This is a genomic window from Pseudomonas sp. AAC, assembly GCF_000725445.1.
In the GTDB taxonomy this organism is placed as follows: Bacteria; Pseudomonadota; Gammaproteobacteria; order Pseudomonadales; family Pseudomonadaceae; genus Pseudomonas; species Pseudomonas citronellolis.
The window spans coordinates 1-197,596 of the sequence record NZ_KL647094.1 but is presented as its reverse complement, the minus strand read 5'-3'; the positions used below and the strand labels follow the sequence as shown (position 1 = coordinate 197,596).

Genomic DNA, 197,596 nt, shown 5'->3' with positions numbered 1-197,596 from the left:
CTGCTCCACCCGCGCCATTCCCATGTAGGAGCGCGCCTGCGCGCGATTCGCGGGCAGGGCCCGCTCCTACAGTTCCAGGAAAGCCCCGTAGGATGGGTTGAGCGAAGCGATACCCATCACAAAGCACGGGCGTAGGAGCGGACCTTGTCCGCGATGGCCGGATGTTCCGGCGCGGTTCGTGGATGAGATCCGCTACGCTGCTCCACCCGCGCCATTCCCATGTAGGAGCGCGCCCTGCGCGCGATTCGCGGGCAGGGCCCGCTCCTACAGTTCCAGGAAAGCCCCCGTAGGATGGGTTGAGCGAAGCGATACCCATCACCACACTAAGCCACATCAAGCCCCTCCGACAGAACACCCTTCGCGAGCAAGCTCCTACAAACCACGCCCCCCCGCGACAAACCTCAGCGCAACGTCGCCTGCACCTGCTCCGGTTCCAGCGCCTCGTCGAAGAAGCGCTGCGCATCGCCGATCAGGTGACGGTGAATGGCTACCCGGTCCACCCCTTCGGCGTCCTTGCACAGGCCCGGAGTGGCGGCGGTTTCCTCTTCGTTGCAGGGAGCCATGAAGACGAAGTGGCCGGCGCCCAGCAGCACGTGGAAGTCGGCGCTGCGCGGCAGCTTGCGGGCCAGGGCGGCGGCGTTGCGCGTCCAGTCCAGCACCTTGTCGGCGTCGCCGCTGTAGATCAGCACCGGGACGTTCACGTCGGCCAGTTCGCGGCTGCCGAACATCAGCCCCAGCGGCGCCAGCAGCATCACCGCGCCCACCCGCGGGTCGGCCATGGGCGCCAGGTCGTTGCGGTCGGCCAGCAGCTCGCCGCCGGCGCTGCAGGCGTCGCGGTCGTCCGGGCGTTGCGTGCAGTAGCGGCGCAGGCGCTCCAGGCGCGGCTGGGCGCCGGCGAGGATCAGCGCCGTCTCGCCGCCGGCGGAGTAGCCGATCACGCCGATGCGCCGGGGATCGAGCAGCGGCGCCAGGCGCTCGTCGGCCAGGGCCGCGCTGATGGCTTCGGACACCTGCAGCGGACGGCCGTAGAGGTTGCTCAGGGCGCCCAGGCGGCTCTGGTCGTGGAGGTTGTCGCCGGGGTGCAGCAGGGTGACCACCACGAAGCCGCGCCGGGCCAGGGCCAGCACCAGGTCGCGCAGGGCCAGCGGGGTGCCGCCGTTGCCGTGGGAGACGACCAGCAGCGGGTGGCGCCCGGCCACCGCCGGGGCTTCCTCGGCCAGCGGCAGGGTGAACGGGCCGAGGGTGGTGGGGGCGGTTGGCGCCCGCGTCGGGTAGAAGGCGATGGCGCGCATCGGCTGGTGGTCCAGCGGGTCGTCGAGGGTCAGGCGATGGAAGCCGACGTTCAGCGTTTCGGCGCCGGCCGCCAGTGAGAAGATCAGTAGCACAACGCAACAGACGAATCGCCCCAACATGGTGCTCTCCACCCCCAACGCAGCCTCTGGATCGGGCGTTGCCGGGCGCCTGGGCGCGGCCGGCCGCCGCGGTGCGGACATCCTTGCAGGGTACGCGCCAATTTCGCAGGCGTGCGGGACGGCGGATCGACGGTGGGGAAGGGCGTTGCGGGGAGGGCGGGGGCAGGGGATGCCGGCGCGGCATCCCCTGCGGGGGCATCAGACGATCACGCCCTGGCTGCGCAGGTAGTCGTCGTAGCTGCCGCTGAAGTCGGTCACGCCGTTTTCCGACAGCTCGATGATGCGGGTAGCCAGGGAGGACACGAACTCGCGGTCGTGGCTGACGAAGATCAGCGTGCCCGGGTAATTTTCCAGGGCCAGGTTGAGCGCCTCGATGGACTCCATGTCCAGGTGGTTGGTCGGTTCGTCCATCACCAGCACGTTGGGCTTCTTCAGGATCAGCTTGCCGAACAGCATGCGGCCCTGTTCGCCACCGGAGATCACCTTGACCGACTTCTTGATGTCGTCGTTGGAGAACAGCATGCGCCCGAGGGTGCCGCGCACCAGTTGCTCGCCGCCCTGGGTCCACTGGGCCATCCAGTCGAACAGGTTGTAGTCGTCCTCGAAGTCCTCGGCGTGGTCCTGGGCGAAGTAGCCGACCTCGGCGCTGTCGGTCCACTTCACTTCGCCGGTCTGCGGCGGCATCTCGCCGACCAGGGTGCGCAGCAGGGTGGTCTTGCCGATGCCGTTGGGGCCGATGATGGCGATGCGCTCGCCGGCTTCCACCTGCAGGCTCAGGTTCTTGAACAGGGGCACGCCGTCGAAGCCCTGGCTGACTTTCTCCAGGGTCACCGCCTGGCGGTGCAGCTTCTTGAACTGCTCGAAGCGGATGAACGGGCTGACGCGGCTGGACGGCTTGACCTCTTCCAGCTGGATCTTGTCGATCTGGCGCGCGCGGCTGGTGGCCTGCTTGGCCTTGGAGGCGTTGGCCGAGAAGCGGCTGACGAAGGTCTGCAGCTCGGCGATCTGCGCCTTCTTCTTGGCGTTGTCCGACAGCAGGCGCTCGCGGGCCTGTTCGGCGGCGGTCATGTACTCGTCGTAGTTGCCCGGGAACAGGCGCAGCTCGCCGTAGTCCAGGTCGGCCATGTGGGTGCAGACGCTGTTGAGGAAGTGACGATCGTGGGAAATGATGATCATGGTGCTGTTGCGCGCCGTGATGACGTTTTCCAGCCAGCGGATGGTGTTGATGTCCAGGTGGTTGGTCGGCTCGTCGAGCAGCAGCAGGTCCGGGTCGGAGAACAGCGCCTGGGCCAGCAGCACGCGCAGCTTCCAGCCCGGGGCCACGGCGCTCATCGGGCCGAAGTGCTGCTCCAGGGGAATGCCCAGGCCCAGCAGCAGCTCGCCGGCGCGGGACTCGGCGGTGTAGCCGTCGAACTCGGCGAACTGCACTTCCAGCTCGGCCACGGCCATGCCGTCGTCCTCGCTCATTTCCGGCAGCGAGTAGATGCGGTCGCGCTCGGCCTTGACCTTCCACAGTTCCTCGTGGCCCATGATCACGGTGTCGATCACCGAGAAGTCCTCGTAGGCGAACTGGTCCTGGCGCAGCTTGCCCAGGCGCACGCCGTTTTCCAGCATGACCTGGCCGGAGGAGGGCTCCAGCTCGCCGCCGAGGATCTTCATGAAGGTGGACTTGCCGCAACCGTTGGCGCCGATCAGGCCGTAGCGGTTGCCGTTGCCGAACTTGACGGAAACGTTCTCGAACAGCGGCTTGGCGCCGAACTGCATGGTGATGTTCGCTGTGGAAATCAAAGTTTTACCTATCAATGACTGGCGAGCCGCTGGGCCGGTCTGGCAGCGGGCCGATACCGATTCGATACCAATGTTGGCTTTCCGGGCCCGTTGACATGGGCGCCGGGGGAATCCAGCGGACGTGCGCGAAGGGCAGCATCTGGACGCGATGTCCAGGCTTTTGCGCTTGAAGAGCGGGGGACATGCCGGACAGGCCGCGGATTATCTCATAGGTGGGCCTGTCCTTGCATGGCGGGTCGCTTTGCGGTGGTGGCCAGCCGTCAGCCGGGCGTCTGCTGCTCGAAGGCGGCCTCGGCCTCCAGGCTCTGCCGGTCGCGCCCCACGGTGGCGACGGCGAGCGCCTTGCCGTCGCGCCAGTAGGTCACCCGGCAGTCGTGGGCGGCGGGGTCGCCGTCGATGTCCACGCGGTCCCAGCGCTGCGCGTGGCCGACGTAGTCGATGGTGGTGTCGTACTGGTGCGTCCAGAAGAAGGGCACCGCGGTGAAGCGCTGGGCGTGGCCGAGGATGTTGCGCGCCGCCGCCATGCCCTGGCGCTCGGCGACCGCCCAGTGCTCCACGCGGATCGCCTCGCCGCTGCGGGCGTCCGGCCAGCGGGCGATGTCGCCCACGGCATAGACGTCCGCGGCGCTGGTGCGCAGCCAGGCGTCCACCAGCACGCCCTTGTCCAGCTTCAGGCCGGCGTCGCGGGCCAGCTCCAGCTCGGGGCGGGCGCCGATGCCGATCACCACCAGGTCCGCCGGCAGCGCGCCGCCAGTGGACAGCCTGACCTGCCGCGCCTCGATCGCCGTGACCTCGGCGCCGAAATGGAAGCCCACGCCATGGGCCTCGTGCAAGGCCCGGAGCATGTCGCCCAGGGCCTCGCCGAAGACGTTCTCCATGGGCCGCGCGCCCGGCGCCACTATCTGCACGTCCAGGCCGCGGCTGCGCAGCGAGGCGGCCACTTCCAGGCCGATGAAGCCGGCGCCGACCACCACGCAGCGGCGGGCCGTGGCGCAGCGGGCGATCAGCTCGTCGCAGTCGGCGAGGCTGCGCAGCACGCGGACGTGGGGCAGGTCGGCGCCGGGCACGTCCAGGCGCGCTGGCGCGGAGCCGGTGGCCAGCACCAGGGCGCCGTAGTCCAGTTCCTCGCCGCTGGCGAGGGTCAGCTTCTTGTGCGCCGTGTCGATGTGGCTGACGCGGGTGTCGCAGCGCAGCTCGATGCGCTGGCTGGCGTAGAAGTCCGCCGAACGCAGTGGCAGCCAGGCGGGGTCGGCGCTGCCGGCCAGGTAGTCCTTGGACAGGTTGGGCCGGTCGTAGGGCGCGGCGGGGTCGGCGCTGAGCAGGGTGATGGGCCCGTCGTAGCCCTCGTGGCGCAGGCCGAGGGCCGCCGCGTTGCCGGCGGCGCCGCCACCGATGATCACCACCGAGGCCGGTACCTGCGCGTTGGCCGGCAGGTCCGCCGGGGCGGCGGGCAGGGGCGCGCCGACGTAGGCCTTGCCGTCGCGGCAGTCCACCTGCCAGCGCGGCAGGTCGTCCAGCGCCGGCGGGGCGAGCAGGCGCCCGTCGTGCAGGCGGAAGCAGGCGTGGTGCCAGGGGCAGCGCAGGGTGTCGCCGTCGACCAGGCCCTCGGCCAGGGGCGCGCCGTAGTGCGGGCAGGTGGCGCCTATGGCGTACAGCTGCCCGGCCTGGCGCACCAGCAGCGCCGCTTCGCCGCCGACGTGGCCGGCGAGCGGGCTGCCTTCGGTGATGTCCGCCAGGGGCACGCCCTGGGCGAAGTCGGGGCCGGGCGGGGACGATGGATGGTCGCTCATCGCTCTCTCCTCGTCTTTTCCTGAAGGTCACCGCTTCAGGATAGCCCCCGCGCCCGGGCGGGCGCCTACGCTCGTCGAGGCGCGGTCAGGCCGCGTGCTCCTTGCCTTGTCCCGCGCGCACGTCGAAGGCGCCGCCGGTGACCACGCCGTCCACCGTCACCCGGCCCTTGCCCGGCAGCAGCGGGAACACCAGTTCGGCGAAGCGGTAGGCCTCCTCCAGGTGCGGGTAGCCGGACAGCACGAAGCTGTCCACGCCCAGCGCCGCATACTCCAGCAGGCGCGCCGCTACCGTCTGCGGGTCACCGACCAGCGCAGTGCCGGCGCCGCCGCGCACCAGGCCGACGCCGGCCCACAGGTTGGGCGCGACTTCCAGGCGCTTGCGGTCGCCGCCGTGCAGCGCGGCCATACGCCGCTGGCCTTCGGAATCCATCTTCGCGTAGTTGGCCTGGGCCGCGGCGATGGTGGCGTCGTCCAGGTGGCTGATCAGCTCCTCGGCGGCGGCCCAGGCCTTCTCGTTGGTCTCGCGCACGATCACGTGCAGGCGCACGCCGAAGCGCACCGTGCGGCCATGGCGGGCGGCGCGCTGGCGCACGTCGGCGATCTTCTCGGCCACCGCTGCCGGCGGCTCGCCCCAGGTCAGGTAGGCGTCCACGTGCCTGGCCGCCAGCTCGTGGGCGGCGGGCGAGGAGCCGCCGAAGTACAGCGGCGGGTAGGGCTTCTGCACGGGCGGGAAGAAGTTCTGCGCGCCGCGCACCTGCAGGTGCTTGCCGTCGTGGTCGACGGTCTCGCCGCCGAGCAGGCGCCGCCAGATGCCGAGGAACTCGTCGGAGGCCTCGTAGCGTTCGTCGTGGGAATAGAAGACGCCGTCGGCGGCCAGCTCGGTGGCGTCGCCGCCGGGCACCACGTTGAGCAGCAGGCGGCCGCCGCTGGCCTGGTCGAGGGTGGCCGCCTGGCGCGCCGAAGCGGTGGGGTTGCCCAGGGAAGTGCGCAGCGCCACCAGCAGCTTGATGCGCCGCGTCACCGGCACCAGGCTGGCGGCGGTCACCCAGGGGTCGAGGCAACTGGCGCCGGTGGGGATCAGCAGGCCGTCGTAGCCGAGCTGATCGGCGGCCACGGCGATCTGCCGCATGTATTCGTTGGTCGCCGGGCGGCCGCTGTCGGAATGGCCCAGGTAGCGGGTGTCGCCGGAAGTGGGCAGGAACCAGAAGATATCCAGACTCATGATGTGTCCTCGTTGCCATCGTCGAAAGGGGCAGGGCCCCATGGGTGCACGCGTGGCGGGGAGTCTTGTTGGAATGGGCGAACGCTCGCGGAGGGCGCCGACGCCGCGCTGGGATGCGGGCGTGGGATTCGCAGTGGGAGCCGTTGAAGCGCTAGCGGCTGTCAGGCAAGCCCCATGCCAGCGACGCAGGTGCCGTGGCGCGGGGCCTGGCGAGCTGCGGGCGGTGGCACGCTGTTGCTGGGTGGGCAGATTGTTGGATAGCTGTTGGCAAGCGGACAGTTGGTTCATGCTGGTGCAGGAGAAACGCCATCCTACGGGGACATGCCGTGCCTCGTGGCGCACACGTAGGGCGAATAACGCTCCGCGTTATCCGCCGTTTAGCGGTGATCCCCGGCGGCGCCGAGGTCGGCCTGGACCTTGTCCGCCCTGCCGGCGGAATCGCGGATGAATCCGCTCCAGTTCCAGGGAAGCCCCGTAGGATGGGTTGAGCGAAGCGATACCCATCACAGTGACCGCATGGGTTTCGCAAGCTCAACCCATCCTACGAAGAGCATTTCGGCGCGGGGCAGGGCAGTCGCTAAAGTGGTCGAGGCTTAGATTCTTTATTCACTACGGTTATTGGCTAAGCACTGGAATGCATATCCATCCCGTGGTTTTCCCTGCCGCTTGAGCAACTGTCGCTGCCATGACGTCGAATCCGTCGTCACCACGCCGAAAGGTTCCGCGGCACCGGGCTTTTCGCCGTGGCGGGCGAAGCGGACCGGCGCTGGGCCGCCAGCTTGTCCGGTTCGCCGGCCTCCCTAGAATCGGCTCCATCAGCAGTTACCCATTCCGTCCAGTTCAGGGAGTTCCACCATGATGAATGCAATGCAGATGCCGATGAACGCCAACCCGATGATGCCCATGATGGGCATGCCGATGATGATGGCGACCCTGCAGTGCGAAATGCAGGACGACGGCATGATGTGCAAGATGATGCCGGCCATGGGCATGGACGCGGCCATGTTCCGCAACAATGCGGAAATGATGGCGATGATGATGAACTGCGGCATGCCGATGATGATGCACTGCGGCAACATGTCGATGATGTGCATGTCCCAGACCGGCATGGCGATGATGCCGATGATGGGCATGATGAACATGATGCCGATGATGATGGGCATGCCCATGCCGTCGATGAAGTGCATGATGGAGTGCTCCATGCAGGGCGACGCCATGATGTGCAAGATGATGCCGATGCAGGGCATGAACATGGAGATGTTCAAGAACTGCTGCATGCTGATGAACAAGATGATGGAATGCGGCATGCCGATGATGATGAGTTGCAACGGCATGCCGATGATGTGCTGCACCTGCTGACCGCGGCGCGCTGAACGACAAAGGCCCGATGGGGAAACCCGCCGGGCCTTTTGCTTTGTGCCGCCGCCTCAGTCCAGGCGTTCGGCGTAGGTGGTCACCAGGTAGGCCACGGCCTCGCTGTCGGCCGGGTTGCGGTAGCTGTGCGGCTGGTCGGCGTAGAACAGGATGGAGTCGCCGGTGCCGAGCAGGAAGCGTTCTTCGTTCACCGCGATCTCCAGCACGCCCTGGGCCACCACCAGGTTTTCCTGGGTGCCGGGGGCGTGGCCGGCGGAGTGCTCGATGGCCAGGCCCGCCAGGCGCAGTTCGTAGAATTCCACCTGGCGCGAGACGTCGAAGGGGAACAGCGCGCGGCTGACGAAGGCGCCGTCGCCGCTGACCAGGCGCTTGCTCTCGCGCGCCGGCAGCAGGGCCACGCCGTCGAAGGCGCGGTCGTCGAGGAAGGCCGCCACCGAGACCTTCAGGCCCTGGGCGATCTTGCACAGCACCTTGATCGAGGGAACGCTGCGTCCGGATTCGATCTGCGCCAGCATCGCCCGGCTCACCCCGGACAGCCGGGCCAGACCGTCCAGGGACAGGTTGCGCTTGCCGCGCAGGCGCAGCAGGTTGTGGGCCACGCGCTGGCCGATGGGGTCGTCGGCCGCCGCCGGGGCGGTTTCGAGGCCCGCCTCGGTGGCGTCGCTGGAAAGCGGCAGGCCCACGTTCAGGCCTCGCGGATGCCGTTGTCGCGCTGCTGCACCCACTGGGCGGCGCCGAAGCCGGCGCGGCTCGCGTACATCGCCCACATCAGCTCGGCCATGCGCCGCGCCTGGCGGCGGGTGCGGTAGCGGGCGAGGTCGATGACGTTGTCGGTGCGGTCCATGGCGACTCCTCAGGGAACTGCGGTGAAGGATGGGGCTAGCCTAGCCGGGGCAATGTTAGAACCATAAATACTGAGTTTTCATTTATTAAGCACTTATAGGACTAAGCATTTCCCTCGCCTGTAGGTGGCGCTTGATGCTTTGTCTTTATTGGTTACGATCGATCTTCAATCGAAACGACTCTGTCTGCGCAGGAGGCAATTGGCATGGCCACCACCGGCAAGACCCGCTCTGTCACCGCCCAGGTTCCCGTCGAACCGGCGGCGCGCGTGGACGAAACCGCCGCGCGTAGCCGCCTGACCCGCGAGGCCCTGGCCGATGTGGATGCCGGCCGGGTGATCGATCATCAGGCCGTCCAGGCCTGGGCGGACAGCCTTGACTCCGACACGTCGCTACCGCTGCCGGAACCGTGCTGACGATTGGCCTAGGCTGAAAGCAACCCACGCCACCGCCAGGAGCCCCCCATGAGCCTTCGCCCCTTCCACCTCGCCATTCCCGTCCACGACCTGCCCGCCGCCCGCCGTTTCTACGGCGAGGTGTTCGGCCTGGAGGAGGGCCGCTCCAGCGACCAGTGGGTGGACTTCGACTTCTATGGCCATCAGTTGGTGATCCACGAGCACCCGCGCACCGCGTCCCAGGAAAGCGCCCACTGCAACCCGGTGGACGGCCACGACGTGCCGGTGCCGCACTTCGGCATCGTGCTGGATTGGGAGCAGTGGGAAGCGCTGGCCGAGCGCCTGCGTTCGTTCGACGTGCGCTTCGTGATCGAGCCCTACGTGCGCTTCAAGGGCCAGGTGGGCGAGCAGGCGACCATGTTCCTCCTCGACCCCTGCGGCAACGCCCTGGAGTTCAAGGCGTTCAAGGACATCGGCCAGCTGTTCGCCAGGTAGCTCAGGGCAGCAGGCGCATCACGCCGCCCGCCTAGCCGACCCGCAGCCAGATCGCCGAGGCGTCGTCGCTGGCCTTGAAGCGCGGGTAGCGCAGGCAGGCTGCGTCGTCCTGCTCGATACCGCGCAGTTCTTCCGCCAGCGGCCCCAGGCCGTGTTCGAGCACGCGCGCGACCAGGCCGGCGGCATCGTAGGCGCCGTAGGTGTCGAGCAGCGCGGCGAAACCGTCGCTCATCAGCAGCAGGTCGTCGCCCCGGTCCAGGGGCGCGCGGGCCTGGCGCAGGTCTGCCCTGGCCTGGGCGGCATCCACGCCCAGCACGGCCCGGGGACGTTCGCGGGCGGAGCGGCGGTCGGCCAGCACGTGAGGCGTGCGCACGCCGCCGGCACCAGCGCCAGGGCCGAGGGCGGCGGCTTCTGCGAGCTCCTCCGCGCGGTCCGGCACGGGGGTCAGGAAGGCCACGCCGGTGGCGCTGCGATGGATGACCACGCAATCGCCGAGGAAGCCGCAGGCGAGGCTGTCGCCCTCTATCGCCACCGCAGCGAACGAGGCGCGCGGCAGTTCCCAGGCGGCGACCGGTTCGCGGCGGCGGTCGCGCCGATAGTCGTCGGCGACCGCGTCGAAGACGCTTTCGCACAGGTTTGCCAGCTTGCCGGAGGCCGTGGCGAAGGCGCGGTGCGCGGACGCGGCCAGCCAGGCGGCGCCGCCGCGCTCGCCCAGCAGGCCCGGTTCGCCGAGGTCGGTCGCCCCGTCGATGACCCAGGCATGCCGCTCGGCGCAGCCGATGCGGTCGTCGTTGGGAACGTCCAATTTGCCGGCGAGGCTGAGGACCTGGAGTAGATCGAAGTGCATGGGCAGGGTTTCTCCCGTCGAGCGTGGGTGTCTGGCTGCCGGCACGGGGTTCGGCACCGGCCAAGGGCAGAGCCTGTCAGCCGGGCGGCGTGCTGTCCACCCCGTGCGGGTTGCATCCGGGGTTCGCTATGCACAATTCTATACAGCGAAACCCCGAGGACTCCGCAGAGACTGCCCGAATGAATACCGCCGTGTACGCCAAGGAAGCCGTGGGCGCGAACTATGCGCCGGAACTGATGAAATACGCCCAGGCCCGCACCTGGGAGGCCGTGGACGCCATCGCCGCGGCCATCCGCCCGGGGATGAGCGAGTCCGAGGCCACCGCCATCGGCAAGCAGGTGCTGGCCGAGTTGGGCATGGAGCGCATCTGGCACCCGCTGCTGATCCGCTTCGGCGCCAATACCCTGAAGACCTTCAAGCAACGCTCCGACGGCGACCCAGTTCTGGGCGCGAACGACATCTTCTTCATCGACATGGGCGTGGTCTGGCGCGGCCACGAAGGCGACGCCGGGGCCACCTTCGTGGTCGGCGACGATCCTGAGATGGCGTCCTGTGCGGCGGCGGCCAGGGAGCTGTTCCAGCGCGTCGAGGCGCACTGGCGCGACACCCGCTGCAGCGGCGTGGCGCTGTACGACTTCGCCCATGCCCAGGCCGAGGCGCTGGGCTGGAAGCTCAACCTGGACATCAAGGGCCACCGCGTCAGCGACTTCCCCCACGCCATCTACCGCGCCGGCGACCTGGGCGACTACGCCGAGCACCCCAACGGCGGGCTGTGGATCCTGGAAATCCAGATCGCCCACCCGCACAAGCCCTACGGAGCCTTCTACGAGGACCTGCTGGCCTGAGGTGGCCGCGTTCAGCCTGCTGGCGCGGCCAGCCCCAGCGCCTGCTCCAGCCAGCTGCAGAACTGCCGGGCCTGGGGGCTGCGGGCGCTCTGGTGGTTGACCAGCAGCGACCAGTTCGGCCCGCGCACCCGCTGCTCGCTGAGCGCCACCAGCGTGCCGCCTTCTAGGGCGCCGGCGGCCAGCAACTGGCTGACCAGCGCCACGCCCAGGCCCTGGCTGGCGGCATCGAGCAACTGGCCGGGGTCGGAGAAGTTCAGCCCCGCGCTGCGCTGGCCGACGTCGGCGCCGCCCTGCAGTTGCCAGTAGGCCCAATCCATTTCCCGTTCGCCGTGCAGCGTGGTGCGTTGCTCCGCGGCCAGCAGGCCGGGATGGCACGCCGGTAGCAGGCGGTCTTCCAGCAGCACGCGGAACTGGCAGTCGGCCTGGGCGCTGAGGTCGTCGCGGACGGCGACGTCGACGGTCTGGGTGGCCAGGTCCGGGGTGTCGTCGGTGGTCAGCAGCCAGAGATCGATCTGCGGATGGCGGGCGTGGAAGTCGGCCAGCCGCGGCACCAGCCAGTGGCGGGCGAATGCCGGGGTGGTGTTGAGCACCAGTTGGTTGGGCTTGCGGTACTGGTCCAGGCGGCGGATGCCAACGGCCAGTTGCTGCAGCAGCGCCTGGGTACTGCTGAGCAGGTCGAGGCCGGCATCGGTGAGGGCTACCTGGCGCCCGTGGCGATGGAACAGCGGTTGTTCCAGGAAGCTTTCCAGGCTGCGGATCTGCTGGCTGATGGCCGATTGGGTGAGGTGCAGCTCCTGGGCCGCCTTGTGGAAGCTGCCCAGGCGCGCCGCCGCCTCGAAGCCGCGCAGGGCGTTCAGCGGGGGCCAGTGTTTGAGCATGTTTGATAAGTCCTGCTAATCAGAAGTCCGCAAAATCTATCGTTTGTCGTTGTGCATGGCCAGCCATAGGATGGATTCCGGCGCCGCTGAATCCATCGCATTAGATTAGAAAATCTTACCTGGAGGTTTGGTATGCATCGCATTGGCGATCAGCAGAACGGCTGGCGTATGCCCGCCGAATGGGTCACCCACGCCGCGACCTGGATGTGCTTCCCGCACAACCGCGAAGTCTGGGAGTCCGGCTGGCGGGTGACGCTGGAAGAGGTGCAGGAGGATTTCGTCGGGGTGGCCAACGCCATCGCCCGCTTCGAGCCGGTGAAGATGGTGGTGGCGCCCTCGGCCGTGGAGCGTGCCGCGCAATTGTGCGGGGCGAACGTCGAGCTGGTGGTGCTGCCCATCGATGACAGCTGGTGCCGCGACTCCGGGCCGACCTTCGTCTACCACCCGCAGCTGGGCGTGGCGGGCGTCAGCTGGCGCTTCAACGCCTGGGGCGGCAAGGGCCAGCACGGCCTGGACGAGGGCCTGGGCCGGCGCCTGCTCAACCACCTGGGCCTGGACTGCTTCGGCACGCCGCTGGCCAACGAGGGCGGCGCCATCCACGTGGATGGCGAGGGCACGCTGATCACCACCGAGTCGGTGTTGCTCAACGGCAACCGCAACCCCGGCGTGAGCAAGCGCGAGATGGAGGAAATCTTCGCCCGCCTGCTGGGCGTGACCAAGACCATCTGGCTGCCCGGCGACCCCGACTACGTCACCGGCGACATGACCGACGGCCATGTCGACGGCGTCTGCGCCTTCGCCCGGCCCGGCACCTTGCTGGTGGACGCGACCCATGACCGCAGCTCCGTTTATGCCGAGGTGGCGCGGGAAAATCGCCGCGCCCTGGAGCTGGCGACCGACGCCCAGGGGCGCGCCTTCGAGCTGATCGACCTGTTCGAAGCCAGCGACGCGGTGGACCCGGACGCGCAAGTGTTCTGTGCCTCCTACACCAACTTCTACCTGGCCAACGGCGCGGTGATCATGCCGGCCTACGGCATCGACGCCGACCGCGAGGCGGCGCAGACCCTCGCCCGCGCGTTCCCCCGGCGCGAGGTTGTGCCGGTGCGCATCAACCGCCTGGCCCATGGCGGCGGTGGCGTGCACTGCATCACCCAGCAGCAGCCGGCCTGGCCGCTGGAGGTGGCGCGATGAGCCGTGTCCTCAAGGTCGCCGTGGTGCAGTTCGCCTGCGGCTGGGACCTGCCGCGCAACCTCGACGAGGCCGAACGCCGGGTGCGCGAGGCGCACGCCGCCGGCGCGCGGCTGATCCTGCTGCCCGAGCTGTTCGCCACGCCGTACTTCTGCATCGAGCAGGATCACCGTCACCTGGCGCTGGCCCAGCCCTACGCCGACAGCCCGCTGCTGCGGCGCTTCGCCGCCCTGGCCGCGGAGCTGCAGGTGGTGCTGCCGCTGAGCTGGTTCGAGCGCGCCGGCAACGCCCACTTCAACTCGCTGACGGTGGCCGACGCCGACGGCCGCCTGCTCGGCGTCTACCGCAAGACGCACATCCCCAACGCCATCGGCTACCAGGAGAAGGAGTACTTCAGCCCCGGCGACACCGGCTTCCGCGTCTGGGACACGGCGGTCGGGCGCATCGGCGTCGGCATCTGCTGGGACCAGTGGTTCCCGGAAACCGCCCGCTGCCTGGCCCTGCAGGGCGCCGAGCTGCTGCTGTTCCCCACCGCCATCGGCTCCGAGCCCGGCGCCGCCGGCCTGGACTCCCGCGACCATTGGCAGATGGCGCAGCGCGGCCATGCCGCCGCCAACCTGCTGCCGGTGCTGGCGGCCAACCGGATCGGCGAGGAGATCGCGCCCGGCGACGAAAGCCTGCGCATGCGCTTCTACGGCTCCTCGTTCATCAGCGACCACAAGGGCCGGCTGCTGGCCGAGGCCACGCGCGATACCGCGCAGGTGCTGGTGCAGGCGCTGGACCTGGCGGCGATGGAAGAGGACCGCCTGCACTGGGGCGTGTATCGCGACCGCCGTCCGGACATGTACGGCGTGCTGCTGAGCCTGGACGGCCGGCAGCCTGCGGGAGAACGCCCATGAAACGCGCACTGATCGTCGCCCTGGGGCTGTCGTTCGCCGGCACGCTCTGCACCGCGGCCGCGGCGGAGGAAAAGGTCTTGCGGCTGTACAACTGGGCCGACTACTTCGCCCCCGACACCCTCGCCGGGTTCACCCGCGAGACCGGCATCCGCGTGGTCTACGACGTGATGGACAGCAGCGAGACCCTGGAGGCGAAGCTGATGGCCGGGCACAGCGGCTACGACCTGGTCTTCCCCGGCGACACCGTCGCCGAGCGCCTGGCCCGCGCCGGCGCGCTGCAGAAGCTCGACAAGTCGCGCCTGGAGCACCTGGCCGAAGTGTCCGCCGGGCTCGACCGGCTCCACACCCAGTACCGCAATTCGGTGGACTACACCGTGCCCTATACCTGGGGCACCATCGGCCTGACCTACAACGCGGCGGAAATCCGCAAGCGCCTGCCCGAGGCGAAGACCGACAGCCTGGACCTGCTGTTCAAGCCGGAGCTGGCGGCGCACTTCGCCGACTGCGGCATCTCCATGATCGACTCGCCGGACGAGGTGCTCACGGTGGTGCTCAACTACCTGGGCCGCGATCCGCGCAGCGCCAGGCCCGGGGACCTGGACGCCGCCCTGGCGCTGCTGCGCGGCATCCAGCCGTACATCCGCAAGTTCCAGTCGCAGCCGGTGACGCAACTGGTGAACGGCGACGTCTGCCTGTCGCTGGGCTACAGCGGCGACGTCACCGCCGCCCAGCGTGCCGCCGACGAGGCCGGCAAGCCGCTGCGCTTCGAGTACCGGCTGCCCCGCGAGGGGACCTCGGTGTGGATGGACAACATGGCCATCCCGGCGGACGCGCGGCACCCGGAGTACGCCTACGCGCTGATCAACTACCTGATGCGCCCGCAGGTGATGGCCGCGATCACCAACGCCACCGGCTACCCGACGTCCAACGCCAAGGCGACGCCCATGGTCGATGCGCGGATGCGCGATGACCCGGACATCTACATCGACGAGGCCACCTACGCGCGGCTGGTCACCGGCCGGGACATCCCGCAACGCGACATGCGTGCGCGGATGCGCGCCTGGACCACCTTCAAGACCAATACCGGGCGCTGAAGCCGGCCGGGTGCCGGAGACGCCGGCGGGCGTCCCCGGCGTCCGGGCCCGAGGGGCGACGGGGAAGGGCGCCCGGAGTTGTCTTTTACATATGGAAATCCGTATATTCGGATTTCCATATGTCCTGGTGCCCCCGATGATCGCGCCCCCCGAAGTCTTCAAGTGCCTGGCCGACGAGACCCGCGCCCGCGCCACCCTGCTGATCGCCGAGCAGGGCGAGCTGTGCGTCTGCGAGCTGATGTGCGCGCTGGGCGACAGCCAACCCAAAGTCAGCCGCCACCTGGCGCAGCTGCGTGCTGCCGGGCTGCTGCTCGACCGCCGCCAGGGGCAGTGGGTGTACTACCGCCTCAACCCGGCGCTGCCCGCCTGGGTCCACGAGGTGCTGCGCGTCACCCTGCAGGCCAACACCGACTGGCTGAAGGAAAGCGCCGCCCGCCTGCGCGACATGGATGGCCGCCCCGTGCGCGCCAGCTGCTGCTGAACCCCTCCCGGAACCCGCCTCGATGCTGCTCGCCGCTGCCGTCTTCCTGTTCACCCTCGTCCTCGTCATCTGGCAGCCCAGGGGGCTGGGCGTCGGCTGGAGCGCCAGCGCCGGCGCGCTGGTCGCCCTGGCCCTGGGCGTGGTGTCGCTGCACGACATTCCCACCGTCTGGGCCATCGTCTGGAACGCCACCGCCACCTTCATCGCGGTCATCGTCATCAGCCTGCTGCTGGACGAGGCCGGCTTCTTCGCCTGGGCGGCGCTGCACGTGGCGCGCTGGGCGGGCGGCAGCGGCCGGCGCCTGTTCGCCTTCTGCGTGCTGCTGGGCGCCGCCGTTTCCGCGCTGTTCGCCAACGACGGGGCGGCGCTGATCCTCACCCCCATCGTCATTTCCATGCTGCTGGCGCTGCGCTTCTCGCCGGCGGCGACCCTGGCCTTCGTCATGGCCGCCGGCTTCATCGCCGACACCGCCAGCCTGCCGCTGGTGGTGTCGAACCTGGTGAACATCGTTTCCGCCGACTATTTCGGCCTGGGCTTCGCCGAGTACGCCGCGGTGATGGTGCCGGTGAACCTGGCCAGCGTCGCCGCGACGCTGCTGGCGCTGTACCTGTTCTTCCGCCGCGACCTGCCGCAGCGCTATGCCGTGGACCAGTTGCCGGCGCCGCGGGAGGCGATTCGCGACCCGGCCACCTTCGCGGTCGGCGCCTGGATGCTGCTGGCGCTGCTGCTCGGGCTGTTCGCCCTGGAGCCGCTGGGCATCCCGGTCAGCGCGGTGGCGGCGCTGTGCGCGGCGGTGCTCTTCGCCGTCGCCGCCCGCGGCCATGTGATCTCCACCCGCCGGGTGCTGCGCGAGGCGCCCTGGCAGGTGGTGGTGTTCTCCCTGGGCATGTACCTGGTGGTCTACGGCCTGAAGAACGCCGGCCTCACCGACTTCCTCACCCGCCTGCTGGACGGCCTGGCGGGGCAGGGCGTGTGGGCCGCGGCCCTGGGCTCCGGCCTGCTGTCGGCGGCGCTGTCGTCGCTGATGAACAACATGCCCAGCGTGCTGGTGGGCGCGCTGGCGATCCAGGCCAGCGCCGCCGAGGGCGTGGCCCGCGAGGCGATGATCTACGCCAACGTCATCGGCTGCGACCTGGGGCCGAAGATCACCCCCATCGGCAGCCTGGCCACGCTGCTCTGGCTGCACGTGCTGGCGCGCAAGGGCATCCGCATCACCTGGGGCTACTACTTCAGGGTCGGCATCCTGCTGACCCTGCCGGTCCTGCTCGTCACCCTCTCGGCCCTGGCGCTGCGCCTGAGCCTCTGACGTCCGCCACGAAGCGGAGGAGTTCTGCATGCGAGTCTTGTTCATGTGCACGGCCAACAGCTGCCGCAGCATCCTTTCCGAAGCGCTGTTCAACCACCTGGCCCCGGAAGGCTTCGAGGCGGTGAGCGCCGGCAGTTTTCCCGGCGGACAGGTACTGCCGCGCAGCCTGGCGACGCTGGAGCGTGCCGGCATCGCCACCGCAGGCCTGAGCAGCAAGGGCAACGACGCCTTCGCGGACAACCCGCCGGACGTCGTCATCACCGTCTGCGACAAGGCCGCGGGCGAAGCCTGCCCGCTGTACTTCGGCCCGGCGCTGAAAGCCCACTGGGGCCTGCAGGACCCTTCCACGGCGCAGGGCGACGAAGCGCAGCTGGACGACGCCTTCCGCGCCACCCTGGCGCACATCGAGCGACGCTGCCGGGCCTTCTTCGCCTTGCCCTTCGCCAGCCTGGACCGCGACGGGCTGCAGCGCGAGCTGGCGCGGATCGGCGACCTCTGACAGGCGGTGCGGCATAGCCGGCGGTCGCCGTTCGGTGCCGCTTCCGCTGCCTTCTGAGCCACGGACGGGACAGCCCCATGAAAAAAGCCCCGTGGCGTGCGCCACGGGGCTTTTTCGTTCACGTCAGGTCGCGAAGCCGATCAGAACACGCTGAACGGGTACTCGACGAAGATGCGCACTTCGTTGCCGTCGTCGTTGTACTCGCGGGCGTCGTTGGAAACGCGTACCCAGGAGCCGCGCAGCTTGACCGACAGGTCCTTGGCCGGGCCGCTCTGTACGACGTACTTGGCCTGGTTGAAGATCTCGCGCTCGTGGCCGTTGTTGGTCTGCGAGGTCTTGATGTTGTCGCCGTAGACGTAGGCGACGGTGTAGCTCAGGCCCGGGATGCCGTACTCAGCGAAGTTGATGCTGTAGTTGGCCTGCCAGGAACGCTCGTCCTCGGCGTTGAAGTCCGACCAGTAGGAGTTGGCCAGCCAGATGGTGGTGCCGCCGTCGCCCAGGCCGCCGGCGTTCTGGTACCAGCCGTAGTTGTAGCCGGTGTCGCCGGTGTTGCGCTGGTGGGCGATCATGAACGAGTGGGCGCCGATGGCGTAGGTGGCCGCCAGGCTCCAGATGGTGTTGTCGCGGTCGCCGCCGAAGTTCAGGTTGGCGAAGTCCTTGTTCAGCTTGGTCTTGTAGCCGTTGAAGTCGAAGGTCAGCGACTGCGCATCCTGCATCGGGATGACGTAGTTCAGGTTCATGTACTGCTTGCGTGCCACGTCCTTGTTGTCCGAGGCGTACAGCGAGCCGCTGAAGTTGTCGGTGAACTTGTAGCTGCCGCCGTACACGTCGATGCGCTTCAGGCCGCCGCTGTCGCGCCCTTCGGCGCTCTTGCGGGCTTCCTCGGTGAAGCTACCGACGTTCAGCTCCAGGCCCTCGATCTCCTTGGAGGTGATCAGGGTGCCGGTGTAGCTCTCCGGCAGCAGGCGCGAGTTGTCGTAGCTCAGCACCGGCAGGCTGGGCATCTGGTCACCGTACTTGATCACGGTGTTGGAGATGCGCGCCTTGACCGCGCCACCGGCGCGGGCCAGGTCGTCGGCCGGGTTGCCGTCGCTGTCCTGCTTGAAGAAGTCGATGCCGGCGGCGCCGGTGCGGCCCTTGCCACCGTCCAGGCGCAGGGCATACAGGCCGAAGGCGTCGACGCCGAAACCGACGGTGCCCTGGGTGAAGCCGGAGGTGAAGGTGGCGGTGGCCGACTGGCCCCACTCGGCCTTGTCATCGCGACCGTGCTTGTAGTCACGGTTCATGTAGGCGTTGCGGAAGAACAGGTCCAGGTGGCTGTCTTCGACGAAGCCCTTGGCGGCTGCCTGGTCGTCGGCCATGGCCTGGGTGCTGGCAGCGAGGATCCCCAATGCAAGCAAACTGAACGCTTTGTTAGTCATTTTGTTATTTCCTGCAGTCTGTTTATTCGCAGCCCCCGAGCGTGGAAAAAAGCCTGCCGTCCCGGATGCTCCAATCCAGGTCTGGCAACGCGTGGGTGCTGGCGTTTCTTGGATGTCTCGAGGCCCCTCACAGGCCCCGATGGCGCGGGATGATAGCAGAACGTGGATAAAATCCAGGAATTTCGATGGCAGGTTACGGGCCCGACGGAGCCGGGCTACCCTCGCGAACTCCCCGCCACGGAGGCCCGCCCGAGCATGTGGCATGACCTCCTGAGCGCCGGTTTCGCTCGGCCTTCTGAAGGGGGGCGGCGTGCGCGGATGTTTCTCTGGAAATCCGAATCGCGGACGGAGTCCGCTCGGTTACAGGGAGGCACGGGCGTAGGAGCAACTGTCTTGCCGACTGCGTCGGGGTGCGCCTCAACGGATGGGTTGAGCTTGCGAAACCCATCGGGCCATGGTGATGGGTATCGCTTCGCTCAACGCCATCCTACGAAAAAACGTGCTTTCCCGGAGGTGTAGGATCTCATCCGCGAATCACGCCGATACGTCCGGCTATCGCGGACAGAGTCCGCTCCTACGGGGATACGCCATGCCTCACGGCGAAACTGTAGGAGCGGGCCCTGCCCGCGAATCGCGCGCAGGGCGCGCTCCTACAATGGGAATGGCGTGGGTGGAGCAGCGGACTCCGTCCGCGATTGGACTCACCGGCCACGCCGGGCGCTCCGGTGGCCCGAACAGCCCCTTCTCCCTCCGGAAGGGGGCCGGGGTGAGGGCGCGAACCCAGCATTGCGCACCTTCCCCAAACCAACGAATCGCTTAACTGAACAACACCACCGCTCAGGCCGAGCCCGTTTCACGATTGCGCCTTTGCAACCACAGACTCAGACCCAGGCCGAGCAGCGCAGCGGCGCAGGCGAAGGGGAAGATCGAACGAAACCCCCAGGCAGTGGCGATGGCGCCGGCCACCGGCCCGGTGATGCCCAGGGACACGTCGATGAACAGCGAGTACGCGCCCAGCGCCGCGCCGCGGCTGGAGGCTGGCACCAGGCGCACCGCCTCCACGCCCAGGGCGGGGAACACCAGGGAGAAGCCGAAGCCGGTCAGCGCCGCGCCGGCCATGGCCGACCAGGGCCCCGGCGCCAGCCACAGCAGGAGCAGGCCGAGGCTTTCCACCAGTAGGCAGCCGATGGCCACGGCAAAGCCGCCGTGGCGGTTGATGGCGTTGGCGAACAGCAGCCGCGCGCCGATGAAGCAGGCGCCGAAGGCGCTCAGGCAGTACACCGCGCCGCCCCAGCCGCGGCTGGCGTAGTACAGGGTGATGAAGGTGGCGATGCAGCCGAAGCCGATGCCGCCCAGGGCCAGCCCGGTGCCGTGGGGCGCCACGCGGCCGAGCACGTGGTGGAAGGGCAGGCGCTCGCCGTGGACGATGGCCGCGGCGCGCTTGGGCCAGGCCAGGGCGAAGCCGATGGCCGCCAGCAGCATCACCACCGCGCCCATGCTCCACAGCCCCAGGCCCTGCACCAGGAGGACGCCGAAGGGCGCGCCCACGGCCAGCGCGCCGTAGCTGGCGATGCCGTTCCAGGAGATCACCTTGGCGGTGTGCAGCGAACCGACGCGGTCGATGCCCCAACTGATGGCGCCGGTGCCCACCAGGCTCTCGGCGGTGCCGAGGATCATCCGGCCGAGCAGCAGGCAGCCCAGGCTCAGCGCCGGCATGCCTTGCAGCCACACCGAAAGCAGCATCAGCAGGCCGCTGCCGGCGCAGCCGAGCATGCCGTAGAGCACCGCGCGCTTGGGCCCGAGGTTGTCGATCACCTTGCCGGCGTAGGGCCGGGTGAGCAGGGTGGCCAGGTACTGCACGCTGATCACCAGCCCGGCCAGCACCGAGCCGAAGCCCAGCTCGCCATGCACGTAGCCCGGCAGCACGGCCAGGGGGATGCCGATGGTCAGGTAGGCGAGAAAGGTGAACAGCACCACCGACACCACCTCGAGCGTGATGGCGGCGTTGGAGCGGGGCATGGCGGTATCGGCGGACATGGACACGAACAGCGGGGCGGAGAGGGGAGCGCCATGATGAACCGCCGTCGGCTTGTAGGAAAGCTAGCTAACGAACTACCTGAGGGGTTTGCACGAAGCCGGGTGTATCGGCGTACAACCGCGAACGGTTGTACGCCCTACGTTACGGGTGAGCTTGGCGTAGGGCGGATAACCGTTCGCGGTTATCTGCCGTTTGACCGTGATCCCCGGCGCGCCCCGGATTCGAGCACGAAGCGCCTGTTCGGGGGCGCTCCGCGTTTACCGGGGAATCAGACCCGCCGGAACAACGTCGGATAATCCACCACCAACCCCTGCCCATCCACCTCCAGCAACGCCTGGAAGTCCGTACCCTCCAGGTTGCGGTACAGATAATGGCTGGCATCCCGGCGCGTGTAGCCTTGGCGCATTTTCCTCGGCTGCAACCTTGGAGCCTCCACGTAGACCACCTCCAGCGCAACCGACTGGCCATCGCCCAGGCCCAGGCGGCGGATCGGGAAGGTGTTGGTGAAGGGGCTGGGCCAGATGTCGATGTCCAGGCAGCCGTCCAGTTCATCCAGCGCAGTGCCGTCACCCAGCGTCCAGCGGCCCTGGCCGTCGGTCAGCAGTACCAGATGACGTTGCAGGTGTTCGCCCTCCACCAGTAGCTCGGCCTCGCGCAGGCGCCAGTCGGTGTCCCATTCCAGGCGGTATTCCAGTTGGTAGGGCGGCTGGCCGTCGGCGGCGGCCACGCGCAGTTGGCTGTCGGCGCGGCCGTCCTGCAGCAGCAGGCGCTCCCAACTGGCCGGCGGGGCCTGCCACAGGCCTTCCCAGGTGAGCTGGCGGTTCATGCCGGGTCCAGCAGCAGGCCCAGGCGCAGGCGCTTGGGCAGGCGGGCGACCACCAACTGGTGCGAGCGGGTGAGGGCCTCGCGCAACTCGTCGGCGCCCATGGGGTAGGGGCGCTGCATGGCGATCCAGTGGGCGCGGGCCAGGTAGGGCGCGGGGCGGATGCCGGGGCGGTCGACGAAGCCGAGGAAGAGTTCCGGGCCGACCTTGAAGGCCAGGCCGCCGCGGCCCTCGTCGAGGAAGTCGAGGATGGCGAACATCTTGTTGCCGGCCACCGAGAACACCCGGTTGCTGCCCCACTTGAGGTCTTCGCGGGCGCCGGGCAATTGCAGGCAGAAGCGGGCGATCTGGTCGGGCGTCATGGGTTCTCCGGCGTCAGTCGCGGAAATAGACCTGCACCAGATGGTAGCCGAACTGGCTTTTCACCGGGCCGTGGACGACGTTCAGCGGCTTCTTGAACACCACCGCGTCGACGCTGCGCACCAGTTGCCCGGGGCGTAGCTCGCCGAGGTCGCCGCCGCGCTTGCCGGAGGGGCAGGTGGAGTGCTTCTTCGCCAGGGCGGCGAAGTCTTCCCCCTTGGCCAGGCGCTGCTTGAGCTGCTCGGCCTCGGCGGCGGTCTTGACCAGGATGTGGCGGGCCATGGCGACGGGCATGGAAGGTTCTCGGCTGAAGGAAATGGCCGATTGTACTCCCGCTCGGTCGCCCGCGAGGCAGTGACGTACATCGCATTTTTCCGGGGCTGGCATTGTGCCTGTCTGACGGCCTACCTAGAGTCTGGTGATTATTCCTACAAGCGCTTGCCTGTCGTGGGCAGCGCCTCCCCTAGCGTGCGGATGCAGTACAGATGGAAATCCAAGCGATGCTGCGGATCCTGTCCAGCCAGGACGGTTCCGACCTCTACCTTTCCACCGGCGCGCCGCCCTGCGCCAAGTTCAACGGCGTGCTCAAGCCGCTGTCCAGCGAGCCGCTGAAGGCCGGCGACGTGGCGCGCATCGCCGACGCCATCATGGACGAGGAGCAGAAGGCCGAGTTCGAGCGCGAGCTGGAGATGAACCTGGCGATCTCGGTCGCCGGCGTCGGGCGCTTCCGCATCAACATCTTCAAGCAGCGCAACGAGGTGTCCATCGTCGCGCGCAACATCAAGCTGGACATCCCGTTGTTCGAAGACCTGAAGCTGCCCGAGGTGCTGCTCAAGGTGGTGATGGAGAAGCGCGGCCTGGTGCTCTTCGTCGGCGGCACCGGCTCGGGCAAGTCGACCTCCCTGGCGGCGCTGATCGACCACCGCAACCGCAACAGCGGCGGGCACATCATCACCATCGAGGACCCCATCGAATACGTGCACCGGCACCGCAAGTCGATCATCAACCAGCGCGAGGTGGGGGTGGACACCCGCAGCTTCCACGCCGCGCTGAAGAACACCCTGCGCCAGGCGCCGGACGTGATCCTGATCGGCGAGATCCGCGACCGCGAGACCATGGAGCACGCCCTGGCCTTCGCCGACACCGGGCACCTGGCGATCTCCACCCTGCACGCCAACAACGCCAACCAGGCGCTGGACCGCATCATCAACTTCTTCCCGGAAGAGCGCCGGCCGCAACTGCTCAACGACCTGGGCAACAACCTCAAGGCCTTCGTCTCCCAGCGCCTGGTGCGCACCCAGGACGGCAAGCGCCGCGCCGCGGTGGAGGTGCTGCTGGGCACCGCGACCATCAGCGACATCATCAAGCGCGGCGACTTCAGCTCGATCAAGGAGATCATGGACAAGTCCCGCGCGCTGGGCATGCAGACCTTCGACCAGGCGCTGTTCGACCTGGCGGTGGAAGGCGCGATCAGCGAGGAAGAGGCGGTGAAGAACGCCGACTCGGCGAACAACCTGCGGCTGAAGCTCAAGCTGCACCGGGACAACCCGGCCGCGGCCCAGACCCAGGCCGCCAGCGCCCAGCCGGCAACCCCGGCCGCGCCCGCGGTGGAAGCCTCCAGCTGGGGCCTGGAACTGGCCCTGGAAGAGATCAAGGCCGAGGACGAGGAAGACAAGAAGGGCGGTTGAAGGGTGGGCGAGGCGTAGGGCGGATAACCGTTCGCGGTTATCCGCCGTTTGACCATGACCCCCTGCGCGCCGCCGCATCAGCCATGGCGCGCCAATAAATGTAGGAGCGCGCCCTGCGCGCGAATCGCGGGCAGGGCCCGCTCCTACAGGTGGGCTCGGAGGTGGGCGCATTGTAGGCGCGAGCTTGCTCGCGAACAGACTCCGCTGCGGGGTTCATTCGCGAGCAAGCTCGCTCCTACGCGGTGGATTCCGACGTGGACTTCAAGCGCCTGTCCGAGGCCGGCGTGGACGGCTTCTTCACCAACCGCGCCGACCGCCTGCTGGCCTTCTACGGGCGCCCGGCCGCCAAGTCGGTGGGGGGAGATACTGGCGGGGCTGGGCTACTGAGCGGAGCGCCGCTGTTCTGGCGGCGCATCCCTTCTCCCAATCTGGAGAACTGCATGGACGCTTTCGAATCAACTATTGGGATCAGTGGTTGATCTCATGCTTCGAAACCAGGAAGACATTCACCTCGCTTGCCGAGCATTCCTCTGTGGTCGCATCGCTCTGCGTGATGACGTCAAAGGATTTCCCATCTTTCCCGTAGAAAGTGAAGAAGTAAACCTGGGTATATAGGTCGCCATTCTTCTTTTCGGTGGCAAGCAGGGTTGAACGTGTCTTTTCTTTGTCGATGCTCTGTATGTCAATTATGTTGTTGTTCTTGAGCCAAACCTCGGCCATGTTCATAGGCCAGGATTGACAGTTTGGCGAAGCTGCAAAGGACTTCGAGGCAAGCAAGAATAGGGCAGAAAAAATCAATCGCTTCACTGTGTTACCTCTAGGTCACGATCACCGCTATTCCATATTTGGTGGCGTATATTGAACGGGAGCACTATGCAGCCACTGGAAGCTCCGCCAGGGTTTGAGGCGCTATCGCCATGAATTAGAAAGCCGCTTCTTCCGTACATTGAAGTCGTGGGTTTAGGTTCAAGCCTGATTGAATAGTTCCCTGTGTGCGGATGATGGAAGGGGTGCCCAATGATTTTGTATTCGCCCCTTGGTAAGGGGCCAATATTCGGTACTGTCTGCATGTGAGGGTTGTTTTTTCCTTCATTCTTGCCAGCGTAGCCCGTTCCCACCAATACGCCATTGCGCATCAGCTTGCCTGTGCTTTGTTGAAATATCCAAGGCATTAACGTTTCCTTGTTTTGTGCTGTTGTTGAAGGTTGATCCTGATGTTTAGGGACCCATGTCGGCCGATATCAAGGCGGTGTTGTACTATGCTGGTGGCCATTCCTTTTGCAAGTTGTCAGTTTGCCCGACTGTGCAAGAGGAAAATCCAGGCTAGATTTAGCGGAATTAAAAAATCGATAGGACGAGCCTGGGGTGTTGGTAGGAATCTGCCTGCGTCCCGGTAGATACCTTCGTATATCCCCCCGCCACAGAGGTATGGCCCCGCCGTCCCGATGGAGAAGTGCGCCAGGAAGTCCCCCTCAATAGCATGGGTTCACAGCGGACGATTCGCTGCAACGGCCCTGCATTTCGGTGCTCGTCTATCGCCCAGCCGAACCCGAAGGAACGACTTCCAGGTTATTGGCCACTTCTTCCGAGGAAACGTCATGAGCATGCATCTGAACTATTCCGTCCAAAAGAATTCCGTCCAAAAGAATTCCGCCCAAAAGAATTCCACCCAAAAGAATGCACAACACCAGGCGAGGGAAGAGCTGGTGCCTTCGCGCTATGCGCTGCGGGTCGGCGAGATCGACGTGCTGGTGGTCAGCGATGGGGTGCTGCCGCTGCCGACCGCGACCATGTCCACCAATGCCGAGCCGGCCGCCCGCGCGGCCTGGTTCAAGGACATGTTCCTGGGCCCGGAGGCGTTCGACTGGGCGCTGAACGTGCTGGTGGTGCGCAGCGGCGAGCAGACCATTCTGGTCGACGCCGGCCTGGGCGGGCAGTTCCCCGGCTTCCCGCGGGCCGGGCAGTTCCCCCGGCGCCTGGAGGCGGCCGGTATCGACCTGGCGTCGGTCACCGACGTGGTGATCACCCACATGCACATGGACCATATCGGCGGGCTGCTCGTCGACGAGGTGAAGAACCGGCTGCGCCCGGATGTGCGCATCCACGTCGCGGCCACCGAGGTGGCGTTCTGGGCGGCGCCCGATTTCTCCCTCACCTCCATGCCGGCGCCGGTGCCGGACGTCCTGCGCGCGACTGCCGGGCAGTTCATGGAGGCATACCGCGACAAGCTGCATACCTTCGAGGATGAGCACGAGGTTGCGCCGGGCGTGGTCGCCAGGCTCACCGGCGGCCACACGCCGGGGCATAGCGTGGTCCATGTCACGTCCGCCGGCGAGCGCCTGACCTTCGCCGGCGACGCCCTGTTCCCGGTGGCCTTCGACCACCCCGACTGGCACAACGGCTTCGAGCACGACCCCGAGGAATCGGTGCGCGTGCGCGTCCGTCTTATGCAGGAGGCGGCGGCCAGCGGCGAGCTGCTGGTGGCCACGCACCTGCCGTTCCCCTCCGTTGGCCGGGTGGCCGTCGACGGCGATGCCTTCCGTTGGATTGCGGCCTTCTGGGATTACTGACGGGCCGGCCCGCCCGGACGGGCTGTACACGTTCACCGGCCAGGAGCCCGGCGCCGGCCCGCTCCTGGCCTTCATGGATTCTCCTGAAATTTCCCACCCACATTCTCCCTTGTGAGCCTACAAGCCCCCTCGCTAGATTCCCTTCCGCCACGGTCAATCCCGTGGCCCGGATCGCAGTCCGGTACTGTTCAAAGCACACGTAGCGCCACCGCACCTTGCACAGGCGCTTTTTTGCGCCTGCTGCTTGGTGCAGCTATGGCGGATCGTGTGGGGCAGGCTACGGCCTGGCCGGGCACTCCTTTGAACAGCCGGTACTGCGACCCCGCACGATCCGCCGCCCATTCCCGGGTTGGCGGCTCCTTCCTCCGTACTAAGGAGCAATGGAAATGCCGTATCACTTCGTGTCTGTCGTGTATCCCCCGTTGTCCTATTCGTCCTTCGCCTTCCCCCGGGAGGTGCGCCATGGCTGATCGCAGGCTGGTTGCGTTGCAGGCCCAGGCGTCCGAGGGCGTGCTCTATGTCGATACCGCCGCGCCGGCGGAGCATATCTACGATGTGGCCGAACGCCGGCTGAATGCGCTGGAGGACCTGTTGCGGGTGCTGGAAGTGCATGACGTCGGCGACGTGCTGGTGCACGAGACGTCGCGCCTGGCCTCCGCCCTGGTGCCGCTGGTGGGCGAGGCGCGGCAGTTGTACGGGCTGGCGCGGGAGAAGGCTCTGGTGGCTGGCCGGTAGGAGCAGCAGTCTTGCGCCGAGGTGCTCTTCGTAGGATGGGTTGAGCTTGCGAAACCCATGCGGTTGCGCTGATGGGTATCGCTTCGCTCAACGCCATCCTACGAAAAGCCGTGCTGCCTGGAACCGTAGCGGGCCCTGCCCGCGATTCGCGCGCAGGGCGCGCTCCTACAGGGGAATGGCGTGGGTGGGGCGGCGTAGGAGCGAGCTTGCTCGCGAATGGGGTTTACCGGTGGCTTGGGCGTCGGGTTCAAGAGCGCCCTCTCCCCAACCCTCTCCCGCAAGCGGGAGAGGGGGCTGTCCGGCGCGGGCGGGAGGTTCGGCGTCAACCTGTAGGAGCGACTGTCTTGCAGGCCGCGCCGAGGCGCTCTTCGTAGGATGGGTTGAGCCTTGGCGAAACCCATGCGGTCGTGGTGATGGGTATCGCTTCGCTCAACCCATCCTACGGGGTGTCATATCTGCCGGAAGGGGTAAGAGCGGACTCTGTCCGCGATTCGCGTGCAGGCCGACGCCTCATCCATCCGTGGAACGGGTGGTGGCTTCCCAGGCCGCTATTTCCTCTTCCAGCGCCTCCAGTTTCTGGCGCACCAGGCCGAGTGCATCGCTGCCCAGCAGCAGGTGGGCGGGGGGATTTGCCGAGCCGATCGCTTCCAGCATGGCCCTGGCTGCTTTCCTTGGGTCGCCCAGCTGCTTGCCGCTTTTTTCCTGGCGCGCCTGGCGCACGGGGTCGAAGAGTGCGTCGTAGTCGGCGATGCTGCGGGGGCTGCGGACCATGGAGCGACCGGCCCAGTCGGTGCGGAAGGAGCCGGGCGCGACGGCGGTCACGGCGATGCCGAAGCCTTCGACTTCCTTGCCCACCACTTCTGATATGCCCTCCAGCGCGAACTTGCTGCCGCAGTAGTAGGCAATGCCGGGCAGGGTGATGAAGCCGCCCATCGAGGTGATGTTGAGGATGTGGCCGCGGCGCCGCTGACGCATGTATGGCAGCACGGCCTTCATCATCGCAACGGCGCCGAACACATTCACGTCGAACTGCCGGCGCATTTCCGCCAGCGGGGATTCTTCGAGAATGCCTTCGTGACCGTAGCCGGCGCTGTTCACCAGCACATCCAGCGGGCCGACGGTCTTTTCGACCTCGGCGACCAGCGGCTCGATGGCCGCGAAGTCGGTCACGTCCAGCAGGCGCCCCAGCGCCCGGCCGGGGGCCAGGGCTTCGAGCGCGGCCCTGGCCTGTTCGCTGCGGACGGTGCCCACCACGCGGTGGCCGTCCGCCAGTGCCTCCTGGGCGAGGGCCAGCCCGAAGCCGCTGCTGGCTCCGGTGATCAACAAGGTTTTGCGGGGTGACATGGCGGTGGCTCCATTTCAGTGGGGATGAGCGCACAATACTTATCCGCCGGCCTGTTTCAGAGACCGCATCTTCTGACTTTATTGCCTAATCCTATGAGCCGACATCATCCCTCGGAGCGAGAACGCATGGTCGCCCTGCTAGAGGCGCTGGCCCCCAACGAGGGGTACAACCTCACGTCGCTGGCCAGCGTGCGCATCCTGAGGTCGGACCGGCCCCTGGCGCGGACGCCCGTGCTCTACGACCCCGGCATCGTGATCGTGTGCCAGGGCTGCAAGCGCGGGTATTTCGGCGATCAGGTGTATGTGTACGACGAGCAGCATTACCTGGCCGTCGCCGTGCCCGTGCCCTTCACCATGGAAACGGACGCGACGGCCGAGCGTCCGCTGCTGGCCATCTACCTGCACCTGGATTTTCAGCTCGCCGCCGAGCTGATGATCCAGATCGACCAGCAGCAGGCGCCCTCGCCGAAGGAGGCGCCGCGCAGCATGATGTCGAGCCCCATGGATGACGCGCTCGCCGCTTCCGTCCTGCGCTTCCTGGCGGCGCTGAACGACCCGCTGGAGGCGACGGTGCTCGGCCCGGCCTTACTGCGCGAGCTGTATTTCCGCGTGCTGACCGGCGCCCAGGGCACCGCCATGCGCGCGGCGCTGGCCATGCAGGGGCGGTTCGGGCGGATCGCCAGGGCGCTGCGGCGCATCCACACCGATTACGCGCAGCCGCTCGACTTGCCGCAACTGGCCGAGGAGGCCGGCATGAGCGTTCCTTCGTTCCACAGCCATTTCAAGGCGATTACCCAGACCTCGCCCATGCAGTACGTGAAGTGCACCCGGTTGCACCAGGCGCGGCTGCTGATCGTGCGCCAGGGCATGACGGCGCAGGCCGCCAGCCATGCCGTGGGCTACGCCAGCCCGTCGCAGTTCAACCGGGAGTTCAAGCGGTTGTTCGGGCGTTCGCCGCAGGTGGAGGCCAGGAGGATGCGGGAGAGTTTTGCTATTCCGCCGGTGCATGGGGAGGGGGTGTATGTGTCTTCCCATTAGGCCGTTCGGCGCAATCGCGGACGGAGTCCGCTCCTACGGGTGCGGGAGAAACGTCGTCGTAGGATGGTGTTGAGCGAAGCGATACCCATCAGCGCAACCGCATGGGTTTCGCAAGCTCAACCCATCCTACGAAAAGCCATGCTCGCTCATGCTGCAGGGGCGGACTTTGGGAGGAGGGCGCGGTATCACGCAGTTGTAATCCGCGGCCGCTACCCTGGCGCCCGCATGTTGCCCGCCGCGGTGCGGGCGGCTTCCTGGCATTGCCGGCAGATGGGGCAGCAAGGTGGATACAGGTACTTCGCGCAGGCCGTTTCTCATCCGTTCCGAGGACATGCACGCCGACGAGTTCGGCGCGCTGTTCACGCGGATGTTCGGCGATCTCTATTCCGGCCTTCCGCCCTTGCGGCGCAAGGTCGCCATCGCCGGCGTCTACGGGCGCTACGAGGGCGTCAGCTTCCGGTGCCTGAGTTTTCGCGGCGACTTCCTCACCGCGCTGCCCGACATGGATGATGAGATCACCTTCGTCTTTCCCACCGCCGGGCGCATCGTGTTCAACCAGGCGAGCGAGACCGTGGGCGTGCCCCAGGTCGGCCTGGCCATCGAGAAGGCCGCGGTGCGCTCGGTGGGCTTCGGCGACGGCCATGCGCAGTACGGGCTGTCGGTGCGCCGCGGCCTGTTCGCCAGGCGGCTCGCCACGCTGCTTGGCCGCCCTGTGGCGCGCCCGGTGCGCTTCCAGCCGGTGGTGGACTTGAAGCGGGAGGCCTTCCAGGGGATCAAGGCGATCGTCGGCATGGCCACCGGTACGGAGTTCGACGCTCTGGCCAGTTCCAGCGCGCTGATGCCCGCCCGCCTGCAGGAGATGCTGGTGGATTCGGTGCTGGAAGCCTGGCCGCACAACTACAGCGAGGCGCTGCGCCGGCCGGGGCCGCTGATTGCGCCGCGCCACGTGAAGCTGGCCGTGGAATACATCCGCGAGCACCCCGATGCCCTGGTCAGCGGTGGTGAGCTGGCGGCGCTGACGAACGTCAGCCTGCGCGCCCTGCAGGAGGGCTTCCGGCGCTTCGTCGGCTGCTCCATCGTTGCCTACCAGCGCCAGGTCCGCCTGGAGCGGGCGTACGACGCGCTGCGCCAGGACGCTTCGCCCTCGGTCAGCGAAATCGCCCTGGGCCTGGGCTTCAGCAACGTCGGCCGCTTCTGCCAGTACTTCCAGGGCGCCTTCGGGCTGAGCCCGGCGGATGTGCGCAAGGGTATCCGCCATTAGCGATGCCCGGCCAGTCGACCGGGCAGTGGCGGGCGGTCAGAACTGGTAGCTGGCCTTGAGGCTGCCGCTGTAGCCATGGCTGCCGCTGCCGCTCAGGGCGCCGACTTCCGCGCCCAGGCTCAGGTCGCCGAGGCTGGCCATGACGTTCACCGCGCCGCTGAACTGGTCGCGGTTGTCGAAGGCGGCGCGCTGGGCGACGTCCAGGCCCAGCAGGTGACCTTCGCTGTCGACCTTGTAGTCGCCCAGCGCGTGGTCGTAACCCAGGTCCAGGCCCGGCACCAGTTGCCAGCCGCCGCTCAGGGCGATGGGCATGAAGCTCACCTTCAGGTTGGCGACGGCGCTGCGGCGGGTCTGCTCGATGCCGTCGACGTCCAGGGCCAGTTCGCTGCCTTTTTCCTGGAAGCCGGACAGGTCCAGGTGGCTGATGCGCAGGCCCAGGCTCGGTTCGAGGATCGCGTCGCGCACCGGGATGCGGTAGCCCAGCGCCACGCCGGCGCCGCTGAGGGTGCCGTGGCTGTCGCCCTTGGCGGTGCCCAGGCCGCCGCCCAGCTCGCGCTTGCTGTCGTAGTCGAGCCAGCCGGTGCTCAGGTCGGCGTCGACGAACAGGCCCTGCTCCAGGCTGCCCGGGGCGAAGCGCGCGCCGGCGCGGAGGAAGGTCAGGTCGGTGTCCACCTCGCCGCCCGCGCCGCCGACGCTGCCGCGGCTGTAGCCGAAGCCGGCGTTGGCGCTGAGCTGCTCGCTGAAGCGCTGGGTCAGGCCGATCATCAGGCCCTGGGTGTGCTCGTTGCTGCTGGCGGCCCGGGACGAGCCGTCGTTGCCCTGGTAGCCGGCCAGGGCGGTGCTCCACAGGCGGCGCTGGCCGGGCTTGAGGTCGGTGCCGCTGGCGAAGGGCGCGGCGGCCCTGTCGATCAGCGCGTCCTGGCGCAGCAGGTAGCTGGCGGCATCGGCGTGGGCCTGGCCGCCGACGGTGGCTTCGACGCCGCCCAGGCTGCCGGCGTCGATGGCCGATTGCAGGTAGTAGTTGTAGGCGCTGTAGGCGCCGGAGAGGCTGCTGTTCTGCAGTTGCTGCAGCAGTCGCGCGCCGGCGGCGGCGTTGCCGGCCAGGCCTTCCATGCCGGGCAGGCTGTTGTAGTAGACCATCTTGCCGCGCAGCACGTAGAGGGTTTCCTGGGACAGGCCCAGGCCTTGCTTGAGGTAGTTGTCCATGCTGCCGTACCGGGCCACCACTTCGTCCAGGCCGGCCTGCAGGTAGCTGGCCTGCACGCCGAGCAGGGGCGCGTAGATGGCGGCCATGCTCGGTGGCAGCGCCGCCAGGGTCGCGGCGACGCGGGCGGCGGTGTAGTCGTTGGTGGCCAGGTAGTTGGCCATGATGGTGGCGTTGTCCACCCCGGCGATGCTCAGCAGCACGGCGGCGGTCCAGCCTGTGCGGTCCTTGCCGGCAGTGCAGTGGAAGAGGGCGGCGCCGTCGGCCGCGGCCAGTTCGTTGAACAGCTCGGCGAACTGGCTACGCATGCCGGCGTCGCTGACGAAGGCGCGGTTGGTTTCTTCCATCATGGCAACGGCCTCGGCGGCGCTGCCGAAGGAGATGTTGGTGACGTTCGCCCCGGAGGTGGTGCTGCCGATGATGTCGATGTTGCGGTAGGCGGCGCCGGCGGGCAGGGTGTCGGGCGTGGCGGCGATTTCGCTGGCGGTGCGCAGGTCGAAGACGTTGCTGATGCCCAGGCCATCGAGCGTGGCCAGGTCCGAGGCCGTGGGCGTCAGCGCGTTGGAGCGGTAGAACACCCCGGAGCGCATGGTGCCGTCGTTGGCGGTGGTGTAGGCGGTGGTGGTTCCGGCGATGTCGCGGAAGTTGTCCATGCCGGTCAGCCGCGGGGTGTCGAGGGTGTAGGTCTCGGCGGCGTGGGCGGCGATGGACAGGCTGAGGGCGGACAGGGAGAACAGAACACGATGCAGCACGATGTAGCCTCTTCGAGCGGGTTGGCGGGGCTACTATCGGCATCGTTGCGAACCGGGATATTACAGTTCGCGGCGCCGGGAAAATCACGGCGCGAATTGTCCGTGGGCTGCGTTTTTCGTCCGTTGTGCTGTGGGTGTGGCCGCCTACTCCTCGAAGCGGCCGGTGCCCTCGCGGTCGCGCTCATAGTGCCTGGCCAGCGGGAACGCCGGCAGCCAGGACTCGCGGCGAAGGGTCCAGAGTTCGTAGGTCGGCACGAACTGGTCCGGGGCATCCAGGGCGCCCAGGTTCACTTCCACCTCGTCGGCGCTGCGCAGGAACACCGACGAGCCGCAGCGCGGGCAGAAGAAGCGTCCCGCGTAGTCGCGGGTTTCGCCCTCGATGCTTACCGCCGCCTCGGGGAATATCGCCGAGGCGTGGAACAGCGCGCCATGGTGCTTGCGGCAGTCGAGGCAGTGGCAGAGGCCGACCCGGTAGGGGCGCCCCGAGGCCACGAAGCGGACGTTGCCGCACAGGCAACCGCCGGTGAACTGGTCCATGCTGCATCTCCTCTGGAATCGAAGGTTCGGAAGTCCGTCGTGAAAAATAGCAGCCGGGCCGTCGCCGGGTTTCGGCTTCCGACGTTCGTTGCCGGGCGGGGGAGCGGCGGCGAGCCCGCTAGTCTTCGAGGCCGGTCGCCTGGCGGTATTGCCGCGGAGTGAAACCGGTCAGTTGCTTGAACTGCCGGCTGAACGCGCTGTGGTCGGTATAGCCGCACTGCAGGGCGACTTCGGTGATCGGCAGGTCGGTGTGCAGCAGCCGGTGGGCGTGCTCCAGGCGCACCTTGTGGATCAGCTGCCGTGGCGTCAGGTGGAACACGCGCTTGCAGTAGCGCTCGAGCTGGGCCACGGAGAGGTCGGTGATGCGCGTCAGTTCGTCCAGGCTGATGGGCTGGTGGAAGTGCGCGCGGATGTATTCGTCCACCGCGGCAAGGCGCTGGTAGGCCGGGTGGGTGGCGCTGGCCGACTGCAGGTCCACCGAGATGCCCACCAGGCCGATGATCTCGCCGTCGCGGTTGTACAGCGGCCGCTTGTGCGTCAGGCACCAGCCCGGCTCGCGGCTGCCGTACAGGTGCAGTTCCAGTTTGTCTTCCAGTACCTGGCCGTGTTCCAGCACGCGGCGATCCTGCTCGGTATAGCCCGGCCCCAGTTGCGCCGGGAACACCTCGGCGCTGGTCTTGCCCAGCAGCGGCTGCAACTGCTTCAGGCCGCAGCGCTGGACCAGCGTGCGGTTGGCCATGACGTAGCGCGCCTGGGTGTCCTTGATGAAGATCGCGGCATTGGGGATCACGTCCAGCATCGGCAGCAGCATCGACACGCTGGCCAGCAACGCCTCCATGCTCTCCGGGCGCTGCAGTTCATGCCCCTGGCACAGCATGGCGAGCACGTTCTGCGACATGGTTTCCAGCCTCCCGAAAGCCGCCTGGCAACAAGCTGCCGGGCAGCTTGCCGCAAGGCTCGCAGCCTGTCGAGGGTATGCAGAGGCGGCGCGATCCAGGCGCGGACGAGCGGGGCAATTGTGCCGATTTCGTCATTCGTGCTGAAGAAAACCATCAAGCGCGCCGGCGCCGCCCCGGTCCACTCTATGGCCAACGCGTGCAGCCGAACTTCATAGAACAAGCGGTTGCCGCCGGCCGACTCGTCCCTGCGGGCAGCACCCGGAGCGCAGCGTCGAGTGGCAATGCATCTGCCTATCCAACAACGCACAAGAAGGCAACGCCATGTCAGGCAAGTTCAAGAAGCAACTCTCGTTGATGGACCTTACGTTTATCGGGCTGGGAGCCATCTTCGGCTCCGGCTGGTTGTTCGCGGCCAGCCACGTTTCCGCCATCGCCGGCCCGGCAGGGATCTTCTCCTGGCTGCTGGGCGGGTTCGCCGTGCTGCTGCTGGGCATCGTCTACTGCGAGCTGGGGGCGGCCCTGCCGCGCGCCGGTGGCGTGGTGCGCTACCCGGTGTACTCGCACGGCCCGCTGCTGGGCTACCTGATGGGCTTCATCACCCTGATCGCCTTCTCCAGCCTGGTGGCGATCGAGGTCGTCGCCTCCCGCCAGTACGCGGCCGCCTGGTTCCCCGGGCTGACCAAGTCCGGCTCCAGCGACCCCACGGCCATCGGCTGGCTGGTGCAGTTCGGCCTGCTTTGTCTGTTCTTCCTGCTCAACTACCGCAGCGTGAAGACTTTCGCCAAGGCCAACAACCTGATCAGCATGTTCAAGTTCATCGTGCCGCTGCTGGTCATCGGCGTGCTGTTCTGCTTCTTCAAGCCGGAGAACTTCTCGGCCCAGGGCTTCGCGCCCTTCGGCCTGTCGGGCGTGGAGATGGCGGTTTCCGCCGGTGGCGTCATCTTCGCCTACCTGGGGCTGACGCCGATCATCTCGGTGGCCAGCGAGGTGAAGAACCCGCAGCGCACCATCCCCTTCGCGCTGATCCTTTCCGTGCTGCTCTCCACGGCCATCTACGTGCTGCTGCAAACGGCCTTCCTCGGCGGCGTGCCCACGGAAATGCTGGCCAACGGCTGGGCCAGCGTGTCCAGGCAACTGGCCCTGCCTTACCGCGACATTGCCCTGGCCCTTGGGGTGGGTTGGCTGGCCTACCTGGTGGTGGCCGATGCGGTGATATCCCCCAGCGGCTGCGGCAACATCTACATGAACGCCACCCCGCGGGTGATCTATGGCTGGGCGCAGACCGGGACCTTCTTCAAGCTGTTCACCCGCGTCGACGAGAAGTCCGGCATCCCGCGCCCGGCGCTGTGGCTGACCTTCGGCCTGTCGGTGTTCTGGACCCTACCGTTCCCCTCCTGGGAAGCGCTGATCAACGTGGTGTCGGCCGCGCTGGTGCTCAGCTACGCCGTGGCGCCGGTCTCGGTGGCCGCCCTGCGCCGCAGCGCGCCCGGCATGCCGCGCCCGTTCCTGGTCAAGGGCATGGGCGTGCTCGGCCCGCTGTCCTTCATCATCGCCGCGCTGATCGTCTACTGGTCGGGCTGGGGCACGGTGTCCTGGCTGCTCGGCCTGCAGATCCTGATGTTCGTGGTGTACCTGCTGTGCGGCCGCTTCGTGCCGACCCGCCACCTGGACCTGCGCCAGCAGGTGCGCTCCTCGGCCTGGCTGATCGGCTTCTATGCCGTGACCATCGTGCTGTCCTGGCTCGGCAGCTTCGGTGGCATCGGCGTGCTCGGCCATCCGTTCGACACCCTGGCCGTGGCCGCCTGCGCCATGGGCATCTACTACTGGGGCGCGGCCACCGGCGTGCCTGCCCACCTGGTTCGCCTGAGCGGCGACGATGAAAGCGACGCCGAGGCCGACGTGGCCGGCGACCAGCGCCCCCTGGGCGGCTACGCCCAGGCTTCGTCCTGACGGCCCGCGCCCTCAACGCCTTCGGGCTCTCTCACTGGACGGCTACATGAAACGCGTACACATCATCGACTCCCACACCGGCGGCGAACCCACCCGCCTGGTGATGAAAGGCTTCCCCGAGCTGGCCGGCGCCAGCCTGGCCGAGAAGCGCAACGCCCTGCGCGAGCAGCATGACCACTGGCGCCGCGCCTGCCTGCTGGAACCGCGCGGCAACGACGTGCTGGTGGGCGCGCTGTATTGCGAGCCGGTGTCGGCGGGCGCCACCTGCGGGGTGATCTTCTTCAACAACGCCGGCTACCTGAACATGTGCGGCCACGGCACCATCGGCCTGGTCGCCTCGCTGCAGCACCTGGGGCTGATCGGCCCGGGCGTGCACAAGATCGACACCCCGGTGGGCCCGGTCAGCGCCACCCTGCACGAGGACGGCGCCGTCACCATCGGCAACGTGCCGGCCTACCGCTACCGCCGGCAGGTGCCGGTGGAGGTGCCCGGCCACGGCCGGGTGTACGGCGACATCGCCTGGGGCGGCAACTGGTTCTTCCTGGTATCCGAGCATGGCCAGCGGCTGGCGCTGGACAACGTCGAGGCGCTGACCGACTTCACCTGGGCGCTGCTCCAGGCCCTGGAGGCCCAGGGCATCCACGGCGAAGGCGGCGCGCCGATCGACCACGTCGAGCTGTTCGCCGACGACGAGGAGGCCGACAGCCGCAACTTCGTCATGTGCCCGGGCAAGGCCTACGACCGTTCGCCCTGCGGCACCGGCACCAGCGCCAAGCTGGCGTGCCTGGCCGCCGACGGCAAGCTGGCCCCCGGGCAGGCCTGGGTGCAGGCCGGCATCACCGGCAGCCGTTTCGAAGGCCGCTACGAATGGGAAGGCGAGCGCATCCGCCCGTTCATCACCGGCCGCGCCTACATGACCGCCGACAGCACCCTGCTGATCGACGAGCAGGACCCCTTCGCGTGGGGCATCTGAGCCCCCACGCCGTTTTTCCCTACCTGAACGAGTGCTTCAAGGAGCCCGAACAATGAGCGACAACATCTTCACCGGCTGCATCCCCGCGCTGATGACCCCCTGCACCGCCCAGCGCAAGCCGGACTTCGACGCCCTGGTCGCCAAGGGCCGCGAGCTGATCGACGTCGGCATGAGCGCGGTGGTGTACTGCGGCTCCATGGGTGACTGGCCGCTGCTCACCGAGGCCGAGCGCCAGGAGGGCGTGGCGCGCCTGGTGGCCGCCGACGTGCCGACCATCGTCGGCACCGGCGCGGTCAACACCCGCGAGGCGGTGTCCCACGCGGCGCATGCCGCCAGGGTCGGCGCCCACGGCCTGATGGTGATTCCCCGCGTGCTCTCCCGCGGCGCCTCGCCGGCCGCGCAGAAGGCCCACTTCTCCGCCATCCTCGCGGCCGCCCCGGAACTGCCGGCGGTGATCTACAACAGCCCCTACTACGGCTTCGCCACCCGCGCCGACCTGTTCTTCGAACTGCGCCGCGAGTTCCCCAACCTGATTGGCTTCAAGGAGTTCGGCGGCGGCGCCGACCTGCGCTACGCGGCCGAGAACATCACCTCCCAGGACGACGAGGTGACGCTCATGGTCGGTGTCGACACCCAGGTGGTCCACGGTTTCGTCAACTGCAACGCCACCGGCGCCATCACCGGCATCGGCAACGCCCTGCCGCGCGAAGTGCTGCAACTGGTGGCCCTGAGCAGGCAGGCCGCCAAGGGCGACGTCAAGGCGCGCCGCCTGGCCGGCGAGCTGGAGGCGGCGTTGGCGGTGCTTTCGTCCTTCGACGAGGGCTGCGACCTGGTGCTGTACTACAAGCACCTGATGGTGCTCAACGGCGACAGGGAATACAGCCTGCACTTCAACGAAACCGACGTGCTCAGCGAGGCCCAGCGCCGCTACGCCGAGAACCAGTACGCGCTGTTCCGCCAGTGGTACGCCAACTGGTCGGCCGAGCAGAACCTCGCCTGAACCGGCCGGCGGCGGGGCCCGATGCCCCGCCGCGATCCGCCCCCTGCGCGACGGGCGTCGCGCAGGGGGCCCACTTTCTTGATCCAGGACGCACCATGAACCTGACAGGCAGCATGCTGATCGGCCAGCAGGCGGTCGCCGGGCGCCGCGAGGCGACCCGGGCCATCGACCCGGCCACCAATGAACCCCTCCAGCCGCCCTATGCCGGCGGCACCGGCGAGCAGGTGGAGCAGGCCTGCGCCCTGGCCTGGGCCGCCTTCGACCGCTACCGCGAAACCTCCCTGGAGGCGCGCGCCGGCTTCCTTGAAACCATCGCCGAGGAGATCGAGGCCCTGGGCGAGCAACTGATCGAGCGCGCGATGGCCGAGACCGGCCTGCCGCGCCAGCGCATCCAGGGCGAGCGTGGCCGCACCTGCCAGCAGTTGCGCACCTTCGCCCGCACCGTGCGCGCCGGCGAGTGGCTGGACGTGCGGGTGGACAGGGCGCTGCCCGAGCGCCAGCCGCTGCCGCGCCCGGACCTGCGCCAGCGCCAGGTGCCGCTGGGGCCGGTGGCCGTGTTCGGCGCCAGCAACTTCCCGCTGGCCTTCTCCGTTGCCGGCGGCGATACCGCCTCGGCCCTGGCCGCTGGCTGCCCGGTGGTGGTCAAGGCCCATGGCGCCCACCCCGGCACCAGCGAACTGGTGGGGCGCGCCGTGGCCCGCGCTGTGGCCAGGTGCGCCTTGCCGGATGGCGTCTTCTCGCTGCTGTTCGGCTCCGGCCGCGAGGTCGGCACTGCCCTGGTGGCCGACCCGCGCATCAAGGCGGTGGGCTTCACCGGCTCGCGCAGCGGCGGCCTGGCCCTGTGCCGGGTGGCCCAGGCCCGCCCGGAGCCGATCCCGGTGTATGCGGAGATGAGTTCGATCAACCCGGTGTTCCTCTTCCCCGCGGCCCTGCAGGCGCGCGGCGAGGCGTTGGCGCAGGGCTTCGTCGCCTCGCTGACCCAGGGCGCCGGCCAGTTCTGCACCAACCCGGGCCTGGTGGTCGCCCGCCAGGGGCCGGCGCTGGAGCGCTTCATCGCCGCGGCCGCCGAGCGGGTGCGGCGCAGCCCGGCGCAGACCATGCTGACGCCGGGGATCTTCCAGGCCTTCGAAGCCGGCGTCGCTGCGTTGGCCGGGCAGGCCCAGGCGCGTGTCCTGGCGAAGGGCCTGGAAGGCGAGGGGCCCAACCAGGGCCAGGCCCATCTGTTCGCGACCCGGGCGCAGGCGTTCCTCGCCGAGCCGGCGCTGCAGGCCGAGGTGTTCGGCGCCGCGTCGCTGATCGTGGAGTGCGCCGACGACGAGCAGGTGCGCCAGGTCGCCGAGCACCTGGAAGGCCAGCTCACCGCGACCCTGCACCTCGACGAGGCCGACCTGGACAGCGCCCGTGCGCTGCTGCCGACCCTGGAGCGCAAGGCCGGTCGCCTCTTGGTCAACGGCTGGCCGACCGGCGTGGAGGTGTGCGATGCCATGGTCCATGGCGGCCCCTTCCCGGCCACCTCGGATACGCGCACCACCTCGGTCGGCACCGCGGCCATCCTGCGTTTCCTGCGCCCGGTCTGCTACCAGGACTTCCCCGACGCCCTGCTGCCCGCCGCGCTGCGCCACGGCAACCCGCTGCAGTTGCGCCGCCTGCTCGATGGCCAGAGGGAAGCCCGGGAACATGCGTGACGTCCAGGCTTCGAACGGCCCGCAACCCCAGGCGGACATCGCCGTGATCGGCGCCGGCATCGTCGGCGTCGCCTGCGCCTTGCAACTGGCGCGCCAGGGGCTGCGGGTGCAGGTCGTCGACCAGCAAGCGCCGGGGCAGGGCGCCTCGTTCGGCAATGCCGGGCACCTGGCCACCGAGCAGGTGTTCCCCATCGCCGACCTGTCGATCCTCAGGCGCCTGCCGGCCATGCTCATGGACCCCATGGGCCCGCTACGCCTGGACTGGAAGTACCTGCCGCATGCTCTGCCATGGTTCGTGCGGCTGCTGCTGAACCTGCGCCCGGCGCCGTTCCGCCGCACCGTCGCCGGTATCCGTGCGCTCAACGAGGGCAGCCTGGAGGCCTGGCGGCGGATGTTGGCGGCCATCGGGCGCCCCGGCCTGTTGAAGGAGGACGGTTCCTTGCTGGTGTTCGAGCGCGCCGAGTCGCGCCAGGCGCTGGACGCGCTGCAGGCGCGCATGCGCCAGCAGGCGGTGCCGGTCGACTTCTGGCCCGCGCAGGCCGTGCGCGCCGCCGCCCCGCAACTCAGCGAGCGCCTGCTGGGCGGGCTGTTCTTTCCGCGCACGGGGCATTTCATCGACCCCTACCTCGTGGTCCGCGAACTGGTGGACGCCGCCCGTGCCCTGGGCGTGCAGTTCCTCCAGCGCAAGGTTCTCGGCGGGCAACTGCGGCAGGACGGCGTGGCGCTGGCCACGGCGGAAGGCGGCCTGCGGGCCCGCCAGGTGCTGATCGCCTGCGGCGCCCACTCGGCCGGGCTCACCGCGGCGCTGACCGGCCGCAAGGTACCCCTGGACACCGAGCGCGGCTATCACCTGATGCTGCCCCACGAGCACGATCGCCTGCCGTTCGCCGTCACCTCGCTGGAACGCCGGTTCATCATGACGCCCATGGCCGACGGCCTGAGGCTGGCCGGCACCGTGGAGTTCGCCGGCCTCGAAAGCCCGCCGAGCATGGAGCGCGCCTGGCAACTGCACCGGCTCAGCAAGGGCCTGTTCGGCCGCGACCTGAGCGCCGAGGCGGCCACGCCCTGGATGGGCATGCGCCCGTCGCTGCCGGACTCGCTGCCGATCATCGACCGGGTGTGCGAGGGCAGGGTGCTGCTCGCCTTCGGCCACCAGCACCTGGGCCTGACCCAGGCGGCGATCACCGCCGAGCATGTCGCCCGGCTGGCAACCGTGCCGGCAACGGGCAATGCGCCGCACGGCCTGCCGGGGCTCGACGCCTACAGGTTGGATCGGTTCTGAACCCTGGCCGGGGCCGCGGGACAGGTGCGGCCTCGCCAGCGTGACCCGGCGAAGCGGCTATGCGCGTGGGAGCGGGCTTCCCGTCGGCAGGGCGGGAAAGGCCCTGCGAAAAAACGCCGCGAACGCTTAGAATCCGCCCCCCACCGTCCAGGCAGCCCCGTCCAGAAGTCATGGCGCTCGATCCTCCCACGATGTTGACCCTCTCGATCGCCCTGGCAGCGGCCGCCGCCCTGTACCTGGCGATCGAGTGGCGCAACGTTCGCGAACCCTCGCTGCTGTTCTGGAGCGCGGGCTTTTCCACCATCGCCGTGGGCTCGACCCTGGCCCTGTTGCGCATGGGAGGCTTCCCGCTCCTGGGCATCTGGTTCGCCAACGGCCTGCTGATCATCGCCCACTGGCTGTTCCTGCTGGGCGTGGCGCGCTTCACCGAGGCGCGCCTGTCCCGCGCCTGGTACCTGATCTTCGTCGCCTGGACGGCCATGCTGCTGTTGCCGGACGGGCAGGCGTGGTCGAAGGTCATGCTGCTGGCCAACTCGCTGCTGGTGGCGCTGCCGACGCTGCGCGCCAGCGCGCTGCTGCGGCCCCATGGCAAGTCGTTGAGCGTGGGCGCCGGGCAGCTGCGCTACGTGTTGCTGCTGCACGGGCTGTTCTACCTGGCCAAGCCGCTGACGGCGCTGGTGCCGGGCACGCTGATCGACCTCACGGCCTTCCGCGGCGCGATCATCCAGGTTTCGCTGGTGGAAGGGACGATGGCGATCATGCTGATCGCGCTGTCGATGACCGGCACCGAGCGCTACCGCCGCGAGAAGCGCATGGCCCGGCTGGCCGCCCGCGATCCGCTGACCGCGCTGTACAACCGCCGCGCCCTGGAAGTGCGCGCGCCGCGGTTGCTGGAGGAGGTCTGCAGCGCGCGGCCGGGCGCGCTGCTGCTGATCGACATCGACAATTTCAAGCTGGTCAACGACCTGCACGGCCACATTGCCGGCGACCGGCTGCTGGTCATGCTGAGCGAGATGATCCGCGCGCTGCTGCCCGAGCGCGCGCTCGCGGCCCGGCTGGGCGGCGACGAGTTCGTCATCCTGCTCGGCGACGTGACCGACGAGCGTGTCGTGGCGCTGGGCAGCGCGCTGCGCGAGCAGTTCCACCGGGCCGCCGCGCAGGCCTTCGCCACACCCGAGGCGGTGACCCTGAGCATCGGCGCCAGCCTGTTCGACCGGCCGCCGGCCAGCCTGGCGGCGCTGGTCGAGCAGGGCGACGCGGCGCTGTACGAATCCAAGCGCGGCGGGCGCGACAGCATCCGCCTGGTGGCCGGCGGCGAGGCGTAGGCCATGCCGAGACGCTCTTCGTAGGATGGGTTGAGCTTGCGAAACCCATCGGACAATGGCGATGGGTATCGCTTCGCTCAACCCATCCTACGGTTCCGCTGCCGGGCAACTATGCTGCAGGCTATGCCGAAGCGCTTTTCGTAGGATGGGTTGAGCTTGCGAAACCCATCGGACCATGGTGATGGGTATCGCTTCGCTCAACCCATCCTACGGTTTCCGCTGCCATGGACTCACCGTCCACGCCTCGTGCCACCCATTTCGACCGCCAGGGCTTCGCGGCGCGGCATGTCGCCGTGCCGGCCCTGACGCAGCGAACGCCAGGAGGTCAACCCCATGAGCGCGATTCACATTCACCCCTCGCTGGACAACGGCATCCGCCCGGCCCGCGCCGATTTCGCCGGCGGCACCCTGCAATGCCTGTGCGCGACCGACAAGGTGGAGGTCGCGGTGGGCGCCCAGACGCTGCACAACCACGCCTGCGGCTGCACCAAGTGCTGGAAGCCCGCGGGGGCGACCTTCTCGGTGGTGGCGGTGGTGCCGCGGGACAAGGTCAGCGTGGTGGCCCACCCCGAGAAGCTGCATATCGTCGACGAGAGCGCCGTCATCCAGCGCCATGCCTGCCGCGAGTGCGGCGCGCACCTGTTCGGGCGCATCGAGAACCCGGGGCACGCCTTCTACGGCCTGGACTTCGTGCATACCGAACTGTCCCCGCAGGAGGGCTGGTCGGCGCCGGGCTTCGCCGCCTTCGTCTCCTCGGTGATCGAGGGCGGCACCCCGCCGGCGCAGATGGACGCCATCCGCCAGCGCCTGCGCGAACTCAACCTGGAGCCCTATGACTGCCTGTCGCCGCCGCTGATGGACGCCCTGGCCACCCACGCCGCCAAGCAGAAGGGCACCTACCGCGAGGCCTGACGGCGCCGGCGGGGCGGCCGGCCACCTGATAGAGGCCCTCGGTCTGCGCGGGCCTCCTCAGGCATACTCCTGGCCAACAGAGCCCCGAGTCCGTCCCCATGCCCCACAGCAAGCCCCCGGCCGGCGCCCCCGGCGCCAGCGGTTTCGTCGAAGTGCGCGGCGCGCGCGAGCACAACCTCAAGGACGTGGATGTCGCCATCCCGCGCGATGCGCTGGTGGTGTTCTCCGGCGTGTCGGGTTCCGGCAAGTCCTCGCTGGCGTTCGGCACCCTGTATGCCGAGGCGCAGCGGCGCTACTTCGAGTCGGTGGCGCCCTATGCCCGGCGCCTGATCGACCAGGTGGGCGTGCCGGACGTCGACGCCATCGACGGCCTGCCGCCGGCGGTGGCGTTGCAGCAACAGCGCGGCGCCAGCAACGCGCGCTCCTCGGTGGGCAGCGTGACCACCCTGTCCAGCCTGGTGCGGATGATGTACTCGCGCGCCGGCACCTACCCGCCGGGCCAGCCGCTGCTGTACGCCGAGGACTTCTCGCCGAATACGCCGCAGGGCGCTTGCCCGGCCTGCCACGGCCTGGGCCACGTGTACGAGGTGACCGAGGCGCTGATGGTGCCGGACCCGTCGCTGAGCATCCGCGAGAAGGCCATCGCCGCCTGGCCGCCGGCCTGGCACGGGCAGAACCTGCGCGACATCCTCGTCACCCTGGGCTACGACGTCGACCGGCCCTGGCGCGACCTGCCGAAGAAGGACCGCGACTGGATCCTCTTCACCGAGGAAACCCCCACCGCGCCGGTGTACGCCGGCCTCACCCCCGCGGAGACCCGCGCCGCGCTCAAGCGCAAGCAGGAGCCCAGCTACATGGGCACCTTCACCGGTGTGCGGCGCTACGTGCTGCACACCTTCGCCAGCACCCAGAGCGCCCTGATGAGAAGGCGCGTGTCGCGCTTCATGGAGGGCCGGCCGTGCCCGGCGTGCGGCGGCAAGCGGCTCAAGGCCGAGGCGCTGGCGGTGACCTTCGGCGGGGTGGACATAGGCGCGCTGGCGCAGTTGCCCCTGGACCAGGTGGCGGCGCTGCTGGAGCCCATCGCCCGGGGCGACTTCCGCGCCCAGCCCGGCGCCGCGCTCTCGGAAGAGAAGCAACTGGCGGCGCGGCGCCTGGCCGAGGGCGTGGTGGCGCGGCTGCGCACGCTGCAGCAGCTGGGCCTGGGCTACCTGAGCCTGGACCGCGCCACGCCGAGCCTGTCCACCGGCGAGCTGCAGCGCCTGCGGCTGGCCACGCAGCTGAGTTCCATGCTGTTCGGCGTGGTCTACGTGCTCGACGAGCCCTCGGCCGGACTGCACCCCTCCGACAGCCAGGCCCTGTACGACGCCCTGGACAGGCTGCGCGACGCCGGCAACTCGGTGTTCGTGGTGGAGCACGACCTGGAACTGATGCGCCGCGCGCAATGGCTGGTGGACGTCGGGCCCGACGCCGGCGAGCGCGGCGGCCGGGTGCTCTACAGCGGCGCCCCGGCGGGCCTGCGCGAGGTGGCGGAGTCGCGCACCGCCCGCTACCTGTTCGACGAGATTCCCGCGCCGCCCAGCCACGGGCGCGAGGCCGCCGGCTGGCTGGAGCTGCGCGGCATCCACCGGCACAACCTGCGCGGGGTGGACGCGCGCATTCCGCTGGGCGTGCTCACCGCGGTCACCGGCATCTCCGGCTCGGGCAAGTCCAGCCTCATCGCCCAGGCGTTGCCCGAGCTGATGCTGGCGCACCTGGGGCACGAGCCCGAGGAGGATGGCGCGCCAGCCACCGACGAAGGCCCGGCGATCCTCGAAAGCACCGGCGGCCACCTGGCCGGCGACCTGGCGGCGGTGCAGCGGGTGGTGCAGGTGGACCAGAAGCCCATCGGCCGCACGCCGCGTTCCAACCTGGCCACCTACACCGGCCTGTTCGACCACGTGCGCAAGCTGTTCGCCGCCACCCCCGATGCGCGCCGCCGCCGCTACGACGCCGGGCGCTTCTCGTTCAACGTGGCCAAGGGGCGCTGCGACACCTGCGAGGGCGAGGGCTTCGTCAGCGTGGAACTGCTGTTCATGCCCAGCGTGTATGCGCCATGCCCCAGTTGCCACGGCGCCCGCTACAACGAGGCGACGCTGCAGGTGCGCTGGAACGGCCGCAACATCGCCGAGGTGCTGGGCATGACGGTGGAGGAGGCCGGCGATTTCTTCGCCGAGGAGGACGCGGTGGCGCGCCCGCTGCGCCTGCTGCGCGAGATCGGCCTGGGCTACCTGCGCCTGGGGCAGCCGGCCACCGAGCTGTCCGGCGGCGAGGCGCAGCGCATCAAGCTGGCCACCGAACTGCAACGCAGCCAGCGCGGCCGCAGCCTGTACGTGCTGGACGAACCCACCACCGGCCTGCACGTGGCGGACATCGACCGGCTGATGCTGCAATTGCAGCGGCTGGTCGATGCCGGCAACAGCGTGGTGATAATCGAACACGACATGCGCGTGGTGGCCCAGGCCGACTGGGTGATCGACGTCGGCCCGGGCGCCGGCCAGGCCGGCGGCCGCGTGGTGGCCAGCGGCACCCCGCAACAGCTGGCGCGGGCGAAGGGTAGCAGGACCGCGGCCTATCTCGCCGCGGAACTGGCGCGCTGCGCGCCGAACACGCGGCGCGCAAGGCGCTGAGGGCGCAAAGGCGCTCCTCCGAGTGTCTTCGCGCCGTCAGGCGCGCTTGGTGGAGGGCAGCAGGATAGTCAGGCAGCCCAGCAGCGGCAGGTAGGAGCACAGCTTGTACACGTACTCGATGCCGTGGATGTCGGCCAGGTGGCCGAGCAGGGCGGCGCCGATGCCGCCGAAGCCGAACATCAGGCCGAAGAACACCCCGGCGATCATGCCGACGTTGCCGGGCACCAACTCCTGGGCGAACACCACGATGGCGGAGAACGCCGAGGCGAGGATGAAGCCGATGATCATGCTCAGCACGCCGGTCCAGAACAGGTCGACGTAGGGCAGGGCGAGGGTGAAGGGGGCCACGCCGAGGATCGAGAACCAGATCACCGTCTTGCGCCCGATACGGTCGCCTACCGGGCCGCCGAAGAAGGTGCCGGCGGCCACGGCGCCGAGGAACAGGAACAGGTACAGCTGCGAGCTGGCCACCGAGAGCTGGAACTTCTCGATCAGGTAGAAGGTGAAGTAGCTGGTGAAGCTGGCCATGTAGAAGTACTTGGAGAACACCAGCAGCGCCAGCACCACCAGCGCGGCGTTCACCCGGCCCCTGGACAGGCCGTGGGTAGCCTTGCCGCCCTGCTTGAGCTTGAACAGGTTCAGGTGGTTGCGGTACCAGCGGCTGAGGCCGTACAGCACGCCGATGGCGAACACCGAGAACAGGCCGAACCAGGCCACGTGGCCCTGGCCGTAGGGCACGATGATGGCCGCCGCCAGCAGCGGGCCGAAGGCGCTGCCGGCATTGCCGCCGACCTGGAAGGTGGACTGCGCCAGGCCGTAGCGCCCGCCCGAGGCCAGCCGCGCGATGCGCGAGGTTTCCGGGTGGAAGGTCGAGGAGCCGATGCCCACCAGCGCCGAGGCCAGGAGGATGGCCGGGAAGTTGCCGACGAAGGCCAGCAGGAGGATGCCGATCAGCGTGCAGACGCTGCCCGCCGGCGCCAGCCAGGGCTTGGGATGGCGGTCGGTGTGGTAGCCCACCCAGGGCTGCAGCAGCGAGGCGGTCAGTTGGAAGGTCAGGGTGATCAGGCCGACCTGGGTGAAGCTCAGCCCGTAGTTGGCCTTGAGCACCGGGTAGATCGACGGCAGCACCGCCTGGATCAGGTCGTTGATCAGGTGGGCCAGGGCGCAGGCGCCGATCACGCGCATGACCAGGGGGCTTGCTTGGCTGGCGACGGACGCGGCAGCCGTGGGGGCGGCAGTAGTGGACATGGGACTCCGGGCAGCAAGGGGCGGCCGGCGCGCAGGCGCGGCCATCGTTTTTGGCGGAAGTCCTATGCTAGGCAGTACGTGTCCGTCCGTCTTGCGAGTTTCGGACGTCGGATATCGAGAAACGGGCAATTCGTTTCGGGCAGGCGTCGCAGGGTTATCTGCAGCGCGCGGGTGGTAGGTTTCACGACAAAGCAAAACGGGACGCCAGGCGTCCCGTTTCGTCATTGACCGTAGGATGGGTCGAGCGAAGCGATACCCATCACCGGTGGATCAGGCCAGCGCGGCGAGGTCGTTGCGCAGCTCGCGGGCCGCCGCGACCATGTTCACCAGCGCCGCTTCGGTCTCCGGCCAGGCGCGGGTCTTCAGGCCGCAGTCCGGGTTCACCCACAGGCGCTCGGCGGGGATGCGCTGGGCCGCCTTGCGCAGCAGCTTGACGATCTCTTCCCGGCTCGGCACGCGCGGCGAGTGGATGTCGTAGACGCCCGGGCCGATCTCGTTCGGGTAGTCGAACTTCTCGAAGGCCTCCAGCAGCTCCATGTCCGAACGCGAGGTCTCGATGGTGATCACGTCGGCGTCCATGGCGGCGATGGATTCGATCACGTCGTTGAACTCGCTGTAGCACATGTGGGTGTGGATCTGGGTTTCGTCGCGCACGCCCGAGGCGCACAGGCGGAAGGCCTCGGTGGCCCAGTCCAGGTAGTGCGCCCAGGCGCTCCTGCGCAGCGGCAGGCCTTCGCGGAAGGCGGCTTCGTCGATCTGCACGATCCTGATGCCGGCGGCTTCCAGGTCCACCACTTCGTCGCGGATGGCCAGGGCCAGTTGGCGCGCCTGGACCTCGCGGGACACGTCCTCGCGCGGGAAGGACCACATCAGCATGGTCACCGGGCCGGTCAGCATGCCCTTCATCACCTTGCCGGTGAGGCTCTGGGCATAGGTGATCCACTCCACGGTCATGGCTTTCGGGCGGCTCAGGTCGCCATAGATCACCGCCGGCTTCACGCAGCGCGAACCGTAGCTCTGCACCCAGCCGAAGCGGGTGAAGACGTAGCCGTCGAGCTGCTCGGCGAAGTACTCGACCATGTCGTTGCGCTCGGCTTCGCCGTGTACCAGCACGTCCAGGCCCAGTTGCTCCTGGATCTGCACCGCGTGGCGGATTTCGCTGTGCATGGCTTCGGTGTACTCGGCCTCGCTCAGCTTGCCCTGCTTGAACGACTGGCGCGCCAGGCGGATGGCCGAGGTCTGCGGGAAGGAGCCGATGGTGGTGGTGGGGAAGGCCGGCAGGTCCAGGCCGGCGCGCTGCTTGGCGATGCGCTCGGCGAACGCGGAGTGGCGCTGGGCGTCGGCGGGCTTGATGGCAGCCAGGCGGGCCTGTACGGCCGGCTTGTGGATGCGCGGCGAGGCGGCGCGGCTGGCCTGCACGGCGCGGCTCTGCTCCAGGGCGGCAACCACGTCGGCGGCCTGCGGCTCGGTGGCGGCGCGGGCCAGCACGGAAACTTCGGCGCACTTCTGCACGGCGAAGGCCAGCCAGCTCTTCAGCTCGGCATCCAGCTTGTCTTCACGCGCCAGGTCCACCGGGCTGTGCAGCAGCGAGCAGGAGGGCGCGAGCCACAGGCGCTCGCCGAGGCGTTCCTGGGCGTGGCGCACCACGTCCAGGGCCTTTTCCAGGTCGCAGCGCCAGACGTTGCGGCCGTTGACCAGGCCCAGCGACACGACCTTGTAGGCCGGCAGGCGGTCGAGGATGCTCGGGAACTGTTCCGGCGCGCGCACCAGGTCGATGTGCAGGCCGTCGACCGGCAGGTTCGCGGCCAGGCCGAGGTTGTCTTCCAGGCCGCCGAAGTAGGTGGCCAGCAGCTTTTTCAGCGGCTCGCCCTGCAGCAGGTTGTAGGCGCGCTCGAAGGCGTTCTTCCAGTCCTGGGGCAGGTCGAGGACCAGGATCGGCTCGTCGATCTGCACCCATTCCACGCCCTGTGCGGCCAGGCGGCGGAAGATCTGCCCGTAGAGCGGCAGCAGGCGGTCGAGCAGGTCGAGCTTGTTGAAGTCGGCACCCTTGGTCTTGCCGAGCCACAGGTAGGTCAGCGGGCCGATCACCACGGGCTTGACGTCATGGCCGAGGGCCTTGGCCTCGTCGACCTCTTCGAACAGCTGTTCCCAGCTCAGCGCGAACTGCTGGTCGGCAGTGAACTCGGGGACCAGGTAGTGGTAGTTGGTGTCGAACCACTTGGTCATCTCTTGCGCATGGGCGCCGCCGCAGCAGCTGTCGCTGCGGTCCGTCGCCACGGCGCCACGGGCCATGCCGAAGAGGGTCTGCAGGGTCGGCTTGGCATCGCCATGGCCGCGGAAGCGCTCGGGGATGACGCCGAAGGTCAGCGAGTGGGTCAGCACCTGGTCGTACCAGGCGAAATCGCCCACCGGCAGCAGCTCGATGCCGGCATCCTTCTGCGCCTGCCAGTGGATGGCGCGCAGCTGCTTGCCGACGGCGCGCAGGCCGGCTTCGTCCAGCTCGCCTTTCCAGAAGGCTTCCAGGGCTTTCTTCAGTTCGCGGTCCCGGCCGATACGCGGGAAGCCGAGGTTGTGGGCCAATGCCATGGGTGAATCTCTCCATTGAAAAACCAGTGGAGGGATTCTCGGGATCGGTGGTTCATGAGACAAACTCAATTTATTTGCGATGAAATCAAGTTTTACTCATGATCGAGCTTGGTCATCTACCTCGGCGCTCGGGCTTTCCCCCGGATTGCGGATGAATCCGCTCCTACCGTTCGGCCTCTTGCGCCGAGCCTCCCTGTAGGAGCGGGCCCTGCCCGCGAATCGCGCGCAGGGCGCGCTCCTACAGGGCAATGGCGTGGGTGGGGATTGCGTAGGAGCGGACTCCGTCCGCGATTTTCGGCTGCAGGCTGGACATCGATGCCAGGTCCAAGAGCCCCTCACCCCAGCCCTCTCCCGGAGGGAGAGGGAGCTAGCCCGTGCCGAGAGGAGGCCGGGTTTCCGCCGGCAATCCCTGTGCTGGCCGGCTAACGCCGAAACACTTGCCGACTGCGCCGGGGCGCTTTTCGTAAGATGGGTTGAGCTTGCGATACCCATCGGCCCCCGGTGATGGGTATCGCTTCGCTCAACGCCATCCTACGACGGCGTTTCCCTCGCGATTGCCAACACACGCCGGCCTGCCGGCCGGATCGCGGATGAATCCGCTCCTACCGTTCGGCCTCTTGCGCCGAGCCTCCCTGTAGGAGCGGGCCCTGCCCGCGAATCGCGCGCAGGGCGCGCTCCTACAGGGGAATGGCGTGGGTGGGGATAGCGTAGGAGCGGACTCCGTCCGCGATTTCCGGCAACCGGCGAACACCCTCCGCGAGCAGGAGCTCGCTAGGCGTCCCGCAATTCGAATCGCGGGAACAGCGCTTCCAGCTCGCCCCACAGTGCCGCTGCACCGTGCGGGGCCGGCGTTGCAATGAGTTGCGGGTCGAGCTGGCGCCCGCTGCGGGCCAGTTGCACCACGAAGTTTTCCACGCCCACCCCGCGCAGCCGCGTGGCCAGGCGCCGCAGCCGCTCCAGGTCGAACAGCTGCCAGTGCACCGTGGTCCTGCATTCATAAGCCACGTTGCTTTCCAGCAGCAATTCCAGGCTGCGCCAGTTGGCCTGGCCGCTGCGGGGCACGCCGGTGATGGCGTCGGTGTCCTCGGCCAGGGCCTTCACGTCGAACCCCACCCAGTCGGTGTGCGGCAGCGCCCGGGCGAAGGCGCGCGGCTGGATGCCGGCGCTGTGCAGGCCGGTGCGCAAGCCCATCTCGCGCACCCTGGCCATGGCCCCGGGCAGCGCGGCCTGGAGGGTCGCTTCGCCGCCGCTGAACACCACGGCCTGCAGCAGGCCCTGGCGGCGCTGGAGGAAGGCGAGGATGTCCTCCCAGCGGATTTGTGCCTCGCCGCGCGCCGGGATCAGCTGCGGGTTGTGGCAGTAGCGGCAGCGCCAGGCGCAGCCCTGGCAGAACAACACGCAGGCCAGCAGGCCGGGGTAGTCGAGGGTGGTCAGGGGCACCAGGCCCCCGACCCTGAGCTCAGCGCTCATCGCGTCTCGCGGAAGTGGCAGCGCTCGCGGTGCTCGGACTGCTTGCCGGCGTTGAAGGCCGACACCGGGCGGTGGTAGCCCATCACGCGGGTCCAGACTTCGCAGCGTTGGCGTTGGCTTTCGGGCAGTTGGTTGGCTTTCATCGGTAGAGCTCCTTTCTTGCGGTTGGTGAAGCGGGGTGTCGCCGGCTCAGCCGCCGCAGCTGCCGCAGCAACTGGCGGCGCGTTGTTGCAGCAGGGCTTCGTCGCACTTCGGGCAGAACTCGTGTTCGCCGGCGAGGTAGCCGTGCACCGGGCAGATGGAGAAGGTCGGCGTGACGGTGAGGTAGGGCAGGCGGAAGCGCCCGAGGGCGTTGCGCACCAGGGTCTTGCAGGCCTCTGCGCTGGAGATGCGCTCGGCCATGTACAGGTGCAGCACGGTGCCGCCGGTGTACTTGCATTGCAGGGCGTCCTGCAGCTCCAGCGCCTCGAAGGGGTCGTCGGTGAGGCCCACCGGCAGCTGCGAGGAGTTGGTGTAGTAGGGCGCTTCCGGCGTGCCGGCCTGGAGGATGTCCGGGTGGCGCTTGCGATCCTCGCGGGCGAAGCGGTAGGTGGTGCCCTCGGCGGGCGTCGCCTCCAGGTTGTAGAGGTGGCCGCTGTCTTCCTGGAAGCTCACCAGGCGCGCCCGCACGTGGTCCAGCAGCTCCAGCGCCATCTGCCGGCCGGCCTCGCTGTGCAGGCCTTCGCGGTCGCCGGTGAAGTTGCGCACCATCTCGTGCAGGCCGTTCACGCCGATGGTGGAGAAGTGGTTGCGCAGGGTGCCCAGGTAGCGCTTGGTGTAGGGGTAGAGCCCGGCGTCCATGTGCTGCTGGATGACCTTGCGCTTCACCTCCAGGCTGTCGAAGGCCAGCCCCAGCAGGTAGTCCAGCTGGCGGTGGAGCCCGGCGAGGTCGCCGCGGTGGCGGTAGCCCAGGCGCGCGCAATTGAGCGTCACCACGCCGAGGGAGCCGGTCTGCTCCGCCGAGCCGAACAGGCCGTTGCCGCGCTTGAGCAGTTCGCGCACGTCCAGCTGCAGGCGGCAGCACATGGAGCGCACCTGGTTGGGCTGCATGTCCGAGTTGAGGAAGTTCTGGAAGTACGGCAGGCCGTAGCGCGCGGTCATCTCGAACAGGCGCGTGGCGTTGTCGCTGTGCCAGGGGAAGTCGTGGGTGATGTTGTAGGTGGGGATGGGGAAGGTGAACACCCGGCCGTGGGCGTCGCCGGCCTGCATCACTTCGATGTAGGCACGGTTGATCAGGTCCATCTCCGCCTGCAGCTCGCCATAGGCGAAGGGCATTTCCTCGCCGCCGACGTAGGGGATCTGCTCGCGCAGGTCTTCCGGGCAGACCCAGTCGAAGGTCAGGTTGGTGAAGGGCGTCTGGGTGCCCCAGCGCGACGGCACGTTGAGGTTGTAGATGAATTCCTGGATGGCCTGGCGCACCGCGTCGTAGCCGAGGCCGTCCTTGCGCACGTAGGGCGCGAGGTAGGTGTCGAAGGAGCTGAACGCCTGGGCGCCGGCCCACTCGTTCTGCAGGGTGCCGAGGAAGTTCACCATCTGCCCGAGGGCGCTGGACAGGTGCTTCGGCGGCCCGGCCTCGACGCGCCCCGGCACGCCGTTGAGGCCTTCGTTGAGCAGGGTGCGCAGCGACCAGCCGGCGCAGTAGCCGGCGAGCATGTCGAGGTCGTGGATGTGCAGGTCGGCTTCGCGGTGGGCGGCGGCGATGGCTTCGTCGTAGACCTCGTCCAGCCAGTAGTTGGCGGTGACCTTGCCGGAGACGTTGAGGATCAGCCCGCCCAGGGAATAGCCCTGGTTGGCGTTGGCGCGCACCCGCCAGTCTTCCCGCGAGAGGTATTCGTTCATCGAGGCGGCGACGTCCACCAGCGTCTTGCGCTCGCGGCGCAGGCGGCCGTGGCGCTCGCGGTAGACGATGTAGGCCCGCGCGGTGGGGTAGTGGCCGGCCTCCATGAGGATGCGCTCGACCACGTCCTGCACCTGCTCCACGTCCAGCTCGCCCTCCGGCAGGCGCGACAGCACGCGGCGCGTCAGCGCCTGGGCATGGGCGGCGCTGAACTCGCCGCTGGCTTCGCCGGCGGCGGCGATGGCGCGTTCGATCTTGCTCGGGTCGAAGGGGGCGGCGGCGCCGTTGCGCTTGCGCAGGCGGGTGGGGAGAGGGACGTTCCGGGTCTGGGTCATTGGACTGGATTCCACAACATGATGTGTTTTGAGTTTTCAAGACAACAAGATGTTGTGGAATCTAATGGCGCCGGCCGGAGAAGGATTGACCTCGGTCAATGTTCGGCGCCGGAGGGTTTTCGCCATCGGAGGTATTGACCGGCTGGGCGCGGGTGTAGGAGCGGACTCCGTCCGCGAATGGGGTTTACCGGTGGCTGCGGTGTGTCGGGTGGATTCCGCACCCTCTCCCCAGCCCTCTCCCGCAAGCGGGAGAGGGGGCCGTTCGGCGTGGACGGATAGTTCAGCGTCAGCCGGTGAGTTCGTAGGGCGCATAACCGTTTGCGGTTATGCGCCGTTGGCCGTACCGCCGGGGCGCCCGACACCGCACCCGTAGGATGGGTTGAGCGAAGCGATACCCATCACCGGGGCCTGATGGGTATCGCAAGCTCAACCCATCCTACGAGGAGCCCCTCGGCGCAGCGATAGCCTCGTCAGCGCTTGCGAATCGCCACGCGCCGCGGCTTGAGGCCGCTTCCCGCGTCGGCGGTGCTGTCCTGCACAGGCTGCAGCCTGGCGCGCGCCGCGTGCAGTTTCTTGTAGCTGTCGATCAGCCGCAGGTGCCTGTCCAGCCCTTCCAGTTTCATGCTGGTCGGCGTCAGGCCGTGGAAGCGCACGCTGCCGTCCACCGAGCCCAGCGCCGCGTCCATCCGCTCGTTGCCGAACATGCGACGGAAGTTGGCTTCGTAGTCGGCGATCTCCAGTTCGTTGTCCAGCACCACCTCCAGCACCACGTTCAGGGCCTGGTAGAACAGGCCGCGCTCGACGGTGTTGTCGTTGTACTGGAGGAAGGCCTCCACCAGTTCCTTGGCCTCTTCGAAGCGCCGCAGGGCGAGGTTGATCAGCAGCTTCAGTTCGAGAATGGTCAGCTGGCCCCAGACCGTGTTGTCGTCGAACTCCACGCCGATCAGGGTGGTGATGTCGGTGTAGTCGTCCACCTCACAGCCTTCCAGGCGCTCCAGCAGCGCTTCGAGGCGGGCGTCGTCCAGGCGGTGCAGGTCGAGGATGTCCTCGCGGAAGGCCAGCGCCTTGTTGGTGTTGTCCCAGACCAGGTCCTCCACCGGGTAGATCTCCGAGTAGCCCGGCACCAGGATGCGGCAGGCCGTTGCGCCCAGGTGCTCGTACACCGCCATGTACACTTCCTTGCCCAGGTCTTCGAGGATGCCGAACAGGGTGGCGGCTTCCTCGGCGTTGGACTCTTTTCTTTCACTGGAGCCGCACCGGCCGGAGAAGTCCCACTCGACGAACTCGAAGTCGGCCCTGGCGCTGAAGAAGCGCCACGACACCACGCCGCTGGAGTCGATGAAGTGCTCGACGAAGTTGTTCGGCTCGGTCAGCGCCTGGCTTTCGAAGGTGGGTTGCGGCAGGTCGTTCAGGCCTTCGAAGCTGCGGCCCTGGAGCAGTTCGGTGAGGCTGCGCTCCAGCGCCACCTCCAGGCTGGGGTGGGCGCCGAAGGAGGCGAACACGCCGCCGGTGCGCGGGTTCATCAGGGTCACGCACATCACCGGGAAGCGGCCGCCCAGGGAGGCGTCCTTGACCAGCACCGGGAAGCCCTGTTCCTCCAGGCCGCGGATGCCGGCGAGGATGCCGGGGTACTTGGCCAGCACTTCCTGTGGCACGTCCGGCAGGGCCAGTTCGTTTTCGAGGATTTCGCGCTTCACCGCGCGCTCGAAGATTTCCGACAGGCACTGCACCTGGGCTTCGGCCAGGGTGTTGCCGGCGCTCATGCCGTTGCTCAGGTACAGGTTCTCGATCAGGTTGGAGGGGAAGTACACCACCTTGCCGTCGGACTGGCGCACGAACGGCAGCGAGCAGATGCCGCGCGCCACCTTGCCCGAGTTGGTGTCGTACAGGTGCGAGCCGCGCAGCTCGCCGTCGGGGTTGTAGATCGCCAGGCAGTGGGCGTCGAGAATTTCCGCCGGCAGCTCGTCCTGGCGGCTGGGCTTGAACCAGCGCTCGTCGGGGTAGTGGACGAAGGGCGCGTTGGCGATGTCCTCGCCCCAGAACTGGTCGTTGTAGAAGAAGTTGCAGTTCAGCCGCTCGATGAACTCGCCCAGGGCCGAGGCCAGCGCGCTTTCCTTGGTCGCGCCCTTGCCGTTGGTGAAGCACATCGGCGACTGCGCATCGCGGATGTGCAGCGACCAGACGTTGGGCACGATGTTGCGCCAGGAGGCGATCTCGATCTTCATGCCCAGGCCGGCGAGGATCGCCGACATGTTGGCGATGGTCTGCTCCAGCGGCAGGTCCTTGCCCGGGATGTAGGTGCGCGAATCCGCGTCGGCGCTGGGCATCAGCAGCGCCTGGGCGTCGGCGTCGAGGTTTTCCACTTCCTCGATGACGAAGTCGGGCCCGGTCTGCACCACCTTCTTCACCGTGCAGCGCTCGATGGAGCGCAGGATGCCCTGGCGGTCCTTTTCCGAGATGTCCGCCGGCAGCTCCACCTGGATCTTGAAGATCTGCTTGTAGCGGTTCTCCGGGTCGACGATGTTGTTCTGCGACAGGCGGATGTTGTCGGTGGGGATGTTGCGCGTCTGGCAGTACAGCTTGACGAAGTAGGCCGCGCACAGCGCCGACGAAGCCAGGAAGTAGTCGAACGGACCCGGTGCGGAGCCATCGCCCTTGTAGCGGATGGGCTGGTCGGCCACCACGGTGAAATCGTCGAACTTGGCTTCGAGCCGAAGGTTATCTAAGAAATTAACCTTTATTTCCATGCGGGTTTACCACGACAAAAAATGAGATGAATAACCCGCCATTGTAAGCGTTTTGCGCAGCGCTCCGCCCGTTCGCCCGTCCGGCGCGCTACTGCCCATCCGTGCGCTGATAGCGCGCGGCCGCCCGTTGCACCCAGCCCTCGTCGAGCATCTGCCGCAGCGCGCCTTCGATCAGTTGGCGCTCGGCCGTCAGCGGGCGCTGGTGGGAGAAGCCCAGGTAGAGCTCGGTGCGGCTGTCCGGCTGGAAGCGGGTGCGCACGATCTGCCGGGCCAGTTGCGGGTCGCGCAGTTCGTAGTCCACCTGGCAGTCGGTGCCGATCACCAGTTGCAGGCGACCGAGGGCGAGCATCTGCAGCAGCTGCGTCTCGTTGTTCACGCCGAATTTCTTCAGGCGCTTGTCGGAGTCGAAGGGTTCGAAGTAGGCGGACTCCAGCACGTAGCCGATGGTGGGGCCGAGCAGGTCGTCGTAGCGGGCGATGCGCGGCGCCTCCTGCGGCGAGGCGTACAGGCGCGGGGCGCAGGCGTAGTAGGGCTGCGGCAGGTAGTCGATGTACTGCTCGCGCTCCGGGGTGCGCGCCAGGCCCGTCATCAGGTCCGCCGCGCCGCTCTGCAGGGCGGCCAGGCCGCGGGCCCAGGGCGCGCGGTGCACTTCGAAGCGCAGGCCGGTGCGCTTTTCCAGCTCGGCCAGCAGGTCCATGTCCAGGCCGGTGATGCGGCCGTCGGCGCCCTCGATGCGGAAGGGCGGCCAGTAGTCGGTCATCACCCGCAGCGGCGGGTATTCAGTGGCATCGGCCGCGGCTGCAAGCGCGAGCAGGCCGATGCCCAGCCAGCGGCGAGCGGACATGACGAATCTGGCGAAGGGCTGGCAAGGCATACCGGCTCCCGGAACTGGAATGGGTGGCGAAGTCGGCGGCTCCCTTGCCGAGGGGCGGTGCGCGCCCCGGAGCGTTCGGTCGGCGGACGCCCCCTCAGGCGACGTCGCAGAATCCTTCCGAATTATCTGAAGGATAGCCTTCTGCCGCTACGTTGCAGAATGCCCGGCGTGAAGGAAAGACATGGACGCTCGGGTTCGCCATCAAGTCCTAAGTACCTCGTTTGCAGTCGAAAGAACTCGCTGTGCGGAGAGTCATGATGACTTCAGTGGTTTTCAACACCTTGAAAAATCGATGGTTTCGCCATGGCACGGAAGTTGGTGGAGGTTCCTGGCGACGGCACGTGGAGCACCCACGTGGCGAGCGATCCCACTGACGACCATCAGGAGCATGTACATGCCAAGCAATGATTCCAGGTCCCCCCTTGCGGTGATCACCGGCGCCGGTTCCGGTATCGGCCTGGCCGTGGCCCGGCGGCTGCTGCGCGAGGGCACCCGGGTAGTGGCCATGGCCCGGCGCGAGGTGCCGCCGGCCGAACTCGACGAGGCCGGCGGGCACTTGTGCTGGTTGAGCGGCGACGTCACCCGCGCCGAGGACCTCCAGTGCCTGGCGGACCTGGCCCGGGAACTGGGGCCGGTGGACTACCTGCTGCCCAATGCCGGCATCGCGCAACTGGCCGACGGCCTGGACCAGGCGGCGTTCCAGCGGCAATGGGCGGTCAACGGCGCCGGCGCGCTGAACACCCTGGCCGCCCTGCGCGGGCAGATGGCGCGGCCGTCTTCGGTGGTGTTCATCGGCACCTTCCTGTCCCAGGTGAGCTTCCCGGGGCTGGCCGCCTACATCGCCTCCAAGTCGGCGCTCAAGGCCCAGGCCCGCACCCTGGCGGTGGAGCTGGCGGGCGAGGGCATCCGCGTCAACGTCGTATCGCCCGGGCCCACGGCGACGCCGATCTGGGGCACCCTGGGGCTGGACGACGAGGCCCTGGGCGAGGTCGCCGCCAGCGTCAACGGGCGCCTGCTGGACGGCCGCTTCCTGGAGGCGGAGACGGTCGCCGATGCGATCCTCTTCATGCTCTCGGACCAGGCCCGCGGCATCCACGGCCAGGACCTGGTCGTCGACAACGGCTACACCCTGCGCTGAAACCCGCCTGCGCTGCCCCGCGCGGCGCAGGTCGCTCAGGGTTCCTGCGGCCAGTGCCCGTCGATCTCGTACCAGCTCGCCCTGGACGCGGTGTAGATGTGCTTCTGGCTGGCGCAGTGGAAGTCGCTGTCCAGGGTGCCCAGGGCCACCGCGATCCAGTCCGGGTAGTCGCCCTGGCTGTCCGACCAGAACAGCGTGGCGCCGCACTGGCCGCAGAACTGGCGGCTGACCGAGGGCGAGGAGTGGAAGGTCTTCAGCAGCTCGGCGCCCTGCAGGCTCAGGGCGCTGCGCGGCACGCTGCCGTAGGTGGCGAAGGCTGCGCCATGGCCCTTGCGGCACTGGCTGCAATGGCAGTGCGAGACCGCCTTGGGCGGCGTCGACAGCTGGTAGCGGATATGGCCGCAGAGGCAACTGCCGTGGAAGGTTTCGCTCATGTTCACGCGTCCCGAGGGTGGAAGAGGACCCGGCGCGCCAGCGGTCGGGGACGGCATCATAGTCCGGCCGTCCCCGGCGTGCCCGCTAGGCGCTCTCCGCCGGCTCCTTCAGCGCCTCCTGCACCAGCGGGTGCAGGTCGGCCTCCGGGTGCTGCGCCAGCCAGGCCGCCAGGTCGCGGCGCATGGCCGGCGTCCAGAAGCTCTGCAGGTGCTGGCGCACGCCGCGCACGGCCAGTTCGCGGTCGGCCTCGCTGGCGAAGTACTGGCCGATCTGGTTGGCCATCTTGACCAGGTTGTCGATGCTCATCGGCGCACCTCTGCTTTCTCGGCGTGGCGGCGTTCCTTCAGCAGGCGGCGCTGTTCGTCGCTGAACGCCTGGTAGCGCTTCTGCCATTCCGAGGGCTGGAAGACGCGCACCACTTCCACCGCGGTGACCTTGTATTCCGGGCAGTTGGTGGCCCAGTCGGAGTTGTCGGTGGTGATCACGTTGGCGCCGGACTCGGGGAAGTGGAAGGTGGTGTAGACCACCCCCGGCGCCACCCGCTCGCTGACCTTGGCGCGCAGCACCGTCTGCCCGGCGCGGCTGCCCACGCCGACCCAGTCGCCGTCGGCGATGCCGCGGCTCTCGGCGTCGCTGGGGTGGATCTCCAGGCGGTCCTCGGGGTGCCAGGCGACGTTGCCGGTGCGCCGCGTCTGGGCGCCGACGTTGTACTGGCTGAGGATGCGCCCGGTGGTCAGCAGCAGCGGGTAGCGGTTGTTGACCTTCTCGTCGGTAGGCACGTAGCCGGTGAGCATGAAACGCCCCTTGCCGCGCACGAACTGGTCGATGTGCATGGTCGGGGTGCCGTCGGGCGCGGCGTCGTTGCACGGCCACTGCAGGCTGCCGTGGCGGTCCAGCTCGGCGTAGCTGACGCGGGCGAAGGTGGGCGTCAGGCGGGCGATCTCGTCCATGATCTCGGACGGGTGGCGGTAGTTCATCGGGTAGCCCAGGGCGTTGGACAGCGCCATGGTCGCTTCCCAGTCGGCCTTGCCGCCCAGCGGCTCCATCACCTTGCGCACCCGCGAGATGCGCCGTTCGGCGTTGGTGAAGGTGCCGTCCTTTTCCAGGAAGGAGCTGCCCGGCAGGAACACGTGGGCGAACTTGGCGGTTTCGTTGAGGAAGATGTCCTGCACCACCACGCATTCCATGGCCGAGAGGGCAGCGGTGACGTGCTGGGTGTTGGGGTCGCTCTGGGCGATGTCCTCGCCCTGGCAGTACAGCGCCTTGAAGCTGCCGTCCAGGGCCGCCTCGAACATGTTGGGGATGCGCAGGCCCGGGTCGGGCTGCAGGGTGACGTTCCAGGCCTGCTCGAACTGGCTGCGCACCTCGGCGTTGGAGATGTGCCGGTAGCCGGGCAGCTCGTGGGGGAAGGAGCCCATGTCGCAGGAGCCCTGGACGTTGTTCTGCCCGCGCAGCGGGTTCACCCCCACGCCTTCGCGGCCGACGTTGCCGGTGGCCATGGCCAGGTTGGCGATGCCCATCACCGCGGTGCTGCCCTGGCTGTGCTCGGTGACGCCCAGGCCGTAGTAGATGGCCGCGTTGCCGCCGGTGGCGTAGAGCCGCGCGGCGGCGCGGATCAGTTCGGCGGGTACGCCGCACACCGGGCCGAGCACTTCGGGGGCGTTCTGCGGCTGGCTGACGAAGTCGCGCCAGTGGGCGAAGTCCGCCGCCTCGCAGCGCTGCTCGACGAAGCGCTGGTCGACCAGGCCCTCGGTGACGATGACGTGGGCCAGGGCGTTGAGCATGGCCACGTTGGTGCCCGGGCGCAGTTGCAGGTGCAGCTCGGCGCGGGCGTGGGGCGAATCCACCAGGTCGATGCGCCGCGGGTCGATGACGATCAGCCGCGCGCCCTGGCGCAGGCGGCGCTTGAGCTGGGAACCGAACACCGGGTGGGCGTCGGTGGGGTTGGCGCCCATCACCAGGATGACGTCGGCCTGCATCACCGAGTCGAAGCTCTGGGTGCCGGCGGACTCGCCGAGGGTCTGCTTCAGGCCGTAGCCGGTGGGCGAGTGGCAGACGCGGGCGCAGGTGTCGACGTTGTTGTTGCCGAAGGCGGCGCGCACCAGCTTCTGCACCAGGTACGTCTCTTCGTTGGTGCAGCGGCTGGAAGTGATGCCGCCGATGGAGTCGCGCCCGTACTTGAGCTGGATGCGGCGGAATTCGCCGGCTGCGTGGTTGAGCGCTTCTTCCCAGCTGACCTCCTGCCAGGGATCGCTGATGCGCTGGCGGATCATCGGCTTGGTGATGCGCTCGGGGTGGGTGGCGTAGCCCCAGGCGAAGCGGCCCTTGACGCAGGCGTGGCCGTGGTTGGCCTGGCCGTTGCGGTCCGGGACCATGCGCACCAGCTGCTCGCCCTTGAGTTCGGCGCGGAACGAGCAGCCCACGCCGCAGTAGGCGCAGGTGGTGACGACGCTGCGCTCCGGCTGGCCCAGCTGCACCACGCTCTTCTCCATCAGCGTGGCGGTGGGGCAGGCCTGCACGCAGGCGCCGCAGGACACGCACTCGGAGTCGAGGAAGTCGTCGCCGCCGGCCGCCGCCACCCGCGAGTCGAAGCCGCGGCCGTCGATGGTCAGGGCGAAGGTGCCCTGGATTTCCTCGCAGGCGCGCACGCAGCGGTTGCAGACGATGCACTTGCTCGGGTCATAGTCGAAGTAGGGGTTGGAGACGTCCTTGGCCTCGCTCAGGTGGTTGGCCCCGGCGTAGCCGTAGCGCACCTCGCGCAGGCCCACCTGGCCGGCCACGGTCTGCAGCTCGCAGTTGCCGTTGGCCGGGCAGGTCAGGCAGTCCAGCGGGTGGTCGGAGATGTACAGCTCCATGACGTTGCGCCGCAGCGTCGCCAGCTTCGGCGTCTGCGTGCGCACCACCATGCCCTCGGCCACCGGCGTGGTGCAGGAGGCGGGGTAGCCGCGCATGCCGTCGATTTCCACCAGGCACATGCGGCAGGAGCCGAAGGCTTCCAGGCTGTCGGTGGCGCAGAGCCTGGGAATGCTGGTGCCCAGCAGCGCGGCGGCGCGCATCACCGAGGTGCCGGCGGGCACGCTGATCTCGCGGCCGTCGATGCTCAGGCTGACCTGCACCTCGCTGTCGCGGGGCGGGGTGCCGAGGTCGACGATGTCGGTGGAGGGATCGAAGAGGTTGATCACTGGTCGGCCTCCGTGTTCGCCAGACCGAAGTCGGCGGGGAAGTGCTTGAGGGCGCTGGTCACCGGGTAGGAAGTCATTCCGCCCAGGGCGCAGAGCGAGCCGTATTGCATGGTGTCGCAGAGGTCCACGAGCAGCCGCGCCTGTTCCTCGCGGGCGCCGAGGTCGGTGGCGGCGATCAGCCGGTCCATTACCTCCACGCCGCGGGTGGAGCCGAGCCGGCAGGGCGTGCACTTGCCGCAGGATTCCTCGGCGCAGAACTGCAGGGCGAAGCGGGCCATGCGCGCCATGTCCAGGCTGTCGTCGGCCACCACCACGCCGCCGTGGCCGAGCATGGCGCCCATGGCGGCGAAGGCCTCGTAGTCCAGCGGGGTGTCGAACTGCGCCGGCGGCACCCAGGCGCCCAGCGGGCCGCCCACCTGCGCCGCCTTCAGCGGGCGGCCGCTGGCGGTGCCGCCGCCGTAGCCTTCCACCAGCTCGCGCAGAGTCAGGCCGAAGGCGCGTTCCACCAGGCCGCCGTGGCGCACATTGCCGGCCAGCTGGAAGGGCATGGTGCCCAGCGAGCGGCCCATGCCGAAATCGCGGTAGAACGGCGCGCCGCGGGCCAGGATCACCGGCACCGAGGCCAGGGTGAGCACGTTGTGCACCAGCGTCGGCTGGCCGAACAGGCCCTGCAGGGCCGGCAGCGGCGGCTTGGCGCGGACCACGCCGCGCTTGCCCTCAAGTGAGTCGAGCAGGGCGGTTTCCTCGCCGCAGATGTAGGCGCCGGCGCCCACCCGCACCTGCAGGTCGAAGGCGCGGCCGCTGCCCAGCACGTCGGCGCCCAGGTAGCCGGCTTCGCGGGCGATGGCCAGGGCCTGCTCCAGGGTGTCGATGGCGTCCGGGTATTCCGAGCGCACGTAGATGTAGCCGAGGCTGGCGCCCACGGCGAGGCCGGCGATGGCCATGCCCTCGACCAGCAGGAAGGGGTCGCCCTCCATCAGCATGCGGTCGGCGAAGGTGCCGGAGTCGCCTTCGTCGGCGTTGCACACCACGTATTTCGGCGTGGCCGGGGCCTCGCGCACGGTGCGCCACTTGATGCCGGCGGGGAAGGCCGCGCCGCCGCGGCCGCGCAGGCCGGAGTCGAGCACCGCGGCGACCACCTCGGCGCCGTCCAGGGCGATGGCCCGCGCCAGGCCCTCGAAGCCGCCGTGGGCGCGGTAGTCCTCCAGGGACAGCGGCCGGGTGATGCCGGCGCGGGCGAACAGCAGGCGCTGCTGGCTCTTCAGGTAGGGGATGTCTTCCACCAGCCCCAGGGCCAGCGGGTGAGGGGTGGCATCGGCGGCCAGGGCGTCGAGCAGGGCGGGCACGTCCTGCTCGCTGAGCGGGCCGAAGCCCAGGCGGCGGCCGTCGGCGTCTTCCACCTCCAGCAGCGGTTCCAGCCAGTAGAGGCCGCGGGAGCTGGTGCGGCGCAGTTCCAGCGGCAGTTGCCGGCGCTCGGCCTCGCGGGCCAGGGCGGCGGCCACTTGTTCCGCGCCCACGGCGCGGGCGACGGAGTCGCGGGGGAGGAAGAGCTTCAGCATGCGCCATCCTCCAGGCAGCCGTTGACCAGCTCGCGCAGGCGCTCGGCGGTGAGCCGCGCGTGCAGCCGGCCGTCCAGCTCCAGGGCCGGCGAGCAGGCGCAGGCGCCCAGGCAGTACACCGGGCGCAGGCTGATGTTGCCGTCGGCGCTGGTGCCGTGGTCGTCCAGCGCCAGCTGCTCGCGCAGCTGCGCGGCCAGGCGCTCGGCGCCCATGCTCTGGCAGGACTCGGCGCGGCACAGGCGCAGGGTATGGCGCGCCGGCGGCGCGGTGCGGAAGTCGTGGTAGAAGCTGATCACCCCGCGCACCTCGGCCTGGCTGAGGTTGAGGGCATGGGCGATTTCCGCGACGGCGAGGTCGGGAACGTACCCGCAGCCGTCCTGGATGGCGTGGAGGATCGGCAGCAGGGCGCCGGGGGTGTCCTTCTCGCGTGCCAGCACGTCGTGGATCAGGGGCAGGTGAAGCGTCTCATCAGGCATACAGCGTACCTCGGCATCGCGGACCGGCCTGCCTTGGCGGCAAACCTCCGGTGTCTTCGGCTGCGGCGTACCGTCCACGTCACGGCGGCGTGGTCACCCGGTCGCCCTCCCTGCCGCCGGCCGGGTGTCTTGACGCACCGGTCCGGGGGCATCCTGCAAGCTTGCCATCCTGCTCGCCCGGGGTTTGCACCCAAGCGACCCGGCGCATCCTGAAACCGACCTGCGCCCTGGCCCGGCGTCTTCCCTATTAGCGGGTTTAGCTGGTGTGCAGGCGCGGCGCCAGGGGTTGCCGATCGGCGGAAGCGCCGGGGCAACAGCGAATCAACAGTTGTTGCTCAGATAACAACAAGCCGCCCGCGCCAGGCCGCGCAAACCGGCCCGGCGGCCGCTGGAATGGTTATTGCTCGGCCCTGCGTGCAGTTCAATTTCGCCGGCCGGGCCCATGGCGGCCGCGGCCGAAGGTTCATTGCCGGGGCGGCGCCCGCCTGAAGGCCGCCCCGACCGACGAGGGATCCCGTGTGAGCGCCAACCAGCAAAGCCGCATCCTCAACCCTTTGCAGATCGCCCGCCAGCTGGCCGCCGGTTTTGCCGAGAACGCCGCCGAACGCGACGAGCGCGGCGGCACGCCCAAGGCCGAGCGCGACGCCATCCGCCACAGCGGCCTGCTGGCCCTGAGCATTCCCGGCGCCTTCGGCGGCCATGGCGCGGACTGGTCGCTGACCCTGGAGGTGGTCCGCGAGTTCGCCCGGGCCGACAGTTCGGTGGCCCACGTGTTCGGCTTCCACCACCTGATGCTGGCCACCGTGCGCCTGTTCTCGCGCCCGGAGCAGTGGCAGCCGTGGTTCGAGCTGACCGCGCGCAAGAACTGGTTCTGGGGCAATGCCCTGAACCCGCTGGACACCCGCACCCAGGTGAAGTGGTTCGACGGCTGGTGCGAGTTCTCCGGCAAGAAGAGCTTCTGTTCCGGCGCCAACGACTCGGAGATGCTGATCGCCTCGGCGGTGGACGAAAGCGCCGGCGGCAAGCTGCTGATCGCCGCGCTGCCCAGCGGCCGCAGCGGCATCGGCGTGCACGACGACTGGGACAACATGGGCCAGCGCCAGACCGACAGCGGCAGCGTGACCTTCGAGCGGGTGCGCGTGGAGCGCTCCGAGCTGCTGCTGGACCCGGGCCCGCTGAGCACGCCTTTCGCCTGCCTGCGCCCGCTGCTGGCGCAGCTGATCTTCGCCCACATGTTCCTCGGCATCGCCGAAGGCGCCTTCGAGGAATTCCGCGGCTACACCCTCAAGGAGGCGCGGCCCTGGTTCCGCTCCAGCGCCGAGAGCATCAGCGAGGACCCGTACGTGCTGCGCCACTACGGCGACTTCTGGGTCGGCCTGGAAGGCGTGCGCCTGCTGGTGGAGCGCGCCGCCGCGCAGTTCGACGCGGCCTGGGGCAAGGAACAGCGCCTGGGTGCCGAGGAGCGCGCGGAGCTGGCCATCGCCATCGGCACCGCCAAGGTCGCCGCCACCCGCGTGGGCCTGGAACTCTGTAGCCGCCTCTTCGAAGTCACCGGCGCCCGCGCCACCCACGCCGCGCTGCGGCTGGACCGGCACTGGCGCAACCTGCGCACCCAGAGCCTGCACGACCCCCTCGATTACCGCGTCCAGGAGCTCGGCGCCTGGGCGCTCAACCGGCAGCGACCTTCGCCCACGTTCTACTCGTAAGGAAGCCCATGCAACTGCTGACTCTCCCACCCAACCCGACACTGGCCACCTCGATCCGGGCAACCGCACAGGTCTTCGAAGACCCGAAATCGCAGGCGCTTCTCTCCCATTTGCAACAGGTCGCCCCCAGCGAGGCCAGCGTCCTGATCATCGGCGAGACCGGCACGGGAAAGGAGCTGGTCGCACGTCACATCCACAATTTGAGCGGCCGGCGCGACCGGCCCTTCGTCGCGGTGAACTGCGGGGCCTTCTCCGAATCCCTGGTGGAGGCCGAGCTGTTCGGCCACGAGAAGGGCGCCTTCACCGGCGCTCTCAGTGCCAAGGCTGGCTGGTTCGAGGCGGCCAACGGCGGCACCCTGTTCCTCGACGAGATCGGTGACCTGCCGATGCCCATTCAGGTCAAGCTGCTGCGCGTGCTGCAGGAGCGCGAAGTGGTGCGCCTGGGCTCGCGCAGGGGCATCCCGATCGACGTGCGGGTGCTGGCGGCCACCAACGTGCAACTGGAGAAGGCGATCAACGCCGGGCATTTCCGCGAGGACCTGTACTACCGCCTCAACGTCGTCACCCTGCAGCTGCCCGCGCTGCGCGAGCGGCGCGGCGACATCCTGCCGCTGGTGCGGCACTTCATCGGCACCTACGGGCGCAAGCTCGGCTTCGAGGCGGTCGACCTGAGCGAGGCGGCGGCGCGCAAGCTGGCGGAGTACGACTGGCCGGGCAACATCCGCGAGCTGGAGAACGTCATCCACCACACCCTGCTGGTCTGCCAGGGCGGCCGCATCGAGGCCGACGACCTGCGCCTGCCGGGGCTGCGCCCGGAACGCCTGGAGGGCGCGGCCGGCGCCGACGAGCCGCTGGAGGCGCAGCTGGAACGCGCCTTCCTGCGCCTGTTCCGCGAGCGCGGCGGCGACGTGCATGGGCAGGTGGAAAGCCTGCTGGTGCGCGAGGCCTACCAGTTCTGCCATGCCAACCAGGTGCACACCTCCGACCTGCTGGGGCTCAGCCGCAACATCGTCAGGGCCCGGCTGATCGCCGCTGGCGAACTGGTGGTGAACAAGCGCCGCACGCCGGCGCCGTTGGCCAGCCGTATCGTGCGGTTGTCGATCTGAACTGGGTGGAGGAGGACGGGCGAGCACAGCTTTTTGTAGGAGCGAGCTTGCTCGCGAACGGGGCTTCCCGTGGCTTCGGTGCTAGGACCAAGAGCACCCTCTCCCCAGCCCTCTCCCTGAAGGGAGAGGGGGCTTGTCCGTGCAGAGAGAAGGAATGGTTTCAACCTGAAAGCACCGGCGCGTCCGGCTGACTCAAGAGCATCCGAACGCACCGAACGGTCCCCTCTCCCTTCAGGGAGAGGGTTAGGGAGAGGGTACGGCGTTAGCCCCCCGCACCAGCGTTACCGGCAAACTCCATTCGCGAGCAAGCTCGCTCCTACGAAAAGCGCTTCGGCGCGGCTGGCGTCCCGTCATTCCCCGCGCGGGCGGCGGCCGGGGACGAAGTGGGTCGGGTCGTTGTAGCCCGGCGTGGAGGCGTGGCCGGGGGTGACCAGGGCGTCGACGAAGGCTTCGTCCTCGGCGTCCAGGCGCACGTCCAGCGCCTTCAGGTAGTCCTGCCATTGCTCCTCGGTGCGCGGACCGACGATGGCCGCGCTGACCAGGGCGTTGTTCAGCACCCAGGCGATGGCGAATTGCACCACGCCGACGCCACGCGCCTCGGCGTGGGCCTTCAGCTTCTGCGCTATCTCCAGGGACTCCGCGCGCCATTCGGTCTCCAGGATGCGCTTGTCCTGGCGCCCGGCGCGGCTGTCGGCGGCCGGCTCCACGCCCGGCAGGTACTTGCCGCTGAGCACGCCGCGGGCCAGCGGGCTGTAGGGCACCACGCCCAGGCCGTGGAATTCGGCGGCGGTGAACTGCTCGGTCTCGGCCTGGCGGTTCACCAGGTTGTACAGCGGCTGGCTGGCGATGGGCCGGGGCACGCCCAGGCGCTCGGCCACGTGGACCACCTCGGCGATGCGCCAGCCGCGGTAGTTGGACAGCCCCCAGTGGCGCACCTTGCCCTGGGCGATGGCGTCGCCGATGGCCGCGACCGTTTCCTCCAGCGGCGTCTGCGGGTCCTCGCGGTGCAGGTAGTAGAGGTCCAGGTAGTCGGTGCCCAGGCGTTTCAGGCTGGCATCCAGGGCTGCGGCGATGTGCTTGCGGCCCAGGCCGCGGCGGTTCGGCCAGGCGTCCGCCGGGCCCATGCCGACCTTGGAGGCCAGCACCCAGTCGTCGCGGCGCACGGCGATGGCCTGGCCGACGATCTCCTCCGAGCGCCCGTCGTTGTAGACGTTCGCGGTATCGATGAAGTTGATCCCGCGCTCCAGCGCCTGGTCGATGATGCGCCGCGAGCTGGCGGCGTCGGTCTGGCCGCCGAACATCATGCTGCCCAGCGCCAGGGGGAGACCTGCAGGCCGGAGCGGCCCAGGGTTCGGTAGTTCATGTCGCTCTCCGGTTGGGAAATTCAGACCGCCTCGGCCTCTTCCTGGAACAGCCCGTCGGACTGCCGGCTCCACAGGCGGTAGTACTGGCCGCGCTTCTTCAGCAGCTCCTGGTGGCTGCCGTCCTCGACCACGCGGCCCTTGTCGAAGACGATGATGCGGTCAAGGTGCGCCACCGTCGACAGGCGGTGGGCCACCACGATCACGGTCTTGCCCTGCATGATGCTGTCCAACTGGTCCTGGATGAAGCGCTCGGTGATGGAGTCCAGGCTGGAAGTGGCCTCGTCCATCACCAGGATGGGTGCGTTCTTCAGCAGCACCCGGGCGATGGCGATGCGCTGCCGCTGGCCGCCGGACAGCTTGACGCCGCGCTCGCCCACCAGGGAATCGTAGCCGTGCTCCATGCGCTCGATGAAGGCGCTGGCGCCGGCGCCGTGGATGGCCGCGGCCAGTTCCTCGGCGCTGGCCTCCAGGCGCCCGTAATGGATGTTCTCGCGGATGCTGCGGTGGAACAGCCCGGGCTCCTGGGGGATCAGGCCGATCTGCCGGTGCAGCGAGTGCTGCGTCACCTCGCGGATGTCCTGGCCGTCGATCAGCACCTGGCCGCCGTCGACGTCGTACAGGCGCAGCAGCAGGTTGAGCAGGGTGGACTTGCCGGAGCCGGAGAAGCCCACCAGGCCGACGCGCTGGCCGGCCGGGATGCGCAGGTCGAGCTGCTCGAAGATCGGCTGGCCGGGGTGGTAGCCGAAGCGCACGCCGCGGAACTCGACGTTGCCCTGGCGCACTTCCAGGCGGCGGGCGTCGGGGCGGTCGACCACCTCGTGGGGGCGGATCAGGGTGCGCACGCCGTTGGCGATGTTGCCGGTGGCCTCGAACAGCTCCAGGAAGCGCCGCGACAGACTGGCCACGTCGTTGATGATCAGCAGCGCCATGCTGGTGGCCATGACGAAGGCAGCGATGCTGATGGCGCCGCTGCGCCACAGCCACAGGGTGAGCAGCAGCATGCCGATCTTCAGGGCCATGCCGCAGCTGTTCTGGAACCAGCGGATCTTCTCCATGTAGCCCAGCGAGCGGCCGGCCGCCGCCAGTTCGCGGTCCAGGTAGCCGGACAGGTAGTCCAGCTCGTGGGAATGCCGGGCGAACAGGCGCACGTTGCTCAGGTTGGTCACCGCGTCCACCACCTTGCCGGTGCTGATGCTGCGCGCCGCGGAGTACTGCTGCGCCAGCGGGTGGCTGCGCCGGGCGAGCAGGAAGGAGATGCCGATGAACAGCACCGACCAGCCCAGCATGAACGCCGCCAGCAGGCCCGAGGCGCTGGCCAGCACCAGGCTCGCCAGGCTCAGGGTGACCAGCAGCGGGATCAGGTCGAAGAGCAGGATGTTCATGGTCTGGTTCACCCCCATGGCGACTTCCGAGACCTTGTGCGCCAGGGCGCCGGCGAACTCGTTGCTGACGAAGCGGTGCGAGTGCTGCTGCAGGTAGGCGTAGACGGTGTGGGTGACGCGCGCCCGCTGGCGCGGCAGCACGCGGATGTTGATGGTGTTGGCGCTGCGGGTGAAGACCACCTCCAGGGCCACCAGCACGGCGAAGCCGGCCACCGGCCAGAACAGCGCCTCGGGCGTGCTGCTGGCGTTCACCAGGCGGGTGACCTGGCCCAGGCTCCAGGGGATCAGCACGGTGCAGACCACCGCGGTGATCTGCAGCAGCAGGATCGCCAGGTAGGCCCAGCGGTACTGGCTGACGAAGTGGATGACGAAAGGTACTGGCGCCTCCGGCAGGTAACGGATGTTCCAGGCGTGGGCCTGGCGTTCGCCGGCGGTGTCGTCCGGGGTGTGGCTCATGGCGGGTAGGGTCCTTCAGGCATGGGTCAGGGGCAGCAGGTAGCGGGTCACCGGGAAGGCCGTGCCGTCCTCCCCGAAGACCCGCGAGGCGTTGCTTTGCGGGGTGAAGCGAACGGCGTGGATCAGCGCGGGAATGGGCTCAGCCATGGGCGGTCTCCTTGGGTCATGGGTTATCGGCGAGCGAGGGCCTGGCGTGGCCGCTGATGGAGGCTCCGGCGGTCTCGCCCAGGCGACGGAACGACAGCGCCGAGGCGGCGCACAGCACAGCCCCGGCGAGCATCGCCAGGGACAGGTCGGCGACCTGCGGCTGGGCATGGCCCTGGGCGTGCATGACCAGCCCCAGCAGGCTGGCGGCCAGGCCCACCGCCAGGCTCATGGCCAGTTGCATGGACATCGCCGACAGGCTGCTGGCGCGGCTGGCCAGCTCGCGCGGCACCTCGCAGAAGGTCAGGGCGCCCAGGGTGCTGAACTGCAGCGAGCGCAGCAGGCCGCTCAGGTACAGCAGCCCCAGCAGCAGCCACAGGGGTGTGTCGGCGCGCAGTAGGGCGCAGCCGACGATGGACAGGGCGCAGAGCAGCGCGTTGCCGACCAGGGTGCGGCGGAAACCCAGGCGCTGGACGATGCGCACCGAGAGGAACTTCACGCTCAGCGCGCCGGCGCCGCCGGCGAGGGTCAGCAACCCGGCGTCCAGCGCCCCCAGGCCGAAGCCCAGCTGCAGCATCAGCACCATCAGGAACGGCTGCGCGGCGCTGCCCAGGCGGAACAGGTTGCCGCCCCAGATCGCTGTGGCGAAGGTGGGGATGCGCAGCAGGCCGAGGTCGATCAGCGGCGCCGCGTGACGCCGGGCATGGCGCCAGTAGGCCAGCGCGGCGCAGGCGCCGGCGGCCAGCAGCGCGGCCACCGCCGGCAGCGGCAGCAGGCGGTGGCCCAGGGCCTCGAAGCCGAACACCAGCGCCGCCAGGGCGCAGCCGCTGAGCAGGAAGCCGCGGCGGTCCAGGCGCCGCTGCGGATCGCCCGGGAAGTCGGGGACGAAGCGCAGGATCAGGACGATGCCCAGCGCGCCGATGGGCAGGTTGACCAGGAAGATCCAGTGCCACGACAGCAGGTCCACCAGCAGCCCGCCCAGCGGCGGGCCGAGCAGCGGCCCGACCAGCGCGGGGATGGCCAGCGCGGCCATGTTGCGCAGCAGGGTGTCCGGCGTCGACCAGCGCAACAGCAGCACCTGGCCCACCGGCGCCATCAGCGCCCCGGCGGCGCCCTGGGCCAGGCGCGCCAGGGACAGCTGCAGCAGCGAGGTGGACGCCGCGCAGGCCAGCGAGGCGAGCATGAACAGGCCGATGGCCGCCAGCAGCACCCGGCGCGGGCCAAAGCGGTCGGCCACCCAGCCGCTGACTGGCACGAACAGCGCCACCGCCAGCAGGTACAGCGACACCACCAGGTTCATGCGCACCGCGGCCTCGCCGAAGTCGGCGGCCATCTGCGGCAGCGCGGTGAGCACCGCGGTGCTGTCCAGCAGCTCCATGAACAGCGCGGCGCCGGTGATCATCGGCACCAGGCGGCCGCCGCGCGCCGGGGCGTCGATGGCGGGGAGCAGGGGGCGCATGGCTGCGCCCATCAGAACAGCCCCGAGGTCGGCGGCTCGCTGCCCTTCAGGCGCCAGGCGCCGACCACCGCGGCCTTCCAGTGGCGCGGGTTGTGGTTGGCCAGGGTGCGGGCGTTGCGCCAGTGGCGGTCGAGGTTGTGCTGGCGGCCGGTGGTGGAGGCGCCGCCGACGTCGAACAGCAGTTCGGCGGCCTTGAGCGCCGATTCCACGGCGATGTACTGGGCCTGGGCCACTTCCACCGCGGCGAGGTTCACCGCGTCGTGGTCGAGGCCCGCCGCCCAGGCTTCGTCGAGGCGCTCGGCGGCGCGCAGGATCACCGCCTCGGCGGCCAGGGCGCGGGCGGAAATCTCGCCCACGGCGAATTCCACGTAGGGGTCGTCCACCGAGCGCTGCGCGCTGCTGTGCTTGATCGGCCGGGCGTGGTCGCGGGCGAAGGCCACGGCGTCGGTCAGGGCGTTGCGGGCGATGCCGGCCTCCACCGCTCCGAGGAACAGTTGCAGGAAGGGCGTGACGATGGAGCGCTGGCCTTCCTCCACCACCCGCGGGCGGATTTCCCCCGGCTGCACCAGCAGGTCGTTCAGGCGCGTGGTGCCGCTGGCGGTGAGGCGCTGGCCCATGGCGTCGAAGTCGTCCAGCAGTTCCAGGCCCTCGCGGTCGCGCGGGACCACGAAGGACACCGGCCTGTCGTCCTCGTCCAGTGCCACCGCGCTGACCCAGTCGGCGTACAGCGAGCCGGTGCTGTAGAACTTGCTGCCGCTGGCGCGGAAGGCCTCGCCGTCGCGGCGCAGGCGCGCGCTCACCGCGCCGTTGGCGCCGCCGATCTCCCAGCCGGCATTGCCGAACACCTCGCCGGCGAGGAAGCGCGGGAACCAGCGCTGCTGCTCGGCCTCGTCGCCGCGGGCGAGCAGGCCCTCGATGAAGGCGAAGCTGGGGCGCAGCGACTGGGCGACGTTGGAGTCCACCGCCGCCAGGTCGATGACGAACTGCACGGTGTCGCGCACGCTGGCGCCGGCGCCGCCGTATGCGGCGGGGATGCGGAAGCACAGCAGGCGATCGGCGGCCAGGGCGCGCACCTGTTCGTGGGGCAGCTGGCGCAGGCGCTCGCGTTCGGCGGCGCCCTCGGCGATGGCGGCCAGGCGCGGCACGGCGCGGCGGCGCAGCTCGGCCAGGTCGAGGGGGGCGGGGGGCAGGGCGGTTGCGGCGGATGTGGGCATCTTCAGGTCCATCTCGGGAAAGGGATCAGGCTGGCGCCTGGGCGAAGCGCAGCGGCGCGCTGGCCTGGCGCAGGGCCGCCGGGTCGCGGTAGCGGGCGCCATGGTGGTCGGCGGGCAGGCGCGCGTGGCCGGCGCCGAACAGCCGTTCGCGCAGGGTCTCGCCGTCGTTGTAGGCCTCGCGGAAGCGTCCGCGGCGGCGCAGCTCGGGCACCACCAGTTCGATGAAGTCGCGCGCTGTGTGCGGGGTGAGGAACTGGCGCAGGTTGATGCCGTCGATACCGTCCTCGTCGAGCCATTTCTCGATCTCGTCGGCCACCACCTTTGGCGTGCCGGCGACGAAGAAGCGGCCCTCGTCGAAGCCGCCCAGGCGCTTCACCAACTGGCCCACGGTGGCCTGCGGGTCGCTGGCCAGCAGCGCCGCCCAGGGTCCGCCGCCGGGCAGCTCGGCCAGCGGCGTGTGCGCCGGGAAGGCGGCCAGGTCGACGCCCGACTGCATGTGCGCCAGGGCGCCGTCGAGGCTCTGCAGGCGCCGGTAGTCCTCCAGCTTGGCCTGCACTTCCAGGTCGTTGCGGCCGACGATCACCGCCGCCTGGACGATGAACTTGATGCCCGCCGGATCGCGCCCGTGGGCGCGGGCGCGTTCGCGCATGTGGGCGATGTTGCGGCGCACCGCCGCCGGGGTAGGGCCGCCGGTGAACACCACTTCGGCGTGGCGCCCGGCGAACTCGGTGCCGGCCGGCGAGCCGGTGGCCTGGAACAGCACCGGGGTGCGCTGCCGCGAGGGCTGGCAGAGGTGCGGCCCGGCGACCCTGAAGTGCTCGCCGACGTGGTCGATGTAGCGCACCTTGGCCGGGTCGGTGTAGATGCGCCGCTGGCGGTCGGCGATCACCGCGTCGTCGTCCCAGGAGCCTTCCCAGAGCTTGTAGAGCACGTCCAGGTATTCGTCGGCGATCTCGTAGCGGCGGTCGTGGGGCACCTCGTCGTCCAGGCCGAAGTTGCGCGCGGCGTTGGGCAGGTAGGAGGTGACGATGTTCCAGCCGACGCGGCCGCGGGTCAGGTGGTCGAGGGTGCTCATGCGCCGGGCGAAGGCGAAGGGCGGCTCGTAGGTGGTGGAGAAGGTGGCGCCGAAGCCCAGGTTGCGGGTCACCACGGCCATCGCCGGGATGACCAGCAACGGGTCGTTGCTGGGCACCTGCACGGCTTCGCGCAGGGCCGTCTCGGGGCCGCCGCGGAAGCGGTCGTAGACGCCCACCACGTCGGCCAGGAAGACGCCGTCGAAGGTGCCGTGCTCCAGCAGTTGCGCCAGTTCCGTCCAGTAGTCGATGTCGTTGAAGCGGTGCCGCTGGTTTTCCGGGTGGGCCCAGAGGCCGTGGACGATGTGGCTGACGCAGTTCATCTCGAACAGGTTAACGTGCAATGGCTTCGACACGGATGCGGCGCTCCCGGGGTTGCGGCAGGTGGGGAATGGCGCCCAGCAGGGCGCGGGTGTAGTCGTGCTGCGGGCGGGCGAAGACCTCGCGCACCGGGCCGCTCTCGACGATGTGGCCGTCCTTCATCACCAGCACGCGGTCGCTGACGTGGCGCACCACGCCCAGGTCGTGGGAGATGAACAGGCAGGCCAGGCCCAGGCGCTGCTTGAGGTCGGCCAGCAGGTCGAGGATCTGCGCCTGCACCGAGACGTCCAGCGCCGACACCGGCTCGTCGCACACCAGGATTTCCGGCTGCGCCGCCAGGGCGCGGGCGATGGCGATGCGCTGGCGCTGGCCGCCGGACAGCTCGATGGGCCGGCGCTGCAGCATGCCCGCCGGCAGGCGCACCAGTTCCAGCAGTTCGCGCGCCCGCTGCTGGCGCTCGGCGCGGCTGCCGCCGGCCCGGGCCAGGGCCTCGTCGAGGACGCGGGCCACGCTGTAGCGCGGGTCGAAGGAGGCCAGCGGGTCCTGGAACACCACTTGGATGCGGCGCCTCTCGCGGCGCTGGGCGAGGGCGTCGAGGGCGCTCCAGGCCTGGCCGCGCAGGTACACCTCGCCGCTGTCGGGGCGCTCCAGGCCGAGGATCATGCGGGTGAGGGTGGTCTTGCCCGAGCCGGATTCGCCGACGATGCCCAGGGTCTCGCCGGCGCGCAGGGTGAAGGAGGCGTTGGCCACCGCCTGCTGCGCCGCGCCGTTCGGGCCGCGGAAGTGCTTGGCCAGTTGCCGCGCCTCCAGCACCACCGGCTGGGCGCCGAGGCTGGCCGGCGGCGGCTCGCTGGCGGCGGGCTGCGGCGCATGGCTGAGGTGCACCGCGGAGGCTGCGCGCAGCAGCGAGCGGGTGTAGGGGTGGCGCGGGTCTTCCAGCACCTGGTCGACCGGGCCTTCCTCGACTATCACGCCGTGCTGCATCACCGCCACGCGGTGCGCCAGGCGCGCCACCACCGCCAGGTCGTGGCTCACCACCAGCATGGCGCGGTTGCGCTGGCGCAGGCTTTCCAGCAGGTCGAGGACCTGCGCCTGGACGGTGGCGTCCAGCGCCGTGGTGGGTTCGTCGGCGATCAGCAGGTCGGGGTCGCAGGCGATGGCCGAGGCGATCAGCGCGCGCTGGCGCAGCCCGCCGGAGAGCTGGTGCGGGTACTGGCGGGCGCGCAGCTCGGCCTCGGGCACGCCCACCGCGCGTAGCAGGTCGAGCACCTTCTGCTGGCGCCGCTCGCGGTCCAGGGACGTATGCAGGCGCAGCGGCTCGTCGATCTCGCGGCCCACCTGGCGCAGCGGGTCGAGCGAGCCGAGGGCGTCCTGCATCACGAAGCCGATGCGCGAGCCGCGCAGCTCGCGCCACTGGCGGCCGCCTAGGTTCAGCAGGTCCTGGCCGTCGAAGGCCAGGCGCCGCGCGCGGATCTGCGCGCCGGCGCCGGTGAGCCCGGCCAGGGTGCGCGAGGTGACGCTCTTGCCCGAGCCGGACTCGCCGACCAGGGCCAGGCATTCGCCGGGGAAGAGGCTGAAGGACACCTGCTGCAGCACCGGCTGGGCGCGGCCGAAGGCGACGTCCAGGTCGGCCACTTCCAGCAGCGGGCGGAACGGGTTGATCAGGGTGGTCATGGGCGTTTGCCCTCGCTGTAGCGCAGCAGGGCGCGGCCGAGCACGGTCACGGCGACCACGGTGAGGGTCACCGCCGTGCCCGGTGCCGCGACCAGCCACCAGGCGTTGGAGAGGAAGTTGCGGCCGACCGAGAGCATCGAGCCCCATTCGGGCGCCGGCGGCGGCGCGCCGAAGCCGAGGAAGCTCAGCGAGGCGCCGGCGGCGATGTTGGCGCCAATGCCCAGGGTGGCCAGGATCAGCACCGGGCGGATGGCGTTGGGCAGCAGGTGGCGCCAGATCACCGCCGGCCGCGACAGGCCCAGGGTGACTGCCGCCTCGACGTAGGCCGCGCCGCGCACCACCTTGGCCTGGGCCCGCACCAGGCGGGCGTAGCGCGGGATGCCGGCGATGCCCACGGCGAGCATGGCGTTGACCAGCCCCTGGCCCCAGAAGGTGATGATGACCAGGGCCAGCAGCAGTTCCGGGAAGGCCAGCAGCACGTCGATGCCGCGCATCGCCGAGGCGTCCAGCCAGCGCGGCCCGAGCCCGGCGGCCAGGCCCACGGCGATGCCGCCGAGCAGGCCGATGGTGGTGGCCGCCAGGCCCATCAGCAACGACGGCCGGGCGCCGTGCACCAGGCGTGCGAGCACGTCGCGGCCGTTCTCGTCGGTGCCCAGCCAGTGCGCCGCGCTGGGCGCCTGGAAGGCGTGGCGGGCGCTGGCGGCTAGCGGGTCGGTGGCCACCAGCCAGGTCGGCGCCAGGCTGGCGAGCACCAGCAGCGCCAGGAACACCCCGGCCAGCGTCAGGCCCGGGCGGGCCAGGGCCGCGCCGAGGAAGGCGGGCAACTGGCGGCGCCGCGACGGCGCGGGCAGCAGGCGGGGCAGTGCGGTCGACGGACCGGCCATGGGCGTTCTCCTGTCAGGGCGCCGGGTTCGGCAGGCGCGCGTGGATGGCGTCGATGGCGGCGAGCGCCTCCGGCGTCAGCTGCAGCTCGGCGGCGTCGAGGTTCTGCGCCAGTTGCTCCAGGCTGGTGGCGCCGTTCAGCGCGCTGGCCACGAAGGGCTTGGCGATGACGAAGGCCAGGGCCAGCTGCGCCGGCGCCAGGCCCAGCTCGCGGGCCAGCTCGACGTAGGCGCGGGTGGCCTGCTGCGCCTCGGCGCTGGCGTAGCGGGCGAAGCGGCCGTAGGCGGAGCCGGCGCTCAGGCGCGCGCCGGCCGGCTGGGCGCCGTCCAGGTACTTGCCGGTGAGCACGCCGAAGGCCAGCGGCGAGTAGGCCAGCAGGCCGATGCGCTCGCGGTGGCTGAACTCTGCAAGTCCCGTCTCGTACTGGCGGTTGAGCAGGCTGTAGGGGTTCTGCACGCTGAGGATGCGCGGCAGGCCCAGGCGCTCGGACTGCCTGAGGAACTCGGCCACGCCCCAGGGCGTTTCGTTGGACAGGCCGATGTGGCGCACCCGCCCGGACTTCACCAGCTCGGCCAGGGCGGCGAGGGTTTCGCCGATGTCGTCGCTCTGCTCGTCGTCCACCCAGGGGTAGTCGCGGGTGCCGAAGAAGTTGGTGCTGCGGCTGGGCCAGTGCAACTGGTAGAGGTCCAGGTAGTCGGTCTGCAGGCGGTCGAGGCTGCCGTCCAGGGCGCTGCGCAGGGTGGCCGGGTCGAAGCGCGTGGCGCCGTCGCGGATGTGCTGCATGTGCCCGCTCTGGCGCGGCGGGCCGACGATCTTGCTGGTCAGGACGATGTCCTTGCGGCGCTTGCTGCGCGCAAGCCAGGTGCCGATGAAGCGCTCGGTGTCGCCCCAGGTGTCGGCCCGGGACGGGGTGGGGTACATCTCGGCGGCGTCCACCAGGTTGACGCCGCGCGAGAGCGCGTAGTCGAGCTGGCGGTGGGCGTCGGCCTCGCTGTTCTGGTGGCCCCAGGTCATGCTGCCGAGGCCGATGACGCTGACCTTGAGGTCGCTGTTGCCGAGTGGGCGGTAGTTCATGCCGGTGGTTTCTCGCAGGTTCAGGCCGAAGCGGCCGCGGGTTGTTCGTAGCGGCTGGCCGGGTAGGGCAGGCCGAGGTGTTCGCGCAGGGTGCAGCCCTGGTATTCGTGGCGGAACAGCCCGCGCTTGCGCAGGCGCGGCACCACTTCGTCGACGAAACTCTCCACGCCCGAGGGGAAGCTGTCGGGCATGATGTTGAAGCCGTCGGCGGCGCCGGCGAGGAACCATTCCTCCAGGCTGGCGGCGACCTGCTCGGGGGTGCCCACCAGCAGCCGGTGGCCGACCAGGATGCGCCGCGACAGCTGGCGCACGCTGAGGTTCTCGGCGCGGGCCAGGTTCAGCTGGGCTTCGAGGAAACCGTGGGAGCCCTTCTCGAATTCGTTGACCGGGCCGATGCGCTGCCAGGGCAGCGGCGCGTCCGGGTCCAGCTCGCTGGCGTCGATGCCGATGCGCTGGGCGATCTGCCGCAGCAGGCCGCCTTCGCCCAGGTAGCCGTTCAGCCGCTCGAAGCGCTCCAGGGCCTCGGCCTCGGTGCTGCCGATCACCGTGGACAGGCCGGGCATGATCTTCAGGTGCTCGGGGTTGCGCCCCCACTGGCGGGCGCGCTGCTTCATCTCGCGGTAGAAGGCCTGGCCGTCGGCGAGGGTGGTCTGGGTGGTGAAGATGGCGTCGGCGAAGCGCGAGCCCAGGGCCTTGCCGCCCTCCGAGGAGCCGGCCTGGAACAGCACCGGGCGGCCCTGGGGCGAGCGCGGCACGTTGAGCGGGCCCTTGACCGAGAAGTAGCGGCCGACGTGGTCGATGGCGTGCACCCGGGCCGGGTCGGCGAAGCGCCCGGAGGCGGCGTCGCCGAGGATGGCGCCGTCTTCCCAGCTGTCCCACAGTTTGAGGGTGACGTCGACGAACTCCTCGGCGCGGGCGTAGCGGTCCACGTGCAGCGGCGCGCCGGCCAGGCCGAAGTTCTGCGCGGCGGCGTCGCCGGCGTTGGTCACCACGTTCCAGGCCGCGCGGCCGCCGCTGATGTGGTCGACCGAGGCGATGCGCCGGGCCAGGTTGAAGGGTTCGTTGTAGGAGCTGGAGGCGGTGGAGATCACGCCGATGCGCTGGGTGGCCAGGGCCACCGCGGTGAGCAGCACGGTGGGCTCCAGGCGCCCGGCCGGCTGGCGGCCGACGTCGCCGGCCAGGGCCGGGCCGTCGGCGAGGAAGATGGCGTCCAGGGTGCCGCGCTCGGAGATGCGCGCGATGTTCTGGTAGTAGCCCACGTCCAGATAGGCGGTGGGCGGCGCCTCGCCGGTGCGCCAGGCCGCGGCGTGGGCGCCGAAGCCGAGGATGTTCATGCCGATGCTCATTTGCCGCTGTGCGTTGCTCATGCCGGGGTCTCCTCGGTATCGGGGGCTTGCTGTTGCGCGGCCTTGGCGGCGGCGAAACGCTCGCTCCAGGCCTCGCTGGGAAGGGTGCCGTTGAGGTGGTAGTCGCCCAGGTAGGCCTCGCGCAGAATCGCCGGGTTGTGCGAGGCCAGGGTGCGGGCGTTGCGCCAGTGCCGGTCGAGCCGGCGGCCGCTGCTGGTGGCCGAGGCGCCGCCGACCTCGAAGAGCAGGGTGGCGGCCTCCAGCACCTGGGGCAGGACGATCTGCTGCGCCTGGTAGGCGTGGATGTCGGCCTCGGCGTACAGCTCGCGGCTGGCTTGGCCTGCGCGGTGCGCCTGCCAGGTGCGTTCGAGGGTGGCCGAGACGGCTTCCACCAGTGCCTCGGCAGAGAACGCCAGGCTGCCCAGGCGGCCCACCACGCGCTGCACCAGCGGGTCCTGGCGCGGCTCGGAGCGGCCGGGAATGCCGAAGGCGCGGGTGCGGCCCTGGACGAAGGCGACGGCGTCGCGCAGCACCGCCCGGGCGATGCCGGCCAGGGTGGCCAGGTGCACCTGCTGGTAGAAGGCGGTGATGTAGCTGTCGCTGCGCCCTTCGCCGAGCTTGAAGCGGCGGAACAACTGGTGCTCCTCGACGCGGACCTTGTCGAAGCGGGTGGTGCCGCTGCCGGTCAGGCGCTGGCCGAAGCCGTCCCAGTCGTCCAGGCGGGTGACGCCGGGCGCGTCGGTGGCCACGGCCACGGCGACGTGTTCGTCGCCGTCGCTGGCCGACACGGCGATCCAGTCGGCGTAGAGGGTGCCGGTGCAGTAGTACTTCTCGCCGTCGAGCAGCCAGTGGTCGTCCTCGCGGACGAGGGTGACGCTGTTGCCGGTGACTTCGCTGCGCTCGGCCATGGCCGCGCCGAACAGCTCGCCGCCGACGATGCGCGGGAACCAGTGCTGGCGGCTGGCTTCGTCGTCGTCGTTGAGGCGGCCTTCGACGAAGCCGAAGTGCGCGCGGAAGATCTGCGGCAGGTTGGAGTCGGCCTCGCCGAGGCGGCGGACCAGGCGGAACAGCTGCGGCAGGCTGGCGCCCAGGCCGCCGTAGGCCAGGGGAATGCGCAGCGCGCCGAAGCCGGCCTCGCGCAGCCAGGCCACCGGCTCGTAGGCCAGCTCGCGCTGCTGCTCGCGCTCGATGGCGCCGGCGGCGATGCGCTGGAACACCGCTTCGAAGCGTTGCAGCAGGGCGTTGTCGTCGGGGTGCGCCGGCGCACTCGCGGCGGCGGGAAGGTCGTCGGAGAAGATCATCGCGGTGTCCTCGGGGCGGGCGATGGAAGGGGGCGGCGCCTCGTGGGCGTCGAACAGTTGGCGCAGCTGGGCCAGGGCGATGCTCGCGGTCATGCTCATGCCTCGCTCACCCGCGGGTCGACCAGGGCGTTGAGCAGGTCCACGGCCAGGTTCACCAGCACGTAGATCGCCGCCGCCAGCAGGGTGATGCCGAGCACCACGGGCACGTCCTTGTCGTTCACCGCGTTGAGCATCAGGCGGCCGATGCCCTGGCGGGCGAACAGGTTCTCGGTGATCACCGCGCCGCCCAGCAGCGCGGCGAAGACGAAGCCGGACAGGGTGATCAGCGGCGTCAGCGCATGGCGCAGGGCGTGTCCCAGGCGCACGCCGGCCTCGGACAGGCCGCGGGCGCGGGCCATGGCGATGAAGGGCTGTTCGAGGATTTCCTCCAGCTCCTGGCGCAGCACCTGGGCCAGCACCGCGGCCACCGGCAGGGCCAGGGTGAGGATCGGCAGCACCAGGCTCTTCCAGCCGCGCGAGCCGGTGGGTGGCAGCCAGTGCAGCTGGAAGGAGAACACCAGCAGCAGGAGGATGCCGAGCACGAAGCTGGGCATGGACGACAGCAGCAGCTCGCCGCCGGAGGCCAGGCCGCGGGCCCAGGGCGCGCGGTTGGCGGTCAGTACCGCCGCGCTCACCGCCAGCAGCACCGCGGCCAGCGCCGCCCACAGGGCCAACTGGGCGGTGGCGCCGACCTGCCCGGCGATGGCCTGGGCCACCGGGATGCGCAGGCGGTACGACTCGCCCAGGTCGCCCTGGACCAGGCGCCCCAGGTAGTGGGCGTACTGCACCGCCAGCGGCTGGTCCAGGCCGTAGTCGCGGCGCACCTGGGCGATGGCTTCGGCGGTGGGCATGGCGTCCGGCCCGCCGAGGATGGCCAGGGCCGGGTCGCCGCCGCTGACGTTGAGGGCGACGAAGGTCAGGCTGGCGGCGCCCCAGAGCACCGCCAGGCCGCCGAGGAAACGCCAGAACACGCGGCGCAGGGCTTTCATGGTTGCGGCTCCCGGTCCAGCCAGACGCTGGTGAAGAAGGGCACGTTGTGCGAGCTGTCGAACACCACGCCCTTGACGTCGCGGCGGTAGGCGATGGTCAACTGGCTTTCGTACACCGGCACCGCCGGCACCACTTCGGTGAGGCGTTGCTGGGCGGCGCTGTACAGGCGCTGCTGCTCGGCCGCGTCGGTGCTGCGGCGGGCGCGGGCTAGCAGGTCGTCCAACTGGGCGTCGCGCAGGCGCGCGCTGTTCTGCCCGATCAGCTTCGGCGTGGCGATGGAGTTGCTGTGGTAGAGGATGTACAGGCCGTCCGGGGTGTTGGTGTGCCAGTAGCCGCCGACCAGCGCCTGGTAGTCGCCGGCGTAGCGCAGGTCGTTGACCTGGGCCTGGGGCAGCACGCGCAGGCCCAGGTCGATGCCGATCTTCTTCGCGTCGGCCTGCATGGCCACCGCCACGTTGGCGGGCAGCGCCGGGCTGTCGATCATCAGCAGGGTGGCGGCCAGGCGCCGGCCGTCGCGGCTGCGGTAGCCCTCGGCGTCGCGCGCGGTCCAGCCGGCTTCGTCGAGCAGGGCGTTGGCCGCGGCAACGTCGTAGCCCAGGGCGTTGCGCCAGGCCGGGTCGTAGAAGCGGGTGTTGGCGGCGAGGAAGTCGGCCTTGACCTGGAATTCGCCGAAGCCGCTGATCCAGGCCAGGCCCTCGCGGTCGATGGCGCGGGCCAGGGCCTTGCGCACGCGCACGTCGTCGAAGGGGAAGCGCTCGACGTTGAAGGTCAGGCTGCGCACCGGGTTGCCCTTGCGGATGCGGCTGCGCAGTACCAGTTGCGGGTCCTTGCGGATGGCCTGGGCGTTCTGCGTCGGCGCGTCCAGGGTGAAGTCGTACTGCCCGGAGACCAGCGAGCTGTAGCGGATCAGCGCCTCGGGCACGAAGCTCAGCTCCAGGCGCTCCAGGTAGGCCGGGCCCTGGTGGCGCAGCACCGGCGGCGCCCAGTGGTAGCCGGCGCGGCGCACGAAGCTGGCGCCCTGGTCGCGGGTGTAGCTTTCCAGCACGAAGGGCCCGGAGCCCACCGGGTGGGCGGCGATGGATTTCGGGTCTTCGAGGATCTGCTTCGGCGAGATCATGCCCAGCCAGGACTGCGCCAGCACGTCGAGGAAGGGCGAGTAGGGCTCGCGCAGGGTGGCCTGGAAGGTGTACTCGTCGAGCACCTTGCCCGACTGGTAGGGCGCGATGTAGGCCGCGGCCAGCGGCGACTTGGTGGCCGGGTCGCGCATGTGTTCGAGGTTGATGCGCACGGCCTCGGCGTTGAACTTGCTGCCGTCGCTGAAGGTGACGTCGTCGCGCAGGTGGAAGGTGTAGGTCAGGCCGTCCGCGGAAATCTCCCAGGATTTGGCCAGCCAGGGCGAGACCTTGCCCTGTTCGTCCTGGTACACCAGGCAGTCGTAGAGGATGCGCCCCAGCCACTGCACGTTGCCGTGGGACAGGGCGTGGATGTCGAAGGAATAGGTGTCCAGCGCCGCGCTGGCGCGCAGCGTGCCGCCGGGCTTGCCGGGGGCCTGCTCGTGGAAGTCCTCGGCAGGGTAGCTGAGCTGGCCGTCCTTGAGGGTGCCGGTGTCGAGGGCGGCGGACTGCGCCGGCGCCACGGCGGCGTCGGCCTTGCCGGCGGCCGGATCGTCGGGCCCCGAGCAGCCGGCGAGGGCCAGCAGGGCGCACAGCGCCAGGCCCAGCCGGCGTATGCCGGGGCGGGAGTGCTGGGCGCTTCGGATTGGTTGCATGGAAGGCTTCCTGGGTAGGCAAGGGAACGGGGCGCGGGGCCTGGCATCCGCGCCCCTCGGGGCTAGAGCCTGAACTCCACGCCGGCGAAGACGCCGAAGCCGTCGCCGGGGTAGAAGCTCGCGGTGTTCTTGTTGCCTACGGCGTTGTAGACGGGGGACACGGTGGTCACGTAGTCCTTGTCCGCCAGGTTCTTCAGGTCCAGGTACACCTGCCATTTCTTGCTCGGTGCTTCGAAACCGGTGGTCGCGCCGAAGATGGTGTAGGAGGGGGCGTACAGGGTGTTGGTGTAATCCACCGCCGTGCGCGCCACCGACTGCACGTTGACGCCGCCGTAGAAGCCGGAGGGGTGCTGGTATTCCAGCTTGGCCTGGTAGACGTGCTCGGGGATGCCGGGCAGGTGGTTGTCGCCCAGGCGCGGATCGTCGCGGTAGCGGAAGTCGTTGTAGGTGTAGGCCTGGCGCAGCACCACTTTCTCGCCCTGGGGGTTGCCCCAGAGCAGGGTGTCCAGCCCCAGTTCGACGCCCTGGTGGGTGGTCGGCGTGCTGCTGTTGTAGGTGGCGGTGACGATGCTGCCCTGCTTGGCGGTTTCCGCCTCGTCCACCACGGTGAGCAGTTCATCGCGCACCCAGGAGCGGTACAGCGACAGGCTGCCGTCGAAGCGGTCGTAATGGCCTTTGATGCCGACTTCCAGGGTGTTGGCCTTCTGCTCCACCAGCGGGGTGATCTGGTCCTTGCTGTTGGCGTAGCGCCAGTCCAGCGGCGCGTCCACCGAGCGGGTGAAGTTGCCGAACAGTTGCAGGTCGGGGGTCAGCTCGTAGCGCAGGCCGATGCGCGGCGCCAGGCTCCAGTTGTTGTAGTTGGTTTCCCCCGGCGCGTTGGTCTGGTTGCTGTAATGGATTTCCACGTTGCGCCGCACGTTGACCGCGGACAGGCCGGTGGTCAGCCACAGGCGGTCCAGCAGCTCCAGGTCGTTGCCCAGGGAAACGGTACGGTCCGCCGAGCCTTTGAAGGACTTCTTGTTCACCACCTGGCTGCGGTTGTTGCCCTTGAGGGTTTTGACCCGGCCGAGGATGTGTTCGGTGGAGGTCAGTGAGACGTTGGAGCGGCTCTCGTGGCCGGCCAGGAAGTCGGTGCGCGCGTAGCGCAGGGTCAGGTTCAGGTCATGCCAATCCCAGAAGCCGGGGTTGCCGACGGTGTTGTCCTTGTTGTTGGCGTGGGGGTAGTCGTAGTAGCCCAGGCCCACCTCGACGTTCGAGCCGTCGTCGAAGGTGTAGTTGGTCTTGTTGCCCAGCCACACGGACCCGGGCCGTCGGCCGCTGGCGCGGCTGGCCAGGTTGGTCGGGCCGGGCTGGGACGAGTCGTGCTTGAGCTGCGGCAGCGTGAGGGCGCCGGGGTCCTGGTGGAATTCGTCGCGGTAGCGCACCAGGAAGCGGGACTCCAGCTGCGGGCTGAAGCGGTAGCCGACGTTGATCACCGCGCCGGAGCTCTTGGACAGGCTGTAGTCGCTGCGGTAGCCCCGGCTGCGGTAGTTGTCCACGTTGACGTAGTAGTCGAGCGCGCCCTGCACGCCACCGGTGCTCAGCACGGTCTTCTGCAGTCCCCAGCTGCCGGTCTCGTAGCGGATGCGCTCGCCGGGCGCGGTGTAGCCGGTATGGGTGACGAAGTTCACCGCGCCACCCAGGGCCACGGCGCCATAGTCGAAGGCGTTGCCGCCACGGAGGATTTCCGTGTGGTCCACGCCTATGGCGTTGAGGAACTCATAGGGCGTACCGCCGGCGCCGGTGATGGGCAGGCCGTCGTACATGAACTTGATGCCTTCGCGGAAGTAGCCGGGCGTGTTGACGATCCCGGAGCCGCGAATGGAAATCTTCAGGGCGTCGTTGCCGCCGACCGACTGCACGAATACGCCGGGCTGGTAGGCGAGCACGTCGCCCAGGGTGGTGTTGCGCCCCCGGGATACTTCCTCACTGGACACCACGCTGGTGCCGCCGGGCACTTCGGCGAGCTGTTTGCGCGCCGCTTCCACCGGAGTCTCTTTCTGCGCCTGCACCACTACCGTTTGCAGGCGGGTACCGCTGTTTTCCTTATTGCTGTCGCTGGCATCGCTGCCTGCGGTTTCGGCCATTGCCTGGGTCCCCACCAGCAATACCGCCGAACCGAAACTTGCCGACCAGAATGTTGCCCGGCGAATAGCCACGGCAAGTTTCCCCCACTCACCCCCAGAATAATTAACCACCAACTTCGAATCCTCATGGAATAGATAAAGTAATTGGCTTTCTATTCGTATAGTCATGCTCCATCTGTACTTGAGCAGGACTCGTGCCAAGTAGTTAAGTTCTTTTAAATCAAGGTATTGGTGGTTTTTATGGGTTTTTGTCTGCTTGCGTTGGATCAACAGGTGCTGATGTTCTGTTGGTTTGTGCGCAGTGTTTGGGTTATATGCAAATAACGGGGTGTTGGGTGGCGGGAAGTTGTATTGCGGGGGCGGGGGAAGTTGTGGTGTTTTTTTCGTAGGAGCGAGCTTGCTCGCGAACAGGGTCAGCCGGTCGGAGGTGGTGCCTGTCCTGAAGAGCGCCCTCTCCCTAACCCTCTCCCTGAAGGGAGAGGGGACCGTTCGGTGTGTTCGGGTGCTCTGGAGTTCGCCGGATGCTGTGGTACCCGGCTGAAACCTCGCTTTCAGTCGGCACGGACAAAGCCCCCTCTCCCTTCAGGGAGAGGGCTGGGGAGAGGGTACGGAGTCAACCTCCCACACCAGCCTCACCGGCTGACACCGTTCGCGAGCAAGCTCGCTCCTACAACAGCAGCGCCCCCCCTCAAACCGCCAACCCCCACAACCAGCGCTCTTCGAACGGCGGCGCCAGGTCGACGCTGGCCGGTGCCAGTTGCGCCACCTTCGGTCGGCCCTCCGCCGGCAGTTGCGGCACCGAGGCCAGCAGGCGTTGGGTGTAGGGATGCTGCGGGTTCCGCAGCACCGCCTCGGTGGGGCCGGCCTCCACCACCTTGCCCTGCAGCATCACCAGCACTTCGTCGCTGAGGTGGCGGATCACCCCCAGGTCGTGGGAGATGAACAGGTAGGCCAGGCCCAGTTCGTCCTGCAGGTCGGCCAGCAGGTCGAGCACCTGGGCCTGCACCGAGACGTCCAGCGCCGACACCGGTTCGTCGCAGATGATCACCTTCGGCTGGCTGGCCAGGGCGCGGGCGATGGCCACGCGCTGCTGCTGCCCACCGGAGAGTTGCAACGGGCGGCGCTGCGCCAGTTCCGCCGGCAGGCGCACCTGGCGCAGCAGCTCGCTGATGCGCGCCGGGCGCCGCGTGGCTTCCAGGCCGCCGGCCTGGAGGGCGTCGTCGAGCACCTGGCCGACGCTCCAGCGCGGGTCGAAGGAGCTCAGCGGGTCCTGGTAGATCACGCTGATGTCGCGCCGCCGCGGGCGCCGTTCACGCTCGGCGATGCGCTGCGCGGCGGCGGCATTCCAGGGCTGGCCGGCGAACGCCACGCTGCCGGCGTCCGGTTCCAGCAGGCCGAGGGCGATGCGCGCGGCGGTGCTCTTGCCCGAACCGGATTCGCCGACGATGCCCAGGGTGCGCCCGGCGTGCAGGCGGAAGCTGACGTCGTCGAGCACCTGCCGCCATTGCTGGTCGGGGCCGCGGTAGCGCTTGCCGAGGCCGCGGGCTTCCAGCAGCACCTGTGGCTGTGCGACCTCCGCGCGGCGCACCGCGGGAGCTGCGCCGGGCGTCAGCCGCGTGCCGCGCGGGCAGTTGGCGGGGATCGCCTCCAGCAGGCTGCGGGTGTAGGGGTGGCGCGGCGCGTGGAGGATCTGCTCGATCGGCCCCTGTTCCACCACCTCGCCGTGGCGCAGCACCAGCACCTCGTCGGCGAGCTGGGCGACCACCGCCAGGTCGTGGCTGATCAGCAGCAGTGAGTCGCCGCGCGCCTTCACCTGCTGCAGCACGCCGAGAATCTGCGCCTGCACGGTGGCGTCCAGCGCGGTGGTCGGCTCGTCGGCGATCACCAGGCCCGGGTCCAGGGCCAGGGCGCTGGCGATCAATGCGCGCTGGCGCAGGCCGCCGGAGAGTTGTTCGGAGCGTTGCCGGGCCCGCAATTCCGGTTCTGGCACGCCGACCTTCTCCAGCAGCTCCAGCACGCGCTGCTGGCGGCTGTGGCGGTCGCCCCAGCGGTGGGTGCTCAGCACTTCGAGGATTTCCTGGCCCACCGGGCGCAGCGGGTCCAGGGACACCAGGGCGTCCTGCAGCACGAAGCCGATCTCGCGGCCGCGCAGTTCGCGCCAGCGCCGCTCGTCCAGGGCCAGCAGGTCGCGCCCGGCGTATTCCAGGCGCCGCGCCTGCACCTGTGCGCCGGCACCGGCCAGGCCCACCAGGCTGCGCGCCAGCACGCTCTTGCCCGAGCCGGATTCGCCCACCAGCGCCAGGGCGCGGCCCGGCGGCAGGGTGAAGGACAGGCGGTCGAGCACGCGGTGCTCGCCGAAATGCACGGACAGGTCTTCGACTATCAGCGGTTGGCGCGGCATCAGCGGCGGCCCTCCAGGCGTTGTTGCAGGTAGCGCCCGGCGACCGTGGTCGACAGGGTGGTGAGGACGATGAACAGGCCGGGGAAGAAGGTCAGCCACCAGGCGTTGACGATGAAGTCGCGGCCCATCGACAGCATGGTCCCCCATTCCGGCGCCGGCGGCCGCGCGCCCAGGCCGAGGAAGCTCAGCGCCGAGGCCCAGACGATGGCGTGGCCCACGCCCATGGTCAGGGTGACGATCAGCGGGCGCATGGCGTTGGGCAGTATCTGCCGGGCGATGGTGCGCCACGGGCCGTGGCCCAGGGCGCGGGCGGCCTCGATGTAGCCGGCGTGGCGCACCGCCAGCACCTGGCCGCGGACCATGCGCGCGTAGCCCGGCGCGCTACCGATGCCGGTGGCGATGATCAGCGGGCCGATGCCGCTGCCGAAGATGGCCACGAAGAGCAGGGCGAGGATCAGGCTGGGGAAGGCGAACAGCACTTCCAGCAGCCAGCCGATGCCGCGGTCTACGGCGCCGCCGGCCAGGCCCGCGGCGAGTCCCAGGCCGATGGCGATGCTCATCGCCAGGGCGGTGGCGGCCAGGCCAATGGTCAGCGACTGGCGCGCGCCGTGGATGACCCGCGCGTAGATGTCGCGGCCGGACTGGTCGGTGCCGAACCAGTGGGCCCAGCCCGGCGCGCTGAACGCCTCGCGCGGCTGGATGGCCAGCGGGTCGCCGTGGGCGAACAGCGGCGGGAACAGCGCGGCGGCCACCAGTGCGGCGAGGAAGGTCGTCGCCAGCAGCGCCGGCCAGGGCAGCGCGCGGGCCTGCCGGCGCGGCGCCAGGGGCAGTTCGAGACTCGGGGCCAGTTCGCTCATGGGGCGCTCCTTTGCAGGCGGGGGTCGACCAGCTCGTAGAGCAGGTCGACCAGGATGTTGGCCAGCACGTAGCCGGCGGCGACCACCAGGGTGATGCCCAGCACCAGCGGCAGGTCCTGGCTCTGCACGGCCTGGAACAGCTGGCGGCCCAGGCCCTTGCGGGAAAAGATCACCTCCACCACCACCGAGCCGCTGAGCAGCGCGCCCAGCGCCCAGCCCGACAGCGAGATGGCCGGCAGCACCGAGTGGCGCAGGGCGTGGCGGTAGCGCACGGCGCGGTCGCTGAGGCCGCGGGTGCGCGCGGAGAGGATGAAGGGCTGCTCCAGGGTGATCTCCAGGGCCTCGCGGGTGACCTGGCCGATGAACCCGGCCAGCGGCACCGCCAGCGCCAGGGCCGGCAGCACCAGGCTGCGCAGGCCGTCGCTGCCGGCCGGCGGGAACAGCTGCAGGCCGAAGGCGAAGGCGGCCAGCAGCAGGATCGCCAGCCAGAACTGCGGCAGCGCCGCGGCGAGGGTCTCCAGCAGCGAGGCCAGGCCGCCGAACCAGTGGCGGCGGCCGGCGCTGAGCAGCGTCCAGCCCAGCACCATGAGCCAGGCCAGGGCCAGGGCGGCGAAGGTCAGCTGCAGGGTGGGGCCGGTCTGCTCGGCGAGGATGCGCGTCACCGGCAGGTGCTGCGAGTAGGACACCCCGAGGTCGCCGCGCAGCAGGTGGCCCAGGTGGATGGCGTACTGCACCGCCAGCGGCCGGTCCAGGCCGTATTCGCGGGTGGCCTCGGCGATGGTTTCCGGAGTGGGGTTGCCGCTGGGGCCGCCGAGGATGGCCAGCACCGGGTCGCCGGGCATCAGGCGCAGGGCGAAGAAGGTCAGGCTGGCGGCGGCCCACAGCACCAGCAGGCCGCCGAGCAGGCGCCAGGCGGCGTGGCGGGCCAGGCGCAGCAGGCGCTCGCGGCGCGGGTCGGGAGCGGTAAGGGGCTGGCTCATGGGTTCACCCAGGCGTCGTAGAGGGAGGTGACCGCCAGCGACGGCTCCAGGCGCACGCCGTGGGCGCGCTTGTAGATGCCCAGGCGGGTGCTCTGCGGGTAGGTGGTCAGCTGCAGGTACTGGCTGGAGGCGAGGGCCTGGGCCTGGTGGTACAGCTCGCGGCGGCGCTCGCCGTCCTGGGTGGCCAGGGCCTGTTCCACCAGGGCGTCGAAGCGCGGGTCATCGAAGCCGGCGGTGTTCTGGTGGTAGCCGCGCACCCCGGCCGGGCGCAGGAAGGCCGAGCCGAAGATGATCCGCAGCACGTCCGGGGTGTTGGTGTTCCAGTAGCCCAGGCGGATGTCGTAGTCCCAGTCGGCCTGGCGTTGCTGGGCGAGCACGTCGCTCATCTGCTCGATGATCACCTCGAAGCCGGCGCGGCGGGCGGTGGCCTGCACCTGCTCCCACAGGCTGAACTCCGATGGCGGCGTGCGGTTGCCCATGATCACGTGGACCTGCAGGCGCTTGCCGCCGCGGCTGCGGTAGCCCTCGGCGTCGCGCCCGGTCCAGCCGGCGGCGTCGAGCAGTTGTTCGGCGCGCAGCGGGTCGTAGTCCTGGGCGTGTTCGAAGTCCGCGCTGTAGAAGGGCGTGGCCGGGCTGAGCGGGCCGCCGGCGCGGGGGAATTCGCCGAAGTACACGCTCTTCAGCGCCGCTTCTATGTCGGCCGAGCGGATGAAGGCCTCGCGCACGCGGATATCGTCGAAGGGCGCGCGGGTCATGTTGAGGGTGCCGTTGGTGGGGTTGCCGGGGCGCTGTGCGACCAGCAGTGACACCTCCGGGTTGGCCCGCGCGGCGGCGTGGGATTCCGGCGGCACGCTCTCGATCACGTCCACCTCGCCGGCCTGCAGCGAGGCGAAGCGCACCGAGGGTTCCTGGATGAACTTCCAGACGATGCGTTCCAGGTATGCCGGCCCCTGGTGCGCCGCGGTGGGCGGCGCCCAGTGGTAGTCGGGGTTGCGTTCCAGCACCACCTGGCTCTGCCGGTCCCAGCGCACCACCTTGAACGGGCCGCTGCCCACCGGGCTCTCGCAGTTCTCGTCGCGCGGGCGGCGCAGCGCGGCGGGCGACTGGATGCCGAGGAAGCCCTGGGCCAGCACTTCGAGGAAGGCCGCGTAGGGCGTGGCCAGGTGCACCACCGCGGTGTGCGCGTCGGGCACGTCGGTGCCGCGGTACTGGCGCACATAGCCGCCGGCGGTGCTGGACTGGGTGCGCGGGTCGACCATGTGGTCGAGGTTGGCCTTCACCGCGTTGGCGTCGAACGGCGTGCCGTCGCTGAAGCGCACGTCGTCGCGCAGGTGGAAGGTGTAGCTCAGGCCGTCGGCGGAGACCTCCCAGCTTTTCGCCAGCCAGGGGCCGATGCGGCCTTGTGCGTCCATGGACACCAGCGAGTCGAGGAACTGCCGGCCGAGGAACACCTGGGGCATGTCGCCGGCGACGTGGGGGTCGAGGCAGATAGGTTCGCGGTCGGTGGCGTAGGTCAGGGTGCCGCCGCTGACCGGGGTGTCGCTGTGGGCCTGGTGGTCCTGCGCGTCGCGGCAGCCGCCGAGCGCGGCGGCGAGCAGCAAGGGCAGGGCGAGGGCCAGGGGCTGTGGGGGTGTTCGTCTGGGCTTCAAGCGTGGGCAGCCTTCTGCAGGTGGAAGACGGGGCGGCGTGCGCTCGCAGAGCGGCCGCCCAGGCTGCGTTGCACAAGCCATGCCCGGCCTGGAAGGCCCGTTTCAGCGGGGTTGCGCCTCGATTCCACGCTGCTGCGCGGGCAGTTTGTCGATTCGCTGTTGCTGGCTGAGCAGCGGGCGGTTGGCGGCGGGTTGTAGAGCGATCAACAACGCGGCAACAGATGTTCCTTCGAGTACAGCGTGATTTTTCTCAACTGTTTGATTCGTAATGAATTAATGCTTGGCATGGATTCTGCGAAAGCGCTGTCGAGCACGACTATGCGCATAGAGGCTCGCCCACTCATTGGAGGACCTAAGGAGCCTTGCCGTGCATTCGAAAAAAACCATGACCCGTACAACCCGCGCCGGCCTGGGGGGCCGGCTGCTGAGCCTCGGCGCCGGCCTGTGCCTGGCCGGCGGCCCGCTGTGGGCGGCCCAGCCGGAGGATGGCGATACCCGCCTGGCCACCGTGGTGGTGGAGGGCGCCGCCCGCAGCGAGGCGCAGAAGGCCGAGGAGCGTTTGAAGAAGGTGCCCGGCGCGGCCGTGGTGGTGGACAACAAGGCAGTGGAGAAGGGCCGCGCGACCAACGCCGAGGACGTGTTCGCGCTGCAGCCGGGGATTTTCGCCCAGGCCACCAGCGGCAGCGGGGCGAACAAGATCTCCATCCGCGGCTCGGGCCTGAACACCTTCTACCAGGGCTACGCGCTGGGCATCAGATACCTGTTCGACGGCCTGCCCATCACCGGCCCGGGCGGCACCCAGGAAGACTACCTGAGCATGAACGGCATCGATCACACCGAGGTGCTCTACGGTGCCAACGCCTTCGACTACGCGGCCACCAGCCTGGGCGGCGCCATCAACTTCGTCACCCACAGCGGCTACACCGCGCCGGGCAACTACCTGCGCCTGGAGGCCGGCAGCTTCGGCTACCGCAAGCAGCAGCTGAGCACCGGCGGGGTGGTGGACGACAGCGACTACTACGTGTCGATCTTCCACAACGAGCGCGACGGCTACCAGCACGACACCCCGAACAAGGGCCAGGAGCTGGTGGCCAACCTCGGCCACCGCTTCAACGAGCGCCTGGATACCCGGCTGATCGTGCGCTACCGCGAGGAGACGCTGACCCAGGGCAACACCCTGACCCGCGCGCAGATCAAGCACGACTCCAATTCCAACAAGGTGCCCACCGGGCGCAAGAAGGATGGCTCCACCTGGGTCGGCAGCACTACCACCTACCGCTTCGACGACGACTCGCGGCTGCAGGTGGGCCTGAGCGTCAACGACTACCCGCTGCTCAACGGCTGGCGTTACTCGGCCACGCCGCAGGACTGGCGCTCCACCGACACCAACCTGACGCTGCGCTACCTGCGCAGCCAGGACCGCCTGTTCGGCCTGCCCAGCGACACCACCCTGACCTTCAGCAGCACCCGCTCGCAGTTCGCCGACGTGAAGTCCCGCAGCCGCGCCACCGGCCAACTGCTGCAGCACACCGACTACACCGGCTCGCGGGATACCGTGTTCGCCTTCGGCAACGAGCTGCAGCTGGACCCGCGCCTGTGGCTGGTGAGCGGGCTCTCGGCGATCAACATCGACCGCGACGTGAGCATCGAGTACAGCACCAGCGCCAACACCAGCGAGTTCCCCAGCGCGGTCAGCTACAACAAGTGGTACGCCGCGCCGCGCATCGGCCTGCGCTACCAGCTGACGCCGGACATCCAGCTGTTCGGCAACGCCAGCCGCTCCATCGACCCGCCGGTGACCTGGCAACTGGGCAGCACCGGCGTGCCCTACATCCGCCCGCTCACCCCGCAGAAGGCCGACACCCTGGAGGTGGGCATCCGCGGCAGCGTCGGGGTGGTGGACGGCAGCCTGACGCTGTACCGCTCCTGGGTGAAGGACGAACTGCTCTCGGTGGTGGTGCGCCAGGCCACAGCCACGGCGGATGCGCTGGTGGCCAATTCCAACGCCAGCCCGACCATCCACCAGGGCATCGAGGCGGGGCTGGGCATCCAGCTCTGGGAAGGCGCCAACGGCGACCGCCTGGACCTGCGCCAGGCCTGGACGCTGAACGACTTCCACTACCGCGGCGACAGCACCTTCGGCGACAACGAACTGCCCAGCCTGCCGCGCCAGGTGTACCAGGCGCAGCTGAACTACCAGCGGCACGACGGCTACTACGCCGAACTCAACGCGCGGGCGGCCTCCAGCTACTATGTGGACTACGCCAACAGCCTGGGCGCGCCTTCGTACACGCTGTGGGGCGCCAAGCTGGGCTACCAGGCGCCGGGCCGGCGCTGGGAGGTGTTCCTCGACCTGCGCAACCTGACCAACGAGCACTACGCCACCGCGGCCAACACCGCCTACGACGCCAAGGGCCGGGACTCGGCCAACTTCTACCCGGGCGATCCGTTCAACGTCACCGCCGGGGTGGCCGTGCGCTTCTGAGCCGCCGCGGGGCCGGCGCCGTGCCGGCCCCGCCGCTTCAGGCGCCAGGCGCCAGCGCGGCGGTCAGCGAGCGCAGCAGGGTGGCGCAGCGCTGCTGCTGGTCCAGCGGGTAGCGGGCCAGCCACAGGGGCAGGTGTTCGAACAGCTCCAGGGTGGGCTGGCAGGCCTGGCCGGGGCTGGCGTAGCCGGCGGCGCCCAGCTGCGCATCGAGCTTCTGGCCTAGCTGCCGGCGCAGCCGTTCGACGCACTGGCGCTGTTCGTCGCTGAGGCAGCCGGCGTCGCGGGTCGCCAGCTGGAAGTGCAGGGGGTTGCTTTCGTACAACGCCACCAGGCCCTCGACCACCCGTTGCAGGGCGGCCTTGGGGCAGCCGCGCAGCCGGCGCTGGTCGAACAGCGAAAGCAGCGCCAGGTAGTGTTCCTCGATGAACTCCAGCAGCAGTTCTTCCTTGCTCGCGCAATGGCTGTAGAGCGAGCCCGCGGTCAGCTCCAGGTGGCGCGCCAGTTCGCGCAGACTGACCTGGGCGAAGCCGCGCCGGGCGAAGAGCTCCAGGGCCTTGGGGCGGTTGCGCGCGAAACGCGAGCCGGGGGAGGCGGTCATCTGGGCACCTGTACGTCGTATCGGTCTGCTTGCCGGGAAGGCGCGCCGAAAGGGCGGCCGGCCGCGACGCGCCCGTTTCGTGGGTTGGGCGCCTCCGGGGCCGGCCGGCCCGATCAGACGCGTTCGAAGATCACGGCGATGCCCTGGCCGCCGCCGATGCACATGGTGGCCAGTGCGTAGCGGCCCTGGATGCGCTGCAGCTCGTGGATGGCCTTGGTGGCGATGATCGCGCCGGAGGCGCCGATGGGGTGGCCCAGGGAGATGCCCGAGCCGTTGGGGTTGACCTTCTGCGGGTCGAAGCCCAGCTCGCGGCTGACCGCGCAGGCCTGGGCGGCGAAGGCCTCGTTGGACTCGATCACGTCCAGGTCGGCCACGCTCAGGCCGGCGCGTTGCAGGGCCAGGCGGGTGGCCGGGATCGGGCCGAGGCCCATCAGGGTGGGCTCGACGCCGGCGTGGGCGTAGGCCACCACCCGCGCGATGGGCTGCAGGTTTTCGCTCTTCACCGCCTCGGCGCTGGCCAGCAGCAGGGCGCTGGCGCCGTCGTTCAGGCCCGAGGCGTTGCCGGCGGTGACGCTGCCGTCTTCGAGGAAGGCCGGTTTCATCTTCGCCAGTTGCTCGAGGCTGGCCTCGGCGCGCACGTGCTCGTCCACCTCGAACAGGCTGGTGCCTTTGCGGCTGCGGATTTCCACCGGGACGATCTGCCCGGCGAAGCGCCCTTCGGCGGTGGCGCGGGCGGCGCGCTGCTGGCTCTGCAGGGCCAGGGCATCCTGGTCCTGGCGGGTGATGCCGTGCTGCTTGGCGATGTTCTCGGCGGTGATGCCCATGTGGATGCCGTGCAGCGGGTCCTGCAGGGCGCCGAGCATGTAGTCGAGCATCTTCACGTCGCCCATGCGCGCGCCCCAGCGGGCGCTGGGCACCAGGTAGCCGGACTGGCTCATGCACTCGGCGCCGCCGGCGATGGCGATGTGCGAGTCGCCCAGCATCAGGCCCTGGGCCGCGCTGACGATGGCCTGCAGGCCCGAGCCGCACAGGCGGTTGACGGTGAAGGCCGGGGCCTCCTTGGGAATGCCCGCCTGCAGCGCCGCCACGCGGCTGATGTAGGCGTCCTTGGGCGTGGTGGGGATGACGTGGCCGAACACCACGTGCTCGACGCGCTGCGCGTCGCAGTTGGCGCGGGCCAGCGCGGCCTGGGTGACCAGGGTGGCGAGCTGGGCGGGCGGGGTGTCCTTGAGGGTGCCGCCGAAGGTACCGATGGCGGTGCGCACCGCGCTGACGACGAAGACTTCTGGTCTGTGCATGGGAAGGGCTCCTGGCAGAATGGCGAGCAGTCTAGAAGGCGATGCGGCGGCGTCCTATGCCAGAATTGCGCAGCCCCGGCTGACGAATTTGGACATATCGGATGATGAAACCCGCCCTGGGCCCCGAGGAACGGACGGCCACCCCGCGCCGGCGCGACTCGGTGGCGGCCTATTTCGTGAAGGCCGCGCTGCACCGCCTGGCTGACCGCCCGCAGCGCGCCGCCGAGCTGCTGGCGCAGGCCGGCATCGAGCCGCACTGGCTGGACGAGCCGCTGCACCGGGTGCCGGCGGAGGCGGTGACGCGCCTGTGGCTGCTGCTGACCGAGGAGCTGGGCGACGAGTTCTTCGCCTTCGATTCCGCCGGCCTGCCGCGCGGCGCCTTCGCCATGGTCTGCCGCAGCGTGCTGCACGAGCCGGACCTGGGCCGCGCCCTGCGCCAGTGCCTGGCCGGCTTCAACCTGTTCCTGCGTGACATCCGCGCGCACCTGGAGCTGCGCGGCAACCGTGCGGCCATCGTGCTGCACACGCGCATCGACGACGCCACCCTGCGTTGCGTGGCAGAGGAAATCTACCTGAGCATGGTCATCGGCGTGGCCTGCTGGCTGGTGGGGCGGCGCATCAACCCCGACCGCGCCCGCTTCGGCCACCCGCAGCCGCCCCACGGCGCCGAGCCGCTGCTGTGGGGGCCGTGGATCCGCTTCGACGCCGACCACACCGAGTTGGAGTTCAATGCCCAGCAACTGGCGCTGCCGGTGATCCGCAACTTCGCCAGCCTCAAGCAGTTCCTGCGCCAGGCCCCGGAGGGCGTGGTGGTGCGCTTCCGCAACCGCTCCGGGCTGTCGGCCAAGGTCTACCGCCGCCTGAAGGCCGGCGGCGACCTGGACTGGCCATCCCAGGCGCAGATGGCCGCGCAGCTGGCGCTGAGCGAATCGGCCTTCCGCCGCCAACTGGAGCGCGAGGGCTTTTCCTACCAGATGATCAAGCACGAGGTGCGCCGGGCGCTGGCCTTCGAGTGCCTGGATGATGCCAGCCTGAGCATCGCCGAGATCGCCGCGCGCTGCGGCTTCCAGGAGCCCAGCGCGTTCCACCGCGCCTTCCGCCAGTGGACCGGCATGAGCCCCGGACGCTACCGCGCGGCCCGCGCCCAGGGCGGGGATTGAGCGGCCAGGGAGTGTATTGGGCCCCGCCCTGAGGCGGCGGGGCCTGCCCGTGAATCGCGCGCAGGGCGCGCTCCTACATGGGGAGGGTGCGGGTGGGGTGGATAACGCTTGGAGTGTTATGCGCCCTACGGACTGTCTTGCCGGCTGTGCTCAGCCCCGTAGGATGGGTTGAGCGAAGCGATACCCATCACCCCGGCCACATGGTTTTCGCAAGCTCAACCCATCCTACGAAAAGCACCTCGGCGCAGCCGGCAAGACGGTTGCTCCTACGACCGCGATGCTTGGGGTGTTATGCACCCAACATGGCTGCGTTGAGCCAGGGAGCTTCGTGATTCCGCATCATGCCGAACGGTTCCCTCTCCCGCTTGCGGGGGAGGGTTAGGGAGGGGGTGCGGAGTTAGGGTTGGCAGAGGTGCGGCGAGCAGCGCCCTGGCCCTGGCCGGCAACCTGCAGGAGGCGCTGGACCTGCTGCTGCAGCACCGCGCGCGCTTCTGCCCGCTGCTGGCGCCGCGCCTGCTGCTGGAGGAGCGCTACGCCTGCCTGTACTGGGTGGACGCCTGCGGCCTGGGCGGCACCCGGCGCTTCCTGGTGGAGAGCAGCATGACGGCCGTCACCGCGCTGTGCCGCTGGCTGGCCGGCGAGCACCTGCCCTGGCGCTACCTGTTCGCCCATGCCCAGCCGGGCTACCTGGAGCAGTACCAGGCGCACCTGGGCCTGCAACTGCAGTTCGACAGCCACGTGGACGCCATGCTGATCCCCCGCGAATACCTGGTGAAACCCTGGCCACGGGCCGCCGCCACCGCCGGCCAGGCGGCCCGGCGCGACGCCCAGCGCGAACGCCAGGCGCTGGGTCTGCGCGAGGGCTTCCTCGAACACCTGTACCGCCTGCTGCAACGCGAGGCCCACGACCCGCTGAGCCTGGAGCAACTGGCCGCACGCCTGGGCATGAGCCCGGCGACCTGCAAGCGCAAGCTGCAGAAGCACCACACGCACTTCCAGGCCCTGCACGACGAAGTGCGCAAGCACGTCGCCCTGTACCTGTACTGGTCACGCGGCTACGGCAACGACGAGGTGGCGCAGTACCTGCGCTTCACCGACACTACCAACTTCCGCCGCTCGTTCAAGCGCTGGACGGGGTTGGTGCCCAGCGCGATCCGTGGGCTGCAGCCGGACGGCTTCTCGTAGGAGCGAGCACCCCGGCGCGGCCGGCAAGACCGTTGCTCAATACATCCCAGCTACCTGTAGCGGGGCCTGCCCGCGATTTCGCACGCAGGGCTCGCTCCTGCAGGGGCACGGTGCGGGTGGGACGGCCGGTGCCCGGTCGGGCAGGGGCGATGGGCGCCTCGGCGCTGTCGGCAGTTGTCCCTCCGGGAAATGCCGTACCTCAAGGTGCGCGCCGTGCCTTGCCCGGCAATGGGTACGAAGGAGCCCTACGCGCCCTGGACCTGCAGGGCGCGTGGGCGTTGGCTGCGTCGCTCATCGGTGGCTTCGCTGGCGGGCTGCAACTGGAAGTCGAAGACGACCTCGGCGCAACGGCCTGCGATGCCGTGGGCATTCTCGACGAAGTTGACCTCGCCGATCAGCCCGTCGCGGGTGGCGTAGGCGAAGTCGTCCCACAGGTACCGGTCGCCGGCCAGGTTGATCTGGGTGGTCAGGTGGCGATGGCCGGGCGCCGAGATGAAGAAGTGGATGTGCGCCGGGCGCTGGCCGTGGCGGCCGAGCTGGTCCAGGCATTGCTGGGTCGGGCCGTCGGCCGGGCAGCCGTAGCCGCTGGGCACGATGCTGCGGGCGCGGTAGCGACCCTCGGCGTCGGTGCGGATACGCCGGCGCAGGTTGTACTCGGCCTGGCTCGGGTCGAAGTAGGAGTAAAGGCCCTTGGTGTTGGCGTGCCACACGTCGACGGTGGCGCCGGCGATGGGCTGGCCGCGCAGGTCCAGCACGCGGCCGGCCAGGAACATCGGGATGCCGGCGTCGCTGCCGTCGTCCATGCGCGCCTCGCCTTCGCTGAGCGGGGCGCCGGCCACGTACAGCGGGCCCTCGATGGTGCGCGGGGTACCGCCGGTCCTGCCGGCTTCGGCGTCGCGGGCATCGCTGAGCAGGTCGAGGAAATGCTCGATGCCAAGGCCCGCCACCAGCAGGCCGGCTTCGCCGCGGTTGCCCAGGCGGTTGAGGTAGTCGACGGCGGTCCAGAATTCGTCGTCGGTGATTTCCAGGTCTTCGACGAGCCTGGCGGTGTCCTGCAGGATGCGCAGCACGATTTGTTTCAGGCGTGGGTTGCCCTGTTCGTTGCGCAGGCCGGCGGCCTCTTCGAAGAAGGTCTGGATTTCGGCAGTCCGGGAAATCTTCACGGTCATGGGGTTCACCTTGTTGGTCTTGTCGTCAGGTACCGCGAAGGTGGCTGAGCAAAGACGGTGCCAATCTTTCAACTTGTTGATATAAAAGGAGTTCTGTTTTTTCTGGACGGCGAAAGGGGCAGGCCGGTCGAGCATTTGGTGAAGTGCCCGGTCGGCCTTCGTCCAAATGCTCAAGCCCGCCCGGGGGCGCCTTCGCCCGGCGACTTCTTCAGCCGGTAGGCCAGCGCCGGGCGGGTCATGCCCAGCAGGCGAGCGGCCTCGGAGACATTCTGCTGGCTGCGGGCCATGGCTTCCTGCATCAGTGCTTCCTCCAGCGCGTCGAGGCCGATGCCGCTGTCGATGATCTGCCCGACCCACGGCGCCTGCCCGGCGCTGGCCACCAGGCGCCCGTCGCTGGCCAGGCCGATGCTCTCGGCTTCCGGCGGGGCGTGGGGGAAGAGGGCGTCCAGGCCGATGCTCTGGTTCTCGTCGGTGATGATCACGCCGCGCTCCATGAGGTTCTCCAACTCGCGCACGTTGCCCGGCCAGTCGTACTGCAGGCAGGCCTGCAGGGCGCGGTCGCTGAGGCCGAGGGTCTTCTTGCCGTAGCTTTCGTGCAGGCGCGCGAGGAAGTGCTCGATCAGCAGCGGGATGTCTTCGCGGCGCTCGCGCAGGGCGGGGATGCGCACCGGGAACACGTTCAGCCGGTAGAACAGGTCGGCGCGGAAGCGGCCTTGCTTCACCGCCTGCTCCAGGTCCTCGTGGGTGGCGGCGATGACGCGCACGTCCACCTGGCGCGTGCGGCTGTCGCCGACGCGCTCCAGTTCCTCTTCCTGCAGCACCCGCAGCAGGCTGGCCTGCGCGCGCGGGGTCAGCTCGACGATCTCGTCGAGGAACAGGGTGCCGCCGTTGGCCCGCTCGAAGCGGCCCATGCGCGACTGCTGGGCGCCGGTGTAGGCGCCTTTCTCGACGCCGAACAGCTCGGCCTCGATCAGGTCCGGTGGGATGGTCGCGCAGTTCAGCGCCACGAAGGGGCTGCCGGCGCGTTCGCTGCGCAGGTGCAGGCTACGGGCGATGACTTCCTTGCCGGTGCCGGTCTCGCCCAGCAGCAGCACCGAGGCCTTGCCGGGGGCAACCTTGTCGATCAGCGCGCAGCAACGCTTGTAGGCCGGGGCCTGGCCGATGCCGTAGAACTGCCCGGCCTGCAGTTGCAGGCGCTGGCGCATGTTCGCCACCTGCACCTGCAGGGCCTGCAGTTCGTCGATGATGGGGTCGCTCTGGAAGTAGCGCAGGAAGTCGTTGGCGTCTTCCCATTGCTCCACCGGCTTGCCGACGATGCGGCACTGCGCACCGCCGCAGCCACGGCAGCTGACTTCCTTGTAGAGCACCTGGCGGCCGAGGAAGAACGAGCTGTAGCTGATCGCGTAGCCCAGCAGCATCCAGCACACCGGTTGCTCGGAGTGCAGGTTTTCGGCCTGGCAGTTCTCCACCTCGAAGCTGTCCTGCCATTCGATGTCGGCATAGAAATGGCCGCTGTCCAGGTCGATCTCCAACTGCAGCGGGCACACCTTGACCATGCCCTTGAGCGAATGCAGCTGCGGGCCGATGAAGAACATCTCCACCGGGTTGCCCTGCGGGCGCAGCTTGCGCGCCAGCTCGGCGTCCTTCAGCCCGGACTGGTAGCCCATGCGCAGGAAGAAGCCCTTGGCCCGCTCCACACCGAGCATCTCGATCAGCTCGCGGCGCATGCTGGCCATCATCGCTGCCTGGACCAGCAACATGCGCTGTTCGTCCAGCCAGACCTTGCCCTCGGTGCCGAGGAAGCGGACCCGCTCGGTAAGGTCCTTGAGCGCCGGAGCGGGGTCCGGCGCCTTGTATTGGGTAATCATCGATCGCGCCCCTGAATTGTCGTTGTACGGGGTGGTGGCGCGTCCCGCCCAGGCTGTGGCGGGGTGGCTCGCGCCGGCGACGCCGCCGCGGTTCAGGCAAGGCGGAGGGGCGTCGCTCTTTTTCCAAATCGCCTGAAGGGGCGGGAAAAGTCAATCCGGCCCCGGCCTTCGCCATTTGCTGCAATGGCCCCCGCCGGCTTGAGCAAATGATCAATCGCAGTAGCCGTCCGGGCCAGGCTGCAACCCTTCGGCGGGCCTCTTCGCAAGTCGCGATATTTCTAAAAAAACCTTTTGTTTCAGTTGGTTAAATTTATTTTTCGAGCGTCTTCCACGGTCCTGGCACAGGCGTTGCTCAAGCCCCTTCGACGCCACCGGAGCCCGAGCATGAACGCCACCCCCTTCGACCAGATGCCCCGCTACGTGCGGGTTCGCAGCGAGCCGGACGCGGCCTTCGTCGAGTTCGACTTCGCCATCGGCTACCCGGACCTCTTCGTCGAGCTGGTGTTGCCGCGTGCGGCCTTCGCCAGCTTCTGCCGGAGTAACCGGGTGCATCACATGGACGCGCAGATGGCCGCCGCCATCGACGCCGACATGCAGAAATGGCGCTACGGCGAAAGCCGTGGCCAGGACGACTGACGCGCCTTCCGCTGCGTCGCCCCACAACAACAACTACGGGACGCCTTGCATGAGCATCGAGATCAAGACGGCCACGGTGGAGCCCATCCGCCAGACCTTCAGCCACACCCGCCGGCGCTTCGGCGACAAGCCGGCCAGCCGCTACCAGGAGGCCAGCTTCGACATCGAGGCGGCGACCAACTTCCACTACCGCCCGCTGTGGCAGCCGGACAAGCTGCTCAACGACCCCACCCGCACTGCCGTGCACATGGCCGACTGGTACGCCGTCAGCGACCCGCGCCAGTACTACTACGGCGCCTATGTGCAGGCCCGGGCGCGGATGCAGGAGAACGCCGAGCACGACTTCGCCTTCTGCGAGAAGCGCGAACTGCTGGCCCAGCTACCCGAGGAAAAGCGTGCGCTGATCGCCCGGCTTCTGCTGCCGCTGCGCCACGCCGAACTGGGCGCGAACATGAACAACAGCGGCATCGCCGCCGACGCCTTCGGCACCAGCGTCACCCAGATGCACATGTTCCAGGCCATGGACCGCCTGGCCATCGCCCAGTACCTGTCGCGTATCGGCCTGCTGCTGGAGGACGACGGCCTGGCGCTGCTGGCCGAGGCCAAGCGGTGCTGGCTGGACGAGCCGGCCTGGCAGGGCCTGCGCCGCTACGTGGAGGACACGCTGGTGGTACGCGATTGGTTCGAGTTGAGCCTGGCGCAGAACCTGGTCAGCGACGGCCTGCTGTATCCGCTGCTGTTCGAGCGTTTCGACGCTCAACTGGTGGCCGCCGGGGCGGGACAGGTGGGCATGCTCACCGAGTTCATGCGCCTGTGGTTCGCCGAGAGCCAGCGCTGGGTCGACGCGCTGGTGAAGACGGTGGTCGCCGAGAGCGACGCCAATCGCGCGCTGGTCGAGGGCTGGGTCGCCCACTGGCGCGAGCGCGCCTTGCAGGCCCTGGCGCCGCTGGCCGAGATCGGCCCCGGCCACGAGGCGCTGGACGCCGTCGACGGCGCCTTCGGCGCACGCCTGAAGAAACTCGGCCTCAGTGGAGCAGCAGCATGACTTCCCTCGTCTACATCGCCTTCCAGGACAACGACGCCGCCCGCTACATCGTCGAAGCCATCGTCCAGGACAACCCCCACGCCGAGGTCCAGCACCGGCCGGCGATGATCCGCGTGCAGGCCGAAGGCCGCCTGGACATCCACCGCGCCACGGTGGAGGAGAAGCTCGGTCGCGAGTGGGACGTGCAGGAAATGCTGATCGACGTGATCACCCTCGGTGGCAACGTCGAGGAGGACGAGGACCGCTTCGCCCTGCACTGGAACTGATCCGCACAACGACAAGAATCCGGAGAGAGCCGCCATGGCCGCCAAACGCCTGAACCAGAAAGACAAGTACCGCTGCCTGACCCGCGACCTGGGCTGGGAGCCGAGCTACCAGCGCAAGGAAGACATCTACCCCTACGAGCGCTTCGAGGGGATCAAGATCACCGACTGGGACAAGTGGGAGGACCCCTTCCGCCTGACCATGGACGCCTACTGGAAGTACCAGGCCGAGAAGGAGAAGAAGCTCTACGCCATCTTCGACGCCTTCGCCCAGAACAACGGCCACCAGAACATCTCCGACGCCCGCTACGTCAACGCCCTGAAGCTGTTCCTGTGCGGCGTCACGCCCCTGGAATACCAGGCCTACCAGGGCTTCGCGCGGGTCGGCCGGCACTTCGGCGGGGCAGGGGCGCGGGTCGCCTGCCAGATGCAGGCGATCGACGAGTTGCGCCACGTGCAGACCCAGGTGCACGCGATGAGCCACTACAACAAGCACTTCAACGGCCTGCACGACTTCGCCCACATGCACGACCGCGTGTGGTTCCTCTCAGTGCCCAAGTCGTTCTTCGAGGACGCCCGCACCGCCGGCCCGTTCGAGTTCCTCACGGCCATCTCGTTCTCCTTCGAGTACGTGCTGACCAACCTGCTGTTCGTGCCCTTCATGTCCGGCGCCGCCTACAACGGCGACATGGCCACGGTCACCTTCGGCTTCTCGGCGCAGTCCGACGAGGCGCGGCACATGACCCTGGGCCTGGAGGTGATCAAGTTCCTGCTGGAGCAGCACGAGGACAACGTGCCCATCGTCCAGCGCTGGATCGACAAGTGGTTCTGGCGCGGCTACCGCCTGCTGACCCTGGTCGGGATGATGATGGACTACATGCTGCCGAACAAAGTCATGTCCTGGGCCGAGGCCTGGGAGGTGTACTTCGAGCAGGCCGGCGGCGCGCTGTTCAAGGACCTGGAACGCTATGGCATCCGCCCGCCCAAATACGTCGAGCAGACCGCCATCGGCAAGGAGCACATCAGCCACCAGGCCTGGTCGATCTTCTACCAGTACAGCCAGGCCACCAACTTCCACACCTGGATACCCACCGACGAGGAGCTGGACTGGCTCTCGGCCAAGTACCCGGAGACCTTCGACAAGTACTACCGGCCGCGCTACGAGCACTGGCGCGAACTGCAGGCGCGCGGCGAGCGCTTCTACAACCCGACGCTGCCGATGCTCTGCCAGATCTGCCAGATCCCCCTGGCCTTCACCGAGCCGGACGACGCCACGCGCCTGAGCCACCGCAGCCTGGTGCACGGGGGCGAGCGCTATCACTTCTGCTCCGACGGCTGCTGCGACATCTTCGCCCATGAACCGGAGAAGTACGTGCAGGCCTGGCTGCCGGTGCACCAGATTCTCCAGGGCAACTGCGGCGGCGGCGACGTCGAGGCGGTGGTGCGCGACTACTACAACATCGCCCCCGGGCAGGACAACTTCGAGTACCAGGGCTCCCCCGAGCAACAGCGCTGGCAGGCGCAGAAAGCCGGTTGAAGCACAAGGCGGGCGCGCCCGCCGCGCCCCTCGACAAGAACAAGAGGAACACCACCATGTCCGTGACCGCCATCGGCACCTATATCTCCGAGCCCCTGGACCGCCAGGCCAATTTCCACGGCGCCCAACTGGTCTACCTGTGCTGGGAGCACCACCTGCTGTTCTGCGCGCCCTTCACCCTGCCGGTGGACCCGGCGCAGCCCTTCGCCGAGTTCGTCGAGCAGGTGGTCAAGCTGGCCATCGCCCTGCATCCGGACGCCGCCCGGGTGGACTTCGCCGCCGCCCAGTGGCGCCTGGACGATGCGCCTTTCGCACCCGACCCGGCCCGCGGCCTGGCCGCCAACGGCGTGGGCCACAAGAGCCTGCTGCACCTGCATACCCCGGGCCTGGAAGGCCTGGGCGGCAGCCGTAACTGAGGGCGCCGCCATGAGCTATCAAGTGACCATCGAACCCACCGGCGAGCAGATCGAGGTGGAGGAGGGCCAGACCATCCTCCAGGCCGCCCTGCGCCAGGGCGTGTGGCTGCCCTTCGCCTGCGGCCATGGCACCTGCGCCACCTGCAAATGCCAGGTACTGGAAGGCGAGGTGGACCTGGGCGCCGCCTCGTCCTTCGCGCTGATGGACATGGAGCGCGACGAGGGCAAGGTCCTGGCCTGCTGCGCCATTCCGCAGAGCGACTTGGTGATCGAGGCCGACATCGACGTCGACCCCGACTTTGCCGGCCACCCGGTGCGCGACTACCACGCGGTGGTCAGCCGCCTGGTGGACCTGTCGCCGACCATCAAGGGCGTGCACCTGAAGCTGGACCGGCCCATGGCCTTTCAGGCTGGGCAGTACGTCAACCTGCAACTGCCGGGCATTGAGGGCACCCGTGCCTTTTCCCTGGCCAATCCGCCGAGCCGCCCCGATGAGGTCGAGCTGCATGTGCGCCTGGTCGAGGGCGGCGCCGCCACCGGCTTCATCCACGACGGCCTGCGCGAGGGCGACGCGGTGGAAGTCTCCGGTCCCTACGGGCAGTTCTTCGTGCGCGGCTCCCAGGCCGGCGACCTGATCTTCATCGCCGGCGGCTCGGGACTGTCCAGCCCGCAATCGATGATCCTCGACCTGCTGGAGCAGGGCGATGCCCGGCGCATCACCCTGTTCCAGGGCGCGCGCACCCGCGCCGAGCTGTACAACCGCGAGCTGTTCGAGGAACTGGCCACGCGATACGCCAACTTCACCTATGTGCCGGCGCTCAGCCAGGCCGCCGAGGACGGCCAGTGGAGCGGCTTTCGCGGCTACGTCCACGACGCGGCGAAGAAGCACTTCGATGGTCGCTTCGGCGGCCACAAGGCCTACCTGTGCGGCCCGCCGCCGATGATCGACGCGGCCATCACCTGTCTGATGCAGGGCCGACTGTTCGAGCGCGACATCTTCATGGAGCGTTTCTACAGCGCCGCCGACGGTGCCGCCGAGGGCCAGCGCTCGGCCCTGTTCAAGCGCATCTGAAACCTTGCTGCCCGGCACCTCGCTCCTGCGCGGGGGCCGGGGTGCGCCCGACCGATAACAACAACAAAGGTTGCCCCGATGAAAAAGCCCCTTGCGTACCTGCTCCGCTTCGCCGCCTGCGCCCTGCTGTTCGGCGTCGCCAACCTGTCCCGCGCCACCGAGGGTGGCGGTACTTCCTACCCGTTGGGCGCGGAGAATTACATGTCCGGCGCCATGCCGCCGCCGGGCTTCTACGGCCAACTGTTCGTCAACCACTACGAGGCCGACAACCTTCGTGGCAACGACGGCCGCAAGCTGCCGGTGGACTTCCGCGTGCGCGCCAACGCCATCGTTCCCCGGCTGATCTGGGTGAGCGACTACAGCTTGCTCGGCGGCAGCTTCGCGCTGCACGCGATAGTCCCGCTGGTGGACCTGAAGGTCGACCTCAACGGCCAGTCGCAGCACAACCGCGGCCTGGGCGACATGATCTTCGGCCCGGCGCTGGGCTTCCATCACAGCGAGAAGTTACACAGCATCCTGGCCTTCGACATGATCGCCCCCACCGGCCGCTACGATAAGGACGACCTGGCCAACCCCGGGCGCAATTACTGGGTGTTCGAGCCGGTGTACGCGATGAGCTACGTCGACCCGAACGGGCCGAACCTGGATGCCAAGGTGATGTACGACTTTAACCGCAAGAACCCCGACACCGACTACCGCTCCGGGCAGGAATTCCACGTCGACTACGCGGTGGGCTGGGGCTTCGGCAACGGCTGGGTGGCCGGGGTGGGCGGCTACTATTACCGGCAGACCACCGATGACCGCCAGGACGGCGAGCGCATCGAGGACAACAAGGGCCGCAGCTTCGCCATCGGCCCGTCGCTGAAGTACAGCGGCAAGGACGGCTGGTTCGTCACCGCCAAGTGGTCGAAGGAAACCGACGTGCGCAACCGCGCCCAGGGTGACGCCTATTGGCTGAAACTGACGCTGCCATTCTGAGCGGAGGGGCCCGCCGCCTCACTGCGGCGGGCGCTGGTAGTCCTTGAGCAGGCGCTTGATGGCCTTGTTGACGTTGCGCTTGGCCAGTTCGTCCAGGGAGAACCAGCGGCAGTCGGCGATTTCGTTCTGCGGCTGGGGGTTCTGCGGCTCGGGCAGGGCCGTTTCGAACACGTAGTGGAGGGTCTGGTACAGCTCCAGCGGAGCGAGGTAGGCCATGGCCTCCACCTGCAGGCCGGTTTCTTCGGCCAGCTCGCGCTGGGCCGCCTGGCGCGGGGCCTCGTTGGCCTCGATGCGGCCACCGGGCAGGTTCCATTTGCGCCGGGCCTTGCGCACGAAAAGGATCTTGTCGTCCTGACGGCAGATCACTGTCGCCCGTTCCTTGATCGCACTACCCATGGGCACCCCCTGATACTGCTTGCCACATACATCTGTAATAGCAGACAACGCTTGTCATGAATTTGTCACAAAAAATGAGCAAGAACGGCGCCAGCCGGCGCGGCGCGCAGGATACGCAGGGGGGAAGGCAGCGTTCCATTTGAAACCGCTGATTCGGGCAATGGAAATTTCTGATCGGTCGGCGGGGGATGGGCGGTTTTGGGGCGCGGTGTTCCGGCTTGCGCCGAGGTGCCTTTCGTAGGATGGGTTGAGCTTGCGAAACCCATGCGGTCCCGGTGATGGGTATCGCTTCGCTCAACCCATCCTACGTGAATGACCGAGCGCCGGCCTTGCCGGCGAAATCGCGGATAAATCCCTACATGGGAATGGCATGGCGCGTAGGAGCGGACTCCGTCCGCGATCAGCACACCGCGATATGCGAATCCGCCCGCGGTTCGGTGCCGCCGCAGAGCACGCCGGTCTGCGGGTCGCGGACGATGATCTGGCCGCGGCCATAGTCGGTCAGGTCGCAGGCCACTTCCACCTCGTGGCCGCGGCGGGCCAGGGCGAAGGCGAGGTCGCGCGGGGCGCTCTGTTCTATACCCACCTTCATCCCGCCCAGCCACTGCCAGCGCGGGGCGTCCAGCGCGGCTTGCGGGTTGAGGCCGAAGTCCACCAGGTTCATCACCACCTGCACGTGGCCCTGGGGCTGCATGTAGCCGCCCATCACGCCGAAGGGGCCGACCGCCACGCCGTCCTTGCTGAGGAAGCCGGGGATGATGGTGTGGAAGGTCTGCTTGCCCGGGGCCAGGGCGTTGGCGTGGCCGGGGTCGAGGCTGAATTCCGAGCCGCGGTTCTGCAGGGCGATGCCGCTGTCGGGCAGCACCACGCCGGAGCCGAAGCCGTGGTAGGCGCTCTGGATGAAGGAGACCATGTTGCCTTCGCCGTCGGCGGTGGCGATGTACACGGTGCCGCTGGCGTGCGGGTCGCCGTGTTGCGGCGCCTGGGCGCGCTCGCCGATCTCGGCGCGGCGGCGCGCGGCGTAGTCTTCGCTCAGCAGGGCGCTGGCGGCCACGCGCATGTGCTCGGGGTCGGTGATGTAGTGCAGGCCGTCGGCGTAGGCCTTCTTCATCGCTTCCAACTGGCGGTGCCAGGTCAGTTGGCTGTCGCGCTGGTCGAAGTCGAAGCCCTGGAGGATGTTCAGCGTCATCAGGGCGATCAGGCCCTGGCCGCTGGGCGGGATTTCCCAGACGTCGTAGCCGCGGTAGTTGGCCTTGATCGGCTCGACCCATTTCGGCCGGTAGCCGGCCAGGTCCGCCGCGCCCAGGTGACCGCCGCTGGCCGCGGCGTGCGCCGCCAGGCGCTGGGCGATGGCGCCGCGGTAGAAGCTCTCGCACTTGGTCTCGGCCAGTTCGGCCAGGGTCCGCGCCTGGGCCGGGTTGCGGAACAGCTGGCCGGCGCGCGGCGCTTCGCCGTCGAGGGTGAAGGTGTCGAACCAGGCTTGCAGCACCGGCTCAGCGGCGCGGCTGGCCTGGTATTCGCGGCGGGCGATTTCCCACTGGTGAGCCACCACCGGCGACACCGGGAAGCCGTCGCGGGCCAGGGCGATGGCCGGTTGCAGCAAATCGGCGAAGGGCAGCTTGCCGAAGCGCGCGGACAGCTCGGCCCAGGCCGAGGGTATGCCCGGCACCGTGACCGGCAGCCAGCCGTGCACAGGCATTGTCGCGTGGCCGGCGGCCTTCACCGCGTCGATGGACAGCGAGGCGGGCGCGTGGCCGCTGGCGTCCAGGCCGTGCAACTGGTCCTTGACCCAGACCAGGGCGAAGGCGTCGCCGCCGATGGCGCAGCCGGTGGGCTCGACCACCGTCAGCGCCGCCGCGGTGGCGATGGCGGCGTCGATGGCGTTGCCGCCGGCGCGCAGCATGGCGATGCCGGCCTCGGCGGCCAGCGGCTGCGAGGCGGCGACCATGCCGTTGCGGGCGAACACGCTCTGGCGCTGGGAGGCGTAGGGGTATTCGTGGGCGGAGAAACGCAGCATGGAGGGCGTCCTTGAATCAGAGTACGCGGCTGAGGAATTCCCGCGTGCGCGGGTGGTGGGGGTTGCCGAACACCTGGGCCGGCGGGCCTTCTTCGATGAGTTCGCCCTGGTGCAGCACCACCACGCGGTCGGCCACTTCGCGGGCGAAGCCCATCTCGTGGGTCACCACCACCATGGTCATGCCTTCCTCGGCCAGTTCCTTCATCACCTGCAGCACCTCGCCCACGGTTTCCGGGTCCAGCGCGCTGGTGGGTTCGTCGAAGAGCATCGCCTGGGGCTTCATCGCCAGGGCGCGGGCGATGGCCACGCGCTGCTGCTGGCCGCCGGAGAGTTGCGCCGGGTAGTGCTCGGCCTTGTCCGCCAGGCGCACCCGGGCGAGCAGGCGGCGCGCCTGTTCGAGGGCTTCGCCGCGGGGCACGCCGAGCACCTGCACCGGCGCCTCGATGATGTTCTCCAGCACCGTCATGTGCGGGAACAGGTTGAAGCGCTGGAACACCATGCCGATGTCGCGGCGGCGGCGGGCGATGTTGCTTTCCGAGTCGCGCACCCGCTTGCCGTCGGCGCGCTCGCGGTAGCCCATCAGCGCGCCGTTGACGCGGATGCTGCCGCCCTGGATGTCTTCCAGGTGGTTGATGCAGCGGATGAAGGTGGTCTTGCCCGAGCCGGAGGCGCCGATCAGTACCACCACCTCGCCGCGGTGCACGTCCAGGGACACGCCCTTGAGGATCTCCAGCTCGCCGAAGGCCTTGTGCACGTCGCGGGCCTGGATCACCACGTCTTTCGCGGTCGGGATCATCTCAGCGCCCCCTCAGCAGTTTCATGGCCTGCTGGCCGAACATCCGGCTCGGCGCCGCCGGGGTGTTGCCCTCGGACTTGCCGAAGCGTTTCTCCAGCCAGCGCTGGAAGAAGCCCCAGAGGGTGGTCAGCAGCAGGAAGTAGATGGCCACCACCAGGTACAGCTCGAACACGCGGAAGGTCGCCGAGGTGACCATCTGGGTGCTCAGCAGCAGTTCCTGCACGCCGATCACGCTGACCAGGGTGGTGTTCTTCAGCATCACGTTGAACTCGTTGCCCAGCGGCGGGACGATGACGCGGAAGGCCTGGGGCAGGACGATGCGCCGCATCAGCTTGGCGAAGGTCATGCCCAGGGACTTGCCGGCCTCGTACTGGCCCTTGTCCACCGCGCCGATGCCGGCGCGGATGATCTCGGCCATGTAGGCGCCCTCGTTGAGGCCCAGGGCGATGATCGCCGCCTGGATGTTGCCGGGCAGGACGAACAGCCCCAGGTCCAGGTCCTCGAAGCGGAACACCCCGCCGGCGGCCAGCGCCGTGTAGAGGAAGACGATTTGCACCAGCAGCGGCGTGCCGCGCATCAGCCACACGTAGAAGCGCACCGGGTACTGCAGCAGCGGGTTGGACGACAGCCGCATCAGCGCCGCCAGCAGCCCGAGCACGCAGCCCAGGAGCATGGCGCTGACGGCGATCACGCAGGTCAGCCAGAGCCCGTACAGGTAGATGTCGCTCGGCTTGAGCAGGTATTGCCAGAACACGTCCCAACTGAAGTTCATGGTCGGTCACCTCGGCTCAGTCGAGCTTGTCGCCTTCGATGTGCCACTTGGCGAGCAGCGCCTGGTAGCTGCCGTCGGCCTGCATGTCCTGGATGATCTGCTGCACCGCCGCGCTGAGCTGCTTGTCTTCCTTGCGGATGCCCAGGCCGGTGAGGATGCGGGCGAAGGCCGGCACGCCGGTCTCGAACAGGTCCGGGGCCATGCCCTGGTAGTAGCCGGCGGTTTCCACGGTGGTGCCGTAGGCGTCGGCCTGCTGGATGCGCAGGGCCTGGAAGGCGTCGGTGTCGGTGTTGTAGACGATGACTTTCATCGGCGCCTTGCCGGCCTGCTTCAGCTTCTCGTTGTGGGCGTCGAGCAGGGTGCGGATGGTCGAGCCGTTGAGCACCGCGACCTTCTTCCCGGACAGGTCGTCGAGGGTGTGGATGCCCTTGGGGTTGCCCTTGGCGACCACCACAGCCTGGCTGGAATACATGTAGTTGACCATGTCGATCACTTCGCGCCGCTCGGGCTTGTCGAACAGCTGGTCCACCAGCATGTCGCACTGCCGGGCCAGCAGCGCCGGGATCAGCCCGGAGAAGGGCGTCACCCGCCATTCGATCTTCTTGTCGCCCAGGCGCTTGGCGATGGCTTCGCCGAGGTCGACGGTGACCCCGGTGAGCTTCTGCGAGGCGTCGTAGAAGCCCATGGGCGGGGAGTCCATGCCGCCGCAGAACACCACCTTGTCGGCGGTTTGCAGGCGGTCGGGGATTTTCACCGCGTCGGCGTGGGCCAGCGGGGCGGCCAGGCAGAGGGCGAGAAGGCACTGCGGGATCCTGCGTACGAACATGTTCAGCTCCAGTGGGCGAGGTTGCCGGGGCAGTTCAACGGGACAGGCGAAGCGCGGGTCTCAGGCGCCCTTTGCTTCGAGGAACTTCAGCAGCGAGGGCACCGTGCCCTCGATGTGCTCGCAGAGCACCCGCTCGGCTTCGCGGGCGTCGCCGCTGCGCAGCGCGTCGAGGATCACCGCGTGCTCCTCGCGGGCGCTCATCGGCTTGTCGACATGCTGCAGCCACAGGCGCATGTGCGGCTCGATCACCGAGTACAGGGCGTTGATCTGGCGCAGCAGGCGCGGGCGCTCGGCGAGGCTGCAGAGGTATTCGTGGAAGACGCGGTGGCGGCTGACCCACTCGGCGCTGTCGTCGCGGTAGTCGTCCATCTCGTCGAGCAGGCGTTCCAGGCGCCCCAGCTGGCGTTCGCCCAGCTTCGGCACGGCGAGGCGGATGGCCAGGCCTTCCAGGGCGCTGCGCATCTCGAAGACTTCGCGCATCTCCTCGATGTTCAGCCCGCTGACGATGGCGCCGCGGTTCGGCCGTAGCGTCACCAGGCCCTCGGCGGCCAGGCGGCGGAAGGCTTCGCGCACCGGCATGCGGCTCATGCCGATGTCGTTGGCGATGTCTTCGGCGATCAGGCGGTCGCCGGTGCGGTACTGGCCCTTGCAGATGGCGTCCAGCAGGTAGCTGTAGGCCTCTTCCTCGGCGGTCACGGGTTGGCGGTCGTAGTTGGGTACCAGGCGCATGGGGCGCTCCTTTTGGATTTTTGTATCCAATTATCCATAAATGCAATTAAGCAGATGCCGTGCCAGGATCGGTGATCGAGACACAAGCCGTTGATTCGCTGGTGATTTGGTTGGGATGGAGGAGGGTGGCGGGGGCTGGATGGGCATCGAACGGTAACGTCCGGCGCTCGTCGTGCGTCATGTTGATGCACGGCGGGCACTTTTGTAACGCGGGCGGACGTCCGTCAGGGCGGCGCCGGGGGATGTGCCGTGGCCGCGGCGGCGTGCGTCGATGCCTGGGTTGGCACTGTCAGCCCCGCTTCGCCCCGCGACAACCGGTCTCAGCCGAAAGAATGGTCGTGATGCCCATCCTTGACGCTTCGCTCGGCGCCTGGTCAGCTTGGCGCGGGCGCTTCGGGGGTGCTTGCTGGTTCGTTGGCGCTTGCAATTTGACAGCTGTGTTCCAAGCTAGGTCAGGGCATCGCTTTCTGTTAAGGTTCGCGGATTCGATGGCGCGCACAGCGCCGGATTCCACTCTAGTTATGCATGAGGTGCTGTGTGATCAAGGTGCTGGTGGTCGATGACCACGATCTGGTGCGCACCGGAATTACCCGCATGCTGGCCGACATCGAGGGCCTGCAGGTGGTGGGCCAGGCCGAATCCGGCGAGGACGCCCTGCGGCTGGCCCGGGAACTCAAGCCCGACGTCGTCCTGATGGACGTGAAGATGCCCGGCATCGGCGGCCTCGAAGCCACCCGCAAGCTGATGCGCAGCCAGCCGGACGTGCGCGTGCTGGCCGTGACCGTCTGCGAGGAAGACCCGTTCCCCACCCGCCTCATGCAGGCCGGCGCCTCCGGCTACCTGACCAAGGGCGCGGCGCTTGAGGAAATGGTCCAGGCCATCCGCCAGGTCTTCGCCGGGCAGCGCTACATCAGCCCGCAGATCGCCCAGAGCCTGGCGCTGAAGTCCTTCGAGCCGGAGAAGGGCGGTTCGCCGTTCGACTCGCTGTCCGAGCGCGAAATCCAGATCGCCCTGATGATCGCCAACTGCCACAAGGTGCAGAGCATCTCCGACAAGCTCTGCCTGTCGCCCAAGACGGTGAACACCTACCGCTACCGCATCTACGAGAAGCTCTCCATCACCAGCGACGTCGAGCTGGCGCTGCTGGCGGTGCGCCACGGCATGGTGGATGCCAGCAACTAGATGAGCGCGGTGTTCGATCCGGCGGCCTTCCTCGCCACCTGCAGCGGCCGCCCCGGTGTCTACCGGATGTTCGACGAGCAGGCCAAGCTGCTCTACGTCGGCAAGGCGAAGAACCTCAAGAAGCGCCTGGCCAGCTACTTCCGCAAGACCGGCCTGGCGCCCAAGACCGCCGCCCTGGTGGCGCGCATCGCCCAGGTCGAGACCACCATCACCGCCAACGAGACCGAGGCGCTGCTGCTGGAGCAGACGCTGATCAAGGAGTGGCGGCCGCCGTACAACATCCTCCTGCGCGACGACAAGTCCTACCCCTACGTCTACCTGTCCAGCGAGGACGAATACCCGCGCCTGGCCCTGCACCGCGGCGCCAAGAAGGCCAAGGGCCGCTACTTCGGGCCCTACCCGAGCGCCGGCGCCATCCGCGAGAGCCTGGCCCTGCTGCAGAAGGCCTTCCTGGTGCGGCAATGCGAGGACAGCTACTTCCGCAACCGCACCCGGCCCTGCCTGCAGTACCAGATCAAGCGCTGCAAGGGGCCCTGCGTCGGCCTGGTCGGCCCCGAGGAATACGCCCAGGACGTGCGCCATTCGGTGATGTTCCTCGAAGGCCGCAGCAACCAGCTGGCCGATGAGCTGAGCGCCGACATGGAGCAGGCGGCCATGCGCCTGGAGTTCGAGCGCGCCGCCGAGCTGCGCGACCAGGTGGCCATCCTGCGCCGCGTGCAGGACCAGCAGAGCATGGAGGGCGGCAACGGCGACGTCGACGTCATCGCCGCCATGGTCAACCCCGGCGGCGCCTGCGTGCACCTGATCAGCGTGCGCGGCGGGCGCGTGCTGGGCAGCAAGAACTTCTTCCCCCAGGTGGGCATAGAAGAGGAGGTCGACGAGGTGCTGCTGGCCTTCCTCGGCCAGTACTACCTGAGCCACCACGAGCGCGAGCTGCCGGCGGAGCTGATCGTCAACGCCGTGCACGAGGACTTCCCGGTGCTGATCGAGGCCATCGCCAGCGCCCGTGGCCGCGAACTGGAGATCAGCCATCGGGTGCGCGGCACCCGCGCGCGCTGGCAGCAACTGGCGATCACCAACGCCGAGCAGGCCCTGGCCGCGCGCCTGGCCAACCGCCAGCACGTCGCCGCGCGCTTCGAGGCCCTGGCCGAGGCGCTGGACCTGGACGAGCCGCCGCAGCGCCTGGAGTGCTTCGACATCAGCCATTCCAGCGGCGAGGCCACGGTGGCCTCCTGCGTGGTGTTCGGCCCCGAGGGCCCGCTGAAGTCCGACTACCGCCGCTTCAACATCGAGGGCATCACTGGCGGCGACGACTACGCCGCCATGCACCAGGCCCTGACGCGGCGCTTCAGCCGCCTGAAGGAGGGGGAGGGCAAGATGCCCGACATCCTCCTGGTGGACGGCGGCAAGGGCCAACTGGCCATGGCCCGGGAGGTGCTCCAGGAGCTGGCGGTGAGCGGGCTGATCCTGCTCGGCGTGGCCAAGGGCGTGACGCGCAAGCCGGGCCTGGAGACCCTCTACCTCAACGAGGCCGAGCACGAATTCACCCTGCCGGCGAATTCCCCGGCGCTGCACCTGATCCAGCAGATCCGCGACGAATCGCACCGCTTCGCCATCACCGGCCACCGCGCCCGCCGCGGCAAGGCCCGGCGCACCTCGACCCTGGAAGAGGTGCCGGGGGTAGGGCCCAAGCGCCGCCGCGAGCTGCTCAAGCATTTCGGTGGGTTGCAGGAGCTGGGCCGCGCCAGTATCGATGAGATCGCCAAGGCCCCGGGCATCAGCAAAAAGCTGGCCGAGCAGATTTATGCTGCCCTGCACAGCGAGTAGAATGCCGGGCTCAACTCACCGGCCAGTGGTCCCGATGAATATTCCGAACCTGCTCACACTGCTACGCGTCCTGCTCATCCCGATCTTCATCCTGCTGTTCTACATGCCGTTCCCGGGCAGCCACCTGGCCTCCAGTGCCGTCTTCGCCCTGGCCGCGGCGACCGACTGGCTGGACGGCTACCTGGCGCGCAAGCTGGGGCAGAGCACGCCCTTCGGCGCCTTCCTCGACCCGGTGGCGGACAAGCTGATGGTGGCGGTGGCGCTGGTGCTGTTGGTGGAAGAGCACGCCAACCTCTGGCTGACGCTGCCGGCGGTGATCATCATCGGCCGCGAGATCGTGGTCTCGGCGCTGCGCGAATGGATGGCCGAACTGGGCGCCCGCGCCCACGTCGCGGTATCCAACCTGGGCAAGTGGAAGACCGCCGCGCAGATGGCCGCGCTGGTGATCCTGCTGGCCAACGCCCCGGTGTTCACCTTCTGGGTGCTGCTGGGCTACGGGCTGCTGATCGTCGCCGCGGCCCTGACGCTGTGGTCCATGCTGCACTACCTGCTGGCCGCCTGGCCGCACCTGAGCACCACCCCGAAAGAGAAATAACTTTTTTTGAATCAAAGGGTTGACGAGGCTCCAGAAAAAGATAGAATGGCGCCCGTCAACACGACGCGGGAATAGCTCAGTTGGTAGAGCACGACCTTGCCAAGGTCGGGGTCGCGAGTTCGAGTCTCGTTTCCCGCTCCAAATATCGATCTGCAGATGTCCACTGGCATTTGCAAGTCACTGAAAAAAGGGCCGAAAGGCCCTTTTTTCGTTCTGGCGAAAACCACTGGAATCCACCCCCAGCCAGGACTTTCAAGTCCATTTTCAAGTACAGGCTTTCGGGGGAGGGCGCTTTCCGGATTCCTGCTGGAGGAGCGTGGTCGGCGAGACAAGCATCGGGTCCTGACTCTCTTTCAGGAGCCAGGTCATGGCACTCAAAGACATCGTCGTCCGGCAAGCCCGGGCTACCGGCAAGGACTACACCCTTCCTGATTTCGACGGCCTGTCCCTGGCCGTGTCCGCCAAGGGCAACAGGTCCTGGCATTTCCGCTACTACTGGGCTGCCAAGCAGCAGCGCATGTCCTTCGGAACCTATCCGGAGGTCAGCCTTCTCGAAGCGCGTGCGTTGCGCGACGAGGCGCGCGCGTTGCTGGCGAAAGGCATCAATCCCAAGATCGATCGCAAGCAGAAGTTCCGGGCTGTGTGCCTGGCTGCGGAAAGCAGCTTCGAATCGGTGTATCGGCAGTGGCTTGGCCACCGCGAACTGGAGCTCAAGGAGGGGTGGCAGAGTACGCTTTCGCAGATTCGGCGCATCTTCGGCAAGGACGTGCTCCCCACCCTGGGCTCGGTATCCATCTACAACGTCCGTCGTCCCGACTTGCTGGATGTGCTGGATCGGATCGAGCAGCGCAGGGCATTATTACCGGAGCTTTCGAGCAGCGCTCGCTAAGTACCAGGATCGCAATGGAGGTTCCCAGGGCCGAACTGGCGATTGCCATTGAATCTTGGTGGTCAGGCCACCTCGGCTACGCCCCAACGCATGATCTGGCGGCTCTTCCGGCCCCCTTTTCCCGGCGCCTGAAGAGGCTCGGGTTGCACGCACTGCGCTGGAGTCGATCATCCAGGTGTCCAGATCAAACAGACCTTCCTGATTCGACCGGACATGCAATCGCTCAAGTACTCGGTCAAACGTGCCCTCGTCTCGCCAATCACGGAACCGTTGATACATCGTCGACCAGGGGCCGAAGCGTAGCTACCAGCCAAGCGCAATGAGCGTGCGGCCGAAAGCTACCTGAACAAGATGCTCGAGCGTCTTGCTCGACTGATGATCGTGCGAGTAGAGCTTCCCAGCGGGTTTACATACAAACCGCAGCCACTGCGCCACGACGCCCGCAGGCCCCCCGCATCTGGCCTGCAGCACGGTGCAATGTGCGAATTCTGCCGGCAATCGTCCTTTTCCTTATAGGCCGCGTAGCCCTGGCCGCCTCAGAATCGATTCCGGTCAGGATTTCGTGAGCGGGGCGGGTCGCTCGGCCCGTCGATGGACTCCAATCGAAAGTCAGCCGTTACATCAGTGCTTGGCCCGGGAATGCCTGGTTTGCGCCAAGCGAATGCGGCCGGCGCTGTGGCTTGTGAAGTTGTTCCCCAAGTGCTCTTTCGGAAACTAGAAGAGGGTGGTCGTAAATGAAAACAACAAAACAAATGACCCTGGATTTTGCACAAGGAGCCGGTGCCGCAGGTAAGGGGGCGCACGCGATGAAAGCGCTGCTGTCCTGCACGCCGCTATTGTTGGGCCTGGCCGGGTTCGCGCCGCTTGCCCAGGCGGCGGAGTGCGGCACGGTGACGATCGCGAGCATGAACTGGGCCTCCGCCGAGCTGCTCGCCGAGGTGGACAAGTTCATTCTGCAGAACGGTTATGGCTGCGATGCCAGCATCGTGCTGGGCGATACCGTGCCGACCCTGACCTCGATGGCGGAGAAGGGCAAGCCGGACGTGGCGCCCGAATCCTGGACCAGCCTGCGGCCGCCCATCACGCAGAAGAACATCCAGGAAGGGAAGCTGCTGATCGCCGGCAAGGCCTTCACCGAAGGCGGCGTGCAGGGCATCTACATTCCCAGGTTCATCGTCGATGCCCATCCCGACATCAAGACCATCGCCGATGCCTTGAAGCACCCCGAACTCTTCCCCGACCCGGAAGACCCGTCGAAAGGCGCCTGGTCCGCGGGGCAGCAGGGCTGGGGCGGCACCGTCATCGCCAGCCAGTACTACAAGGCCTACAAGGCCAGGGACGCCGGCTTCAACCTGGTGGACACCGGCTCGGCGGCCGGCCACGACGGCTCTCTCATCCATGCCTACGAGCGCAAGAAGGGCTGGATCGGCTACTACTGGGAACCCACTTCGCTGCTTGGCAAATATGAAATGGTGCGACTGTCCTCGGGCGTTCCCTACGACGAGGCCGAGTGGAACCGTTGCAACAAAGTGGAGAAGTGCCCGGACCCGAAACCCAATGAATGGCCGGCCGATGAGGTCAACACCATCGTGACCAGGACATTCGCGGAGCACGCCGGCCCCGCCTACAAGTACCTCTCGACCCGCTCTTGGCCCAATGCGCTGGTCAACCGGATGCTGGCCTGGATGGCGGACAACCAGGCCACCGGCGAAGACGGCGCCAAGGCGTTCCTGAAGAGGAACCCGGATGTCTGGGTGAAGTGGGTCGACGCTGACGCTGCCGAGAAGATCAAGTCAGCTCTGTAATGCGCAGCATGGCGCGGTGCGTACCATTGCGCTGCGCCCTCTCGGCCGGGAGAAAACAAGAATGAGCCCGGCATATCGGAAAAGGGCAATCACATGAGCTGGTTTCAGGATTTTCCCCAGATGGACGATGACTCCCTGCGCAGCCTCAAGCAGGTCATCGACGAGGGCTTCCGTTCGTTCACCCGTGGCCATGGCGATAGCATCGAGAACTTCTTCGCCCCCCTGCAGAAGTTCCTGCTGCTGTCCGAGCGTTTCATGACGCAGACGCCCTGGCCGATCATCGTTCTCATCGTCCTGGCCATCGCCTGGGTCGCCAGCCGCAGCCTGAAGGTGGTGCTGGGCGCGCTCGCCACCCTGCTGGCGATCGGTTACTTCGGCATGTGGGACGACTCCATGCGCACGGTATCGATGATCTTCGTCTGCACCGTGCTATCGATCGCCATGGGCTTGCCGATCGGCATCCTGATGGCGCGCTCGGAACGCCTCCAGCGCCTGGTTAACCCGGTGCTCGACGTGATGCAGACCATGCCCAGCTTCGTCTACCTGATCCCCGTGGTCATGCTGCTGGGCATCGGCCGGGTGCCGGGGCTGATAGCGGTGGTCATCTATGCCATCCCGCCGATGATCCGCATGACCAACCTGGGCATCCGCCTGGTGGACAAGGACGTGCTCGAGGCGGCCGACGCCTTCGGTTCTTCCAGCTGGCAGAAGCTGCGGAACGTCCAGCTGCCCCTGGCGCTGCCGACCATCATGGCCGGCATCAACCAGACGATCATGATGGCCCTGGCCATGGTGGTCATCGCCTCGATGATCGGCGTGCAGGGCCTCGGCCAGCCGGTCCTGAAGGCGATCGCCAACCAGTACTTCACCCTCGGCATCTTCAACGGCCTGGCGATCGTCGGCATCGCCATCATCTTCGACCGGATCAGCCAGGCCTACGGGCAGCGGCTGCAGAAACACCTGGAGGTGGTCCATGGCTGAGCGGCAGTTCGACGGCATCAGCATCCGCAATCTCTACAAGATCTTCGGCCCGGACGCGGCGGCCCACGTCGAGGCGGTGAAGCAGGGCATGGGCAAGACCGAGCTGATGGAGCGCTTCGGCCACGTCCTGGGCCTGAAGGACATCAACCTGGACATGCCGGGGGGCTGCATCCAGGTGATCATGGGGCTGTCCGGCTCGGGCAAGTCCACGCTGATCCGCCACATCAACCGGCTGATCGACCCGACCGCGGGCGAGGTGCTGGTCAACGGCGTGGACGTGGTCAAGATGAGCCAGGCCGAGCTGCGCGGGTTCCGCCGCCAGCAGACCGCGATGGTGTTCCAGAAATTCGCGCTGCTGCCCCACCGCAACGTGATCGAGAACACCGTCTACGGCCTGGACATCCAGAAGCTGCCCCGCGCCAGGAGCCTGGACATCGCCATGCGCTGGATCGAGCGAGTGGGGCTCAAGGGCTTCGAGAAGAAGTACCCCAACCAGTTGTCCGGCGGCATGCAGCAGCGCGTGGGCCTGGCCCGCGCGCTGGCCAACGACGCGCCCGTGCTGCTGATGGACGAGGCCTATTCGGCGCTCGACCCGCTGATCCGCATGGACATGCAAAGCGTGCTGCTGGACCTGCAGAAGGAGATCAGGAAGACCATAGTATTCATCACTCACGACCTCGACGAGGCCCTGCGCCTGGGCGACCAGATCGCCATCCTGCGCGACGGCCAGGTCATCCAGCAGGGCAGCAGCCAGGACATCGTCCTGCGCCCCGCGGATGACTACGTGGCGAACTTCGTCAAGGAGGTCAACCGCGGCCGGGTGCTGCACGTCGAGGCGGTGATGACGCCGGCGCGCGCGGGCGCCGCTGCGAGCGGGATGACCATCCCCGCCGGCACCACGGTGGAGGAGGCGGTGCGCACGCTGGCGCTGGCGCCGGACGGCGACGTCACGGTGGTCTCGCCGGGCGGGAAGCCGCTGGGCACCGTGACCTTCCGCCGGCTGGCGGAGGCCATGGTCAATGCGCGGGAGCTGCCGAACCCGCGCAGCCAGGGGGTGGCGGCGGTGCGCTGAGTCTGCTCGGGAGCTCGAGTCCCTTTGCGCCCGTAATGCTGTTCATTCAAGCGCTGCCCTGGTTCAGCGAAGGTGTTCCAATACTGGCTCCGCCCCTCACCCCAACCCTCTCCCAAAGGGAGAGGGGGCCGTTCGGAGTGGACGGTGAATGCTGAGTCATCCTGATCACGGTTATCCGCCGTTAGCCGTGCCACCAGGGTGACCGGCGTGGCCGGTGAGTCCAATCGCGGACAGAGTCCGCTCCTACGCCCGCCGGCAAACCACCCCGTAGGATGGTGTTGAGCGAAGCGATACCCATCACCCCGACCGCATGGGTTTCGCCAAGGCTCAACCCATCCTACGAAGAGCGCCTCGGCGCAGCCGGCAAGACAGTTGCTCCTACACCTTCCGGCAACTATGACGCCGCGTAGGATGGCGTTGAGCGAAGCGATACCCATCACCACGACCGCATGGGTTTCGCCAAGGCTCAACCCGTCCTACGAAGAGCATCTCGGCAAAGTCGGCAAGACAGTTGCTCCTACACCTTCCGGCAAATATGACGCCGCGTAGGATGGTGTTGAGCGAAGCGATACCCATCACCCCGACCGCATGGGTTTCGCCAAGGCTCAACCCATCCTACGAAGAGCGCCTCGGCGCAGCCGGCAAGACTGTTGCTCCTACGTCCGTGCTTCCTGGAACCGAGCGGACTCCGCCCTATGCACCCAGGCCCTTCGCCTGGGCTTTCAGCCGGCTCAGGGCGTACTGGCCGACGACCAGGTCCAGGTGGGCGCCGCCGGCGTTCTTGTACAGCGTGCGGTCCGTGGCGGCGCGGGCGAAGGGGGAGCGCTGGCACAGGTCGTAGAGATCGCCCTCGATCTGCCCGGGCTGGATGACGCCGGCCTGCAGCGGCCCCAGGATGTCGCCCGCGCAGGCCGCGCTGCCCTGGTCGTCGACGAAGATACGTGCGTTGGCCACCGCCTGGTCGTCCGCCTCGCGCATGTCCGCGCGGTAGCCGCCGACGAGGTCGAGGTGGGTGCCGGGGCGCACCAGTTCGCCGCGGATCAGCGGGGTGGGGGCGCTGGTGGCGGAGGCGATGATGTCGGCGCGGGCCACGGCCGGGTCGAGGTCGTCGACGATCCGCGCGTTCACGCCCCTGGCCTGGAGTTCGGCGCAGGTCGCCATGAGCTTCGCGGCCGTGCGGTTCCACAGCAGCACCTCGCGGAGGGATGGGCGGATGTGCAGGTAGGCGTCCGCCAGGGCCTGGGCGATGGGCCCGGCGCCCATGACCAGCAGCACGGCGCTGTCCTCGCGGCTCAGCTTGCGGGCGGCCAGCGCCGAATCCGCGGCGGTTTTCCAGCGGGTGATCTCGGGGCCGTCGAGGATGGCGGCGATGGCCTTGGTGGCCTCGTCGATGACGATGAAGGCCGCCTGCTCGGTCGGCACCGGCGGCGTCGCGGCGTTGCCGGCGGGGTAGATGGAGCAGACCTTCACCCCGGCGCCGTAGCCGGGCAGCACCACGCCGCGGCTGAACAGGCCGTATTCGGCGTCGCCGATGAAGTAGCTGTCGCCGGCGGGGCGCGCGCCCAGGTGCGCCTGCTGCAGCGCCTGCAGCACGCCTTCCCAGTCCAGCAACGCGCGGATCTGCGCGGCGTCGATCATTTGCATTCTTCCATCCTCCTGGATGCCTGGCTGAAAAACGCCGAGGGCGCCTTCGGCTGGGAAGGCGCCCTCGGGGTGGAGCATGAACGACGGGGGCACTCAAGCCCAGATGTCACCTATGGTGAAGCCCTCGGTGAAGGGATCGTCGTGGTCCAGCACGAAGGTGTTGATTCCGTAGATCCAGCTCTTGCCGGTGATGGTGGGGACCACCGCCTTGCGCTCGCCGATGCGGGCTTCCTCGATCAGCCGGCCGGTGTAGATGTTGCCGACGATGCCCTGGTGGCGGAAGTCCCGGTCCAGCGGCAGCTCGCCCTTGGCGTGCAGGGTGGCCATCTTGGCGCAGGTGCCGGTGCCGCAGGGGCAGCGGTCCAGCGCGCCGGTCCAGGTCGCCGGGTCGTCCCAGGAGAACTCGCCCGAGGCCATGGTCACCACGTTCTTCCAGTCGGCCCTGGGGTCGTCGCTGGGCCCGGACAGCTGCGAGATGGTGATGCCGATGCCCGGGTAGTCGGGGTGCGCCACCGGCAGTTGCTCGATGGCCGCCTGGCGGATCATCGAGGAGATGCGGGCGATCTCGGCGCCGTGCTGCGGGATCAGTTCCAGGCCCTTGAACTGGCGGACGTCGGCGATGACGTAGAACATCCCGCCCCAGCCCACGTCGACCTTGACCTTGCCCAGGTGCGGCACGTCGATGGTCGCGTCCAGGTGCGCGGCGAAGGCCGGCACGTTCTGGAAGGTGACGCCCCTGACCTTGCCGTCCTTGCACTCGGCCTTCACCCGGATCAGCCCGGCGGGGGCCTCCAGCACCAGTTCGGTGACCGGTTCGCGCATCGGCAGCATGCCCATCTCCAGCAGCACGGTCACCACCGAGATGGTGTTGCCGCCGGACATCACCGGGTACTCGATCTGCTCCATGATGATGTAGCCGGCGTCGGCTTCCGGGTGCGTCGGCGGCACTATGATGTTGCAGCAGTGCGCCGGGTAGCCCCGCGGCTCGCGCAGCATCAGCTTGCGCAACTGGTCGTCGTTTTCCTCCAGCCACTTCATCTTCTCGTAGACGCTGTTGCCGGGGATGTGCGGGACGCCGCCGGTGATGACGCGCATGGGCGTGCCGGCGTGGGTGTCCACCGCGTGGATCGTTCTCTTGAATGCCATCTTTTCTACCTGTACGTCTGCGGGCGGGGCCCGGGGTCGAGGTTCCGTCCGACGGCAGGAGGCCCGCCATGCGCGGGCCCGTGCTGCCTGTCGGCCGGGTTCAGTAGCTGAGCGAGCTGGCCTGGTGCAGGTCCAGGGAACGGGTTTCCGGGGCCATCAGCCAGGTGACGAAGAGGCCCACCATGGAGACGCCGAAGGCCACGAACATGGTGTTGGCGATGCCGATGCCGTCCAGCGACAGGGGCACCAGGTAGGTGCCGACGGCCGCGCCGATGCGCGACAGCGAGGTCGCCAGGCCCACCGCCGAACCGCGGATGGAGGTGGGGAACAGCTCGTTGGGGTACACGTACTGCAGCACCTGGGCGCCGCCGATGAACAGCGCGTAGCTGCCGAACAGCACCAGCGTGAGCAGGGCCGCGCCGTCCGGGCACAGGCCCAGCAGCAACAGGGCCAGGCCCGACCAGAGGAAGCTGTGCATGAGCATGTTGCGCCGGCCCAGCGGGTTGATCAGGCGGACGCCCAGCAGGCAGCCGAAGACGAACATCACGGTGATGGCCACCGCGCCCCAGGCCGCCAGCTCGCCGGTCAGGCCCATGGTGCTGAGGATTTTCGGGGCGAAGGCGTAGATGGCGAACTGCGGGATGATCGAGCAGGTCCAGAAGATGCTGACGAAGAAGATGCGCTTGCCGTAGTTGGAGTGGAACAGCGACCAGACCGAGACGTGCTGCTCCGGGGTCTTCTCCGGCAGGTTGCGCACCGAGTACTGCTCGCCATAGACCTTCTTGATCACCTGGTCGGCCTCCTGCACGCGGCCCTTGCTCAGCAGCCAGCGGGCCGACTCGGGGGTGCCGGCGCGCATGACCAGGAACAGCACCGCCGGCACCACCGCGCTGGCCAGGGCCCAGCGCCAGGCGTCCGGGCCGGCGCTGCGCAGGATCAGCTCGCCGGCGATGTAGGCCACGGCGGCGCCGACGAACCACATCATCACCAGGCTGGCGAGGATGGAGCCGCGCTGTTTCTTCGGCAGGAACTCGGCCAGCAGGGAAGTGGCCAGCGGGTGGTCGGCGCCGATGGCGACGCCGAGCATCAGGCGCAGGGCGATCAGCGACCAGGCGGAGGCGACCCAGAACTGGCACAGGGAGAACAGTGCCAGGACCACCAGCACCAGCACGTACAGCGTCTTGCGCCCGAGCCGGTCGGTGAACAGGCCGCCGACGAAGCCGCCGAAGAACATGCCCACCAGCGAGGCCGCGGCGATCATGCCTTCCTGCAACGAACTCAGCTGCAGCGCCTGGCTCAGTTGCACCATCACCACGCCGATGATGCTCAGTATGTAGCCGTCGAGGAATGGGGCGCCGGAAGAATAGATCGCCAGCTTCTTGTGGAAGCTGTTCAGCGATGCATCTTCCAATGAAATCTTGTGATTGTTGGACATGGAGCCTCCGTCAGCGCTCAGCATGCTTGTCCATGGGGGGCCGGACAAGGCTTGCCGGCGGAACAAACAGCTGTTTCTTGTTGGAATTGTTCAGTGGCTTTATCTGCACGAGTGCATCGGCCCGGCACGGCCACGGGAAGTCGCGCCGACGCTTGCCGGCGCGGCCCTGCATCCTTTCTTTTCCTGGCGTACAGATACGAACCACAGCCTGGTCAGCACTATCTCACCGAGGGCTTTGGCGGCCATATAACAGGCCTGACTACTTATAGGAGATTCCTTCTGGAGGGCCGCGGGCGCTCTGGCTCGCGGGCTGCAGGCCGCGCCGGGCGGGGCCTGCAGGGGGGCGGGAAGGGCGCCGCGACGCCGGGCGCCGCGGCGCAACCCGCTAGGCCGGATCCTCGCCGGGCCGGGCGAACAGCTCGCCGGCCACCGCCCAGTCGCAGGGGCTGACGTTCTCGAAGACGACGTGGATCCACTGGCTGTCCATGCCGGTCTTCTCGGCCAGTACGCGGGTGAACTCCGCGGCGACTTCCGCCTTCACGGAGTCGCTCTTGTCATTGAACCAGGTGACGCGGATTACGGGCATGGGCAAGTTCCTCGGTTTGTCTGCCGTTGGTTCGGCGGGAGAGGGCATGATTCAGCGAGGCGTGAGTGCGGGATATAAGAACAAAGACAATTAATGCGATATTGAAAACGGCGGCCCGAAAATAAAAAACGCCAGTGGCGACTCCCGGTGCGCCACTGGCGGAAAGTTGTCAGCTGAACTTGTGCCGAAGGCTCACTGGATATTCAGGCACAGGTATTTGATTTCCAGATAGTCCTCGATGCCGTACCTGGAACCTTCGCGGCCCAGGCCCGAAGCCTTGATGCCGCCGAAGGGCGCCACCTCGTTGGAGATCAGCCCGGTGTTGATGCCCACCATGCCGTATTCCAGGGCCTCGGCCACGCGGAACACGCGGCCCAGGTCGCGGGCGTAGAAGTAGGAGGCCAGGCCGAACTCGGTGTCGTTGGCCATGGCGATGACCTCGGCCTCGTCCTTGAAGCGGAACAGCGGCGCCAGCGGGCCGAAGGTCTCTTCCTTGGCGACGGCAGCGTCCTTCGGCACGTCGACCAGAATGGTCGGCTCGAAGAAGGTGCCGCCCAGGGCGTGGGGCTTGCCGCCGGCGACCACTTTCGCGCCCTTGCTCACCGCGTCGGCGATGTGTTCCTCGACCTTGGCCACGGCCTTGGCGTCGATCAGCGGGCCGGTGGTGATGCCCTGCTCCAGGCCGTTGCCGATGTTCAGCTTGGCGACCGCCGCCTTGAGTTTTTCGACGAAGGCGTCGTACACGCCGTCCTGGATGTACAGGCGGTTGGCGCAGACGCAGGTCTGGCCGTTGTTGCGGTACTTGGAGATCAGCGCGCCTTCCACGGCGGCGTCCAGGTCGGCGTCGTCGAAGACGATGAAGGGCGCGTTGCCGCCCAGTTCCAGGGAGACCTTCTTGATGTCCTGGGCGCACTCGGCCATCAGTTGGCGGCCGATCTCGGTGGAGCCGGTGAAGCTCAGCTTGCGCACGATGGGGTTGCCGGTCAGCTCGCCGCCGACTTCGCCGGCGCTGCCGGTGACCACGCTGAACACGCCTTTCGGAATGCCGGCGCGCTCGGCCAGCTCGGCCAGGGCCAGGGCGGAATACGGCGTCTGCGAAGCGGGCTTGAGCACCATGGTGCAGCCGGCGGCCAGGGCCGGGCCGGCTTTACGGGTGATCATCGCCGAGGGGAAGTTCCACGGGGTGATGGCGGCGGTGACGCCGATGGGCTGCTTGATCACCATCAGGCGCTTGTCCGGCTGGTGGCCGGGGATCATGTCGCCGTAGACGCGCTTGGCTTCCTCGCCGAACCATTCGAAGAAGGACGCGGCATAGGCGATCTCGCCCTTGGCCTCGGCCAGCGGCTTGCCCTGTTCCTGGGTCAGCAGGCGGCCCAGGTCGTCCTGGTGCTCGATCATCAGTTCGAACCAGCGGCGCAGCTTGTTGGCGCGCTCCTTGGCGGTCAGCGCGCGCCAGGCCGGCAGGGCGCGGTCGGCGGCCTCAATGGCGCGGCGCGTCTCGGCGGCGCCCATCTTCGGCACGCTGCCGATGATCTCGTTAGTCGCCGGGTTGTTGACCTTGAGGGTCTGGCCGTTGTCGGCGTCCACCCAGGCGCCGTCGATGTAGGCCTGCTGGCGGAAGAGCGAAGGGTCTTTCAGTTGCATGCAATGCTCCTGTGGATTCGAGTGGGCGAAGGCTGGCCAGCGGCCCGGGGCGGGCCGCTGCGTCCATGGGGGTCAGACTTCCGAGCTGCGGGTTCTGAGCTCGATGTTGAGGATGCGGTCGTTCTCCGAGTAGTCCACCGGGCAGTCGATGACGTGCACCCCGGGCGTGCTCAGGCAGCGCTCCAGCAGCGGCAGGAAGCCCTCCGCGCTTTCCACCCGGTGGCCCTGGGCGCCGTAGGCCCGGGCGTACTGCACGAAGTCCGGGTTGCCGTAGTCCAGGCCGAAGTCGCTGAAGCCCATGTTCGCCTGCTTCCAGCGGATCATCCCGTAGCCGTCGTCGCGCAGGATGACGACCGTGAGGTTCATCTCCAGGCGCACCGCGGTTTCCAGTTCCTGGCTGTTCATCATGAAGCCGCCGTCGCCGCACACTGCGAGGATGCGCCGCTGCGGGTACACCAGGTGCGCGGCCATGGCCGAGGGCAGGCCGGCGCCCATGGTCGCCAGGGCGTTGTCCAGCAGCACGGTGTTGGGCATGTGCGCCTTGTAGTTGCGGGCGAACCAGATCTTGTAGATGCCGTTGTCCAGGGCCACGATGCCGTCCGACGGCAGCGCGCGGCGCACGTCGGCCACCAGGCGTTGCGGGTACAGCGGGAAGCGGGCGTCGTCGGCGCCTTCGGCGACCTGGGCCTCGTTGGCCTCGCGGATCGCCAGCAGGCGGCCGAAGTCCCAGTGCGAGGTGTCGCGCAGCGCCTCGCCGATCTGCCACACGGCGTTGGCGATGTCGCCGATCACTTCCACCTGCGGGAAGTACACCGGGTCCACCTCGGCCGAGCGGAAGTTCACGTGGATCACCTCGGTGCCGCCGCGGACCATGAAGAACGGCGGCTTCTCGATCACGTCGTGGCCGATGTTGACGATCAGGTCGGCGGCCTCCACCGCGCGGTGCACGAAGTCGCCGGAGGACAGCGCGGCGTTGCCGAGGAAGCGCGGGTGGCGCTCGTCCACCACGCCCTTGCCCATCTGGGTGGTGACGAAGGGGATGCCGGTCTTGTCGATCAGCTGCTTGAGGACCTTGGCGGTCATCTTGCGGTTGGCCCCGGCGCCGATCACCAGGATCGGGCTGCGCGCGGCCTGCAGTTTCTCCACCGCGGCCTCGATGGACTTGTGCTCGGCCAGCGGGCGGCGCGACAGGCTGCGCGGGATGGGCAGGCTGTCGGTCTGCTCGGCGGCGACGTCCTCGGGCAGCTCCAGGTGCACGGCGCCGGGCTTCTCTTCCTCGGCCAGGCGGAAGGCCTCGCGCACGCGGGAGGGGATGTTGTCGGCCGAGGCCAACTGGTGGGTGTACTTGGTCAGCGGCTGCATCATGCCGACCACGTCGAGGATCTGGAAGCGGCCCTGCTTGGACTTCTTGATCGGCTTCTGCCCGGTGATCATCAGCATCGGCATGCCGCCCAGGTAGGCGTAGGCGCCGGCGGTGACCAGGTTGGTGGCGCCGGGGCCGAGGGTCGACAGGCTCACCCCGGTCTTGCCGGTCAGGCGGCCGTAGGTGGCGGCCATGAAGCCGGCGGACTGCTCGTGGCGCGTCAGCACCAGCCTGATCGTCGACTTGCGCAGGGATTCCAGCAGGTCGAGGTTCTCCTCGCCGGGAATGCCGAAGACATATTCGACGCCTTCGTTCTCCAGGCATTGCACAACCACATCGGCGGCCTTGGCCATCTTGCTTGCTACCTCGGTATTTCGGGGAGTGGAGGGTTGGGCGGCGGCGCGGCGCCACCCGGTGGAGCATAGGCCCGCTGGCGCGAAGGGCGCGGCGTTGCGCCAAACGGTCGCGGGCGGGGGCGCTAGGCGCCGGGCCCGCTCGAGCGGGTCAGCAGCGCGTCCAGCACCACTTCGCAAGCGGCGCCCCAGTGGGCGTTGGCCTGCAGGTGGTTGAGCATGTCCAGCCCGTTGGCGGTGTAGGTGCCGGGCGTGGCGATGGCCTGGCCGAGGGTCCTGAGGTCGACGCCGGGATGGTGGCGGGCGCTGGCGATGCAGTCCTGCATGTTGTCCAGCACCAGGCTGCGCGCCTTGTCGGCGGGCAGGCCCTTTTCCACCAGCCATTGCTGCAGGTCGTGGAGGAAGAAGTAGAACCAGCCGTTCATGCAGGCGGCCACGGTGGCCAGTTCGAAGTCGGCTTCCTCCTGCAGCACCACCAGATGCCCGAGCGCTCGCAGCGCCCGCTCGGTGGCCGCATCCGGCGGGCAGACCACCACGGTCGACTGGTTGAACTGCGCCGCATAGGAAAGCATCGCCCGCACGCAGCGGGCCCCGGGGAAGTGCCCGGCCAGTTGCCCCAGGCCGACGCCGGCGACCAGCGAAACCAGCTTGCGCCCCGGCGGCACCCGCACCTCGTCGGCCAGCGCCGCCAGGGCGTCGGGGCGCACGCCGACGACCAGCAGTTCGGCCGCGTCGACCACCGCCTGGTTGCTGTCCATCACCTGCGCGCGGCAGTCCGCGGCCAGTTGGGCGGAGCGCTCGTGGTTGCGCGGCGACAGCAGGATGCGCCCGTCGAAACCGCTGCGGCGCAGGCCGCGCACGACCTTCTCGGTCAGCTCGCCCACGCCCAGTATGCCAAGGCTGTGCATGATTACCCCCTTTGCCGCGGCACGCGCGGCGTGCCTGGCTCTCGATTCGATCGGCCCACTATCTCACCCGCGCGCCGGCTTGCCATATAACGACCGGGACAAGTGATAGGACGTTCGCGGCCGCGGGATCGGCGGGCAGGGGAGCTGGGCACGGCCGGCGTGGGCGGGCGAGGGGAAACCTGCTGGCAATCGTCCTTTTCGTTATAGGCGCCGGGCTGGCGCGCGCTCCAGAATTCGCCATCCGTTGTGAGAGCAGAACACCGTGAAAATACAAGAAACCCCTGCTGACGATAATGGCTGCGGCTGGTTCCACCTCAGCCCCCCGCGCACCCCGCGGGCCGCCCGCGGCGGCCAGGTGCGGGTGCGCTGGGCGGTGGTCGGGGCGGGCCTGACCGGGCTTGCCGCCGCGCGCCAACTGGCGTTGAACTTCCCGGCCGACGAGGTCGTGCTGCTGGAGGCCCAGGAGGTGGGCTTCGGCTCGTCCGGGCGCAACTCCGGTTTCGCCATCGACCTGCCCCATGACATAGGTGCGCCCGACTACATCGGCGATCCGGCCATTGCGCGGATGAGCCTGAAGCTGAACCTGTTCGCCCAGGGCGTGATCACCTCGCTGGTGGCGCGGCACGGCATCGACTGCCAGCTCAAGCCGGTGGGCAAGTACCAGGCGGCGGTGGAGGACAAGGGCCTGCGGGTGCTGGAAGCCTACAAGAGCGGCCTGGAGAAGCTCGGCCAGGCCTACCAGATCATCGAGGCCGACGAGCTGCCCGCGCACCTGGGCACTTCCTTCTACCGCCGCGCGCTGTACACCCCCGGCACCCTGCTGTTGCAGCCGGCGAGCCTGGTGAAGGGCCTGGCCGACAGCCTGCCGGCCAACGTCTCGCTGTTCGAGCGCTGCGCCGTCACCGAGGTGGACTACCGTGGGCCGATCACCCTGCGCCACGCCATGGGCAGCGTGGTTGCCGACAAGCTGGTGCTCGCCAACAACGCCTTCGCCACCCAGTTCGGCTTCCTCAAGGGGCGCCTGCTGCCGGTGTTCACCTACGCCAGCATGACCCGCCCGCTGAGCGTGGAAGAGCAGGCGCGGCTGGGCGGCAAGCCGGTCTGGGGGATCATCCCCGCCGACCCCTTCGGTAGCACCCTGCGGCGTACCCCGGACCAGCGCCTGCTGGTGCGCAACAGCTTCAGCTTCAACCCCAGCGGCAAGATCGACGCGCGCCTGCTGGCACGGGCCGCGGCGGCCCAGCGGCGCTCCTTCGAGCATCGCTTCCCGATGCTGCCGGGCGTGGCGTTCGACTACACCTGGGGCGGCGCCATGGGCATGACGCGCAACCACGCAGGCCACTTCGGCGAGCTGGCGCCCAACGTCTACGGCGCGCTGGGCTGCAACGGCCTGGGCATCACCCGCGGCACCGGCACCGGCACGCTGCTGGCCGACTGGCTGGCCGGCCAGCGCAACGAACTGATCGACTTCCTGCTCGCCAGCGCGGGGCCCAGCCGCAACCCGCCGCAGCCGTTCCTGTCCCTCGGCGTCAACGCCAGCCTGTGCTGGGGCCAGCACCGCGCCGGCCTGGAAAGCTGACGGCGCGCAACCCTTACGAATCCGCCCGGGCAGGCCCCGGGCACCCCTTGAAGAGGAACCGAACCCATGGCCGTCAAACCGACCCTGATCAAGAACGCCGCGCAATCGCCCATGGGCGAACCGACCCCGGCCAAGCTGCCGGTCGGCGACCTCGTCGCCCAGGCCCGCCTGGGGCAGGACGTCACCCTGGAGGCGTCCTCCGCCTCGGTGGGCGTCTGGGAAAGCAGCCCGGGGGTATTCCGCCGGCACATCATGAACCGCGAGTTCAGCCACGTCGTTTCCGGCTGGTGCATCTTCACCCCCGACGGCGGCGAGCCGCTGGAGCTGCGCGCCGGCGACGCGGTGTTCTTCCCGGCCAACTGCGAAGGCGTGTGGGACATCCGCGAACCCTTCCGCAAGACCTACGTGATCTTCTGAGGCGCCGGCGCAGCATGATTACCCGTATTGACGCATCGCCCCGGGCCAGCAAACTGGTCATCGCCGGCGACAGGATCGAAACCTCGGGCCTGGTGGCCAACGACTGCGCGGCGGGCATCGCCGGGCAGACCCGCGACGTGCTGGCCCAGCTCGACGCCCTGCTGGCCAAGGCCGGCGTCGGCCGCGAAGGGCTGCTGCGGGTGCAGATCTGGCTGGCCGACATGCAGGACTTCGCGGCCATGAACGAGGTCTACGACGCCTGGGTCGGCGGCGTGCTGCAGCCGGCCCGCGCCTGCGTCGGCGCGCAGCTGGCCAGCCCCGACTACCGCATCGAGATCCAGGCCTGGGCGCAACGCTGATGATCGCCCGTCTCCCCGCCGAACCCCGGCTCGCCAAGGTCTATCGCGCGTTCCTGGAGCGCTTGCGCGCCGCCGGCTTCCGCGGCGAGATCACCCCGGACCAGGCGACGCGCACGGTGCTCGCCACCGACAACTCCATCTACCAGCGCCTGCCGCAGGCGGCGGTGTTCCCGCTGGATACGGCGGACGTCGTCTGCCTGGCCGAGCTGGCCGGCCGCGCCGAGTTCCGCGAGGTGGTACTGGCCCCGCGCGGCGGCGGCACCGGCACCAACGGCCAGTCGCTGACCGAGGGCATAGTCGTCGACCTGTCCCGGCACCTGACGCGGATTCTCGAGATCGACCCCGAGCGGCGCTGGGTGCGGGTGCAGGGCGGGGTGGTCAAGGACCAGCTCAACGCCGCGCTGCGCCCCCACGGGCTGTTCTTCGCCCCTGAGCTGTCGACCTCCAACCGCGCCACCCTCGGCGGCATGATCAACACCGACGCCAGCGGGCAGGGCAGTTGCACCTACGGCAAGACCCGCGACCACGTGCTGGAACTGCACAGCGTGCTGCTGGGCGGCGAAGTGCTGCACAGCGCGGCCATGGACGAACCGGCGCTGCAGGCGCAGATCGCCCGCGGCGACCGGCGCGCCGAGGTGCTGCGCTGCGCGCGCGACATCGCCGACAGCAAGGCCGAGCTGATCGCCGCCGGCTTTCCCAGGCTCAACCGCTGCCTGACCGGCTACGACCTGGCGCACCTGCGCGAGGCCGACGGGCGCTTCAACCTCAACAGCGTGCTGTGCGGTTCCGAAGGCACCCTGGGCTTCATCGTCGAAGCCAAGCTCAACGTGCTGCCGATCCCCCGTCATTCGGTGCTGGTCAACGTGCGCTACGCCAGCTTCATGAGCGCGCTGCGCGACGCCAAGGCGCTGATGGCGCTGCGGCCGCTGTCCATCGAGACGGTGGATTCCAAGGTGCTGCTGCTGGCCATGCGCGACATCGTCTGGCACGGCGTGGCCGAGTATTTCCCCGAGGATGCGGATGCGCCGACCCTCGGCATCAACCTGATCGAATTCAGCGGCGACGACTGGTCCGAGCTGGAGCAGCGCGTCCACGCCTTCGTCGAGCACCTGCGCAGCGACACCTCCGTGCAGCGCCTGGGGCATACCCTGGCGATCGGCGACGAGGCGGTGAAGCGCGTCTACGCCATGCGCAAGCGCGCCGTCGGCCTGCTCGGCAACGTCGAGGGTCAGGCCCGGCCGCAGCCCTTCGTCGAGGACACGGCGGTGCCGCCGGAGCACCTGGCGGACTTCATCGCCGAGTTCCGCGCCCTGCTCGACGGCCACGGCCTGCAGTACGGCATGTTCGGCCACGTGGACGCCGGCGTGCTGCACGTGCGCCCGCTGCTGGACATGAAGGATGCGCGCCAGGCCGCGCTGATCCGCCCCATCTCCGATGGCGTGGCGGCCCTGACGCGCAAGTACGGCGGGTTGCTCTGGGGCGAGCACGGCAAGGGCCTGCGCTCGGAGTACGCGCCGGCCTACTTCGGCGAGCTGTACCCCGAGCTGCAGGCGCTGAAGGCGGCCTTCGACCCGTGGAACCAGCTCAACCCCGGGAAGATCGCCACCCCGGCGAGCCTGCCGGAGGCACGGCTGACCGGCGTGGACGAGGTGACCCTGCGCGGCGAACTGGACCGCCGCATCGACGAGCGCGTCTGGCAGAGCTACGACACGGCCGTGCAGTGCAACGGCAACGGCGCCTGCTACAACTTCGACCCGGACGACGCCATGTGCCCTTCGTGGAAGGCCACCCGCGACCGCACGCAATCGCCCAAGGGGCGCGCCTCGCTGATCCGCGAGTGGCTGCGCCTGCAGGGTGAGCAGGGCGTCGACGTGCTGGCGCAGAGCGCGGCGATCCGCCGGGGCGGGCGGCCGCTGGCGCCGCTGTGGCGCTTGCGCAATGCCCTGGCCCGGCGCCTGGGCGAAAGCGACTTCTCCCACCAGGTGTACGACGCCATGGCCGGCTGCCTGGCGTGCAAGTCCTGCGCAGGACAATGCCCGGTGAAGGTCAACGTGCCGGAGTTCCGCTCGCGCTTCCTGGAGCTGTACCACGGCCGCTATGGGCGCCCGCTGAAGGACTACCTCATCGGCTCGCTGGAGTTCAGCATTCCCTTCTTCGCCCGCTTCCCGCGGCTGTACAACGCTTTGATGGACTTCGCCCCGGTGCGCCTGTTCCTCGCCCGGGTAGCGGGCATGGTCGACAGCCCGCTGCTCAGCCGCCAGGACTTCGACGCGGCCTGCGCGCGCTGGGACGTGCAACTGGCGACGCCCCGGCGCCTGGCTGGCCTGTCGGCGGCCGAACGCGAGCGCAGCGTGGTGTTCGTGCAGGACGCCTTCACCCGCTACTTCGAGACGGCGGTGGCCATCGACTGGATCGAGCTGGCCTCGCGCCTGGGCTACCGCGTGTACCTGGCGCCCTTCGCCGCCAACGGCAAGCCGCTGCACGTGCAGGGCTTCCTCGGCGCCTTCGAGAAGGCCGCGCGGCGCAATGGCGGGGCGCTGGCGGCGCTGGCCGCGTGCGGCGTGCCCCTGGTCGGCCTCGACCCGGCCATGACCCTGGTGTACCGCCAGGAGTACGCCAAGCTGCTGGGCGAGGACACGCCCCGCGTGCAACTCATCCAGGAATGGCTGTGCGACGTGCTGCCGGCGACGCAAGCGCCGACGGGGGCGGAGCGGCCCGGCTACCGGCTGCTGGCCCATTGCACCGAGAAGACCAACGCCCCGGCCAGCGTCGGCCAGTGGCAGCGGGTGTTCGAGCGGCTGGGGCTGGAGCTCACGGTGCTGGCCACGGGTTGCTGCGGCATGTCCGGCACCTATGGGCACGAGACGCGCAACCTGCAGACCTCCAGGGCCATCTACGCGCAGTCCTGGGGACGGTTGATCGCGGAGCATGGCGTGGAGGCGAACCTGCTGGCCGACGGCTACTCGTGCCGCAGCCAGGTCAAGCGCATGGAAGGCAAGGCCCTGCCGCACCCGCTGCAGGCCCTGCTGGCGCACGTGCGCGGCCGGGCGGCCGGGCAGGGCGCGGGCATCAGCCGCTGCGCGACGCCCACCAGCACACCAGGGAACCCAGGGTCACCATCAGCGTGCCCTGCCAGAAGCTCAGGCCCAGGGCGGTGCTGAGGATCACCGAGCTGAAGGCCGAGGACAGCACCGGCGCGGTGTAGGAGGTGGCGGCCAGCATCATCAGGTTGCCGGTGCGCAGCGCCTGGTTCCAGGCCGCGTAGCCCAGGGCGATGACCAGCGCCGTGGCCACCAGCAGCCCGGCCCCGCCGAGGCCGGGCATGGCCAGGGACTCGTCGCTGAAGGCGTACTTGATCCAGAGCACCGCGCTGGCCATGGCGAAGAAGGGCACGGTGCCGTCCTTGGTCGGCGCCATGCGCTTGGAGATGCAGCAGTACAGGGCCCAGACGCAGGCGCAGCCGACCCCCAGCCCGTAGCTCAGCGGGTTCTGCACGGCGTTGCGGGCGATGCTCTGCACCGACAGGCCCTGGCCGCCGCTGAGGATCCAGCCCACTCCCAGCAGCGACAGCGCCATCCCCGGGATCAGCCAGAGGCTGGCCCGCTGCAGCCGCAGCAGCGCGGCCAGCAGGACGGTCAGGCAGGGCCACAGGTGGTTGAGCATGGCCACCTCGATGGCCTGGGCGCGGTTCTGGGCGAAGGCCAGCGCCAGGAACAGGGCGATCTCGTAGGTGACGAACAGGCTCCCGACCACCACCAGGTAGCGCAGGCTGAAGTGCCGCAGCGAAGGCCAGCCCAGCAGCAGGGCGAGGAAGAGCGTGGCCACCGTGTACATCAGCGCGGCGCCGCCGAGGGGGCCGAAGGCCTCGCTCATCAGGCGCATGAGCGAGGCCATGGTGCTCCAGAGCAGGATGGCGCCTATGCCCAGGAGGTTGCCTTTGGTTTGTTGCGACGCTGCGGCGGTGGTCATGCTGTGCCTTGATCGGAAAGCGGGAGGCGGGGCGTGGCTCGGCGGGCGCCGAGCCTGGCGTCAGGGGCCTTCCCTGGGATTGTGTGGGGGGAGCGGATGAGATGCGGGGTTGCCGTGCGCCTGCCGCCGGGGCGGCAGGGCGCTGCGAGCGGGCCGTTCAGTGGCCGGAATTTATCAGTTTTTCCACGTCGTGGCGGCGCTTGCGGAACGAGCAGGGCGTTTCGCCGAACTGCTTGCGGAACCAGAGGATGAAGTGCGAGGCGTCGGAGAAGCCGGTCAGGTAGGCGATCTGGGTGACGTGCAGCTCGGTGTTCATCAGCATCTTGCGCGCCTCGTCCAGGCGCAGCTTGCGCCAGTACTGGGCGGGCGACTCGTTGGTGCTGGACATGAAGGCACGGTGCAGCTGGCGCTCGTTGGTGCCGATGCTTTCCGCCACTTCGCGCAGCGAGGTGGGCGAGTCCATGTGGTTACGCATGTAGGCGATGGCGCGCTCCACCAGGGCGTTCTTGTAGACGTGCAGCTCGGTCACCGGGGCCTTGTCGTCGCTGGCCTGGCGCTGGATTTCCTCGTCGTCCACCAGCAGGTATTCCAGGCCCTTCTGCGCGCGGATCAGCCCGCAGTGGCGGCTGATCAGCTTGGCCGCCAGGTCGATGGCGGTGCCGCCGGGGCAGGTGATGATGCCGTCGTCGTCGACGTAGCTCTTGTCCACCAGCACTTCCGCTTCGGGAAAGCGCTGCATGAACTCCTCGCGGATGGTGAAGTGCACGGCGCAGCGGCGGCCGTCGAGCAGGCCGGCCTTGCCCAGCACGAAGGAGCCTGAGCACAGGCCGATGATCGGCGTCTTGGCCGCGCGCAGTTCGCGCAGCAGCTGCAGCAGGGATTCGGGCGGGTTGCGCGTCTCGCTCAGCAGGCCGCCGGCCAGCACCACGTAGTCGTACTGGTCGATGACGCTCAGCGGCTTGGTCGGGGAGATCGGCATGCCGCAGCTGGCGGTCACCGGCTGGTCGTCGCAGGTCATCCAGTCCCACTTGCAGAAGATCTGCTGGCTGCGGAAGGACTTGTCGGCGGCGAAGCGCAGCGAGTCCACCAGGCCGGCGACGGGCACCAGGGTGAACTGGTTCATCAGAATGAAGCCCACCCGCAGGTCGGGCTTCACCACCGGGGCTTCGGCGTCGTCGCCACCGGGTTCGTACACACTGGACATCTTCATTATTGTTGTCCTCTACCTCATGCCCTGGCGGCAGGGGCCGGGCGCTCCAGGTCGCATCGCCAGGGGCCGCGCCGCACACGCGATGCCCTGCGATGGCAGTAGCTTAATCCTGGCCGGCTGTCTTAAATATAACAACGCTCTCGGAATCTATAAGATTTCGGCGCCCCCCGGGGGATTTCGGACAGCTGGCCGTGCCAGCGGGGCGTCCGGCGTGGCCGGTGAGTCCAATCGCGGACAAGGTCCGCAACCGCATGAGCGAGCATGGCTTTTCGTAGGATGGTGTTGAGCGAAGCGATACCCATCACCACGACCGCATGGGTTTCGCCAAGGCTCAACCCATCCGTTGAGGCGCATCTCGGTGCAGCCGGCAAGACAGTTGCTCCTACGCCCGTGCTTCCTGGAACCGTAAGCGGGCCCTGCCCGCGAATCGCGCGCAGGGCGCGCTCCTACATGGGAATGGCGCGGGTGGGGCAGCGTAGCGGATCTTATCCGCGAATCGCGTCGGGATGGCCGGTTATCGCGGACAAGGTCCGCTACGGGGGGAGAAATACCGTGCTTCCCGGCTACCTGTAGGAGCGGGCCCTGCGCGCGAATCGCGCGCAGGGCGCGCTCCTACATGGGAATGGTGCGGGTGGGGCTGCGTAGCGGACTCCGTCCGCGATTCGGCGGATAACGCCATAGGCGTTATGCGCCCTACGATGAAATACCCGAGCGCACCGGAACGCCCCTTCAGAGCATATGAAAATCCCGCTCCCCCCAGCCAGAGAAACGGCATCCTTTCCCAAGCGAACGGCATTGACTCGGCAGCGGGCTTCTAGCATCTGTCCGTAACCTGATAGTGGCCGGCCGTCCCCTTCGGCAACATGTGTTCTAACCATCACATTCGCAGTGGGTGAATACACATGTACCGTGGCTTTTGGTATGCGCAGGCGCTGGATCGCGATTGTCACCTCGCCCCCTCGCTCAAGGGTAATGAGCAGGCCGACGTCTGCATCGTCGGCGGAGGTTTCCTCGGCCTGTGGTCGGCGATCCGCCTGAAGCAGGCGCATCCCGAGCGCCGGATCGTCATCGTCGAGCGCGACCGCTGCGGCTCCGGCGCCAGCGGCCGCAACGGCGGCATCGCCACCAACTGGTGGGCGAAGTACCTGTCGGTGATGAGCATCTGCGGCGAGAAGGAAGCGCGGCGCATCTGCGAGGCCGCCGAATCGGCCATCGACGAGATCGGCAGCTTCTGCCGCGAGCACGGCATCGACGCGCAGTACCGCAAGGACGGCTGGCTGTGGACCGCCAGCAACCAGCGCCAGGTGGACTCCTGGAAGGTGCTCACCGACAGCCTCGAACGCCATGGCGTCAACCCCTTCCGCAACCTCACCCGCGAGGAGGTGCGCCGGCGCACCGGCTCGGCGCGGATGATGGGCGGCATCTTCGACCCCAACGCCGCCACCGTGCAGCCGGCGATGCTGGCCCGCGGCCTGCGCCGGGTGGCCCTGGAGCTGGGCGTGGTGATCTACGAGAAGTCGCCGCTGACCACCCTGGAGCGCTCCGAGCAGCCGGTGGTGCATACCGCGCAGGGCAGCGTGCGGGCGAAGAAGGTGGTCGTCGCCATGAACGCCTGGGGCGCGCAGTTCCCCGAGCTGCGCCGGATGATCGCGGTCATGTCCAGCGACATGGTGGCCACCGCGCCGGTCAAGGAACGCCTGGATCAGATCGGCTTCAGCGGCGGCGAGTGCATCACCGACTCGCGCACCGTGCTCAACTACTACCGCAACACCCCCGACGGGCGCATCGTCTTCGGCAAGCCGCTGGGGCAGTTCGCCTTCGCCGGCAGGATCGGCGACCTCTACGAGCGCCCGACGCCGGCGGCGCAGAAGGTGGCTGCCGAGATGCGCAGCTTCTACCCGCAACTGAGCGACGTGCCCATCGTCAGCAGCTGGACCGGCCCGATCGACCGCGCCATGAAGGGCCTGCCGAACTTCGGCCAGCTGGGCGGCCACCCGAACATCGTGTTCGGCATCGGCTTCTCCGGCAACGGCGTCGGCACCACGGTGTTCGCCAGCCGGATCATCAAGTCGCTGGTGGAGGAGGCCAACGACGAGTGGGCCAACTGCGGCCTGGTCAACCAGAAGATGAAGCTGTTCCCGCCGGAGCCGTTCCGCTTCATCGGCGCCCACCTGGTGCGTGACGCGCTGGTGCGCAAGGAGTCCCTGGAGGACCGCAACCTGGACGCCAGCTTCCTGACCTCGCAGCTCGCCGCGCTGGCCCCCGCCGGCTACGTTCCCGCCCAGAAGAAATAGGAAAGCATTCCAATGAAGCATCGCATCGTCTTCCTCGACGACGAAGGTATCGGGCCCGACGTCCGCGTGCCGAAGCTGCCTTTCGAGCACACCTGGGTCAGCCACCGCTACACGCGCCCGGAGCAGGTGGTGGAGCACCTGCGCGGCGCCAGCGTGGCGCTGACCTGCAGCGTGCCGCTGCGCGAGGAACACCTGGCCCAGTTGCCCGACCTGCGGATGATCTCCCTGGCGCTGACCGGCACCGACATCGTCGACCTGGACTACTGCCGGGCGCACGGCATCAAGGTCAGCAACGTGCCGGGCTACGCCACCTACTCGGTGGCCGAGCATGCCGTGGCGATGATGTTCGAGCTGTTCCGCAAGGTCTCCAGCTACAGCCGCCTGATGCAGCGGGTGCGCAGCGGCGCCGCCGAGCCCAGGAACATCTACTTCGACTACCCGATCCGCGACCTGCGCGGCCGCGTGCTCGGCATCGTCGGCAACGGCCCCATCGGCAAGCGCGTGGCCGAGCTGGGCAGGGGCATCGGCATGCACGTGGTCTTCCATGACCGCGGCGGCCGCTACGCCGGGCCCAGCTACGTACCGCTGGACACGCTGTTGCAGCTCAGCGACGTGCTGATGATCAACTGCCCGCTGACCGACGAGACCCGCGACCTGGTCGGCGCCGCCGAGCTGGCGCGGATGAAGCCCGACGCGGTGATCGTCAACACCGGCCGCGGCGGCGTGGTCAACGAGGCCGCGCTGATCGAGGCGATGCTCGCCGGGCGCCTCGGCGGCGCCGCGCTGGACGTGCTGGTGGACGAGCCGGTGCAGCCGGACAACCCGATCCTGCAGTTGATCGAGCAGGACAACTTCATCCTCACGCCGCACGTGGCCTGGAGCAGCAACGATGCGATGCAGCGGCTGATCGACCAGAGCGTCGGCAACATCGCCGAGTTCGTCGCCTCGAGCGACGGCGCGCAACGGCTCGGGGTGCTCAAGTGAACACCGGCCCGGCCTGCCGCGCGGCGGGCTGAGCTTTAACGATCTCCACTTGTGCTGCCCGCCGGCAAAGGTGCGCAGCACTTTTTTATCAGATGCAACCTGACGTCCAACGACAATCAACGAGGTATGCAGATGCCGTTCCGCCCGCTCGACATGCTCCGGAAGCTGCGCTACACGCGCGATGTGATGCAGTGCCGGGCCGAGCTGGTGCGCGAGATGCCCGGCCACCTGACCCGCCACCGCTTCCACTATCCCTTCCGGCAGGGCGACCGCTACCCGACCTGGCTGGTGGACATGGGCTTCCGGCTGGTGGAGGCCCTGGGCGGCTGGAAGGTGCCCCTGGCCTACCGCCGCCTGTCCCCTGCGCAGGCCGCCAGCGAGAGTGCCCTGGGACGGGGCAGGGCGGAGGCGCTCTCGCGGATCGCCGCTACGAGGCTCGGCTGGTCCGAGGCCCGTCGTCAGGAAGAGCTGTGCCATTTCGAGCAGGACAGTGCCGGGCTCGCGAACAGGGCCTTGCCCATTGAGCGAAACCTCTCAGGAGGAATGAGCCATGACTCGGGAGGGCCCGCGGCGTAGTGGATGTTTCGTGCAGGACGCGCCAGCGGAAGCGATGGACCGCCTGGAAAGTCCATGGCCAAGTTGCTGTTTGCCTTCAAAACGCTTTTCGCCGCAAAGCTCGGGCACGCGGTCCGGCCGGGTCCCCGGTGGAGCCAAAGGCTCCACCGGGTGAGGGCTTAGCTGCGCCCGCCTCCATGGCTGTGCTGCCCGCCCTTGCGGCCGGCTTCGGAGGCTTTCTCACGGTCGTTGGCGAAGTTGCCGCCGCTTTGCTGACCGCCTTTCTTCCCTGCCTCGGAGGCTTTTTCGCGATCGTTGGCGAAGTTGCCGGGGTTGGTGTTTTTGGAAGTCATGAAAGTGCTCCTCGGATGCATCGCATCCATTGGGTGGGCCGCCAGTCGGCCCACACAGTTACTGGGAAGGCATCGCCGGACAATGGTTCGAAGAAGTTTCGCCAGTGGTTGAAGCACCGTCGGATCAGGCGCCGGAAGGCGTCCGCGAGGGGCGGAGCAGGTCGACGACCTCCTGGTCGTCGAGCTGGTGGAAGTCCCGGTAGTAGTGGCCGACGCTGTGGAAATCCTCCGGCGTCAGCAGGCACACCAGCTCGTCCACCAGCGGCCGCAGTTTCTCCACGGTGGCCGGCGGCCCCACGGGCACGGCGAGGATGATCCGCCGCGGGTCGTCCTCGCGCAGGGCCTGCAGCGCCGCGCGCACGCTGTTGCCGGTGGCCAGTCCGTCGTCCACCAGGATCAGGTCGCGGCCGCGGCGTGACGCCAGCGGTTGCTGCCCACAGTAGCGGGCGCGGCGGCGCTCGATTTCCCGCAGCTGTTCGGCCAGGCGGCGTTCGAACCAGTCGGGCGCCACGCGCAGCTGGCGCAGCAGGTCCTCGTCCTTCACCCACCTGGGCGGGTCGCCTTCCACCACCGCGCCCACGGCGTATTCCTCGTGGCCGGGCGCGCCTATCTTGCGCACCAGCAGCAGCTCCAGGGGGTATTGCAGGGCCAGGGAGATTTCATAGGCCACCGGCACGCCGCCGCGGGGCAGGGCCAGCAGCAGGGGGTCGTGCATGGGCCGTTCGCGCAGCGCCTCGGCCAGGGCCTTGCCGGCGTGCCGGCGGTCGTCGAATGCGTTCATCGTCGGGCTCCGAAGGGGATGGTGTCCGCCGCGTCCGGCTCCGGCAACGGTTCGGCGGCGTGGCAAAGGCGTTCGCGCCCGGCTTCGCTGGCGAAGGAGAACATGCTGCGTACCTCGTCCCGTGGTTCATTCTGGTTTGAGAAGGCAGCGGGGCGGGCGTTCAGGTTTTCAGTGCGGCGGCGGGCAGAGCAGGAAGCGCAGGGCAGGGGGCCGCTGGCCCCGCTCGCGCCGAAAAGCCGACGTCAGGAAATGACGGTAACTGGCTGGCGAAGCGTCGTTATAACTTCTTCTTATACAGGGGGATTTCAACTCGCGGACGGCGTCCTGGCGCATGAGCGGGCACGGCTTTTCGTAGGATGGTGTTGAGCGAAGCGATACCCATCAGCGCAACCGCATGGGTGTCGCAAGCTCAACCCATCCTACGAAGAGCGCCTCGGTGCGGGGGGCAAAACCGTACCTCCCTGGAATTGTAGGAGGCCCTGCCCGCGATTCGCGCGCAGGGCGCGCTCCTACAGGGAAATGGCGCGGGTGGGGTTGCGTAGGAGCGAGCATGGCTTTTCGTAGGATGGTGTTGAGCGAAGCGATACCCATCGGCGCAACCGCATGGGTATCGCAGGCTCAACCCATCCTACGAAGAGCGCCTCGGTGCGGGGGGCAAAACCGTACCTCCCTGGAATTGTAGGAGGCCCTGCCCGCGATTCGCGCGCAGGGCGCGCTCCTACAGGGAAATGGCGCGGGTGGGGTTGCGTGGGAGCGAGCATGGCTTTTCGTAGGATGGTGTTGAGCGAAGCGATACCCATCGGCGCAACCGCATGGGTTTCGCAAGCTCAACACCATCCTGTTCCTCCACGGCGTCCTTGGCGCGGTAGGCCGGTCGGCGAGCGCGGCTGAACCTTGGCCCGGAGCGCCGGTCAGCCGGAGACCACGCACCACGGAGGAACACGACCATGGCGCAGCCCCCGCGCTTTCGCATCCATTACGAGCTCGAAGGCCAGCCCTGCTCCCACGAGGTGGATGCCCCCAGCGGCAACCTGACCCCCGACCAGGCGCGCTTCCAACTGGAAAGCCTGCATTCGGACAGCAACCCGGCGGACATCACCGAACTGCGCATCGTCCCGCTGACGCCCTGCGAGGGCGAACCCGGCCCCGGCGACGGCTGGCAGGCCGGCGCCCTGGATGGCGTGGCCTGAGGCTGGCGCGTGATGAAACCTTGCAAGCCGTCCCGGGCAGGGGAGCCGCCGGCATGAAGTCCGCCCTGTTGTGCCTGCTCAGGGGCTGCGAGTGGGAAGGCCGGGAGATGCTGGAAGTGGGCCACGAGCGCCTGCTGCACCAGTGCTGCCGGCGCTGCGGCGCGCACCGCTACGCCGCCGCGGCCGAGCTGCCCTGAGCCCCTGGCCGCTGCTCGAGGGCGATCGGCTGCTCGCGGGTGCGCCGGCGATGGCTCATTCGCCCTGCGCCAGCGGCAGTTCGGCGAGGCTCTCCAGGTAGGCGCCGAAACCACCGTGGGCGCGGTAGTCGCGGCGGGCGCTGGTGGTCACGCAGGTCTGGTGCGTCCAGACGATGCGCGCGCCGCAGCGTTCCAGGTCGCGCACCAGGTGCACGTCCTCGTCGCAGGGCAGTGGGCGGAAGCCGCCGGCGCGGCGATAGGCCAGGGCGCAGATGCCCAGGTTGGCGCCGTGCACGTGGCGGTGGCCCTCGCGGGACTGGTAGTGGCGCAGGTAGCGCGTGCGCACCTCGGGGGCATGGGCCGACCAGTCGTCCAGGCACACCGTGCCGCACACCGCCTCGGCGTCGAAGGCCAGCTGGCGCGCCAGCCAGTCGGGGCCGACGCGGCTGTCGGCGTCGGTGCAGGCCAGCCAGCGCGCGCCCAGGCCCAGCAGGTGCTGGGCGCCGGCGCGGCGGGCCTGGCCGACGTTGCGCGCGCTCACCGGCAGCACCGTCACGCCCAGCTCGGCGGCGATGGCCGCGCTGCCGTCGGTGCAGCTGTCGAGCACTGCCAGCACGGTTACCGGCTCGCCGTTCAGGGCCGGGTGGCGCGCCGCTTCCAGCAGTGACAACAGGCAGCCACGCAGGCGCTGTTCCTCGTTGTGCGCCGGCACCAGCACGCCGATCACGGGGCGGCCCCGGCGTTGTCGTCGAACCACAGCTCCAGGCGGAAGTCCGGTTCCAGGTGGCAGACCCGCGCCGGCGTGCCCATGGCCTCGGCGAGCAGGGCATGGACGGCGTCGCCGGCCAGTTCGCAGCCCTGGATCGGATGGCGCCAGTGGCAGGCCGCCAGCGCGGCGCCGCGCTCCAGGCTGGCGGCGGCGCGTTCGCAGGCCAGGCGCCAGGACTCCGCATCGAGGTAGTAGCCCAGCTCGCTGAGCACCACCAGGTCGAAACGGCCGGCGGGCCAGTCCTGGGGCAGGCCGCCCTGGCGCACGCGGGCGTGGTCGCAGCTGGCCAGGCGCTGGCGTGCCAGGCTCACGGCGGTGGCGCTGGGGTCGCTGCACAGCAGTTCATCGCAGCGCTGGGCCAGTTCGATGCTCAGTTCGCCGTTGGCGCAGGCCGGCTCGAAGCCGCGGGCGAAGCGCGGGCGCGGCAGGCAGGCCAGCAGCAGCGCACGCTTGCGCCGTTCGTACCAGCGGGTGCGGAAGGCCCAGGGGTCTGGATCGTCGGCATACAGCGCCTCGAAATGGCTGGCGGGCAGGCTCACAGGAAGTACACCTCGAAGGGTTGGTTGAGGGTTTCCAGCAGGTGCGGGCCGAGGATGGGGCCGGCGCCGCGGGTGGGGTCCGCTTGCAGCTGGCTGACGTGGGCGGCGATGGCCCGGCGCTTGCGCCCCCGGGCGCGCGCGTCCAGGTCCAGGCGCCGGGCCCGCGCCCAGGGCAGGCGCGGGTCGCCGGGGGCGGCCCAGTGCCAGGCCCAGATCGGCACTTCGCAATGGCGCGCACCGGAAGTAGCGGCTGCCGCCGCGCAGGCCAGGCCGACCTGATCGTGGTCCGGGTGGCCGTCGCGGCGCCAGGTGCTGAGCAGCCTGTCGCCGGGGCGCAGCAGGCCGCGCAGGGCGCTATCGAGGGTGGCCGCGTCGACCTGGCCGTCGGCCATGCCCAGGCGCCGCCAGCGCAGGCGCGGCAGGTCCAGGCCGAGGCGGGCGAGGGCCTCGCGGCTCTCCTGCGGGCGCACTTCGCGCAGGCGTTCGCGCGTCCAGCGGGACGAGCCGGGGTGGCTGGCCTCGCCATCGGTGACCGACACCAGCAGCAGCTCGCCGGCCCAGTCGCCCAGGCTGGCGAGCAGGCCGCCGCAGCCGAGCACCTCGTCGTCGGGGTGCGGCGCCACCAGCACCAGGCGCCCGTCGCCCAGCAGCGTCTGCGGGGTGATCCGCGGCAAGCGCTGCAGCGCCCGGCAGGCGCGCCAGGCCTGCGGGTCGGTGCCGGCGCCGGCCGCGGCTATCGGGTCCTGCGCCGCGCTCATAGCGCCCAGGCCTCGGCGGCCTGGGCGGCCAGGCGCAGGCCGAGGAAGGCCAGGTCGCGCTCGCCGTGGCTCTGGCGCAGGAATACCGGCAGGTCGGCGGCCAACTGGGCGAAATGCTGGTCGCGGCAGAAGGGCGTGGCGCCCAGGGCGCGGCCGACGTGCCATTGCACCGCCTCCACGGCACCCTCGACCTGGGCCCGCACGCGCCGGGCGCAGAGTTCGGCGCAGGCGTCGGGGTTGTCGTCGATCCAGCCGGCGCATTCGCGCAGCGCGCCGGCGGCGCCGGCCAGGGCGGCGTCCACCGCGCCCAGGTGGGCCATGGCGTGCGGGTCGTCGGTGTGGCCGTGGTGCAGGTAGCTGGCCAGGCGGCTGGCCGCGCCGTACCAGCAGGCGGCGATGCCCGCCGCGCCGTGCCAGAAGCCGGGGCGTTCCAGGTAGGCCAGCGGCCCGCCCACGCAACGCGCCCCGGCTGCCTCGAAGCTGACCTCGACGCTGGCGGTGGCGGCCATGCCCACCGCGTTCCAGCCGCCCTCGGCGACCTGCACGCCCGGCTGCTTCAGGCTCACCGCCACCAGTTGCGGGCGCTGGTTCTCATCCCGGACGCTGAGCAGCGCCTGGTTCACCTGGGCGGCGCCGGAGCACCAGGGCTTGACCCCGCTGATGCGCACCTCGTCGCCCCGGCGCGCCTCGATGCGTACCCGCTGGCTTGGCGGGTCGGCGGCCCACACCGCCCAGACGCCGGGGCGCCGCGGCACTTCGGGGGCCAGCTCGGCGAGGATCGCCAGGGCATCGGTGTGGCCTTCGTACAGCTTGAGCAGCGACAGGTCGGCGCCGGCCACCGTGGCCAGCGCCTGCCAGCGCTGCAGGGTGTGGCCGCCGCCGGGGCGGGGCAACTGGTCGAGGCCGGCGGCGCACAGCTCGCGCAGGCGCCGGCCCAGCGTGTCGGGCTGGCGGCTGAGGTCGCGGGGAAGTTCGAAGTCGGCGAGGGCCTGCAGCAGGCCGGTGGGCAGGTCGTGGGACATGGCGGCTCCGGCGGAGGTCGTTTCCCAGCCGACTGCCGGGCAAGGCCGGAGGTTCAAACCGAACGCCGAACGCGCCGCCGGCCTACCGCCGGGAAAAAAGCCTGAACTCCGCCGCCGCGCCCGCCCCCAACCAAGAGCCAGCGCGCCCATGGGCGCCGCCCACCTGATCAGGAGATGGACAGATGACGCAGAACAAAGAGTCCGGCAAGCAGAGCCAACTGGCGGGGACCCAGACCACCGACCGCGGCAACGGCAACGAGAAGCTCGAACAGTTGGAGCGCTACCGCGAGGACGCCACCGGGCAGGCCCTGACCACCAATACCGGCACGCGCATCGCCGACAACCAGAACAGCCTCAGGGCCGGCCCGCGCGGCCCCTCGCTGCTCGAAGACTTCATCCTGCGCGAGAAGATCACCCACTTCGACCACGAGCGCATCCCCGAGCGCGTGGTGCATGCCCGCGGCTCGGCGGCCCACGGCTATTTCGAGGCCTACGAGGACTGCAGCGCGCTGACCAAGGCGGCGTTCCTGGGCAAGGCCGGCAAGCGCACCCCGGTGTTCGTGCGCTTCTCCACCGTGCAGGGCCCGCGCGGCTCGGCCGACACCGTGCGCGACGTGCGCGGCTTCGCGGTGAAGTTCTACACCGAGGAGGGCAACTTCGACCTGGTGGGCAACAACATGCCGGTGTTCTTCATCCAGGACGCGATCAAGTTCCCCGACTTCGTCCACGCGGTGAAGCCCGAGCCGCACAACGAAATCCCCACCGGCGCCTCGGCCCACGACACCTTCTGGGACTTCGTCTCGCTGCAGCCGGAGTCGGCGCACATGGTCATGTGGCTGATGTCCGACCGCGCCATCCCCATCGCCTTCCGCAACATGCAGGGCTTCGGCGTGCATACCTTCCGCCTGGTCAACGCCAACGGCGAGAGCCACCTGGTGAAGTTCCACTGGAGGCCGAAGTCCGGCACCTGCTCGCTGGTCTGGGACGAGGCGCAGAAGCTCGCCGGCAAGGACCCGGACTTCAACCGCCGCACGCTCTGGGAGGACATCGAGAAGGGCGACTACCCGGAATGGGAGCTGGGCGTGCAGGTGATCGCCGAGGACGACCAGGACAAGTTCGACTTCGACCTGCTCGACGCCACCAAGCTGGTGCCCGAGGAACAGGTGCCGGTGCAGCTGCTCGGGCGCATGGTGCTGAACCGCAACCCGGACAACTTCTTCGCCGAGACCGAGCAGGTGGCCTTCCACGTCGGCCACATAGTGCCGGGCATCGATTTCAGCAACGACCCGCTGCTGCAGGGCCGGCTGTTCTCCTACACCGACACCCAGCTGCTGCGCCTGGGCGGGCCGAACTTCAACCAGATCCCGATCAACCAGCCGCTGTGCCCGTTCCACAACAACCAGCGCGACGCCTACCACCAGCACAGCCTGCACCGCGGGCGGGCCTCCTACGAGCCCAACTCCATCGACGCCGGCTGGCCCCGGGAAACCCCGCCGGCGGCGCGCCAGGGCGGCTTCGTCAGCTACCACGAGCCGATGACCGGCAGCAAGGTGCGAGAACGCGCGGCGTCCTTCGCCGACCACTTCAGCCAGGCCGCGCTGTTCTGGCACAGCCTGAGCGAGGCCGAGCAGAATCACGTGGTGGCCGCTTACGCCTTCGAGCTGGGCAAGGTGGAGCGCCAGGCGATCCGCGAGCGCGAGGTCAACGAGGTGCTGGTGAACATCGACGCCCAGCTGGCCGCGCGGGTGGCCGCGCAGATCGGCGTGCAGGTCACGGCGAAGGCCCCGCAGCGCCCGGCGCCGCAGCCATCGCCGGCGCTGAGCCAGGTGAACCTGCTGGCCGGCGACATCCGTTCGCGCAAGGTGGCGATCCTGGTGGCCGACGGTGCCAGCGAAAGCGAGATCGGCGACATGCTCCAGGCCCTGGGCGCGGAGGGCGCCAGCGCCAAGCTGATCGGCCCTACGGCGGCGCCGGTCAAGACCGACAGCGGCACCAGCCTGGCGCCCCAGGGCACCTGGGACGGCCTGCCCTCGGTGGCCTTCGACGCGGTCTACGTGCCGGGCGGGGTGGCGGTCACGCTGGGCGGGGACGGCCGTGGCCTGCATTACCTGCTGGAGGCCTACAAGCACCTCAAGCCGCTGGCCTTCAGCGGCGATGCGCAGGCGTTGCCGGGGCAACTGGGGCTGCAGCCGGACGATGGCCTGGTGATGGGGGCGGCAGCGGGGGATGTGTTCGCTGGGTTGAAGAACGCATTGCTGCAGCATCGTATCTGGGCGAGGGAGGTGCAGGTGGGGGCGGTGCCGGCGTGACGTGGGGACGCTCCTACGGCCAGAAGGCACGGACGTAGGAGCAACTGTCTTGCCGGTTGTGGTGATGGGTATCGCTTCGCTCAACGCCATCCTACGGGTTGTGTTTGCCGGGGGCGTAGTAGCGGATTTTGTCCGCGATTAGACTCACCGAGCGCACCGGACACCCCGGTGGCACGGACAGCCCCCTCTCCCTCTGGGAGAGGGCTGGGGTGAGGGCAGCGGACTTCGCCCACACACCGTTGCCAACCCTGACTCCACACTCGTCTAGCCGCACCCATCGCGGACTGGCCGCCACCGCACTGAACTCGCCGTCCGCTGCGCCAGTCCACTGCCAGAGAAGCTCCGGAGGCGGTGATGAAAAGACGCTACAGCCTGCTCCTGTCGAGCGTCCTGGCGATCCTGGCGTTGCTGCTGGTCGCGCATGTCGCGTTGCCCTACGTGATCCGCGACTACCTCAACGGCAAGCTCGACCGCATGGGCGACTACCACGGCCAGCTCGCCGACGTCGATCTCGCGCTGTGGCGCGGGGCCTACCGGATCAATGGCCTGAAGATCGTCAAGGTCAACGGCAAGGTGCCGGTGCCGCTGCTGGACGCGCCGGTGATCGACCTCTCGGTGAGCTGGCACGCGCTCTGGTACGACCACGGCATCGTGGCGCGGGTGGTGTTCCTGCGGCCGCAGCTGAACTTCGTCGACGGCGGCGACCGCCAGGACTCCCAGAGCGGCGCCGGCACCGACTGGCGCGAGCAGCTGGACAAGCTGCTGCCCATCACCCTGGACGAGGTGCGCATCGACGACGGCCGCATCCACTTCCGCAACTACCGCTCCAGGCCGCCGGTGCACCTTACCGCCAGCGCGGTGCAGGCGAGCCTGTACAACCTGACCAACGTGAGGGACGAGAAGGGCGAACGGGTGGCCCGCTTCGAAGGCCACGCCCAGCTGTTCGGCCAGGCGCCGCTGGAAGTGCAGGCGTCCTTCGACCCCTTCGCCAACTTCGAGGACTTCGAGCTGCGCCTGCGCGCCAGCGACGTGGAGCTGCGGCGGGTGAACGACTTCGCCGCGGCCTACGGCAGGTTCGACTTCAACCAGGGCCACGGCACCCTGGTGATCGAGGCCAGGGCGGACGAGGGCCGGCTCAGCGGCTACATCAAGCCGCTGCTGCGCGACGTCGACGTGTTCAACTGGCAGCAGGACGTGGAGGAGAAGGACAAAGGCCTGTTCCGCTCCATCTGGGAGGCGCTGGTGGGCGGCGGCGAGACGCTGCTGAAGAACCAGCGCAAGGACCAGTTCGCGACCCGCGTCGAGCTCAGCGGCAACATCCATGACCGGGACGTCAGCGCGTTCCAGGCCTTCCTCGGCATCCTGCGCAACGCCTTCATCCAGGCGTTCAGCGCGCGCTACGAGCGTTCCGCGCCCGAGGACTGAGGCGCCCGCTCAATGGCTGGTGGAGCCCTGGCCGCCGTTCTGCGCCGGCGGGCGGGCGAAATGGCGTTCCTGGCCGCGCGGGGCATCGCCCGGCGCCTCGACGTTGCGCAGCTCGCGGACCGGGAAGGCGAAGTCGACGCCCAGCGCCTGCACCCCGGCCAGCAGCCCCAGGTTGATCTGCTGCTGCACGTCCATGTAACGGTTGTAGTCGGCCGTCTGCATGATGTAGACGACCTCGTAGAGCAGGCGGCTCTCGTCGAAGCAAAGGAAGTGGGCGCGGTCGAACTTCGCCTCGCGCTGGGCGTCGATGATTTCCTTCACCAGCTCCGCCACCGCCTTGGCCTGCTCGGCCGAGGTCCGATAGCTGATGCCGAACTGGAAGACGATGCGCCGGGTGTTCATCCGCTTGTAGTTATGCAGCGTCTGCTTGAGCAGCTCGGTGTTCGAGCAGACGATCTGCTCGCCGCTGAGGCTGCGGATGCGCGTGGTCTTCAGGCCGATGTGCTCGATGGTGCCGGCCACGTCGCCGAACACCACGAAGTCGCCGATCTCGAAGGGCTTGTCGAAGCCGATCGAGAGGGACGCGAACACGTCGCTGAGGATGGTCTGCACGGCCAGCGCCACGGCGATGCCGCCCACGCCCAGGCTGGCGATCAGCGCGGTGATGTCGACGCCCAGGTTGGCCAGGATGGACAGCAGCATCACGGCCCAGACGACGATCAGGATCACCACCGAGAGGAGAGTCGCCATCACCGGGTTGCGGATGCCGCCGAAGCGCGAGCGGGCCAGCTCGCCGGTCCACAGGCGCACGCAGGCGTCGAGCCACAGGGCCACCTGCAGCGCCAGGATGACGAACCAGCCATGGGTCAGCGCCGCCTCCCAGTTGCCCGGCAGGGCAACCAGCTTGAGGGCCAGCATCAGCGAGAAGGCGAACAGCAGCAGGTTGCTGGTCCTGTTGGCGATCGCCGAGGCATAGCGGGCCCACTGGCTGGTCCTGGCCGCCAGGCGCTTTCTCAGGGAGCCGATGAGCAGGTGCAGCAGCCCGGCTACCACGAAGGCGGCGGCCACCACCAGCAGCAGGCGGCCGAGGAAGGCGAGGTCGAGCCAGGAATTCAGCGACGCCATGGTGTTCCCCCTTATCGATGCGTATGAGTAGTTTTGGTCGGGGCGAGGCGGCAGAAGTTCAGGAAAACGGCGAAGCTCGCGCTGCCGCCGGGGAGAACTTCTGAACTCTCGGCCGCGGCGCTTTTCCACCGAGGGCGACACCAGAGGCTTTGGGGGCTCGGCCCCGGGAGAGAACGTGATGAGCGAGAAGAACACCATCGTGCAGAAACCCCGCCCTGGCCCCGTGGCCGAACATGACGACCCGCCGAAGGCGCCGGTGCGCGAGCGCAAGGGCGAGCCGCGCCGGCCCGGCCCGGTCATCGAGACGCCCGAGGAGGACGGCAGCGAGGGTTGCGTGCAGAAGCCCCCGGCTTCGACGGCGGAGTATTCGCCGGAGGACATAGACATCCAGGGGATCGGCGATGAGAAGCGCCCGGGCTGAGCGGCCGGGGCAGAGTGCGAAGGCGGCCGCGCCGGGGGCCGACGAGGCGCCCCCGGCCGCGGCTGGCGCAGAGCGGGAAAAGCCCGGCGGGCTGTCGTTTTCCCGCTTCGCCCAGTGGCTGTCGCTATGGGCCGGGCGCCCGCCGACCTTCGCCGTGGCCTGCGCGCTGCTGGTGGCCTGGGCCGTCAGCGGGCCCTTCTTCCACTTCAACGACACCTGGCAACTGGTGATCAACACCTCGACCACCATCGTCACCTTCCTCATGGTGTTCCTCATCCAGAACACCCAGAACCGCGACACCGACGCCCTGCACATCAAGATCGACGAGTTGCTGCGCACCACCCACGCGGCCCACGACGCCCTGATGGGGCTGGACGAACTGGACGCCGAGCAGCTGCAGAAGCTGCGCGACACCTACCAGCGCATGGGCGAGAGCGCCGGCGCCGGGGAAACGCCCCAGCGCGTGGCCGACCAGGAGCAGGCCGAAGGCGACGCGCCGCCGCCGCGCTGATCCATGCGGAACACTTCGCAGCCGCTCATTTGCCGCTCTCGGGAATGATGGAGATCTTGCCGTTCTTCTCCAGGATGGCGAAGCGGATCTGCTCCATGCGCTCCAGGCCCTGGGTCTGGCGCGCGGCGAGGAGGATGTCTTCCTCGCGCAGGCGCGCCTCGGCCAGGCGCGCGCGCAAGGGCCGGCCGTACTCGACGATGAGCGTCGGCGAGCCCTCGATCAGCCGGTCCACTGCCGGGTGGCGCAGCTTGAGCAGCGACAGGCCGACGTCGATGACGATCAGCGTGACTATCACCAGCGCCGCATTGATCAGCGAGAAGTCGTTGCCCAGCAGGGCCTGCTGGGTAGCCTCGCCGATGATCATCAACAGCAGCAGGTCGAAGGTGGTGATGTCCGCCAGCGACCGCCTGCCGGCGATGCGGAAGAGGATCAGCAACAGCAGGTAGATGGCCGCGGCGCGCAGGACCGACTCCATGGGGCACCTCCTCAGGGGTAGATGAGCTGGTTGAATTCCAGGGCCTGGCCGGCGCCTTCCACCCGGTAGTCGAGCAGGCCCGGCGCGTCGGGCAACAAGGTCAGGAACAGGTGCCACTCGCCGCGCTCGTCGTGCCGCCCGTGGATGGCCAGCCCGCCGCGCCAGCTGTCGCCGCGCTGCATCGGCTGCAGGCTCTGCACGCTCTGGCGGGCGAGGAAGTCGCCGCCCAGGCGCAGTTCGGCCGGGCTGCCCGGGGCGCCTCGCAGGCGCACGTGCAGGTTGTGGCTGGCGCCGATGCGGCCGAAGCGCTCGTACTCCACCTGCAGCCGGCCATCCTGGCTGGCCAACTGGCGCGAGCTCAGCGGGCCGCTGGCGAACAGGCCGCTCAGGGCCACCAGCACTATGCCCAGCAGGACGGCCAGCCCCAGGCGCTCCAGGCGCCAGGCCCGGCGCTGGCCGGCCATGTGCTCGGCGACCGGGTGGCTGCGTTCGCTGAACTCCTCCGCGGGCTCCGCCGGGAGGGGGCGGGGATGCTCTGTCATGGCGGGTACCTTCGCTTGGCCGCTCTTTGCTGCGACTGCGCCGGCGCCGCTTGGTGCCGGCCAGCTTACCGGCGGCCGCGCTGGGCATTTTGCAGCGCCTGGCGGGGCCGCCAGCGCATTCTGCTGATGTCGTCCTGCCATGACCCTGTGCGCGGGCGCTCTGCGCCGGGGCCTGGATCGTCGCGCGGGTGGGCGTGGTTCTTGCTCGCCAGGAAGTCGGACCATTCACCGACGGAGACGAGCCATGAGCGAAACGAACAAGGTGGTGCTGCTGCTCGCCGAGCAGGCCGACCAGCTGTGGCGCCTGGAGCAGCTGTTGCTGGACCGCGGCTACGCGGTGCTCAGCGCGGGCGACACGGAACAGGCGCTGGATCACCTGGCATCCTCGGTAGTGATCGACCTGATGCTGGTGGACGAGCCCTTCGCCGGGCCGCACACCGGCCCGGCGCTGATCCAGTCGTCGCTGCCGCTGCGCCCGCTGACGCGGGTGCTGGTGCTGACCCAGGACCCGCAGCGCTCGGCCACCCACGGCCGTTCCTACCCCGTGCTGCTCAAACCGGTGGGCCTGGAGGAACTGGGCCTGGCGATCGGCGTGGCGCTGTGCAGCCCGCCGGTGCAGCCCTGGCTGTGACGGGGATCAGGCCAGGCGCCGCAACGTCAGCAGCACCGCGGCGATGCGTTCCACCTGGCGGTAGGCGGGCACTTCCAGCTCTTCGCCGAACACGTCCGGGTCCAGTTCCTCGTAGCGCCATTCCCAGCCGGGGCGGGCCGCCAGCAGCCGGCTCGCCTGGCGCCACAGCGGCGCCTCGCCGTCGATGACCGCGGCGCCCGTGTAGAGCAGCAGGCTGCCGCCGGGCGCCAGGCGGCCGAGGGCGCTTTCGAGGATGCGCAACGACAGCTCCGCGCCCTGGGAGCCGCCGCCATGGCGGTAGGTGCGCTGGGCCGCGTCGAGCATGTAGGGCGGGTTGGCGACCATCAGGTCGAAGTCGCCGGCCAGGCCCTCCAGCAGGTCGCTGCGGCGCACCTGCAATTGCGGCGCCTCGGCCAGCAGCGTGTTGACGCGGGTGAAGGCCAGGGCGTGGGGGTTGATGTCCACCGCATGTACCTCCGCCTGCGGGCAGGCCCCGGCGAGGAGGATGGCGCCGGGCCCGGCGCCGCAGCCGATGTCCACCGCGCGATGGATGTCGCGGCTGTCCAGCGTGCGCAGGTGCTGGGCGATGGCGCGGGCGAAACGGTAGGTGTCGGGGCCGAAGAACACCGCCTCGGCCGCCTCGGTGGGGTAGGCCGAATGGGCGAACAACTGGTCCTCCAGGCTCGACCAGCGCACCTTGCTGCGCCAGTGGCGGCCATCCCACTGCAACAGGTCGGCGGCCTCCAGCAGGGAGAACAGCGAGCGCTCGAGCAGGTCCTCGGCGAAGGGCCGGCTCCAGCCGAAGACGTCGCGCAGGTCGCGGGCCAGGGCGTTTTCCTCGCGGGCATTGACCCGCGCGTGGGTGGCCGGGCTCACGGTGACGAAGGCGTAGCCTTCCCCGCGCAGGCGCTGCCCCAGCGCCTGCAGGGCTTCCAGGCGTGGCGGCAGCGGCGTCATGGCGCCACCCCCAGGTCCTGGCTGAACAGGCGGGTGGCCAGCAGGCCCAGCGGCGTCCAGTGGCGCTGCGGGGCCAGCAGCGGCAGCAGGTGCCGGCGGCGCTGGTGCGGCGCCAGCTGGGCCAGTTCGCGGCGCAGCCGGCGTTCTTCCTCGTCGAGGTCGGCCGGCGCCGCTTCCAGCGCCACCGGCTGCGGCGCGCGCCGGCCAGGGGCGTGCGGAGGCGACCAACTGCCGGCGATCCAGTCGTGCAGCAGCTGCTGCTCATAGCCATCGAAGACGCCGAACATGGCCGCGTCGGGGCCGCTGACCAGGCGCCAGAAGCGGCTGTGCGCCGGGTCGGCGTCGCGACGGATCCAGCCCTCCTGCTGCAGCGCCCGCAGCAGCGCGGCCACGCCCCAGGGCGCGGCCAGCCACTGGTTCAGGGTGCGGCCCTGGATGCGCGTGCGGTCGCTGTGCAGGTGGCGGGCGAAGGGCTGCTTGCGCTCCAGCATGGCCAGCAGCTCGCGGTCGAGGTCGAAGCCGTCGATCACCTGGGTGCTGGACAGACCGACGTCGTTCAGCCCCATGCCGGCCCGCACCCGGGCGAGGAAGGCCCGGCGCCGCGGTTTGTCCGGCAGGTGGTTGTAGAGCGCCTGCAGGGCCCGGCGGGCGTGGCCGCAGCTGGCGTTGTCGATGGTCACGTGGAGGCGGAAGTAGGTGGCGTCGATGCCCAACTCCTGCAACTCCCAGGTGGTCACCAGCAGGTGCAGCGGCGGCAGCTCGTAGCCCAGGTTGTAGCCGATCAGCTCGGGCAGGCGCTGCCCGGCCAGGCAGCCCAGCGCCAGTTGCACCGCGCCCTGCACGTAGTGCTCGGCGGACAGCTCGGCCGCGCCGGCGCAGCCCAGGCTTTCCAGCAGGTGGCGGTAGATCAGCACGTGGTTGCTGGCGGCCACGCCGCGGCCGAGTTCCTCCAGGTAGGTATGCAGCAGGGGCAGCAGGCGGGCGTCGCCGGCATGGCCCAGCACGCCATACAGCCAGGCGCCGTCCACCAGCTTGGTGGGGGCCACGCCGCGCAGGAAGTGCAGCGCGTGGGCGCGGTTGCCGAAGTAGCGCCGCGGCGCGCCGGCATGCCGCTCGGCCAGGTACCGGGCATAGTCCCGCGCGGTGCGGGCGGCCCGCGCGTCCAGCCACTGCGGCCAGGCCGCCGGGGTGTCGGGCAGGTCGACGGGCAGCTCGGCCGCCTGGCGCAGCTGCCGGTCGAGGAAGGTTTCGGCCGCCGCCAGGTGCTCCAGGGGCGCATGGAGCAGCGCCCTGTGCAGCGAACGGGCATCGACCGCCTCTTCGCGGGGCGGAGTACAGGGCAGGTTCATGGGGCGGCTCCTCTGGCGATGGCTCCTGAACATTGCGAGTGGCGCCGGCGGCGAAGGTTTCAACGATCGGCACCAGCGGCTGCGCGTGGGAAAAACGGAACCCCGGACGGGGCCGCGGCGTCGATCCTGTAACCCTTCCGGCAGGGATCCCCATGGTCGCGACGCCCGCCTACCCACCGGCCCGCTTCGGCATCGAGGAAGAGGCCTTCCTCGTCGACGGCGCCAGCCTCGACCTGGCCCGGCAGGTCCCGCCCGAATGGGTGCAGGCCTGCCGCCGAGCGCTGGGCGACTGCTTCGCTGAGGAGATGTTCCAGTGCCAGGCGGAACTGGTCAGCCCGGTGTTCCGCCAATTGGGCGAGGCCGCCGCCTTTCTCGCCCGCGGCCGCGCGCAGCTGGCCGAGCTGGCCCGGGCCAACGGCCTGCGCAGCCTGGTGGTGGGCGCGCACCCGTTCAGCCGCCTCGCCGACGCTGCGCCCAGCGAGCCGGCGCATTACCGCGCCCTGTTCGAGGACTACGTGCAGCCGGCCCGCAACAGCATGCTGTGCGGCCTGCACGTGCACGTGGAAGTGCCGCCGGGGCTGGACCGGGTGGCGCTGATGAACCGGGTGCTGCCCTGGGCGCCGCTGCTGCTGGCGCTGAGCTGCTCGTCGCCGTTCTGGCAGGGCCGCCACACCGGGCTGGCGAGCTACCGCCGGGCGCTGTCCGGGCAGTGGCCGCGTATGGACATCCCGCCCTGGTTCGACGACGAGCCGGCCTACCAGGCCTACCTGAAGCTGCTCCACACCCGGGGCCTGATGCGCGAGCCGGGCCACGCCTGGTGGTTCGTCCGGCCCTCGGCACGCTACCCGACCCTGGAACTGCGCATCAGCGACGCCTGCCCGCGCCTGGCCGATGCGCTGTGCATCGCCGGGCTGTTCCGCGCGCTGCTCACCCAGGCCATGGCCGATGCCGACGCAAGGGAGCCGCACCGGCTGCGGGCGCTGCTGGCGGAGAACTACTGGCAGGCCCAGCGCCACGGTTGCCGGGCGCGCTTCCTGCTGGCCGATGGGCGCTGCGTGGACCTGGCGCGGTGGCTGGAACTGGCCTGGGCGCAGTGTGGGACAGCGGCGCGTGCCGGCAACGAATGGGCCTATGCCCATGCCTGCCGGCTGGCCCGTGAGGGTGGCAGCGCGGCGCGGCAGGTTCGCAGTTTTCGCCGCCACCTGGCGCGCAAGGGCGATGTGGATGAGGCGTTGCGGGAGGTGGTGGTCGAGTTGCTGGAAGAGAACAGCCAGGCTCCGGTGGGGCTGGCGTAGCCGGCGAGTCCAATCGCGGACAAGGTCCGCTCCTACGCCGGTGCTTCCTGGAGCCGTAGGCGCAACCGTCTTGCCTGCTGCGCCGAGTCGCTTTTCGTAGGATGGGTTGAGCCTGCGAAACCCATGCGGTGGTGGCGATGGGTATCGCTTCGCTCAACCCATCCTACGGGGCTTTCCTGGAACTGTAGGAGCGGGGCCTGCCCGCGAATCGCGCGCAGGGCGCGCTCCTACATGGGAATGGCGCGGGTGGGGCAGCGTAGGAGGACTCTGTCCGCGATCCGGCGGATAACGCCGGCGGTCGGGGTCAAGAGCACCCTCACCCCAGCCCTCTCCCGCAAGCGGGAGAGGGGGCCGTCCGTGCCGAGAGAAGAATTGGCCCCAGCCGGAAACCACCGAGGCTGCCGGCTAACGCCATAACATCCAGCCCTGCCCAACGGTTCCCTCTACCTTCAGGGCGGGGCGCGCAGCCGAGGGTTAGGGAGAGGGGCGGCGTTGAACCGGCGCGCAGATGCCACCAGCCAGTTCGCGAGCAAGCTCGCTCCACCTCACCACCATTCGTCGCCCCAATGGCTCCCCCACCCACCCCCGCGACTCACCAGAGAGTCCAGCCCAGCGACCCACGCCCCCAGGAGCCCCCATGTCCACCCACATCATCCACTTCACCGGCCCGATCAACTCCTCCACCTGCGGCAACCTCATCAGCACCTGCACCCGCGCCCTGCAGCAGGGCGCCAGCCACCTGCAGCTGAACATCGCCACCATGGGCGGCGACTGCAGCTACGGCTTCACCCTCTACAACTACCTGCTCTCGCTGCCGGTGCAGGTGGACACCCACAACCTCGGCACAGTCGAATCCATGGGCAACATCCTGTTCCTCGCCGGCCAGGTGCGCACCGCGTGCCTGTACAGCAAGTTCCTGTTCCACCCCTTCCACTGGTCGCTGCACGGCGCGGTGGACCATGCGCGCATGGCGGAATACGCCATGAGCCTGGACTACGACCTGAAGCTCTACGCCGACATCGTCGATGAGCGCACCCGGGGCGCGGCGGAGCGCCTGGACATTCCCAGCTACCTGATGGCCTACCCGCGCATCCTCGGGGCGCAGGAAGCCATCGCCTGCGGCCTGGTCGAGCGGGTGGACGCCATGCCCATCGCCGATTCCACCTGCCAGTGGACGGTGCACGCCTGACGCCCGGGCAGATTCTTCGAACCCTGGCGGCGACGGACTTTCCACACAGGTGAGTCCACCCTTGAGGAGAACAGCGATGAAAGTCAGCGAAGTCATGAGCCGCGAAGTCCGCACCATCGACCCGGCCACCACCCTGCAGGAGGCGGCGCTGCTGATGCGCCAGGCGGACATCGGCGCCCTGATCGTCGGCGAGGGCGAGCGCATGACCGGCGTGGTCACCGACCGCGACCTGGTGGTGCGCGGCCTGGCCGATGGCCTGGACGGGCGCACGGCGGTCAGCGAGGTGATGAGTCCCGGCGTCTGCTACTGCTTCGACGACGAGGAGCTGGACCACGTGGCCAAGAACATGGGGCAGATCGAGAAGCGCCGCCTGGCGGTGGTGAACCGGCAGAAACGCCTGGTGGGCGTGGTGTCCCTGGCCAACGTCGCCAGCTGCAACGCCGACAAGCTGGGCGCCAACCTGCTGCGGGCGGTGGCGCGGCCGCATTGAGCGCAGGTCCCGCCGCCGGCGCATGCCGGCGGCGGGGCAGGGGGGTTACCAGCGCGGGTTGCGCTCGGCCAGGGCGCGCAGGCGCTCGCCGGCCACCACTATCTTGCGTGGCCGGTGCCGGTAGTTGCCGGGGACGAAGGTGCGCAGCTCGATACGCTTGAGGAACCAGTCGACGTTGTCCGGCTGCAGCGGACCCGACTCGGTGATCAGGTCGCGGCGGATGCGCTCCACCAGGTTGTTCAGCAGGACGTCGTTTTCCTGCTCTTCCTTGTGCAGCACGCGCAGGGCGATGCGCTCGCCGTTGGCGTCGTGCAGGTCCATCAGCACCGAGCCGTCGGGACGGTAGGAGAATTGCGGGGCATAGGCGCGGAACTGGTTCTGCAGGTATTCGATGGCGGCGTTGAAAATGGCAGGCATGACGTACTCCCTGTGTGTTGGTTGGGTAGCCGATGCCTTTGCAGCAATCGTTCCGCCCGTGCCGCTATTCCTAAGCGGCTGTTTACGTTGAACTTTCAGCTGAATAGATGGCCCTTTGATGCTTGCGCATTGCAAAGCGGCGGGCTCGCCCGGCGCCTTACTGCATGCCCGGGTGGTGGCGAAATGCAATCCAGGCGCGCCTCCGCCGGCCGGGCCTCGATGGCGGTTGGTACCCGGGTACCGGTAACGCCCCATGGCGCCTACCGCTCGTCGGGCCAGACGCTTTTTTGGGCGACAAGAAAGCGGCGCGCAGGTCCGCGGTCCCGCTAAGTGGATGACATGCGGAGCGCTTTTGCCAATCAGGCATTCTGCATGGCCAAAGGATGGCGTCCTGCCAGCCTTTTTTCGCTGGCGACCGGCGCTACCTTTTCCCGAAAGAGGGGCTTTTCCCGGGGAGGGTATCCGCATGACGCATTTCACTCGTGGCGAAATCGAAGCCTTGTTGCAGCACAACCATCCGGGGTTCCGCTTCAACTGCTGCCGCCAGCTCGATGGCTGCTACGCCATCAGCCTGCGCCACCCGTCGCAGGGCAGGGCGCCCACCACGGTGGTAGGCATCAGCGGCGAGGAACTCTGCACCGCCGAGCAGGTGGAAAGCCTGGGCCAGGAGCTGATCCGCACCTACGCCGCCGCCTGAGGCGCGGCGGCGTCGCCCGCGGGAAAAGCTGAACTCCCCGCTTGCGTCCGGCTCAACCGAGGTAGAGCTGACGCACGGAGGAGCCTGGAAATGAAACCCGATATCTGTGCCTGCCCCAACTGCATCTGCGAGCTGGACGCCGCCGCCGTGCGCGAGGGCGAGCGCTATTTCTGCTGCCAGGCCTGCGCCCAGGGCCACCCCGAGGACCGCCAGTGCAAGGACCCCGAATGCCCCTGCGCCGACAGCGGCAGGCTGAAGAAGGCGCAGGAACGGCAACTGGACCACTCCCTGGAAGAAACCTTCCCCGCCAGCGACCCCATTTCCCCCTGAGGCCCGCGCGCCGCGCGCTGCCCGCAGGTGGCCGGGCAGGGCGGCGCCCAGCGAGAGGAGAAGGCCATGAACGACGAGCGCAAGCACAGCCAGCCGCAGGAAATCGACGACACCGAGGACCGCATGGGCTCGGTGCGCGAGCTGGATTTCGAGGACGAGCGCGCCGCGGGCCGCATCGGCGACGAGCGGCCGCGGCGCGAGGTGAATGAGGAGTTCCCGCCGCAGCGGGCTGCCGAGATGGGCATGACCGGCGGCGAGACCCTGGTCGATGGCGAGTACGAGGACCACGTGGACAGCGACGACCTGGCCCCGGAGACGCTGCTCGACGAAGGTACCGAGTCCGAACTCGAGCCCGCCGACGAAACCCCGGTGGACCGCGAACTGCGGGTGGTGGGCGAGGAGGAGATCGGCGGCGGCATCGGCCTGGACGAGGCCGAGCTGGGCCGCTCCGCGCCATTGGACGGCAAGCCCTGGACCGACCAGGTGTCGCCGCCGGACACTGACGAGGAAGAACGCTGAAGCGGCCCGCCGCGGAGGAAACACCCATGGCCAGTGATACGCCGAGCCTGCAGGAGTACGCCCGCCGCCGCGACTTCAGCGGCACGCCGGAGCCGCGCGGCGAGGCCCCCGGACGCCAGGCCGGGGAACTGGAATTCGTCGTCCAGAAGCATGACGCCAGCCACCTGCACTACGACTTCCGCCTGGAACTCGATGGCGTGCTCAAGAGCTGGGCGGTGCCCAAGGGGCCCTGCCTGGACCCTTCGGTGAAGCGCCTGGCCATCGAGGTGGAGGACCACCCGCTGGAATACGCCGGCTTCGAGGGCCACATCCCCGAGGGCCATTACGGCGCCGGCGACGTCATCGTCTGGGACCGCGGCCGCTGGCAGCCCCTGGGCGACCCGCGGCAGGGCCTGGAGAACGGCCACCTGAAGTTCCGCCTGGAAGGCAGCAAGCTGCACGGCAGCTGGAACCTCATCCGCACCCGCATGGCCGGGCGCAAGCCGCAGTGGTTCCTGGTCAAGGGGCGCGACGATGAGGCCCGCGACTTCCCCCGCCACGACATCCTCGCCGAGGCGCCGCAGAGCGTGCTCAGCGGGCGGACGCTGCCCGGCGAGGCGGCACCGGCGCAAAAGCCGGCCGACCCGCCCAGGCGCGCCGCCGCGGCCAAGGCGCCGCGCCGCAAGGCCGCCAAGGCCGGCGCCATGCCCGAGCGTATCTCCCCGGAACTGGCCACGTTGCTGGATGCGCCCCCGGAGGGCGACTGGCGCTACGAGCTGAAGCTCGACGGCTACCGCATCCTGGCACGGGTGGAAAAGGGCGAGGTGCGCCTGCAGACGCGCAACGGCCACGACTGGGCGGAGCGCCTGCCGGACATCTGCGCCGCGCTGCGCGCCCTGCCGCTGGAGTCGGCCTGGCTCGACGGCGAAATCCTGGTGGTGGACGAGGAGGGTCGCCCGGACTTCCAGCGCCTGCAGAACGCCTTCGACGTCGGCGCCAGCGACGAGGTGCGCTACACCCTGTTCGACCTGCTCTGGCTGGACGGCGAGGACCTGCGCCGGCAGCCCGTGGAGCAGCGCCGCGCCATGCTGGCCGGGTTGCTGAAGCACAATGCCAGCGACCGCCTGCGCTACTCGGAGGATTTCACCGACGACCCGCGCAGCATCCTCGACAGCGCCTGCCGCCTGGGCCTGGAAGGGCTGATCGGCAAGCGTGTCGGCAGCGCCTATGTCGAGCGCCGCTCCACCGACTGGATCAAGCTCAAGTGCAAGCGCCGCCAGGAATTCGTCATCCTCGGCCTGACCCCGCCCAAGGGCAGCCGCCGGCATTTCGGCGCGCTGCTGTTGGGCCTGCACGATGACCAGGGCGAGCTGCGCTACGCCGGCAAGGTGGGCACCGGCTTCGATGCCGCCACCCTCAAGCGGGTGCACGACAACCTGCGCCCGCTGGCCAGCAAGACCTGCCCGCTGGCCTCGCCGCCGCGCGGCCAGGCCTTCCAGGGCGTGACCTGGCTGCGCCCCGAGCGGCTCTGCGAAGTGGCCTTCGCCGAAATGACCCGCGAGGGCCTGGTGCGCCACGCGGTGTTCCACGGCCTGCGCAACGACAAGCCCGCCGAGGCGATAGTCGAGGAACGCGCGAAGCCGGCGGCCGGGGAGGGCGCGCAGCCCATGGCGAAACGCCCGCGCAAGGCGGCGAAGGACGACGCGAAGGTGGCCGGCGTGGCCATCACCCACCCCGAGCGGGTGATCGACGCCGCCAGCGGCCTGCGCAAGCTGGACCTGGCGCGCTACTACGAGAGGGCCGCCGAGCACATCCTGCCCTGGCTCGGCGACCGTCCGGTATCGCTGCTGCGCGCCCCGGACGGCGTCGGCGGCGAGGTGTTCTTCCAGCGCCACGCCTCGCGCAACGCCATGCCCGGAGTGGAACAGCTGGACCCGCGCCTGGACCCGGGCCACGCGCCGCTGCTGCGCATCGCCACCGCCAAGGCCCTGGCCGGCGCCGCACAGATGGGCGTGGTCGAGCTGCACACCTGGAACGCCCGGGTGGACGACCTGGAGCACCCCGACCGCTTCGTCCTCGACCTGGACCCCGACCCCAGCCTGCCCTGGGCGCGGATGATCGAGGCGACCCGGCTGACCCTCGCAGTGCTCGACGAACTGGGCCTGGCCTGCTTCCTCAAGACCAGCGGCGGCAAGGGCATGCACATCCTGGTGCCGCTGGAGCGCCGCCACGGCTGGGACGAGGTCAAGGACTTCGCCCACGCCATCACCCGCCACCTGGCCAGGCAGATGCCGGACCGCTTCAGCGCCGTATCCGGGCCGAAGAACCGCGTCGGGCGGATCTTCGTCGATTACCTGCGCAACAGCCGCGGCGCCAGCACCGTGTGCGCCTGGTCGGTCCGCGCCCGCGAAGGCCTGCCGGTGTCGGTGCCGGTGGCCGAGGGCGAGCTGGATGCGTTGCGCGGCGCCAATGCCTGGAACCTGGGCAACATCGACGAGCGCCTGGCGCTGAAGGGCGAGGATGACCCCTGGGCGAGCTGGGGCGAGACCCGGCAACGCCTGACGCGGCGGATGTGGCAGCAGTTGGGCGAGGAGCGCTGAGACCGGCCTGCCGGCCGGATCGCGGACGAAGTCCGCTCCTACGTCCGCAAACACAATCCGTAGGATGGCGTTGAGCGAAGCGATACCCATCACCGTGGCCGCATGGGTTTCGCCAAGGCTCAACCCATCCTACGAAAAGCGCTTCACAGTTGCTCCTACGTCCGGGCTGTAGGGCGGATAACGCCTATGGCGTTATCCGCCGTTTGGCCTTGGTTTCCAGCAGCTCCGGGGGGATCTGGGCGTTGGCCATGACCTCGGTGTATCGGCGGATAACCGCGAACGGTTATACGCCCTACGTCACTGACGAAGGAGGCGTCCTCCCACGGTTCCAGGAAGCACGGCTTTTTGTCTTGCCCCGCGCGCCGAGGCGCTCTGGTGGGTCGTGTCAAGGCTCAACCCATCCTACGAAAAGCGCTTCACAGTTGCTCCTACGTCCGGGCTGTAGGGCGCATAACGCCTATGGCGTTATCCGCCGTTTGGCTTTGGTTTCCAGCAGCTCCGGGGGTGATCTGGGCGTTGCCCATGACCTCGGTGTATCGGCGGATAACCGCGAACGGTTATACGCCCTACGTCACTGACGAAGTCTCAGGACGACTGCGAATTCATCGCCCACGCCGAACGGCTCCCTCTCCCTCTGGGAGAGGGCTGGGGTGAGGGCAACGGACTTCGCCGACACACCTCTGCCAACCCTGACTCCTCTCCCCCTCCCTAACCCTCCCCCGCAAGCGGGAGAGGGGATCGCTCGGCATGATGCGCAACCACGAAGCTCCCTGGCTCCACAGGCAGGCGAATAGCAGCAGCGAAATGCGCGCAGCCGGCGGGCCGCTGGCGGAAAAAGCTGAACTCCGCCGCCCCCAGCCGGCCGAACCCTGTGACCGGCGGGGCTGCGGCCCCGCGCCACGAAGCGGAGGAGACCTGCCATGAGCGACCAACCCTGCGCCTGCCCCGGCTGCCAGTGCAGCCTGGGCGCCGCCGCCGTGTTCGCCGACGGCCGCGCCTATTGCTGCCAGGCCTGCGCGGACGGCCATCCCGATGGCGAGAAGCACTGCCAGGACCCGCACTGCCATTGCGGCGAGACCCTGCCGCCGCGCGGCTGACGGCCCGCGCTACCGACCCACGCACCGGAGGACAGCCACCATGAGCGAGAAACTTCCGCCCCAGCACCAGGACCGGCAGCCCGGCCGCGAGGAGATCATGCAGCCACCGCCGGAGTTCGCCTCGGAAAGCTACCGCGCCGCCGGCAAGCTGGAGGGCAAGGTGGCGGTGGTCACCGGCGGCGACAGCGGCATCGGCCGCGCCGTGGCGCTGACCTTCGCCCGCGAGGGCGCCGACGTGATGCTGCTGTACCTGGAGGAAACCGAGGACGCGACCAAGACCTGCCAGTTGATCGAGGCCTGCGGCCGGCACTGCCTGGAACTGGCCGGCGACGTCGCCGATGCCGGTTTCTGCGCCGAGGTGGCGCGGCGCCTGAAGGAACGCTGGGGCAGGCTGGACGTGCTGGTGAACAACGCCGGCGAACAGCACCCGGCCGACTCCCTCGAAGACATCAGCGAGGAACAGTGGGAGCGCACCTTCCGCACCAACATCTTCGGCATGTTCCAGCTGACCAAGGCGCTGCTGCCGCTGATGGGCGAGGGCGCGGCCATCGTCAACACCACCTCGATCACCGCCTACAAGGGCAACCCCAGGCTGATCGACTATTCCTCGACCAAGGGCGCCATCACTTCCTTCACCCGTTCCCTGGCGCTGAACCTGGTGCAGCGCGGCATCCGGGTGAACGCCGTAGCCCCGGGGCCGATCTGGACGCCGCTGATCCCCTCGACCTTCAGCGCCGAGGAGGTGGCGAAGTTCGGCAGCAACACGCCGATGGGGCGCCCCGGCCAGCCCGACGAGCTGGCCCCGGCCTACGTCTACCTGGCCTGTTCCGACTCCTCGTATATGAGCGGCCAGGTGCTGCACGTCAACGGCGGAACCGTGGTCAACGGCTGAGACGCCCGGCCCCTGGCGCAATGCAGCGCCAGGGGCCAGGGATCAGGCCTTGCGCAAGGCCTCGATCAGCTCCTGCTTGCGCATGGACGAGCGTCCGCGGATGTTCTGCCGGCGCGCGCGCTCCAGCAGCTCCTGCTTGTTCATCGCCTCCAGGCGCTGGCCGGGGCGCGGCACGCCGTGCTTGGTGGCCACCGCGCGGCGCGCCGAGGAACGCCGCGATTCGGCCTTGGCCGTTGGGCTCTTCTTCTGGCCCGAGCCGCCGGCTCGCTCGCCGCCGCCGGACTGCTTGTTGACGGTGGCCCAGGCCCGCGCTTCGGCCTCGTCCCTGGACACGCCACGCTCCTCGTAGCTTTCCTCGATATGTTCGGCCTTGCGCTTCTGCTTGTCGGTGTACTTGTCTTTGCTGCCTCGGGGCATCGCTCTTCTCCTTTCGCGGCCGCTTCACTGCGGGGTTCGTTCGGGAGAGGCCGCGGCGCCGGGCGGTGTTCAGCGATTCGGACGGACGGCCGCCCCGGGCGGGGAAAACACCTGAACTCTGGCCGGCGCACCGGGCCTAGATACACGAGGCGGCCGCCGGCGCCGCCCTTTTCCCAAGGCGAACCACGGAGAACACGCCATGCACGGCTCCAGCACCCCCGTTCCCGAACAGGTGGAAACCTTCAAGCAGGAAGTGCTGACGCGACTGCGCTACGACGTCGGCAAGGACGCCGCCGACGCCTACGCCCACGACTGGTTCGAGGCCGTGGCGCTGGCCGCGCGGCGCTACATCGTCGACGGCTGGGACGAGGCCAGCCGCAGCATCGACCGCGGCCAGCGCAAGCGCGTCTACTACCTGTCGCTGGAGTTCCTCATCGGCCGCCTGCTGATCGACAACCTGAGCAACCTCGGCCTGCTGGAGATCGCCCGCGAGGCCCTGCTGCAACTGGGCGTAGACCTGGAGCAGGTGCGCCTGGCCGAGCCCGACGCGGCCCTGGGCAACGGTGGCCTGGGCCGCCTGGCGGCGTGCTTCATGGAGAGCATGGCGACCCTCGACATCCCCGCCTACGGCTATGGCATCCGCTACGAGCACGGGCTGTTCCGCCAGAGCATCGCCGACGGCTGGCAGCAGGAGCAGCCGGAGACCTGGCTGGACTTCGGCAACCCCTGGGAGTTCGAGCGCCCGGAATGCAGCATCAGCATCGGCTTCGGCGGCAGCGTGTACGCCATCGACGGCGGCGACGGCAGCGCGCGGCAGCACTGGGAACCCATGGAGCGCCTGCGCGCGGTGGCCTACGACATGCCCATCGTCGGCTGGCGGCGGGCCGGGGTGAACACCCTGCGCCTGTGGCGCGCCCGCGGCGAGGAAACCCTCAAGCTCGACCGCTTCAACGCCGGCGACCACCTCGGCGCGGTGGCCGACACGGCGCGCGCCGAGAGCATCTCGCGGGTGCTCTACCCGGCGGACAGCACCGAGGCCGGCCAGGAGCTGCGCCTGCGCCAGGAATACTTCTTCGTCAGCGCCTCGCTGCAGGACCTGCTGCAGCGCCACCTGGGCCAGGGCCTGGCGCTGGCCAGCTTGCCGGCGCGGGTGGCCATCCAGCTCAACGACACCCACCCGGCCATCGCCGTGGCCGAACTGATGCGCCTGCTGCTGGACGACCATTACCTGCAGTGGGAGCAGGCCTGGGAGCTGACCGTGGCGACGCTGTCCTACACCAACCACACGCTGCTGCCCGAGGCCCTGGAGTCCTGGCCGGTGGGGCTGATGGAGCGCATGCTGCCGCGGCACATGCAGATCATCTACCTGATCAACGCCTTCCACATCGACGCGCTGCGCGCCAAGGACATCCACGACTTCGCCCTGCTGCGCGCGGTGTCGCTGATCGAGGAGGACAACGGCCGGCGGGTGCGCATGGGCAACCTGGCGTTCCTCGGCTCGCACAGCGTCAACGGCGTCTCCGCGCTGCACACCGAGCTGATGCGCGAGACGGTGTTCCGCGACCTGCACCGCCTGTACCCGGGGCGCATCAGCAACAAGACCAACGGCGTGACCTTCCGCCGCTGGCTGTTCCAGACCAACCCGGAGCTGACCGGGCTGCTCTGCGAGTTCCTCGGGCGCGAGCTGCTCGACGACCCCGAGACGCGCCTGCGCGCCCTGGAGGCCCACGCCGGCGACGCCGCGGTGCAGCGCGGCTTCGCCCAGCAGCGGCGGCACAACAAGGCGCGCCTGGCGCGGCTGGTGGAGGAGCGCCTGGGCATCCGCCTGGACGTCGAGGCGCTGTTCGACGTGCAGGTCAAGCGCATCCACGAGTACAAGCGCCAGTTGCTCAACCTGCTGCACGCCGTGGCGCTGTACCAGGACATCCGCAACGACCCGGCCACCCCGCGGGTGCCGCGGGTGAAGATCTTCGCCGGCAAGGCCGCGCCCAGCTACCACCAGGCCAAGCTGATCATCAAGCTGGCCAACGACGTCGCCCGCATCGTCAACGACGACCCCACCGTGCGCGGCCTGCTCAAGGTGGTGTTCATCCCCAACTACAACGTCAGCCTGGCCGAGGCCATCATCCCGGCGGCGGACCTGTCCGAGCAGATTTCCACCGCGGGCCTGGAGGCCTCGGGCACCAGCAACATGAAGTTCGCCTTGAACGGCGCGCTGACCATCGGCACCCTGGACGGCGCCAACGTCGAGATGTCCGAGCGCATCGGCCTGGAGAACCTGTTCATCTTCGGCCTCACCGCCCAGCAGGTGGAGGCCCGCAAGCACGCCGGCGAGCTGTCCATGGCCGGCGAGATCGCCGCCTCGCCGCGCCTGCAGGAAGCCCTGAAGGCCATCGGCTCGGGGGTGTTCTCGCCGGACGACGCCAACCGCTACACGGCCCTGGTGGAGGGGCTGCGCCACGACGACAGGTTCATGCTCTGCGCCGACTTCGAGGCCTACTGGCAGGCCCAGGAACGCGTCGAGGCGCTGTGGCGCGAGCCGGCGCGCTGGTGGCGGGCGGCGGTGCTGAACACCGCGCGGGTCGGCTGGTTCTCTTCCGACCGCACCATCCGCGAGTACGCCGAGGACATCTGGAAGGTGCCGCTGGGCGGCGCCTAGGGCCTACCAGAAGCCGCCGCCGTGGCGGCGCGCCAGGTAGTCCGGGCTGAGGCCGAAGCCGGTCTGGAAGAAGGCCTGCAGGCGGGTGTCCAGCACCATGCGGTTGAGCGAGGCCAGCGGGCCGACGATGCGCTCCGGCTCGCTGCGCCCGCCGTAGTGGTTCTCGTGCACCAGGCTGGCGCTCTGCGGTTCGGCGCTGATCAGGCAGCGGCAGTCCAGGCCCTCGCCGGGGCGGCGGGCGTGCAGGCCCAGCTCGGAGAGCCCGCCGGCGCCACGGTGCAGGCCCACGTGGCAGAGCAGGCCGTGGGCGCGGGCGTACTCGCCGGCGGCGGCGAAGGCGGGCAGGGCCACTTCGGTCAGGGCCTGTTCGTAGGCCTGGGCGAAGTCGGTGTCGTCGCGGCTGTTCATGGCGCATTCCTTTGGTGTTCGACGATTGCCGGGGTTGGACAGGCGCGGCGGGCGAATGCGCGGACGATCCGCCGGGCGGTCGTGCCGGGCTACCGCCGGGGAAATCGTTCAAACCATCGGCCGGCGCGGCAGTCTGCACCTGCAACGGCCCTTCGCGGAGAAGCCCATGGAGACACTGTCGCGCATCGCCGCGGCCCTGCTGGCGGAGTTTTCCGACCTGCGCGAGCTGGAGCAGATCACCCGCGCCTGCTTCCGCCTGGCGCTCGCCGCGCTGCTCGGCGGCCTGCTGGGCTACGAGCGCGAGGCCCAGGGCAAGGCCGCCGGGTTGCGCACGCACATGCTGGTCACCCTGGGCGCCGCGCTCTTCGTCATGGCCATGAGCGAGGGCGGCGCCGGCGACGACGCCATCAGCCGGGTGATCCAGGGCATCGCCGCGGGCATCGGCTTCCTCTGCGCCGGCACCATCCTCAAGCAGGACAGCGCCGACACCGCGCGGGTGAAGGGGCTGACCACCGCGGCCGGGCTGTGGCTGAGCACCGCCATCGGCATCTGCGTGGGCCGCGGCCATTCCGCCACCGCGGTGCTCGGCACCCTGCTGGCGCTGCTGGTGCTGCACAGCCTGCCGCGCCTGTTCGAGCGGCCGCGGGCGCCGCGCAAGACCGCGGAGGATCACCATGTTCCGTGAATTCAGCGGCAGCAGCGCCTGGACCGACGCCATGCGCAGCGGCGGCGCCTACGTCGGGCTGATCGAATACCAGCCCAAGCGCGAGGGCGCGGCGGTGCAGGTGCTCTGGGTGTTCGCCCCCGGCAGCCGCAACGAGGCCCAGGCCGAGGACGCGGCCCGGCGCATGCTGGCGCGCATCCGCGACATTTCGGCGGACGGCCGCGTCCGCTTCGACGACGGCATCTCACTGTAGGAGGCATGCATGGCGCGCGTGATCTGGAAGGGCGCGATCAGTTTCGGCCTGGTGCATATCCCCGTGGGGCTGAACAGCGCCAGCCGCTCCGGCGGCACCGACTTCGACTGGCTGGACGCCCGCAGCCTGGAGCCGGTGGGCTACAAGCGGGTGAACAAGGTGACCGGCAAGGAGGTGCCCAAGGAGCAGATAGTCAAGGGCGTGGAATACGAGAAGGGCCGCTACGTGGTGCTCAGCGAGGCGGAAATCCGCGCGGCGCGCCCACGGGCCACCCAGACCATCGACATCCTGCGCTTCGTCGAGCGCGGCGAGATTCCCCTGGCGTACTTCGACTCGCCCTACTACCTGAGCCCCGAACGGCGCGGCGAGAAGGTCTACGTGCTGCTGCGCGAGACCCTCGCGCGCAGCGGCAAGGTCGCGGTGTGCCAGCTGGTGCTGCACAGCCGCCAGCACCTGGCGGCGCTGCTTGCCGACGGCGAGGCGCTGCTGCTGATGACGCTGCGCTGGCCGGGCGAGGTGCGCTCGGTGGACGAACTGGGCCTGGAGCTGGACGACGTCGACCTGGACAAGCGCGAGCGCGAGATGGCCACGCGCCTGGTGGAAGACATGAGCCAGGCCTGGGACGACTCGGCCTTCAAGGACAGCTTCAGCGACGAGATCCACGCCCTGGTCGAGCAGAAGGCCGCCAAGGGCCAACTGGAGGAAGTGCCCGGCGCCGAGGCGCCGGAAACCGGGGAGGGCGCCGACATCATCGACCTCACCGACCTGCTGCGGCGCAGCCTGCGCGGCAACGCCAGGGGCGGCGGCAAAGCGGCGCCCAGGGGCAAGGCCGGAGAGGCGCCGGCGCCGCGCAAGAGCAGCGGCCGGCGGCGCGCCCCGCGCTGAGCCGGCCCGCCGGCGAAAAGTCTGAACTTGCCGGCGGGCCCGGCCTCGGAAAGCATGGGGCCGCAGGTTGCGGCCGACGACGAACATGCGATCGCCTGGCGAGGAGGGCGCAGCGATGAATCCGGACCTGCAGGGGCGCGCCAGCGCCGCGGCCAAGGCGCCGCGCATCGCCATCGAGGGCATCGAGCCCCAGGTCGAGGGCGGGCGCTTCGCCGCCAAGGCCATCGCCGGCCGGGGCTGCCCGGTCAGCGCACGCATCTTCATGGACGGCCACGAGCAACTGGGCGCCGAAGTGACCTGGCGCCTGGAGCCGGAAGAGGTCTGGCGCAGCCTGCCGCTGGTCTGGCAGGGCAACGACCTGTGGCGGGCCGAGCTGCTGCCGCCCCACGAGGGGCGCATCCAGTTCGTCATCCAGGCCTGGCTGGACCGCTACGCCAGCTTCCGTCACGACCTGGAGAAGAAGTACGCCGCCGGCCAGGCCGTCGAGCTGGAACTCAGCGAAGGCGAGCAACTGCTGCGCGAGGCGCGGCAGGGCGCCCAGGGCGAACCCGCCGCGCAACTGGACGCCCTGCTGGGCCAGCTCGCCGCCGAGCAGGCCCGCGACGGCCGCGTGGCCCTGCTGCTGGCCCCGGCCACCCTGGAACTGATGCAACGAGTGGAGCCGCGCCTGCACCGCGTGCGCAGCCCGCTGCTGAGCCTGGAGGTGGAGCGGCCGCTGGCCGGCTTCGCCAGCTGGTACGAGCTGTTCCCGCGCTCGGAGGGCGCGCAGCCGGGCGTGCACGGGCGCTTCGAGGACGTGCGCCGGCGCCTGCCGGAAATCGCCGCCATGGGCTTCGACGTGCTGTATTTCCCGCCCATCCACCCCATCGGCCGCACCCACCGCAAGGGCCCCAACAACAGCCTGCAGGCCGACCCGGACGACCCCGGCAGCCCCTACGCCATCGGCGCCGAGGAGGGTGGCCACGAGGCCGTGCACCCGCAGCTGGGCAGCCTGGAGGACTTCCGCGCGCTGGTGGCCGACGCCCGCGCCCACGGCCTGGAGGTGGCCCTGGACTTCGCCATCCAGTGCTCGCCGGACCACCCCTGGCTGCGCCGGCACCCCGGCTGGTTCAGCTGGCGCGCCGACGGCAGCATCCGCCATGCCGAGAACCCGCCGAAGAAGTACGAGGACATCGTCAACGTCGATTTCTACGCCGCCGACGCCGTGCCTTCGCTGTGGCTGGCGCTGCTGGAAGTGGTGCTGGGCTGGGTGGCCCAGGGCGTGACGCTGTTCCGCGTCGACAACCCGCACACCAAGCCGCTGCCGTTCTGGGAATGGCTGATCGCCGAGGTGCGCCACCTGCACCCCGAGGTGATCTTCCTGGCCGAGGCCTTCACCCGCCCGGCGATGATGGCGCGCCTGGGCAAGCTCGGCTTCAGCCAGAGCTACACCTACTTCACCTGGCGCAACACCAAGCAGGAATTGCAGGAATACCTCGCCGAGCTGAACCAGCCGCCCTGGCGCGACTGCTACCGGCCCAACTTCTTCGTCAACACCCCGGACATCAACCCCTTCTTCCTGCAGCGCAGCGGGCGCGCGGGCTTCCTCATCCGCGCCGTGCTGGCGGCCACCGGCTCGGGGCTGTGGGGGATGTATTCGGGCTTCGAGCTGTGCGAGGCCGCGGCCATCCCCGGGCGCGAGGAATACGCCGACTCCGAGAAGTACCAGCTGCGCCAGCGCGACTACCACGCGCCGGGCAACATCGTCGGCGAGATCACCCGGCTCAACCGCATCCGCCGCGAGAACCCGGCGCTGCACAGCCACCTCGGCTTCCAGGCCTACAACGCCTGGAACGACAACATCCTCTATTTCGGCAAGCGCACCGCGGACCTGGCCAACTTCGTGCTGGTCGCCGTGTGCCTGGACCCGGACAACGCCCAGGAGGCCGACTTCGAGCTGCCGCTGTGGGAGTTCGGCCTGGCGGACGACGCCGCCATGGGCGGCGAGGACCTGATGAACGGCCACCAGTGGACCTGGTACGGCAAACGCCAACGGATGCGCATCGAGCCCTGGCACCTTCCCTTCGGCATCTGGCGCCTGCACCCGCAGCGCCGCTAGGAGTCCGCCCATGGCCAGACGCCTGAGAAAGCCCCGTCCCTTCCTGCACGACCCGCTCTGGTACAAGGACGCGGTCATCTACCAGTTGCACGTGAAGTCCTTCTTCGACGCCAACAACGACGGCATCGGCGACTTCCCCGGGCTGATCGAGAAGCTCGACTACATCGCCGATCTGGGGGTGAACACCCTCTGGCTGCTGCCGTTCTACCCCTCGCCGCGGCGCGACGACGGCTACGACATCGCCATGTACCGCGGCGTGCATCCCGACTACGGCAGCCTGGCCGACGTGCGCCGCTTCATCGCCGCCGCCCATGCGCGCAACCTGCGGGTGATCACCGAGCTTGTGATCAACCACACCTCCGACCAGCACCCCTGGTTCCAGCGCGCGCGGCGGGCGAAGAAGGGCTCGCGGGCACGGGAGTGGTACGTGTGGTCCGACACTGACGAGCGCTACGCCGGCACCCGCATCATCTTCGTCGACAGCGAAACCTCCAACTGGACCTGGGACCCGCTGGCCGGGCAGTACTACTGGCACCGCTTCTACTCGCACCAGCCGGACCTGAACTTCGACAACCCGCAGGTGCTGCGTGCCGTGCTGGGGGTGATGCGCTTCTGGCTCGACCTGGGCGTGGACGGCCTGCGCCTGGACGCCATTCCCTACCTGATCGAGCGCGAGGGCACCAGCAGCGAGAACCTGCCGGAAACCCACGCGGTGCTCAAACGCATCCGCGCCGAGCTGGACGCCCACTACCCCGACCGCATGCTGCTGGCCGAGGCCAACCAGTGGCCGGAGGACACCCGCCCGTACTTCGGCGGCGTGGACGACGGCGGCCCCGGCGACGAATGCCACATGGCCTTCCACTTCCCGCTGATGCCGCGCATGTACATGGCCATCGCCCAGGAAGACCGCTTCCCCATCAGCGATATCCTGCGCCAGACCCCGGCCATCCCCGACAACTGCCAGTGGGCGATCTTCCTGCGCAATCACGACGAGCTGACCCTGGAGATGGTCACCGACGACGAGCGCGACTACCTGTGGAACTACTACGCCGCCGACCGCCGCGCGCGCATCAACCTGGGCATCCGCCGGCGCCTGGCGCCGCTGGTGGAGCGCGACCGGCGACGCATCGAGCTGCTCAACAGCCTGCTGCTGTCGATGCCCGGCACGCCGACGCTGTACTACGGCGACGAGATCGGCATGGGCGACAACATCTACCTGGGCGACCGCGACGGCGTGCGCACCCCCATGCAATGGTCGGTGGACCGCAACGGCGGCTTCTCCCGCGCCGACCCGGCGAGCCTGGTGCTGCCGGCCATCCTCGACCCGCTGTACGGCTACCAGAGCGTCAACGTCGAGGCGCAGCTGCGCGACCCGCATTCGCTGCTCAACTGGACGCGGCGCATGCTCGCCGTGCGCAAGCAGCAGAAGGCCTTCGGCCGCGGCAGCATGACCCTGCTGTCGCCGAGCAACAGGCGCATCCTCGCCTACCTGCGGCAGTACCGCGGCGAGGAGGGCGAGGACAGCCTGCTGTGCGTAGCCAACCTGTCCGGCGCGGCCCAGGCGGTGGAACTGGAGCTGGCCGAGTTCGACGGCCGCGTGCCGCTGGAAATGCTCGGCGGCGCGGCCTTCCCGCCGATCGGCCGGCTGACCTACCTGCTGACCCTTCCGCCCTACGGCTTCTACTGGTTCTACCTGGCCGACTCCCAGCGCATGCCCAGCTGGCACCGCCAGCCGGAGGAACGCCTGCCGGAACTGCCGACCCTGGTGCTGGGCCAGCGCCTGGAAGAGATCATGGCCGGCGCCCCGCGCGAGCTGCTGGAGAAGGATTCGCTGCCGCGCTACCTGCCGCGCCGACGCTGGTTCCCCCATGCCCGCGCGCAGGCCGGCAGCGTGCGCCTGCTCTACGCGCTGCCGCTGGAAGAGGGCGACGCCGCGCCGCTGCTGGCGGAGCTGGAATACCGCGATGGCGAACTGCACGAGCGCTACCAGTTGCCCCTGGCCGCGGCGCCGGAAAAAAGCAGCAGCGGCTACGACCTGCCGCAGCAACTGGCCCTGGCCCGGCTGCGCCGCGGCCGCCGCGTCGGCCTGCTGACCGACGCCCTGAGCCTGCCGCGCTTCAGCCGCGTGGTGCTGCGCCTGCTGCGCGAGAACGCGACCCTGGCCGGTGCCGACGGCGAGGTGCAGTTCCTGCCGCAACCCGGCTTGGCCGAGTTGGAACTGGCCGAGGACATCCCGGTGCGGGTGCTGGCCGCGGACCAGTCGAACACCTCGGCGCTGGTCGGCGACGGCCTGCTGCTCAAGGTGCTGCGCCGCGTCTCGCCCGGCCTGCACCCGGAGGCGGAAATGGGCGCCTACCTGAGCCGCCACGGCTTCGCCAACGTCGCGCCGCTGCTGGGCGAGGTGCGCCGGGTGGACGCGCAGGGGCAGACGCACACGCTGATGCTGCTGCAGGGCTACCTGAGCAACCAGGGCGATGCCTGGACCTGGACGCAGAACAACCTCGAGCGGGCCATCCGCGAGGCCCTGGCCGCCGGCACCGCGCAGCCTCCGGAATTCGATGCCCTGGACGAGCTGCGCGGCTTCGCCGCCACCCTCGGCCGGCGCCTGGGCGAGATGCACCAGGTGCTGGCCGACGGCGCGGACGAGCCGGACTTTGCCCCGCGGCGCAGCGCCCCGGCCGATAGCCGCGCCTGGCAGGAGGGCGTCGGCGCCCAGGTCGAGCAGGCCCTGCGGGCGCTGGAAGACGCCCCGGGGCTGGACGAACGCGGCCGCGCCCAGGCCGCGCGCCTGCTGGAGCTGCGCGACGAGCTGCTGCTGGCGGTGGGCAACCTGGCGCGGCTGGCCGAGGGCGGGCTGATGATCCGCGTGCACGGCGACCTGCACCTGGGCCAGGTGCTGGTGGTGCAGGAGGACGCCTACCTGATCGATTTCGAGGGCGAGCCCAACCGCTCGCTGGCTGAACGCCGGGCCCTGAACAGCCCGATGAAGGACGTGGCCGGGGTGCTGCGCTCCTTCGACTACGCCGCCGCCATGGCCGAGCGCAGCCTGCAGAGCGCCGACGTCTCGGAAGAAGCGGTGCGGGTGCGCCGCGCCCTGGCCCAGCGCTACCGCGCGGACGCCCGCGACGCCTTCCTCGACGCCTACCGCCTGGCCGCCGCCGGGCTGCCCCACGAATGGCGCGGGCGCGAGGGGGAGGGCGCGGCCCTGGCGCTGTTCAGCCTGGAGAAGGCGGCCTACGAAGTGGTCTACGAGAGCGGCCACCGCCCCGACTGGGTCGCCGTGCCGCTGCAGGGAATGCTGGAACTGACGCTCCACCTGCTGGGAGGAAGGCCATGACACAAGCGTCGCAAGACGACGAACGCAACCATCTGCAAGGGCTGCAACGGGCCGAGCACGGCGATCCCTTCGCCTTCCTCGGCCCGCACCCGGAGGGCGACGGCTGGCGCGTGCGCGCCTGGCTGCCGGGGGCCTTCGCCTGCGAGCTGCTGGGCCGCGAGGGCGAATTCCTCGCGGCCATGCAGCAGCAGGACGCCAGCGGCCTGTTCAGCGCCCACCTGGATGCGCGTCAGGCCTACCTGCTGCGCATCCACTGGCCCGAGGGCGAGCAGATCACCGAGGACCCCTACGCCTTCGGCCCGCTGCTGGGCGACACCGACCTGTACCTGTTCGCCGAAGGCAACCACCGCCACCTGGGCCAGTGCTTCGGCGCCCAGGCCATGAGCGTGGACGGCGTGGCCGGAGTGCGCTTCGCCGTGTGGGCGCCCAATGCCCGGCGCGTGTCGGTGGTGGGCGACTTCAACGCCTGGGACGGGCGCCGCCACGCCATGCGCCTGCGCTACCCCAGCGGCGTGTGGGAACTGTTCGTGCCGCGCCTGCAACCCGGGGAAATCTACAAGTACGAAATCCTCGGCCCCGGCGGCCTGCTGCCGCTCAAGGCCGACCCTGTGGCGCTGGCCACGGAACGGCCGCCGGCCACCGGCTCGCGGGTGGCCGACCCGGCGCCGCGGCACTGGCGGGACGAACGCTGGATGAGCGAGCGGCGCAGCCGCCAGGGCGCGGAAAGCCCGCTGGCGATCTACGAACTGCACGCCGGCTCCTGGCAGACCCTCGACGGCCGCCCGCCGAGCTGGGACGAGCTGGCCGAGCGGCTGATCCCCTACCTGCAGGACATGGGCTTCACCCACGTCGAGCTGATGCCGATCATGGAGCATCCCTTCGGCGGCTCCTGGGGCTACCAGCCGCTGTCGCTGTTCGCCCCCACCGCGCGCTATGGCAGCCCGGCGCAGTTCGCCGCCTTCGTCGAGCGCTGCCACCAGGCCGGGATCGGCGTCATCCTCGACTGGGTGCCGGCGCATTTCCCCACCGACGCGCACGGCCTGGGGCAGTTCGACGGCACCGCGCTGTACGAATACGCGCATCCCTTCGAGGGCTTCCACCCGGACTGGGACACCTACATCTACAACCTCGGCCGCACCGAGGTGCACGGCTTCCTGCTGGCCTCGGCGCTGCACTGGCTGCGCGAGTACCACGTCGACGGCCTGCGCGTCGACGCCGTGGCCTCGATGCTCTACCGCGACTATTCGCGCAAGGAGGGCGAGTGGATCCCCAACCGCCACGGCGGGCGCGAGAACCTGGAGGCCATCGAGTTCCTCCGCCACCTCAACGAGGTGGTCGCCGCCGAGGTGCCCGACGCCCTGGTGATCGCCGAGGAGTCCACCGCCTGGCCCGGCGTCAGCCGCCCGGTGGCCGAGGGCGGGCTGGGTTTCTCGCACAAGTGGAACATGGGCTGGATGCACGACACCCTGGCCTACATCCGCGAGGACCCGCTGTACCGCGGCTACCATCACCACCGCCTGACCTTCGGCCTGCTCTACGCCTTCACCGAGCGCTTCATCCTGCCCATCTCCCACGACGAGGTGGTGCACGGCAAGGGCTCGCTGCTGGGCAAGATGCCCGGCGACCGCTGGCGCCAGTTCGCCAACCTGCGCCTGTACCTGAGCCTGATGTGGACGCACCCGGGGCGCAAGCTGCTGTTCATGGGCTGCGAGTTCGGCCAGTGGCGCGAGTGGGACCACGACGACCAGTTGGACTGGTACCTGCTGCGCTACGCCGAGCACCTGGGCGTGCAGACGCTGGTGCGCGACCTCAACCGCCTGTACCGCGAACTGCCGGCGCTGCACCAGCTGGACGACAGCGCCGAGGGCTTCCACTGGCTGATCGGCGACGACCAGCGCAACAGCGTCTACGCCTGGCTGCGCCTGGACCGCGAGCGCTCGCCGCTGCTGGTGGTGCACAACTTCACGCCGCTGCCGCGCGAAGGCTACCGGGTAGGGGTGCCGCTGCAAGGCGCCTGGCAGGTGCGGCTGAACTCCGACGGCGCCTGCTATACCGGCTCCGATGCCGGCAGCCGCGAGCGCTGCGAGACACTCCCGGAGCCGTCCCACGGCCAGCCGTACTCGCTGCTGCTGGACCTGCCGCCGCTGGGCAGCCTGGTCCTGGAACCGGCGCCGGCCCTGCCGGCGTAATCGCGGATAAGATCCCTACGCTGCGCCACCTGCGCCATTCCCCTGTAGGAGCGCGCCCTGCGCGCGAATCGCGGGCAGGGCCCGCTCCTACAGGTTTGCGCGATGCACGGCATGCCCTTGTAGGAGCGGATTCATCCGCGATAGCCGGACGTCCCGGCGCGGTTCGCGGATAAGATCCGCTACGCTGCGCCACCCACGCCATTCCCCTGTAGGAGCGCGCCCTGCGCGCGATTCGCGGGCAGGGCCCGCTCCTACAGGTTTGCACGAGGCACGGCATGCCCTTGTAGGAGCGGATTTATCCGCGATAGCCGGACGCCCCGGCGCGGTTCGCGGATAAGATCCGCTCCTACGCTGCGCCACCTGCGCCATTCCCTTGTAGGAGCGGGCCCTGCGCGCGAATCGCGGGCAGGGCCCGCTACAGGTTTGCACGAGGCACGGCATGTCCTGGCGGATTTATCCGCGATAGCCGGACGTTCCGGCGTGGTTCGCGGATAAGATCCGCTCCTACGCTGCGCCACCTGCGCCATTCTCCTGTAGGAGCGCGCCCTGCGCGCGATTCGCGGGCAGGGCCCGCTCCTACGGGTTTGCGCGAGGCACGGCATTCCCTCGTAGGATGGCGTTGAGCGAAGCGATACCCATCAACCCGCCCGCGCCAGGCGCCGTTGCCGGCGGCGCAGACGCCGCGCCCGGCGTTCCAGCCACAGGTAGACCAGGCAGGCCAGGAACAGCGGCACCAGGAAGTACAGCACCCGGTAACCGATCAGCGCCGCCAGCAGGGGCCCGCGGCCCAGGTGGTCGTGGAGGATGGCGATGAACACCGCCTCCAGCACGCCCAGGCCCGCCGGCACGTGCAGCACCACCCCGGCGATGCTGCTGATCAGCAGGGTGGCCAGCACCTCGGTGTAGCTGGCCTTGTCCGGCAGCAGCACGCTCACCAGCAGCGCCATCAGCGACCAGTTGGCCGCCCCCATGGCGCCCTGCAGCAGCGCCAGGCGCCAGCTCGGCAGGGCCAGGCTGAACTGCCGCCAGCCCCAGGCGCGGCGCCGGGCGTAGCGGCAGGCCAGGGGGTAGGCCACGCCCAGGGCCAGCAGCAGCGCGCCGATCAGGCGCAGGCCGTTGCGCCCCACCGACCAGTCGTCCGGCAGGTCGGGGTAGCCGCTGGCGAACAGCGCGCCGGCCAGCAGCAGGTAGCCGTACCAGTTGGTCACCAGGCTGAAGCTGAGGATGCGGGTAATATCCGCCGCGCTCATGCCCAGGCGGCCGTACAGGCGGTAGCGCAGGGCCACGCCGCCGACCCAGGAGCTGAGGTTGAGGTTGAAGGCGTTGCACACGAAGGCCACGGTGAACACCCGCCGCACCGGCAGCGGGTGGCCGATGTAGTAGCGGCTGAGCACGTCGAAGCTGCTGAACACCGCGTAGCTGGCCAGGCTGATGCCCAGGCCCAGGAGCAGGGTGGTGGCGCGGTACTCGCTGAGCAGGTGGAATACTTCCCCCCAGTCGGTGGCGCGGATCAGCAGGAACAGCAGCACCGGCAGCAGCGCCAGCAGGGCGATGGAGAAGCCGCGCCGGGCCAGCTTCCAGGCGCGCCTGTGCTTCTCCCGTGGCGCGGCGGCGTTCATGGGCGCACCCGCGGGGCGTCCGCCGCCGGTTCGCCTTCCAGGCCCCGCGGCGAGCGCAGGCGCTGGCGGTGCGCCGGCAGCTGCCCGGCGATGGCCGGGAAATGCCGCAGGAAGTGGAAGCTGAGGAACACCAGGGGCGCGCGCCACCAGTAGCCGCGGCGCGCCACCTTGCGGGTGATGCGCCGGCAGTTGTCGCGGGCCAGGGCGTCCAGGTGCGCCTGCAGTTCGTCGGCGAAGCGCGCGTCGTCGATCATCAGGTTGCCTTCCAGGTTCAGCGACAGGCTCAGCGGGTCCAGGTTGCTCGACCCCACCGTGGCCCAGCGCCCGTCGGCCACCGCCACCTTGCCGTGCAGCGGGCGGTCGCAGTACTCGTAGATCTCCACGCCGTCGCGCAGCAGGGTGTCGTAGAGCAGCTTGCTGCACAGGCGCACCAGCGGCATGTCCGGCAGGCCCTGGAGGATCAGGCGCACCTTCACCCCGCGCTGCGCGGCCTGGCGCAGCGCCCGCAGCAGGCGGTAGCCGGGGAAGAAGTAGGCGTTGGCGATGGTCAGCCGCCGCCGCGCGCCCTGGATCGCCGCCAGGTAGTGCTGCTCGATGGCCGTGCTGCGGGGGCCGTTGTCGCGCAACACCAGGCAGGCGCGGGCCTGGCCGGCCAGCGGCGGCAGGCTGGGCGGCACCCAAGCCGGCGCGCTGCCGTACTCGTGCAGCAGGGCCAGGCTGGCCTGGCGGATGTCCCGGGCCACCGGGCCCTGCACCTGCACCGCGTAGTCCTGTTTGGCCATGGCGCCGAAGTCGGCCAGGTGGTCGGCGCTGAAGTTGATGCCGCCGACGAAGGCGGTGCCGCCGTCCACCACCAGTAGCTTGCGGTGCAGGCGGCGGAACAGGTTGGTGCGCAGGCCCAGCAGGCGCGGGCGCGGGTCGAACAGGTGCAGGCGCACCCCGGCCTCCAGCAGGCTGCGCACGTAGTCCCGGCCCAGGTCGGCGGTGCCGTAGCCGTCGACGATCAGCTCCACGCGCACGCCGCGCCGGGCCGCCGCCAGCAGCGCCTTGCGCAGGGCCAGGCCGACCTTGTCCTCGTAGATGATGAAGGTTTCCAGCAGCACCTCGCGCCGGGCCCGGGCGATGGCCTCGAACACCCGCGGGTAGAAGGCCTCGCCGTTGACCAGCAGTTCGATGCGGTTGCCCGCGTGCCAGCGCTCGTTCATGGGCTCACCTCGGCGAGCAGCGGCAGATGGTCGGACAGGTGCGGCCAGGGGCGGCTGCCCAGCACCTGGCTGCTGCGCACCCGCAGGTTGCGCAGGTAGATGCGGTCCAGGCGCAGCAGCGGCCAGCGCGCCGGGAAGCTGCGCGGCGCGCCGGCCTTGTCGGCGAAGGCCGGCTCCAGCCCGCAACCGGCGAGCAGGGCGCCGGCCTGGCAGCGCCAGTCGTTGAAGTCGCCGGCGACGATCAGCGGCGCCTGGGCGGGGAAGCCTTCCAGCAGGCGGCAGAGCAGCGCCAGTTGCTGCCGCCGCTGCGCCTCGCGCAGGCCCAGGTGCACGCACACGGCATGCAGCGGGGCGCTGCCCGGCAGGTCGATGCAGGCGTGCAGCAGGCCGCGCTCCTCGTTGCCGGCGATGGAGATGTCGTGGTTGTCGTGGCTGATGATCGGGTAGCGCGAGAGCAGGGCATTGCCGTGGTGGCCCTCGGGGTACACCGCATTGCGCCCGTAGGCGAAGGCCGGCCACATGCTGTCGGCGAGGAATTCGTAGTGCGGCTTGGCCGGCCAGCCGGGGTGGCGCCCGGCGTGCAACTGGTGCTCGCCATGTACCTCCTGGAGGAACACCAGGTCGGCCGCGGTGCCGCGCACCGCCTCGCGCAGTTCGTGGAGGATGAAGCGGCGGTTGAAGGCGTTGAAGCCCTTGTGGGTGTTCACCGTCAGCACCCGCAGCGACGGGCCGCTGGCCAGCGCCGGGCCGGCGCCGGTATTGGCCGGCTGGTTCATGTCCAGTCCTCCGCCGGTTCGCCCGGCACCTGCTGCTGCGGTAGGCGCACGTCGAGCAGCTGCATGAGGCGGAAGGCATCGAAGGGCGCGCGCACCTTGATGTCGTTGTCGAAATAGCAGTACAGCTCGCGGTGCCGGCGGTCGCCGCGCTTGTCCGCGTCGATCAGCTCGGCGTCGGCGGGCTGCAGGCCGTTGCGCCACAGGCGGATGCGCTCGCTCCAGCGGCGCAGCGCCGCCTCGCCATAGCCGCTGGCGTACAGCTGCTCGGCGCCGTGCAGGCGCAGGTAGGTGAAATCCGGGGCGGTGAGGTCCTCGGCGTAGGGCCACTTCGAGGGCGCGTCGGCCATCACCAGGGCCACGCCGTGCCGGCGCAACTGGTCGGTGAATTCGGCGCTGCAGAAGCTCTTGTGGCGCACCTCCAGGGCATGGCGCAGGGCGAAGCGCCGGCTGGGCGACGGCGCGTCGTGGCGCAGGCGCGCGTCCGCCGAACCGGCCAGTTCGGCCGCCGCATGGCTGTCGCGTGGCAGCAGGGCGAGGAAGGCCTCCAGCAGCTCGCCGTCGTAGGCCAGGCTGGGTGGCAGCTGCCAGAGGAAGGCGCCGAGCTTGTCGTCCAGCTCCAGCGGGCCGGAGGCGAAGAAGTTGGCCAGCCCCTGCTGCGGCTCGCGCAGGCGCCGCAGGTGGGTGACGAAGCGCGGGCCCTTGACGCTGAAGCGAAAGCCCGCGGGTGTCTGCGCCTTCCACTGGCGGTAGCGGCCGGGCGTCTGCAGGCCGTAGAAGGAGCCGTTCAGCTCGATGCTGGCGAAGGCATGGGCGGCGTAGCGCAGCTCCTCGCGCTGGGGCAGGCCCTTGGGGTAGAACTCGCCGCGCCAGGGAACGTAGCGCCAGCCGGAAATACCGATGTACAGGCCGTCCGTACCCATGGCGTCACTCCGCGGCGGGCGGCGCCGGCGGGCGGACGTGTTCCTCGTCGCCCTCGGCGGCATGTTGGCGCTGCGGCTGCAGCTCCACCTTCACCCAGCCGGTCTGGCGCTGGTCGAAGGCCTCGAAGGCCTCGAAGGCGGCGATGGCGTCGCTGATGGGCTTGACCTGGGTGAGCACCTTGGCCGGGTCGATGCGCCCGCTGAGCACCAGTTCGATCAGTTGCGGGATGTACTTGCGGTGGTGGCAGTTGCCCATCTTCAGCGTCAGGTTGCGGTTCATCGCCACGCCGATGGGGAAGGTCCGCGAGTCCGGCCCGTATACGCCGATGATGCCCAGGGTGCCGGCCTTGGCCAGCCCGGCCACCGCCCAGTCGAGCACCTGGGCCGGCGCGTTGCCCGGCGTCCAGGGCGTCTCGTGGCCTGCGCCGGGGGCCGGGGTGACTTCGCCGTGGCTGCGCTCGGCGTCCACCCCGACGGCGTCGATGGCGCGGTCCACGCCGATGCCGTCGGTGAGCCAGAGCAGCGCCTGCACCGGGTCCTCGCGTTCGAAGTCGATGACCTCCGCGCCCTGCTGGCGGGCCATGTGCAGGCGGTCGGGGTGGCGGTCGACGGCGAACACCCGCGCGGCGCCCTTGAGCAGCGCGCTGGCGATGGCGAACTGGCCCACCGGGCCGCAGCCGAACACCGCCACGGTGTCGCCGATGCCCACCTCGGCCAGCTCGGCGCCGAACCAGCCGGTGGGGAAGATGTCCGAGAGCAGGATCGCCTGGTCGTCGCCGATCTGCGAGGGCAGGCGGATCAGCCCGATGTTGGCGTAGGGGATGCGCGCCTTCTCGGCCTGCAGCCCGTGGAAGGCGCCGTTGGCCTCGGGGCCGCCGAAGAAGGCGGTGCCGGCGCGCTGGCCGCCGGGGTTAGCGAGGTCGCACTGGGCGTAGTAGCCGGCGCGGCAGTACACGCAGTTGCCGCAGGCGATGGTGGAGGGGATCACCACCCGGTCGCCCACCTGCAGGTTGCGCACCTCGTCGCCCAGCTCCTCGACTATGCCCACGCCTTCGTGGCCGAGGATGGTGCCGGGCTTCATGCCGCCCACGCTGCCGCGCACGAAGTGCAGGTCGGTGCCGCAGATCGCCGAGGCGGTGAGGCGCACGATGGCGTCGTTGGGCTGGCGCAGCGTCGGCTCCGGGACCTCGTCCAGGCGGATGTCGCCGACATCGTGGAATACCACAGCTTTCATGTCGTTCTCCCCGCTATCCGGCCGGCCACGGCCCGGGCGGCGCCGTGGCCAGGGGAAGCTCAGTGGGCCTGGGCCACGCCGCGCAGCACGGTGTCGCTGGCCTTGGCATCGCGGCAGGCGGCGATGTTGCCGAGGGAGACCACGCCCACCAGGCGCTTCTCGCGGCTGAGCACCGGCAGCCGGCGCATCTGGATCTGCGCCATGTTGCTGGCCACGTGCTGCACGTCCTCGTCCTCGAAGCAGTAGTGGATGTCGCCGCTCATCACCCGCGACACCGGGGTATCCACGCCCAGGCCGGCGGCCACCGCGCGGATGACGATGTCGCGGTCGGTGACCATGCCCACCAGGCGGTCGCCGTCGTTGACCAGCAGCGCGCCGCTGTCGATCCGCGCCATGGCCGCGGCCGCCTGGTGCAGCGGGGTGTCGGGGGCGGTGGTCTGGACGTTGCGCGTCATGATTTCGCTGATTTTCATGCTGTCCTCCGTAGCGGTTGCGGTTGGGGCGCCTTCGCGGACGCCTATAGCTTCCGACTGGGCGGTGGGGGCACCGTTCAGGTGGATTTCATGGATTGTTTGGGGGCGGGGTGGAATGGGCGGATTACGCAGCGTCAGCCTGCGAGTCCAATCGCGGCGTGTCTTGCGAAGTGCTTTTCGTAGGATGGGTTGAGCTTGCGAAACCCATGCTGCCGTGGTGATGGGTATCGCTTCGCTCAACCCATCCTACGGGTGTGTTTGTCGGGGAGGTAGGTGCCGGGGTCAAGAGCACCCTCTCCCCAGCCCTCTCCCGCAAGCGGGAGAGGGGGCCATTCGTGCCACCGGGGTGTCCGGCGTGGCCGGTGAATCCAATCGCGGGCAAGGTCCGCTCCTCCGCCCGAACTTCCCTGTAACCGTAGGAGCAACTGTCTTTCAGGCTGCGCCGAGGCGCTTTTCGTAGGATGGGTTGAGCTTGCGAAACCCATGCTGCCGTGGTGATGGGTATCGCTTCGCTCAACCCATCCTACGGGTGTGTTTGTCGGGGAGGTAGGTGCCGGGGTCAAGAGCACCCTCTCCCCAGCCCTCTCCCGCAAGCGGGAGAGGGGGCCATTCGTGCCACCGGGGTGTCCGGCGTGGCCGGTGAATCCAATCGCGGACAAGGTCCGCTCCTACGCCCGAACTTCCCTGTAACCGTAGGAGCAACTGTCTTTCAGGCTGCGCCGAGGCGCTTTTCGTAGGATGGGTTGAGCCTTGGCGAAACCCATGCGGTCGTGGCGATGGGTATCGCTTCGCTCAACGCCATCCTACGAAAAGCTGTGCTTCCTGGAATCGTAGGAGCGGACCTTGTCCGCGATTCGGACTTCCAGAGAAATAGCCGAGCGCACCGGAACGCCCCTTCAGCAGGCCGAGCGAAACCGGCGCTCAGGAGGTCATGCGACATGGATGTCGCGAGAGCCCCGATGGGCTACAGGGACGTACGCTCGGGGGGGGACGCCTAGTTCGGGCCTCCGTGGCGGGGAGTTCGCGAGGGTAGCCCGGCTCCATCGGGCCCGTATGGCGGGGCAAGCCTTTTTGGTTCCTTTTTGCGGGGGTGGCCTTCCACCGTTTGACAAAAGGGACTCGCCCGAGGGGGCGAAACAAGAAACATCAACGCACTCGGAGCGGCGCGCTACACCGAGCCCCCAAGCCACTGGGTTCCGCGTTCGCGGGAATGACGAGGAGTGGACGGTAAAGGTTCGCGAGCAAGCTCGCTCCTACGAGGGGCAGGAGAGCCCTCGCGGCTCCTTCAGCCATCCCCATCCTTGCGCAACACGAACAACGCCAACGACCTCGCCCCCATCTCGAAGGCCGCATCGAACCCGTGCACCAGCCCGTCGTCCAGCGCCGGCGGATCGGCCATGGTGTCCAGCAGGCACTGCCAGTCGCGCCCCTGGGCCACGCCGGGCAGCTGGAACTGCAGCGCCTCATGGTGGGCATTGAGCAACAGCAGCAGGGTGGCATCGGCGCCGCTGCGGCGGATGCCGGTGGGCTGCGCGCGGCCGTCGAGGAGCATGCCCAGGCAGCGGGCCTGGGGCGTTTCCCAGTCCTCCTGGGTCATCTCGCGGCCGTCGGGGGCCAGCCAGGTCACGTCCTTCACCCCCAGCTCGGCGTTGTACTCGCCGACCAGGAAGCGCCCGCGGCGCAGGATCGGGTAGCGCCGCCGCAGGCGGATCAGGTAGCGGGTGAAGGCCAGCAGCTGGCGGCCCTCGTCGTCGAGGTTCCAGTCGATCCAGCCCAGTTCGTTGTCCTGGCAGTAGACGTTGTTGTTGCCCTGCTGGGTGCGGCTGAACTCGTCGCCGGCCAGCAGCATGGGGGTGCCCTGGGACAGCAGCAGGGTGGCCATCAGGTTGCACATCTGCCGCAGGCGCAGCCGGCGGATCGCCGCATCGCCCGTGGGGCCTTCCTCGCCGTGGTTCCAGGAGCGGTTGTTGTCGTGGCCGTCGCGGTTGTCCTCGCCGTTGGCCTCGTTGTGCTTGTGGTCGTAGGACACCACGTCGCGCAGGGTGAAGCCGTCATGGGCGGTGATGAAGTTGACCGAGGCGTAGGGCCGCCGGCCGCGGTGGTTGTACAGGTCGCCGGAGGCGGTGAGGCGCCGCGCCAGGTCCGGCAGTTGGCCCTCGTCGCCGCGCCAGTAGCTGCGCACGGTGTCGCGGAAGCGGTCGTTCCACTCCACCCAGCCGGGCGGGAAGCGGCCCACCTGGTAGCCGCCGGGGCCGCAGTCCCAGGGTTCGGCGATCAGCTTGCGGTGGCTGAGCACCGGATCCTGGCGGCAGGCCACCAGGAAGCTGTGGCGCTCGTCGAAGCCTTCGGCGTAGCGGCCGAGGATGGAGGCCAGGTCGAAGCGGAAGCCGTCCACGCGCATTTCCGTGGCCCAGTAGCGCAGCGAGTCGGTGACCATCTGCAGCACGCAGGGGTGGCTGAGGTCGAGGGTGTTGCCGGTGCCGGAGTCGTTGACGTAGTAGCGCCGGTCGTCGGCCTGCAGGCGGTAGTAGGAGACGTTGTCGATGCCGCGCATGCTCAGCGTCGGGCCCAGTTCGTTGCCCTCGGCGGTGTGGTTGTAGACCACGTCTAGGATCAGCTCGATGCCGGCGTCGTGCAGGTGCGCGACCATCTCCTTGAACTCGTTGACATGGCCGCTGGCCAGGTAGCGGGCGTGGGGCGCGAAGAAGGCGATGCTGTTGTAGCCCCAGTAGTTGCTCATGCCCTTTTCCAGCAGGTGCTTGTCGTCGACGAAGCCGTGCACCGGCAGCAGTTCCAGGCTGCTGATGCCCAGGTGGCGCAGGTGCCCGAGCAGCTCGGCGTTCATCAGCCCGGCGCAGGTGCCGCGCAGGCGCTCGGGCACCGCCGGGTGGCGCATGCTGATGCCGCGCAGGTGCGCCTCGTAGATCAGCGTCTCGTCCCAGGGGATGCGGGTGAACTGCTGCTCGCCCCAGGTGAAGGCCGGGTCGATGACCTTGCACCTGGGCACGAAGGGCGCGCTGTCGCGGGTGTCGAAGCTCAGGTCCGCGTCGGCCGAGCCGATGGTGTAGCCGAACAGCGCCTCGGACCAGCGCAGCTGGCCCACCAGTTGGCGGGCGTAGGGGTCGATCAGCAGCTTGTTGGGGTTGAAACGGTGCCCGGCGTCCGGTTCGAAGGGGCCGTGCACGCGGTAGCCGTAGATCTGCCCGGGGTGGGCGTCGGGCAGGTAGCCGTGCCAGATCTCGTCGCTGTACTCGGGCAGCTCGATGCGTTCCAGTTCGCGCTTGCCGCTGGCGTCGAACAGGCACAGTTCGACGCGGGTGGCATGGGCCGAGAACAGGGCGAAGTTGACGCCCAGGCCGTCCCAGGTGGCGCCTAGGGGGAAGGGGCGACCCTCGGTGACTCGCGAGTGCGAGCGTTTGCTCATGGGGGGTTCCTCTGCTGGCCGGTGGTTCGGGGCGGATGCATGGATCAGCCCTCGTCAGGGCGCTCGGGATCGGCGGCGGGCAGCTTGCCCTTGCGCCGTGGCGGTTTCTGCAGCAGCGCCGGTTTCTCCGGCGGTTCGCCAGGAGGCTCGCGCTGGGCGAGCTGTGCCTGCTCGGCCTCGGCCAGGCTGCGGGCCATGCGCCAGTGGCGCTCGGCCTGGCCTTCGGGGCGGCCCTCGGATTCCCATATCTGGTGGGCCAGTTCGCGGACGCGCGCTTCGTCGATCTTCATGGGCTTGCCTCCTGGTGCTCGTCGACGCTGATCAGCAGGTTGACCGGCAGTTCGCCCAGCACTTCGGCCACCGCCAGTTCGCCGTGGTCGTCCCGGTGCCCGGCGGCCAGGCCCTGCCATTGGCGGCCGGCCAGTTCGGCGGGCAGGCGCATTCGGGTGTCGCCCCAGCGTTCGGGCGGCACCTGCGGCCTGTCTTCCAGCAGGCCCGCGCACAGCCGCGGCACCAGCACCAGCAGGTGCCGGCCGGCCTGGCTGCGCAGGAAGCCGAAAAGGCAATCGGCGTGCTCGCCGTGCAGTTCGAGCGGCTGGTAGCTGCCCTGGCTGAACAGCTGCGGCCAGCGCCGGCGCAGTTGCAGGGCCTGGCGCAGCAGGGCCTGCTTGATGCGTCCGTCGCGCCAGTGCTGCAGCAGCTGCGGCCAGTCCGGCTGCGCCTGCAGGGCGGCCTGGCGCCGGGCGTAGTCCGGCGTGCGGCGGTTGTCCGGGTCCACCAGGCTGAAGTCCCAGAACTCGCAGCCCTGGTACAGGTCCGGCACGCCCGGGGTGGTGCAGCGCAGCAGGCACTGCGCCAGGCCGTTGAGGGCGCCGGCGGGCATCAGCGCCCGGGCCGCCGCGGCAATGGCCTGGCGCAGCGCCTGGCCGGCGGGTTGCAGGAGCAGGGCGTCGAGGAAGTCCGCGCAGGCGCTTTCATAGGCCTGCACCGGCGCGCTCCAGTCGGTTTCCAGCTTGGCTTCGCGCAGGGCCTTGAGTTGCCATTGAGCGATGCGCGCGTGGTAGGCGCGCAGCCCCTCGGCGTCGTCTTCCGCCAGGTCGTGGGGCCAGCTGGCCAGCAGGCACTGGTAGAGGATCAGTTCGTCGCCGCCGCTGGGCGCGTGGGGCGTTTCGGGGTGGCGCAGGGTCGCGGCCAGGGGCCGCCACTGCGCCACCTGCTCGGCGAACCAGGGCGCGCGCTCGCTCAGCGCGGCCAGGCGGGCGCGGCAGTCCTCGCCGCGCTTGTGGTCGTGGGTGGCGGTGGCCAGCAGGGCGCGGGGGAACTGGGCCAGGCGCGCCTGGCAGGCGGCGTGGAAGTCCGCCGGCGGGGCCGCCAGGCGCTGCGGGTCGAAGCCCACGTCGTTGCGCCCCAGGGCCGCGGCGTGGCGGTAGCAGGCGGTGTCTTCCAGGGCCTTGGCGGCGATGGGCGGGGTCAGCTGCTGGAAGCGCGCCAGCACCTGCCGGCGCTTCTGCCGCAGCGGCCCGGGCGGCACCGCGCGCAGCGGCTCGCCGCCCAGCACCCGGTCGAGCCAGGCCAGGGTGCGGCGGTCGTGCTCGTCCAGCCGTTCGGCCGCCAGCGCGCGGGCCTGTTCGAAGTAGCGCCGGTCCTGCGCGGAGCGGCCGCAGGCGCCGGCGTAGCTGCGGTACACCGGAAAGGCCCGCAGCAGCTGGAACAGCGCGCGGCGGATGGAGCCCAGCGGCAGGTCGCGGCTGGCCAGGTCGGTGCGCGCCAGTTGCCAGAGCTGCTGGGCCATGCCTTCGAGGTCGCCGGCGAAGGCGCCGCGCAGCACCCATTCGCGGGCCGCCAGGCGCTCTTCGTCGAAGCCCTGGCGGCGGCCACTGGCCTGCTCCCAGAGCGCGCGCAGGGGGATTTCGCCGCGCGGGTCGTGCTGCAGCAGCGACACCTGGTTCATGAAGTCGTAGCCGCTGGTGCCGTCCGCCTGCCAGTCCGCCGGCAGGTGTTCGCCGGGGGCGAGGATCTTTTCCACGTACAGCGGCGCGGCGCCGTCGCAAAAGGCGCGGCGCAGGCGCCGGCAGTAGCCGCGCGGGTCGGCCAGGCCGTCGACGTGGTCGATGCGCAGGCCATCCACCAGGCCTTCCCGCATCAGTTGCAGGAGGTAGGCGTGGCAGGCGCCGAACACGTCCGGCAGCTCCACGCGCAGGCCGACCAGTTCGTTGATGTCGAAGAAGCGCCGCCAGTTGATGTCGTCGGCCGCCACCCGCCAGTTGGCCAGGCGGTAGTGCTGGTGTTCCAGCAGGCGGTGCAGGGGGCGCCAGTCCTGGCCTTCGGTCACCCGGTAGAAGCCCAGCAGGCGTTCGCGCAGGGCCGCATCGCCCAGCAGCGCGGCCAGGCGCCGGCACAGGGCTGTGGCGAGCACGCGGGCCTGGGGGGGGCCGCGCAGCTCGGCGAAGCGCGGCGCCAGTTCGTACAGCGGGCCCTGTTCGGCGTGCACCAGGATCATGCCGTAGCTGGCCGGGCACACCGGGAAGCAGTGCTCGCCATAGTGCAGCTGGAAGCAGCCGGCGTGCTCGGCGAAGCCCAGGCGGATGCGCCCGGCCTGCAGCTCGTCGAGGTAATCACCGCCCAGGCAGGGCAGCAGCACCTGGCGGTCCAGCAGCGGGTCGTCGCTGCGCCAGTGGATGTCGAAGAAGTGCGCGTAGGGGCTGGCCAGGCCCCACTTGAGCACGTCCTGCCACCAGGGGTTGGCCTGGCCGATGCGCATGTGGTTGGCCACGCTGTCGACGATCAGCCCCATGCCGCGCAGGCGCAGGCCGCCGACCAGCCGGCGCAGGGCCGCCTCGCCGCCCAGCTCGGGGTTGATGCGGGTGGGGTCGACCACGTCGTAGCCGTGGCCGGAGCCGGGCTGGGCGGTGAGCAGCGGCGAGGCGTAGAGGTGGCTGATGCCCAGCTCGGCGAAGTAGTCCAGCCAGGGCAGGGCGTCGTCCAGGGTGAAGTCGCGGTTGAACTGCAGGCGCAGGGTGGCGCGTATGGCGTTCATCGCTCGCCCTCCCGGCGCGCCTGGTCCAGCCGCTGCAGGCGCGCGTCCACCGCGGGGATGTCGAGCATCTGCCCGGCCTGCGCCGGGTAGCGCCGGCGCCAGTTCGGGTGTTCGTCGCCGGGGCCGGGCAGGTTGGGCTGCTCGACGCTGCCCAGGGCGTCCTCAAGGGGCAGCAGCACCAGCGGCGCGGGGGTGCGGCCGACGAACTCGATGGCGCCGTCGAGCGCTTCGCCGCCGATGCCGTCCTCGCCCAGCGCCCGGGCCAGGCCCTGGACCTCGCGCTGGCGCTCCTCGCGGTCCTGCCGGGCCTGCTCCCCGCTGCGCTGGCCCAGGCGTTCGCGCCAGTCGATGTCGTGGCCCTGGCGCCAGCCTTCGAGGCTCGGCAGGTCGTGGGTGCTGGTGGTGGCCAGGGCCTCGGCGGACCACTGCCGCGCGGCGTGGAAGTGGCCGCCGGCCTGTTCGAAGAGCAGCACCCGCATGCCCAGGATGCCGTGTTCGGCGAGGCGCTCGCGCAGGCCCTCGGGAATGGTGCCGAGGTCTTCGCCGACGATCAGCGCCCGCGCCTGCCAGGCTTCCAGGCAGATGAGCCGGAGCAGGTCGTCCAGCGGGTATTCCAGGTAGGCGCCGGCCTGCGGCGGCGCGCCCTCGGGGATCACCCAGAGGCGGCGCAGCCCCAGCACGTGGTCGATGCGCAGGCCGCCGGGGTAGCGCAGGTTGGCCCGCAGCATCTCGATGAAGGCGCGGTAGCCGTGCAGGCGCAGGCCGTGGGGCGAGAAGGCGCAGATGCCCCAGTTCTGCCCGGCGCGGTTGAGCACGTCGGGCGGGGCGCCGACGCTGACCCCGGCCAGCAGTTCGTCCTGGCGCATCCAGGCCTGGCTGCCGCGCGGGTCGGCGCCCACCGCAAGGTCGGCGATCAGGCCGATGCCCATGCCGGCCTCGCGCGCGGCCCGTTGGGTGTGTTGCAGGCTGCGCGCCAGCAGCCACTGGCAGAACTGCTGGAAGTCGATTTCCTCCGGCTGTTCGAGCAGGAACCGGCGCACGCCCTCGGCCTCCGGGCGGCCATAGGCCGCCGGCCAGTGGCGCCAGTCCAGGCCGTCGCCGGCTTCGTCGCGCCGGCGTTGCAGGGCCTGGAAACAGCAGTGCTGCAGCAGGGCCTCGCCGCCGTCGCGGCGGAAGCGCTGGAAGTCGCGGCGCAGGCCGGCGTCGGCCCGGGCGAAGCTGGCGTGCAGCTGGCGCAGCAGGCGTTCGCGGGCCCGGGCGCTGCCTGGCCAGTCCACCAGGGGCAGGCTTTCCAGTTCGTGCAGTTCCCCGGCGAGCCCGGCCTCGGCGATGGCCCGGTCCACCGCGGCCTGGCCGAACACCTGGCGCGGCGCGGCGTGCAGTTCGTTGAAGAACAGCCGGCTGGACGGCGAGTAGGGGCTGTAGGCCTGGCGGGCGGCGGCGAACATGGCGTGCAGCGGGCTGATGGCCAGGGCGTCGGCGCCCTTGGCGGCGGCGCTGCGGGCCAGGGCCTCCAGCGCGGCGAGGTCGCCCAGGCCGCCGTCGCCGGGCTCGCGCAGGGCGTACAGCTGCGCCGCCAGGCCCCAGGCGCGCCGGCGCCCGCCGCACAGTTCCGGCACCTGGGGGCAGCGCGGCGGGGCGACGGCCAGGCTCAGCTCGCGCTCGGCCAGTTGCAGGCGGTAGTAGCCGCATTGCGCCAGCGGGGGCAGGGCGGTGGCTTCGTCCAGGCGTCCTTCGATGTCTTCGCCGCGCTCGGGGATCAGCCGGAAGGCCTCGTTGGGCCTGGCCAGGCGGTCCAGCTGCAGCGGCCGGCCCTGGTCGAGGGTCAGCAGCGACGGCGGCGCGGCGCGCTCCTGGCGCACCAGGGCGAGGCTCTGGCGCAGCTGTTCGGGGCTCTGCGCCGGCAGCCCCAGGGCCTCCAGCACCTGGCGCAACACGTCGGGGCCGGCCTGCTGCGGGCGGTTGTCGGCGTCCACCCAGTCGGGCTTCAGGCCCACTTCGCCGGCCAGGTCGCGCAGCAGCGCATCGCTCATGGGCTTTCCTCCAGGCTCAGGGCCAGGCTGCCGGGGGCGAGCCGGCCGGCGCGGTAGTCGGCGACTTCCTGGCCTTCGCAGAAGAGAATCTGCGCCTGCGCCGCCGGCGCTTCGACGAAGACTTGCTCGCCGCCCAGGTTGAGTTCGATGCGCCACAGGCTGCCATCGCCCAGGCGCCAGCGCGCGCTGACCGCCGCCTCGCCCAGGGGCACCGCGCCCAGCGCGCGGGTGCCGCCCAGGCGCGGGATGAGCCAGGCGTGGCGCAGCTCCAGCAGGCGCCGGTAGTGGGCGCGCCAGTTGCCGTCGGCATGCTCCGGGCGCGGCCGCGAGGCGACGAAGGTCTCGTAGTCGTTGGGCTCGGGGATGGCGCCGGAGAAGCGGCCGAAGGCGGCGAACTCCTGGCGCCGCCCGTCGCTGACCGCCTTGGCCAGCTCGCCCTGGTAGTCGGTGAAATACAGGAAGGGGTTGCGCTCGCCCCATTCCTCGCCCATGAACAGCATCGGCACCATGGGCGCCAGCAGCACCAGGGCCACCGCCACGCGCAGGCGCTCGGGGCGGCTCAGGGCGACCAGGCGCTCGCCCAGGGCGCGGTTGCCGACCTGGTCGTGGTTCTGCAGGAAGGCCACGAAGGCCAGCGGCGAGAGGTCCGCGCTGGGCTCGCCGCGCGCCCGCCCGCGATGGTCGCGCTGGCCCTGGAAGACGAAGCCTTCGCCCAGGCAGGCGCACAGCTTGGCGGTGGTGGCCTCGGCGTAGTCGGCGTAGTAGCCCTCGCGCTCGCCGGTCAGCAGGTGGTGCAGCACGTGGTGCAGGTCGTCGTTCCACTGGGCGTCGAAGCCCTTGCGCAGCAGGCTCGCCTGGTTGTCCTCGTTCTCCAGCACCAGGTGCAGGTGGCGGCCCTGGGCGGCGGCGCGGGCGCGCCCGGCCAGCTCGACCAGGAAATCCTTGTCGGCGATGGCGTGCACGGCGTCCAGGCGCAGGCCGTCGACGCGGTAGTCGCGCACCCACATCTCGGCGTTGCCGATGAAGAACTCGCGCACCGCCGGGCGGGCGAAGTCGATGGCGTGGCCCCAGGGCGTGGGCTGCTTGCCGAAGAAGCCCGAGGCGTACTCGCCCAGGTAGTTGCCCTGGGGGCCGAAGTGGTTGTAGACCACGTCGACGAAGACCATCAGGCCCAGCAGGTGGGCCTGGTCGATCAGCCGCTTGAGGTTTTCCGGCGTGCCGTAGGCCGCGGCCGGGGCGTAGGGCAGCACGCCGTCGTAGCCCCAGTTGCGGCGCCCGGGGAAGGCGCCCAGCGGCATCAGCTCGATGGCGGTGACGCCCAGCTCGACCAGGCCCGGGAGGAAGTCGAGCAGGGCGGTGAAGCCGTCGAACAGGCCCACGTGCAGTTCGTAGAGCACCGTCTCGTGCCAGGGCCGGCCGCGCCATTCGCGGCTCTGCCAGGCGTAGGCGGTGTGGTCGAGCACCAGGCTGTCGGCTTCCACGCCGCCGGCCTGGGCCCGCGAGGCCGGGTCGGCCAGCGACAGGCGCTCGTCGATGCAGAAGCGGTAGGCGCTGCCGGCCGCGCAGGGGATTTCCAGGCTGTACCAGCCGTCGTCCAGGGCCTGCATGGGCAAGCGGCTGCCGTCGCCCAGCTGCAGGTCCACCCGGCGCGCGTCCGGCGCCCAGAGGGCGAAGCGCGTCAGCCCGTCGGGCTGCGGCAGGGCGCCGGCGCGGGGCAGTTGGCGGCTCATCGGCGCACGCTCGCGGGCAGCTCCGCGAGCAGGTCGCGGTACAGCCGGGTGTAGGGACGGGCCGCCTCGCTCCAGTAGGGCGGGGCCTCCATGGCCTTGCAGCGCATGGCGTTGAGCAGCTCGGGGTAGCGGTAGATGTTCAGCGCGCGCTGCACCGCTTCGAAGTAGCTGTCCGCGTCGCCCTCGCGGAACAGCAGGCCGGTGACGCCGTCGACGATGGTGTCGGCCAGGCCGCCGGTGCAGCGGGCGATGGGCAGCGAGCCGAAGCGCTGGGCGTACATCTGGCTCAGCCCGCAGGGTTCGTAGCGCGAGGGCATCAGCAGGAAGTCGCTGGCGGCGTAGATGCGCCGCGCCTGGGTTTCGTCGAAGCCGATGCGCACGCCCACGCGGCCGGGGTAGCGCTCGGCCAGCCGGGCCATGGCCTGCTCCAGCGGCGGCTCGCCGCGGCCGATCGCCACCAGGCGGCCGCCGGCCTCGATCATGCGGTCGGCGATGGCCAGGGTCAGGTCGATGCCTTTCTGCTGCACCAGGCGCGAGACCACGGCGAACAGCGGGCCGCGCCCGGGCAGCAGGCCGAAGCTGCGCTCGACGTACTCGGCGTTGCGCCGCTTGCCCTGCAGGTGGCGGGCGTCGAAGCGCGCGACGAGGTGCGGGTCGCTGCGCGCGTCCCAGCTGGCGTCGATGCCGTGGGTGATGCCGCTGAGGCGGCCCTCGCGGTGGCGCTGGGCGAGCACGCCCTGCAGGCCGCAGCCGAAGGTTTCGCCGGTGATCTCGCGGGCGTAGGTCTCGCTGACGGTGGTGATGTGGCTGGCATGGTTGAGGCCGGCCTTGAGGAACGACAGCCGGCCGTAGAATTCCATGCTCTCCGGCAGCCCGGCGTGCTCGGGCAGGCCCAGCTCGGCGCAGCAGCCCAGCGGGCAGGCGCCCTGGTAGCCGAGGTTGTGGATGGTCAGCAGGCTGGGCGTGGCCTGGCCGCGCCAGGCCATGTAGGCCGGGGCCAGGGCGCTGGGCCAGTCGTTGACGTGGAGCAGCTCGGGGCACCAGCCGGGGGTGGCCAGCCCTGCGGCCAGGTCGGCGGCGGCCAGGCTCAGGCGGGCGAAGCGGATGTGGTTGTCCGGCCATTCGTTGCCGGCCTCGTCGCCGTAGGGGGTGCCGTCGCGGTCGTAGAGTTCGGGGCAGATCACCACGTAGACGCGCAGGCCGTCGTCCAGCTGCAGTTCGCCGATGTCGCAGGGCGGCAGCGCCGCCAGCCCCGGCAGGTGGCCGACCACCTTGCAGGCCACCGCGCCCTTGAGCACCTGGCGGTAGCCGGGCACCAGCACGCGGATGTCGTGCTCGGCCAGCAGCGCCCGCGGCAGGGCCGCGGAAACGTCGCCCAGGCCGCCGGCCTTGACGAAGTCGGTGAGCTCCGATGTGACGAAGAGGATCCGCCTGCGGCGCCTGGGCGCGACTTCCGCCGTGAGGGAAAACGGTGGCAGCTCGGGTGGGCAGGGGTCTTCCAGGCGCGCATCGGCCAGCAGGTTTTGCATCTTCCGCTTCCTCTTTGCAGTGGGCCGGGCAGTCCTGCCGGCCGCATGGGGTGGTCGCCTTCGCGGGCGACCTCTTCCGGGGGACCGGAACGCACGGCGCGAAGTTTCGATTTTCTGCCGGGGTAGGCCGGCGGGGCATGGGGGTAGCCATTCTTTCGGTCTATCTATTGCGCAAGAGCGGAAAGCAGGCTCCGTACCAGGCGGTGCGCCTGTGCTAGGTCGTTGATTCGAAAGGGTAAAGAGAGGGTTTGATGGCGTTGTGATGCGGGCGTGTTGCACGACCCAGGTGGAGGCGCCGCGCATTTTGCAGGGGGGATGGAGGGGCTTGTGGTCCGTAGGAGCCGGTTGCTTCGACCTGGGTGTTTCTGCGCCGCTCCGGGTTTGCCCGACCGTCTTGTTTCGCCCCCTCGGGCGAGTCCCTTTTGTCAAACGCCACAAAAGGAACCAAAAAGGCTTGCCCCGACATACGGGCCCGATGGAGCCGGGCTACCCTCGCGAATTCCCCCGCCACGGAGGCCCGCCCCGAGGGTACGTCCCTGTAGCCCATCGGGGCTCTCGCGACATCCATGTCGCATGACCTCCTGAGCGCGGGTTTCGCTCGGCCTTCTGAAGGGGCGTTTCGGAGTGCGCGGAGGTTTCTCTGGAAGTCCAAAAGCAAGAGCGAATGCGCATTTGTTTTTTCGTAGGAGCGAGCTTGCTCGCGAACTGGCTGGTGGCATCTGCGCGCCGGTTCAACGCCGCCCCTCTC

General features: G+C 69.3%; 164 protein-coding genes, 1 tRNA gene and 6 pseudogenes. 76 read left to right on the top strand and 95 right to left on the bottom strand.

Annotated features, from left to right (window positions below; genetic code table 11):
• Positions 1 to 401: 401 nt before the first annotated feature.
• The 4 genes from FG99_RS00825 to ssuD all read right to left on the bottom strand — a co-directional run bounded on the left by FG99_RS00825 (position 402) and on the right by ssuD (position 6,212).
• Entirely contained in the window at positions 402 to 1,412 is a 1,011-nt protein-coding gene (locus tag FG99_RS00825) for an alpha/beta hydrolase family protein (RefSeq protein ID WP_051878306.1), read from the bottom strand.
• Positions 1,413 to 1,610: 198 nt separating this feature from the next.
• Positions 1,611 to 3,200 carry an ABC-F family ATPase gene (locus FG99_RS00820; RefSeq protein ID WP_024128333.1) on the bottom strand — a complete coding sequence of 530 codons (1,590 nt, stop codon included), beginning with the start codon at positions 3,198 to 3,200 and terminating at the stop codon, positions 1,611 to 1,613.
• A 260-nt stretch (positions 3,201 to 3,460) separates the two neighbouring features.
• Positions 3,461 to 4,990 (bottom strand): FAD-dependent oxidoreductase, encoded by a 1,530-nt coding sequence (locus tag FG99_RS00815; protein WP_043266629.1) that lies wholly within the window; start codon positions 4,988 to 4,990, stop codon positions 3,461 to 3,463.
• Between the two features lie 85 nt (positions 4,991 to 5,075).
• The gene (gene ssuD, locus FG99_RS00810) at positions 5,076 to 6,212 is read right to left on the bottom strand and encodes an FMNH2-dependent alkanesulfonate monooxygenase (RefSeq protein WP_043266627.1); all 1,137 of its coding nucleotides are present in this window, start codon (positions 6,210 to 6,212) and stop codon (positions 5,076 to 5,078) included.
• Between the two features lie 855 nt (positions 6,213 to 7,067).
• On the opposite strand from ssuD, the gene FG99_RS30960 reads away from it, so the two are divergent.
• Positions 7,068 to 7,571: a hypothetical protein gene (locus FG99_RS30960; protein ID WP_081884540.1), complete on the top strand. Its 504-nt coding sequence runs from the start codon at positions 7,068 to 7,070 to the stop codon at positions 7,569 to 7,571.
• Positions 7,572 to 7,639: 68 nt separating this feature from the next.
• Here FG99_RS30960 and FG99_RS00800 read toward each other — a convergent pair whose 3' ends face one another.
• Positions 7,640 to 8,263 (bottom strand): helix-turn-helix domain-containing protein, encoded by a 624-nt coding sequence (locus FG99_RS00800; RefSeq protein ID WP_051878473.1) that lies wholly within the window; start codon positions 8,261 to 8,263, stop codon positions 7,640 to 7,642.
• Positions 8,264 to 8,271: 8 nt separating this feature from the next.
• On the bottom strand, positions 8,272 to 8,430 hold the full coding sequence (locus FG99_RS32420; RefSeq protein WP_009619479.1) for a hypothetical protein: 159 nt from the start codon (positions 8,428 to 8,430) through the stop codon (positions 8,272 to 8,274).
• Positions 8,431 to 8,634: 204 nt separating this feature from the next.
• Between FG99_RS32420 and FG99_RS00795 the strand changes: the two genes are divergently transcribed.
• A complete protein-coding gene (locus tag FG99_RS00795; RefSeq protein WP_043266623.1) occupies positions 8,635 to 8,844 on the top strand; it encodes a hypothetical protein in 210 nt (69 codons plus the stop codon).
• A gap of 48 nt (positions 8,845 to 8,892) precedes the next feature.
• Positions 8,893 to 9,318 carry a VOC family protein gene (locus FG99_RS00790; protein ID WP_009619483.1) on the top strand — a complete coding sequence of 142 codons (426 nt, stop codon included), beginning with the start codon at positions 8,893 to 8,895 and terminating at the stop codon, positions 9,316 to 9,318.
• Between the two features lie 31 nt (positions 9,319 to 9,349).
• On the opposite strand, the gene FG99_RS00785 is transcribed toward FG99_RS00790, so the two are convergent.
• On the bottom strand, positions 9,350 to 10,165 hold the full coding sequence (locus FG99_RS00785; protein ID WP_043266621.1) for a protein phosphatase 2C domain-containing protein: 816 nt from the start codon (positions 10,163 to 10,165) through the stop codon (positions 9,350 to 9,352).
• A gap of 179 nt (positions 10,166 to 10,344) precedes the next feature.
• Here FG99_RS00785 and FG99_RS00780 point away from each other — a divergent pair, with 179 nt between their 5' ends.
• Positions 10,345 to 11,010, top strand: a complete 666-nt coding sequence (locus FG99_RS00780; protein WP_043266619.1) for a M24 family metallopeptidase — start codon at positions 10,345 to 10,347, stop codon at positions 11,008 to 11,010.
• Between the two features lie 11 nt (positions 11,011 to 11,021).
• On the opposite strand, the gene FG99_RS00775 is transcribed toward FG99_RS00780, so the two are convergent.
• The gene (locus FG99_RS00775; protein WP_043266618.1) at positions 11,022 to 11,888 is read right to left on the bottom strand and encodes a LysR substrate-binding domain-containing protein; all 867 of its coding nucleotides are present in this window, start codon (positions 11,886 to 11,888) and stop codon (positions 11,022 to 11,024) included.
• 132 nt (positions 11,889 to 12,020) lie between these two features.
• Between FG99_RS00775 and FG99_RS00770 the strand changes: the two genes are divergently transcribed.
• The 6 genes from FG99_RS00770 (at position 12,021) to FG99_RS00745 (ending at position 17,355) form a co-directional block, all read left to right on the top strand.
• The gene (locus FG99_RS00770) at positions 12,021 to 13,079 is read left to right on the top strand and encodes an agmatine deiminase family protein (protein WP_043266616.1); all 1,059 of its coding nucleotides are present in this window, start codon (positions 12,021 to 12,023) and stop codon (positions 13,077 to 13,079) included.
• Positions 13,076 to 13,975 carry an N-carbamoylputrescine amidase gene (gene aguB / locus FG99_RS00765; protein WP_043266615.1) on the top strand — a complete coding sequence of 300 codons (900 nt, stop codon included), beginning with the start codon at positions 13,076 to 13,078 and terminating at the stop codon, positions 13,973 to 13,975. The genes FG99_RS00770 and aguB overlap by 4 nt, the downstream gene beginning before the upstream one ends.
• Positions 13,972 to 15,069: an extracellular solute-binding protein gene (locus tag FG99_RS00760; RefSeq protein WP_043266613.1), complete on the top strand. Its 1,098-nt coding sequence runs from the start codon at positions 13,972 to 13,974 to the stop codon at positions 15,067 to 15,069. Before aguB ends, FG99_RS00760 begins: the two co-directional genes overlap by 4 nt.
• 136 nt (positions 15,070 to 15,205) lie before the next feature.
• Positions 15,206 to 15,550, top strand: a complete 345-nt coding sequence (locus FG99_RS00755; protein ID WP_043266611.1) for a metalloregulator ArsR/SmtB family transcription factor — start codon at positions 15,206 to 15,208, stop codon at positions 15,548 to 15,550.
• A gap of 22 nt (positions 15,551 to 15,572) precedes the next feature.
• Entirely contained in the window at positions 15,573 to 16,856 is a 1,284-nt protein-coding gene (locus tag FG99_RS00750; protein WP_043266609.1) for an arsenic transporter, read from the top strand.
• A 28-nt stretch (positions 16,857 to 16,884) separates the two neighbouring features.
• Positions 16,885 to 17,355, top strand: coding sequence for an arsenate reductase ArsC (locus FG99_RS00745; RefSeq protein ID WP_043266607.1), 471 nt, complete (start codon positions 16,885 to 16,887; stop codon positions 17,353 to 17,355).
• Between the two features lie 140 nt (positions 17,356 to 17,495).
• Here FG99_RS00745 and FG99_RS00740 read toward each other — a convergent pair whose 3' ends face one another.
• The 5 genes from FG99_RS00740 to FG99_RS00720 form a co-directional block, all read right to left on the bottom strand.
• Positions 17,496 to 18,776, bottom strand: a complete 1,281-nt coding sequence (locus FG99_RS00740) for an OprD family porin (RefSeq protein WP_043266605.1) — start codon at positions 18,774 to 18,776, stop codon at positions 17,496 to 17,498.
• Between the two features lie 837 nt (positions 18,777 to 19,613).
• Positions 19,614 to 20,813, bottom strand: coding sequence for an MFS transporter (locus tag FG99_RS00735; RefSeq protein WP_081884539.1), 1,200 nt, complete (start codon positions 20,811 to 20,813; stop codon positions 19,614 to 19,616).
• 269 nt (positions 20,814 to 21,082) lie between these two features.
• Complete coding sequence (locus FG99_RS00730; protein ID WP_043266601.1) at positions 21,083 to 21,640, bottom strand: putative glycolipid-binding domain-containing protein; 558 nt, start codon at positions 21,638 to 21,640, stop codon at positions 21,083 to 21,085.
• Entirely contained in the window at positions 21,637 to 21,999 is a 363-nt protein-coding gene (locus tag FG99_RS00725) for an MmcQ/YjbR family DNA-binding protein (RefSeq protein ID WP_009619514.1), read from the bottom strand. Before FG99_RS00725 ends, FG99_RS00730 begins: the two co-directional genes overlap by 4 nt.
• 13 nt (positions 22,000 to 22,012) lie before the next feature.
• The gene (locus FG99_RS00720; RefSeq protein WP_009619516.1) at positions 22,013 to 22,291 is read right to left on the bottom strand and encodes a peptidylprolyl isomerase; all 279 of its coding nucleotides are present in this window, start codon (positions 22,289 to 22,291) and stop codon (positions 22,013 to 22,015) included.
• Positions 22,292 to 22,482: 191 nt separating this feature from the next.
• On the opposite strand from FG99_RS00720, the gene FG99_RS00715 reads away from it, so the two are divergent.
• Both FG99_RS00715 and FG99_RS32415 read left to right on the top strand, forming a co-directional pair.
• Entirely contained in the window at positions 22,483 to 23,685 is a 1,203-nt protein-coding gene (locus tag FG99_RS00715; RefSeq protein WP_176707187.1) for a PilT/PilU family type 4a pilus ATPase, read from the top strand.
• A 236-nt stretch (positions 23,686 to 23,921) separates the two neighbouring features.
• Positions 23,922 to 24,164: pseudogene (locus FG99_RS32415) on the top strand (hypothetical protein); the annotation flags it as partial.
• Here the strand turns inward: FG99_RS32415 and FG99_RS00705 are convergent.
• Entirely contained in the window at positions 24,154 to 24,492 is a 339-nt protein-coding gene (locus FG99_RS00705) for a hypothetical protein (RefSeq protein WP_043266595.1), read from the bottom strand. The pseudogene FG99_RS32415 and the gene FG99_RS00705 overlap by 11 nt on opposite strands.
• Positions 24,489 to 24,821 (bottom strand): tlde1 domain-containing protein, encoded by a 333-nt coding sequence (locus tag FG99_RS33130; RefSeq protein ID WP_352230814.1) that lies wholly within the window; start codon positions 24,819 to 24,821, stop codon positions 24,489 to 24,491. Before FG99_RS33130 ends, FG99_RS00705 begins: the two co-directional genes overlap by 4 nt.
• Positions 24,822 to 25,283: 462 nt before the next feature.
• Here FG99_RS33130 and FG99_RS00700 point away from each other — a divergent pair, with 462 nt between their 5' ends.
• Both FG99_RS00700 and FG99_RS00695 read left to right on the top strand, forming a co-directional pair.
• Positions 25,284 to 26,255 (top strand): MBL fold metallo-hydrolase, encoded by a 972-nt coding sequence (locus FG99_RS00700; protein WP_043266593.1) that lies wholly within the window; start codon positions 25,284 to 25,286, stop codon positions 26,253 to 26,255.
• A 462-nt stretch (positions 26,256 to 26,717) separates the two neighbouring features.
• A complete protein-coding gene (locus FG99_RS00695; protein ID WP_009619536.1) occupies positions 26,718 to 26,990 on the top strand; it encodes a hypothetical protein in 273 nt (90 codons plus the stop codon).
• 510 nt (positions 26,991 to 27,500) lie between these two features.
• Here FG99_RS00695 and FG99_RS00690 read toward each other — a convergent pair.
• Entirely contained in the window at positions 27,501 to 28,334 is an 834-nt protein-coding gene (locus FG99_RS00690; protein ID WP_043266591.1) for an oxidoreductase, read from the bottom strand.
• 93 nt (positions 28,335 to 28,427) lie between these two features.
• Here FG99_RS00690 and FG99_RS00685 point away from each other — a divergent pair, with 93 nt between their 5' ends.
• Positions 28,428 to 29,372, top strand: coding sequence for an AraC family transcriptional regulator (locus FG99_RS00685; RefSeq protein WP_043266589.1), 945 nt, complete (start codon positions 28,428 to 28,430; stop codon positions 29,370 to 29,372).
• Between the two features lie 331 nt (positions 29,373 to 29,703).
• A complete protein-coding gene (locus tag FG99_RS00680) occupies positions 29,704 to 30,633 on the top strand; it encodes an AraC family transcriptional regulator (protein ID WP_051878301.1) in 930 nt (309 codons plus the stop codon).
• 36 nt (positions 30,634 to 30,669) lie between these two features.
• On the opposite strand, the gene FG99_RS00675 is transcribed toward FG99_RS00680, so the two are convergent.
• The 3 genes from FG99_RS00675 to FG99_RS00665 all read right to left on the bottom strand — a co-directional run bounded on the left by FG99_RS00675 (position 30,670) and on the right by FG99_RS00665 (position 34,024).
• On the bottom strand, positions 30,670 to 32,589 hold the full coding sequence (locus tag FG99_RS00675; RefSeq protein ID WP_043266586.1) for a tyrosine-protein phosphatase: 1,920 nt from the start codon (positions 32,587 to 32,589) through the stop codon (positions 30,670 to 30,672).
• A 144-nt stretch (positions 32,590 to 32,733) separates the two neighbouring features.
• Positions 32,734 to 33,126 (bottom strand): GFA family protein, encoded by a 393-nt coding sequence (locus tag FG99_RS00670; protein ID WP_009619548.1) that lies wholly within the window; start codon positions 33,124 to 33,126, stop codon positions 32,734 to 32,736.
• Between the two features lie 118 nt (positions 33,127 to 33,244).
• The gene (locus tag FG99_RS00665; RefSeq protein ID WP_009619550.1) at positions 33,245 to 34,024 is read right to left on the bottom strand and encodes an AraC family transcriptional regulator; all 780 of its coding nucleotides are present in this window, start codon (positions 34,022 to 34,024) and stop codon (positions 33,245 to 33,247) included.
• Between the two features lie 322 nt (positions 34,025 to 34,346).
• On the opposite strand from FG99_RS00665, the gene FG99_RS00660 reads away from it, so the two are divergent.
• The 8 genes from FG99_RS00660 to uvrA all read left to right on the top strand — a co-directional run bounded on the left by FG99_RS00660 (position 34,347) and on the right by uvrA (position 45,818).
• Positions 34,347 to 35,975, top strand: a complete 1,629-nt coding sequence (locus FG99_RS00660) for an APC family permease (protein ID WP_043266584.1) — start codon at positions 34,347 to 34,349, stop codon at positions 35,973 to 35,975.
• A gap of 46 nt (positions 35,976 to 36,021) precedes the next feature.
• Complete coding sequence (locus FG99_RS00655; RefSeq protein ID WP_009619554.1) at positions 36,022 to 36,948, top strand: 4-hydroxyproline epimerase; 927 nt, start codon at positions 36,022 to 36,024, stop codon at positions 36,946 to 36,948.
• 52 nt (positions 36,949 to 37,000) lie between these two features.
• Positions 37,001 to 37,948, top strand: a complete 948-nt coding sequence (locus FG99_RS00650) for a dihydrodipicolinate synthase family protein (protein WP_043266582.1) — start codon at positions 37,001 to 37,003, stop codon at positions 37,946 to 37,948.
• Positions 37,949 to 38,043: 95 nt separating this feature from the next.
• Entirely contained in the window at positions 38,044 to 39,633 is a 1,590-nt protein-coding gene (locus FG99_RS00645) for an aldehyde dehydrogenase (NADP(+)) (RefSeq protein WP_043266580.1), read from the top strand.
• Positions 39,626 to 40,915, top strand: a complete 1,290-nt coding sequence (locus FG99_RS00640) for an NAD(P)/FAD-dependent oxidoreductase (protein WP_043266578.1) — start codon at positions 39,626 to 39,628, stop codon at positions 40,913 to 40,915. The genes FG99_RS00645 and FG99_RS00640 overlap by 8 nt, the downstream gene beginning before the upstream one ends.
• Positions 40,916 to 41,085: 170 nt before the next feature.
• Positions 41,086 to 42,240, top strand: coding sequence for a GGDEF domain-containing protein (locus tag FG99_RS00635; protein ID WP_081884535.1), 1,155 nt, complete (start codon positions 41,086 to 41,088; stop codon positions 42,238 to 42,240).
• 333 nt (positions 42,241 to 42,573) lie between these two features.
• Positions 42,574 to 43,152, top strand: a complete 579-nt coding sequence (gene gfa / locus FG99_RS00630; protein WP_043266575.1) for an S-(hydroxymethyl)glutathione synthase — start codon at positions 42,574 to 42,576, stop codon at positions 43,150 to 43,152.
• A gap of 98 nt (positions 43,153 to 43,250) precedes the next feature.
• The gene (gene uvrA, locus FG99_RS00625; RefSeq protein WP_043266573.1) at positions 43,251 to 45,818 is read left to right on the top strand and encodes an excinuclease ABC subunit UvrA; all 2,568 of its coding nucleotides are present in this window, start codon (positions 43,251 to 43,253) and stop codon (positions 45,816 to 45,818) included.
• Positions 45,819 to 45,854: 36 nt separating this feature from the next.
• Here the strand turns inward: uvrA and FG99_RS00620 are convergent, their stop codons facing one another.
• The 7 genes from FG99_RS00620 to FG99_RS00590 form a co-directional block, all read right to left on the bottom strand.
• Positions 45,855 to 47,066 (bottom strand): MFS transporter, encoded by a 1,212-nt coding sequence (locus FG99_RS00620; RefSeq protein ID WP_043266571.1) that lies wholly within the window; start codon positions 47,064 to 47,066, stop codon positions 45,855 to 45,857.
• A 270-nt stretch (positions 47,067 to 47,336) separates the two neighbouring features.
• A complete protein-coding gene (gene metE / locus FG99_RS00615; protein ID WP_043266570.1) occupies positions 47,337 to 49,652 on the bottom strand; it encodes a 5-methyltetrahydropteroyltriglutamate--homocysteine S-methyltransferase in 2,316 nt (771 codons plus the stop codon).
• A 771-nt stretch (positions 49,653 to 50,423) separates the two neighbouring features.
• Positions 50,424 to 51,122: an anaerobic ribonucleoside-triphosphate reductase activating protein gene (locus FG99_RS00610; RefSeq protein ID WP_043266568.1), complete on the bottom strand. Its 699-nt coding sequence runs from the start codon at positions 51,120 to 51,122 to the stop codon at positions 50,424 to 50,426.
• A complete protein-coding gene (gene nrdD, locus FG99_RS00605; RefSeq protein ID WP_009619575.1) occupies positions 51,119 to 51,265 on the bottom strand; it encodes an anaerobic ribonucleoside-triphosphate reductase in 147 nt (48 codons plus the stop codon). Before nrdD ends, FG99_RS00610 begins: the two co-directional genes overlap by 4 nt.
• Positions 51,266 to 51,311: 46 nt before the next feature.
• Entirely contained in the window at positions 51,312 to 53,333 is a 2,022-nt protein-coding gene (locus tag FG99_RS00600) for a ribonucleoside triphosphate reductase (protein ID WP_043266566.1), read from the bottom strand.
• 470 nt (positions 53,334 to 53,803) lie between these two features.
• Positions 53,804 to 56,080, bottom strand: coding sequence for an OsmC domain/YcaO domain-containing protein (locus FG99_RS00595; RefSeq protein ID WP_043266564.1), 2,277 nt, complete (start codon positions 56,078 to 56,080; stop codon positions 53,804 to 53,806).
• Between the two features lie 88 nt (positions 56,081 to 56,168).
• Complete coding sequence (locus FG99_RS00590) at positions 56,169 to 56,924, bottom strand: substrate-binding periplasmic protein (RefSeq protein ID WP_043266562.1); 756 nt, start codon at positions 56,922 to 56,924, stop codon at positions 56,169 to 56,171.
• A gap of 424 nt (positions 56,925 to 57,348) precedes the next feature.
• Here FG99_RS00590 and FG99_RS00585 point away from each other — a divergent pair, with 424 nt between their 5' ends.
• On the top strand, positions 57,349 to 58,092 hold the full coding sequence (locus FG99_RS00585; RefSeq protein ID WP_043266561.1) for an SDR family NAD(P)-dependent oxidoreductase: 744 nt from the start codon (positions 57,349 to 57,351) through the stop codon (positions 58,090 to 58,092).
• Between the two features lie 35 nt (positions 58,093 to 58,127).
• Here the strand turns inward: FG99_RS00585 and FG99_RS00580 are convergent, their stop codons facing one another.
• The 5 genes from FG99_RS00580 to FG99_RS00560 all read right to left on the bottom strand — a co-directional run bounded on the left by FG99_RS00580 (position 58,128) and on the right by FG99_RS00560 (position 63,744).
• On the bottom strand, positions 58,128 to 58,526 hold the full coding sequence (locus FG99_RS00580; RefSeq protein WP_043266559.1) for a GFA family protein: 399 nt from the start codon (positions 58,524 to 58,526) through the stop codon (positions 58,128 to 58,130).
• A gap of 85 nt (positions 58,527 to 58,611) precedes the next feature.
• On the bottom strand, positions 58,612 to 58,833 hold the full coding sequence (locus tag FG99_RS00575) for a formate dehydrogenase subunit delta (protein WP_043266557.1): 222 nt from the start codon (positions 58,831 to 58,833) through the stop codon (positions 58,612 to 58,614).
• A complete protein-coding gene (gene fdhF, locus FG99_RS00570) occupies positions 58,830 to 61,709 on the bottom strand; it encodes a formate dehydrogenase subunit alpha (protein ID WP_043266555.1) in 2,880 nt (959 codons plus the stop codon). The genes FG99_RS00575 and fdhF overlap by 4 nt, the downstream gene beginning before the upstream one ends.
• On the bottom strand, positions 61,706 to 63,268 hold the full coding sequence (locus FG99_RS00565; RefSeq protein WP_043266553.1) for an NADH-ubiquinone oxidoreductase-F iron-sulfur binding region domain-containing protein: 1,563 nt from the start codon (positions 63,266 to 63,268) through the stop codon (positions 61,706 to 61,708). Before FG99_RS00565 ends, fdhF begins: the two co-directional genes overlap by 4 nt.
• Positions 63,262 to 63,744: a formate dehydrogenase subunit gamma gene (locus FG99_RS00560; protein WP_009619595.1), complete on the bottom strand. Its 483-nt coding sequence runs from the start codon at positions 63,742 to 63,744 to the stop codon at positions 63,262 to 63,264. The genes FG99_RS00565 and FG99_RS00560 overlap by 7 nt, the downstream gene beginning before the upstream one ends.
• Before the next feature lie 518 nt (positions 63,745 to 64,262).
• Here FG99_RS00560 and FG99_RS00555 point away from each other — a divergent pair.
• Positions 64,263 to 65,450, top strand: coding sequence for an acyl-CoA dehydrogenase family protein (locus tag FG99_RS00555; RefSeq protein WP_009619597.1), 1,188 nt, complete (start codon positions 64,263 to 64,265; stop codon positions 65,448 to 65,450).
• Between the two features lie 8 nt (positions 65,451 to 65,458).
• Positions 65,459 to 66,556 carry a sigma-54 interaction domain-containing protein gene (locus tag FG99_RS00550; protein ID WP_043266552.1) on the top strand — a complete coding sequence of 366 codons (1,098 nt, stop codon included), beginning with the start codon at positions 65,459 to 65,461 and terminating at the stop codon, positions 66,554 to 66,556.
• Positions 66,557 to 66,906: 350 nt separating this feature from the next.
• Here FG99_RS00550 and FG99_RS00545 read toward each other — a convergent pair.
• The 18 genes and pseudogenes from FG99_RS00545 to FG99_RS00465 form a co-directional block, all read right to left on the bottom strand.
• A pseudogene (locus FG99_RS00545) lies at positions 66,907 to 67,919 on the bottom strand (aldo/keto reductase).
• 21 nt (positions 67,920 to 67,940) lie between these two features.
• Positions 67,941 to 69,758: an ABC transporter ATP-binding protein gene (locus FG99_RS00540; protein WP_043266550.1), complete on the bottom strand. Its 1,818-nt coding sequence runs from the start codon at positions 69,756 to 69,758 to the stop codon at positions 67,941 to 67,943.
• Between the two features lie 15 nt (positions 69,759 to 69,773).
• On the bottom strand, positions 69,774 to 69,905 hold the full coding sequence (locus tag FG99_RS32700) for a hypothetical protein (RefSeq protein WP_256204820.1): 132 nt from the start codon (positions 69,903 to 69,905) through the stop codon (positions 69,774 to 69,776).
• A 16-nt stretch (positions 69,906 to 69,921) separates the two neighbouring features.
• Positions 69,922 to 71,361, bottom strand: a complete 1,440-nt coding sequence (locus FG99_RS00535) for an MFS transporter (protein WP_043267872.1) — start codon at positions 71,359 to 71,361, stop codon at positions 69,922 to 69,924.
• 11 nt (positions 71,362 to 71,372) lie between these two features.
• Complete coding sequence (locus FG99_RS00530; protein WP_043267870.1) at positions 71,373 to 72,575, bottom strand: acyl-CoA dehydrogenase family protein; 1,203 nt, start codon at positions 72,573 to 72,575, stop codon at positions 71,373 to 71,375.
• 25 nt (positions 72,576 to 72,600) lie between these two features.
• Positions 72,601 to 74,004 (bottom strand): LLM class flavin-dependent oxidoreductase, encoded by a 1,404-nt coding sequence (locus tag FG99_RS00525; protein WP_043266548.1) that lies wholly within the window; start codon positions 74,002 to 74,004, stop codon positions 72,601 to 72,603.
• Entirely contained in the window at positions 73,982 to 75,643 is a 1,662-nt protein-coding gene (locus FG99_RS00520; protein ID WP_043266546.1) for a dipeptide ABC transporter ATP-binding protein, read from the bottom strand. Before FG99_RS00520 ends, FG99_RS00525 begins: the two co-directional genes overlap by 23 nt.
• The gene (locus FG99_RS00515) at positions 75,640 to 76,527 is read right to left on the bottom strand and encodes an ABC transporter permease (protein ID WP_043266544.1); all 888 of its coding nucleotides are present in this window, start codon (positions 76,525 to 76,527) and stop codon (positions 75,640 to 75,642) included. Before FG99_RS00515 ends, FG99_RS00520 begins: the two co-directional genes overlap by 4 nt.
• 13 nt (positions 76,528 to 76,540) lie before the next feature.
• Positions 76,541 to 77,599: an NADP(H)-dependent aldo-keto reductase gene (locus tag FG99_RS00510; protein WP_043266542.1), complete on the bottom strand. Its 1,059-nt coding sequence runs from the start codon at positions 77,597 to 77,599 to the stop codon at positions 76,541 to 76,543.
• A 20-nt stretch (positions 77,600 to 77,619) separates the two neighbouring features.
• Complete coding sequence (locus FG99_RS00505) at positions 77,620 to 78,966, bottom strand: LLM class flavin-dependent oxidoreductase (RefSeq protein WP_043266540.1); 1,347 nt, start codon at positions 78,964 to 78,966, stop codon at positions 77,620 to 77,622.
• Positions 78,963 to 80,339 carry an acyl-CoA dehydrogenase family protein gene (locus tag FG99_RS00500; protein WP_081884533.1) on the bottom strand — a complete coding sequence of 459 codons (1,377 nt, stop codon included), beginning with the start codon at positions 80,337 to 80,339 and terminating at the stop codon, positions 78,963 to 78,965. The genes FG99_RS00505 and FG99_RS00500 overlap by 4 nt, the downstream gene beginning before the upstream one ends.
• Before the next feature lie 2 nt (positions 80,340 to 80,341).
• Positions 80,342 to 81,274 (bottom strand): ABC transporter permease, encoded by a 933-nt coding sequence (locus FG99_RS00495; RefSeq protein ID WP_043266538.1) that lies wholly within the window; start codon positions 81,272 to 81,274, stop codon positions 80,342 to 80,344.
• Positions 81,271 to 83,043 (bottom strand): ABC transporter substrate-binding protein, encoded by a 1,773-nt coding sequence (locus tag FG99_RS00490; protein WP_051878295.1) that lies wholly within the window; start codon positions 83,041 to 83,043, stop codon positions 81,271 to 81,273. Before FG99_RS00490 ends, FG99_RS00495 begins: the two co-directional genes overlap by 4 nt.
• A 62-nt stretch (positions 83,044 to 83,105) precedes the next feature.
• Positions 83,106 to 85,169 carry a TonB-dependent receptor family protein gene (locus FG99_RS00485; protein ID WP_256204819.1) on the bottom strand — a complete coding sequence of 688 codons (2,064 nt, stop codon included), beginning with the start codon at positions 85,167 to 85,169 and terminating at the stop codon, positions 83,106 to 83,108.
• A 688-nt stretch (positions 85,170 to 85,857) separates the two neighbouring features.
• Positions 85,858 to 87,570: a dipeptide ABC transporter ATP-binding protein gene (locus FG99_RS00480; protein WP_043266536.1), complete on the bottom strand. Its 1,713-nt coding sequence runs from the start codon at positions 87,568 to 87,570 to the stop codon at positions 85,858 to 85,860.
• Positions 87,570 to 88,427: an ABC transporter permease gene (locus FG99_RS00475; RefSeq protein WP_043266534.1), complete on the bottom strand. Its 858-nt coding sequence runs from the start codon at positions 88,425 to 88,427 to the stop codon at positions 87,570 to 87,572. Before FG99_RS00475 ends, FG99_RS00480 begins: the two co-directional genes overlap by 1 nt.
• Positions 88,424 to 89,407: an ABC transporter permease gene (locus FG99_RS00470; protein ID WP_043266532.1), complete on the bottom strand. Its 984-nt coding sequence runs from the start codon at positions 89,405 to 89,407 to the stop codon at positions 88,424 to 88,426. Before FG99_RS00470 ends, FG99_RS00475 begins: the two co-directional genes overlap by 4 nt.
• Positions 89,404 to 91,056, bottom strand: coding sequence for an ABC transporter substrate-binding protein (locus FG99_RS00465; RefSeq protein WP_218187140.1), 1,653 nt, complete (start codon positions 91,054 to 91,056; stop codon positions 89,404 to 89,406). The genes FG99_RS00470 and FG99_RS00465 overlap by 4 nt, the downstream gene beginning before the upstream one ends.
• A 385-nt stretch (positions 91,057 to 91,441) precedes the next feature.
• Between FG99_RS00465 and FG99_RS00460 the strand changes: the two genes are divergently transcribed.
• A complete protein-coding gene (locus FG99_RS00460) occupies positions 91,442 to 93,541 on the top strand; it encodes a TonB-dependent receptor family protein (protein ID WP_051878289.1) in 2,100 nt (699 codons plus the stop codon).
• A 37-nt stretch (positions 93,542 to 93,578) separates the two neighbouring features.
• On the opposite strand, the gene FG99_RS00455 is transcribed toward FG99_RS00460, so the two are convergent.
• Both FG99_RS00455 and FG99_RS00450 read right to left on the bottom strand, forming a co-directional pair.
• Positions 93,579 to 94,139, bottom strand: a complete 561-nt coding sequence (locus FG99_RS00455; protein WP_043266531.1) for a TetR/AcrR family transcriptional regulator — start codon at positions 94,137 to 94,139, stop codon at positions 93,579 to 93,581.
• Between the two features lie 113 nt (positions 94,140 to 94,252).
• Positions 94,253 to 95,437, bottom strand: coding sequence for an acetyl-CoA C-acyltransferase family protein (locus tag FG99_RS00450; protein ID WP_009619642.1), 1,185 nt, complete (start codon positions 95,435 to 95,437; stop codon positions 94,253 to 94,255).
• A gap of 101 nt (positions 95,438 to 95,538) precedes the next feature.
• Here FG99_RS00450 and FG99_RS00445 point away from each other — a divergent pair, with 101 nt between their 5' ends.
• The 3 genes and pseudogenes from FG99_RS00445 to FG99_RS32690 all read left to right on the top strand — a co-directional run bounded on the left by FG99_RS00445 (position 95,539) and on the right by FG99_RS32690 (position 97,782).
• The gene (locus FG99_RS00445; RefSeq protein WP_051878287.1) at positions 95,539 to 96,597 is read left to right on the top strand and encodes an AraC family transcriptional regulator; all 1,059 of its coding nucleotides are present in this window, start codon (positions 95,539 to 95,541) and stop codon (positions 96,595 to 96,597) included.
• 423 nt (positions 96,598 to 97,020) lie between these two features.
• Positions 97,021 to 97,365: pseudogene (locus tag FG99_RS32695) on the top strand (AraC family transcriptional regulator ligand-binding domain-containing protein); the annotation flags it as partial.
• Positions 97,345 to 97,782, top strand: coding sequence for a helix-turn-helix domain-containing protein (locus FG99_RS32690; RefSeq protein ID WP_256204832.1), 438 nt, complete (start codon positions 97,345 to 97,347; stop codon positions 97,780 to 97,782). The pseudogene FG99_RS32695 and the gene FG99_RS32690, both read left to right, overlap by 21 nt.
• Positions 97,783 to 98,027: 245 nt before the next feature.
• Here the strand turns inward: FG99_RS32690 and catA are convergent, their stop codons facing one another.
• Both catA and FG99_RS00430 read right to left on the bottom strand, forming a co-directional pair.
• Positions 98,028 to 98,951: a catechol 1,2-dioxygenase gene (gene catA, locus FG99_RS00435; RefSeq protein WP_024128350.1), complete on the bottom strand. Its 924-nt coding sequence runs from the start codon at positions 98,949 to 98,951 to the stop codon at positions 98,028 to 98,030.
• A 170-nt stretch (positions 98,952 to 99,121) separates the two neighbouring features.
• The gene (locus FG99_RS00430; protein WP_009619650.1) at positions 99,122 to 100,819 is read right to left on the bottom strand and encodes a sigma-54-dependent Fis family transcriptional regulator; all 1,698 of its coding nucleotides are present in this window, start codon (positions 100,817 to 100,819) and stop codon (positions 99,122 to 99,124) included.
• 384 nt (positions 100,820 to 101,203) lie between these two features.
• Here FG99_RS00430 and FG99_RS00425 point away from each other — a divergent pair, with 384 nt between their 5' ends.
• From FG99_RS00425 to FG99_RS00395, 7 genes are all read left to right on the top strand, one after another.
• Entirely contained in the window at positions 101,204 to 101,455 is a 252-nt protein-coding gene (locus FG99_RS00425; RefSeq protein WP_009619653.1) for a phenol hydroxylase subunit, read from the top strand.
• 49 nt (positions 101,456 to 101,504) lie between these two features.
• Complete coding sequence (locus tag FG99_RS00420) at positions 101,505 to 102,500, top strand: aromatic/alkene monooxygenase hydroxylase subunit beta (protein WP_043266529.1); 996 nt, start codon at positions 101,505 to 101,507, stop codon at positions 102,498 to 102,500.
• Positions 102,497 to 102,766, top strand: coding sequence for an MmoB/DmpM family protein (locus FG99_RS00415; RefSeq protein ID WP_009619657.1), 270 nt, complete (start codon positions 102,497 to 102,499; stop codon positions 102,764 to 102,766). Before FG99_RS00420 ends, FG99_RS00415 begins: the two co-directional genes overlap by 4 nt.
• Positions 102,767 to 102,800: 34 nt before the next feature.
• On the top strand, positions 102,801 to 104,300 hold the full coding sequence (locus FG99_RS00410; protein ID WP_009619659.1) for an aromatic/alkene/methane monooxygenase hydroxylase/oxygenase subunit alpha: 1,500 nt from the start codon (positions 102,801 to 102,803) through the stop codon (positions 104,298 to 104,300).
• 56 nt (positions 104,301 to 104,356) lie between these two features.
• The gene (locus FG99_RS00405) at positions 104,357 to 104,716 is read left to right on the top strand and encodes a phenol hydroxylase subunit P4 (RefSeq protein WP_043267853.1); all 360 of its coding nucleotides are present in this window, start codon (positions 104,357 to 104,359) and stop codon (positions 104,714 to 104,716) included.
• Between the two features lie 10 nt (positions 104,717 to 104,726).
• Positions 104,727 to 105,788: an NADH:ubiquinone reductase (Na(+)-transporting) subunit F gene (locus FG99_RS00400; RefSeq protein ID WP_009619663.1), complete on the top strand. Its 1,062-nt coding sequence runs from the start codon at positions 104,727 to 104,729 to the stop codon at positions 105,786 to 105,788.
• Positions 105,789 to 105,866: 78 nt separating this feature from the next.
• Positions 105,867 to 106,766 carry a SphA family protein gene (locus tag FG99_RS00395; RefSeq protein WP_009619665.1) on the top strand — a complete coding sequence of 300 codons (900 nt, stop codon included), beginning with the start codon at positions 105,867 to 105,869 and terminating at the stop codon, positions 106,764 to 106,766.
• An 18-nt stretch (positions 106,767 to 106,784) separates the two neighbouring features.
• Here FG99_RS00395 and FG99_RS00390 read toward each other — a convergent pair whose 3' ends face one another.
• From FG99_RS00390 to FG99_RS00365, 6 genes are all read right to left on the bottom strand, one after another.
• Positions 106,785 to 107,162, bottom strand: a complete 378-nt coding sequence (locus tag FG99_RS00390; protein ID WP_081884530.1) for an NUDIX hydrolase — start codon at positions 107,160 to 107,162, stop codon at positions 106,785 to 106,787.
• A 400-nt stretch (positions 107,163 to 107,562) separates the two neighbouring features.
• The gene (locus FG99_RS00385; protein WP_043266527.1) at positions 107,563 to 109,179 is read right to left on the bottom strand and encodes a gamma-glutamyltransferase family protein; all 1,617 of its coding nucleotides are present in this window, start codon (positions 109,177 to 109,179) and stop codon (positions 107,563 to 107,565) included.
• 16 nt (positions 109,180 to 109,195) lie between these two features.
• Entirely contained in the window at positions 109,196 to 109,975 is a 780-nt protein-coding gene (locus tag FG99_RS00380) for an amino acid ABC transporter ATP-binding protein (RefSeq protein ID WP_009619668.1), read from the bottom strand.
• Between the two features lies 1 nt (position 109,976).
• On the bottom strand, positions 109,977 to 110,747 hold the full coding sequence (locus FG99_RS00375) for an amino acid ABC transporter permease (protein ID WP_009619669.1): 771 nt from the start codon (positions 110,745 to 110,747) through the stop codon (positions 109,977 to 109,979).
• A 16-nt stretch (positions 110,748 to 110,763) separates the two neighbouring features.
• Entirely contained in the window at positions 110,764 to 111,573 is an 810-nt protein-coding gene (locus tag FG99_RS00370) for an ABC transporter substrate-binding protein (protein ID WP_043266525.1), read from the bottom strand.
• A 60-nt stretch (positions 111,574 to 111,633) separates the two neighbouring features.
• On the bottom strand, positions 111,634 to 112,302 hold the full coding sequence (locus tag FG99_RS00365) for a GntR family transcriptional regulator (protein WP_043266523.1): 669 nt from the start codon (positions 112,300 to 112,302) through the stop codon (positions 111,634 to 111,636).
• 537 nt (positions 112,303 to 112,839) lie between these two features.
• On the opposite strand from FG99_RS00365, the gene uvrY reads away from it, so the two are divergent.
• From uvrY to FG99_RS00340, 5 genes and pseudogenes are all read left to right on the top strand, one after another.
• Entirely contained in the window at positions 112,840 to 113,484 is a 645-nt protein-coding gene (uvrY, locus tag FG99_RS00360) for a response regulator transcription factor GacA (protein ID WP_009619673.1), read from the top strand.
• Positions 113,485 to 115,311: an excinuclease ABC subunit UvrC gene (uvrC, locus tag FG99_RS00355; RefSeq protein WP_043266521.1), complete on the top strand. Its 1,827-nt coding sequence runs from the start codon at positions 113,485 to 113,487 to the stop codon at positions 115,309 to 115,311.
• A gap of 34 nt (positions 115,312 to 115,345) precedes the next feature.
• Positions 115,346 to 115,906, top strand: a complete 561-nt coding sequence (pgsA, locus tag FG99_RS00350; protein ID WP_009619678.1) for a CDP-diacylglycerol--glycerol-3-phosphate 3-phosphatidyltransferase — start codon at positions 115,346 to 115,348, stop codon at positions 115,904 to 115,906.
• 65 nt (positions 115,907 to 115,971) lie between these two features.
• Positions 115,972 to 116,047: transfer RNA gene (locus tag FG99_RS00345), tRNA-Gly, on the top strand.
• 226 nt (positions 116,048 to 116,273) lie between these two features.
• Positions 116,274 to 116,765: pseudogene (locus tag FG99_RS00340) on the top strand (tyrosine-type recombinase/integrase); the annotation flags it as partial.
• A gap of 81 nt (positions 116,766 to 116,846) precedes the next feature.
• Here the strand turns inward: FG99_RS00340 and FG99_RS32685 are convergent.
• Positions 116,847 to 117,095 (bottom strand): annotated as a pseudogene (locus FG99_RS32685) (IS5/IS1182 family transposase); the annotation flags it as partial.
• 434 nt (positions 117,096 to 117,529) lie between these two features.
• On the opposite strand from FG99_RS32685, the gene FG99_RS00335 reads away from it, so the two are divergent.
• The 3 genes from FG99_RS00335 (at position 117,530) to FG99_RS00325 (ending at position 120,653) form a co-directional block, all read left to right on the top strand.
• Complete coding sequence (locus tag FG99_RS00335; RefSeq protein WP_197674176.1) at positions 117,530 to 118,600, top strand: ABC transporter substrate-binding protein; 1,071 nt, start codon at positions 117,530 to 117,532, stop codon at positions 118,598 to 118,600.
• A 120-nt stretch (positions 118,601 to 118,720) separates the two neighbouring features.
• Positions 118,721 to 119,581 (top strand): ABC transporter permease, encoded by an 861-nt coding sequence (locus FG99_RS00330; protein ID WP_009619743.1) that lies wholly within the window; start codon positions 118,721 to 118,723, stop codon positions 119,579 to 119,581.
• Positions 119,574 to 120,653, top strand: a complete 1,080-nt coding sequence (locus FG99_RS00325; RefSeq protein WP_043266515.1) for a quaternary amine ABC transporter ATP-binding protein — start codon at positions 119,574 to 119,576, stop codon at positions 120,651 to 120,653. The genes FG99_RS00330 and FG99_RS00325 overlap by 8 nt, the downstream gene beginning before the upstream one ends.
• Positions 120,654 to 121,346: 693 nt before the next feature.
• Here the strand turns inward: FG99_RS00325 and FG99_RS00320 are convergent.
• The 7 genes from FG99_RS00320 to FG99_RS00290 form a co-directional block, all read right to left on the bottom strand.
• Entirely contained in the window at positions 121,347 to 122,297 is a 951-nt protein-coding gene (locus FG99_RS00320; RefSeq protein WP_043266513.1) for an ornithine cyclodeaminase family protein, read from the bottom strand.
• Positions 122,298 to 122,390: 93 nt separating this feature from the next.
• Positions 122,391 to 123,443, bottom strand: coding sequence for a proline racemase family protein (locus FG99_RS00315; protein WP_043266511.1), 1,053 nt, complete (start codon positions 123,441 to 123,443; stop codon positions 122,391 to 122,393).
• Positions 123,444 to 123,543: 100 nt separating this feature from the next.
• Positions 123,544 to 124,878 (bottom strand): MFS transporter, encoded by a 1,335-nt coding sequence (locus FG99_RS00310; RefSeq protein WP_043266509.1) that lies wholly within the window; start codon positions 124,876 to 124,878, stop codon positions 123,544 to 123,546.
• A gap of 385 nt (positions 124,879 to 125,263) precedes the next feature.
• Complete coding sequence (locus tag FG99_RS00305; protein ID WP_009619751.1) at positions 125,264 to 125,464, bottom strand: tautomerase family protein; 201 nt, start codon at positions 125,462 to 125,464, stop codon at positions 125,264 to 125,266.
• A gap of 192 nt (positions 125,465 to 125,656) precedes the next feature.
• The gene (gene gabD / locus FG99_RS00300) at positions 125,657 to 127,108 is read right to left on the bottom strand and encodes an NADP-dependent succinate-semialdehyde dehydrogenase (protein WP_043266507.1); all 1,452 of its coding nucleotides are present in this window, start codon (positions 127,106 to 127,108) and stop codon (positions 125,657 to 125,659) included.
• Between the two features lie 72 nt (positions 127,109 to 127,180).
• Positions 127,181 to 128,824, bottom strand: coding sequence for an acetolactate synthase large subunit (locus tag FG99_RS00295; RefSeq protein ID WP_043266505.1), 1,644 nt, complete (start codon positions 128,822 to 128,824; stop codon positions 127,181 to 127,183).
• Between the two features lie 125 nt (positions 128,825 to 128,949).
• Positions 128,950 to 129,732 (bottom strand): NAD(P)-binding domain-containing protein, encoded by a 783-nt coding sequence (locus tag FG99_RS00290; RefSeq protein ID WP_043266504.1) that lies wholly within the window; start codon positions 129,730 to 129,732, stop codon positions 128,950 to 128,952.
• 262 nt (positions 129,733 to 129,994) lie between these two features.
• Here FG99_RS00290 and FG99_RS00285 point away from each other — a divergent pair, with 262 nt between their 5' ends.
• The 4 genes from FG99_RS00285 (at position 129,995) to FG99_RS00270 (ending at position 135,248) form a co-directional block, all read left to right on the top strand.
• Positions 129,995 to 131,311 (top strand): NAD(P)/FAD-dependent oxidoreductase, encoded by a 1,317-nt coding sequence (locus FG99_RS00285; RefSeq protein ID WP_043266502.1) that lies wholly within the window; start codon positions 129,995 to 129,997, stop codon positions 131,309 to 131,311.
• Between the two features lie 66 nt (positions 131,312 to 131,377).
• The gene (locus FG99_RS00280) at positions 131,378 to 131,728 is read left to right on the top strand and encodes a cupin domain-containing protein (protein WP_009619756.1); all 351 of its coding nucleotides are present in this window, start codon (positions 131,378 to 131,380) and stop codon (positions 131,726 to 131,728) included.
• Between the two features lie 14 nt (positions 131,729 to 131,742).
• Positions 131,743 to 132,087 carry a RidA family protein gene (locus FG99_RS00275; RefSeq protein WP_009619757.1) on the top strand — a complete coding sequence of 115 codons (345 nt, stop codon included), beginning with the start codon at positions 131,743 to 131,745 and terminating at the stop codon, positions 132,085 to 132,087.
• Positions 132,087 to 135,248 carry a D-2-hydroxyglutarate dehydrogenase YdiJ gene (locus tag FG99_RS00270; RefSeq protein WP_043266500.1) on the top strand — a complete coding sequence of 1,054 codons (3,162 nt, stop codon included), beginning with the start codon at positions 132,087 to 132,089 and terminating at the stop codon, positions 135,246 to 135,248. Before FG99_RS00275 ends, FG99_RS00270 begins: the two co-directional genes overlap by 1 nt.
• Here FG99_RS00270 and yddG read toward each other — a convergent pair.
• Together yddG and FG99_RS00260 are read right to left on the bottom strand one after the other, a co-directional pair.
• Positions 135,157 to 136,056, bottom strand: coding sequence for an aromatic amino acid DMT transporter YddG (gene yddG, locus FG99_RS00265; protein ID WP_009619759.1), 900 nt, complete (start codon positions 136,054 to 136,056; stop codon positions 135,157 to 135,159). The two genes, FG99_RS00270 and yddG, sit on opposite strands and share 92 nt — an antisense overlap.
• 157 nt (positions 136,057 to 136,213) lie before the next feature.
• A complete protein-coding gene (locus FG99_RS00260; protein ID WP_009619760.1) occupies positions 136,214 to 137,266 on the bottom strand; it encodes a GlxA family transcriptional regulator in 1,053 nt (350 codons plus the stop codon).
• Between the two features lie 902 nt (positions 137,267 to 138,168).
• Here FG99_RS00260 and FG99_RS00255 point away from each other — a divergent pair.
• The 3 genes from FG99_RS00255 to FG99_RS32410 all read left to right on the top strand — a co-directional run bounded on the left by FG99_RS00255 (position 138,169) and on the right by FG99_RS32410 (position 141,120).
• A complete protein-coding gene (locus tag FG99_RS00255; protein ID WP_009619761.1) occupies positions 138,169 to 139,560 on the top strand; it encodes an NAD(P)/FAD-dependent oxidoreductase in 1,392 nt (463 codons plus the stop codon).
• 12 nt (positions 139,561 to 139,572) lie between these two features.
• Complete coding sequence (locus tag FG99_RS00250) at positions 139,573 to 140,544, top strand: D-2-hydroxyacid dehydrogenase (protein ID WP_043266498.1); 972 nt, start codon at positions 139,573 to 139,575, stop codon at positions 140,542 to 140,544.
• A 132-nt stretch (positions 140,545 to 140,676) separates the two neighbouring features.
• Positions 140,677 to 141,120, top strand: a complete 444-nt coding sequence (locus FG99_RS32410; protein WP_043266496.1) for a hypothetical protein — start codon at positions 140,677 to 140,679, stop codon at positions 141,118 to 141,120.
• A gap of 158 nt (positions 141,121 to 141,278) precedes the next feature.
• Here FG99_RS32410 and FG99_RS00240 read toward each other — a convergent pair.
• Together FG99_RS00240 and FG99_RS00235 are read right to left on the bottom strand one after the other, a co-directional pair.
• A pseudogene (locus FG99_RS00240) lies at positions 141,279 to 141,428 on the bottom strand (general stress protein); the annotation flags it as partial.
• Between the two features lie 148 nt (positions 141,429 to 141,576).
• Positions 141,577 to 142,233: a phosphoribosyltransferase gene (locus FG99_RS00235; protein WP_043266494.1), complete on the bottom strand. Its 657-nt coding sequence runs from the start codon at positions 142,231 to 142,233 to the stop codon at positions 141,577 to 141,579.
• Positions 142,234 to 143,180: 947 nt separating this feature from the next.
• Here FG99_RS00235 and FG99_RS00230 point away from each other — a divergent pair.
• Entirely contained in the window at positions 143,181 to 143,423 is a 243-nt protein-coding gene (locus FG99_RS00230; protein WP_009619767.1) for a hypothetical protein, read from the top strand.
• A gap of 53 nt (positions 143,424 to 143,476) precedes the next feature.
• The gene (locus tag FG99_RS32405) at positions 143,477 to 143,620 is read left to right on the top strand and encodes a PSPA7_2676 family Cys-rich small protein (protein WP_162839907.1); all 144 of its coding nucleotides are present in this window, start codon (positions 143,477 to 143,479) and stop codon (positions 143,618 to 143,620) included.
• A 55-nt stretch (positions 143,621 to 143,675) separates the two neighbouring features.
• Here FG99_RS32405 and FG99_RS00225 read toward each other — a convergent pair whose 3' ends face one another.
• The 4 genes from FG99_RS00225 to FG99_RS00210 are packed head-to-tail and all read right to left on the bottom strand — an operon-like array spanning position 143,676 to position 146,708.
• On the bottom strand, positions 143,676 to 144,347 hold the full coding sequence (locus tag FG99_RS00225; protein WP_043266492.1) for a glycosyltransferase family 2 protein: 672 nt from the start codon (positions 144,345 to 144,347) through the stop codon (positions 143,676 to 143,678).
• A complete protein-coding gene (locus tag FG99_RS00220; protein ID WP_043266490.1) occupies positions 144,344 to 144,928 on the bottom strand; it encodes a methyltransferase domain-containing protein in 585 nt (194 codons plus the stop codon). Before FG99_RS00220 ends, FG99_RS00225 begins: the two co-directional genes overlap by 4 nt.
• Positions 144,925 to 145,686 carry a PIG-L deacetylase family protein gene (locus FG99_RS00215; protein ID WP_043266488.1) on the bottom strand — a complete coding sequence of 254 codons (762 nt, stop codon included), beginning with the start codon at positions 145,684 to 145,686 and terminating at the stop codon, positions 144,925 to 144,927. The genes FG99_RS00220 and FG99_RS00215 overlap by 4 nt, the downstream gene beginning before the upstream one ends.
• Positions 145,683 to 146,708 carry an acyl-CoA dehydrogenase family protein gene (locus FG99_RS00210; protein ID WP_043266486.1) on the bottom strand — a complete coding sequence of 342 codons (1,026 nt, stop codon included), beginning with the start codon at positions 146,706 to 146,708 and terminating at the stop codon, positions 145,683 to 145,685. Before FG99_RS00210 ends, FG99_RS00215 begins: the two co-directional genes overlap by 4 nt.
• A gap of 182 nt (positions 146,709 to 146,890) precedes the next feature.
• On the opposite strand from FG99_RS00210, the gene katE reads away from it, so the two are divergent.
• The gene (katE, locus tag FG99_RS00205; RefSeq protein ID WP_043266485.1) at positions 146,891 to 149,017 is read left to right on the top strand and encodes a catalase HPII; all 2,127 of its coding nucleotides are present in this window, start codon (positions 146,891 to 146,893) and stop codon (positions 149,015 to 149,017) included.
• A gap of 354 nt (positions 149,018 to 149,371) precedes the next feature.
• On the top strand, positions 149,372 to 150,442 hold the full coding sequence (locus FG99_RS00200; protein WP_043266483.1) for a DUF748 domain-containing protein: 1,071 nt from the start codon (positions 149,372 to 149,374) through the stop codon (positions 150,440 to 150,442).
• A gap of 9 nt (positions 150,443 to 150,451) precedes the next feature.
• Here the strand turns inward: FG99_RS00200 and FG99_RS00195 are convergent, their stop codons facing one another.
• Positions 150,452 to 151,567, bottom strand: coding sequence for a mechanosensitive ion channel family protein (locus tag FG99_RS00195; protein ID WP_043266481.1), 1,116 nt, complete (start codon positions 151,565 to 151,567; stop codon positions 150,452 to 150,454).
• 178 nt (positions 151,568 to 151,745) lie between these two features.
• Here FG99_RS00195 and FG99_RS00190 point away from each other — a divergent pair, with 178 nt between their 5' ends.
• Entirely contained in the window at positions 151,746 to 151,988 is a 243-nt protein-coding gene (locus tag FG99_RS00190; RefSeq protein WP_043266479.1) for a hypothetical protein, read from the top strand.
• A gap of 91 nt (positions 151,989 to 152,079) precedes the next feature.
• Positions 152,080 to 152,499 carry a low affinity iron permease family protein gene (locus FG99_RS00185; protein WP_043267847.1) on the top strand — a complete coding sequence of 140 codons (420 nt, stop codon included), beginning with the start codon at positions 152,080 to 152,082 and terminating at the stop codon, positions 152,497 to 152,499.
• A 25-nt stretch (positions 152,500 to 152,524) separates the two neighbouring features.
• Here FG99_RS00185 and FG99_RS00180 read toward each other — a convergent pair whose 3' ends face one another.
• Positions 152,525 to 152,974 carry a DUF421 domain-containing protein gene (locus FG99_RS00180; protein ID WP_009619789.1) on the bottom strand — a complete coding sequence of 150 codons (450 nt, stop codon included), beginning with the start codon at positions 152,972 to 152,974 and terminating at the stop codon, positions 152,525 to 152,527.
• A gap of 11 nt (positions 152,975 to 152,985) precedes the next feature.
• Positions 152,986 to 153,516 carry a hypothetical protein gene (locus FG99_RS00175; RefSeq protein WP_043266477.1) on the bottom strand — a complete coding sequence of 177 codons (531 nt, stop codon included), beginning with the start codon at positions 153,514 to 153,516 and terminating at the stop codon, positions 152,986 to 152,988.
• Positions 153,517 to 153,760: 244 nt separating this feature from the next.
• Here FG99_RS00175 and FG99_RS00170 point away from each other — a divergent pair, with 244 nt between their 5' ends.
• Positions 153,761 to 154,147 carry a response regulator gene (locus FG99_RS00170; protein ID WP_043266476.1) on the top strand — a complete coding sequence of 129 codons (387 nt, stop codon included), beginning with the start codon at positions 153,761 to 153,763 and terminating at the stop codon, positions 154,145 to 154,147.
• 6 nt (positions 154,148 to 154,153) lie between these two features.
• On the opposite strand, the gene FG99_RS00165 is transcribed toward FG99_RS00170, so the two are convergent.
• Both FG99_RS00165 and FG99_RS00160 read right to left on the bottom strand, forming a co-directional pair.
• A complete protein-coding gene (locus tag FG99_RS00165) occupies positions 154,154 to 155,104 on the bottom strand; it encodes a N5-glutamine methyltransferase family protein (RefSeq protein WP_043266474.1) in 951 nt (316 codons plus the stop codon).
• Complete coding sequence (locus FG99_RS00160; protein WP_043266472.1) at positions 155,101 to 156,453, bottom strand: iron-containing redox enzyme family protein; 1,353 nt, start codon at positions 156,451 to 156,453, stop codon at positions 155,101 to 155,103. Before FG99_RS00160 ends, FG99_RS00165 begins: the two co-directional genes overlap by 4 nt.
• A gap of 152 nt (positions 156,454 to 156,605) precedes the next feature.
• Here FG99_RS00160 and FG99_RS00155 point away from each other — a divergent pair, with 152 nt between their 5' ends.
• The 3 genes from FG99_RS00155 to FG99_RS00145 all read left to right on the top strand — a co-directional run bounded on the left by FG99_RS00155 (position 156,606) and on the right by FG99_RS00145 (position 159,427).
• Positions 156,606 to 157,748, top strand: coding sequence for a carboxylate-amine ligase (locus FG99_RS00155; RefSeq protein WP_043266470.1), 1,143 nt, complete (start codon positions 156,606 to 156,608; stop codon positions 157,746 to 157,748).
• A 637-nt stretch (positions 157,749 to 158,385) separates the two neighbouring features.
• Positions 158,386 to 158,937, top strand: coding sequence for an ATP-dependent Clp protease proteolytic subunit (locus tag FG99_RS00150; protein ID WP_009619802.1), 552 nt, complete (start codon positions 158,386 to 158,388; stop codon positions 158,935 to 158,937).
• Between the two features lie 76 nt (positions 158,938 to 159,013).
• Complete coding sequence (locus FG99_RS00145; RefSeq protein ID WP_043266468.1) at positions 159,014 to 159,427, top strand: CBS domain-containing protein; 414 nt, start codon at positions 159,014 to 159,016, stop codon at positions 159,425 to 159,427.
• A gap of 45 nt (positions 159,428 to 159,472) precedes the next feature.
• Here the strand turns inward: FG99_RS00145 and FG99_RS00140 are convergent, their stop codons facing one another.
• A complete protein-coding gene (locus FG99_RS00140) occupies positions 159,473 to 159,844 on the bottom strand; it encodes a DUF3509 domain-containing protein (protein ID WP_043266466.1) in 372 nt (123 codons plus the stop codon).
• A 466-nt stretch (positions 159,845 to 160,310) separates the two neighbouring features.
• Between FG99_RS00140 and FG99_RS00135 the strand changes: the two genes are divergently transcribed.
• The 6 genes from FG99_RS00135 to FG99_RS00110 all read left to right on the top strand — a co-directional run bounded on the left by FG99_RS00135 (position 160,311) and on the right by FG99_RS00110 (position 165,958).
• A complete protein-coding gene (locus FG99_RS00135) occupies positions 160,311 to 160,541 on the top strand; it encodes a hypothetical protein (RefSeq protein WP_009619807.1) in 231 nt (76 codons plus the stop codon).
• Between the two features lie 90 nt (positions 160,542 to 160,631).
• Positions 160,632 to 160,871: a metallothionein gene (locus FG99_RS00130; RefSeq protein ID WP_043266464.1), complete on the top strand. Its 240-nt coding sequence runs from the start codon at positions 160,632 to 160,634 to the stop codon at positions 160,869 to 160,871.
• 66 nt (positions 160,872 to 160,937) lie between these two features.
• Positions 160,938 to 161,390 carry a hypothetical protein gene (locus tag FG99_RS00125; protein ID WP_043266462.1) on the top strand — a complete coding sequence of 151 codons (453 nt, stop codon included), beginning with the start codon at positions 160,938 to 160,940 and terminating at the stop codon, positions 161,388 to 161,390.
• A 26-nt stretch (positions 161,391 to 161,416) separates the two neighbouring features.
• Complete coding sequence (gene ligD, locus FG99_RS00120) at positions 161,417 to 163,969, top strand: DNA ligase D (protein WP_043266460.1); 2,553 nt, start codon at positions 161,417 to 161,419, stop codon at positions 163,967 to 163,969.
• A 920-nt stretch (positions 163,970 to 164,889) separates the two neighbouring features.
• On the top strand, positions 164,890 to 165,066 hold the full coding sequence (locus FG99_RS00115; protein WP_009619813.1) for a metallothionein: 177 nt from the start codon (positions 164,890 to 164,892) through the stop codon (positions 165,064 to 165,066).
• Between the two features lie 40 nt (positions 165,067 to 165,106).
• Positions 165,107 to 165,958, top strand: a complete 852-nt coding sequence (locus FG99_RS00110) for an SDR family oxidoreductase (RefSeq protein WP_043266458.1) — start codon at positions 165,107 to 165,109, stop codon at positions 165,956 to 165,958.
• A 42-nt stretch (positions 165,959 to 166,000) separates the two neighbouring features.
• Here FG99_RS00110 and FG99_RS00105 read toward each other — a convergent pair whose 3' ends face one another.
• Entirely contained in the window at positions 166,001 to 166,375 is a 375-nt protein-coding gene (locus tag FG99_RS00105; protein WP_043266456.1) for a Rho termination factor N-terminal domain-containing protein, read from the bottom strand.
• 199 nt (positions 166,376 to 166,574) lie between these two features.
• Here FG99_RS00105 and FG99_RS00100 point away from each other — a divergent pair, with 199 nt between their 5' ends.
• Positions 166,575 to 169,034: a glycogen/starch/alpha-glucan phosphorylase gene (locus tag FG99_RS00100; RefSeq protein ID WP_043266453.1), complete on the top strand. Its 2,460-nt coding sequence runs from the start codon at positions 166,575 to 166,577 to the stop codon at positions 169,032 to 169,034.
• 3 nt (positions 169,035 to 169,037) lie between these two features.
• On the opposite strand, the gene FG99_RS00095 is transcribed toward FG99_RS00100, so the two are convergent.
• Positions 169,038 to 169,442, bottom strand: coding sequence for a hypothetical protein (locus tag FG99_RS00095; protein ID WP_043266444.1), 405 nt, complete (start codon positions 169,440 to 169,442; stop codon positions 169,038 to 169,040).
• A gap of 166 nt (positions 169,443 to 169,608) precedes the next feature.
• On the opposite strand from FG99_RS00095, the gene FG99_RS00090 reads away from it, so the two are divergent.
• From FG99_RS00090 to glgB, 6 genes are all read left to right on the top strand, one after another.
• Positions 169,609 to 170,127 (top strand): MgtC/SapB family protein, encoded by a 519-nt coding sequence (locus tag FG99_RS00090; RefSeq protein ID WP_043266442.1) that lies wholly within the window; start codon positions 169,609 to 169,611, stop codon positions 170,125 to 170,127.
• Positions 170,117 to 170,359, top strand: coding sequence for a hypothetical protein (locus FG99_RS00085; RefSeq protein WP_043266441.1), 243 nt, complete (start codon positions 170,117 to 170,119; stop codon positions 170,357 to 170,359). Before FG99_RS00090 ends, FG99_RS00085 begins: the two co-directional genes overlap by 11 nt.
• A gap of 9 nt (positions 170,360 to 170,368) precedes the next feature.
• Complete coding sequence (locus FG99_RS00080; protein ID WP_043266439.1) at positions 170,369 to 171,244, top strand: non-homologous end joining protein Ku; 876 nt, start codon at positions 170,369 to 170,371, stop codon at positions 171,242 to 171,244.
• Between the two features lie 115 nt (positions 171,245 to 171,359).
• The gene (locus tag FG99_RS00075; RefSeq protein WP_043266437.1) at positions 171,360 to 173,342 is read left to right on the top strand and encodes an alpha-1,4-glucan--maltose-1-phosphate maltosyltransferase; all 1,983 of its coding nucleotides are present in this window, start codon (positions 171,360 to 171,362) and stop codon (positions 173,340 to 173,342) included.
• Between the two features lie 10 nt (positions 173,343 to 173,352).
• Positions 173,353 to 176,679: a maltose alpha-D-glucosyltransferase gene (gene treS, locus FG99_RS00070; RefSeq protein ID WP_043266435.1), complete on the top strand. Its 3,327-nt coding sequence runs from the start codon at positions 173,353 to 173,355 to the stop codon at positions 176,677 to 176,679.
• Complete coding sequence (gene glgB / locus FG99_RS00065) at positions 176,676 to 178,868, top strand: 1,4-alpha-glucan branching protein GlgB (protein ID WP_043266434.1); 2,193 nt, start codon at positions 176,676 to 176,678, stop codon at positions 178,866 to 178,868. The genes treS and glgB overlap by 4 nt, the downstream gene beginning before the upstream one ends.
• Before the next feature lie 638 nt (positions 178,869 to 179,506).
• Here glgB and FG99_RS00060 read toward each other — a convergent pair.
• The 12 genes from FG99_RS00060 to glgA all read right to left on the bottom strand — a co-directional run bounded on the left by FG99_RS00060 (position 179,507) and on the right by glgA (position 196,848).
• Positions 179,507 to 180,487 carry a lysylphosphatidylglycerol synthase domain-containing protein gene (locus FG99_RS00060; protein WP_043266432.1) on the bottom strand — a complete coding sequence of 327 codons (981 nt, stop codon included), beginning with the start codon at positions 180,485 to 180,487 and terminating at the stop codon, positions 179,507 to 179,509.
• Positions 180,484 to 181,692: a cardiolipin synthase ClsB gene (clsB, locus tag FG99_RS00055; RefSeq protein WP_043266430.1), complete on the bottom strand. Its 1,209-nt coding sequence runs from the start codon at positions 181,690 to 181,692 to the stop codon at positions 180,484 to 180,486. Before clsB ends, FG99_RS00060 begins: the two co-directional genes overlap by 4 nt.
• Positions 181,689 to 182,468 (bottom strand): endonuclease/exonuclease/phosphatase family protein, encoded by a 780-nt coding sequence (locus FG99_RS00050; protein ID WP_051878262.1) that lies wholly within the window; start codon positions 182,466 to 182,468, stop codon positions 181,689 to 181,691. Before FG99_RS00050 ends, clsB begins: the two co-directional genes overlap by 4 nt.
• Entirely contained in the window at positions 182,465 to 183,388 is a 924-nt protein-coding gene (locus tag FG99_RS00045; protein ID WP_043266428.1) for a DUF72 domain-containing protein, read from the bottom strand. The genes FG99_RS00050 and FG99_RS00045 overlap by 4 nt, the downstream gene beginning before the upstream one ends.
• 4 nt (positions 183,389 to 183,392) lie before the next feature.
• Entirely contained in the window at positions 183,393 to 184,622 is a 1,230-nt protein-coding gene (locus FG99_RS00040; protein ID WP_043266425.1) for a zinc-dependent alcohol dehydrogenase, read from the bottom strand.
• Between the two features lie 59 nt (positions 184,623 to 184,681).
• Positions 184,682 to 185,095: a CBS domain-containing protein gene (locus FG99_RS00035; protein ID WP_043266424.1), complete on the bottom strand. Its 414-nt coding sequence runs from the start codon at positions 185,093 to 185,095 to the stop codon at positions 184,682 to 184,684.
• 1,285 nt (positions 185,096 to 186,380) lie between these two features.
• Entirely contained in the window at positions 186,381 to 188,519 is a 2,139-nt protein-coding gene (gene glgX, locus FG99_RS00030; protein ID WP_043266422.1) for a glycogen debranching protein GlgX, read from the bottom strand.
• Positions 188,520 to 188,563: 44 nt separating this feature from the next.
• Positions 188,564 to 188,809 carry a DUF2934 domain-containing protein gene (locus tag FG99_RS00025; protein WP_009619832.1) on the bottom strand — a complete coding sequence of 82 codons (246 nt, stop codon included), beginning with the start codon at positions 188,807 to 188,809 and terminating at the stop codon, positions 188,564 to 188,566.
• Positions 188,806 to 191,556: a malto-oligosyltrehalose synthase gene (treY, locus tag FG99_RS00020; RefSeq protein WP_043266419.1), complete on the bottom strand. Its 2,751-nt coding sequence runs from the start codon at positions 191,554 to 191,556 to the stop codon at positions 188,806 to 188,808. The genes FG99_RS00025 and treY overlap by 4 nt, the downstream gene beginning before the upstream one ends.
• Complete coding sequence (gene malQ / locus FG99_RS00015) at positions 191,553 to 193,589, bottom strand: 4-alpha-glucanotransferase (RefSeq protein WP_043266417.1); 2,037 nt, start codon at positions 193,587 to 193,589, stop codon at positions 191,553 to 191,555. Before malQ ends, treY begins: the two co-directional genes overlap by 4 nt.
• Positions 193,586 to 195,319, bottom strand: a complete 1,734-nt coding sequence (treZ, locus tag FG99_RS00010; protein WP_043266415.1) for a malto-oligosyltrehalose trehalohydrolase — start codon at positions 195,317 to 195,319, stop codon at positions 193,586 to 193,588. The genes malQ and treZ overlap by 4 nt, the downstream gene beginning before the upstream one ends.
• Complete coding sequence (glgA, locus tag FG99_RS00005) at positions 195,316 to 196,848, bottom strand: glycogen synthase GlgA (protein WP_043266414.1); 1,533 nt, start codon at positions 196,846 to 196,848, stop codon at positions 195,316 to 195,318. The genes treZ and glgA overlap by 4 nt, the downstream gene beginning before the upstream one ends.
• Between the last annotated feature and the right edge of the window lie 748 nt (positions 196,849 to 197,596).

Bases quoted from the DNA above. Each gene is read 5' to 3' on its own strand.
- FG99_RS00650 (WP_043266582.1), top strand. From the start codon at position 37,001: ATGAGCGACAACATCTTCACCGGCTGCATCCCCGCGCTGATGACCCCC.
- FG99_RS00145 (WP_043266468.1), top strand. From the start codon at position 159,014: ATGAAAGTCAGCGAAGTCATGAGCCGCGAAGTCCGCACCATCGACCCG.
- FG99_RS00745 (WP_043266607.1), top strand. From the start codon at position 16,885: ATGCGAGTCTTGTTCATGTGCACGGCCAACAGCTGCCGCAGCATCCTT.
- FG99_RS00775 (WP_043266618.1), bottom strand. From the start codon at position 11,888: ATGCTCAAACACTGGCCCCCGCTGAACGCCCTGCGCGGCTTCGAGGCG.
- FG99_RS00175 (WP_043266477.1), bottom strand. From the start codon at position 153,516: ATGACAGAGCATCCCCGCCCCCTCCCGGCGGAGCCCGCGGAGGAGTTC.
- FG99_RS00395 (WP_009619665.1), top strand. From the start codon at position 105,867: ATGAAAAAGCCCCTTGCGTACCTGCTCCGCTTCGCCGCCTGCGCCCTG.
- FG99_RS00085 (WP_043266441.1), top strand. From the start codon at position 170,117: ATGTTCCGTGAATTCAGCGGCAGCAGCGCCTGGACCGACGCCATGCGC.
- FG99_RS00725 (WP_009619514.1), bottom strand. From the start codon at position 21,999: ATGACGCCCGACCAGATCGCCCGCTTCTGCCTGCAATTGCCCGGCGCC.
- FG99_RS00090 (WP_043266442.1), top strand. From the start codon at position 169,609: ATGGAGACACTGTCGCGCATCGCCGCGGCCCTGCTGGCGGAGTTTTCC.
- FG99_RS00635 (WP_081884535.1), top strand. From the start codon at position 41,086: ATGGCGCTCGATCCTCCCACGATGTTGACCCTCTCGATCGCCCTGGCA.
- FG99_RS00795 (WP_043266623.1), top strand. From the start codon at position 8,635: ATGGCCACCACCGGCAAGACCCGCTCTGTCACCGCCCAGGTTCCCGTC.
- glgA (WP_043266414.1), bottom strand. From the start codon at position 196,848: ATGCAAAACCTGCTGGCCGATGCGCGCCTGGAAGACCCCTGCCCACCC.
- FG99_RS00575 (WP_043266557.1), bottom strand. From the start codon at position 58,833: ATGAGCATCGACAACCTGGTCAAGATGGCCAACCAGATCGGCCAGTAC.
- FG99_RS00720 (WP_009619516.1), bottom strand. From the start codon at position 22,291: ATGCCCGTCGCCATGGCCCGCCACATCCTGGTCAAGACCGCCGCCGAG.
- FG99_RS00100 (WP_043266453.1), top strand. From the start codon at position 166,575: ATGCACGGCTCCAGCACCCCCGTTCCCGAACAGGTGGAAACCTTCAAG.
- FG99_RS32420 (WP_009619479.1), bottom strand. From the start codon at position 8,430: ATGGACCGCACCGACAACGTCATCGACCTCGCCCGCTACCGCACCCGC.
- treY (WP_043266419.1), bottom strand. From the start codon at position 191,556: ATGAACGCCATACGCGCCACCCTGCGCCTGCAGTTCAACCGCGACTTC.
- glgX (WP_043266422.1), bottom strand. From the start codon at position 188,519: ATGAGCAAACGCTCGCACTCGCGAGTCACCGAGGGTCGCCCCTTCCCC.
- ssuD (WP_043266627.1), bottom strand. From the start codon at position 6,212: ATGAGTCTGGATATCTTCTGGTTCCTGCCCACTTCCGGCGACACCCGC.
- FG99_RS00425 (WP_009619653.1), top strand. From the start codon at position 101,204: ATGAACGCCACCCCCTTCGACCAGATGCCCCGCTACGTGCGGGTTCGC.
- FG99_RS00115 (WP_009619813.1), top strand. From the start codon at position 164,890: ATGAGCGACCAACCCTGCGCCTGCCCCGGCTGCCAGTGCAGCCTGGGC.
- FG99_RS00585 (WP_043266561.1), top strand. From the start codon at position 57,349: ATGCCAAGCAATGATTCCAGGTCCCCCCTTGCGGTGATCACCGGCGCC.
- FG99_RS00510 (WP_043266542.1), bottom strand. From the start codon at position 77,599: ATGAACTACCGCCCACTCGGCAACAGCGACCTCAAGGTCAGCGTCATC.
- FG99_RS00470 (WP_043266532.1), bottom strand. From the start codon at position 89,407: ATGAGCCAGCCCCTTACCGCTCCCGACCCGCGCCGCGAGCGCCTGCTG.
- uvrC (WP_043266521.1), top strand. From the start codon at position 113,485: ATGAGCGCGGTGTTCGATCCGGCGGCCTTCCTCGCCACCTGCAGCGGC.
- FG99_RS00665 (WP_009619550.1), bottom strand. From the start codon at position 34,024: ATGTCGCAGAACGTGCTCGCCATGCTGTGCCAGGGGCATGAACTGCAG.
- FG99_RS00735 (WP_081884539.1), bottom strand. From the start codon at position 20,813: ATGTCCGCCGATACCGCCATGCCCCGCTCCAACGCCGCCATCACGCTC.
- FG99_RS00695 (WP_009619536.1), top strand. From the start codon at position 26,718: ATGGCTGATCGCAGGCTGGTTGCGTTGCAGGCCCAGGCGTCCGAGGGC.
- gabD (WP_043266507.1), bottom strand. From the start codon at position 127,108: ATGCAACTGAAAGACCCTTCGCTCTTCCGCCAGCAGGCCTACATCGAC.
- FG99_RS00045 (WP_043266428.1), bottom strand. From the start codon at position 183,388: ATGGGTACGGACGGCCTGTACATCGGTATTTCCGGCTGGCGCTACGTT.
- FG99_RS00380 (WP_009619668.1), bottom strand. From the start codon at position 109,975: ATGATCCCGACCGCGAAAGACGTGGTGATCCAGGCCCGCGACGTGCAC.
- FG99_RS00430 (WP_009619650.1), bottom strand. From the start codon at position 100,819: ATGATTACCCAATACAAGGCGCCGGACCCCGCTCCGGCGCTCAAGGAC.
- FG99_RS00105 (WP_043266456.1), bottom strand. From the start codon at position 166,375: ATGCCCCGAGGCAGCAAAGACAAGTACACCGACAAGCAGAAGCGCAAG.
- FG99_RS00490 (WP_051878295.1), bottom strand. From the start codon at position 83,043: ATGCAACCAATCCGAAGCGCCCAGCACTCCCGCCCCGGCATACGCCGG.
- FG99_RS00770 (WP_043266616.1), top strand. From the start codon at position 12,021: ATGCATCGCATTGGCGATCAGCAGAACGGCTGGCGTATGCCCGCCGAA.
- FG99_RS00210 (WP_043266486.1), bottom strand. From the start codon at position 146,708: ATGTCCCACGACCTGCCCACCGGCCTGCTGCAGGCCCTCGCCGACTTC.
- FG99_RS00155 (WP_043266470.1), top strand. From the start codon at position 156,606: ATGGTCGCGACGCCCGCCTACCCACCGGCCCGCTTCGGCATCGAGGAA.
- FG99_RS00485 (WP_256204819.1), bottom strand. From the start codon at position 85,169: ATGGCCGAAACCGCAGGCAGCGATGCCAGCGACAGCAATAAGGAAAAC.
- FG99_RS00280 (WP_009619756.1), top strand. From the start codon at position 131,378: ATGGCCGTCAAACCGACCCTGATCAAGAACGCCGCGCAATCGCCCATG.
- FG99_RS00320 (WP_043266513.1), bottom strand. From the start codon at position 122,297: ATGCAAATGATCGACGCCGCGCAGATCCGCGCGTTGCTGGACTGGGAA.
- FG99_RS00655 (WP_009619554.1), top strand. From the start codon at position 36,022: ATGAAACGCGTACACATCATCGACTCCCACACCGGCGGCGAACCCACC.
- FG99_RS32405 (WP_162839907.1), top strand. From the start codon at position 143,477: ATGAAGTCCGCCCTGTTGTGCCTGCTCAGGGGCTGCGAGTGGGAAGGC.
- FG99_RS00135 (WP_009619807.1), top strand. From the start codon at position 160,311: ATGACGCATTTCACTCGTGGCGAAATCGAAGCCTTGTTGCAGCACAAC.
- malQ (WP_043266417.1), bottom strand. From the start codon at position 193,589: ATGAGCGATGCGCTGCTGCGCGACCTGGCCGGCGAAGTGGGCCTGAAG.
- FG99_RS00315 (WP_043266511.1), bottom strand. From the start codon at position 123,443: ATGGCATTCAAGAGAACGATCCACGCGGTGGACACCCACGCCGGCACG.
- uvrA (WP_043266573.1), top strand. From the start codon at position 43,251: ATGCCCCACAGCAAGCCCCCGGCCGGCGCCCCCGGCGCCAGCGGTTTC.
- FG99_RS00755 (WP_043266611.1), top strand. From the start codon at position 15,206: ATGATCGCGCCCCCCGAAGTCTTCAAGTGCCTGGCCGACGAGACCCGC.
- FG99_RS00780 (WP_043266619.1), top strand. From the start codon at position 10,345: ATGAATACCGCCGTGTACGCCAAGGAAGCCGTGGGCGCGAACTATGCG.
- FG99_RS00160 (WP_043266472.1), bottom strand. From the start codon at position 156,453: ATGAACCTGCCCTGTACTCCGCCCCGCGAAGAGGCGGTCGATGCCCGT.
- FG99_RS00640 (WP_043266578.1), top strand. From the start codon at position 39,626: ATGCGTGACGTCCAGGCTTCGAACGGCCCGCAACCCCAGGCGGACATC.
- FG99_RS00480 (WP_043266536.1), bottom strand. From the start codon at position 87,570: ATGCCGCGCCAACCGCTGATAGTCGAAGACCTGTCCGTGCATTTCGGC.
- FG99_RS00620 (WP_043266571.1), bottom strand. From the start codon at position 47,066: ATGTCCACTACTGCCGCCCCCACGGCTGCCGCGTCCGTCGCCAGCCAA.
- FG99_RS00530 (WP_043267870.1), bottom strand. From the start codon at position 72,575: ATGCCCACATCCGCCGCAACCGCCCTGCCCCCCGCCCCCCTCGACCTG.
- aguB (WP_043266615.1), top strand. From the start codon at position 13,076: ATGAGCCGTGTCCTCAAGGTCGCCGTGGTGCAGTTCGCCTGCGGCTGG.
- FG99_RS32690 (WP_256204832.1), top strand. From the start codon at position 97,345: ATGCTGATCCCCCGCGAATACCTGGTGAAACCCTGGCCACGGGCCGCC.
- FG99_RS00680 (WP_051878301.1), top strand. From the start codon at position 29,704: ATGCACGCCGACGAGTTCGGCGCGCTGTTCACGCGGATGTTCGGCGAT.
- FG99_RS00750 (WP_043266609.1), top strand. From the start codon at position 15,573: ATGCTGCTCGCCGCTGCCGTCTTCCTGTTCACCCTCGTCCTCGTCATC.
- FG99_RS00550 (WP_043266552.1), top strand. From the start codon at position 65,459: ATGCAACTGCTGACTCTCCCACCCAACCCGACACTGGCCACCTCGATC.
- treS (WP_043266435.1), top strand. From the start codon at position 173,353: ATGGCCAGACGCCTGAGAAAGCCCCGTCCCTTCCTGCACGACCCGCTC.
- FG99_RS00505 (WP_043266540.1), bottom strand. From the start codon at position 78,966: ATGAGCAACGCACAGCGGCAAATGAGCATCGGCATGAACATCCTCGGC.
- FG99_RS00590 (WP_043266562.1), bottom strand. From the start codon at position 56,924: ATGTCCGCTCGCCGCTGGCTGGGCATCGGCCTGCTCGCGCTTGCAGCC.
- FG99_RS00475 (WP_043266534.1), bottom strand. From the start codon at position 88,427: ATGAGCGAACTGGCCCCGAGTCTCGAACTGCCCCTGGCGCCGCGCCGG.
- FG99_RS00335 (WP_197674176.1), top strand. From the start codon at position 117,530: ATGAAAACAACAAAACAAATGACCCTGGATTTTGCACAAGGAGCCGGT.
- FG99_RS30960 (WP_081884540.1), top strand. From the start codon at position 7,068: ATGATGAATGCAATGCAGATGCCGATGAACGCCAACCCGATGATGCCC.
- FG99_RS00025 (WP_009619832.1), bottom strand. From the start codon at position 188,809: ATGAAGATCGACGAAGCGCGCGTCCGCGAACTGGCCCACCAGATATGG.
- FG99_RS00330 (WP_009619743.1), top strand. From the start codon at position 118,721: ATGGACGATGACTCCCTGCGCAGCCTCAAGCAGGTCATCGACGAGGGC.
- FG99_RS00815 (WP_043266629.1), bottom strand. From the start codon at position 4,990: ATGAGCGACCATCCATCGTCCCCGCCCGGCCCCGACTTCGCCCAGGGC.
- FG99_RS00535 (WP_043267872.1), bottom strand. From the start codon at position 71,361: ATGCGCCCCCTGCTCCCCGCCATCGACGCCCCGGCGCGCGGCGGCCGC.
- FG99_RS00125 (WP_043266462.1), top strand. From the start codon at position 160,938: ATGAACGACGAGCGCAAGCACAGCCAGCCGCAGGAAATCGACGACACC.
- FG99_RS00215 (WP_043266488.1), bottom strand. From the start codon at position 145,686: ATGAGCGCGGCGCAGGACCCGATAGCCGCGGCCGGCGCCGGCACCGAC.
- pgsA (WP_009619678.1), top strand. From the start codon at position 115,346: ATGAATATTCCGAACCTGCTCACACTGCTACGCGTCCTGCTCATCCCG.
- FG99_RS00790 (WP_009619483.1), top strand. From the start codon at position 8,893: ATGAGCCTTCGCCCCTTCCACCTCGCCATTCCCGTCCACGACCTGCCC.
- FG99_RS00445 (WP_051878287.1), top strand. From the start codon at position 95,539: ATGATGAAACCCGCCCTGGGCCCCGAGGAACGGACGGCCACCCCGCGC.
- FG99_RS00565 (WP_043266553.1), bottom strand. From the start codon at position 63,268: ATGCTGAAGCTCTTCCTCCCCCGCGACTCCGTCGCCCGCGCCGTGGGC.
- FG99_RS00460 (WP_051878289.1), top strand. From the start codon at position 91,442: ATGACCCGTACAACCCGCGCCGGCCTGGGGGGCCGGCTGCTGAGCCTC.
- FG99_RS00760 (WP_043266613.1), top strand. From the start codon at position 13,972: ATGAAACGCGCACTGATCGTCGCCCTGGGGCTGTCGTTCGCCGGCACG.
- FG99_RS00375 (WP_009619669.1), bottom strand. From the start codon at position 110,747: ATGAACTTCAGTTGGGACGTGTTCTGGCAATACCTGCTCAAGCCGAGC.
- FG99_RS00370 (WP_043266525.1), bottom strand. From the start codon at position 111,573: ATGTTCGTACGCAGGATCCCGCAGTGCCTTCTCGCCCTCTGCCTGGCC.
- FG99_RS00190 (WP_043266479.1), top strand. From the start codon at position 151,746: ATGAGCGAGAAGAACACCATCGTGCAGAAACCCCGCCCTGGCCCCGTG.
- ligD (WP_043266460.1), top strand. From the start codon at position 161,417: ATGGCCAGTGATACGCCGAGCCTGCAGGAGTACGCCCGCCGCCGCGAC.
- FG99_RS00130 (WP_043266464.1), top strand. From the start codon at position 160,632: ATGAAACCCGATATCTGTGCCTGCCCCAACTGCATCTGCGAGCTGGAC.
- nrdD (WP_009619575.1), bottom strand. From the start codon at position 51,265: ATGAAAGCCAACCAACTGCCCGAAAGCCAACGCCAACGCTGCGAAGTC.
- FG99_RS00195 (WP_043266481.1), bottom strand. From the start codon at position 151,567: ATGGCGTCGCTGAATTCCTGGCTCGACCTCGCCTTCCTCGGCCGCCTG.
- FG99_RS00385 (WP_043266527.1), bottom strand. From the start codon at position 109,179: ATGCTGCGTTTCTCCGCCCACGAATACCCCTACGCCTCCCAGCGCCAG.
- FG99_RS00715 (WP_176707187.1), top strand. From the start codon at position 22,483: ATGGAAATCCAAGCGATGCTGCGGATCCTGTCCAGCCAGGACGGTTCC.
- FG99_RS00310 (WP_043266509.1), bottom strand. From the start codon at position 124,878: ATGTCCAACAATCACAAGATTTCATTGGAAGATGCATCGCTGAACAGC.
- FG99_RS00365 (WP_043266523.1), bottom strand. From the start codon at position 112,302: ATGCGCCTGGTACCCAACTACGACCGCCAACCCGTGACCGCCGAGGAA.
- FG99_RS00660 (WP_043266584.1), top strand. From the start codon at position 34,347: ATGTCAGGCAAGTTCAAGAAGCAACTCTCGTTGATGGACCTTACGTTT.
- FG99_RS00730 (WP_043266601.1), bottom strand. From the start codon at position 21,640: ATGAACCGCCAGCTCACCTGGGAAGGCCTGTGGCAGGCCCCGCCGGCC.
- FG99_RS00740 (WP_043266605.1), bottom strand. From the start codon at position 18,776: ATGACTAACAAAGCGTTCAGTTTGCTTGCATTGGGGATCCTCGCTGCC.
- glgB (WP_043266434.1), top strand. From the start codon at position 176,676: ATGACACAAGCGTCGCAAGACGACGAACGCAACCATCTGCAAGGGCTG.
- metE (WP_043266570.1), bottom strand. From the start codon at position 49,652: ATGGCATTGGCCCACAACCTCGGCTTCCCGCGTATCGGCCGGGACCGC.
- FG99_RS00290 (WP_043266504.1), bottom strand. From the start codon at position 129,732: ATGCACAGCCTTGGCATACTGGGCGTGGGCGAGCTGACCGAGAAGGTC.
- FG99_RS00515 (WP_043266544.1), bottom strand. From the start codon at position 76,527: ATGGCCGGTCCGTCGACCGCACTGCCCCGCCTGCTGCCCGCGCCGTCG.
- gfa (WP_043266575.1), top strand. From the start codon at position 42,574: ATGAGCGCGATTCACATTCACCCCTCGCTGGACAACGGCATCCGCCCG.
- FG99_RS00500 (WP_081884533.1), bottom strand. From the start codon at position 80,339: ATGACCGCGAGCATCGCCCTGGCCCAGCTGCGCCAACTGTTCGACGCC.
- yddG (WP_009619759.1), bottom strand. From the start codon at position 136,056: ATGACCACCGCCGCAGCGTCGCAACAAACCAAAGGCAACCTCCTGGGC.
- treZ (WP_043266415.1), bottom strand. From the start codon at position 195,319: ATGAGCCGCCAACTGCCCCGCGCCGGCGCCCTGCCGCAGCCCGACGGG.
- FG99_RS32410 (WP_043266496.1), top strand. From the start codon at position 140,677: ATGCCGTTCCGCCCGCTCGACATGCTCCGGAAGCTGCGCTACACGCGC.
- FG99_RS00260 (WP_009619760.1), bottom strand. From the start codon at position 137,266: ATGAAGATGTCCAGTGTGTACGAACCCGGTGGCGACGACGCCGAAGCC.
- FG99_RS00275 (WP_009619757.1), top strand. From the start codon at position 131,743: ATGATTACCCGTATTGACGCATCGCCCCGGGCCAGCAAACTGGTCATC.
- FG99_RS00415 (WP_009619657.1), top strand. From the start codon at position 102,497: ATGACTTCCCTCGTCTACATCGCCTTCCAGGACAACGACGCCGCCCGC.
- FG99_RS00170 (WP_043266476.1), top strand. From the start codon at position 153,761: ATGAGCGAAACGAACAAGGTGGTGCTGCTGCTCGCCGAGCAGGCCGAC.
- FG99_RS00495 (WP_043266538.1), bottom strand. From the start codon at position 81,274: ATGAAAGCCCTGCGCCGCGTGTTCTGGCGTTTCCTCGGCGGCCTGGCG.
- FG99_RS00610 (WP_043266568.1), bottom strand. From the start codon at position 51,122: ATGAGCGCTGAGCTCAGGGTCGGGGGCCTGGTGCCCCTGACCACCCTC.
- FG99_RS00140 (WP_043266466.1), bottom strand. From the start codon at position 159,844: ATGCCTGCCATTTTCAACGCCGCCATCGAATACCTGCAGAACCAGTTC.
- FG99_RS00035 (WP_043266424.1), bottom strand. From the start codon at position 185,095: ATGAAAATCAGCGAAATCATGACGCGCAACGTCCAGACCACCGCCCCC.
- FG99_RS00295 (WP_043266505.1), bottom strand. From the start codon at position 128,824: ATGGCCAAGGCCGCCGATGTGGTTGTGCAATGCCTGGAGAACGAAGGC.
- FG99_RS00420 (WP_043266529.1), top strand. From the start codon at position 101,505: ATGAGCATCGAGATCAAGACGGCCACGGTGGAGCCCATCCGCCAGACC.
- FG99_RS00150 (WP_009619802.1), top strand. From the start codon at position 158,386: ATGTCCACCCACATCATCCACTTCACCGGCCCGATCAACTCCTCCACC.
- FG99_RS00200 (WP_043266483.1), top strand. From the start codon at position 149,372: ATGAAAAGACGCTACAGCCTGCTCCTGTCGAGCGTCCTGGCGATCCTG.
- FG99_RS00095 (WP_043266444.1), bottom strand. From the start codon at position 169,442: ATGAACAGCCGCGACGACACCGACTTCGCCCAGGCCTACGAACAGGCC.
- FG99_RS00670 (WP_009619548.1), bottom strand. From the start codon at position 33,126: ATGGACCAGTTCACCGGCGGTTGCCTGTGCGGCAACGTCCGCTTCGTG.
- FG99_RS00075 (WP_043266437.1), top strand. From the start codon at position 171,360: ATGAATCCGGACCTGCAGGGGCGCGCCAGCGCCGCGGCCAAGGCGCCG.
- FG99_RS00060 (WP_043266432.1), bottom strand. From the start codon at position 180,487: ATGAACGCCGCCGCGCCACGGGAGAAGCACAGGCGCGCCTGGAAGCTG.
- FG99_RS00270 (WP_043266500.1), top strand. From the start codon at position 132,087: ATGATCGCCCGTCTCCCCGCCGAACCCCGGCTCGCCAAGGTCTATCGC.
- FG99_RS00235 (WP_043266494.1), bottom strand. From the start codon at position 142,233: ATGAACGCATTCGACGACCGCCGGCACGCCGGCAAGGCCCTGGCCGAG.
- FG99_RS00685 (WP_043266589.1), top strand. From the start codon at position 28,428: ATGAGCCGACATCATCCCTCGGAGCGAGAACGCATGGTCGCCCTGCTA.
- FG99_RS00040 (WP_043266425.1), bottom strand. From the start codon at position 184,622: ATGAAAGCTGTGGTATTCCACGATGTCGGCGACATCCGCCTGGACGAG.
- FG99_RS00180 (WP_009619789.1), bottom strand. From the start codon at position 152,974: ATGGAGTCGGTCCTGCGCGCCGCGGCCATCTACCTGCTGTTGCTGATC.
- FG99_RS00400 (WP_009619663.1), top strand. From the start codon at position 104,727: ATGAGCTATCAAGTGACCATCGAACCCACCGGCGAGCAGATCGAGGTG.
- FG99_RS00410 (WP_009619659.1), top strand. From the start codon at position 102,801: ATGGCCGCCAAACGCCTGAACCAGAAAGACAAGTACCGCTGCCTGACC.
- FG99_RS33130 (WP_352230814.1), bottom strand. From the start codon at position 24,821: ATGCGCAATGGCGTATTGGTGGGAACGGGCTACGCTGGCAAGAATGAA.
- katE (WP_043266485.1), top strand. From the start codon at position 146,891: ATGACGCAGAACAAAGAGTCCGGCAAGCAGAGCCAACTGGCGGGGACC.
- FG99_RS00165 (WP_043266474.1), bottom strand. From the start codon at position 155,104: ATGACGCCGCTGCCGCCACGCCTGGAAGCCCTGCAGGCGCTGGGGCAG.
- clsB (WP_043266430.1), bottom strand. From the start codon at position 181,692: ATGAACGAGCGCTGGCACGCGGGCAACCGCATCGAACTGCTGGTCAAC.
- FG99_RS00110 (WP_043266458.1), top strand. From the start codon at position 165,107: ATGAGCGAGAAACTTCCGCCCCAGCACCAGGACCGGCAGCCCGGCCGC.
- FG99_RS00405 (WP_043267853.1), top strand. From the start codon at position 104,357: ATGTCCGTGACCGCCATCGGCACCTATATCTCCGAGCCCCTGGACCGC.
- FG99_RS32700 (WP_256204820.1), bottom strand. From the start codon at position 69,905: ATGGCTGAGCCCATTCCCGCGCTGATCCACGCCGTTCGCTTCACCCCG.
- FG99_RS00690 (WP_043266591.1), bottom strand. From the start codon at position 28,334: ATGTCACCCCGCAAAACCTTGTTGATCACCGGAGCCAGCAGCGGCTTC.
- FG99_RS00700 (WP_043266593.1), top strand. From the start codon at position 25,284: ATGAGCATGCATCTGAACTATTCCGTCCAAAAGAATTCCGTCCAAAAG.
- FG99_RS00390 (WP_081884530.1), bottom strand. From the start codon at position 107,162: ATGGGTAGTGCGATCAAGGAACGGGCGACAGTGATCTGCCGTCAGGAC.
- FG99_RS00230 (WP_009619767.1), top strand. From the start codon at position 143,181: ATGGCGCAGCCCCCGCGCTTTCGCATCCATTACGAGCTCGAAGGCCAG.
- FG99_RS00785 (WP_043266621.1), bottom strand. From the start codon at position 10,165: ATGCACTTCGATCTACTCCAGGTCCTCAGCCTCGCCGGCAAATTGGAC.
- FG99_RS00080 (WP_043266439.1), top strand. From the start codon at position 170,369: ATGGCGCGCGTGATCTGGAAGGGCGCGATCAGTTTCGGCCTGGTGCAT.
- FG99_RS00250 (WP_043266498.1), top strand. From the start codon at position 139,573: ATGAAGCATCGCATCGTCTTCCTCGACGACGAAGGTATCGGGCCCGAC.
- catA (WP_024128350.1), bottom strand. From the start codon at position 98,951: ATGACCGTGAAGATTTCCCGGACTGCCGAAATCCAGACCTTCTTCGAA.
- FG99_RS00255 (WP_009619761.1), top strand. From the start codon at position 138,169: ATGTACCGTGGCTTTTGGTATGCGCAGGCGCTGGATCGCGATTGTCAC.
- FG99_RS00645 (WP_043266580.1), top strand. From the start codon at position 38,044: ATGAACCTGACAGGCAGCATGCTGATCGGCCAGCAGGCGGTCGCCGGG.
- FG99_RS00540 (WP_043266550.1), bottom strand. From the start codon at position 69,758: ATGAGCCACACCCCGGACGACACCGCCGGCGAACGCCAGGCCCACGCC.
- FG99_RS00600 (WP_043266566.1), bottom strand. From the start codon at position 53,333: ATGACCCAGACCCGGAACGTCCCTCTCCCCACCCGCCTGCGCAAGCGC.
- FG99_RS00050 (WP_051878262.1), bottom strand. From the start codon at position 182,468: ATGAACCAGCCGGCCAATACCGGCGCCGGCCCGGCGCTGGCCAGCGGC.
- FG99_RS00325 (WP_043266515.1), top strand. From the start codon at position 119,574: ATGGCTGAGCGGCAGTTCGACGGCATCAGCATCCGCAATCTCTACAAG.
- FG99_RS00305 (WP_009619751.1), bottom strand. From the start codon at position 125,464: ATGCCCGTAATCCGCGTCACCTGGTTCAATGACAAGAGCGACTCCGTG.
- FG99_RS00450 (WP_009619642.1), bottom strand. From the start codon at position 95,437: ATGCACAGACCAGAAGTCTTCGTCGTCAGCGCGGTGCGCACCGCCATC.
- FG99_RS00825 (WP_051878306.1), bottom strand. From the start codon at position 1,412: ATGTTGGGGCGATTCGTCTGTTGCGTTGTGCTACTGATCTTCTCACTG.
- FG99_RS00580 (WP_043266559.1), bottom strand. From the start codon at position 58,526: ATGAGCGAAACCTTCCACGGCAGTTGCCTCTGCGGCCATATCCGCTAC.
- FG99_RS00520 (WP_043266546.1), bottom strand. From the start codon at position 75,643: ATGACCACCCTGATCAACCCGTTCCGCCCGCTGCTGGAAGTGGCCGAC.
- FG99_RS00560 (WP_009619595.1), bottom strand. From the start codon at position 63,744: ATGCCTGATGAGACGCTTCACCTGCCCCTGATCCACGACGTGCTGGCA.
- FG99_RS00595 (WP_043266564.1), bottom strand. From the start codon at position 56,080: ATGGAAATAAAGGTTAATTTCTTAGATAACCTTCGGCTCGAAGCCAAG.
- FG99_RS00455 (WP_043266531.1), bottom strand. From the start codon at position 94,139: ATGACCGCCTCCCCCGGCTCGCGTTTCGCGCGCAACCGCCCCAAGGCC.